Annotated in this window: 201 protein-coding genes, 4 pseudogenes and 1 riboswitch (2 of these 206 cut by a window edge); of the genes and pseudogenes, 87 read left to right on the forward strand and 118 right to left on the reverse strand. The window is 71.4% G+C overall.

Annotation, left to right across the window (positions count from 1 at the left end):
• The 5 genes in view from amaP to J8M51_RS14475 are tightly spaced (at most 41 nt apart) and all read right to left on the reverse strand, a layout consistent with a single transcriptional unit that may run on beyond the window.
• Positions 1-234, reverse strand: partial view of an alkaline shock response membrane anchor protein AmaP gene (amaP, locus tag J8M51_RS14455; RefSeq protein WP_086755269.1) — the start only. The gene continues 345 nt to the left of window position 1, outside the view; the window shows 234 of its 579 coding nt (coding positions 1-234); the start codon lies at positions 232-234; its stop codon lies beyond the left edge, outside the window.
• A gap of 6 nt (positions 235-240) precedes the next feature.
• On the reverse strand, positions 241-1,014 hold the full coding sequence (locus J8M51_RS14460) for a DUF6286 domain-containing protein (RefSeq protein ID WP_086755270.1): 774 nt from the start codon (positions 1,012-1,014) through the stop codon (positions 241-243).
• Positions 1,011-1,385, reverse strand: coding sequence for an Asp23/Gls24 family envelope stress response protein (locus J8M51_RS14465; RefSeq protein ID WP_086755271.1), 375 nt, complete (start codon positions 1,383-1,385; stop codon positions 1,011-1,013). Before J8M51_RS14465 ends, J8M51_RS14460 begins: the two co-directional genes overlap by 4 nt.
• Entirely contained in the window at positions 1,382-1,567 is a 186-nt protein-coding gene (locus J8M51_RS14470; RefSeq protein ID WP_086755272.1) for a hypothetical protein, read from the reverse strand. The genes J8M51_RS14465 and J8M51_RS14470 overlap by 4 nt, the downstream gene beginning before the upstream one ends.
• 41 nt (positions 1,568-1,608) lie before the next feature.
• A complete protein-coding gene (locus J8M51_RS14475) occupies positions 1,609-2,094 on the reverse strand; it encodes an Asp23/Gls24 family envelope stress response protein (RefSeq protein WP_086755273.1) in 486 nt (161 codons plus the stop codon).
• A 99-nt stretch (positions 2,095-2,193) separates the two neighbouring features.
• Between J8M51_RS14475 and J8M51_RS14480 the strand changes: the two genes are divergently transcribed.
• A complete protein-coding gene (locus J8M51_RS14480) occupies positions 2,194-2,973 on the forward strand; it encodes a nucleopolyhedrovirus P10 family protein (protein WP_267299203.1) in 780 nt (259 codons plus the stop codon).
• Positions 2,974-3,013: 40 nt separating this feature from the next.
• Here J8M51_RS14480 and J8M51_RS14485 read toward each other — a convergent pair whose 3' ends face one another.
• The 3 genes from J8M51_RS14485 to J8M51_RS14495 form a co-directional block, all read right to left on the reverse strand.
• A complete protein-coding gene (locus J8M51_RS14485) occupies positions 3,014-3,805 on the reverse strand; it encodes an enoyl-CoA hydratase/isomerase family protein (protein WP_086760107.1) in 792 nt (263 codons plus the stop codon).
• A 124-nt stretch (positions 3,806-3,929) separates the two neighbouring features.
• Complete coding sequence (locus J8M51_RS14490) at positions 3,930-4,151, reverse strand: helix-turn-helix domain-containing protein (protein ID WP_006123601.1); 222 nt, start codon at positions 4,149-4,151, stop codon at positions 3,930-3,932.
• Between the two features lie 363 nt (positions 4,152-4,514).
• A complete protein-coding gene (locus J8M51_RS14495) occupies positions 4,515-6,113 on the reverse strand; it encodes an ABC-F family ATP-binding cassette domain-containing protein (RefSeq protein WP_086760109.1) in 1,599 nt (532 codons plus the stop codon).
• A 273-nt stretch (positions 6,114-6,386) separates the two neighbouring features.
• Here J8M51_RS14495 and J8M51_RS14500 point away from each other — a divergent pair, with 273 nt between their 5' ends.
• The gene (locus J8M51_RS14500; RefSeq protein ID WP_086760111.1) at positions 6,387-6,809 is read left to right on the forward strand and encodes a VOC family protein; all 423 of its coding nucleotides are present in this window, start codon (positions 6,387-6,389) and stop codon (positions 6,807-6,809) included.
• Between the two features lie 18 nt (positions 6,810-6,827).
• On the opposite strand, the gene J8M51_RS14505 is transcribed toward J8M51_RS14500, so the two are convergent.
• The 3 genes from J8M51_RS14505 to J8M51_RS14515 all read right to left on the reverse strand — a co-directional run bounded on the left by J8M51_RS14505 (position 6,828) and on the right by J8M51_RS14515 (position 10,411).
• Positions 6,828-8,222 (reverse strand): hypothetical protein, encoded by a 1,395-nt coding sequence (locus tag J8M51_RS14505; RefSeq protein WP_179203312.1) that lies wholly within the window; start codon positions 8,220-8,222, stop codon positions 6,828-6,830.
• Positions 8,223-8,392: 170 nt separating this feature from the next.
• Positions 8,393-9,511 (reverse strand): alpha/beta hydrolase family protein, encoded by a 1,119-nt coding sequence (locus J8M51_RS14510; protein ID WP_216590335.1) that lies wholly within the window; start codon positions 9,509-9,511, stop codon positions 8,393-8,395.
• Positions 9,512-9,679: 168 nt separating this feature from the next.
• Positions 9,680-10,411 carry a class II aldolase/adducin family protein gene (locus J8M51_RS14515; RefSeq protein WP_216590334.1) on the reverse strand — a complete coding sequence of 244 codons (732 nt, stop codon included), beginning with the start codon at positions 10,409-10,411 and terminating at the stop codon, positions 9,680-9,682.
• A gap of 197 nt (positions 10,412-10,608) precedes the next feature.
• Here J8M51_RS14515 and J8M51_RS14520 point away from each other — a divergent pair, with 197 nt between their 5' ends.
• The 5 genes from J8M51_RS14520 (at position 10,609) to J8M51_RS14540 (ending at position 14,691) form a co-directional block, all read left to right on the forward strand.
• On the forward strand, positions 10,609-11,358 hold the full coding sequence (locus J8M51_RS14520) for a lysozyme (protein WP_086759394.1): 750 nt from the start codon (positions 10,609-10,611) through the stop codon (positions 11,356-11,358).
• Between the two features lie 166 nt (positions 11,359-11,524).
• Positions 11,525-12,787, forward strand: a complete 1,263-nt coding sequence (locus J8M51_RS14525) for an inorganic phosphate transporter (RefSeq protein WP_086759393.1) — start codon at positions 11,525-11,527, stop codon at positions 12,785-12,787.
• A gap of 31 nt (positions 12,788-12,818) precedes the next feature.
• Positions 12,819-13,040 (forward strand): hypothetical protein, encoded by a 222-nt coding sequence (locus J8M51_RS14530; RefSeq protein WP_086759391.1) that lies wholly within the window; start codon positions 12,819-12,821, stop codon positions 13,038-13,040.
• A gap of 245 nt (positions 13,041-13,285) precedes the next feature.
• Positions 13,286-14,143, forward strand: coding sequence for a helix-turn-helix domain-containing protein (locus tag J8M51_RS14535; RefSeq protein WP_086759389.1), 858 nt, complete (start codon positions 13,286-13,288; stop codon positions 14,141-14,143).
• 41 nt (positions 14,144-14,184) lie between these two features.
• Complete coding sequence (locus J8M51_RS14540) at positions 14,185-14,691, forward strand: hypothetical protein (RefSeq protein ID WP_086759388.1); 507 nt, start codon at positions 14,185-14,187, stop codon at positions 14,689-14,691.
• Here the strand turns inward: J8M51_RS14540 and J8M51_RS14545 are convergent.
• Positions 14,621-14,932, reverse strand: a complete 312-nt coding sequence (locus tag J8M51_RS14545; protein ID WP_236067847.1) for a hypothetical protein — start codon at positions 14,930-14,932, stop codon at positions 14,621-14,623. The genes J8M51_RS14540 and J8M51_RS14545 overlap by 71 nt on opposite strands.
• Before the next feature lie 30 nt (positions 14,933-14,962).
• A complete protein-coding gene (locus J8M51_RS14550) occupies positions 14,963-15,169 on the reverse strand; it encodes a DUF397 domain-containing protein (protein ID WP_086759386.1) in 207 nt (68 codons plus the stop codon).
• 234 nt (positions 15,170-15,403) lie between these two features.
• Positions 15,404-15,556, forward strand: a riboswitch (cobalamin riboswitch).
• A 107-nt stretch (positions 15,557-15,663) separates the two neighbouring features.
• Here J8M51_RS14550 and J8M51_RS14555 point away from each other — a divergent pair.
• From J8M51_RS14555 to J8M51_RS14575, 5 genes are all read left to right on the forward strand, one after another.
• Positions 15,664-16,605, forward strand: a complete 942-nt coding sequence (locus tag J8M51_RS14555) for a cobalamin biosynthesis protein (protein WP_216590332.1) — start codon at positions 15,664-15,666, stop codon at positions 16,603-16,605.
• Positions 16,602-18,143, forward strand: coding sequence for a cobyric acid synthase (locus J8M51_RS14560; protein WP_086764011.1), 1,542 nt, complete (start codon positions 16,602-16,604; stop codon positions 18,141-18,143). The genes J8M51_RS14555 and J8M51_RS14560 overlap by 4 nt, the downstream gene beginning before the upstream one ends.
• Positions 18,144-18,219: 76 nt before the next feature.
• Positions 18,220-20,283: a putative cobaltochelatase gene (locus tag J8M51_RS14565; RefSeq protein ID WP_267299204.1), complete on the forward strand. Its 2,064-nt coding sequence runs from the start codon at positions 18,220-18,222 to the stop codon at positions 20,281-20,283.
• Positions 20,284-20,892 (forward strand): cob(I)yrinic acid a,c-diamide adenosyltransferase, encoded by a 609-nt coding sequence (gene cobO, locus J8M51_RS14570; protein WP_086764888.1) that lies wholly within the window; start codon positions 20,284-20,286, stop codon positions 20,890-20,892.
• A gap of 19 nt (positions 20,893-20,911) precedes the next feature.
• Positions 20,912-22,282 carry a cobyrinate a,c-diamide synthase gene (locus tag J8M51_RS14575; RefSeq protein ID WP_086764885.1) on the forward strand — a complete coding sequence of 457 codons (1,371 nt, stop codon included), beginning with the start codon at positions 20,912-20,914 and terminating at the stop codon, positions 22,280-22,282.
• A gap of 68 nt (positions 22,283-22,350) precedes the next feature.
• On the opposite strand, the gene J8M51_RS14580 is transcribed toward J8M51_RS14575, so the two are convergent.
• Positions 22,351-23,079, reverse strand: coding sequence for a ZIP family metal transporter (locus J8M51_RS14580; protein WP_086764883.1), 729 nt, complete (start codon positions 23,077-23,079; stop codon positions 22,351-22,353).
• Positions 23,080-23,238: 159 nt separating this feature from the next.
• On the opposite strand from J8M51_RS14580, the pseudogene J8M51_RS14585 reads away from it, so the two are divergent.
• From J8M51_RS14585 to cobC, 3 genes and pseudogenes are all read left to right on the forward strand, one after another.
• Positions 23,239-23,619: pseudogene (locus tag J8M51_RS14585) on the forward strand (cobalamin biosynthesis protein); the annotation flags it as partial.
• A gap of 103 nt (positions 23,620-23,722) precedes the next feature.
• Complete coding sequence (locus J8M51_RS14590) at positions 23,723-24,616, forward strand: sirohydrochlorin chelatase (protein WP_086761207.1); 894 nt, start codon at positions 23,723-23,725, stop codon at positions 24,614-24,616.
• The gene (cobC, locus tag J8M51_RS14595) at positions 24,606-25,712 is read left to right on the forward strand and encodes an Rv2231c family pyridoxal phosphate-dependent protein CobC (RefSeq protein WP_086761206.1); all 1,107 of its coding nucleotides are present in this window, start codon (positions 24,606-24,608) and stop codon (positions 25,710-25,712) included. Before J8M51_RS14590 ends, cobC begins: the two co-directional genes overlap by 11 nt.
• Here cobC and J8M51_RS14600 read toward each other — a convergent pair.
• The 5 genes from J8M51_RS14600 to J8M51_RS14620 form a co-directional block, all read right to left on the reverse strand.
• Positions 25,660-27,630, reverse strand: a complete 1,971-nt coding sequence (locus J8M51_RS14600) for a DUF2264 domain-containing protein (RefSeq protein ID WP_267299205.1) — start codon at positions 27,628-27,630, stop codon at positions 25,660-25,662. The two genes, cobC and J8M51_RS14600, sit on opposite strands and share 53 nt — an antisense overlap.
• A 124-nt stretch (positions 27,631-27,754) precedes the next feature.
• Positions 27,755-28,831, reverse strand: coding sequence for a LacI family DNA-binding transcriptional regulator (locus J8M51_RS14605; protein WP_086751380.1), 1,077 nt, complete (start codon positions 28,829-28,831; stop codon positions 27,755-27,757).
• 36 nt (positions 28,832-28,867) lie between these two features.
• On the reverse strand, positions 28,868-30,517 hold the full coding sequence (locus tag J8M51_RS14610) for a type 2 periplasmic-binding domain-containing protein (protein ID WP_086751382.1): 1,650 nt from the start codon (positions 30,515-30,517) through the stop codon (positions 28,868-28,870).
• Between the two features lie 39 nt (positions 30,518-30,556).
• Positions 30,557-31,444: a carbohydrate ABC transporter permease gene (locus tag J8M51_RS14615; protein ID WP_086751384.1), complete on the reverse strand. Its 888-nt coding sequence runs from the start codon at positions 31,442-31,444 to the stop codon at positions 30,557-30,559.
• On the reverse strand, positions 31,441-32,295 hold the full coding sequence (locus J8M51_RS14620; protein ID WP_086751386.1) for an ABC transporter permease: 855 nt from the start codon (positions 32,293-32,295) through the stop codon (positions 31,441-31,443). Before J8M51_RS14620 ends, J8M51_RS14615 begins: the two co-directional genes overlap by 4 nt.
• 433 nt (positions 32,296-32,728) lie before the next feature.
• On the opposite strand from J8M51_RS14620, the gene J8M51_RS14625 reads away from it, so the two are divergent.
• Both J8M51_RS14625 and J8M51_RS14630 read left to right on the forward strand, forming a co-directional pair.
• Positions 32,729-39,703 carry a golvesin C-terminal-like domain-containing protein gene (locus tag J8M51_RS14625; protein WP_267299206.1) on the forward strand — a complete coding sequence of 2,325 codons (6,975 nt, stop codon included), beginning with the start codon at positions 32,729-32,731 and terminating at the stop codon, positions 39,701-39,703.
• Positions 39,704-39,786: 83 nt separating this feature from the next.
• Entirely contained in the window at positions 39,787-40,269 is a 483-nt protein-coding gene (locus J8M51_RS14630) for an SUKH-4 family immunity protein (RefSeq protein WP_179203340.1), read from the forward strand.
• A gap of 10 nt (positions 40,270-40,279) precedes the next feature.
• On the opposite strand, the gene J8M51_RS14635 is transcribed toward J8M51_RS14630, so the two are convergent.
• From J8M51_RS14635 to J8M51_RS14650, 4 genes are all read right to left on the reverse strand, one after another.
• Positions 40,280-41,368: an amidohydrolase family protein gene (locus J8M51_RS14635; protein ID WP_086760626.1), complete on the reverse strand. Its 1,089-nt coding sequence runs from the start codon at positions 41,366-41,368 to the stop codon at positions 40,280-40,282.
• A gap of 84 nt (positions 41,369-41,452) precedes the next feature.
• On the reverse strand, positions 41,453-42,235 hold the full coding sequence (locus J8M51_RS14640) for an amino acid ABC transporter ATP-binding protein (RefSeq protein ID WP_086760628.1): 783 nt from the start codon (positions 42,233-42,235) through the stop codon (positions 41,453-41,455).
• Positions 42,232-43,071 (reverse strand): amino acid ABC transporter permease, encoded by an 840-nt coding sequence (locus tag J8M51_RS14645; protein ID WP_179203341.1) that lies wholly within the window; start codon positions 43,069-43,071, stop codon positions 42,232-42,234. The genes J8M51_RS14640 and J8M51_RS14645 overlap by 4 nt, the downstream gene beginning before the upstream one ends.
• Positions 43,068-43,919 carry an ABC transporter substrate-binding protein gene (locus tag J8M51_RS14650; protein ID WP_086760630.1) on the reverse strand — a complete coding sequence of 284 codons (852 nt, stop codon included), beginning with the start codon at positions 43,917-43,919 and terminating at the stop codon, positions 43,068-43,070. Before J8M51_RS14650 ends, J8M51_RS14645 begins: the two co-directional genes overlap by 4 nt.
• Before the next feature lie 175 nt (positions 43,920-44,094).
• On the opposite strand from J8M51_RS14650, the gene J8M51_RS14655 reads away from it, so the two are divergent.
• The 5 genes from J8M51_RS14655 to thpD all read left to right on the forward strand — a co-directional run bounded on the left by J8M51_RS14655 (position 44,095) and on the right by thpD (position 48,780).
• The gene (locus J8M51_RS14655; RefSeq protein ID WP_086760632.1) at positions 44,095-45,195 is read left to right on the forward strand and encodes a pyridoxal-phosphate-dependent aminotransferase family protein; all 1,101 of its coding nucleotides are present in this window, start codon (positions 44,095-44,097) and stop codon (positions 45,193-45,195) included.
• Positions 45,196-45,582: 387 nt separating this feature from the next.
• The gene (ectA, locus tag J8M51_RS14660; RefSeq protein ID WP_179203590.1) at positions 45,583-46,113 is read left to right on the forward strand and encodes a diaminobutyrate acetyltransferase; all 531 of its coding nucleotides are present in this window, start codon (positions 45,583-45,585) and stop codon (positions 46,111-46,113) included.
• A 74-nt stretch (positions 46,114-46,187) separates the two neighbouring features.
• Positions 46,188-47,459 carry a diaminobutyrate--2-oxoglutarate transaminase gene (gene ectB / locus J8M51_RS14665; RefSeq protein WP_216588895.1) on the forward strand — a complete coding sequence of 424 codons (1,272 nt, stop codon included), beginning with the start codon at positions 46,188-46,190 and terminating at the stop codon, positions 47,457-47,459.
• A gap of 29 nt (positions 47,460-47,488) precedes the next feature.
• Positions 47,489-47,887: an ectoine synthase gene (locus tag J8M51_RS14670; protein ID WP_086751920.1), complete on the forward strand. Its 399-nt coding sequence runs from the start codon at positions 47,489-47,491 to the stop codon at positions 47,885-47,887.
• A 5-nt stretch (positions 47,888-47,892) separates the two neighbouring features.
• Positions 47,893-48,780, forward strand: coding sequence for an ectoine hydroxylase (gene thpD / locus J8M51_RS14675; protein ID WP_086751922.1), 888 nt, complete (start codon positions 47,893-47,895; stop codon positions 48,778-48,780).
• Between the two features lie 57 nt (positions 48,781-48,837).
• On the opposite strand, the gene J8M51_RS14680 is transcribed toward thpD, so the two are convergent.
• From J8M51_RS14680 to J8M51_RS14705, 6 genes are all read right to left on the reverse strand, one after another.
• Positions 48,838-49,875: a maleylpyruvate isomerase family mycothiol-dependent enzyme gene (locus tag J8M51_RS14680; protein ID WP_086751925.1), complete on the reverse strand. Its 1,038-nt coding sequence runs from the start codon at positions 49,873-49,875 to the stop codon at positions 48,838-48,840.
• A 76-nt stretch (positions 49,876-49,951) separates the two neighbouring features.
• Complete coding sequence (locus J8M51_RS14685) at positions 49,952-50,560, reverse strand: RNA polymerase sigma factor (RefSeq protein ID WP_086751927.1); 609 nt, start codon at positions 50,558-50,560, stop codon at positions 49,952-49,954.
• Between the two features lie 54 nt (positions 50,561-50,614).
• A complete protein-coding gene (locus J8M51_RS14690) occupies positions 50,615-51,664 on the reverse strand; it encodes an aminotransferase class V-fold PLP-dependent enzyme (RefSeq protein WP_086751928.1) in 1,050 nt (349 codons plus the stop codon).
• A 123-nt stretch (positions 51,665-51,787) separates the two neighbouring features.
• Positions 51,788-52,504 (reverse strand): DsbA family oxidoreductase, encoded by a 717-nt coding sequence (locus J8M51_RS14695; RefSeq protein ID WP_086751931.1) that lies wholly within the window; start codon positions 52,502-52,504, stop codon positions 51,788-51,790.
• Between the two features lie 115 nt (positions 52,505-52,619).
• Positions 52,620-53,228, reverse strand: a complete 609-nt coding sequence (locus J8M51_RS14700; RefSeq protein WP_086751934.1) for a DUF1349 domain-containing protein — start codon at positions 53,226-53,228, stop codon at positions 52,620-52,622.
• Positions 53,229-53,347: 119 nt separating this feature from the next.
• The gene (locus J8M51_RS14705) at positions 53,348-54,877 is read right to left on the reverse strand and encodes an aldehyde dehydrogenase (NADP(+)) (RefSeq protein ID WP_086751937.1); all 1,530 of its coding nucleotides are present in this window, start codon (positions 54,875-54,877) and stop codon (positions 53,348-53,350) included.
• A 155-nt stretch (positions 54,878-55,032) separates the two neighbouring features.
• Between J8M51_RS14705 and J8M51_RS14710 the strand changes: the two genes are divergently transcribed.
• Positions 55,033-55,806 (forward strand): IclR family transcriptional regulator, encoded by a 774-nt coding sequence (locus J8M51_RS14710; RefSeq protein WP_005477746.1) that lies wholly within the window; start codon positions 55,033-55,035, stop codon positions 55,804-55,806.
• A gap of 114 nt (positions 55,807-55,920) precedes the next feature.
• A complete protein-coding gene (locus J8M51_RS14715) occupies positions 55,921-57,372 on the forward strand; it encodes a penicillin-binding transpeptidase domain-containing protein (protein ID WP_086751940.1) in 1,452 nt (483 codons plus the stop codon).
• Positions 57,373-57,465: 93 nt separating this feature from the next.
• On the opposite strand, the gene J8M51_RS14720 is transcribed toward J8M51_RS14715, so the two are convergent.
• Entirely contained in the window at positions 57,466-58,917 is a 1,452-nt protein-coding gene (locus J8M51_RS14720; protein WP_086751943.1) for an NCS2 family permease, read from the reverse strand.
• 279 nt (positions 58,918-59,196) lie between these two features.
• On the opposite strand from J8M51_RS14720, the gene J8M51_RS14725 reads away from it, so the two are divergent.
• Together J8M51_RS14725 and J8M51_RS14730 are read left to right on the forward strand one after the other, a co-directional pair.
• Positions 59,197-59,799: a SigE family RNA polymerase sigma factor gene (locus tag J8M51_RS14725; RefSeq protein ID WP_086751945.1), complete on the forward strand. Its 603-nt coding sequence runs from the start codon at positions 59,197-59,199 to the stop codon at positions 59,797-59,799.
• Positions 59,796-60,671, forward strand: a complete 876-nt coding sequence (locus J8M51_RS14730; RefSeq protein WP_086751948.1) for a hypothetical protein — start codon at positions 59,796-59,798, stop codon at positions 60,669-60,671. The genes J8M51_RS14725 and J8M51_RS14730 overlap by 4 nt, the downstream gene beginning before the upstream one ends.
• A gap of 300 nt (positions 60,672-60,971) precedes the next feature.
• Here the strand turns inward: J8M51_RS14730 and J8M51_RS14735 are convergent, their stop codons facing one another.
• Positions 60,972-62,129, reverse strand: coding sequence for a right-handed parallel beta-helix repeat-containing protein (locus tag J8M51_RS14735; RefSeq protein WP_086751950.1), 1,158 nt, complete (start codon positions 62,127-62,129; stop codon positions 60,972-60,974).
• Positions 62,130-62,383: 254 nt separating this feature from the next.
• Here J8M51_RS14735 and J8M51_RS14740 point away from each other — a divergent pair.
• A pseudogene (locus J8M51_RS14740) lies at positions 62,384-63,442 on the forward strand (glycoside hydrolase family 43 protein); the annotation flags it as partial.
• An 11-nt stretch (positions 63,443-63,453) separates the two neighbouring features.
• Here the strand turns inward: J8M51_RS14740 and J8M51_RS14745 are convergent.
• The 19 genes from J8M51_RS14745 to J8M51_RS14835 all read right to left on the reverse strand — a co-directional run bounded on the left by J8M51_RS14745 (position 63,454) and on the right by J8M51_RS14835 (position 85,820).
• Complete coding sequence (locus J8M51_RS14745; RefSeq protein ID WP_086751952.1) at positions 63,454-64,575, reverse strand: right-handed parallel beta-helix repeat-containing protein; 1,122 nt, start codon at positions 64,573-64,575, stop codon at positions 63,454-63,456.
• Between the two features lie 37 nt (positions 64,576-64,612).
• Positions 64,613-65,803, reverse strand: coding sequence for a dienelactone hydrolase family protein (locus tag J8M51_RS14750; RefSeq protein WP_086751954.1), 1,191 nt, complete (start codon positions 65,801-65,803; stop codon positions 64,613-64,615).
• Positions 65,790-66,821, reverse strand: coding sequence for a pectinesterase family protein (locus tag J8M51_RS14755; protein ID WP_086751956.1), 1,032 nt, complete (start codon positions 66,819-66,821; stop codon positions 65,790-65,792). Before J8M51_RS14755 ends, J8M51_RS14750 begins: the two co-directional genes overlap by 14 nt.
• A 1-nt stretch (position 66,822) precedes the next feature.
• Positions 66,823-67,980 (reverse strand): pectinesterase family protein, encoded by a 1,158-nt coding sequence (locus tag J8M51_RS14760; RefSeq protein ID WP_086751958.1) that lies wholly within the window; start codon positions 67,978-67,980, stop codon positions 66,823-66,825.
• The gene (locus J8M51_RS14765) at positions 67,980-69,287 is read right to left on the reverse strand and encodes a pectate lyase family protein (protein ID WP_086751960.1); all 1,308 of its coding nucleotides are present in this window, start codon (positions 69,285-69,287) and stop codon (positions 67,980-67,982) included. The genes J8M51_RS14760 and J8M51_RS14765 overlap by 1 nt, the downstream gene beginning before the upstream one ends.
• A 140-nt stretch (positions 69,288-69,427) precedes the next feature.
• The gene (locus tag J8M51_RS14770; protein WP_086751962.1) at positions 69,428-70,222 is read right to left on the reverse strand and encodes a rhamnogalacturonan acetylesterase; all 795 of its coding nucleotides are present in this window, start codon (positions 70,220-70,222) and stop codon (positions 69,428-69,430) included.
• Between the two features lie 135 nt (positions 70,223-70,357).
• Positions 70,358-71,704 (reverse strand): ABC transporter substrate-binding protein, encoded by a 1,347-nt coding sequence (locus J8M51_RS14775; RefSeq protein WP_086751964.1) that lies wholly within the window; start codon positions 71,702-71,704, stop codon positions 70,358-70,360.
• A 72-nt stretch (positions 71,705-71,776) separates the two neighbouring features.
• Positions 71,777-73,801 (reverse strand): pectinesterase family protein, encoded by a 2,025-nt coding sequence (locus tag J8M51_RS14780; RefSeq protein WP_086751966.1) that lies wholly within the window; start codon positions 73,799-73,801, stop codon positions 71,777-71,779.
• Positions 73,802-73,833: 32 nt separating this feature from the next.
• Positions 73,834-75,396 (reverse strand): glycoside hydrolase family 43 protein, encoded by a 1,563-nt coding sequence (locus tag J8M51_RS14785; RefSeq protein ID WP_256964019.1) that lies wholly within the window; start codon positions 75,394-75,396, stop codon positions 73,834-73,836.
• A complete protein-coding gene (locus J8M51_RS14790) occupies positions 75,393-76,241 on the reverse strand; it encodes a DUF6807 domain-containing protein (RefSeq protein WP_086751968.1) in 849 nt (282 codons plus the stop codon). The genes J8M51_RS14785 and J8M51_RS14790 overlap by 4 nt, the downstream gene beginning before the upstream one ends.
• On the reverse strand, positions 76,238-77,413 hold the full coding sequence (locus tag J8M51_RS14795) for a Gfo/Idh/MocA family protein (protein WP_086751969.1): 1,176 nt from the start codon (positions 77,411-77,413) through the stop codon (positions 76,238-76,240). Before J8M51_RS14795 ends, J8M51_RS14790 begins: the two co-directional genes overlap by 4 nt.
• Positions 77,410-78,687, reverse strand: coding sequence for a pectate lyase family protein (locus J8M51_RS14800; RefSeq protein ID WP_179202865.1), 1,278 nt, complete (start codon positions 78,685-78,687; stop codon positions 77,410-77,412). Before J8M51_RS14800 ends, J8M51_RS14795 begins: the two co-directional genes overlap by 4 nt.
• Before the next feature lie 53 nt (positions 78,688-78,740).
• A complete protein-coding gene (locus J8M51_RS14805; protein ID WP_107473659.1) occupies positions 78,741-79,643 on the reverse strand; it encodes a carbohydrate ABC transporter permease in 903 nt (300 codons plus the stop codon).
• Complete coding sequence (locus J8M51_RS14810) at positions 79,640-80,596, reverse strand: carbohydrate ABC transporter permease (RefSeq protein ID WP_086751972.1); 957 nt, start codon at positions 80,594-80,596, stop codon at positions 79,640-79,642. Before J8M51_RS14810 ends, J8M51_RS14805 begins: the two co-directional genes overlap by 4 nt.
• A gap of 219 nt (positions 80,597-80,815) precedes the next feature.
• Positions 80,816-82,558 (reverse strand): L-arabinonate dehydratase, encoded by a 1,743-nt coding sequence (gene araD / locus J8M51_RS14815; RefSeq protein WP_086751994.1) that lies wholly within the window; start codon positions 82,556-82,558, stop codon positions 80,816-80,818.
• A complete protein-coding gene (locus tag J8M51_RS14820; RefSeq protein ID WP_086751974.1) occupies positions 82,555-83,466 on the reverse strand; it encodes a dihydrodipicolinate synthase family protein in 912 nt (303 codons plus the stop codon). The genes araD and J8M51_RS14820 overlap by 4 nt, the downstream gene beginning before the upstream one ends.
• A gap of 96 nt (positions 83,467-83,562) precedes the next feature.
• Positions 83,563-84,228, reverse strand: a complete 666-nt coding sequence (locus J8M51_RS14825; protein ID WP_086751976.1) for a GntR family transcriptional regulator — start codon at positions 84,226-84,228, stop codon at positions 83,563-83,565.
• 148 nt (positions 84,229-84,376) lie between these two features.
• Positions 84,377-85,126 (reverse strand): MBL fold metallo-hydrolase, encoded by a 750-nt coding sequence (locus J8M51_RS14830; RefSeq protein WP_086751978.1) that lies wholly within the window; start codon positions 85,124-85,126, stop codon positions 84,377-84,379.
• A gap of 79 nt (positions 85,127-85,205) precedes the next feature.
• Positions 85,206-85,820, reverse strand: coding sequence for a TIGR03086 family metal-binding protein (locus tag J8M51_RS14835; protein ID WP_086751980.1), 615 nt, complete (start codon positions 85,818-85,820; stop codon positions 85,206-85,208).
• A 171-nt stretch (positions 85,821-85,991) separates the two neighbouring features.
• On the opposite strand from J8M51_RS14835, the gene J8M51_RS14840 reads away from it, so the two are divergent.
• Complete coding sequence (locus J8M51_RS14840) at positions 85,992-86,600, forward strand: dihydrofolate reductase family protein (protein WP_086751982.1); 609 nt, start codon at positions 85,992-85,994, stop codon at positions 86,598-86,600.
• Between the two features lie 26 nt (positions 86,601-86,626).
• Here the strand turns inward: J8M51_RS14840 and J8M51_RS14845 are convergent, their stop codons facing one another.
• Positions 86,627-87,793, reverse strand: coding sequence for a hypothetical protein (locus tag J8M51_RS14845; RefSeq protein ID WP_086751984.1), 1,167 nt, complete (start codon positions 87,791-87,793; stop codon positions 86,627-86,629).
• Positions 87,790-88,740 (reverse strand): 5-dehydro-4-deoxyglucarate dehydratase, encoded by a 951-nt coding sequence (locus J8M51_RS14850; protein WP_086751986.1) that lies wholly within the window; start codon positions 88,738-88,740, stop codon positions 87,790-87,792. Before J8M51_RS14850 ends, J8M51_RS14845 begins: the two co-directional genes overlap by 4 nt.
• A 239-nt stretch (positions 88,741-88,979) precedes the next feature.
• Between J8M51_RS14850 and J8M51_RS14855 the strand changes: the two genes are divergently transcribed.
• The 9 genes from J8M51_RS14855 to J8M51_RS14895 all read left to right on the forward strand — a co-directional run bounded on the left by J8M51_RS14855 (position 88,980) and on the right by J8M51_RS14895 (position 97,540).
• Positions 88,980-89,789 carry an NAD-dependent epimerase/dehydratase family protein gene (locus J8M51_RS14855; RefSeq protein ID WP_086751988.1) on the forward strand — a complete coding sequence of 270 codons (810 nt, stop codon included), beginning with the start codon at positions 88,980-88,982 and terminating at the stop codon, positions 89,787-89,789.
• 308 nt (positions 89,790-90,097) lie between these two features.
• Complete coding sequence (locus J8M51_RS14860; RefSeq protein WP_267299207.1) at positions 90,098-90,859, forward strand: DeoR/GlpR family DNA-binding transcription regulator; 762 nt, start codon at positions 90,098-90,100, stop codon at positions 90,857-90,859.
• A 97-nt stretch (positions 90,860-90,956) separates the two neighbouring features.
• The gene (locus J8M51_RS14865) at positions 90,957-92,324 is read left to right on the forward strand and encodes an ABC transporter substrate-binding protein (RefSeq protein WP_086764798.1); all 1,368 of its coding nucleotides are present in this window, start codon (positions 90,957-90,959) and stop codon (positions 92,322-92,324) included.
• Complete coding sequence (locus tag J8M51_RS14870; RefSeq protein ID WP_216588872.1) at positions 92,321-93,259, forward strand: carbohydrate ABC transporter permease; 939 nt, start codon at positions 92,321-92,323, stop codon at positions 93,257-93,259. Before J8M51_RS14865 ends, J8M51_RS14870 begins: the two co-directional genes overlap by 4 nt.
• Positions 93,256-94,092 carry a carbohydrate ABC transporter permease gene (locus tag J8M51_RS14875; protein WP_086755559.1) on the forward strand — a complete coding sequence of 279 codons (837 nt, stop codon included), beginning with the start codon at positions 93,256-93,258 and terminating at the stop codon, positions 94,090-94,092. Before J8M51_RS14870 ends, J8M51_RS14875 begins: the two co-directional genes overlap by 4 nt.
• Positions 94,089-95,078, forward strand: a complete 990-nt coding sequence (locus J8M51_RS14880) for a zinc-dependent alcohol dehydrogenase family protein (protein ID WP_086755558.1) — start codon at positions 94,089-94,091, stop codon at positions 95,076-95,078. The genes J8M51_RS14875 and J8M51_RS14880 overlap by 4 nt, the downstream gene beginning before the upstream one ends.
• An 88-nt stretch (positions 95,079-95,166) precedes the next feature.
• Complete coding sequence (locus tag J8M51_RS14885; RefSeq protein WP_086755557.1) at positions 95,167-95,955, forward strand: bestrophin-like domain; 789 nt, start codon at positions 95,167-95,169, stop codon at positions 95,953-95,955.
• Positions 95,956-96,044: 89 nt separating this feature from the next.
• Positions 96,045-96,266 (forward strand): hypothetical protein, encoded by a 222-nt coding sequence (locus tag J8M51_RS14890; RefSeq protein ID WP_086755556.1) that lies wholly within the window; start codon positions 96,045-96,047, stop codon positions 96,264-96,266.
• A 74-nt stretch (positions 96,267-96,340) separates the two neighbouring features.
• Positions 96,341-97,540, forward strand: a complete 1,200-nt coding sequence (locus tag J8M51_RS14895; RefSeq protein ID WP_267299299.1) for a TerD family protein — start codon at positions 96,341-96,343, stop codon at positions 97,538-97,540.
• 78 nt (positions 97,541-97,618) lie between these two features.
• On the opposite strand, the gene J8M51_RS14900 is transcribed toward J8M51_RS14895, so the two are convergent.
• The 5 genes and pseudogenes from J8M51_RS14900 to J8M51_RS14920 all read right to left on the reverse strand — a co-directional run bounded on the left by J8M51_RS14900 (position 97,619) and on the right by J8M51_RS14920 (position 105,021).
• On the reverse strand, positions 97,619-98,638 hold the full coding sequence (locus J8M51_RS14900; RefSeq protein WP_086763071.1) for a 1-aminocyclopropane-1-carboxylate deaminase: 1,020 nt from the start codon (positions 98,636-98,638) through the stop codon (positions 97,619-97,621).
• A gap of 272 nt (positions 98,639-98,910) precedes the next feature.
• Positions 98,911-99,549 (reverse strand): annotated as a pseudogene (locus tag J8M51_RS14905) (GntR family transcriptional regulator); the annotation flags it as partial.
• Between the two features lie 115 nt (positions 99,550-99,664).
• Positions 99,665-101,257 (reverse strand): TROVE domain-containing protein, encoded by a 1,593-nt coding sequence (locus tag J8M51_RS14910; protein ID WP_086761290.1) that lies wholly within the window; start codon positions 101,255-101,257, stop codon positions 99,665-99,667.
• Positions 101,258-101,707: 450 nt separating this feature from the next.
• Entirely contained in the window at positions 101,708-103,189 is a 1,482-nt protein-coding gene (locus J8M51_RS14915; protein WP_086761292.1) for an alkaline phosphatase PhoX, read from the reverse strand.
• A gap of 344 nt (positions 103,190-103,533) precedes the next feature.
• The gene (locus tag J8M51_RS14920; RefSeq protein ID WP_267299209.1) at positions 103,534-105,021 is read right to left on the reverse strand and encodes a hypothetical protein; all 1,488 of its coding nucleotides are present in this window, start codon (positions 105,019-105,021) and stop codon (positions 103,534-103,536) included.
• 376 nt (positions 105,022-105,397) lie between these two features.
• Between J8M51_RS14920 and J8M51_RS14925 the strand changes: the two genes are divergently transcribed.
• Positions 105,398-107,221: an endonuclease/exonuclease/phosphatase family protein gene (locus tag J8M51_RS14925; protein WP_086760700.1), complete on the forward strand. Its 1,824-nt coding sequence runs from the start codon at positions 105,398-105,400 to the stop codon at positions 107,219-107,221.
• Between the two features lie 55 nt (positions 107,222-107,276).
• Here J8M51_RS14925 and J8M51_RS14930 read toward each other — a convergent pair whose 3' ends face one another.
• From J8M51_RS14930 to J8M51_RS14940, 3 genes are all read right to left on the reverse strand, one after another.
• Complete coding sequence (locus J8M51_RS14930) at positions 107,277-108,020, reverse strand: SRPBCC family protein (protein WP_086760698.1); 744 nt, start codon at positions 108,018-108,020, stop codon at positions 107,277-107,279.
• Between the two features lie 20 nt (positions 108,021-108,040).
• On the reverse strand, positions 108,041-108,685 hold the full coding sequence (locus J8M51_RS14935; protein WP_086760696.1) for an ArsR/SmtB family transcription factor: 645 nt from the start codon (positions 108,683-108,685) through the stop codon (positions 108,041-108,043).
• Positions 108,686-108,815: 130 nt separating this feature from the next.
• Positions 108,816-109,526 (reverse strand): antibiotic biosynthesis monooxygenase, encoded by a 711-nt coding sequence (locus tag J8M51_RS14940; RefSeq protein ID WP_086760694.1) that lies wholly within the window; start codon positions 109,524-109,526, stop codon positions 108,816-108,818.
• Positions 109,527-109,673: 147 nt separating this feature from the next.
• On the opposite strand from J8M51_RS14940, the gene J8M51_RS14945 reads away from it, so the two are divergent.
• Positions 109,674-110,747, forward strand: a complete 1,074-nt coding sequence (locus tag J8M51_RS14945) for a YihY/virulence factor BrkB family protein (protein WP_086760692.1) — start codon at positions 109,674-109,676, stop codon at positions 110,745-110,747.
• Positions 110,748-110,940: 193 nt separating this feature from the next.
• Here J8M51_RS14945 and J8M51_RS46275 read toward each other — a convergent pair.
• Positions 110,941-111,090, reverse strand: a pseudogene (locus J8M51_RS46275) (DUF3618 domain-containing protein); the annotation flags it as partial.
• Positions 111,087-111,569: a phage holin family protein gene (locus J8M51_RS14955; protein ID WP_086760688.1), complete on the reverse strand. Its 483-nt coding sequence runs from the start codon at positions 111,567-111,569 to the stop codon at positions 111,087-111,089. The gene J8M51_RS14955 and the pseudogene J8M51_RS46275, both read right to left, overlap by 4 nt.
• Positions 111,570-111,708: 139 nt before the next feature.
• Here J8M51_RS14955 and dapA point away from each other — a divergent pair, with 139 nt between their 5' ends.
• Positions 111,709-112,644, forward strand: a complete 936-nt coding sequence (gene dapA / locus J8M51_RS14960) for a 4-hydroxy-tetrahydrodipicolinate synthase (RefSeq protein WP_179203344.1) — start codon at positions 111,709-111,711, stop codon at positions 112,642-112,644.
• On the opposite strand, the gene J8M51_RS14965 is transcribed toward dapA, so the two are convergent.
• The 6 genes from J8M51_RS14965 to J8M51_RS14990 all read right to left on the reverse strand — a co-directional run bounded on the left by J8M51_RS14965 (position 112,625) and on the right by J8M51_RS14990 (position 117,059).
• Complete coding sequence (locus tag J8M51_RS14965) at positions 112,625-113,851, reverse strand: hypothetical protein (RefSeq protein ID WP_086760684.1); 1,227 nt, start codon at positions 113,849-113,851, stop codon at positions 112,625-112,627. The genes dapA and J8M51_RS14965 overlap by 20 nt on opposite strands.
• On the reverse strand, positions 113,848-114,405 hold the full coding sequence (locus J8M51_RS14970) for a SigE family RNA polymerase sigma factor (RefSeq protein WP_086760682.1): 558 nt from the start codon (positions 114,403-114,405) through the stop codon (positions 113,848-113,850). The genes J8M51_RS14965 and J8M51_RS14970 overlap by 4 nt, the downstream gene beginning before the upstream one ends.
• Before the next feature lie 163 nt (positions 114,406-114,568).
• On the reverse strand, positions 114,569-114,793 hold the full coding sequence (locus J8M51_RS14975) for a hypothetical protein (protein ID WP_086760680.1): 225 nt from the start codon (positions 114,791-114,793) through the stop codon (positions 114,569-114,571).
• Between the two features lie 115 nt (positions 114,794-114,908).
• Positions 114,909-115,898, reverse strand: coding sequence for a 2,3,4,5-tetrahydropyridine-2,6-dicarboxylate N-succinyltransferase (dapD, locus tag J8M51_RS14980; RefSeq protein ID WP_086760678.1), 990 nt, complete (start codon positions 115,896-115,898; stop codon positions 114,909-114,911).
• 304 nt (positions 115,899-116,202) lie between these two features.
• A complete protein-coding gene (locus J8M51_RS14985) occupies positions 116,203-116,739 on the reverse strand; it encodes a TetR/AcrR family transcriptional regulator (RefSeq protein ID WP_086760676.1) in 537 nt (178 codons plus the stop codon).
• On the reverse strand, positions 116,739-117,059 hold the full coding sequence (locus J8M51_RS14990) for a DMT family transporter (RefSeq protein WP_086760674.1): 321 nt from the start codon (positions 117,057-117,059) through the stop codon (positions 116,739-116,741). The genes J8M51_RS14985 and J8M51_RS14990 overlap by 1 nt, the downstream gene beginning before the upstream one ends.
• Positions 117,060-117,381: 322 nt before the next feature.
• On the opposite strand from J8M51_RS14990, the gene J8M51_RS14995 reads away from it, so the two are divergent.
• On the forward strand, positions 117,382-118,308 hold the full coding sequence (locus J8M51_RS14995) for an AbfB domain-containing protein (RefSeq protein WP_267299210.1): 927 nt from the start codon (positions 117,382-117,384) through the stop codon (positions 118,306-118,308).
• A 73-nt stretch (positions 118,309-118,381) separates the two neighbouring features.
• Here the strand turns inward: J8M51_RS14995 and J8M51_RS15000 are convergent, their stop codons facing one another.
• The 8 genes from J8M51_RS15000 to J8M51_RS15035 are packed head-to-tail and all read right to left on the reverse strand — an operon-like array spanning position 118,382 to position 125,002.
• Positions 118,382-118,714: a metal-sulfur cluster assembly factor gene (locus J8M51_RS15000; protein ID WP_005477879.1), complete on the reverse strand. Its 333-nt coding sequence runs from the start codon at positions 118,712-118,714 to the stop codon at positions 118,382-118,384.
• The gene (gene sufU / locus J8M51_RS15005) at positions 118,711-119,181 is read right to left on the reverse strand and encodes a Fe-S cluster assembly sulfur transfer protein SufU (protein ID WP_086761595.1); all 471 of its coding nucleotides are present in this window, start codon (positions 119,179-119,181) and stop codon (positions 118,711-118,713) included. Before sufU ends, J8M51_RS15000 begins: the two co-directional genes overlap by 4 nt.
• An 18-nt stretch (positions 119,182-119,199) precedes the next feature.
• Complete coding sequence (locus J8M51_RS15010) at positions 119,200-120,456, reverse strand: cysteine desulfurase (RefSeq protein ID WP_086761593.1); 1,257 nt, start codon at positions 120,454-120,456, stop codon at positions 119,200-119,202.
• Complete coding sequence (sufC, locus tag J8M51_RS15015; protein WP_086761591.1) at positions 120,453-121,217, reverse strand: Fe-S cluster assembly ATPase SufC; 765 nt, start codon at positions 121,215-121,217, stop codon at positions 120,453-120,455. The genes J8M51_RS15010 and sufC overlap by 4 nt, the downstream gene beginning before the upstream one ends.
• A gap of 7 nt (positions 121,218-121,224) precedes the next feature.
• Entirely contained in the window at positions 121,225-121,560 is a 336-nt protein-coding gene (locus J8M51_RS15020) for a non-heme iron oxygenase ferredoxin subunit (protein ID WP_086761589.1), read from the reverse strand.
• A complete protein-coding gene (gene sufD / locus J8M51_RS15025; RefSeq protein ID WP_216587096.1) occupies positions 121,557-122,786 on the reverse strand; it encodes a Fe-S cluster assembly protein SufD in 1,230 nt (409 codons plus the stop codon). The genes J8M51_RS15020 and sufD overlap by 4 nt, the downstream gene beginning before the upstream one ends.
• A 54-nt stretch (positions 122,787-122,840) precedes the next feature.
• A complete protein-coding gene (sufB, locus tag J8M51_RS15030; protein ID WP_086758927.1) occupies positions 122,841-124,265 on the reverse strand; it encodes a Fe-S cluster assembly protein SufB in 1,425 nt (474 codons plus the stop codon).
• The gene (locus J8M51_RS15035; protein WP_086758925.1) at positions 124,262-125,002 is read right to left on the reverse strand and encodes a helix-turn-helix transcriptional regulator; all 741 of its coding nucleotides are present in this window, start codon (positions 125,000-125,002) and stop codon (positions 124,262-124,264) included. Before J8M51_RS15035 ends, sufB begins: the two co-directional genes overlap by 4 nt.
• Positions 125,003-125,312: 310 nt before the next feature.
• On the opposite strand from J8M51_RS15035, the gene J8M51_RS15040 reads away from it, so the two are divergent.
• The 3 genes from J8M51_RS15040 (at position 125,313) to J8M51_RS15050 (ending at position 128,117) form a co-directional block, all read left to right on the forward strand.
• Positions 125,313-126,236: an ABC transporter ATP-binding protein gene (locus J8M51_RS15040; RefSeq protein WP_086758923.1), complete on the forward strand. Its 924-nt coding sequence runs from the start codon at positions 125,313-125,315 to the stop codon at positions 126,234-126,236.
• Positions 126,233-127,036, forward strand: a complete 804-nt coding sequence (locus tag J8M51_RS15045) for an ABC transporter permease (protein WP_086758921.1) — start codon at positions 126,233-126,235, stop codon at positions 127,034-127,036. Before J8M51_RS15040 ends, J8M51_RS15045 begins: the two co-directional genes overlap by 4 nt.
• A 70-nt stretch (positions 127,037-127,106) precedes the next feature.
• Positions 127,107-128,117 carry a COX15/CtaA family protein gene (locus J8M51_RS15050; protein WP_086758919.1) on the forward strand — a complete coding sequence of 337 codons (1,011 nt, stop codon included), beginning with the start codon at positions 127,107-127,109 and terminating at the stop codon, positions 128,115-128,117.
• A 1-nt stretch (position 128,118) separates the two neighbouring features.
• On the opposite strand, the gene J8M51_RS15055 is transcribed toward J8M51_RS15050, so the two are convergent.
• The 4 genes from J8M51_RS15055 to J8M51_RS15070 form a co-directional block, all read right to left on the reverse strand.
• Positions 128,119-128,886, reverse strand: coding sequence for a nucleotidyltransferase domain-containing protein (locus tag J8M51_RS15055; RefSeq protein ID WP_086758917.1), 768 nt, complete (start codon positions 128,884-128,886; stop codon positions 128,119-128,121).
• An 18-nt stretch (positions 128,887-128,904) separates the two neighbouring features.
• A complete protein-coding gene (locus J8M51_RS15060) occupies positions 128,905-130,011 on the reverse strand; it encodes an amidohydrolase family protein (protein WP_086758915.1) in 1,107 nt (368 codons plus the stop codon).
• A gap of 57 nt (positions 130,012-130,068) precedes the next feature.
• A complete protein-coding gene (locus J8M51_RS15065) occupies positions 130,069-130,431 on the reverse strand; it encodes a hypothetical protein (protein WP_086758913.1) in 363 nt (120 codons plus the stop codon).
• A gap of 151 nt (positions 130,432-130,582) precedes the next feature.
• Positions 130,583-131,539: a heme o synthase gene (locus J8M51_RS15070; RefSeq protein WP_086758929.1), complete on the reverse strand. Its 957-nt coding sequence runs from the start codon at positions 131,537-131,539 to the stop codon at positions 130,583-130,585.
• 374 nt (positions 131,540-131,913) lie between these two features.
• Here J8M51_RS15070 and tkt point away from each other — a divergent pair, with 374 nt between their 5' ends.
• The 5 genes from tkt to pgl are packed head-to-tail and all read left to right on the forward strand — an operon-like array spanning position 131,914 to position 138,749.
• Positions 131,914-134,001: a transketolase gene (tkt, locus tag J8M51_RS15075; RefSeq protein ID WP_086758912.1), complete on the forward strand. Its 2,088-nt coding sequence runs from the start codon at positions 131,914-131,916 to the stop codon at positions 133,999-134,001.
• 41 nt (positions 134,002-134,042) lie between these two features.
• The gene (gene tal, locus J8M51_RS15080; protein WP_086758910.1) at positions 134,043-135,161 is read left to right on the forward strand and encodes a transaldolase; all 1,119 of its coding nucleotides are present in this window, start codon (positions 134,043-134,045) and stop codon (positions 135,159-135,161) included.
• On the forward strand, positions 135,158-136,690 hold the full coding sequence (gene zwf, locus J8M51_RS15085) for a glucose-6-phosphate dehydrogenase (RefSeq protein WP_398856328.1): 1,533 nt from the start codon (positions 135,158-135,160) through the stop codon (positions 136,688-136,690). The genes tal and zwf overlap by 4 nt, the downstream gene beginning before the upstream one ends.
• Complete coding sequence (gene opcA, locus J8M51_RS15090) at positions 136,687-137,970, forward strand: glucose-6-phosphate dehydrogenase assembly protein OpcA (protein ID WP_086758907.1); 1,284 nt, start codon at positions 136,687-136,689, stop codon at positions 137,968-137,970. The genes zwf and opcA overlap by 4 nt, the downstream gene beginning before the upstream one ends.
• Positions 137,967-138,749: a 6-phosphogluconolactonase gene (pgl, locus tag J8M51_RS15095; protein ID WP_086758906.1), complete on the forward strand. Its 783-nt coding sequence runs from the start codon at positions 137,967-137,969 to the stop codon at positions 138,747-138,749. Before opcA ends, pgl begins: the two co-directional genes overlap by 4 nt.
• Before the next feature lie 138 nt (positions 138,750-138,887).
• Here the strand turns inward: pgl and J8M51_RS15100 are convergent, their stop codons facing one another.
• The gene (locus J8M51_RS15100; protein ID WP_086758904.1) at positions 138,888-140,276 is read right to left on the reverse strand and encodes an MFS transporter; all 1,389 of its coding nucleotides are present in this window, start codon (positions 140,274-140,276) and stop codon (positions 138,888-138,890) included.
• Between the two features lie 476 nt (positions 140,277-140,752).
• Here J8M51_RS15100 and J8M51_RS15105 point away from each other — a divergent pair, with 476 nt between their 5' ends.
• The 14 genes from J8M51_RS15105 to fabG all read left to right on the forward strand — a co-directional run bounded on the left by J8M51_RS15105 (position 140,753) and on the right by fabG (position 156,189).
• Positions 140,753-141,607: a class I fructose-bisphosphate aldolase family protein gene (locus J8M51_RS15105; protein WP_267299211.1), complete on the forward strand. Its 855-nt coding sequence runs from the start codon at positions 140,753-140,755 to the stop codon at positions 141,605-141,607.
• Positions 141,604-142,815 carry a 3-dehydroquinate synthase II family protein gene (locus tag J8M51_RS15110; RefSeq protein ID WP_086761225.1) on the forward strand — a complete coding sequence of 404 codons (1,212 nt, stop codon included), beginning with the start codon at positions 141,604-141,606 and terminating at the stop codon, positions 142,813-142,815. Before J8M51_RS15105 ends, J8M51_RS15110 begins: the two co-directional genes overlap by 4 nt.
• Positions 142,816-142,821: 6 nt before the next feature.
• Entirely contained in the window at positions 142,822-144,234 is a 1,413-nt protein-coding gene (locus J8M51_RS15115; protein WP_086761223.1) for a class I adenylate-forming enzyme family protein, read from the forward strand.
• Between the two features lie 74 nt (positions 144,235-144,308).
• The gene (locus tag J8M51_RS15120; RefSeq protein WP_086761221.1) at positions 144,309-144,584 is read left to right on the forward strand and encodes an acyl carrier protein; all 276 of its coding nucleotides are present in this window, start codon (positions 144,309-144,311) and stop codon (positions 144,582-144,584) included.
• Positions 144,581-144,874, forward strand: coding sequence for a hypothetical protein (locus J8M51_RS15125; RefSeq protein ID WP_086761219.1), 294 nt, complete (start codon positions 144,581-144,583; stop codon positions 144,872-144,874). The genes J8M51_RS15120 and J8M51_RS15125 overlap by 4 nt, the downstream gene beginning before the upstream one ends.
• Positions 144,864-146,078, forward strand: coding sequence for a beta-ketoacyl-[acyl-carrier-protein] synthase family protein (locus J8M51_RS15130; protein ID WP_086761227.1), 1,215 nt, complete (start codon positions 144,864-144,866; stop codon positions 146,076-146,078). The genes J8M51_RS15125 and J8M51_RS15130 overlap by 11 nt, the downstream gene beginning before the upstream one ends.
• Entirely contained in the window at positions 146,075-147,046 is a 972-nt protein-coding gene (locus J8M51_RS15135) for a hypothetical protein (RefSeq protein WP_267299212.1), read from the forward strand. Before J8M51_RS15130 ends, J8M51_RS15135 begins: the two co-directional genes overlap by 4 nt.
• The gene (locus J8M51_RS15140; protein ID WP_267299213.1) at positions 147,033-148,709 is read left to right on the forward strand and encodes a class I adenylate-forming enzyme family protein; all 1,677 of its coding nucleotides are present in this window, start codon (positions 147,033-147,035) and stop codon (positions 148,707-148,709) included. Before J8M51_RS15135 ends, J8M51_RS15140 begins: the two co-directional genes overlap by 14 nt.
• Entirely contained in the window at positions 148,706-149,254 is a 549-nt protein-coding gene (locus J8M51_RS15145) for a GAT domain-containing protein (RefSeq protein ID WP_086753860.1), read from the forward strand. Before J8M51_RS15140 ends, J8M51_RS15145 begins: the two co-directional genes overlap by 4 nt.
• Before the next feature lie 3 nt (positions 149,255-149,257).
• Positions 149,258-150,178, forward strand: a complete 921-nt coding sequence (locus J8M51_RS15150; protein ID WP_086753858.1) for an NAD-dependent epimerase/dehydratase family protein — start codon at positions 149,258-149,260, stop codon at positions 150,176-150,178.
• A complete protein-coding gene (locus J8M51_RS15155; protein WP_086753856.1) occupies positions 150,175-152,160 on the forward strand; it encodes an FAD/NAD(P)-binding protein in 1,986 nt (661 codons plus the stop codon). The genes J8M51_RS15150 and J8M51_RS15155 overlap by 4 nt, the downstream gene beginning before the upstream one ends.
• Positions 152,161-152,165: 5 nt before the next feature.
• Complete coding sequence (locus J8M51_RS15160; protein ID WP_086753864.1) at positions 152,166-153,608, forward strand: class-II fumarase/aspartase family protein; 1,443 nt, start codon at positions 152,166-152,168, stop codon at positions 153,606-153,608.
• Positions 153,605-155,170, forward strand: a complete 1,566-nt coding sequence (locus tag J8M51_RS15165; protein ID WP_086753854.1) for an MFS transporter — start codon at positions 153,605-153,607, stop codon at positions 155,168-155,170. Before J8M51_RS15160 ends, J8M51_RS15165 begins: the two co-directional genes overlap by 4 nt.
• A gap of 302 nt (positions 155,171-155,472) precedes the next feature.
• Positions 155,473-156,189: a 3-oxoacyl-ACP reductase FabG gene (fabG, locus tag J8M51_RS15170; RefSeq protein WP_086753852.1), complete on the forward strand. Its 717-nt coding sequence runs from the start codon at positions 155,473-155,475 to the stop codon at positions 156,187-156,189.
• 104 nt (positions 156,190-156,293) lie between these two features.
• Here fabG and pgi read toward each other — a convergent pair whose 3' ends face one another.
• The 16 genes from pgi to J8M51_RS15250 form a co-directional block, all read right to left on the reverse strand.
• The gene (gene pgi / locus J8M51_RS15175) at positions 156,294-157,946 is read right to left on the reverse strand and encodes a glucose-6-phosphate isomerase (RefSeq protein WP_086753850.1); all 1,653 of its coding nucleotides are present in this window, start codon (positions 157,944-157,946) and stop codon (positions 156,294-156,296) included.
• A 73-nt stretch (positions 157,947-158,019) separates the two neighbouring features.
• On the reverse strand, positions 158,020-159,282 hold the full coding sequence (locus tag J8M51_RS15180) for an MFS transporter (RefSeq protein WP_267299214.1): 1,263 nt from the start codon (positions 159,280-159,282) through the stop codon (positions 158,020-158,022).
• Between the two features lie 181 nt (positions 159,283-159,463).
• Entirely contained in the window at positions 159,464-159,799 is a 336-nt protein-coding gene (locus J8M51_RS15185; protein WP_010352468.1) for an RNA polymerase-binding protein RbpA, read from the reverse strand.
• A 229-nt stretch (positions 159,800-160,028) separates the two neighbouring features.
• Complete coding sequence (gene secG / locus J8M51_RS15190; RefSeq protein WP_086757824.1) at positions 160,029-160,259, reverse strand: preprotein translocase subunit SecG; 231 nt, start codon at positions 160,257-160,259, stop codon at positions 160,029-160,031.
• Between the two features lie 113 nt (positions 160,260-160,372).
• Positions 160,373-161,149 (reverse strand): triose-phosphate isomerase, encoded by a 777-nt coding sequence (tpiA, locus tag J8M51_RS15195; protein ID WP_086757825.1) that lies wholly within the window; start codon positions 161,147-161,149, stop codon positions 160,373-160,375.
• A 6-nt stretch (positions 161,150-161,155) separates the two neighbouring features.
• Positions 161,156-162,367: a phosphoglycerate kinase gene (locus J8M51_RS15200; RefSeq protein WP_086757827.1), complete on the reverse strand. Its 1,212-nt coding sequence runs from the start codon at positions 162,365-162,367 to the stop codon at positions 161,156-161,158.
• 135 nt (positions 162,368-162,502) lie between these two features.
• Positions 162,503-163,513 carry a type I glyceraldehyde-3-phosphate dehydrogenase gene (gene gap / locus J8M51_RS15205; RefSeq protein WP_086757829.1) on the reverse strand — a complete coding sequence of 337 codons (1,011 nt, stop codon included), beginning with the start codon at positions 163,511-163,513 and terminating at the stop codon, positions 162,503-162,505.
• 269 nt (positions 163,514-163,782) lie between these two features.
• The gene (locus J8M51_RS15210; RefSeq protein ID WP_086757831.1) at positions 163,783-166,737 is read right to left on the reverse strand and encodes a M14 family metallopeptidase; all 2,955 of its coding nucleotides are present in this window, start codon (positions 166,735-166,737) and stop codon (positions 163,783-163,785) included.
• Between the two features lie 180 nt (positions 166,738-166,917).
• Positions 166,918-167,907 carry a DNA-binding protein WhiA gene (whiA, locus tag J8M51_RS15215; protein ID WP_086757832.1) on the reverse strand — a complete coding sequence of 330 codons (990 nt, stop codon included), beginning with the start codon at positions 167,905-167,907 and terminating at the stop codon, positions 166,918-166,920.
• Positions 167,898-168,977 carry a gluconeogenesis factor YvcK family protein gene (locus tag J8M51_RS15220; protein ID WP_179203200.1) on the reverse strand — a complete coding sequence of 360 codons (1,080 nt, stop codon included), beginning with the start codon at positions 168,975-168,977 and terminating at the stop codon, positions 167,898-167,900. Before J8M51_RS15220 ends, whiA begins: the two co-directional genes overlap by 10 nt.
• Positions 168,974-170,044 (reverse strand): RNase adapter RapZ, encoded by a 1,071-nt coding sequence (rapZ, locus tag J8M51_RS15225; RefSeq protein ID WP_086757834.1) that lies wholly within the window; start codon positions 170,042-170,044, stop codon positions 168,974-168,976. The genes J8M51_RS15220 and rapZ overlap by 4 nt, the downstream gene beginning before the upstream one ends.
• Positions 170,041-172,140, reverse strand: coding sequence for an excinuclease ABC subunit UvrC (uvrC, locus tag J8M51_RS15230; RefSeq protein WP_086757835.1), 2,100 nt, complete (start codon positions 172,138-172,140; stop codon positions 170,041-170,043). Before uvrC ends, rapZ begins: the two co-directional genes overlap by 4 nt.
• Positions 172,141-172,207: 67 nt before the next feature.
• Positions 172,208-172,879, reverse strand: coding sequence for a response regulator transcription factor (locus J8M51_RS15235; RefSeq protein WP_086757837.1), 672 nt, complete (start codon positions 172,877-172,879; stop codon positions 172,208-172,210).
• 309 nt (positions 172,880-173,188) lie between these two features.
• A complete protein-coding gene (locus J8M51_RS15240; RefSeq protein ID WP_086757847.1) occupies positions 173,189-175,879 on the reverse strand; it encodes a PAS domain S-box protein in 2,691 nt (896 codons plus the stop codon).
• A gap of 147 nt (positions 175,880-176,026) precedes the next feature.
• Complete coding sequence (locus tag J8M51_RS15245; RefSeq protein ID WP_216868773.1) at positions 176,027-177,328, reverse strand: ABC transporter substrate-binding protein; 1,302 nt, start codon at positions 177,326-177,328, stop codon at positions 176,027-176,029.
• A gap of 98 nt (positions 177,329-177,426) precedes the next feature.
• Positions 177,427-178,761, reverse strand: coding sequence for an ABC transporter substrate-binding protein (locus J8M51_RS15250; protein WP_398856112.1), 1,335 nt, complete (start codon positions 178,759-178,761; stop codon positions 177,427-177,429).
• Positions 178,762-179,026: 265 nt separating this feature from the next.
• On the opposite strand from J8M51_RS15250, the gene J8M51_RS15255 reads away from it, so the two are divergent.
• The 3 genes from J8M51_RS15255 (at position 179,027) to J8M51_RS15265 (ending at position 181,640) form a co-directional block, all read left to right on the forward strand.
• Positions 179,027-179,401 (forward strand): response regulator, encoded by a 375-nt coding sequence (locus J8M51_RS15255; RefSeq protein ID WP_086757849.1) that lies wholly within the window; start codon positions 179,027-179,029, stop codon positions 179,399-179,401.
• 238 nt (positions 179,402-179,639) lie between these two features.
• The gene (locus J8M51_RS15260) at positions 179,640-180,605 is read left to right on the forward strand and encodes a hypothetical protein (RefSeq protein ID WP_086757841.1); all 966 of its coding nucleotides are present in this window, start codon (positions 179,640-179,642) and stop codon (positions 180,603-180,605) included.
• Between the two features lie 123 nt (positions 180,606-180,728).
• Entirely contained in the window at positions 180,729-181,640 is a 912-nt protein-coding gene (locus J8M51_RS15265; RefSeq protein WP_086757843.1) for a carbohydrate kinase family protein, read from the forward strand.
• A gap of 101 nt (positions 181,641-181,741) precedes the next feature.
• Here the strand turns inward: J8M51_RS15265 and J8M51_RS15270 are convergent, their stop codons facing one another.
• Entirely contained in the window at positions 181,742-182,593 is an 852-nt protein-coding gene (locus J8M51_RS15270) for a helix-turn-helix domain-containing protein (RefSeq protein ID WP_086757844.1), read from the reverse strand.
• 100 nt (positions 182,594-182,693) lie between these two features.
• On the opposite strand from J8M51_RS15270, the gene J8M51_RS15275 reads away from it, so the two are divergent.
• Positions 182,694-183,266, forward strand: a complete 573-nt coding sequence (locus J8M51_RS15275) for a YceI family protein (protein WP_086758102.1) — start codon at positions 182,694-182,696, stop codon at positions 183,264-183,266.
• A 110-nt stretch (positions 183,267-183,376) separates the two neighbouring features.
• On the opposite strand, the gene uvrA is transcribed toward J8M51_RS15275, so the two are convergent.
• Positions 183,377-186,409, reverse strand: a complete 3,033-nt coding sequence (gene uvrA, locus J8M51_RS15280; RefSeq protein ID WP_086758100.1) for an excinuclease ABC subunit UvrA — start codon at positions 186,407-186,409, stop codon at positions 183,377-183,379.
• Between the two features lie 224 nt (positions 186,410-186,633).
• Between uvrA and J8M51_RS15285 the strand changes: the two genes are divergently transcribed.
• The 5 genes from J8M51_RS15285 to J8M51_RS15305 all read left to right on the forward strand — a co-directional run bounded on the left by J8M51_RS15285 (position 186,634) and on the right by J8M51_RS15305 (position 190,968).
• Positions 186,634-187,362, forward strand: a complete 729-nt coding sequence (locus tag J8M51_RS15285) for a maleylpyruvate isomerase family mycothiol-dependent enzyme (protein ID WP_086758098.1) — start codon at positions 186,634-186,636, stop codon at positions 187,360-187,362.
• A 9-nt stretch (positions 187,363-187,371) separates the two neighbouring features.
• Positions 187,372-188,028 (forward strand): MBL fold metallo-hydrolase, encoded by a 657-nt coding sequence (locus tag J8M51_RS15290; protein ID WP_086758096.1) that lies wholly within the window; start codon positions 187,372-187,374, stop codon positions 188,026-188,028.
• Positions 188,029-188,366: 338 nt separating this feature from the next.
• Positions 188,367-189,266 (forward strand): ABC transporter substrate-binding protein, encoded by a 900-nt coding sequence (locus J8M51_RS15295; RefSeq protein WP_086758094.1) that lies wholly within the window; start codon positions 188,367-188,369, stop codon positions 189,264-189,266.
• Entirely contained in the window at positions 189,263-190,180 is a 918-nt protein-coding gene (locus J8M51_RS15300) for an amino acid ABC transporter permease (protein WP_086758092.1), read from the forward strand. The genes J8M51_RS15295 and J8M51_RS15300 overlap by 4 nt, the downstream gene beginning before the upstream one ends.
• Complete coding sequence (locus tag J8M51_RS15305) at positions 190,177-190,968, forward strand: amino acid ABC transporter ATP-binding protein (protein ID WP_179203214.1); 792 nt, start codon at positions 190,177-190,179, stop codon at positions 190,966-190,968. The genes J8M51_RS15300 and J8M51_RS15305 overlap by 4 nt, the downstream gene beginning before the upstream one ends.
• Positions 190,969-190,993: 25 nt before the next feature.
• Here J8M51_RS15305 and aroQ read toward each other — a convergent pair whose 3' ends face one another.
• Entirely contained in the window at positions 190,994-191,467 is a 474-nt protein-coding gene (gene aroQ, locus J8M51_RS15310; protein ID WP_086758090.1) for a type II 3-dehydroquinate dehydratase, read from the reverse strand.
• Positions 191,468-191,568: 101 nt separating this feature from the next.
• Between aroQ and J8M51_RS15315 the strand changes: the two genes are divergently transcribed.
• Positions 191,569-192,615 (forward strand): S66 family peptidase, encoded by a 1,047-nt coding sequence (locus J8M51_RS15315; protein ID WP_086758088.1) that lies wholly within the window; start codon positions 191,569-191,571, stop codon positions 192,613-192,615.
• A gap of 124 nt (positions 192,616-192,739) precedes the next feature.
• Entirely contained in the window at positions 192,740-194,020 is a 1,281-nt protein-coding gene (locus J8M51_RS15320; protein WP_086758086.1) for an MFS transporter, read from the forward strand.
• Between the two features lie 43 nt (positions 194,021-194,063).
• Here the strand turns inward: J8M51_RS15320 and J8M51_RS15325 are convergent, their stop codons facing one another.
• The 6 genes from J8M51_RS15325 to J8M51_RS15350 all read right to left on the reverse strand — a co-directional run bounded on the left by J8M51_RS15325 (position 194,064) and on the right by J8M51_RS15350 (position 202,457).
• Positions 194,064-195,164 carry a calcium:proton antiporter gene (locus J8M51_RS15325; protein ID WP_086758084.1) on the reverse strand — a complete coding sequence of 367 codons (1,101 nt, stop codon included), beginning with the start codon at positions 195,162-195,164 and terminating at the stop codon, positions 194,064-194,066.
• A 110-nt stretch (positions 195,165-195,274) separates the two neighbouring features.
• On the reverse strand, positions 195,275-196,276 hold the full coding sequence (locus tag J8M51_RS15330) for a TerC family protein (protein ID WP_086758082.1): 1,002 nt from the start codon (positions 196,274-196,276) through the stop codon (positions 195,275-195,277).
• A 289-nt stretch (positions 196,277-196,565) separates the two neighbouring features.
• Complete coding sequence (locus tag J8M51_RS15335) at positions 196,566-198,632, reverse strand: TerD family protein (RefSeq protein WP_267299215.1); 2,067 nt, start codon at positions 198,630-198,632, stop codon at positions 196,566-196,568.
• 41 nt (positions 198,633-198,673) lie between these two features.
• Complete coding sequence (locus J8M51_RS15340) at positions 198,674-199,252, reverse strand: TerD family protein (protein WP_086762378.1); 579 nt, start codon at positions 199,250-199,252, stop codon at positions 198,674-198,676.
• 171 nt (positions 199,253-199,423) lie between these two features.
• Positions 199,424-201,550, reverse strand: a complete 2,127-nt coding sequence (gene uvrB / locus J8M51_RS15345; RefSeq protein WP_086762380.1) for an excinuclease ABC subunit UvrB — start codon at positions 201,548-201,550, stop codon at positions 199,424-199,426.
• A 40-nt stretch (positions 201,551-201,590) separates the two neighbouring features.
• Positions 201,591-202,457, reverse strand: a complete 867-nt coding sequence (locus J8M51_RS15350) for an MHYT domain-containing protein (protein WP_086762382.1) — start codon at positions 202,455-202,457, stop codon at positions 201,591-201,593.
• 280 nt (positions 202,458-202,737) lie between these two features.
• Here J8M51_RS15350 and J8M51_RS15355 point away from each other — a divergent pair, with 280 nt between their 5' ends.
• A complete protein-coding gene (locus J8M51_RS15355; protein ID WP_086762384.1) occupies positions 202,738-203,607 on the forward strand; it encodes a glycerophosphodiester phosphodiesterase in 870 nt (289 codons plus the stop codon).
• A gap of 82 nt (positions 203,608-203,689) precedes the next feature.
• A complete protein-coding gene (locus J8M51_RS15360) occupies positions 203,690-204,244 on the forward strand; it encodes a methylated-DNA--[protein]-cysteine S-methyltransferase (protein ID WP_086762386.1) in 555 nt (184 codons plus the stop codon).
• 166 nt (positions 204,245-204,410) lie between these two features.
• On the opposite strand, the gene J8M51_RS15365 is transcribed toward J8M51_RS15360, so the two are convergent.
• Positions 204,411-204,839, reverse strand: a complete 429-nt coding sequence (locus J8M51_RS15365; protein WP_179203431.1) for a VOC family protein — start codon at positions 204,837-204,839, stop codon at positions 204,411-204,413.
• A gap of 93 nt (positions 204,840-204,932) precedes the next feature.
• Between J8M51_RS15365 and J8M51_RS15370 the strand changes: the two genes are divergently transcribed.
• Together J8M51_RS15370 and J8M51_RS15375 are read left to right on the forward strand one after the other, a co-directional pair.
• Complete coding sequence (locus tag J8M51_RS15370) at positions 204,933-205,844, forward strand: pseudouridine-5'-phosphate glycosidase (RefSeq protein ID WP_267299216.1); 912 nt, start codon at positions 204,933-204,935, stop codon at positions 205,842-205,844.
• Between the two features lie 16 nt (positions 205,845-205,860).
• Entirely contained in the window at positions 205,861-206,784 is a 924-nt protein-coding gene (locus tag J8M51_RS15375; protein WP_267299217.1) for a carbohydrate kinase family protein, read from the forward strand.
• 143 nt (positions 206,785-206,927) lie between these two features.
• On the opposite strand, the gene J8M51_RS15380 is transcribed toward J8M51_RS15375, so the two are convergent.
• Positions 206,928-207,725 carry a methyltransferase domain-containing protein gene (locus tag J8M51_RS15380; protein ID WP_267299218.1) on the reverse strand — a complete coding sequence of 266 codons (798 nt, stop codon included), beginning with the start codon at positions 207,723-207,725 and terminating at the stop codon, positions 206,928-206,930.
• 290 nt (positions 207,726-208,015) lie between these two features.
• Between J8M51_RS15380 and J8M51_RS15385 the strand changes: the two genes are divergently transcribed.
• A complete protein-coding gene (locus tag J8M51_RS15385) occupies positions 208,016-209,143 on the forward strand; it encodes a magnesium and cobalt transport protein CorA (RefSeq protein WP_086753004.1) in 1,128 nt (375 codons plus the stop codon).
• Between the two features lie 19 nt (positions 209,144-209,162).
• Here J8M51_RS15385 and J8M51_RS15390 read toward each other — a convergent pair whose 3' ends face one another.
• Together J8M51_RS15390 and J8M51_RS15395 are read right to left on the reverse strand one after the other, a co-directional pair.
• Positions 209,163-209,591, reverse strand: a complete 429-nt coding sequence (locus J8M51_RS15390; RefSeq protein ID WP_086753002.1) for a CBS domain-containing protein — start codon at positions 209,589-209,591, stop codon at positions 209,163-209,165.
• Positions 209,592-209,711: 120 nt separating this feature from the next.
• The gene (locus J8M51_RS15395; RefSeq protein WP_086753008.1) at positions 209,712-210,353 is read right to left on the reverse strand and encodes a nucleoside/nucleotide kinase family protein; all 642 of its coding nucleotides are present in this window, start codon (positions 210,351-210,353) and stop codon (positions 209,712-209,714) included.
• Between the two features lie 92 nt (positions 210,354-210,445).
• Here J8M51_RS15395 and J8M51_RS15400 point away from each other — a divergent pair, with 92 nt between their 5' ends.
• From J8M51_RS15400 to J8M51_RS15410, 3 genes are all read left to right on the forward strand, one after another.
• Positions 210,446-211,129, forward strand: coding sequence for a DUF2293 domain-containing protein (locus J8M51_RS15400; protein ID WP_267299219.1), 684 nt, complete (start codon positions 210,446-210,448; stop codon positions 211,127-211,129).
• Between the two features lie 215 nt (positions 211,130-211,344).
• A complete protein-coding gene (locus J8M51_RS15405; RefSeq protein ID WP_216591621.1) occupies positions 211,345-211,824 on the forward strand; it encodes an anthrone oxygenase family protein in 480 nt (159 codons plus the stop codon).
• A gap of 117 nt (positions 211,825-211,941) precedes the next feature.
• Positions 211,942-213,429, forward strand: coding sequence for a glutamate synthase subunit beta (locus tag J8M51_RS15410; protein ID WP_086755280.1), 1,488 nt, complete (start codon positions 211,942-211,944; stop codon positions 213,427-213,429).
• Positions 213,430-213,695: 266 nt separating this feature from the next.
• Here the strand turns inward: J8M51_RS15410 and J8M51_RS15415 are convergent, their stop codons facing one another.
• The 3 genes from J8M51_RS15415 to J8M51_RS15425 form a co-directional block, all read right to left on the reverse strand.
• A complete protein-coding gene (locus J8M51_RS15415) occupies positions 213,696-214,511 on the reverse strand; it encodes an SAM-dependent methyltransferase (RefSeq protein WP_086760360.1) in 816 nt (271 codons plus the stop codon).
• Between the two features lie 106 nt (positions 214,512-214,617).
• Entirely contained in the window at positions 214,618-214,908 is a 291-nt protein-coding gene (locus tag J8M51_RS15420) for a DUF397 domain-containing protein (RefSeq protein ID WP_086760358.1), read from the reverse strand.
• A gap of 9 nt (positions 214,909-214,917) precedes the next feature.
• Positions 214,918-215,778, reverse strand: a complete 861-nt coding sequence (locus J8M51_RS15425) for a helix-turn-helix domain-containing protein (RefSeq protein ID WP_086760356.1) — start codon at positions 215,776-215,778, stop codon at positions 214,918-214,920.
• 446 nt (positions 215,779-216,224) lie between these two features.
• Here J8M51_RS15425 and J8M51_RS15430 point away from each other — a divergent pair, with 446 nt between their 5' ends.
• The 3 genes from J8M51_RS15430 (at position 216,225) to J8M51_RS15440 (ending at position 219,723) form a co-directional block, all read left to right on the forward strand.
• A complete protein-coding gene (locus J8M51_RS15430; RefSeq protein WP_256965855.1) occupies positions 216,225-216,980 on the forward strand; it encodes an ATP-binding protein in 756 nt (251 codons plus the stop codon).
• Positions 216,971-217,438 carry a hypothetical protein gene (locus tag J8M51_RS15435; RefSeq protein ID WP_179203318.1) on the forward strand — a complete coding sequence of 156 codons (468 nt, stop codon included), beginning with the start codon at positions 216,971-216,973 and terminating at the stop codon, positions 217,436-217,438. The genes J8M51_RS15430 and J8M51_RS15435 overlap by 10 nt, the downstream gene beginning before the upstream one ends.
• Positions 217,439-217,815: 377 nt before the next feature.
• The gene (locus J8M51_RS15440) at positions 217,816-219,723 is read left to right on the forward strand and encodes an ABC transporter ATP-binding protein (protein WP_267299300.1); all 1,908 of its coding nucleotides are present in this window, start codon (positions 217,816-217,818) and stop codon (positions 219,721-219,723) included.
• Between the two features lie 2 nt (positions 219,724-219,725).
• Here the strand turns inward: J8M51_RS15440 and J8M51_RS15445 are convergent, their stop codons facing one another.
• The 5 genes from J8M51_RS15445 to J8M51_RS15465 all read right to left on the reverse strand — a co-directional run bounded on the left by J8M51_RS15445 (position 219,726) and on the right by J8M51_RS15465 (position 225,652).
• Positions 219,726-219,911, reverse strand: a complete 186-nt coding sequence (locus J8M51_RS15445) for a hypothetical protein (RefSeq protein WP_086762146.1) — start codon at positions 219,909-219,911, stop codon at positions 219,726-219,728.
• A 204-nt stretch (positions 219,912-220,115) separates the two neighbouring features.
• Complete coding sequence (locus J8M51_RS15450) at positions 220,116-220,739, reverse strand: DUF899 domain-containing protein (RefSeq protein ID WP_086762148.1); 624 nt, start codon at positions 220,737-220,739, stop codon at positions 220,116-220,118.
• 150 nt (positions 220,740-220,889) lie between these two features.
• Entirely contained in the window at positions 220,890-222,308 is a 1,419-nt protein-coding gene (locus tag J8M51_RS15455) for an amidohydrolase (protein WP_086762149.1), read from the reverse strand.
• A gap of 30 nt (positions 222,309-222,338) precedes the next feature.
• Entirely contained in the window at positions 222,339-224,336 is a 1,998-nt protein-coding gene (locus J8M51_RS15460; RefSeq protein ID WP_086762151.1) for an FUSC family protein, read from the reverse strand.
• Between the two features lie 584 nt (positions 224,337-224,920).
• Positions 224,921-225,652, reverse strand: a complete 732-nt coding sequence (locus J8M51_RS15465) for a DUF7873 family protein (RefSeq protein WP_086762152.1) — start codon at positions 225,650-225,652, stop codon at positions 224,921-224,923.
• A gap of 182 nt (positions 225,653-225,834) precedes the next feature.
• Here J8M51_RS15465 and J8M51_RS15470 point away from each other — a divergent pair, with 182 nt between their 5' ends.
• Complete coding sequence (locus tag J8M51_RS15470) at positions 225,835-226,584, forward strand: glucose 1-dehydrogenase (protein WP_086762154.1); 750 nt, start codon at positions 225,835-225,837, stop codon at positions 226,582-226,584.
• 156 nt (positions 226,585-226,740) lie between these two features.
• Positions 226,741-226,940 carry the 5' portion of a hypothetical protein gene (locus tag J8M51_RS15475; RefSeq protein ID WP_086762156.1) on the forward strand. The gene runs 469 nt beyond the window's last position, so 200 of the gene's 669 nt are visible here — the first part of the coding sequence; it begins with the start codon at positions 226,741-226,743; the stop codon falls past the right edge of the window.

The raw sequence follows: 226,940 nt of genomic DNA on the forward strand, positions 1-226,940 counted from the left end.
CCACAGCGCGAGCAGGACGAGGACGGCGAGCACGGCGATGACCGTGGGCCACCACCAGCCGGAGTCCCGCCAGCGCGTCCGGTCGGCGTCGCTCAGCAGCACGTCGTGCCGGCCGTCGTACGGCCACCAGGAAGGCGGGTCGACACCGAGCCCCACGGTCAGGACGGCCCCGCCGAGCACGACCAGGACGAGTCCGACGACTCCGAGCAGCACCCGGTTGACGATCCTCAGCATCGCCGCTCACCCCTTCCGGCCGGGCCGGCGGACGTGCACCGACAGCGCGGGCGGCCGGGACAGACCGAGGCCCCGGATGCCGTCGGCGAGCGTGTCGTCCAGGTCGGCCCGTACCTCGTCGAGCTCCCGGAAGTGGGACATCGCGCGGACGTCGACCCGTTTGCGCCCCGCCCGGACCCGTACGGACCGCACACCGGACACCTCCATGGCCCGGTCGCGCAGGGCCAGCGCGGCGGCGCCCCGGTGCAGTCCGGCGCGTACCTGGGGGTGGACGCGCCGCATCGGCAGGACGTCCCGCAGCCCCGGGGTGGCGGCGAGCACCAGCAGCCAGACGCCGAGGACGACGGCGACCGAGGCACCGACGAGCACCCAGATGTCGTCGAGGGGGCGCTCGGCCAGTTCCCGGGCCAGCGAACGGCGCCACGCCATGGCGGGCCGGTCGGCACGGACGGCGACGACGTCGTACAGGAGGAGGCCCGCACCGCCGAGGAGCAGGACCGCGAGGATGCCTGCGGGGACTCTGCGCGCGGACCAGAAGCGCTTCTCCCCGCCGTTCTCGCCGTCGGCGACGGGCGGCGGGTCGTAGTCGGCGGCGGAAGCGGACTGATCGGGGTCGCGGTCGGCGGCCTTGCCACCGGTCGTGCCACCGGCCGTGTGGCCGGCCGTGTCGTCCGTCCTGTCGTCGGTCTTGTCGTCGGTCTTGTCGTCGGACTTGTCGTCGGACTTGTCGATGACGGGCAGTCGTCGTGTGGTGCCTTCGGAGCGCTGGGGTTCGCTCATCGCGTCCTCCCCTGAGCCACGTCGTGTGCGTGCGTCAGGTGCAGCCGCTCCACCTGGACGGCCACCTCCGATACGTGCATTCCCGCCAACGTCCCTACCCGCTCGGTGACATGACGACGCACCGCAGCGCATTGGCCACCGATGTCCGAGGGGTACGGGAGCCCGATCGTGACGCGGATGTGCGCGGTCTCGTGGTGGACGGCGACGGTGGCGTTGGGGGGCGCGGAGTCCGGCGGCGGTGTCACCAGTGCCTCGCGCGCCGCCTGCGCGGCGATCTTCGCGACCACCCGGTCGGCGATCCGCGTCGCCCCACGCCCACCGGCCGGAACGGCCTTCGTCTCCGTGGGACGGCCACTGTCCACCGGGGTCACCGGCGTCGGTCGTCACGTGGGCGGAAGAAGTCGCCCAGCTCCAGGTCCCCCTCCAGGAACCGGCCGACGACGAAGCCGACGGCGCCCAGCGCGGCCACCAGCAGAAAGGCCCCGAACCCGCCGAAGTAGCCGGCGAAGCCCAGCGCCATCCCGGCGATCATCCCGATCATGGCCAAGCTCATCCTGCGCTCCTAGGCACTGGGAGATTGCGGATATCCATGGCTCACTGCAGCCGGGAGTCCGGTTCCTCGTCCTCCTCGTCGGGCAGCTTCACATCGCTGACCGCGATGTTGACCTCGACGACCTCCAGGCCGGTCATCCGCTCGACGGCCGCGACGACGTTCTCGCGCACATCACGGGCCACATCGATGATGGACACCCCGTAGTCGACGACGATCTCCAGGTCCAGCGCGGTCTGCACCTCGCCGACCTCGACCTTCACACCCCGGGTCACGGACTTGGCTCCGCCGGGCACCCGGTCCCGCACGGCCCCGAAGGTCCGTGACAGTCCGCTGCCCATGGCGTGGACGCCGACCACCTCCCGTGCGGCGAGCCCGGCGATCTTCTCCACGACGCCGTCGGCGATGGTCGTCCGCCCCCGGCCCGCCGGATCACCGCCGCCGCGCCGGGTGGTCTTCCGCCCGACCTGCGTCGGCTCCCTGGTGGTGTCGGGCTTGTCCGTCCGGTTCCGCTCCGTCATGTCAGTCATGCCGTACGTCCCTTCCGGTCGTCCCCTCCCGTCGTCCCCCTCAGCCCACAGTAAGCGCGGTTGCGGCACCGCGCGCCGGGGATGCGGCACGCTGGAGCAATGACGGCGGACGGTTGGACGAAGGCGGTACGCCAGCAGCTCGGGCTCGGCCGGGTTCTTCCCCTGGGCGGCCCGCACGACGGCGCGTGGATCACCGAGGCCGCGGCCGAGGCGGTGCTGCGCCGGGGTGCGACCTCGTTGCGCGGGGTCTCCCTGGGCGTCCTCCGCATCGCGCCGGCCGACCCGGACGACTTCCCCGCCTCTCCCGTCTCCCCCGCTTCCCCCGAAACCGCCGTGCCCGCTCCCCCGAGCGCCCTTCCGCCCGGCCCGCTCCGGATCACCGCCGATTTCGCCGCCGCCGCGGGCCCGACCGCCGAGCCCTTCCCGGCGCTGGCGGCCCGCCTGCGGAGCGTCCTGTCCGCCACCGCCCGGGAACGCCTCGGCCTGCGGGTGACCGAGGTGGATCTGCGGGTGACGCACCTGCTGGCGGACGACGAGGAGGAGGAGACGGCGACCCGACCGTTCCCCGGGCCGGCGCCGGCCGCCCCGGCACCGCCGCCCACCGGTGACGACGAGAACTCCCGCACCGCCGCCGCGGCCCTCGCGGTCCCCGGTGTCACCCGTCTCACCACCGCCCTCGGCGGCCTCGTCACGACAGGGCCCGCGACAGGGCCCGCCCTCCCCCGTCGCCATGTCCGCGTGGAACTGGCGGTGTCGCAGGAGAGACGGGCCCTGGACGTGGCACGCGAGGTACGCGCCGCGGTGAGCGAGGTCCTGCCGGACCGCCCGTCGGTGGCGGTGCTCGTCACGGCCGTCGGCGGACAGCAGACAGGTCGGTAGCAGATAGACCAGCCGGTGGGTGGGTGGGCAGGCGGGTCGGCTACTCCCCGATGCCCGCGAGGTCCCGCAGGCGTCGCGCCTGCGCGGCCCGCTCCGCCGCCCGCTGCTCGTCGTACGAGCGGCCCGCCACGCCCCGCAGCAGTGCCTTGGTCTCGATCACGGCGTCCCTCGGGGCGGTCACCAGCGCGGCGGCGAGGTCCCGTACGGCGTCGTCGAGCTGGTCGACGGGCACGGCGAGGTTGGCGAGGCCGATCCGCTGGGCCTCGTCCGCCTGGACGAAGCGTCCGGTGAGGCAGATCTCCAGCGCGCGGGCGTACCCGACCAGGCCCACCAGCGGATGTGTGCCGGTGAGGTCGGGCACGAGTCCGAGGCTGGTTTCGAGCATGGCGAACTGCACGTCGTCGGCGACGACGCGCAGATCACAGGCGAGGGCAAGCTGGAAGCCCGCACCGACGGCGTGTCCCTGCACGGCGGCGATGGACACGATGTCGCTGCGCCGCCACCAGGTGAACGCCTCCTGGAACTCGGCGATGGTCGCGTCGAGCCCGGCGTCGTCACGGCGCGCGAGATCGATGAACGACGGCTCCCCCTCGATGCCTTCGGGCGTGAACATCTGCCGGTTGAGCCCGGCGGAGAACGATTTGCCCTCGGCACGCAGCACGACCACACGGACGGAGCCCGGCACCGACCGTCCGGCCTCTTCGAGCGCCCGCCACAGAGCGGGGCTCTGCGCGTTGCGCTTGGCCGGATTGGTCAGCGTCACCGTGGCGATCGCGTCGTCGACGGTGAGCCGTACGCCATCCTGGTCGAGCAGCGGTTCGAGCGAAGCCATGGGGCGCCTCCGATGAGTGCGGTCAGCAGAGCGATGGAGCGATGCTAAGTGACTGCACAGTAACCACCCGGTCGATCAGCCGATCGACCGGGTGGCCACCATCGAAGGCGATGGCCGCCCGGCGTCAGGCCGAGGCGGCTTTCTTGCCCCGCGTCGCGCCGCCACGCCCTCGGAGCGTGACGCCCGACTCGCTGAGCATCCGGTGTACGAAGCCATACGAGCGGCCGGTTTCCTCGGCCAGTGCCCGAATGCTCGCACCGGAGTCGTACTTCTTCTTCAGGTCTGCCGCGAGCTTGTCGCGCGCGGCGCCGGTAACCCGGCTGCCCTTCTTCAGAGTCTCGGCCACCCGGTCCTCCTCATGGGAAGTGCGCTCTGGTCTCCTCATGATCACCCCTCCGGGGCGGGTTGGCCACCCATTCGGCAAGGTCCGTGCGACAAGGTTGTGACGACAGGAGCGCGTCCCCACGAGCGGAACCTGTGATTCCACCCAGGCCTGTCCGTACACCCGAACGGGTTGTTTTCATGAAGTGCCAGGTCAGAGACGCACGACGGCCGAGCCCTGTGCACAGCAGGGCTCGGCCGTGAAATCGATGTAGGACACACCTCGGTACGAGGAGATCTCACACAGATGATGGATCACCGATGGGCCGAATGATCCATAGGCAGTGGATCAACCCATTCGATCAAGCTGTCGGTCGCGTCGGGCGGCTCAGGCGAGCGCGACGAGATCCGCGTAGTCGGCGCCCCACAGGTCCTCGACGCCGTCGGGCAGCAGGATGATCCGCTCCGGCTGGAGCGCCTCGACCGCGCCCTCGTCGTGGGTGACGAGGACGACCGCGCCCTTGTAGGTGCGCAGCGCGCCGAGGATCTCCTCGCGGCTGGCGGGGTCGAGGTTGTTGGTCGGCTCGTCGAGGAGGAGGACGTTCGCGGACGAGACCACCAGGGTCGCGAGCGCGAGACGGGTCTTCTCGCCGCCGGAGAGGACCCCGGCGGGCTTGTCGACGTCGTCGCCGGAGAACAGGAACGAGCCGAGCGTCTTGCGGATCTCGACCAGGTCCAGGTCGGGCGAGGCGGAGCGCATGTTCTCCAGGACCGTGCGCTCGGGGTCGAGGGTCTCGTGCTCCTGGGCGTAGTACCCGAGCTTGAGGCCGTGGCCCTCGATCACCTCGCCGGTGTCGGGCTTCTCGACGCCGCCGAGGAGGCGCAGCAGGGTGGTCTTGCCGGCGCCGTTGAGGCCGAGGATGACGACGCGGGAGCCCTTGTCGATGGCCAGGTCGACATCGGTGAAGATCTCCAGCGAGCCGTACGACTTCGACAGGCCCTCCGCGGTCAGCGGGGTCTTGCCGCAGGGCGCGGGCTCGGGGAAGCGCAGCTTGGCGACCTTGTCGGAGACCCGGACCGCGTCGAGGCCGGCGAGCAGCCGGTCGGCGCGCTTGGCCATGTTCTGGGCGGCGACGGTCTTGGTGGCCTTGGCGCGCATCTTGTCGGCCTGCGAGTGCAGCGCGGCGGCCTTCTTCTCGGCGTTCTGCCGCTCGCGCTTGCGGCGCTTCTCGTCGGCCTCGCGCTGCTGCTGGTAGAGCTTCCAGCCCATGTTGTAGACGTCGATCTCGGCGCGGTTGGCGTCCAGGTAGAACACCTTGTTGACAACCGTCTCGACCAGGTCGACGTCGTGGGAGATCACGATGAAGCCGCCGCGGTAGGTCTTGAGATAGTCCCGCAGCCACACGATGGAGTCGGCGTCGAGGTGGTTGGTCGGCTCGTCGAGGAGGAGGGTGTCCGCGTCGGAGAACAGGATGCGGGCCAGCTCGATACGGCGGCGCTGACCGCCGGAGAGGGTGTGCAGCGGCTGGCCGAGCACCCGGTCGGGCAGGTTGAGCGCGGCGGCGATGGTGGCCGCCTCCGCCTCGGCGGAGTACCCGCCCTTGGTGAGGAACTCCGTCTCCTGACGCTCGTACTGCTTGAGCGCCTTCTCGCGGGTGCCGCCCTGGCCGTTGGCGATCCGCTGCTCGTTCTCGCGCATCTTGCGGATCAGTACGTCGAGGCCGCGCGCGGAGAGGATGCGGTCGCGGGCGAGGACGTCGAGGTCGCCGGTGCGGGGGTCCTGCGGGAGATAGCCGACCTCGCCGGAGCGGGTGATGGTGCCGCCGGCCGGGAGGCCCTCACCGGCCAGGCACTTGGTGAGGGTGGTCTTGCCCGCGCCGTTGCGGCCGACCAGACCGATGCGGTCGCCCTTGGCGATACGGAAGGTGGCGGACTCGATGAGGACGCGGGCGCCGGCGCGCAACTCGACGGCGGAGGCGGAGATCACGGACAGACTCCAGGGCGGATCGGGGAGGCGGGTGGGCGGCTGAGGACGTTCCCGCCGTCTAATGCGCGAGGAGAATGGCCATGGGCCGATTCTAACCGGGGCCGGCAAGCGGTTTTCCGCCCGTATGACAAGGGATCACGTGGTCTCGGTCACCGGCTCGGCGGGGCGTTGTCGGCGGCCGGTGCAAAACTGGGCAGGGGCCGTGTTCCGGACGACGGGCCGTGTGACGGACCGGACGGCGGACCGGACGGCGGACCGGACGACAGAGAGGTCGTGATCGGTATGGCAGGCAGGAGCGACGGACGTCCGAGCGTCTATCCGACGCTGCTGTACGCGGACGCCAGGGCCGCCGTCCGGCAGCTCACGGAGGCGCTGGGCTTCACCGAGCTGTCGGTGTACGAGGGCGAGGACGGCATCGTGCAGCACGCCGAGCTGACACAGGGCAACGGCGCGGTGATGATCGGTTCCAAGGGCAGCGGCAGCGTCTTCGACGGCGCGATGAAGGGCGCGGGACCCGCCGGCGTGTACATCGTCGTGGACGACGTGGACGCGCACCACCGGCGGGCCGTGGAGCACGGCGTGGAGATCCTGACGCCCCCGACGGACCAGGACTACGGCTCACGGGACTACATGGCCCGGGACGCCGAGGGCAATGTGTGGAGCTTCGGCACGTACGCCCCCGAGATCGGCGGCTGACGCCCTCCCGCTCCGGGGTCAGCTGCCCCCGGTGTGCACCTGGAAGGCGGCGCGGCGGACGGCCTTGGCGAGCGCCGGGTCGGGGTGCGCGGCGGCGAGCGCGACCAGCACCTGCACGGTGCGCGGGTGGCCGACCGCGCGGACCTCGGCGAGCAGCGCGGGGACCGTGGGCTGCACCGCGGACTCCAGATGCCGTACGAGGAGCGGGGCCTCGCCGTGGTCGGCGACGGCGGCGGCGGTGTCCACCCAGAGCCAGGTGGACTCCTCCCGGGTGAGGACCTCGTGGGCGTCCTCGGGGTCGGCGCCGTCGTGCTCGGCGAGCCAGAGCAGGGCGTAGGGGCGCAGCGGGGTCTCGTCGGCGACCGTGCGGACGTCGGGCTCGGCGGGGGCGCCGACGACGCGCAGGGCCTCGAAGGCGAGGCCGCGGATGAGGGCGTCCTCGCCGCGCGCGGCGGCGATCAGCTCGGTGACGGCGCCGCCGACGGGGCGGGCGGCGAGCCAGGCGCGGTACTCGGCGCGGGCCGCGTTGGGGCGGAGCTGGGCGCAGCCTCTGAGCATGTCCTCGGCGGAGACCTCGATGTTCCCGGCGGGGCTCTGCGCGGCGACGCAGATCTGCTCCAGCTTGACCCAGACCGCCCAGCTGCCGAGCGGGGTGAGGGTGGCCTGGGCGTCGCCGTAGGTGAGGGCGCCGACGGAGGCGAGGGCGCGCAGGGACCAGTCGAGCAGGGGCGCGAGGGGGGTGTCCTCGGCGGGCTCGGGTGCCGGCTCGGGCTGCGGGCCGTAGGGGACCTCGCAGCGTTCGGTGCGCAGTTCGGTGACCCGCTGCTCCAGGAGGTCGAGGAGCTGCTCCACGGGGACGGGCCCGGCGGAGAGCTGCAGGAAGGAGAGCACCTGGGGCATGGCCGAGACGACCTCGGCGACGGCCGCGGGCTCACGGTCCTCGGGCTCGGGGTGGGCGATGGACCAGGCGTCGAAGAACGCGACCCAGCCGCGCAGTACGGCGCTGTCGTCGCGGTGCCAGGCGCGCAGGCGCCAGCCGGGGCGCGCGCTGTCGCCGTGCACCTCGATCAGGCCGGCCAGTCGCGCCGTGTCCCAGTCGTGGCGGACCTGATCCGGGGTCAGCCCCAGGTCGTCGGCGGCCTGTTCGGCGGTCGCGGCGGAGAGTGTGCCCTTGCCGTCGGGGCTCGCGCCCTCGCGGCCGGGGCGCAGGGCGGCATCGGCCCAGTGGGCGACGCGGGCCGCGTCGGCCAGGACGGCGCGGGCCATGCGGGCGAGTTCCACGGGCGGCGGTGTGCCCTCCGGGGGCCGGGGAGCCGGTCGGCGGCGCTGGGTCACCGCTGCTCGGGGAGCGGCGGCCAGGGTGCGCGGGCCGACGAGGCGGAGCCTGGAGTCGCGCGGGTTACGGGACGTCACGGGGGCAGTCTTCCGGTTGACGGTCGGAAAACCCAAACGGAATGTCACAGCGGGCGACAGGGGTGGCCAACGCACGGGTCCCTCCGGGGGGACATCGGCGGGGATCGTCTTGGTTCAGCGCTAAACGGAATGGCTCGTACCTGTACGGGGACGGGCCCGGCCCGACGCGCCTACATCAGCGGTGTCAGGAAGCGGCGCAGGGTCTCCTCGTAGCCCTCGGGGTCCGCGTTCCACATGGCGGCGTGCGGGGCGTGGTGGACCGTGCGGAGGGTGACCCGGTCGGGGCGGCGGGCGGCGAGCCGGCGGGAGGGGCCCCAGGGGGCGACGGTGTCGTCGGGGCCGTGCAGGAGCAGGGTCGGTGTCCTGAGCCCCGGCGGGTCGGTGTCCTGGCCGGCGCGCAGTCCCGTACGGCCCTGGGCGGCGCGGACGGCGAGCGGCAGCAGGGCGCCGGGGGTGCGGCGGGCGGCGGCGAGGGCGCGCAGGGTGGCCTGCCAGTCGAGGACCGGGGAGTCCAGGACGAGTCCGGCGACGCGGTCGCGCAGCGCGGAGTGCGTGGCGGCGCGCAGGGCCATGGTGGCGCCGGTGGACCAGCCGAGCAGGACGATCCGCTCGGCGCCGGACCGCACGGCGTACCTGAGGGCGGCGTCGAGGTCGCGCCACTCGGTCTCGCCGAGGTGGTTCAGGCCGTCCGGGGAGCGGGGCGCGCCGAGGTCGCCGCGGTAGGCGGGGGCGAGCACCGGGAAGCGGTGGTGGTGCAGGAACTCCATGACGTTCATGGCGTGGGCGCGGGTGGTGCCGAGGCCGTGCACGGCGATCACCCAGGTGTCCCGGGCGGCGGGCACGAACCAGGCGGGCAGGGTGCCGAGTTCGCCGGGGATCCCGACGTCCTCGTGGTCGAGGCCGAGCGCGGTGCGCGGGTCGCCGAGGTGGAGCGCCGGGGTGAGCCACACCTTGTCGCCGGGCTCCAGGGTGCCGTGGGTGACGCGTTCCAGACGGCGGACGACGGCGTCGGGGGCGGGCGCGGCGCCGTCGAGGACGGCGCCGACGACGGCGTGGGAGCCGTTGCCGGTGAGGCCGTAGGTGCCGGGGCGCCGGGAGGCGAAGGCGCGGGTCAGGGCGATGCGGCCGGCGGCGGTGGAGTGCACGGTCAGCCGGGGTTCGGTGGGCAGGGGTTCGCCCGGCGGCGCCTTCAGCGCGGCGTCGCTCGCCAGGCGGCCCGCGGCGACACTCGCCGCCCCGGCCGCGAACGCGACCCCGACGGCCGCCACCGCTGCTCCGACTGCACCCACGCGTCCAGTGTCCTGGCGGACCCGGCCGGGGGCCAGTGGGCGGGGGCCCACGGGTGACCGCGGAGGGGTGAGCGGCGTGACCCGGCGCACACAGGGGCGTGTACGGCACCGCGGTCGCCCCTCGGGCCCGGAAGGGGGTCGAGAGGGGGCCGGACCGGGGCTAGAGCCCTAGCTCGGTTGGCCGTACCCCTTCAGCCGCTCCCCCGCCTCCGCGACCTGGCCGGGGGTGAGCAGGTGGGGGGTGAGGCCGGGGGCGGAGGACGCCGTCAGCCAGACTCTGGACATCCATTCGAGCTGGGCCGTGCGGTCGTAGGCCTCGGAGAGGGTGGCTCCGTAAGTGATCGTGCCGTGGTTCTGGAGGAGACAACCGGTGCGGTCTGTCAAAGCGCGGAGCATGTTCTCGGCCAACTCGGCCGTGCCGTAGGTCGCGTAGGGGGCGACCCGGACGGGTCCGCCGAGGGCCGCGGACATGTAGTGGATCAGCGGCAGCTCGCTCACGAGGGTGGAGACGGCCGTCGCGTGGACCGCGTGGGTGTGGACGACGGCCCGGGCGTCGGTGGTCCCGTAGACCGCCAGGTGCATGGGGAGTTCGCTCGTCGGCCGGAGCGTGCCGAGGACCTGCCGGCCGGAGAGGTCGACGCCCGTCACGTCCTCAGGGGTCAGCCGGTCGTACGGCACGCCCGTCGGTGTGACCAGGACCGTCTCCGCGACGCGTACGGACACGTTGCCGGAGGTGCCGACGACCAGACCCTCGGCCACCGTCCGGCGGGCCGTCGCCACCAGGTCGTCCCACGCCCGCGCCAGCTCGTCCGGCACGTCCCGCCGCCGTACGTCCCGCGCATCCCGCGAACTCCCACCCGCGTCCCGTTCGTCCCGGACGCCGCGCCGCTGCTCAGCCATGCGGTGATCCTGCCAGGCCGAGGGCGCCGCCGGGTGCCGGGCGTGGGCACTCTAGGGGTGGACGCGAACCTTCGGCAGAGCCCATATGCGCACAGATCACCCGGAGTCGGCGATTGGCCGGTGATCGACCGTGATGCGGTGATCTTCCACTAGCCTCCGGGTGTTTTGTCGCACAAGTCGCCATTCCGGGGGGAACCATGGATCGCGCCCGCAAGCCGTTCCACCGTCGCAACCGCGCAGTCGCCGCCTCCGTCGCGGCGCTCGCCCTCGGCGGGACCGCTCTCGTCGAGCTCCCCGTCTCCGCCGCCGCCAGGCCCAGGGGGCACGACGTCTCCTCGCACCAGAAGACGGTGGACTGGCCGCGCGCGAAGGCGAAGGGCGCCAGGTTCGTCTACGTCAAGGCGACCGAGTCCACGACCTACCGCAACCCGTACTTCACCCAGCAGTACAACGGCTCCGGGGACGCGGGCCTGATCCGCGGCGCGTACCACTTCGCGGTGCCGAGCGCGTCGTCCGGCAGGGCCCAGGCCCGCCACTTCGTGGACAACGGCGGCGGCTGGCTCGCGGACGGCCGGACGCTGCCGCCGGCGCTCGACATCGAATACAACCCGTACGACAGGAAGAAGAAGTGCTACGGCCTGAGCGCGAGCCGGATGGTCCGCTGGATCAGGTCGTTCAGCGACGAGGCCGAGCGCCTGACGGGCCGCCGCCCGGTGATCTACACCACCACCCACTGGTGGAAGACCTGCACCGGCAACAGCGGGGCCTTCGGCGCGAACCACGCGCTGTGGCTGGCCCGGTACGACCCCTCGGGGGCGGGAGAGCTTCCGGCGGGCTGGAAGAGCTGGACGATCTGGCAGTACGACAACGGCAGCGGCAAACTGCCCGGTGACCAGAATCTCTTCAACGGGTCGATGAGCCGGCTGAAGGAGTTCGCCGAGGGGTAGCGCCCCTGCGGCAGAGCCCGGACAGGGCCCGGACACACGAGCGGACACACAAGCGGAATGACAGCCCCTCATTCACTACACCCTCACGCCCGCCCCAGTTCATCTTCCGTTCATCCAGGTTGCCTACGGTCCTCGTGCCAATGACGTCCGAAAGAAGCCTGGGTAAATGGAAAACTTCTCGCTGATCCTCGCGATCGTGGTCATCACCGCGCTTGCGTTCGATTTTACGAACGGTTTCCACGACACCGCCAACGCGATGGCCACGACCATCTCGACCGGCGCGATGAAGCCCAAGGTCGCGGTGGCCATGTCCGCCGTGCTCAACCTTGTCGGCGCGTTCCTGTCCATAGAGGTCGCCAACACCATCTCCAAAGGGCTCGTCGACGAGTCCGGCATACAGCCAGAGGTCATCTTCGCGGCGCTCGTCGGCGCCATCCTCTGGAACCTGTTGACCTGGCTGGTCGGGCTCCCCTCCAGCTCCTCGCACGCCCTGATGGGCGGCCTCATCGGTGCCACGATCGCCTCGGTGGGCGTGGGCGCCGTGCACGGCGACGTGCTCGTGACCAAGGTGCTGATCCCCGCCGTGGCGGCCCCGCTGGTGGCCGGCATCGCGGCGATGCTCGCCACCCGGCTGACGTACAGGCTCGGGCGGCACACCAGTGACAAGGCCGCCGGCAAGGGCTACCGCGCGGGGCAGATCGCCTCCGCCGGTCTCGTCTCGCTGGCCCACGGCACCAACGACGCCCAGAAGACGATGGGCATCATCACCCTCGCCCTGGTGGCGGGCGGCGCCCTCGCACCCGACTCCGACCCGCCGGTGTGGGTCATCGTCTCCGCCGGTCTGGCCATCGCGCTCGGCACCTACCTGGGCGGCTGGCGCATCATCCGCACGATGGGCAAGGGCCTGACCGACCTCCAGCCGCAGCAGGGCTTCGCGGCCCAGACCAGCGCGGCGACGGTGATCCTGGCCTCCTCGCACCTCGGTTTCTCGCTCTCCACCACGCACTCGGTCTCCGGTGCCGTGATGGGCGCGGGACTCGGCCGCAAGGGCGGGGTGGTCCGCTGGTCCACCGCGACCCGGATGTTCGTCGCGTGGGGGCTGACCCTGCCGGCCGCCGCGCTGGTCGCGGCGCTCGCCGAGTGGGTGACCTCGTTCGGCACCTGGGGCACGGCCGTCGTCGCGGTCTTCCTCATCGCCTCCAGTGCCGCGATCTGGATGGTCTCGCGCCGCGAGGTCATCGACCACACCAATGTGAACGACCACGCCGAGGAACCCCCGGGTGTGGTGACCACGGCCATGGCCGCGGTGACCCCGCCGGCGGCCGGCACCGTGGGCGAGGACCTCACGGCGACCATCGCGGCCCCCGCGACGCCCGCCGCCGAGAGCACGGCCCCGGCCGCCTCGTCCGCGCCGACTCCCGCCGTCTGAGCCCCGCGACCCCCTGAGGAAGATCATCACCATGCACATCGACTGGGCAGCCCTCGGCTCCGTCTTCGGAGTCAGCCTCGTGGTCACCGTGGCCCTCGTCGGCCTCTTCACCCTGGGCATCGTCGGCCTCTCCAAGCGGGAGCAGGCGTCAACCCGGGGCGACTCGGTGGCGCTCGCGACCACTGGGGCGTACGCGTGCTTCGCGCTGTGCGCGGCGGCAGTGGCGTACGGAATTTCACTGATCATGACCTGAGACCGGAAATCCCACGGTCCTCTCGGGCCGACACCGGCAACTCCGGTTTCAACCCCCGTAGGCGTCTTGTGACGCTTACGGGGGTTTTCTTCGCATTCGGAGTAGCTCGGCGACCTCCGCGAAACGACACATGTCATACTGACCAGGGCTAGCCGCCGGTCGCCAACTCACCTACTCTAATGGAGAGTTGGTACAGCGAAGGTGGCGGCCCGACAAGTCTGGGACGACATGTGGCAGGGAGCACCATGGCCAGGGACATCGATCCGAGCCTGAATCGACGCAGGCTGCGAATCGAGCTGCGCAAAGCGCGCGAGAGCGCGGGGCAGACCCAGCGGGACGCCGCGCAGGGCCTGGAGTGGTCCCTGTCCAAGGTGATCAGGATCGAGGCGGGGACGGTCAGCCTCGGTGTGACGGACCTGCGGGCGATGCTCCAGCAGTACGGGGTCACGGACGCCGTCCTGGTGGCGGAGCTGGAGGAGGCGGCCCGGGGCTCCAAGGGCCAGTCCTGGTGGGCGCAGTACAGCGACCTCGTCTCCCCCCAGTTCGCCCAGTACCTGGGGTACGAGGGCGCCGCCGCCACGATCCGCATGTACAACCCCATCGTCCTTCCCGGGCTGCTGCACACCGAGGACTACGCGACCGCGCTGCTCTCGGCCAGGACCGCCGAGGCGCGGGTGCGGCGGCAGGTGGAGCTGCGCGTCACCCGGCAGGAGCGGCTGCTCGACGGCGACAGCGGCCCCGAGGCCGACATCGTCCTGGACGAGGCGTCCGTACGGCGCGCGGTCGGTGGCCCCGCCGTCATGCGGCGACAGCTCGACCACATCAAGACGGTGGCCGCGCATCCCCGGGTGAGTCTGCGGCTGCTGCCCTTCTCGGCGGGCGCGCACTACGGCACCACCACGCCGTTCATCCTGCTCGGCTTCAAGGACGACGACGATCTGCTCTACATCGAGGGCCCCACGGGGGGCCTGACGAACCGTGACGACCTGGGCCTCACAGCGCGTTATCAGGAGTGCTTCGAGGACATCGGCTCCATCGCGTACGACGGCGACCGGATGATCGAGGCGCTCGACGCGATCAGGGAGAGTCTGGACGACAACTGACCCGGGACGGGACACCCGGGCGACGAACGGGGGGAGGCCTCATGGCGGTCTTCGGAGTACGAGCGTGGTGGCGGGAATTGCGTACGTCCTCCACCGCCCCTGCGGACGACGCGTCGAGAGTCCCGCCCGAGCGGGCCGACCGGGACGAGCCGGCCGAGGTGAGCGACAGCGCCCTCAAGGCGTACGCCATGCAGAACCCCGAGTGGGCCGAGGCACTGATCCAGGTCGAGAGCGCGCGGGTGGCGGGAGCCGTCCGGCTGCTGTCCGTGCGGCTGTTGCTCGGCACGGCGTGCGGCAGCGTCCTGCTGTTCAGCGTCTCGGTCGCCACCCGGTTCGGTCCCGGCCTTCCGCTCGGCAGGATGTCGCCGCTCGGCTCGGCGGTGGTCGGCGCGGTGGGCGCGGCCCTCGTCACCGCGCTCGGCGCGTGGCTGGGCAGGATCCTGCGCGACCGCTCGGCCGACTCCCGGAACAGCCCCGTCAGCGGTGGTGCGGCCGCCGGGGCCGAGCCTCCCCCAGCGCCCGGTTCAGGACCCGGAGCCGTTCCGTGACCGGGGTCAGTCCCCACCACAGGCCGGCCCCGGCCGCGCCGAGCACGGTCACCACCAGCCAGACCAGGGCACGCACCTCACCGCCGGGCACCAGCAGCGCCGCCAGGGCACCCACTCCGACGGACAGCACGCCCATCACGGAGCAGAAGAGCGCCAGTGGGGCCGCCGCCGTCACCCGTTCCCGCCAGACGCCCGGCTTCCGCAGGCGCGCCGAGGCGGTCTCCCTCGCTCGGTCTCCCATGTGTGCACCTCCCGTCCCCCGAGCGGATCTTCACGATCCGCCCGCTCCCGGGTCCACAAGTCCCGCCAGAAAACCACACCACGCCGCGTGGCGAAAGACGAGCAGCGCGTCACGATCGAAGTTCGAGTCACGGACCATGACGCGCCGCCGTCCGGCGGCCACTTCCACGCAGTCGCCCCCGTTGTCGGAGTAGCTGCTCCTGACCCACACCCGTGCCGACGACTCCCTGTCGATCACACCGACCTCCTCCGAGCCCAAGAGTCAGCGCACCGACATGGCGTCCACCGCGACGACCGAGTGTCGTGTCCCGCCTCCGCGTGGGTGCGGTGCTTCGTACTGCCGTTCCCTCAAGTGTTCCCCGCCCGGGCACCGGGGAAGAGCACGGAAAGAGCCGATTCGGGCGTCTGACGGGATTTCAGCGGTGTGGGGCTCGGCACACCGCTGCATCGCAGGTCAACAGCAAGTTGACGGGTCTTCCAGGGGCGTGGTGGACTGCCGGGGCCATGTACGACGGCAGGAGAGGAAGCCGGTGCGAGTCCGGCGCGGTCCCGCCACTGTCACCGGGGAAGCATCTCGACGCGTCTCCCGGGAGCCAGGAACTCTCGCCGTCGGTCTCGTCGAACCAGGGCGTGGACACCCTGAGTGAGGACACATCGCCATGTGCGCCATGCGCGGCTGCCCGCCGGGGCTCAGTGCCCGGTCCCTGCCCGACCCCGTGAACGGCTGAACCGGTGCGTGCCGGTCGCGTCTTCGCGTACGGCGCCGCCGCCGGACTCCTCGGTGACCTGCTGCTCGGCGACCCGCGCCGGGGGCATCCCGTCGCCGCGTTCGGGCGGGCCGCCGGTGCCGTGGAGCGGGTGCTGTGGCGGGACCACCGCGGGTGGGGCGCGCTGCACACCGCGGTGTGCGCGGGCGGCGCCGTGGCGCTGGGTGCCGTCGCCGCCGCTGCCGTACGGCCGTCGCGTGCCGCCTCCGTCGGACTGACCGCCGCCGCCACCTGGGCCGTCGTCGGGGGGACCTCGCTCGGGCGGGAGGCCGGGGCGATCGGGCGGTCGCTCGAAGCGGGCGATGTCGAGGGCGCGCGGGCGCGGTTGCCCCATCTGTGCGGGCGGGATCCCCAGGCACTGGACGCGGACGGCATCGCGCGGGCCGTCGTGGAGTCCGTCGCCGAGAACACCTCCGACGCGGTGGTGGGGGCGCTCGTGTGGGGGGCCGTGGCGGGTGTGCCCGGACTGCTCGGGTTCCGCGCCGTCAACACCCTGGACGCCATGGTCGGTCATCGCTCGGAGCGCTACCGGCGCTACGGATGGGCCTCGGCGCGGCTGGACGATGTCATGGGGTGGCCGGGTGCCCGGCTGACGGCCGTGTTGGCGGCGGCCTCCGGTGAGGACGCCCGGGGGGCGGTCCGGGCCTGGCGGGCCGATGCGGGGAAGCATCCGAGTCCCAACGCGGGGCCTGTGGAGGCGTCGTTCGCGGGGGCGCTCGGAGTGCGATTGGGGGGCACGTTGTCGTACGGGGGGCGGGTCGAGCATCGGCCGGTGCTGAATGGAGAGGGGCGCGCCGTCGTCGTGGGGGACATCGAACGGGCCGTCCGGCTGTCCCGGCGGGTCGGGTGGCTGGCGTTGGGGGTGGGTGCGGCTGTGTCGCTGCTGCGGTCGAGGAGTCGGGGATGAGCGGTGGGCTGCTGGTCGCCGGGACCACCTCCGACGCCGGGAAGAGCGTGATCACCGCCGGGATCTGCCGGTGGCTGGTGCGGCAGGGGGTGAAGGTCGCGCCGTTCAAGGCGCAGAACATGTCGCTCAACTCCTTCGTGACGAAGGAGGGCGCCGAGATCGGGCGGGCCCAGGCCATGCAGGCGCAGGCCTGTCGGGTGGAGCCCAGCGCGCTGATGAACCCGGTGCTGCTGAAGCCCGGGGGCGAGCGGAGCAGTCAGGTCGTGCTGCTGGGCAAGCCCGTGGGCGAGATGAGCGCGCGCGGCTATCACGGGGGGCGGCAACAGCGGCTGCTCGGGACCGTGTTGGAGTGTCTGGCCGAGTTGCGGGGCACGTATGACTCGGTGATCTGCGAGGGGGCCGGTTCGCCCGCCGAGATCAATCTCCGGCGCACCGACATCGTCAACATGGGGATCGCCCGGAACGCCGGGCTGCCCGTGCTGGTCGTCGGCGACATCGACCGCGGCGGGGTCTTCGCGTCCTTCTTCGGCACGGTGGCCCTGTTGTCCCCCGAGGACCAGGCGCTCGTCGCCGGGTTCCTCGTCAACAAGTTCCGCGGGGACGTCACCCTGCTGGAGCCGGGGCTCGACATGCTGCGCGGGCTGACCGGGCGGCGGACGTACGGGGTGCTGCCGTTCCGGCACGGGCTCGGCATCGACGAGGAGGACGGGCTGCGGGTCTCGCTGCGCGGGACCGTCCGGGAGTCGAACGTCGCCCCGCCCGTCGGGGAGGACGTGCTGCGGGTCGCCGTGTGCGCGGTGCCGCTGATGTCCAACTTCACCGATGTGGACGCGCTCGCCGCCGAACCCGGCGTCGTGGTGCGGTTCGTGGACCGGGCCGAGGAGCTGGCCGACGCCGATCTCGTCGTCGTGCCCGGCACCCGGGGCACCGTCCGGGCGCTGGAGTGGCTGCGGGAGCGGGGGCTCGCCGACGCGCTCGTGCGCAGAGCGGCGGAAGGGCGCCCGGTGCTCGGGATCTGTGGCGGGTTCCAGGTGCTCGGGGAGCACATCGAGGACGAGGTCGAGAGCCGGCTGGGGCGGGTGACGGGGCTCGGAGTCCTTCCCGTCCGGGTGCGGTTCGCCGAGGAGAAGACGCTCACCCGGCCCGCGGGCGAGGCCCTCGGGGAGCGCGTCGAGGGGTACGAGATCCATCACGGGGTCGCCGAGGTGCTGGGCGGGGAAGGGTTCATCTCCGATGACCACGGAAACAGCCTGGACGGGTGCCGGGTGGGGCAGACCTGGGGCACGCACTGGCACGGGTCGCTGGAGTCGGACGGGTTCCGGCGGGCCTTCCTGCGCGAGGTGGCCGCCGCGTCGGGGCGCCGGTTCGTACCGGCCCCGGAGACGTCGTTCGCCGCGCTGCGCGAGGAGCAGCTGGACCGGCTCGGCGATCTGATCGAGGAGCACGCGGACACGGACGCGCTGTGGCGGCTCATCGAGTCGGGAGCGCCGGCGGGGCTGCCGTTCGTGCCGCCGGGGGCGCCGGGGGTGCCCGGATGAGCGCGGGATCGCTGTGGAACGAACGGCTGCCGGGCACCTGCCCGTGGCCGGAGGGTGACTTGGAGGGCGACCAGAAGTGAGTGTTCCGTTTCCGTTCACGGCCGTCGTCGGCCAGGACGATCTGCGGCTGGCGCTGCTGCTGAACGCCGTGTCGCCGGCGGTCGGCGGTGTGCTCGTGCGCGGCGAGAAGGGCACCGCCAAGAGCACCGCCGTGCGGGCGCTCGCGGCGCTGTTGCCCGAGGTGGAGGTCGTCGTCGGGTGCCGGTTCTCGTGTGATCCCCTGAAGCCGGACCCCGCGTGCCCGGACGGGCCGCACGAGCCGGCGTTCGAGACCCGGCCCGCCCGCATGGTCGAGCTGCCGGTCGGCGCCTCCGAGGACCGGCTGGTCGGCGCCCTCGACATCGAACGGGCGCTCTCCGAGGGCGTGAAGGCCTTCGAGCCCGGCCTGCTCGCGGACGCGCACCGGGGCATCCTCTACGTCGACGAGGTCAACCTCCTCCACGACCATCTCGTCGACCTGCTGCTGGACGCGGCAGCGATGGGCGCCTCGTACGTCGAGCGCGAGGGCGTCTCCGTACGGCATGCCGCGCGGTTCCTGCTCGTCGGGACGATGAACCCCGAGGAGGGCGAGCTGCGGCCGCAGTTGCTCGACCGGTTCGGGCTGACCGTGGAGGTCGCGGCCTCGCGGGAGCCGGAGCAGCGGGTGGAGGTCGTCCGGCGGCGGCTCGCCCACGACGACGATCCGGCCGGTTTCGCGGCCCGTTGGGCGGACGAGGAGGCCGGCGTACGGCAACGGATCGTCGCGGCACGGGAGTTGCTGCCGTCGGTGGTGCTGGGCGACGGGGCGCTGCTGCAGATCGCGGCGACCTGCGCGGCGTTCGAGGTGGACGGGATGCGGGCCGACATCGTGATGGCCCGGACGGCGACCGCGCTCGCCGCGTGGGCCGGGCGGACCGAGGTGCTCGCGGAGGACGTGCGGCAGGCGGCACTGCTCGCGCTGCCCCACCGCAGGCGGCGGAACCCCTTCGACGCGCCCGGCCTCGACGAGGACAGGCTCGACGAGACGCTGGAGGAGTTCGCGGAGCCGCCGCAGGACCCTCAGGACCCTCAGGACCCTCAGGACGACGATCCTGATCCTGATCCCGGTCCCGACGGGCCCGGTGGTGGCGGTGGGCAGCCGCCCGCTCCGGAGCCCGAGGCGCCGCAGGGCGGTGACAGCGGCGCCCGGCCCGAGTCCGGCGAGGGTGTGCCGGCGCAGGCTCCGGCCGCCGGGGAGCAGTCCGCCGTACGGGCCGCCGAGCCGTTCCGTACGAAGGTGCTCAGTGTGCCGGGGCTCGGGGAGGGTGCCGCCGGGCGGCGCTCGCGGGCACGGACCGAGCACGGGCGCACGACCGGGGCGCGCAGGCCGCGTGGCACGCTGACCAAGCTGCATCTGGCGGCGACGGTGCAGGCCGCCGCGCCGCATCAGCGGACGCGCGGGCGGTCCGGGCCGGGTCTGGTGGTCCGGCGTGACGATCTGCGGCAGGCCGCCCGGGAGGGGCGCGAGGGCAACCTCGTGCTGTTCGTGGTCGACGCCTCGGGGTCGATGGCGGCACGGCAGCGGATGAGCGCGGTGAAGGGCGCGGTGCTGTCGCTGCTGCTCGACGCCTATCAGCGGCGGGACAAGGTGGGGCTGGTGACCTTCCGGGGATCGGCCGCCGAGGTGGCGCTGCCGCCGACCTCGTCGGTGGACGCGGCGGCGGCCCGGCTGGAGTCGCTGCCGACGGGCGGGCGGACCCCGCTCGCGGCCGGGCTGCTCAAGGCGCACGACGTCCTGCGGCTGGAGCGGCTTCGGGACCCCGCGCGCCGGCCGCTGGTCGTGGTGGTGACCGACGGCCGGGCGACCGGCGGGCCGGAGCCGGTCGCGCTCGCCGGGCGGGCGGCACGGCTGTTCGCGGCCGAGGGCCACGCGTCCGTGGTCGTCGACTGCGAGTCGGGCCATGTCCGGCTGGGGCTCGCGGGGCAGCTGGCGGGTGAACTGGGCGGTACAGCGGTGACCTTGGACGAGCTGCGGGCGGACTCCATCGCCGGGCTGGTCCGGGACGTGCAGGGCTCGCAGGGCGCACCGGGCGCACAGAATTCTTCGAGGAGGGCCGCTTAGATGCCGCAGGGACAGCCGAGTGTCGTGCCGGAGGACGGGCTGACGACCCGTCAGCGCCGCAACCGTCCGCTGGTGTTCGTGCACACGGGCATCGGCAAGGGCAAGTCGACCGCCGCGTTCGGGCTCGCGCTGCGGGCCTGGAACCAGGGGTGGCCGATCGGGGTGTTCCAGTTCGTCAAGTCGGCGAAGTGGAAGGTCGGCGAGGAGAACGCGCTGCGGGTGCTCGGGGCGTCCGGTGAGGGCGGCTCCGTCGACTGGCACAAGATGGGCGAGGGCTGGTCGTGGGTGCAGCGCGGCATTCAGGGTGACAACACGGCCAACGAGGACAAGGCCCGCGAGGGCTGGGAGCAGGTCAAGCGGGACCTGGCGGCCGAGACGTACAAGCTGTATGTGCTGGACGAGTTCGCGTACCCGCTGCACTGGGGGTGGATCGACACCGACGAGGTGATCGAGGTGCTGCGGAACCGGCCGGGGACCCAGCATGTGGTGATCACCGGACGGAACGCGCCGGAGAAGCTCGTGGACTTCGCGGACCTGGTGACGGACATGTCGAAGGTCAAGCACCCCATGGACGCGGGCCAGAAGGGCCAGCGGGGCATCGAGTGGTGACGTCGTGACCTCGGCTGCCATGGCCTCCTCCGCCGCTCCCCTGCCCTCCGTCCCCCGGCTGGTGATCGCCGCGCCCTCGTCGCGCAGCGGCAAGACCACCGTGGCGACGGGGCTGATGGCCGCGCTCTCCGAGCGGGGGTTCGCCGTGTCCCCGCACAAGGTGGGGCCGGACTACATCGACCCCGGCTATCACGCGCTCGCCAGCGGGCGGGTGGGGCGAAACCTCGACGCGTACCTGTGCGGGCCGGAGCTGGTCGCGCCGCTCTTCGCGCACGGGTCACGCGGGTGCGACATCGCCGTCGTCGAGGGTGTGATGGGGATGTTCGACGGGGCCTCGGGGCAGGGGGAGCTGGCCTCGACCGCGCATGTGGCGAAGCTGCTGCGGGCGCCGGTGGTGCTGGTCGTGGACGCGTCGTCGCAGTCGCGGTCGGTGGCGGCGCTGGTGCACGGGTTCGCCTCCTGGGACACCGAGGTGCGGATCGGGGGCGTGATCCTCAACAAGGTCGCCTCGGACCGGCACGAGGAACTGCTCCGGGACGCCCTGGAGTCGACCGGGGTGCCCGTGCTGGGGGTGCTGCGGCGGGCGCCGCAGGTGGACACCCCGTCCCGGCATCTGGGACTCGTTCCGGTCGCCGAGCGGCAGGCCGCCGCGCTGGAGGCCGTGGCGGCGATGGCCGCGCAGGTGCGGGCCGGATGCGATCTGGAGGCGCTGGTCGCGCTCGCCCGGACCGCCGGGTCACTGTCGGGCACGGCGTGGGAGCCGCCCGTCACGGCCGCGGGGAAGCGCGAGGTGGTGGCCGTGGCCGGTGGGCCCGCGTTCACCTTCTCCTATGCCGAGCACGCCGAGCTGCTGACGGCCGCCGGCGCCGAGGTGGTCGTCTTCGATCCGCTGCGGGACGAGCAACTGCCCGACGGGACACGCGGGTTGGTGATCGGCGGCGGGTTCCCCGAGATGTACGCCGCCGAGCTGTCCGCCAACGAGCCGCTGCGCAAGGCGGTCGCCGAGCTGGCGTTCGGCGGGGCTCCGGTGGCGGCGGAGTGCGCGGGGCTGCTGTATCTGTGCCGGGAGCTGGACGGGCGGCCCATGTGCGCGGTGCTCGACGCGACGGCCCGGATGGACGAGCGGCTGACCCTCGGCTACCGGGACGCCGTGGCCGTCACCGACAGTGTGCTCGCGCCGGCCGGGACCCGGATGCGGGCCCACGAATTCCATCGGACGGTCGTCGAGCCCGGGGCCGGGGCCACTCCCGCCTGGGGGATACGGACCCCTCCCCCGCGCGTCGAGGGCTTTGTGCGGGGCGGGGTGCACGCGAGTTATCTGCATACGCACTGGGCGGCGGAGCCGGGGGTCGCGCGGCGGTTCGTGGAGAGATGCCGGACGGTTTCGTGAGCGGCCCGCCGGGCGGCCCGTCGGACGGTCTCCTGAGCGGCGTCCCGGGCGGTGGGCCGCCGTCCCGTTCACTCCGCCACCCCCACCACCAGCCAGATGAAGGCCGCCCCGGCGATCGTGCACAGCAGGGTGGAGCGGGCCGGGTGTTCGTGGTGGGCCTCGGGGAGGATCTCGGCGGCGGCGAGGTAGAGCAGCGCGCCGCCGAAGAAGCCGAGATAGCAGCCGAGGGGGCCCTCCGGGATCGTGAACAGCAGTGTGGACGCGGCTCCCACCACCGGGGCCGCCGCGTCCGCGAACAGCATCGCGAGCGCGCGGCGGCGCGCGTTGCCGTAGACGCTCGTGAGCGTGTACGTGTTGAAGCCGTCCGCGAAGTCGTGGGCGATCACCGCGAGCGCGACCGCGATGCCCATGCCCTCGCCGATCTGGAAGGCCGCGCCGATGGCGACGCCGTCCATGGCGCTGTGTCCGACCATCGCGGCGGCGGCGGTCAGACCCACCTGGGGCGTACGGCCGTTGTGCTCCTCCGCGCCGTGTGCCGCCTGGCGGGCGGCCAGCAGGCGTTCCACGAGGTGGGCCAGGAGGAATCCGGCGACGAACAGCAGCAGCGCGGCGGGGACACCGAAGACCTCGTCGTCCGCGGCCTCCAGTGCCTCGGGGAGCAGGTCGAGGCCGACCACGCCCAGCATCAGGCCGCCGGCCAGGCCCAGGACGAGGTGGCGGCGGTCGGTGACGCGTTGTGCCGTCCAGCCGCCGAGGAGCGTCATCAGGAAAGCGCCGAGTGCCACGAGGACAGCCATGCGTCTTTGGTACCGGATGAGGTGGGCGTTGTGGCTGCGGCGCCCCGGGGTGGTGTGGAGCGGGCGGGTCGTGTTTCGGGTGCGGGTGAGTGGGGCTTGTCGCGCAGTTCCCCGCGCCCCCGAGACAGGGGCGAGGCTGTGGCTGACCGTGGTTCCGACGTGCTCGTCGTCGGTGTGGGCGCCTCCGTGGGGGTGTCGGTGGGGGAGGTTCTCGGGCTGGTGGAGCGGGTGCTGCGGGATGCTGGGCTGTCGGTCGAGGCCGTCGTCGCGCTGGCCACCGTCGATGCCAAGGCCGGTGAACCCGGTCTCGTCCGCGCCGCCGAGCGGCTCGGGGTCCCTCTGGTGTCCTACCCCGCCGAGGAGTTGGCGGCCGTGGCCGTGCCGAACCCCTCCGGCGCGGCGCTGGCCGCCGCCGGTACCCCCTCCGTCGCGGAGGCCGCCGCGCTCGTGGGCGGGGGTGAACTGCTCGTCCCGAAGCGGAAGTCGGGGCCGGTGGACGGGCGGGCGGGGAGGGCGACGTGTGCCGTCGCGCGGCGACCGGCATGATGATCGTCAAGACACAGCAGCCCCAGCCCCAGCCAGCCCCACCCGCAGCCGCAGCCGCAGCCGCAGCCGCAGCAACCTTCGCCTTCGAGGAGACACCGTGACCACCCCGCCGCCCGCCCTGCTCATCGCCGGTCATGACACCCGGGACGATGCCGGGGCCGAGGCGTTCCGTGACTTACTGCGTGAGCTGGGGCTCCGTCACCCCGGGCTGCCCGTCGGGGGCGGCTTCGCCGAGCCGTCCCGGCCGGGGCTGGGCGAGGCCGTGGCCGAGCTGGTGGAGCGGGGGGTGCGGCGGTTCGTCGTGGTCCCGCTGGCGTGGGAGCCCGCCGCCGGGCGCGCGGAGGCGGAGGTCGCGGAGGCGGTGGCCCGGGTGCGGGAGGGACATCCGGAGGTGTCGTACACCCGCGGTCGTGCGCCGGGGCCGCGCCCCGCGCTGCTGGACCTGCTGGAGCGGCGGGTCGAGGAGGCGCTGGGGTCGAAGGCGCCGCGTATGCCCGGTGACCGGGCCGATGTGTCCGTGCTGCTCGTCGGGCACGGGTCCCTCGACCCCGAGGCCAACGCCGAGGTGCACCGCGCGGCCCGGCTGCTGTGGGAGGGGCGCGGGTACGGGGGTGTGGAGACGGCGTTCGTGTCGCTGGCGGCGCCGGATGTGCCCAGCGGGCTCGACCGGTGTGTGCGGCTGGGCGCGCGGCGGATCGTCGTGCTGCCGTACTTCCCGCTCGGCGGCGTACCGGCGGAGCGGGTGCGGCAGCAGACCGAGGGCTGGTCTGCCGCTCGCCCGGAGATCGGGGTACGGTCGGCCGATGTCATCGGACCGGAGCCGGAGCTGCTCGATCTGATCGTGGAGCGGTACCGGGAGGCGCTGGAGGACGACCCGCACATGAACCGTGTCGCAGGGCTGCCTCGGCAGCCGCACGGCCGTCCGGACGACGACGGGCAGCACAGTCACGATCATCACCATTGGGGACACAAGCACTCCCATGCACACTGAATCCGGCTCCGGGAGCGAGTACGGCCTGCGGCAGCACGCCGGTACGGGTCATGACCTGCGGCATCACGGTGACGCCGAGGTGCGGGACGACGGGGCGGGCCTCATCGACCTCGCCGTGAACGTGCGCACGGGCACACCGCCCGGCTGGCTGCGGGAGCGGATAGCCGGGTCGCTGACCGGGCTGGCCGCCTACCCCGACGGGCGTTCCGCGCGGGCGGCGGTGGCGGCCCGGCACGGGCTGCCGGTGGACCGGGTGCTGCTGACGGCGGGCGCCGCCGAGGCCTTCGTGCTGCTCGCGCGGGCCCTGAAGGTCCGTCGGCCGGTGGTCGTGCACCCGCAGTTCACGGAGCCGGAGGCCGCGCTGCGGGACGCCGGGCACTCCGTGGACCGGGTGCTGCTGCGGGAGGCGGACGACTTCCGGCTGGACCCGGCGGCCGTGCCGGAGGACGCCGATCTCGTCGTCGTCGGCAACCCGACCAACCCGACGTCGGTGCTGCATCCGGCCGGGGCCCTCGCCCGGCTGGCCCGGCCGGGGCGGACACTGGTGGTCGACGAGGCGTTCATGGACGCGGTGCCGGGTGAGCGCGAGGCGCTGGCCGGACGGACGGACCTGCCCGGTCTCGTGGTGCTGCGCAGCCTCACCAAGACCTGGGGGCTGGCCGGGCTGCGGATCGGCTATGTCCTCGCCGCGCCCGGGACGATCGCCGAGCTGGAGCGCGCCCAGCCCCTGTGGCCGGTGTCGACGCCCGCGCTCGCGGCGGCCGAGGCGTGCATGTCGGACCGGGCGCTGGCGGAGGCCGCCGACGCGGCCGTCCGGATCGCCGCCGACCGGGCCCATCTGGTCGCCGGGCTCCGGGAGTTCGGGCCCGACGGGCTCTTCGTGACGGAGCCCGCCGAGGGCCCGTTCGTGCTGATGCGGCTGCCCCGCGCGACGGCCGTACGACGGCATCTGCGCAGCCTCGGCTTCGCCGTCCGCCGCGGTGACACCTTCCCGGGGCTGGACGAGGAATGGCTGCGCCTGGCGGTGCGTGACCGGACCACGGTCAACGGGTTCCTTCAGGCACTGGACCGGGCGATGACGCTGGCGGACCGCTGAGCGCCGGGGCCGCGGTGCCGTAGGGCGGTTCGTCCCGGCGGACCCGTTCGCGGGTGCCGTCCGGGAAGCGGAGGTCCACGTTCCCGGCGGTGTCGACCCTCGCGCTCGCCCCGGTGTGCGGGATGCGCGGGTCGCCGCTGAGCACGACGAGGGTGACCAGGACGGGCCCGCTCCCGCGCACGCCCTCCAGCACGGGTGTCGCCGAGTGGTGCCCGTAGGCGTTCGCGCCGACCGCCCGCAGCACGGCGCCCGGCGCGTCGCCCCAGCCGTGCAGGCCCACGACGACGCTGGTCAGTCCGTCCGCGCGCCGGGCCAGCGCCCGGCCGGGCCCCGACTCCCCCGTGGGCGGCCCGGCGTCGTCGGCCACGGCCCAGCCCCCTTCCCGTAGGGGTGTGCCGGGCGGGGCGTCGACACGGTGGACCCGCATCTCCCAGGGGCCGTGCACCACGCTGACCGTCTCGATACGGCCCGCGTCGCCGCCGTACCGGGACGCGGCGCGGCGGCCCTCGGCGCCCAGGGGGTGGATACGGCCGCGTGGGGAGGGGGTGCCGTCGGGGGCGAGCAGGGCGAGGTGGTTGTCGGGGCCCGGCTCCGGGGCCGGCGGGGTCTGCGGGGCGGTGGCGCTGGAGTAGGCGAGCCGGGCGTAGTGCGGGCTGTCGTCGGCGGGGGCGGGCGGGGGCGGCAACCGGTCGCTGCCGTGGTTGACGAGCCGTACGAGTCCGTCGGCGGTGGTGGAGTGGAGCAGCCAGCCGGGGCCGGGCAGGGCGAGCGCGGTGTCGGCGGTGTCGATGGGCGCGGCCTCCTCGGGCGCGGTCCACACAGGATGGGCCGCGGGGAGGAGCAGGCCGAGGAAGGCCTTGCTCGCCCAGTACGGGGAGGCGGGGCCCGAGTAGCGCTGGGTGACGGGGAGGAAGGGCCGGTACCAGCCGAGGGTGAGGAGGCCGTGTTCGTCGGGGGCGCCGCGCTCCGCGAAGTGCCTCAGGGTGCCGGAGGCGAGGCGGCGGGTGCGGCCGGGCGGCAGGGGTGTGGCGTCGGCGAGGGCGCCGGCCCACAGCGGGGCGGCGGTCGCGAAGCGGTAGGTGAGGGAGCGGCCCTGGTGGACCGGGGCCCCGTCGGCGCCGAAGAAGTGCTGGTGGACGCCGAGGAATTCACGCAGCCGGGCCCGGTGCCCGGCCACCCGCGCCGCGTCCGCGCGGGGGCCCGCGATCCGCGCCCACAGGACCGGGTACAGGTGCAGCGCCCAGCCGTTGTAGTAGTCGAACTTCCGTCCGTCGCCGTCCGTGTACCAGCCGCCGCCCCGGTACCAGTCGTCCAGCCGGTCGAGCCCGGCGTCGATCTCGGCGCGGCTGTGCGGGGCGCCGACCGAGGCGAGGAACTCCTCGGTGATCACCTGGAAGAGCCGCCAGTTGGAGTCGTTGACGTCCGCCCCGACGAATCCGCCCAGCCAGTCGGCGACCCGCCCGCGCACCGCGTCGTCCAGCCGGTCCCACAGCCACGGCCGGGTCTCGTGCAGCGCGATCGCGATCGACGCGGCCTCCACCATGGGCTGCGCCCGGTCGGTGATCGCCGGCCATCGCTCGTCGCCGCCGCCCCGGCCGGTCCCGGCGGCGAGCCCGGCCGCGTACCGCTCGATCAGCGCGGGTCCGACCCGCCCTCCCGAGCCCGCGATACGGAAGGCGGCGAGGAGGAAGGACCGCGCGAACCCTTCGAGCCCGTCGGACAGGGGACCGGAGTGGCCGGCCCGCCCCGGCAGCCGGTACTGCGCCAGCCCCGGCGAGGCGTACGGCTCGATCCCGTCGAGCAGCCGGTCGGCCATGGCTTCCCAGTGGGTTCGGGTCCAGCCGGTGAAGGGGGAGAGGAGGTGGTCGGCGGGCGGGAGCGTCGTGTTGCCGGCGGGGGACATGTGCGGCGCGGTCATAGGGTGTCGCGACCTCCGGTCGGCTGTGGACAGAGAGCAGGACAGCGCGCCCCCGAAGGGGCGCGGGGCTGTGACATATGCGGCTCCGCCGCGTGGGCGCGACCAGCCACGACGGTCCGCACTGTCACGACGGCCCTCTCGGCGGAGCCACACTCCGCCGCACGACGATGTGCGTGCCCAGCAGATAGCGCCCTCCCACCCCCCGCTCCGGATCCCGCAGAGCGATCCGCACAGCCGCCCGCCCCAGCTCCTCCGCGGGCGTCCGCACGGTCGTGAGCGGCGGGTCGAAGTCCTCGGCCAGCGGTATGTCGTTGTACCCGACCACCGAGATGTCGTCGGGCACGCTCAGCCCGGCCTCGGCGATCGCGCGGAGCGCTCCCGCCGCGACCATGTCGTCCCCCGCGAACACGGCCGTGAACTCCCGTGTCTCCTTGAGCAGTTCGGTCATGGCCCGCAGCCCGGCGGGGCGTCCGAGGCCGCAGTCCACGACCTGAGCGGCCTCCGGCGGGAGCCCGTGTTCCGCGAGCGCGGCCCGGTATCCCGCCACCCGGGCGTCGAGCGCGGTGTTGCCGGGGAGCCCGCCGAGGAAGACGATCCGGCGGTGCCCGGCGGACAGCAGATGCCCGGTGATCGCCCGGGCCCCGGCCTCGTTGTCGAACTCGACGACCAGCGCGGGGATCTCCGGACCGGGGGCCGGGCGCCCGCACAGCACCAGCCGGGCCCCGGACGCGTCCAGGGCCTCGGCGTACTGGGTCACGCGCGAGCGGTACGCGTCGTCCTCGACAACCCCGCCGACCAGGATCACCAGCCGGGCGCCCTCCTCCCGCATCAGCCGTACGAACTCCATCTCCCGCTGCGGGTCTCCCCCGGTGGCGCCGACCACGCACAGCCAGCCCCGGTCGGCGGCCTCCGCCTCGACGCCCTCGGCGACCTGGGCGTAGAAGGGGCTGGTGACCTGGCGGACGACGACGGCGGCCATCTTGCGGCCGCCGCCGACCAGGGCGCGGGCATGCGCGTTGGCGACGTAGTCCAGTTCGCGGGCGGCGCGCAGGACGCGGGCCCGGGTGGCGGCGGGCACCGGGTGGTTGCCGCTGAGCGCGCGGGAGGCGGTGGCCGTGGACACCCCGGCCCGGACGGCGACCTCACGGATCGTGACCCGTTCCCTCGGCCTGGACTCTCTGGGCGCCATGTCGTTCCCCATCCCCCGCGTCTCCTCTTCGCTTCCGTCGGCCACCGCTCAGGTGTTGGCCGCGTGGTCCTTCGCGAGCTCCTCGGCCATTCTGTCGCCGCCGCGCTGCCGCCACCGCTTCACGGTGGCGTCCCATTCCGAGAGCTTCAGGCGTCCGGCGACGATGCCGGTGACCGTGTCCTCGACGAGGGCCTTGAGCGTGGCGCCCTGGGAGTTCTTCGTGGCGGACTGCAGTCCGAAGGAGGCGTTGCGGATGGCGTGCGGCACGACCTTCGTCTGCCAGGCGTGCAGGGCCCGTACGGCGTCCGGCATGCCGGGGACGAACAGCACCTGGGGGCCTTCGGCGAGGTACTTCAGCGGCAGGTTGGTGTTGTTCTCGACCTCGCCGAGCTTCGTGACCTGCGGGGAGCCGTCGGCGGCGCGGGTGAAGTGGGTGCCCTCGACGCCGTAGTGGACGAGTTCCCACTCCGCGCTGCCGAAGGGGGCGGCGAGATAGTCGAGGACGCGCAGCAGCAGTTCGATCCGTTCCTTCTTCGCCTTCTTCAGCACGGTGTAGCCGAAGGAGCGGCGGGCGGCGACGATCCCGCCGGGCTCCCCGCCGACGCTGTACGGGAGAGCCGCGGCCGGGGTCAGCTTGCCCTTGCTCTCCCGGTACTTGGGGAGGTAGGCGCCGAAGCCGTCCTGCATGGAGCCGACCGTGCCGTTGTAGTAGAGCGTGGTCAGGTCGATCTGGGAGATCGAGGTGGCGTCGGGGTGGTAGGAGCCGTCCTGGCGCAGCCGGGCCTGGAAGGCGACGGCCGCCTTCAGGCGTTCGTCGGCCCACGCGGACTCGAAGGTGCCGTCCTTGGTGACGGACCACTCCATCGGCGCGTTGTGGGCGGCGGCGTGCACGGCGTTGCCGAAGAGGGAGCCGGTGGCGGCGCCGAGGGCGTAGGTACGGCCGGCGGTGGCCCGCTTGGCGACGGCGGCGAAGTCGTCGGCGGTCCAGCCCTCCTTCATGCCGGCGTCGGTGAACATGCCCTGGTTGAGCCAGAGCGTGGAGCCGGGCAGCGGGCGCTCCAGCGGGATGCCGTAGAGGAGGCCGCCGATGCGGCCCATGTCCTGCCAGGCGTGGGTGGGGATGCCCGCGAGGTTCGGGTAGTCGGCGATCGCGTCGCCGGAGAGGTAGGGGGTGAGGTCCTCGGCGCGGCGGCGGACGAACTCGGCCTCGCGGGGCAGGACGAAGCCGGAGAAGACGTTGATGATGTCGGGGAGGGTGTCGGCGTCGCCGGCCATCACCGTCGCCATCTTCTTCTGGTAGTCGGCCTGGGGGACGATCGTGTACTCGATCTTCACCCCGAGGGCCTTCTCGACCGCCGCCCAGAACCGGTTGGCGGAGGCGGGCTTCGGCGGGGTGCCGAACGACACGGACATGACCTTGACCGTGGAGCCGTCGCCCGGGGTGCGGGAGACGGACCTGGCGAGGTCGGCGGGGTAGGCGGTGTAGCCGGCCTGGACGCCGGCCGCGGTGGGCGCGAGGTCCGGCTTCGGACCCGTCGCGGGGGTGTGGGCGGGCCAGGGCGCGAGCTTCTTGCCCGCGTTGGAGACGTCGCTGTCGCCGGAGTTGGTAGAGCAGGCGGTCAGCAGGGCCGGGGCGGCGGCTGCGGCGCCCCCGACGGCCACGGAGCGGAGCAACGTACGGCGGGACATGCGGGGCATGGGCGGACGACCTTTCCGTGCACGGCTCTTGATGGAGGGTCAGCTCTTGACGGCGCCGGTGAGCACGCCCTTGGTGAAGTACTTCTGCAGGAAGGGGTAGACGAGCAGGATCGGGACGGTGGCGATCACGAGCACCGCCATCTGCACGGTCTGCGGCGCGGTGACCGTGCCCTCGCCGGTGGTCGCGTCGGTGAGGCCGGAGCCGGCCACCACATAGGTGCGCAGGACCTGCTGGAGGGGCCAGTGGTCGCTCTCCAGATACAGCGAGGCGTAGAACCAGGAGTTCCAGTACGCCACCGCGTAGAACAGTCCGACGACGGCGAGCGCCGCCTTGGACAGCGGCAGGACGACGGAGAACAGCACCCGCCAGTCCCCCGCCCCGTCGAGCCGGGCGGCCTCGTACAGCTCCTCGGGGATGCCCTGGAAGAAGCCGCGCAGGACGACGAGGTTGAAGACGTTGACGAGGACGGGCAGCACCAGGGAGGCGTAACTGTCCAGCAGGCCCAGCTCCTTGACCAGCAGGAAGCTCGGGATCATGCCGGGCGGGAAGAGGAAGGTGAACAGGATCAGCAGCAGGACGGGACGGCCGCCGAGGACGCCGGGGCGGGAGAGCGCGTAGGCGAGGGTGACCGTGCAGGCGAGGCTGAGGAGGGTGCCGACGAGAGTGATGCCGGCGCTGACGGCGAGGGCGTGGGTGACGATGCCGCCGTCGAGGATGTCGCGGTAGGCGTCGAGGCGGGGTTCGGTCGGCCAGAGCACCCAGCCGCCGTTCGCGACGACCTCGTCCGTCGAGGCCAGCGATGTGGACACGATCACCAGGAACGGGACGCAGACCAGGAGGACCACGGCGACGAGGGCGACGGCCTTGGCGGCCTGGGTGACGGGCTTCGGCTTCTCCAGCCAGCCCGGTCGAGTGTGGGCGCTCACTTGTAGACCCCCTGTTCGCCGAGGCGGTGGGCGACCTTGTTGGCGGCGTACACGAGGAGCGCGCCGATGACGCCCTTGAACAGGCCCGCGGCGGCGGCGAATCCGTAGTCGCCGCCGACGATGCCCTGGTAGTAGACGAAGGTGTCGATGATCTCGGCGGCCTCCGGGCCGACCGCGTCGCGCTGGAGCAGCATCTGTTCGAAACCGACGGAGAGGATGTCGCCCAGCCGCATGATGAGCAGCAGCACGATCACCGGCCGGACGGCGGGCAGGGTGACGTGCCAGAAGCGCCGCCAGGGCCCGGCCCCGTCGATGGCGGCGGCCTCGTACTGCTGCTCGTCGACCTGGGCGAGGGCGGCGAGAAAGATGATCGTGCCCCAGCCGGCGTCCTTCCAGATGACCTGGGCGACGGTGAGCGGCCGGAAGGCGTCCGGGTTGCCGATGATGTCGACGGTGCTCAACCCCATGCCGTCGAGGGAGGAGTTGAGCAGTCCGGTGTCGCCGAGCACCTGCTGGAACAGGGCGACGACGATCACCCAGGAGATGAAGTGCGGCAGATACGCCACCGACTGCACGAAGCGGCGGACGCTGTCCCGCGTGAGGCTGTGCAGCAGCAGGGCCAGGGCGAGCGGCACCGGGAAGTAGAAGACCAGCTGGAGGACGGCGATCCAGAGGGTGTTGAGGACGGCCGCCCAGAACGCCCCGTCCTCGAACATGCGCTGGAAGTTGCCGAGGCCGGTCCAGGGGCTGGCCCAGACGCCGTCGAAGGGCACGTACTCCTTGAACGCGATGAGGTTGCCGGCCAGGGCGCCGTAGTGGAACAGCAGAAAGTAGCCGAGACCGGGGAGCATGAGCAGGACGAGGGTGCGGGAGCCCCGGATCCGGCCCTGCCTCTGTAAACCTTTTCGTCGTGGTGGCCCGCCGCCCGCCCGACGGTGCGCCGACCCGACCTCCTCTGTACCTGTGCGTTCCCGTAGTACAGCGGCCACGGGTCCCCCTCACGTCTCGAAGTCGGAGTGAGGGGAAGTTAAAACGTTTTCAGTGCTCGGTCAACAGTTCTGACACACAAGGGGAGTTGGCCCGGCGACCGGACCCGGCCGTCCCGCTCCTGCGGCTTCACCGCGTCCCACGTATCCGTACAGGACTTCTCCGCATCGTTCGCAGTCCGAAACACGACCCCTCCTTTTGGCATGTCATTGACACGTCTTTGGGGGGCCTTGGTACATAGATGAGCCCGGCGATTCCTGTGCTATCCCTGTGCCCACGGGGAACAAGGAGCCCTTCATGGCAGCCTCAGGCCAGACCCGCGTCCCACACCGACTCACCCCGTTACGCCGCCTTGGCCGTCCACGTCTGCGGGCCGCCCTGGTCGGTGCCGTGGCGACGGCGCTGATCATGAGCACCGCGCCCGCGGCCCCCGCCCGAACCGGCGAGGCGAGACCCGCGACCGCGGTCGAACCCGACACCGGTGACCCCCGCGAGGGCTGGAGACCCGCGAGCGAGGACCCGGAGGCGGCCGGCCCGCGCGACGCGGACGAGCCGCCCCGCATCCGGCTCGACCGGTCCCGGGGTTCCGCCTCCCTCACCCACCGGGGCGTCTCGGGCGAGGCCGACGGTGTCCGGATCGCCGCCCCCCGCGCCGCGCACGCCACCGGCGCCGACCTGGCCTGGAGCGCCTTCCGGGGCAAGGGGCTGCGGGAGTACGAGGTCCACCGCTCCACAGAGAAGGACTTCACCCCGACCGACGAGACCCTGGTCGCGCCCGTCGACCGGGACACCCGCGCCTTCGCGGACCGCACGGCGCCCCCGGCGCTCGACGGCAGGGACAGGAGCGAGAGCACGGGCACGGGGACGTACCACTACCGGATCGTCGTCCGCACCCGGCAGGACAGGCTGCTGGCGAGTCCGGTCCGCACGGTCGAACTGCCCGCCGTCGGCGAGGTGGCCAAGGGCGCGAAGCTGCTCGCCGCCCCCGAGGGCGAGACCTACCTCCTGCCGTACACGCCTGCGCGGATGATCCCCGGCGAGAAGGCCACCGTCGAGGCGACGCTCACCAACACCACCGCCACCGGGTGGAAGAAGGGCGAGCGCGTCCTGTCGTACCGGTGGACGCTGGACGGCAAGGACGTCACCAACCTCCTCAACAAGGACGCCACCCCGCTGCCGAAGGACGTCGCGCCCGGCGAGACGGTCACCTTCGAGGCGGAGTTGAAGGCCCCGGTCCTGGTCGACCCGCTGGACAAGCGGCTGACCTTCGGTCTGGAGTGGGACCTGCGGGAGAAGGCCACCGGCGACTGGCTGTCCGAGACGGACGGGGTGCCGCCGTCGAAGCACCAGGTGACCGCCGAGTACCCGACCTCCGACCAACTCGGTCTGGAGGACTTCCACTCGTACGCCGGGAAGAACACCGGCGCGAGTTCGGCGCTGATGAGCAATCTTCACGCGGGCAACGCGGTGTGGTCGTACAACGCCTTCTCCAACCCGTCGCTCGGTTTCTCGACGTTCCTGCGACTGGCCTACAACTCGCAGGACGCGTCCGCCGGTCCGGCCGGATACGGCTGGTCGGTGCAGGCGTCCTCGCCGGTGCGGCTCGGCACTCCGCTGGACTTCCATCCGTCGGCGCTGCTGCCGAAGCAGATCACGCTGACCGACGGCGACGGCACCGGCCATGTGTTCCGCAAGAACAAGAAGGGCGAGTGGGACTCCCCCGCCGGGGTCCACTTCCGGGTCAGGCAGCTGGAGAAGGACTGTCTGCTGAAACCGCACCAGCGGGAGGCGTGGGAATTCCTGCGGCCGGACCGCAGCCGGTTCCTCTTCGACTGCCAGGGCTATCCGAGCGCCCAGGTGGACAGGAACGGCAACCGGATGGAGTTCACCTACGAGGAGCGGCTGCTGGGGCATCCGTCGAAGCTGCTGAAGTACGTGACCGACGCCGAGGGCCGGCGCACGCTCACCGTCGACCACTGGGAGAAGGGCGAGGCGTACACCTACGTCGACAAGGACGGCGAGGTCCGGGAGGGCAAGCACCTGATCAACCCGTTCATCGTCGACAAGGTCCGCTCGGTCACCGACGTCTCGGGGCGGCGGATCGATCTCACCTTCACCGAGAAGGGGTTCCTGGCCCGGCTGACGGACGGGGCGAACGCCGCCGAGGGGCTGCGGAAGGTCTTCCGGTTCGACTACGGCAAGGAGTTCGACCACCCCGGTCTGAAGCTGGTGAAGGTCACCGACCCGCGCGGCAACGCCACGAAGGTGGACTACGTCGGACCGCACGACGACAAGGACCAGCTGCACTTCCTGGGGTACACCAGGGCGGTCACGGACCGGCTCGGCGGGCGGACCGCGTTTCGTTACGCGGACCCCGACGGCCATGACGGCAAGGGCACCCGGACCGTCGTCACCGACGCCGAGGGCAACCCGGCCACCCAGCTGATGGACGGCTACGGCCGCCCGGTGAGGCTCACCGACGCCAAGAACCGCACCACGAGGCTCGGTTGGGACGCCGACAACAACGTCACCCGCCTGGAGCAGCACAACGGCGCCGTCCGCACCTGGAAGTACGACGCGAAGACCGGCTACCCGCTGGAGAGCCGCGACGCGGAGTCCGTGAAGAACGACCGGCCCGCCGCCACCCTCGCCTACGCGACCGGCGAGAACGGCCACATCGCCGACCTGGTCCGCCGGGTCTCCCCGGAGGGCCGCGCCTGGCGGTTCGGCTACGACGGCCGCGGCAACATGACCTCGGTCACCGACCCGAAGGGCGTCCAGAGCGAGCCGGAAAGCGACTACACCTCCACCAGCGCCTATGACGCGCGGGGCCGGCTCACCTCCGCCACCGACGCGAACGAGCACACCACCAGGTTCGAGGACTACGATCCGTCCGGCTATCCCCGGGTGATCGAGGACGCCCTCGGCAACCGCACGGTGACCACCTACGACGTGCGCGGCAACGTCACCGAGGTCCAGGAGGCCGACGGGGCGACGACGACGCAGACGTACGACGTGTTCGCGCGTCCGCTGGAGAACCGCCGCCCGAAGGACCAGCAGGCCGGCGAGTTCATCGTCACGCCCGCGCCGGAGTACGACCGCAATGACAACACGCTCGTGTTCACCGCCCCCAACGGGGTGGCGGGCCGCAGCGAGTTCGACGCGGCGGACCAGTTGCTGAAGTCCGTCCAGCCCGGCGACGAGGAGGGCGCGCCCGAACGGGTGTCGACCTTCACCTACGACAAGGTCGGCAACCAGCTCACCTCGACCGAGCCGAAGGGCAGTCTGACCGAGGAGCCCGGCGACTTCACCTCGACGACGCGGTACGACGAGGTGTACCAGCCCATCGAGGCGGTCAACGCGGCGGGCAAGCGGGTCTCGGCCGTCTACGACGACGTCGGTGACCTGGTGAAGGTCGTCGACGCCCGCAAGAACGACACCGAGGACCCCGACGACTTCACCAGCCGGTTCCGCTACGACCTCGACCACCGGCTGCTGGAGACCACCGACGCGGCCGGGAGGTCGACGACCAGCACCTACGACTGGGACGGGCTGACGGTCGCCACCACCGACGCCGCCGGCAACCGCACCGACCTGGTCCTGGACGCCCGCGCCGCGCTGGTCGAGGCGCGCGTCCCGCACGACGGGACCGGCGACGACCTGGTGGTCCGCACCACCCGCTTCGAGTACGACGAGGTCGGCAACCAGACCCGGGTGATCACCCCGCGCGGTGTCGAGACCGGCGACGACACCCGGGACTTCGCCTCCGAGACCGTCTACGACGAGCTGAACCGCGTCAAGGAGACCCTGAGCCCCTTCGACCCGGACGACCCCCGCTACGACACACCGGACCGGACGACGTACGAGTACGACGCGCTCAGCCGGGTGAAGAAGGTCAGCGCCCCGCCGTCCGAGGGGCAGGACGTCCGCAACGAGACCGAGTACACCTACTTCGACACCGGCTGGATCAAGAAGTCCACCGACGCCTTCGACATCGAGAACACCTACCGCTACAACGATCTCGGCCAGCAGATCCAGAACACCCTGTCCAGCGCGGGCGGTTCGGTCACCCGGACGCTGGACTCCTCCTTCTATCCGAGCGGCGCCCTCAAGTCCCGCTCGGACGACGGCGTTCCGGTCGGGCTCCAGGTCGCGCTGGTCGACAACTCCGACGTCAACAACACGGCGACGCAGGGCACCTGGACGGAGACCGCGGCGGAGGGCGCGTACGGCTACAACGCGCAGACGCACCCGGCCGGTTCGGGTGAGGACCGCTTCGTCTGGCAGCTGACGATCCCCCAGTCCGGCGACTACACGGTCTACGTCCGCTACCCGAAGGTCGAGGAGGCGGCGAAGGACGCCACCTACGAGATCAAGCACAAGGACGGCACGGCGACCCGGAACCTCGACCAGAGCGAACTGCCGGGCGAGTGGCGGTCGCTCGGCAAGTACGCCTTCGGTGAGGACACCGGTCAGGCCGTCACCCTCACCGACAGGGCCACGTCGGGCACGGTGGTCGCGGACGCGGTGCGGCTGGTCCGCGACTACGAGGGCGACACCGACAACGAGAAGAAGGACTTCTCCTACCGCTACGACGCCAACGGCAACCAGACCGAGATCACGGACAGCAGCCCCGGCGTCGACACCGACCGCTACACCCTCGCCTATGACGAGCTGAACCAGCTCACCGAGGTCGTCGAGCACGACGGCGACACCGTCCGCGACACGACCGCGCTCACCTACGACGCCAACGGCAACACGCTCAGCACCACCCACGACCTGACCTGGAGCAGACTGGAGTACGACGCCCTCGACCGGGTCGAACGCATCACCAACGCGGACTCGCCGACGGCGGGCGACCGCCAGGTCACCTCGGTGGAGTACACGGCCCGGGGCGAACTGGCGAAGCAGACCAGGCCGAACGGCAACGTCCTCACCGTCGACTACTACCTCGACGGCGCGACGCGGAAGACCACGGAGAAGCAGTCCGACGGCACCCTGGTCGCCGAACACGCCCTGAAGTACGGCGCCAACGGTCACCGGGCCGAGGACGTCCTGAAGCTGATGGACGCCGACGACCACGGCGAGACCATCGACAACACGTACGCGTACACCTACGACCCGCAGGACCGGATCGCCGAGGTGGAGAAGTCCGGCGACGACGAGACGACGGAGGAGTACCGGCACGACGCGGCCGGCAACGTGGTCCACCAGAGGGTCGACGGCACGACCACCACGCACCGCTACGACCGCAACCGCCTCCTCACCTCCACCGCGGACGGCGCCTCGTCCACGTACAACTACGACCCGCTCGGCCGTCTCGACACGGTCTCCTTCGGCGGCGAGACGATCCAGAAGTACCGCTACGACGGCTTCGACCGCCCGGAGTCGATCCGGTCCGGCACGGGGGAGGCGGCGCGGACGACCCGGATGACGTACGACGCGTTCGACCGCACGGTGAAGGAGTCGGTCGACGGGGACGACGCGCGGACGACGCTCTTCACCTACCTCGGCATCACCTCGAACTCCCTCCGTGAGGAGGTGACGGACGAGGGTGTCACCTCCTTCCAGTACGCCTCCTGGGGCCAGAAGCTCACCCAGATCAAGGACGAGGAGGACGCCGCCCCGGAGACCACGCAGTACCTCTACCACCCGCACGGCGACGTGGAGGCGCTGACGGACTCCGACGGCGACACGAAGACGACGTACGGCTACACCGCGTACGGCAAGAACGACCCCGCGCAGTTCACGGGCGCCGACAAGCCGGGGGCCGGCGGCGAGGAGCCCTCGGAGGCGTACAACTCGTACCGCTTCAACTCCAAGCGCTACGACAGCGCGTCCGGCACGTACGACATGGGGTTCCGGACGTACGACCCGGGGCTGAACCGGTTCCTGACCCGGGACATGTACGGCGGTGCCCTCGCCGACATGGGTCTGTCCACCGACCCGTTCACCGGCAACCGCTACGCCTTCGCGGGCGGCAACCCGATCTCCTTCATCGAGATCGACGGCCACCTGTTCGGCCTGTCGTGGTCGGACATCGGGCACGCGGCGCTGGACGTGGTCGGCCTGATCCCGGTCGTCGGCGAGGCCGCCGACCTCGCCAACTGCGGCTGGTACGCGGCCGAGGGCGAGTACGTGGACGCGGCCCTGTCCTGTGCCTCCGCGATCCCGTTCGCGGGGTACGGGGCGACGGCGGCGAAGGCGGCGCGGTACGGCGACAAGGCGCTGGACGCCATCGACACGGCGGGCGACACGGTCCGCGCGGCGGACAACGTCGCGGACGCGGGCCGCGCGGCGGACACCCCGCCGACGGGCTCCACCCCGGACGCCCCCACCACCCCGAAGGACCCGGCCCCCGCCGACGCCGCCCCGACACCCGCCCCGGCCCCGGCCCCGCCGAAGGTCCCGGACACACCGCCGGCCAGCGGCGCGGCGTGCAAGCTGGACAACAGCTTCGTGCCGGGCACGCAGGTGCTGATGGCCGACGGCTCGACCAGGGCGATCGAGGACATCGAGGCCGGCGACAAGGTCACCGCGTCCGACGTGGAGACGGACGACTCCCGGCCTCGCACCGTCACCGGAACCGTCAAGGGCGAGGGCACCAAGCATCTCGTCACCGTCACCGTGGACACCGACGCCGGAAAGGGAACCGGCACCTCCACCGTGACGGCGACCGAGGGCCACCCGTTCTGGGTGCCGGACCTGGGCCACTGGGTGAAGGCGGGCGACCTGGAACCGGGCCAGTGGCTCAGTACGGGCAGCGGCAGCTGGATCCGTGTCACGGCGGTCGCGCACCGAACGGCCGAAGCGGTCGTCCACAACCTCTCGGTCTCCGGTGTCCACACCTACGAGGTCCTGGCGGGGACGACACCGGTCCTCGTACACAACTGCCAGGTCGGTTACGGCAGTACCGACCTCAGCCAGGCGGTGATGCAGGAACGACTGCGGCTGGGCAAGACCGGCAACAACTTCGCCGCGGCACGGTACACGGACGCCGCCGGTGTGGAGCAGATCGCGGTCGCCTTCTCCTCCAAGGGACGGGGCAACCACGCCGAGTCGAAGCTGCTGCGGCAGCTGGGCAAGGGAAACATCACCGAGATCTACTCGGAACTCCAGCCCTGCCGGAATTCCTGCGCCCCTGCATTGCAGGGGGTTCCGACCTCATGGTCCTGGAACTGGACGACCTCCGCTCAGGGAGCCCAATCCAGAAAGGACCAATTGGCCGCGGTACGTGGATTGTTCTCCAGTGCCATGAAGGGAATCTGGTAGCCTCGGTCCGAGAGGCTGGCCGATACTCATCGGTCGGCCTCTCCTCCGTTGCATCGGTCCGACGTCGAGAAAGAGATTTCGCCATGTCGCCGCATCACAGCTATGCGCCGGAAGCCGTCTCGCCGGTGCGCGACGCGACCGCGCGCCGCTTCCTCACCGAAGTCGGCCTGCCCGAGGAGCACTTGCTCTTCGCGGCGACGGACCCGGCCGTCCGGTCCGTGCCGGCCGGCGGATCCGAGCGGAAGCTTCTCAAGATCGGACAAGGCGGCGATCACGACGAGTTCTGCATCGACATCGAATCCGGAGAAATCGTCTCGCTCAGCACGGAGGACGCGAGCATCTGGCATGTCAATGAATCCGTGACCGCGTTCCACGAATGTCTGGAGGAATTCTCCTCCCGCTTTCCGGCCGGCGACGAGGACACCGAACCAGAAGAATGGGAGGAGCTGTCGAGCCGGTTCGAGCAGGCACTCCTGCATATCGACGGGACGGCACTGCGCGAGGATCCGGGATTCTGGTACTCGCTCCTGCACGACGTGGCGATCGGAGACTACGCGGCGGACTGACGGACGCGGCTCACCCCACGACCCGCCCGTTCAGCACCACCCGCGACGGGGCCCCCAGCACACGTACGTCGGTGCGGGGGTCCTCGGCGTAGACGACCAGGTCGGCGGGGGCGCCCTCGGTGAGGCCGGGGCGGCCCAGCCAGTCGCGGGCGGACCAGGTCGTCGCCGCCAGGGCGTCCAGCGGTGGGATTCCGGCGGTGACCAGTTCCGCGACCTCGGCGGCGACCAGGCCGTGGGCGAGGGAGCCGCCGGCGTCGGTGCCGACGTAGACGGGGATGCCGGCGTCGTGGGCGTTGCGGACGGTGTCGTAGCGGCGTTCGTGGAGGCGGCGCATATGGGCGGCCCAGTGGGGGAACTTGGCCTCGCCGCCGTCCGCCATGGACGGGAAGGTGGCGATGTTGACGAGGGTGGGGACGATGGCGACGCCCCGCGCGGCGAAGAGCGGGATCAGATCGTCCGTGAGGCCCGTCGCGTGCTCGACACAGTCGATGCCCGCCTCGACGAGGTCCCGCAGGGAGTCCTCCGCGAAGCAGTGCGCGGTGACCCGGGCGCCCAGCAGATGTGCCTCCGCGATGGCCGCCTCCACGGCCTCCCGGGGCCAGCAGGCGGTGAGGTCGCCGACGCCCCGGTCGATCCAGTCGCCCACCAGCTTCACCCAGCCGTCACCGCGCCGGGCCTCCTGGGCGACGTACGCGACGAGTTCGTCCGGCTCGATCTCGTGGGCGAAGTTCCGGATGTAGCGGCGGGTACGGGCGATGTGGCGGCCCGCGCGGATGATGTCCGGGAGGTCGTCGCGGTCGTCGATCCAGCGGGTGTCGGAGGGGGAGCCCGCGTCCCGGATCAGCAGCGTGCCCGCCTCGCGGTCGGTCAGCGCCTGCTTCTCCGCGACGTCCTGCGGGACCGGGCCCTCGGGTCCGAGGCCGACGTGACAGTGCGCGTCGACCAGGCCGGGGAGGGCCCAGCCCTCGACGGTACGAATGTCGCCGGCGGCGGGACGGTCGTAGGTGATCCGGCCACCCACGACCCAGAGGTCGTCGCGGACGTCCTCCGGGCCGATGAGGATGCGTCCCCTTACATGCAGCACCGCGTCGTCGCTCATGTACCGCACGATATGCGCTTCGCGCGCCTGGTCGTTCTTCGGCCTCGGGCCGGTGGGGGCCGGTCGCGCAGTTCCCCGCGCCCCTTACGGGGCGCTGTCGTGGTCCTCCTCCACGTTCGCCATCGCCGGGTCCAGCAGGCGGGAGAGGAAGTGGCGGGTGCGCTCGTGCTGCGGATTTCCGATGACCTGGGCCGGGGTGCCGTCCTCGACGATCACGCCGTCGTCCATGAAGACGACGCGGTCGGCGACCTCCTTCGCGAACGTCATCTCGTGGGTCACCACCATCATCGTCATGCCGTCCTGGGCGAGCATCCGCATGACCGCCAGGACGTCCCCCACCAGCTCCGGGTCGAGCGCCGAGGTCGGCTCGTCGAAGAGCATCACCTCGGGGCCCATGGACAGCGCGCGGGCGATGGCCACGCGCTGCTGCTGGCCGCCGGAGAGGGAGGCAGGGTAGGCGGTCGCCTTCTCGGAGAGGCCCACGCGCTCCAGGTTCTCGGCGGCCACCTTCGCCGCCTTCGCCTTGTCCCGCCTGAGGACCCGGCGCTGGGGCAGCGTGAGGTTCTCGGTCACCGTGAGGTGCGGGAAGAGGTTGAACTGCTGGAAGACCATGCCGATACGGCGGCGTACGGCGTCGATGTCGACGTCGGGGTCGGTGAGTTCGGTGCCGCCGACGAAGACCTGGCCCTTCGTCGGCTCCTCCAGGAGGTTCACACAGCGCAGCAGCGTCGACTTGCCGGAGCCCGACGGGCCGATGACGCACACCACCTCGCCCCGCCCGATCTCCAGATCGATGCCCTTCAGCACCTCGTTGGCGCCGAAGGACTTGTGCAGGCCTCGGACCTCGATCTCCGCCCTGGTACTCATTTCACGGCCTCCTGGGCCTTCGACTCCATCCGGCGTACGACGAAGCCGAGCGGGATGGTCACCAGCAGGTAGCAGAGGCCGGCGACCAGGATCGGGGTGGAGTTGGCGGTGGTGCTGGCCAGGTCGCGGCCGTACTTGGACAGTTCGCGCTCCTCCAGCGTGACGCCGAGGAAGAGGACGAGCGAGGAGTCCTTGAAGAGCAGGACCAGTTCGTTGGTGAGCGGCGGCAGGATGATCCGGAACGCCTGCGGGATGATGATCGAGACCATCGCGCGGGCGGGCGAGAAGCCCAGCGAACGGGCCGCTTCCAGCTGGCCCTTGGGGACCGCCTGGATGCCGGCGCGGATCGTCTCCGCCATGTACGCGGCGGCCACCAGGCCCAGCGCGAGCGCCACCTTGCCGTAGGTGCCGCCGGGGATCTCCGTGCCGGGGAAGGCCAGCGGCACGGCGACGCCGATGAAGATGAAGATCAGCAGGGCGGGCAGGCCCCGGAAGATCTCGATGTACACCCCGGCGAACCAGCGGTAGGGACCCACCGACGACAGCCGCATCAGCGCGATGACCATGCCGAGGACGAGTCCGAAGACGAAGCCGGAGAGCGTGTAGAGGACGGTGTTCTTCAGCGCCAGCGTGATGACGTCGGGGAACATCTGCTCGGCGATGTCCCACTGGGCGAACTGGTTCTTCAGCCGCGCCCAGTCGGCGGACGCCGCGAAGGCGACGACCGCCGCGACGAAGACGACGTACTGCGCGCCCCGGGACAGGGCGCGCTTCCGGCTCCGGCTGAGGCCCTTGCGCTTCGGCTGGAGCGGTGTGTCGGAGTCGGTCACGCTCATGAGGCGGACGGGGTGGCGGAGGCGGCGCTCTCGTCGTACGGGCCGATCCACTGCTCGTACAGCTTCTTGTACGTGCCGTCGGACTTGGCCTCCGACAGCGCCTTGTCGATGGCGGCGACGAGCTTGGTGTTGCCCTTCTTGACCGTGAAGCCGTACTGCTCACCGGTGTTGATCTGCTCGGCGACCTCGAAGGCGGCGGCGTTGGCCTTGTCCTTCAGCCAGCCCTGGACGACCGGGTAGTCGATGATCACGGCGTCGACCTGCTTGGTGCGCAGACCGTTGAGGACGGCGTCGGAGGACTCGAAGGAGACAGGGTCGATGCCCTTGCTCTTGGCGTAGTCCTCGCCGGTGGTCTGCGCCTGGGTGCCGACCTTCTTGCCCTTGAGGTCCGCGAAGGAGGCGATGCCGGCGCTCTTGTCGGCGAGGACGGCCTGCGTCGCCTCGAAGTACGGGTCGGAGAAGTCGACGTTCTTCTTGCGCTCGTCGGTGATGGTCATACCGGCGGCGGCGAGGTCGCACTCGCCGGAGTTCAGGAAGGCGCCCGTCTTGAAGTTCTCGAAGGGGGTGTCGAGGATCTGCTGCTTCACGCCCAGGTCCTCGGCGACCAGGTCGATCAGCGCCACGTCGAAGCCCTGCACCTTGCCGTCGATCTCCGACTGGAAGGGCGGGTACGGGAGGTGGGTGCAGGTCGTGAGCTGACCGGCCTTCACCAGCTCCACCCCGCCGGCCGCGGTCTTGGTGCCGCCCCCGCCTTCGCCGTCCGAGGAACAGCCGGCCACGAGCAGCAGACCGGCCGCGGCGGTGGTGGCGGCCAGGATGCGGGTCCGGCGTCCGGGGACCGAGTTCACGGGGAGACCTCCTGTGAGGGAACTGAGAGACGATCGATTATAAGGAAATGTTTGACTTGCTCAAATCATTCCCATGGCCGCCGAGCCGTTCGACCTCGGAAGTCATCGGTGAGGGGTGCGGGGGTGCCGTCGGTACCCTCGACACCATCTACCCCGTCAGTGAAGAGAGCACCCCGTGACACACCCGTTTCTGGATCTGGCCCCGCTGAGCGCGGCGCACTTCGCGTCGATCGAGGACCGGGTGGGGCGGCTGCTCTCCACCACGCAGGACGTCGTGATCACCCAGGGCGAGGCGCTGCTGCCGCTGGAGGGCGCGATCCGCGGGGCCGCCGGGCCCGGCACGACCGCGCTGAACGTGATCACCGGGCCGTACGGGCAGACCTTCGGGGACTGGCTGCGGGACTGCGGGGCGACGGTCGTCGACCTGGCGGTGCCCTTCCACACGGCGGTGACGGCCGCGCAGATCCGCGACGCGTTCGCCGCGCACCCGGCGATCGACTTCGTGTCGCTGGTCCACGCGGAGGCGGCGACCGGCAACACCAACCCCGTGGCGGAGATCGGCGAGGTCGTGCGCGAACACGGCGCGCTCTTCTATCTGGACGCGGTCGCCTCCGTCGGCGCCGAGCCGGTGCTGCCCGACGCGTGGGGTGTCGACCTGTGCGTGATCGGGGCGCAGAAGGCGATGGGCGGACCGGCCGGGGTGTCGGCGATCTCGGTGAGCGAGCGGGCCTGGGCGCGGATGGCGGCCAACCCGCGGGCCCCGCGCCGCTCGTACCTCTCCCTGCTGGACTGGAAGGAGCGCTGGATCGACGGCGGCCGGCGCGCGCTCCTGCACGCGCCCGCCCAGCTGGAGATGCTCGCCCTGGAGGCCTGTCTGGAGCGCGTCGAGGCGGAGGGCCTGGACACGGTGATGTCCCGGCACGCGTCCGCCGCCGCGGCGACCCGGGCGGGGACGCTCGCCCTGGGCGGCGGTCTGGAGCCTTACGTCCACGAGGCGGCCGACGCCGCGCCGGTGGCCACGACGCTCCGGGCGCCGGCCGGGGTCGACGCCTCGGAGCTGGTCGCCAAGGCGCTCGCCGCGGACCCGGCCCTGCCGCTGGCGGCGGGCGGCGGCGCCCTCGCCACGGAGATGGTCCGGGTGAACCACTACGGGCCCGACGCGACCCCGGGCGTCGTGCACGCCGCCCTCGCGGGGCTGGGCGCGGCCCTGGCGGAGTTCGGCGCGACGGTCGACCTGGAGGGGGCCCGCCGGGCGGCGGCGGAGGCCTGGGCGTAGCCGGCCTCCCGAGGAATCCCGGGGCACCCGGGGGAATCCGAGGGAATCCGGGGGAATTGCGGGCCGGTTTTCCGCCGGCGATCTCCCGGCGGAAATACTGCGGAATTAACAGAACAGAATCCCGTATTCTTCTGCCCGCTCTCCCCTCCCCTAAACGCAAAGATTTCGCGAACACTCACGGGGCCGATTCGAGCAGATCCCGTGAGGGTTGCACACATGTGACCGACTCCACAACGCGTCCCTTTTGTGCGGTAATTACCGGGCAAAACTCACCATATCTCCCTCCCCTTCCTGGGTCACTCACGCCCGCGTGATAACACGCGGGCGGCCCATACGTAACCCCGGCGGGCGATGCAATTCGAAATTCCCGTGGGTAAATTCAAGCCCATGACTGCCGCACAAGCAGAACCACTGACGGAAATCGTGGAAGGGATTCGGATCGACCGCCCGGACGTGGCGGACGGCGCCGCGCTGTGGCGTATCGCCGGAGACTCCGGGGCCCTGGACCTGAACTCCTCGTACAGCTATCTGCTGTGGTGCCGGGACTTCGCGGACACCTCGGCGGTGGCGCGGGACGAGTCCGGGGAACCGGTCGGGTTCGTGACCGGGTATGTGCGGCCCGAGCGTCCGGACACCCTGCTCGTGTGGCAGGTGGCCGTCGACGAGGCGCACCGGGGGCTCGGCCTGGCCGGCGCGCTGCTGGACGGGCTCACCGCGCGGGTCGCGCGACAGCACGCCCTGACCACCGTCGAGACGACCATCTCGCCGGACAACACCGCCTCCGAGCGGCTCTTCGCCTCGTACGCCGAACGCCACGGCGCGCGTGTCGAGCGCAAGGTCCTGTTCGAGGCGGCCGACTTCCCGGACGGCCCGCACCAGCCCGAGGTGCTGCACCGCATCGGACCGCTCTCCCCCTGAGCCCCGCCTTCACCCCCCTCCCCCGCACACCCCTCCCCTCCCGCACTCCCCCACGCACCGAGGAGCGATTCGACGTGACCATCACCCAGCCCGACCTGAGCGTCTTCGAGACCCTGGAGTCCGAGGTGCGCAGCTACTGCCGCGGCTGGCCCACCGTCTTCGACCGCGCGCAGGGCAGCCGGATGTTCGACGAGGACGGCCACACGTATCTGGACTTCTTCGCCGGTGCCGGGTCACTCAACTACGGCCACAACAACCCCGTACTCAAACGCGCCCTGATCGACTATCTGGAGCGGGACGGCGTCACCCACGGGCTCGACATGTCGACGACGGCCAAGCGGGCGTTCCTGGAGTCCTTCCAGAACCTGGTGCTGCGGCCGCGCGACCTGCCGTACAAGGTGATGTTCCCGGGGCCGACCGGCACCAACGCGGTGGAGTCGGCGCTGAAGCTGGCCCGGAAGGTGAAGGGGCGCGAGGCCATCGTGTCGTTCACCAACGCCTTCCACGGCATGTCGCTCGGGTCGCTCGCCGTCACCGGCAACGCCTTCAAGCGGGCCGGGGCGGGCGTCCCGCTCGTCCACGGCACGCCGATGCCGTTCGACAACTACTTCGACGGGCAGGTCCCGGACTTCCTGTGGTTCGAGCGGCTGCTGGAGGACCAGGGGTCCGGGCTGAACAAGCCCGCCGCCGTGATCGTCGAGAGTGTGCAGGGCGAGGGCGGCATCAACGTCGCCCGTCCGGAGTGGCTGCGCGCGCTCGCCGGGCTGTGCGAGCGGCAGGACATGCTGCTGATCGTCGACGACATCCAGATGGGCTGCGGTCGCACCGGTGCCTTCTTCTCGTTCGAGGAGTCGGGCATCACCCCCGACATCGTGACCGTCTCCAAGTCCATCAGCGGCTACGGGCTGCCGATGTCGCTGTGCCTGTTCAAGCCGGAGCTGGACATCTGGGAGCCGGGCGAGCACAACGGCACGTTCCGCGGCAACAACCCCGCGTTCGTGACGGCGACGGCCGCGCTGGAGACGTACTGGTCGGACGGCTCCGCCATGGAGAAGCAGACCCGCGAGCGCGGTGAGCAGGTCGAGGAGGCGTTCATCTCCATCACGGAGGAGAACCTCGCCGATGTGAAGGAGTACCGGGGCCGCGGCCTGGTGTGGGGCCTGGAGTTCCACGAGAAGGCGCGCGCGGGGCGGGTCGCCAAGCGGGCCTTCGAACTCGGGCTGCTGATCGAGACGTCCGGCCCGGAGAGCGAGGTCGTCAAGCTGCTGCCCGCGCTCACCATCACGCCCGAGGAGCTGGACGAGGGCCTGCGCGTCCTCGCCCGCGCCGTACGGGAAACCATCTGAGAAGTCTGAGAAGGAGGCCTGGAAACACCGTGATCGTCCGTTCTTTCAAGGACCTGGAAGGCACCGACCGGCACGTCAAAGCCGCGTCCGGAACGTGGGAGAGCAAGCGCATCGTCCTCGCCAAGGAGAGGGTCGGCTTCTCGCTGCACGAGACGGTCCTCTACGCGGGCACGGAGACGTCGATGTGGTACGCGAACCACGTCGAGGCCGTGGTCTGTGTCGAGGGCGAGGCCGAGCTGACCGACAACGAGACCGGGCGGACGTACACGATCACGCCCGGGACCATGTACCTCCTCGACGGGCACGAGCGGCACACCCTGCGGATCAAGGAGGACTTCCGCTGCGTCTGTGTGTTCAACCCGCCCGTGACCGGACGGGAGGACCACGACGAGAACGGCGTCTATCCCCTGCTGACGGAGGAGGGCTGACCACCATGACCACGCTCACCGATCTCTACCCAAGCCGCGGCGCCACCGAGGTGGCCGTCCCCCGGCAGGACCCGGTCGTCTGGGGCTCCCCCGGCACTCCCGGCCCGGTCTCCCTCGCCGAACTCCAGGCGTACGAGCGCGACGGCTTCCTCCCCGTCGAGCAGCTGATCGCGCCGGACGAGGTCGCCGTCTACCACCGGGAGCTGGAGCGGCTCGTGGCCGATCCGGCGATCCGCGCGGACGAGCGCTCGATCGTCGAGCCGCAGTCGCAGGAGATCCGGTCGGTCTTCGAGGTGCACCGGATCAGCGAGGTGTTCGCGCGGCTCGTGCGGGACGAGCGGGTCGTCGGGCGGGCCCGGCAGATCCTCGGCTCGGACGTCTACGTCCACCAGTCGCGGATCAACGTCAAGCCGGGGTTCGGCGCGTCCGGGTTCTACTGGCACTCCGACTTCGAGACCTGGCACGCGGAGGACGGGCTGCCGAACATGCGGACGGTGTCCGTCTCGATCGCGCTGACCGAGAACCATGACACCAACGGCGGTCTGATGATCATGCCGGGGTCGCATCGGACGTTCCTGGGCTGCGCCGGGGCCACCCCGAAGGACAACTACAAGCAGTCGCTGCAGATGCAGGACGCCGGCACGCCGTCCGACGAGGCGCTGACGGCCATGGCCTCCGAGTACGGCATCAAGCTGTTCACGGGCAGGGCCGGTTCGGCGACCTGGTTCGACTGCAACTGCATGCACGGCTCCGGCGACAACATCACGCCGTTCCCGCGCAGCAATGTCTTCATCGTCTTCAACAGCGTGGAGAACACGGCCGTGGAGCCCTTCGCGGCGCCGATCCGGCGGCCGGAGTTCATCGGCGCGCGGGACTTCACCCCGGTGAGGTGACCGCGCGGTCCCCCTGAGCCGGCCCGGCCCTCGTTCGTCGAGGGCCGGGCCGGTTCGTCACAGCCAGGCCAGTGACGCCGCCCTGCGCAGTACGGTCCTCGCCGCGTCCGCGTCGCCCGTGATCCTCTTCGGGACCTCGTCCGGGGAGTGGCGGCCACCGACCAGGAGGCAGAAGTCGACCGGGTCGAGGGTGAGTTCGGCGTGGACGGGGCCGGTGTCGGAACCGAGGATCCAGCCGGTGCCGGTGGGACCGGTGACCTCGAAGCGGACGGGCGGCGCGTCGTGGAGGGCCAGGCCGAGGATGCGGACGGCCAGGCGGACCAGCGACCAGAGGTGTTCGTCGGGCGGCGGGGGGACGGCGAGGCCGAGCGCGCGGCCGATGTCGTCCGTGTGGATCCACGCCTCGAAGGCCCGCACCACGAAGTGGTCGGCGACCGGCAGCCGCAGGCCCATCACCGTGACGGCGCGGGCGGCGAGTTCGGGGTCGGCGGCCTCGGCGGTGGCCAGCAGTGCGGCGGCCTGCGCGGCCCAGGTGGCGAGCGTCTCGCCGGGGGTGCGCCCGTGCTCATGGGCGATGACGTCGGCGGTGCGTCTGGCCCAGGCGTCCTCGGCGGGCGTCCCCTCCGGGATGTGCGAGGCCGGCAGGCGGGCGTCGACACCGAGGCGTACGGCGAGGTGTTCGTCGGCGGCGACGAGATGCGCGAGGGTGGCGTGCGCGTCCCAGTCGTGCACCACCGGGGTGCCCCAGCGGCCCTCCAACTCCGGTACCAGCGCCTGGAGTCCGGCCACGGCGGCGGCGTACGGGGCGGCGTGGTGGGCGATCTCGGCGGCGCGCGGGCGGCGGGAGCGCAGGGCGAGCGCGAGGACGCCGTCGGCGCCGCCGCGCGCCGAACCGTTCGGTGCGGCACCCGGTGCGGCACCCGGTCCCCGCTCGCCGTCGAGCAGCCGTACCGTGTCGCGGAGCCGTTCGGCCTCCGCGGCACACGACTCGCAGGCGGCCAGGTGCGCGGGGACCGTCCGCTGGTCGGCGGCCGGGAGCGCGCCGACGGCCCAGGCGGCCAGCAGCTCCCGTACGCCGTCGTGGTCGTTGGTCATCGCGCGCCGCCCTTTCGCCCTGCCCCGTCCACGATACGCAGGCGCCGCGCGGTCCGGACGGCCCGGTGCGCCCCCATCACACGCCCCTCACGGCTGCCGGGTCGGTCGGGTCCGCGAGGGACTCCGCCAGTTTGCGCAGGGCCGACCGCAGGCGGGTCTTCGCGGTGCCCTCGGGTATGCCCAGTTCGACGGCGGCCTGGCGGTAGGTGCGGCCCGCGAAGTAGGCGAGGTGGACCACCTCCCGCTGGGGGCGCGGGAGTTCGGCGAGGGCGGTGTGCAGCTTCAGGGAGCGCTCGCGGTCGACGACCTCCTCGGCCGGGCCGGGACCCGCGTCCGGGATGGCGTGCAGCGCCGAGTCGTCGGCGCGGGCGTCCTTGCGGTGCCGGGCCTCGCTGCGCACCCAGTCCACGGCCCTCCGGTGGGCGACCATGGACAGCCAGGTGCGCAGCGAGCCCCGGCCCGCGTCGAAGCCGTACGGTCTGCTCCACAGCTGGGCGAAGACCTCCTGCGCCACGTCCTCGGCCGCCGCCGGGCTGCGGGTGACCCGGACGGCCACCCGCCGGACGAGTCCCCCGTACGCCGCGTACAGCTCACGCAGCGCGGACTCGTCCCCGTACACCAGCCGCCGATGCAACTCCACATCGATGGACGGCTGTTCGAGCGTCGGCTCCACCGGCACCACCACCTCGTGATGCCTTCCTAGCGTCCTGGCGCGGTCCGCGCCAGTGGGTCTCGGAAGTCAGCCGGAGAGGACGTCGAGGAGCCGGTCGACATCGGCCCGCGTGTTGTACAGGTGGAAGGCGGCCCGCAGATGGCCCGCGCGAGCGGAGACCTCGATGCCCGCCCGGCTCGATTCCGGCTGCCGGTGGCCGAGTCCGGGCACCGACACGATCGCCGATCCGGGCGCCGGAACCGGCTCGTGGCCGAGTCCGGCGAGCCCGGCGCGGAACCGGTCGGCCAGCGCCAGGTCGTAGTCCCGTACACGCGCCACGCCCAGTTCCTCGACCAGGGCCAGGGAGTGACGGGCGCCGGCGTAGGAGAACAGGCTGGGGCTCTCGTCGAACCGGCGGGCGGTGCGGGCGAGTTCCTCGACGGGGCCGTAGCAGCTGTCCCACGGCTCCTCCCCCGCGACCCAGCCGGCGAAGACGGGGGTGAGACCGCCGAGGTCCTCCGGGACGACCAGGAAGGCCACTCCGCGGGGGCAGAGCAGCCACTTGAAGCCGACGGAGACGACGTAGTCGTGGGCGTCCGCCCCGATCGGCAGCCAGCCGGCGGACTGCGAGGCGTCGACGTAGGTCCGCGCCCCGTGCGTCCGCGCCGCCGCCCGGATCGCGGCCAGGTCGGCCATCCGGCCGTCGGCGGACTGCACGGCGCTGACCGCGACGAGCGCCGTGCCGGGGCGCACCGACTCGGCGAGGCGCTCCAGCGGCATCTGGCGCACCTTGAGGTCGCCGCGTACGTGGAAGGGGTTCACGAGGGAGGCGAAGTCGCCCTCGGCGGTCAGCACCTCGGCGCCCTCGGGGAGCGCGGCGGCGATCAGGCCGCTGTAGACGGCGACCGAGGCGCCGGCCGCCACCCGGTGGTCCGGCACCCCGACGATCCGCCCGAACGCCGCCCGCGCGGCCTCCACATCGGCGAACATGTCCTGCGGCCGGCCGTCCGCGACGGACTCCACGCCCGCCTTCATCGCGGCGACCGCGCGGGCGGGCAGCAGCCCGGTACTGGCGGTGTTGAGGTAGGTGTTCTTCGGAACGAACTCGGCACGGACGAGGCTCTCGAAGGTCTCCATGGGTCCACTGTGTCAGCACAGGCCGGCCACGGCGCCCCTGAAGGGGCGCGGGGAACTGCGCGAGCAACCACGACGCACGCGCGGCCGAAACCGAACGGAACCCCTACGGCGCCCCCCGGTCCTCTACTGGGGCACGGCGCATCCGTCCGGCCCGCACGCCTCCGCGCCCTCGGCCGCCACGACCTTCAACGGCGCGGGCCGCTCCCCCCACGCCTGGGCCAGCGCCTTCTCGAAGACCTCCGCGGGCTGCGCCCCGGACACCCCGTACTTCCGGTCCAGCACGAAGAACGGCACGCCGTTCGCGCCCAGCTCGGCCGCCTCCTTCTCGTCCGCGCGGACGGCGTCGGCGTACGCGTCCCGGTCGGCCAGGACCGTGCGCGCGGCCTCCCCGTCGAGCCCCGCCTCGACGGCCAGCTCGATCAGATACGTGTCCGCGTCGGCGTAGACGGACCGCTCCTCGGCGAAGTTCGCCCGGTAGAAGGCCTGCAGCAGCTCGCTCTGCCGGCCCTGCTCCTTGGCGAAGTGGATCAGGCGGTGCATGTCGAAGGTGCTGCCGTGGTCACGGCCCTCGGCCCGGTAGGGCAGCCCCTCGGCCGCGGCCTGCTCCCGGAGGTTGTGCTCGCCGGCCTGGGCCTGCGCCTCGCTCATCCCGTACTTCTTGGTCAGCATGGTGAGAACCGGCTGGATGTCGCCCTTGGCGCGCCCCGGGTCGAGCTCGAAGGAACGGTGCACCACCTCGACGCCGTCACGGTGCGGGAAGGCCGCGAGCGCCTTCTCGAAGCGGGCCTTGCCCACGTAGCACCAGGGGCAGGCGATGTCGCTCCAGATCTCGACGCGCATGGTGTCAGCTCTCTCCAGGTCGTACGGGTACGGAGACGGCCTCCGCTTTCTCTGGTTGATGAACGTTCAAGCAGCGCGGCCCATTCCCGGCCGGGAAGAACTTTCCGGCACGGCCTCAGCTGCCGTTTCTCAGGTCCTCGGGCCAGTGCGGGCGGAATTCGATCTCGTCGTAGGTGACCACGCAGCCCTCGCCCATCGGCGACTGGGTCATGAAGCCGACCAGGGCGGCGCCGCTCTCGTACTCGTCGGCGAGGGTGAAGAGGCGGACGAAGGTCCACCGCTTGCCGTCGCGGGAGGCGTGGAAGGCGAAGGCGCGGCCGGTGCGGCTGATCCGCAGCCACACCGAACTGCCCTCGACGGTGAAGGAGTTGGCGTCGTCCGAGTGGCCCCGGGTGACCACCGTGCACACGGTGGGGACGTCCGGGGAGTTCTCCAGGCAGAGCTTCGCCCAGGCCCGCGGCCCCACGTGCGCGTACAGCACGCCCGCGTCGAACCCGGCGGCGAAGCCGACGGTGACGCGGGCGATCAGCTGGAAGTCCCCCTCGGGCGCCCCCAGCAGCCGGGGCGCGTCCGAGGCGGGGTCCAGTCCGTCACCGGTGGGCGGCACGAACCGGTCCTGCCGCGCACCGGCCCACCCGGTGAGCACCCCGTCCTCGTAGGACCAGTGCCCGTCGGGCCCGTATGTGCGGAGGGGGAAGGGGAGTTCGGGGATTTCGACGTCCATGGGGGGATTCTTACAGCTCCGGGCCCACTGCCGCGCCCCTGAAGGGGCGCGGGGAACTGCGCGAGCAACCACGACGCACGCGCAGCCCGGAACGAACCGGATCCCCTACGGCGCTACCGCTATCGCTCGAGAACGCCGTTGAACCGCCGGGGCAGCCCCAGCGGGTTCTCGTCCCGCAGCTCCTGCGGAAGCAGCGCCGAGGGCGCCCCCTGGTACGCCACCGGCCGCAGCCACCGCTCGATCGCGGTCCCGCCCACCGACGTGGACGTGGAGGTGGTCGCCGGGTAGGGCCCACCGTGGTGCTGGGCCGCGGCCACGGCCACACCGGTCGGCCAGCCGTTGACGAGCACACGCCCGGCCAGCGGCGTCAGCTCGGCCAGCAGCTCCGGTCCGCGCCCGCCACCGGCCGCCTCCTCGCCCGAGACGTGCACCGTCGCGGTGAGGTTGCCCGGCAGCCGGGACAGGACCGACTTGGCCTCGGCCTCGTCCGCGTAGCGCGCCACGACCGTGAGCGGCCCGAAGCACTCCTCCAGGAGCAGGTCGTGCGCGCCCTCGGCGGCCAGCTTCTCCGCGGGGACGGTCAGGAACCCGGGGCTGACGGTGTGCTCGCCGCCCGCGCCCGCGGTCACCGGCGACTCGACGTCCGGCAGCTCCGCGCGCTCGGCGACACCGGCAAGGAAGTTGTCGCGCATCCGGTGGTCCAGCAGGACACCGGCGTCGACGTCGCTGACGGCGTCGGTGAGCGACTTGAGCAGACGGTCACCGGCGTCACCGGCGGGCGCCAGCACCAGGCCCGGCTTCACACAGAACTGGCCGACACCGAGGGTCATCGACCCGGCGAGGCCGGTGCCGATGGCCTCCGCGCGCTCGGCGGCGGCGGCCTCGGTGATCAGGACGGGGTTCAGGGAGCCCAGCTCGCCGTGGAACGGGATCGGCACGGGCCGCGCCGCCGCCGCGTCGAAGAGGGCACGGCCGCCGCGTACCGAGCCGGTGAAGCCGGCGGCGGTGACGAGGGGGTGCTTGACCAGTTCGACGCCCGCCTCGAAGCCGTGGACGAGGCCGAGGACGCCCTCGGGGATGCCGTGCTCGGCGGCGGCCCGGCGCAGCACGATCGCGACGAGCTCGGACAGCGCCGGGTGGTCGGGGTGGGCCTTGACGACGACCGGGCAGCCGGCGGCCAGCGCGCTCGCCGTGTCGCCGCCGGGGACGGAGAAGGCGAAGGGGAAGTTGGAGGCCGAGTAGACGGCGACGACGCCCAGCGGCACCTTGTAGCGGCGCAGGTCCGGGATCGGCGGGGTGGCGGTGTCGTCGGGGTGGTTGATCACCACGTCGAGGAACGCGCCCTCGTCCACGATGTCGGCGAAGGCCCGCAGCTGGAAGCAGGTGCGGGCGAGCTCGCCGGTGAGCCGGACCGGGCCGAGCGCGGTCTCGGCGTCGGCGACCTCGACGAGCTGGTCCTTGGCCGCCTGGAGCTGGTCGGCTGCCGTGCGCAGGAAGGCCGCGCGGACCGTGCGGTCGGCCAGCGAGCCGCGGGCGGCGTGCGCCGCGCGGACGGCGGCGTCCACCTCCTGCGCTGTGGCCTCCACCGCAACCTGCTCGCGCTGCTTCCCGGTACGGGGGTCGACACTCCAGACTGGTGCTGCTGCCACCGCAGGTCCCTCCACATTTTCCTGGTGCCGTTCACCAGGGTATTTCTGGGTTGTTCATGGTCATTCACCGAGGTCGTTCGATATGCTGAACGCTGTCTCCGATGATGAATATGCTGTCGGAGACTATTTCCCGTCGAACGAAGGGGTCAAGGGCGATGTCGGCAGTCGAGACGGGCGGCGGAGCACAGGTCAAGTCGGCGGTGAGGACCGTCGAGCTGCTCGAATACTTCGCCGGACGCCCCGGTATGCACTCCCTGGCGGCCGTGCAGGAAGCCGTCGGTTACCCCAAGTCCAGCCTGTACATGTTGCTCCGCACGCTCGTGGAGCTGGGCTGGGTGGAGACGGACGCGACGGGCACGCGGTACGGCATCGGCGTCCGGGCCCTGCTCGTGGGCACCTCGTACATCGACGGTGACGAGGTGGTGGCGCTGGCCCGGCCGACGCTGGACCGGCTGTCGGACGACACCACGGAGACGATCCACCTGGCCCGCCTCGACGGCACGAACGTCGTCTATCTGGCCACCCGGCAGTCGCAGCACTATCTGCGTCCCTTCACCCGGGTCGGCCGCCGGCTGCCCGCGCACTCCACCTCACTGGGCAAGGCGCTGCTGGCCACCCACACCGACGAGCAGGTCCGCAAGATGCTCCCGGAGACCCTGCCGGCGCTGACCGAGCACACGATCACGGACCGGGAGCGGCTGATCGAGGAGCTGCGGCAGATCCGCGATCAGGGGTTCTCCGTGGACCGCGAGGAGAACACCCTCGGGCTGCGCTGCTTCGGGGTGGCGATCCCGTACCGCACCCCGGCGCGCGACGCGATCAGCTGCTCGGTCCCGGTGGCCCGGCTGACCCCGGCGCACGAACAGCTGGTCAAGGACGCCCTCTTCGACGCACGCGACCGGCTGACGCTGGCGACACGGCGGCTCTGAGCCGCCGCTCGCCCCCCGAAGGGGCCCGATGGCAACCCCCGCTTCATGAAGACCCCATGAGAAAGCCGGACGAAGGGAACGGTTGATCGCGTCCCGCTCGTCTTTCCGGGTGCGATGAACAAGACGATCAGGCGCTCCGCCGTCTTCTCCCTGCTGCTCGTGCTCGCCCTGCTGGTCAGGGCGACCTGGGTGCAGTTCTACGAGGGCACGGCGCTCGCGGACGACCAGGACAACCGGCGCAACGCGATCAAGACGTACGCGGACCCGCTGGGGAACATCGTCGTGGCCGGCGAGTCGATCACCGGCTCGGCCCGGACCAAGGGCGGCGACCTCGCGTACAAGCGCACCTACAAGGACGGCGAGCTGTACGCGGCGGTCACCGGCTACGCCTCGCAGGCGTACGCGCCGACGCAGTTGGAGGGCATCTACCAGAGTCTGCTGGACGGCACCGACCTGCGGCTGAGGACCGTGATGGACACGGTCACCGGGCAGCGGGCCGACCCGGGCAATGTGCTCACCACGATCGATCCGGCCGTGCAGAAGGCGGCGTACGACGCGCTCGGCGACAACAAGGGCGCGGCCGTCGCGATCGACCCGGCGACCGGGAGGATCCTCGCGGTGGTGTCGACCCCGTCGTACGACCCGTCCTCGCTGACCGACGCCAACACCGCGGGTGCGGCGTGGAAGAGGCTCAACGCGGACGAGGACAAGCCGCTGACCAACCGGGCGCTGCGCCAGCCGCTGCCGCCGGGGTCGACGTTCAAGCTGGTGGTGGCCGCCGCCGCGCTGGAGGACGGGCTGTACGAGTCGGTGGACGACAGGACGGTCAGCCCGGACCCGTACACGCTGCCGGGGACCGAGACGGAGCTGTCCAACGAGAACCCGAGCGCGCCCTGCGAGAACGCCACGATCCGTACGGCGCTGCAGTACTCGTGCAACAACGTGTTCGCGAAGATGGCCTTCGACCTCGGGCAGGACAAGGTGCGGGCCATGGCGGAGAAGTTCGGGTTCAACGACAAGGCGCAGGACGTGCCGGTGCGGGCGTACGAGAGCGTCTACCCCTCGGACATGGACGAGTCCTCCACGGCCCTGACGGGTATCGGCCAGTACGACGTCACCGCGACGCCGCTGCAGATGGCGATGGTGTCGGCGGCGATCGCGGGCGGCGGCAAGCTGGTCTCGCCGCACATGGTGGCGCAGGTCACCAACGGCGGTGGTGACGTCCTGGAGGACTACGACTCCGAGGCGGACACGACGGAGATCATGAGTTCCGGCACCGCCGAGCAGTTGCAGTCGGCGATGCGGACGGTCGTCGAGGACGGCACGGGCACCAACGCGCGGATCAGCGGGGCGATCGTGGGCGGCAAGACCGGTACGGCCCAGCACGGCGAGAACAACAGCAAGACGCCGTACGCCTGGTTCACGTCGTACGGGAAGGCCGACGGCAAGGAGGTCGCCGTGGCGGTCGTCGTGGAGCAGTCGAACGCGGCGCGCTCGGAGGTCAGCGGCAACGGTCTGGCCGCGCCGGTCGCGAAGGCTGTGATGGAGGCGGCGTTGAAGGGGTGACCCCAAGCCGCACAGAAGCCATCTGAAGCGAGGGGCCGCCCCACTCCCCCCGGGGGCGGCCCCTCATATCTCTGCTGCTGTCGCCTACTTCGCCTACTTCACCCCGAACAGCTGCTGGACCGGGTTGATCGCGAAGTAGACCAGGAACAGCGCCGAGGTGCCCCACAGCAGCCAGTGGATCTCCTTGGCCTTGCCGAGGACCGTCTTGATGAGGACGAAGGCGAGGAAGCCGGCGCCGATGCCGTTGGTGATGGAGTAGGTGAACGGCATGACGGCGATGGTGAGGAACGCCGGGATGGCGATGTCGTACCGGTCCCAGTCGATGTTCTTGACCTGGGTCATCATCAGGAAGCCGACGGCGACGAGCGCGGGCGCGGCGGCCTGCATGGGGACGATGGTCAGCAGCGGCGTGAGGAAGAGGGCGATCGCGAAGAGGCCGCCGGTGACCAGGTTGGAGAAGCCGGTGCGGGCGCCCTCGCCGACACCGGCCGCGGACTCGATGTAGGAGGTCGCGGAGGACGAGGAGGCCGCGCCGCCCGCGACGGCCGCGGCGCCGTCGATGAGCAGGACCCGGCCGAGGTTCGGGACCTTGCCCTCCTCGTCGAGCAGACCCGCCTCGGCGGTGATGCCGACGACCGTGCCCATGGTGTCGAAGAAGTCCGACAGCAGCAGCGTGAAGATCAGCAGGACGACCGTGATGACGGTGGTCTCGCCGAACGAGCCGAACAGGCTGAAGTCGCCGATGAGTCCGAACTCGGGGGCGGCCACGATGTCGTCGGGGACCTTCGGGGTGGTCAGGCCCCAGCTCTTGATGTCGGCCACCGAGTTGATCACGATCGCGACGACCGTCATCGTCAGGATGCTGATGAGGATCGCGCCCTTCACCTTGCGGGCGAGCAGACCGATGGTCAGCAGGACACCGAGGCAGAAGACCAGGATCGGCCAGCCGGACAGCGAACCGGTCGCGCCGAGCTGCACCGGGACCGTGGTGTTCGCGATGTCCGGTATACGGCTGACGAACCCGGCGTCGACGAAGCCGATGAAGGCGATGAACAGGCCGATGCCGACACTGATCGCCTGCTTCAGCGGCTGCGGGATGGCGTGCATGACGGCCTCGCGCAGACCGGTGACGACCAGGACGCAGATCAGCAGGCCTTCGAGGACGACGAGGCCCATCGCGTCGGCCCAGCTCATCAGCGGGGCTATCTGGAAGGCGACGACCGCGTTGAGGCCGAGACCGGCGGCCAGCGCGAGAGGAAGGTTTCCTCCGACGCCCATGATGAGCGTCATCACCGCGGCCACCAGGGCGGTGGCGGTGACGAGTTCGGCGCCGTCGAGGGTGTGACCGTACTTGTCCTTGGCGCTGCCCAGGATGATGGGATTCAGGACAAGGATGTACGCCATCGTGAAGAACGTGGCGAAGCCGCCGCGGATCTCACGGGCGAAGGTGGACCCCCGGGCGCTGATCTTGAAGAAGCGATCGACGCTGTTCGCCCCGGGTGGTTCGGCCTCGGACCGGTCGGCCACCTTCTGTGCCTCGGACATGAACGGTGCTCCTAGTGACATGCGTGGACTACGCGCGGATGCTTGCGGATGCTGGCTGGATTGTTCCCCCGTTGAACCTGATTCAGGTTTTCCCCGTGTTACGGAATCGGAATTCTCCCTGCAAGACGGCGTTCGAAGCCGCGTACGAACGCCTTTCACGATCACTGCTACTCTTCCGGATCTCGTCGGGGGTCGACCCCGGACGATCACCTGTCATCCACATGACACGCACAGGCGGCCGGCTCGGCCGCCGCGGCCGCAGCGAGAAGAGAGGTCCCCGTGGGCACTGTCGTCGACGACGCAGCCTCCGTGGAGTTCCACGCCTTCTTCGAACGGCACTATGCCGAACTGTCGCGTCTGGCGCACCTGTTGACGGGCGAGGCGGACGCCGCCGACGACCTGGCCGCGGACGCGCTGCTCGCGCTGTGGCACCGCTGGGACCGGGTGCGCGCGGCGGACCACCCGGTGGCGTACGCCCGGGGCGTCGTCGCCAATCTGGCCCGTACCCGGATACGCAGCGCGGTCCGGGAGCGCCGCCGGATCACACTGTTCTGGTCGCAGCGCGAGGAGAAGACCGAGAATCCCGATGTGCCCGGTGTGGTCGACGTCCAGTCGGCGCTGCGCAGACTGCCGTTCCGCAAGCGGGCCTGTGTGGTGCTGCGGCACGCCTTCGACCTCTCGGAGAAGGACACGGCCCTCGCCCTCGGGGTCTCGGTCGGTACGGTGAAGAGCCAGACGTCCAAGGGCATGGCCGAGTTGCAGAAGCTGCTCGGCACCGAGGACGCGCCACGGCGTATGCACGCCGGCATCACGAGCGGGGGCGTGAGGGGCGCGAGTGTGACCGGTGTGGGTGCGCCGGGCAGTGGAGGAAGGGACCGATGAGGGACGTGCACGAGGAGCTGCGCGCCCGGCTGCGCGAGTCCGCCGAGGCCCACGAGCCCGATCGCGCCCGCATCCTGGCCCGGATCGAGCGGGGCATGGCCGCCCCCGAGGAGCGCCGGAGCCGTAAGGCGACCCGGCCGCCGCTGTGGGGCTGGGTGCGGGTGGTCACCGCCACCGCCGGGGTCGCGGGGGTGCTCGCGGTCGGCGGGTACGCCGTCGCGTCCGCGGTGAAGGGCGAGGAGACGGCGCCCGCCGACCGCGGGACGGTCGCGGTCTCCCCGACACCGGTCGAGTCCCCGGCCGCGACGAGCCGGGCACCGGTCCACCCCGACCATCCGAGTCCGAGCACCGGCGCGAAGCAGGAGAAGAAGAAGCCCGGTTCGACGCCGTCGCCGACTCCGTCCGCCAAGGGCACGAAGGCGCCCGAGCCGCCCGCGTCGGGGAACGAGGAGGACGGCCCGCTCTGGTCGGACGGCTCGGTCGACCCGCACAGCAACGACTTCTGGGCGCAGAGCAATCTCACCCTCCGGGCGGACGAGCAACTCACCGAGCTGACCGTGCGGTTGAGGATCGCGCAGACCGGTGGGGTCACCTCGGCCGGTGCCTGGCGGTCGCTGCCGGAGCAGGACTTCGACCTCACCGTCGAGGCGAAGGACGGCTTCCTGGTCTACACCTGGGTGCTCAAGGACGGACGGACCGTCCCGGAGGGCGAGTTCGTGTTCGCCGGGCAGTACGCCCATGAGCGCGGCGGCAGGGACGCGGGCGACGACCGCTATGCGATGACCGCGCGGGCGGGCGGCGAGAGTCTCTCGGTGGCGGGCGACTTCGAGGGCCAGGACGACGACGGCTCCTCGGACAAGGGCGATTCGTAGAGAAATCCCGCGAGGGCGGCAACCCTTTCCCCGCCGGTGGCGACCAAGGGGCACGGGAGTCACCACCAGCGAGGAATCGGGGACATGACCGCACCCGCGGAACGTTCGCGGGCGGGCGTCCCCGGGTATCCATCAATGACCGGGTCTCGCCGGTCCCCGCGGCCCCGGGCATGGACCTGCTGGCCCGAGCCCCCCTCGGCCGGCAGCAGGTGCCGACCAGAGCCCCCCTCGGGGTCGGCACGAACAACGCCCCCCGCCGGTGACGACCGGCGGGGGGCGCCTTCTCGCCCTGCCCGTGGGTCAGTTCATGGTCGCGCCGACGGCCGCGGAGCCCGTCGTCAGGAACGTGGTGACCGGCAGCGAGCCGTTCGACCGGCGGGCGCCGTACGCCGTGGCCGCGTCCGTGGACCTGAAGGCCGGCGAAGTCACCCCGGCGTCCCAGTTGTTGGCGGCGGAGACGGTGGCGGAGCCCAGCTCGGCTTTTCCGGTCCCGTTGCCCACCGCCAGGTTCCGGGCCAGGCGGGCCCTGCCGGTGGCGAAGGAGAAGCCGTTCTCCCTGTTGGCGTACGCGGTGTTGCGGTTCAGCAGGATCGCGCCGGTGTTGGAGTTCTCGGTGAACCCGTGGAGCGTGTTGTCCCAGGCCGCGTTGTCGTGGACCCAGTGCGCGACCGAGGCGCCGCCCCCGCCCAGCTCGAAGCCGTTGCCGTCGCCCTCGAAGGCGGTGTCGTTCCAGCGGTTCCTGCCGTTGCCGAAGGCCCAGGAGTGGTCGACGGTGACCGGAGAGGAGAACTGCCAGAGGTCGAGCCCGTCGTCCGCGTTGTCGAACAGACGCGCGCCGGTGATCCTGTTGCCGCTGCCGGAGCCGAACTTCACGGCGATGCCGTCGGCGTTCTGACCGTGGTCCGCGGCGTCGTAGTTGCCGTGGCTGTCCAGGTTCCGCACCAGGTTGTCCGTCGTGCCGTCGCCGCGCAGGGTGAACCCGGAGTCGCCGTTGTCCCGGGTGACCAGGTTCTCGAAGACACCGCCGACCGAGGACGTGGCGACGAAGCCCTGGGCCGGGGAGTTCTGGAAGGTGAGGCCGGAGACGGTCCAGTGGTCGCCGTGGATCCCGGCGAGCCAGGACCCGGCGGGCAGCGCCGACCCGTCGATCCGCACCCTCTCCCCGGCGTACGCGGTGAGCGTGATCCGGGCCGAGGCGGTGCCGTCGGCCGTGGACCTCAGGGTCTTCGTCGGCCGGTAGGTGCCGCCACGCACCTGGACGGTCGTACCGGCGACGGCGTGCGCGACGGCCGACTCCAGCGCGGCGGTGGTGGAGACGGTGACCGTGGTGCCGGCGGCCCGGGCCCCGTCGTGCGCGAGGCCGAGACACACGCCGCCCGCTCCCGCGGCGAGCGACACGGCGGCGGCGATCGACAGGGTGCGGGTTCTTCGGTGGCGCCCGCTGCTGCTCTGACGCACAGGGGTTCCTTTCTCGGGGGCGGGTCTCACGGGAGACGAGAGCGAAGCCGGCCGGAGGGGCCGCCCCGGCCCGCTTCTGATCACTGGTCGCCACCCACCGGGAAAGGGTTGCCGCGTCCCAGGCCCTGGCGAAAACGCCCGAAAGTTTCGCTCGGAGTCTTCACACGCACACCGATTGACGCTCCGAACCCCACTGATGAGACTCCGAGAGCGACTTGACGAACAGAATCCATCAGACCCCCACAGGATGTGTCATGAGCCGTACCGCCCGCTCGATCCTGCTCCCCCTCCTGGCGCTCCTCCTCGGCCTGCTCGCCGCCCCACCGACCCCGGCGCAGACCGCTCAGTCCGCCCATCAGCCCAAGCCGAAGTACGCGGGTTATCTCTTCGCCTACTTCACCGGTGAGGGCACCGCCGACGGCGAGCAGATCCGCTACGCGCTCAGCGAGGGCAACGACGCGCTGCGCTGGCGTGAGCTGAACGCGGGCAAGCCGGTGCTCACCTCCACCATCGGCGAGAAGGGCCTGCGCGACCCGTTCGTGATCCGCTCCCCCAAGGGCGACCGGTTCTACATGATCGCGACGGATCTGCGTATGTACCAAAGCAGCAGCGGCAGTTGGGACCAGGTCCAGCGCCACGGCAGCAAGTCGATCATGGTCTGGGAGTCCAGGGACCTGGTCCACTGGACCGACCAGCGGCTGGTGAAGGTGTCCCCGGACAACGCGGGCAACACCTGGGCGCCCGAGGCCTACTGGGACAGCCGGCTCGGCAGGTTCGTCGTCTTCTGGGCGTCGAAGCTCTACGCCGACGACGACCCGGAGCACACCGGCTCGACGTACAACAAGATGATGTACGCGACGACCAAGGACTTCCGCACGTTCAGCGCGCCGAAGGTGTGGAACGACCCCGGCTACTCGGTCATCGACTCGACCGTCGTCGAGCACCGGGGCACGTACTACCGCTACACCAAGGACGAACGCGACCCGAACTCCTCCAGCCCGTGCGCGAAGTTCATCACCGGTGAGCGGTCGCGCACGCTCACGGACACCTCGTACGACTTCGTGTCGGACTGCATCGGCAGCGGGGCGATGAGCCGGGGCGAGGGCCCGACCGTGTTCAAGTCGAACACCGAGGAGAAGTGGTACCTCTTCATCGACGAGTACGGCGGCCGGGGCTACATCCCGTTCGAGACGACCGACCTCGCCTCGGGCCGGTGGACACCGTCCGAGGGCTACGCGCTGCCCACCAGCCCGAGGCACGGCACGGTCATGCCGGTGACGAAGAAGGAGTACGGCCGCCTGCTGGCCGCGTTCTCCTAGTCCGCTCAGTCCATCGTCGCGCCGATCGTCGTGCTGCCCGTGGTCAGGAAGGTGGTCGCGGGCAGTGTGCCGCTCGACGAACGGGCGTTGAACGTCGTCGAGGCGTTGGTGGAGCGGAAGGCCGGCGTCGCGACGCCGGAGTCCCAGTTGTTGCCGGAGGAGACGACCGACGAGCCCTTGTTGACCGCGCCGCCGCCGTTGCTCACCGCCAGGTTCCTGCCGAGGCGGGCCGCGCCGGTGGCGAAGTAGTAGCCCCACTTGGCGTTGGCGTAGGCGGTGGTGCGGTTGAGGACGATGGCGCCCTTGTTGCTGTTCTCGGTGAAGCCGTTGCCCGCGTTGTCCCAGGCGGCGGAGTTGTTGATGACATGGGCGACGGTCTCGCCGTCGCCGCCCAGCTTGTAGCCGTTGCCGTCGCCCGCGAACGCGGAGTCCGACCAGCGGTTCCTTCCGTTGCCCATCGCCCAGGTGTGCTCGACGGTGACGGGCGAGGAGAAGGACCAGAAGTCCAGACCGTCGTCCGAGTTGTTGTACAGGCGGGCCCCAGTGATGAGGTTGCCGCTGCCCGAGCCGAACTTCACGGCGATGCCGTCGGCGTTCTCGCCGTGGTTGGCCCGGTCGTAGTGGCCGTAGGAGTCGATGTTGCGGACCAGGTTGTTGGTGGTGCTGTCGCCGGTGAGCGTGAAACCGGAGTCGCCGCCGTTGATGGTCCTGATGTTGTCCCAGACCGTGGAGGCGCAGGACTGGCAGACGACCGCGCTGTCCGGGGAGTTCTGGAAGGTGATCCCGGAGACGGTCCAGTAGTCGGCGGTCAGCTTGAAGATCCAGTCGCCGTCGGGGAGGTTCGAGCCGTCGATCTTCACGGTCTCCGAGCCGTACGGCTGGAGGTGTATCCGGCTGGAGGAGCTGCCGTTGGCCGTCGACTGGAGGGTCGCCGTCGGGTAGTAGGTGCCGCCGCGCACCTGGATGGTCGTACCGGCGGTGGCGTTCTTGATGGCGTTGGACAGGTCCGTGGAGTTGCTGACCACCACGGTGGCCGCGTGTGCCTGGGTGGGGAGGACGGCCAGACCGGTGCCGAACGCCAGGGCCGTGCTCAGGAGAAGGGCGGTGCGACGAGACGGAAGAGACATGGGGAGCGGTTCCTTTCCCGTGCGGGTGGGAGTCGGTTCACAGGACCGTGGCGAGCCAGTCGGCGGCCTCGTCCTGCATCGGCGCGGTGAACACATGGCCCAGCTCGGGCCAGGTCCTCAGCCGCAGCCGCTCCTCGGCGTGACGCGAACGCCAGACGGCGCGCAGCTTGTCGTGGGCCACGCGGACGCCGTCGGCGGGGAACAGCGGATCGAGTCCGCCGTTCTGGAACAGCATCGGCTTGGGGGCGCCGATGCTCGCCACGTCGGGGAAGTCCAGGTACCGGGCGAGCCCGGGGTGGAGCATGTAGTAGGCGGACTGGCCGCGCAGGATGTTGTTGCCGGGGACCAGGACCTCCTTGAGTCCGGTCATCCAGCAGGCGCTGACCGCGGCGGCGATGTCGTCGCTGAGCGCGGCCGTCTGCCAGGCCCGGAACGCGCCCATCGAGAATCCGAGGGCCGCGACCCGGCGGCGGTCCACCCGGTCGAGCCCGGCCAGGAAGCCCACCGCTCGCACGTCCTCCCTGGCCATGAGCCCGGCGAGCGAGGAGCCCAGGTGGTAGAGGTTGCTCGCGAGGGCCTGCTGGTCCTCGTACGTCACCGGGCCCCGGTCGCCCCAGCCGAGCGCGTCCACGGCGAGGACGACATGGCCGCGCCGGGCCAGTTCGTCACCGACGAACCGCCCGCTGAAGTACCGGTCCGCCCAGGCCTGCGCGGAGGGCAGCCGGCTCTCGTCGAACCAGGGCCTGACCAGCTTCTCCTTCCCGATGTCGAACCTGGCGCCGTGGTCGTGCAGCAGGAGCACGGCCGGGAACGGTCCGTCGCCGTGCGGGGTGAGCAGGGCGGCCCTCACCCGGCCGTACCGGGTGAGGGAGAAGGTGACCAACTCGCGGGTGCAGCCCTCGCCTTCGGCGCGCGCACCACCGAACTCGGGGTCGTACGGGGTGTCGTCCCGGCCGGCGATCAGATGCTCCTCGACCTTCGCCCTCGCCGCCCGCCGCCAGGCGCGGAAGTCCCGGACGGGCGAGGTGCCCCAGGCGAGCGGGAAGCGCAGCTCGTCCTTGAGGAGGGGGTGGAAGTCGGGGAGGGCGGCGGTCGGGGTCAGGGGTGCCGCCCCGGCCCCGGCTCCCGGGGGTGCCGCCCCGGCGGCGGAGCCGGGGGCGGCGGCGAAGAGGGCCGCCCCTGCTCCCGCCACGAAGGCCCGCCGCCCCACCGGATCACCGGCGGTCATAGGGCCTCCAGTCCCCGAGGTACGTCCGCCGCGTGTGCTCCCGCGCTTCGGCGGAGGTCAGCCGGGGCCGGTTCTCGGGCACCGGGACCACCGCGCCAGGACCGGAGTTGGCGTACTCGCGGAAGCGCATGGTCTGCCACGGGTAGGCCTCGCGCATGTTGGTGTAGGGCGCGACCGCGTCGATCCCGGGCCCGATCCAGGTGTCCCGCACGACCAGCGCGGGCCAGGCGGTCGTCTCGTACGACGGCACCCAGGGCCGGGCGAGCTTGTACGCGGCGTCCTCGGCGCCGGAGGTGATCCGGCCGCGCAGGGCGAGGAAGCCGTAGGGGTTGGCGCGGGCGGTGGCGGGGGCGAAGACCATGCCCTTGGGGGTGAAGGACACGTCCCGCTGGAGGGTGCGGAAGTGGCACGTGTCGAAGACGGCCCGGGCCCGCCCGAACACGAAGTCCACGTCGCCCTCGATGTGGCAGTGCCGGTAGTACTGCCGGTCGAAGGCGTCGAGCGCGGTGGTGTCCGCGAACAGGGTGTCCTGGTGGGCGAGGAACCGGACGTTCTCGAAGTGCGACCGGTCCCCCGTGACGTACGCGGCGACCGCCTGCGTCCCCGTCCAGTCCGGGTGGTCCGCGCGCAGCCAGTCGTTGGCGAGGGTCAGATCGCGTACGGTCAGGCCGGGCGCCGCCGAGGTGAAGGTGGCGGAGCCCGCGGTGCCGTAGGTGCCGCCCTCGGGCCGCGGGGTGCCGTTGGCCCGGTCGAAGACGAGGACGGCGGCACGGGGGTCGCGGGAGGCTCCGCGCAGCGTCAACTCCCCTTTCCCCGCAGGGATGTTGACGACTTCCCGGTACGTCCCCGGATGGACGACGATCGTCCACCCGGGGCCGGTGACGGCGTCCACGGCGGCCTGGACCGATCCCCCGGGGCGGACGTGCAGGACCCGGCGCCCACCGTGGGCGAGGGCGGGGGCCGCGCCGACGGCCACCAGGCCGCCGGCGATCGAGCCGAGCAGGGTGCGCCGCCTCATCTCAGCACCTCTCCCACGGGGCCCAGTCACCGAGGTACGCCTCGCGGGTGGCCGACGCGGCCTCGGCGGCGGTGAGTTGGGGCCGGTTCTCGGGGACGGAGACCACGGCACCGGGCCCGGTGTTCCGGTACTCGGCGAACCGCTGGTCCTGCCAGGGGAAGCCCGCCGACATGTTGGCGTACGGCGCCACCGCGTCGATCCCGGCACCGAGGCGGGTCTCGCGCACGGTGAGCATGGGCCGGGCGGTGGTGTCGGAGCTGGGCACCCAGGGGCGGGCCAGCTTGTAGTAGGCGTCCGGTGCCTCGCTGGTGACGTGGCTCCGGGTCACCAGGTAGCCGCGCGGGTTGGCGCCGGCCGTGGAGGGCGCGAACACGAACCCGTAGGGGGCGGAGGAGAGATCGGTCCTGGTGAGGGTGTGGAAGCGGCAGCGCTCGAACACGGCCGTGGCCCGTCCGAAGACGAAGTCCACGTCCCCCTCGGCGTAGCAGTCGCGGAAGTACTGCCGGGCGAAGGCGCCGAGCGCCGTCGAGTCGGCGTACAGCGTGTCCTGGTGGCCGAGGAACCGGCACCGCAGGAACGCCGACCGGTCGCCCTGCACCTTGATCGCGACCGCCTGGGTGCCGCTGATGCCGGGGTGGTCGGCGCGCAGCCAGTCGTTGGCGAAGGTGAGGTCCCGCGCGGTGAACCCGGCGCCCTGCACCAGGGTCGTGGCGGACCCGGTGGTGCCGTAGGTGCCGCCGCCGGGCTTCGGGGTGCCGGCCGCGTTGTCGTACACGACCACCACGTCCCGGGCGTCGCCGGACGCCCCGATCCAGGTCATCTCCGTACGGGCGGCCGTGACGGCGACCGTCTCCCGGTACACGCCCGGCGCGAGGACCAGGGTGTACCCGCTGCCTCCCCCAGTGCTAAACGCCTGGGAGGTACCCCCAGCGGCGGTGACGGCGGCCTGGACGGTGGTGAAGTCACCGGCGCCGCCGGCGTCCACGTACAGGGTCAGGTCGTCGAGGCGGGCGGCCGGCGACCCGTACCGGCCGAAGACCCGGCGGCCACGGGAGGCGCCGGCCGCTCGGGCCGTGGGCGCGGCGCCGAGCATGAGCGCGGCCCCGACGCCGGCGACGACGAACGACCGTCTGCTCGCCCCTGTTCGACGGTCCGTCATCAGCAGACCTTTCCGGCGCCCGCGCCGCGCGCGACCACACCCGGCACCGCGCGCGGCGAATCGACCTCGGTCCGCAGGGTGGGGGTCCAGCCGGCGCCGGACCGCAGGAACTCCGAGGGGATCTCGGCGTTGTGGACGGCGATGAGGTCCGTCAGCCTGCCGTTGACGTAGTTGTTCTCGGCGGTGAGCGGGGAGTCGTTCCACCTCTTCAGGGCCTTGCCGACGCTCGCGCCCGCGGGCAGCGTGATCGCGTTGTCGCTGGCGTGGAGCTGGGAGGACAGGCCGACGCCGAAGATGTAGTAGTCGTCCTTCTGGTCCTCGGTGACGACGTAGTGGTTGTTGTAGACGTCGACCTGGCCGAACCGCACGCGCGGGGAGCGCTGGAGGATCCCGTCGAAGCGGTTGTGGTGCATCGTGACCTTGAGCTTGCCGGAGTCGGTGGTGGCGGTGCTGTCGCTGTTGCCGATCAGCATGTTCTTGTCGTGGTCCTGGAAGCGGTTCCAGGAGACGGTCACGTAGTTGGCGCCGCGCACGATGTCGGTCAGGCCGTCGTGCTGCTGGAAGACCTTGCCGAAGTAGACCGGCCGCTCGCTGTCCGGGTAGCGCCCGTCGGTGAACGTGTTGTGGTCGAGCCAGACGTGGTCGGTGCCGTAGACGACCACGGCGTCGTACTCGGAGTTCCAGTTGCCGGTGTTGTTGTCGTCCGTCGGGTCCCACTTGGGGAAGCAGTCGAGCGGGGCCTCGATGGTGAGGTTGCGCATGATGACGTTCGAGACGCCCTTGATCTGGAGGCTGCCGCCGAGGATGCCGGAGTTCTTGCCGACGCCGACGATGGTGGTGTTGCTGGGGATGTTGGCCTTGATCGCCGAGTCCTGGTTGGCCATGGACGCGACCCGCGCGTCCTCCTGCGGGCCCTTGGCGACCTCGTCGTTGCCGTAGACGGCCGGGTCGTAGTCCTTGAGGTACTGCTGGAGGTCGTAGCCGCCCGTGACGAAGGCCTCGCAGCCCTCGGAGACGGCGTCGATCATCCCCTTGACCTTGATGATCTTCGGCGCGTTCCCACCCGCCGCCAGCGCGGCCTTGAACTCGGCCCAGGTGGTGACCGTGTAGACATGTTCGGCGTCGGCCGCCGACCCACCGGTGGTGCCGCCGTCCGCCGAGCCCCACCCGTCCCCGGCGCCGAGCACCTGCCGGCCGAGATCACGGCCCTGAGCCTGGGCGACACCGGTGCCGGCGACCCCGAGCACGAGCGCGGTACAGCCGACGACGGATGTCATGACATGGGCATGCCAGATACGAGGACGCATGTGTGCGGTTCCTTTCGAAGCAAAGGGGGGATGTCGAGCCCCTGCAAGGGGCGCGGGGCTGTGTTCATGTGCGGCTCCGCCGCGTGGGCGCGACCAGCCACAACGGACCCGCAGCCGAAAACCGACCTACGAGCGGAGCACTACGCCACGGGCCACGTGATCCAGGAGTCGGGCACCTCTTCGTCGAGACGGCGCACGTCACGACGTGCGAGCACCCGGCGCCGCAGCAACTCACCCGCGACCAGCCGGGCCACCGCGATCGCCCCCGGCGGGTTGAAGTGCGTGTTGTCCTGCTCGGTCCCGGTCCAGTTGAAGTACTTCTTGGTCTCCTCGACCCCGAGCCGCTGCCACAACGCGATCGACAGCGCCTGGATGTCGAGGAGGGCGACCCCCTCCTCCGCGGCGAGAGCGATCGCCGCTGCCGGATAGTCGCCGTGGGTCGCCACGGCGTTGCCGCTCGCGTCGAACTTTCTGCGCTCGACGGAGGTGGCGAGCACCGGCCGGGCGCCGCGCGCCCGCGCGCCGTCGATGTACTGGCGCAGATGGTCCTGGTACGTCGTCCACGGCTCGGTGTACCGCGTGGGATCGGCGATCTTGGAGTCGTTGTGTCCGAACTGGACGACGAGGAAGTCCCCGGGCCGGATCGCCCCGAGGACGACGTCGAGCCGCCCCTCGTCGATGAAGCTCTTCGAACTACGGCCGTTCACGGCGTGGTTGGAGACGGACAGCCCCTTCCCGAGAAAGAAGGGAAGCGCCATGCCCCACCCCGTCTCGGGCGCGGCGTCGGCGTACTTCTGCGCGGCGGTGGAGTCACCGGCGATGTAGAGGGTGCGCCGACGCCGCGCCGACGCGGCGGAGGCGGTCCCGGTGGCGGCGGCACCGAGCGGAACAGCGGCGAGAGCCGCACCGGCGACTTGTCTACGAGTGAGCGACACGTGCGGGTGCCTTTCCAGGAGGCCCCGCGCCCCGTCTTCCAGGGGCGCGGGGCGGTGACATGTGCGGCTCCGCCGCGTGGGCGCGACCGGCCGCACCGAATCCGCAGCCGGCCACGAACGAACCGGACCGAGCTGTTAGCCCTTCTTCTGCTCACTCCACTCCGCCTGCGCCGTGTTCAGCTGCTCGGCAAGCGCGTCCAGGAATTCCTTCGCACTGCTCTGCCCGTCCATCACCTTCTGGAAGGCCGGCTCGTTGTCGGCCTTCGAGATCGTGTTCCAGTCCGGCAGGTAGTACGGCAGCTGCACGATCGTCGTCGACCCGTCACCGAGCGCGGCGGCGGCCAGCTTCGTCGGCTCGGCCTCGGAGATCCACGCGTCCTTGGCCGCGTCGTTGTTCGACGGCACCTGCCCGGCGGACTTGTTGAACTTGGAGTTCTCCTCGTGCGAGGTCGCGAACTCGATGAACTTCCAGGCGGCTTCCTTGTTCTTCGAGCTCTTGAACATGCCGAGCCCGTCGACCGGGTTGGACACCTGCACCCGCTTGCCGCCGGGCCCGGTCGGCTGCGGGATGCCCCGGAACTTGTCGCCGAACGCCTTCACATGGTCCTGGTACGACCCCAGGTTGTGGTTGAGCATCCCGATCGTGCCGGAGTCGAACTGCGCGACCATCTTGGTGAAGTCGTTGTTGAGGTCGGCCGCGGGCGTGACCTTCTTGTACAGGCCGACGTACTTCTCCAGGGCAGCGATGTTCTTCGGGTCGTTGACGGTGGCCTTCTCCCCGCTCGCGTCCCAGAACGAGGTGATCCCGGACTGCCCGTACATCGCGTCCAGCGCCTGCGCGATGGACCCGGCGCCACCGCGGATGGTGTAGCCGAACTCGTTCTTGTCCTTGTCGGTGAGCTTCTCGGCCGCCGCGTAGAACTTGTCCCAGTCGGTCGGGTCGGCGAGGCCCGCCGCCTTGAACAGGTCGGTGCGGTAGTAGAGGACACCGTTGTTGGCGGAGGTGGGGATCGAGTACAGGGCGTCGCCGCCGCCGGCGGACTTCAGCGACTCGACCATCGCCTCGTTGAGCTTGCCGTTCAGGGAGGACTTGGCGAGCCGGCCGTCCAGCGGCTCCAGCGCGCCCTGCGCGGCGAACCCGGCGGCCATGGCCGCGCCGACACCGCCGACGTCCGGGAGACCGCCGCCCTGGATGGAGGTGTCGACCTTGGACTGGTACTCGGTGGCGGCGATCCCGACGTACTCGACCTTGATGTCCGGGTTGGCCTTCTCGAAGTCGGCGATGATCTCCTTCCAGATGTCGGTGCGGACACCGCCGTTGTTGTCCCAGAAGAGAACCTTGCCCTTGCCGCTCCCCTCGGAGCCCTTGTCCCCGCCCGTGCCGCTGCCGTCGTCACCGCAGGCGGTGGCGGTCAGCGCGAGGACGGAACCCAGGGCGACGGCCGCGGCGGCACGCCTGCTTCTGCGATTGCTGATCTTCATTGAACGGCTCTCTCTTCTGGATACGAGGGTTATGAAGTTGTGGGGGGTCTGTGCTGTCTCCGGGTACGGAACTCAGCGGCCGGCGCCCGCGCCGACGCGCGTGCGATGCGGTGCCCAGCCGTCCGTCCCCGCGAGGTACTTGGTGACCGTGTACGTGCCGGCCTCGGCCGCCGGCAGCTGCGGCCGGTCGGCGGTGACCCCGGCTCCCGGCCCGTACGTCCGGTGCTCGGTGAACCGGGCGTCCTTCCACGAGAACCCGCTCATGTCCGTCCACGGCGAGGACTTGATCGCGGCGGGCAGCTCGGTGTCCCGGAAGAGCACCTGGGCGATCGCGTCCGGCTCGCCTCCCGGGTGCCAGGGCCGGCCGAGGTGGTACGTCCCGGCGGGCGCGTCGCTGACGACCTTCGACCGGGTGATCAGGAACCCGTAGGGGTTCTCCTTCCAGGTCGAGGCGGCCGTGATGTAGCCGTTGTTGCTGTCCGAGCCCCGGCTGAGCGCCTTGATCAGGGAGCGCTCGATCACCGTCGTGGCACGGCCGTAGATGAAGTCGACATCGCCCTCGATGTACGAGTCGCGGATGTAGACCCGGCTGATGACGTCGAGCCTCGGGCTGTCGGTCATCAGGGTGTCCTGGTTGCCCAGGAAGGCCGTGTCCTCGAAGACGATCCGGTCGCCGGTGGTCTTCACCGCCAGCGCCTGTTCGCCGTTGACCTCGTGCGCGGCCTCGTCGAAGTCGTTGCTGAAGGTGAGGTTGCGGGCGGTCACGTCACTGGCGAGGATCCGCACGGTGGCGCTGCCGTTGGAACCGCCGTTCGCGGCGGGCGTGTCGAAGACGAGGACGGTGTCCGAGCGGTCCCGTCCGGTGCCCTGGAGCAGCAGGTTCGGCTTGTTCGCGGGGATCAGGACCTTCGCGCGGTAGGTGCCGGGGGCGATGCGGATCGTGACCGTGCCGTCGTTGCCGGCGGGTACGGCGTCCACCGCGGCCTGCACGGTCGGGTGATCACCGGGGACGTTCAGCACGGTGTTCGTGCCGATGTCCTTCTGCGGGCCGGAGAACCGGGTGACCAGCGCGGGGACGGCGGCGGCCGGGTCGAGGCGGTAGCGGTAGAAGTCCCTCGGGTCGAAGGCCTCGCCCCAGCTCTCCCGTCGCCCGGTGACGTTCTTCAGGATCGACCCGCGCTGCACCAGCTCGGCGGTGGCGTCGGCCTGGTAGGGGTGCTGGACCCCGTCGTAGTAGCTGTTCTCGATGACCATCCTGGTCCGGCCGCGCGCCCAGTTCCCGTACGTCCACACGGGGTCGCCGTCGGCCACCTGCGCCGAGAGGTAGTTGTTGTAGAGGTGGGCGTAGGCGCAGTTGTCGGCGGAGGGGTTGCGCTGTTTGGTGCCGGTGAACCAGTTGTGGTCGATGGTGATCTCGGTCTGGAGATTCGTCGTCCAGCCGATACCGAGGGCCTTGTTGTGGTTCCTGAACTGGTTGTGGGAGACGGTGATGTACCGGCTGTCCTTGCGGATGTCGAGGAGTCCGTCGCCCATGTGCTCGAAGCGGTTGTGGTCGATCCAGACGTGGTCGACGGTGTCCATCTGGATGGCGTCGAAGTCGGTGGTCTTGCCGTCCCAGTCGCCCTCGACGTAGGAGTCCCGGATCGTCAGATTGCGGATGACGACGTTGCTGGTACCGGGGTTGAGATGCAGCTCGCCGTGGCCGATCTCGCCGGTGTCGCCGACGCCGACGATCGTCTTGTCCGAGGTCACGACGATGTCCGAGCCGAAGGGCTCGACGTCGATCGCCCCGGCCACCCGGATGACGTAGGGCTCCTCGGCGGACGCGTACCGCGCCAGCGAGGCCTGGTCGGTGACGGTCACCACCTTGCCGCCCGCGCCCCCGGTGGTGCCGCCGTCGAGGGAGGCGAAGCCGTGGGGGCGGTCGGTCCAGCGGGGTGCCGCGCCGTACCCGGCGGCGACGGCGTCGGCGGCCGGGGCGGGCTGCGCGGCCTCCGCCGGGGTGAACGCGCCGACGACGAACGAGGCGATCAGGGCGGTGACGGCGGCGGCCGTTCTCCCTCGGTGCGGCAAGCGCTTGCTACGGAGGTGCGTCATTGCGGCTCCCAACAGGCGTACGAAGACAGGGGTCAGGCGGTGGTGGCCCGCGCGGTGGTGATCCGGAACTCCCTGAACGTGGCCGCCCCGGCGTGTCCCCCGCCGGTGGGCGCGACCGCGAAGAGGCCGAGCAGGGCGCCGACCCAGCGCCAGGGGGTGGCGGCGAAGACCTGTCCCGAGGGCTCCCACCCCTCCCCCACGTCGTAGGAGAAGCGGCAGCGCGCCCCGGCCGAGGTCTCGATCCGCAGCCGGGCCCGCCCGCCGGGCGCCGGGCGCGGACGGTCGGCGTCCCGCTCGCGGTCGGCGACGGTCTCGGCGAACCGGTGGACCAGGTGCACGGTCCCGTCGGCACCCCGCTGGAGCCCGATCCAGCGGAACGCGTCCCCGAGCACCGCGAGCCCGGCCCGCGCCCCCGGCTCCTCACTGCCGAGGCTCAGCTCCACCTCGGTCACGGCCGGGATCCCCGGCAGCCGCTGTGTGAGCACATTCGCCAGTTTCCGCAGGTCGTGCGTGTGCACGGAGCGCACGCACGTGAGCCGCAGCCCGTCCCCGGAGTGCTGGGTGGCCCAGCCGTCCTGGGGGTTCGCGGTCCACTGCCACTGGCGTCCGAAGCGGCCGCCGGGGAAGTCGTCGTCGGTGGCGGGCGCGGCCGGCGGCTGCGGCGGCAGCTCCGGCTTGCGGTGCACGGCGACGGGGGCGCCCTCGTCCCCGAGCACCGGCCAGCCGTCGTCCGCCCAGCGCATCGGCTGGAGGTGGACGACCCTGCCGTACGCGCCGCGCTGCTGGAAGTGCAGGAACCAGTCCTCGCCGGCCGCCGTGCGCACCCAGCCGCCCTGGTGCGGCCCGTTGACGTCGGTGTCCCGCTGCTCCAGGACGATCCGCTCCTCGTACGGGCCGAAGAAGTCGCGGGAGCGCAGGGCTCCCTGCCAGCCGGTCTCCACGCCACCGGCGGGGGCGAAGATCCAGTACCAGCCGTCGTGGCGGTAGAGCTTGGGGCCCTCCAGGGTGAACCAGCCGGGGAGCCGGTCCGCGTCGACGATCACCTTGCCCTCGTCGAGCAGGCCCGTCCCGTCGGGTCGCATCCGGTGGCCGGTGAGCCGGTTCTTGACGCCGGAGCGGGACTTGGCCCAGGCGTGCACGAGGTACGCCTCGCCGGTCTCCTCGTCCCACAGCGGACAGGGGTCGATGAGTCCCTTGCCCTCCTTGACCAGGTGCGGGCGGGTCCAAGGGCCCCTGATCCCGGGGGCGTTGACCTGGAAGATGCCCTGGTCGGGGTCGCCCCAGAAGATCCAGAACCGGTCGTCGAAGTGCCGCAGCGAGGGCGCCCACACCCCGCAGTCGTGGCGCGGCGCCCTGAACTCGGCGGCAGGTTCGAGGAGTTGCAGCGCGTGGCCGACGAGCGTCCAGTTGACCAGGTCCCGGGAGTGCAGCAGGGGAAGGCCCGGGACCCGGCCGAAGCTGGAGGCGGTCATGTAGAAGTCGTCGGCCACGCGCAGGACATCGGGGTCGGACCAGTCGGCGTCGAGGACCGGGTTGCGGTAGGTGCCGTCGCCCCGGTCGGCGGAGAAGGCGGGTGCGCTCACCGAGGTGGTCACAGGCTCACCGCCTTGCGGACCAGGGCCGCCGCCTCGTCCCGGCCGAGGGTGCCGTCGGCGACGACGGTGACGATCCGGCGTACGGCCGTCTCCCCCGGCTCGATCGGGAGGCGCTCGGTGGCGGCGAGGGAGGAGCCGACGCCCGGGTACTCGTCGGCGCGGACGAACCACGGGTCGCGGCGGGTGGTCTCGGTGGCCCCGGCGAAGACGAGCGTCCAGGTGCCGCCGACGAGGGCGACCCAGTCGGCGCGGCCTCCGTGCACCTCGGCCTCACCCTCCGCCTCGGCGGTGAGGACCCGGGGTGCGGTGGCCTCCTTGCGGGCCCGCCAGAAGAAGCCGCCGTACGCGGCGCCGGGGCGGCCGTTGGTGGCGGGGCTGCCGATGGACACCGGGGCGCCGGTGATGTTGGTGAGCGAGAAGGTGAAGTCCAGCGCCCAGGCGGAGTCGGTGAGTTCGGTGGTCGCGACCGTACGGCGCTCCCGCAGTAACTCGGTGCCGGAGGCCACCCAGCGCAGTTCCTCGACGAAGCCGTCGGGGTCGCGCAGCTGGAAGGCGGTGTGGCGCTGGGAGCCGTGGTTGTCCAGCTCGGTCGGACCCCGGTCGCGGACGTAGGTGCGTCCGCCCCAGAAGTTGTGCCCCTCGACGTCGGGAACGGCGACACCGACGCCGAGGTGGTGGAGGTGGTCGGCGGGACTCAGTTCGGTGACCGCCGTACCGGACAGGGTGGTGACGGGATGCAGATAGGGGCGTGGGGAGAGCCGTTCGGGAAGTTCGGGCCGGGTGAGATAGCGGCCCACCGGACGGCCCGCCACCCGCAGGACGAGGGACGCGTCGGTCATCGTCATGTGCTCACCTCTTTCGCCGGTGGATCGGGGAGCGCCCAGGGGGCGCCGAGTTCGGAGTAGAGGGCGAGGTCGTCGGCGGCGGCCGTGACCAGGGCGTCGATGCCGTCGACGACCCGGCGGTCCTCGTCGGGCAGCAGGTGCCAGGCGTCCGCCGGGAGCGCGGCCGGGTCGGGGGCGGTGCGGATCGCCTCGACGACCTTCATGAACGCGCCGGTCACCTCCGGCGGGACCAGCAGCCCGGTGCCGTCGACGAGGTGGTCGACGAGGTTCTCCAGCAGGTCCGTGCGGCCGTACTCGATCTCCTCCGGGCCGTGTCCGGCCCGCTGGACGAGCACCCGGTCCTGCTTGTACCAGAAGGTGATCCGGCCGCTGGTGCCGTGCACGACGTTGTACGGCTCGCCCGGGTCCTCGGCGCAGAGGGTCGCGGCGACGGTGATCCGGCCGCCGTCGGCGGTGGTGATCCGGACACAGGAGGTGTCGTCGGACTCGATGTCGTTGGCGCGCAGCAGTTCGGTCTCGATGCCGGTGACGGCCTCGGCGCGGCCCGCGCCGGCGAGCGCGAGCCCGGTGGCGACGGCGTGCGCGAGGGGGTTGGTGAGCGCCCCGTCGATGACGTCCACGCCGTTCAGTCGCCGCTTGCCCGCCCAGGGCGCGCGCCGGTAGTACGCCTCGGCGCGGGCCCAGGCGCCCGCGCCGCCGATGCCGGTGACCTCGCCGATCAGGCCGTCGTCGACCATGGTCCGGATCGCGGGCAGCGCGTGCGAGCCCAGCGACTGGAAGCCGATCTGGCAGACCGTCCCGGCCGCCGCGACCCCGTCGGCCATCCGGCGGAACTCGGCGTACGACGGGGCCGGCGGCTTCTCCAGCAGGACGTGCACGCCCCGCCGGGCCGCCGTCAGGGCGAGGTCGGTGTGGGTGGGGATGGGCGTGCAGATCACGGCGATCGCGGCACCGGTCGAGTCGAGGAGCGCCCCGAAGTCGGCGGACTGCTCGGGTGTGCCGAGGCCGTCCGGGATCTCGTCCGCTCCCAGCGGCGTCAGTTCGCAGATCCCGGCGAGCCGGACGATCCCCTTGTCCGCCAGCCGCCGGATGTTCTCCAGGTGCCAGCGGCCGTGGCCCCGGGCCCCCGCGAGGACGAGCGGTAGCGGGTTCTCGTACGTCCTGGTGGTCATCGGATCCTCCCTGCGCCCGCGCCGCGGGCCACCTCTCGGTCGGCCCTCCCGGCGCTGTCGATCTTTTGGTGCAGGGTAGGCGCCCAGCCGACGTCCGCCGTCAGATCACGCTCGCTGCCGGAGTTGTAGGCGTTGTGGATGGCCAGGAGATCCACCGGATAGCCGTTGAAGAGGGTGCCCGTCTGGTGCAGGGCGGTGCCGTTCCAGCTCTTCACCAGATCGGCGACCTCGATGTGGCCGGGTGTGGTGAACGCGTTGTTCTCCGCGTACACGGCCGACTCGGTGGAGACGCCCAGGGAGTACCGGTGGTCGTGGGCGTCGGCCGGGACTGACATCACGTATCGGTTGTTGTAGAGGTGCACCTGTCCGAAGCGGACGCGCGGCGCGCGCTGGACGACGTTCTCGAACTGGTTGTGGTGCAGCGTCACCCGCAGCTTGCCCCGGTCGCCGGTGGCGGTGTCCCCGTTGCCGATGAGGATGCCCTTGTCGTGGTCCTGGAAGCGGCTCCAGGAGACGGTGACCAGGTCGGCGGCGTTGGTGATGTCGAGCAGACCGTCGTGCCGCAGGTAGTTGCGGCCGAAGTGGGTCGGCTCGTCCTCGTCGGGGTGCCCCTTGTCGGAGACCGTGACGTGGTCGATCCAGACATGGCTCGCCCCGCGCACCCAGATGTTGTCGTACGCCGTCTTCCAGTCGCCGAGGCCGCCGGTGTTGGGCTGCCAGACCGGGAAGCAGTCGTAGGCGTCGCGGAGTTCGAGGTTGCGGACGATCACGTTGTCCACGCCCTTGAGCTGGAGGCTCGCGCCCTTCAGCACGGCGCCTTGGAGGCCGACGATCGTGGTGTTGGAGCCGACGGCCAGCTCGATCCGCCCGGCCTGCTTCGCCGCCGACGCCTGGCGGGCCTCCTCCTGGGGGCCGCTCGGTTTGGCGGAGCCCCAGGTCCGCGGGTCGTACGCGGCCAGATACGCCTTCAGGTCGTAGCCGTCGGTGGCGTAGTCCGCGCAGTCGAGCTTCTCGCCGTCGTCGGAGGTGTTGGCGTCGACGGTCCCCGCGATCCGGATGATCTTCGGGGTGGCGCTGCCGCCGTCGAGCGCGCGGACCAGCTCGCTCCGGGTGCGTACGGTGAAGACATGGGCGTCGTCTGCGGTGGAACCCCCCGTGGTACCACCGTCGGCGGCCGCCCAGCCGTCGTCCGCCGCGAGCGTGTCCCGGCCGATGTCCCGGCCGATGTCCCGGCCGGTGTTCCGGGGCTCGGCCCCGGCCGGGGTCGTGAGCATGGCGCCCAACACCCCGGCGAGGGCGATGAGTTGCAGCGGTCTCCGTCGTGGGTTCACCCCTTCACCGCCCCCGCGCTGAAGCCCGTGATCAGCCACTTCTGGATGAAGGCGAAGACGATGACCACCGGGACGGCGGCGATGATGCCGCCGGCCGCCAGCGCGCCCAGGTCGACGCTGTCCGCGCTGAGCAGGGTGTTGAGGCCGACCGGGATGGTCTGCTTCTCCTGGTTGCTCAGGAACATCAGGGCGAACAGGAAGTGGTTCCAGGAGTGCACGAAGGCGAAGGAGCCGACGGCGATCAGACCGGGCCGCAGCAGCGGCAGCACGACGACCCGGAACGCGGTGAAACGGTTGCAGCCGTCGACCCAGGCGGCCTCCTCCAGGGAGTACGGCACGTTCTTGATGAAGTTGCTGATCAGGATGATCGACAGCGGCAGCTGGAAGACCGTCTCGGCGAGGATGACGCTGCCGAGCGAGTTGATCATCCGCAGCTCGGCGAAGATCTGGAACAGCGGGACCAGCAGCAGCGCGCCCGGTACGAACTGGGAGCACAGCAGCGCCAGCATGAACCCCTTTTTGATCTTGAAGTCGAAGCGGGCGAGGGCGTAGCCACCGGCCAGGGCGACGAGCGTGGTCATCAGCAGGGTGACGACACCGACGAGCACGCTGTTCTGGAAGTAGAGCCCGAAGCTGCGCTCGTTCCACACCTTCTCGAAGTGCTCGAAGGTCATGGGCCAGGGCACGAGCGAGGTCGAGCCGGGCTTGCGGAGGGCGAAGAGCAGGATCCAGTAGAAGGGGACGAGGGTGAAGACCAGATAGACCGACAGCGGAAGGTAGATCTGCCAGCGCGGTACCTCGTCCCAGGCGCGGTGGACCTTGCCCGGTCGCCGCGGAGGCTCCTCGGCCACGGGCGCGAGCCGCACGGGGGCGACCTTCTCGGCGTCCTGGGTGATCACTTGGACTCGCCTCCGAACTTGCTCAGCCGCAGATAGACCATCGAGCAGAAGAGCAGGATCACGAACGCGACCGTGGTCAGGGCGGACGCGTAGCCGAAGTTGTGGGCGTCGACGGAGGTGTTGGCGATGTAGAGCGGGAGAGTGGTCGTCTCACCCGCGGGTCCGCCGCCGGTCAGGGTGTAGAGGAGGTCGACGTTGTTGAACTCCCACACCGCGCGCAGCAGCGTGGAGAGGATGATCGCGTCCTTGAGGTGCGGCAGCGTGATGTGCAGGAACTGCCGGACGCGGCTGGCGCCGTCGACCTCGGCGGCCTCGTACAGGTCCTTCGAGATGGACTGGAGGTCGGCGAGGATGAGGATCGCGAAGAAGGGGACACCGCGCCACAGGTCGGCGACGATCGCCGCCGAGAAGACGGTGGAGGTGTCGGAGAGCCAGCTGGTGCCGTACTCGCCGATGCCCATGTCCGCGAGGTACCGGGTGATGCCGGTCTGGGAGTTGTAGAGGAGCACCCAGATCGCGGAGGTCAGTACGCCGGAGACGGCCCAGGGGGAGAAGACCAGGGCGCGGCCGAGGGAGCGCCCGACGAACGTCTGGTTGACGATCAGCGCGAGCGCCAGGCCGAACAGCAGCTGCAGCGAGACCTCGACGACCACCCACTTGGCACTGAAGACGAGGGTGTCCCAGAAGATGGGGTCCTCGGTGAAGGCGTGCACGAAGTTGTCGAAGCCGGCGAAGCCGTTCCGCCAGGGTTTCGTGGGGTTGTAGTGCTGCAGGCTGTAGTAGAAGACGCTGATGACCGGGTAGGCGATGAAGCCCAGCATGAGCAGGGCGGCCGGGGCGATCAGCAGGTACGGCAGCCTGCGCGGGGTCGCGGAGGCACGGCGCGTACGGCTCCGCGCACGGCTCCGCCGGGGCGGCGCGGGCGGCTTCGCCACGGCTGCGGCTTGGGCCATGACTGGGGCTCCGTTTCTGGGTACGTCGTGGTGCGTCGTGGTGCGTCGTGGTGCGTCGTGGTGCAGGAAGCGCTTTCTCGATGGGCGTGGTGGGGTGGTTCGCGGTGCGCGGTTCGGGGTACGGCTTGCTGTGCGTCGGCGGGTGCGGGTGCGTTGTGGCTGGTCGCGCAGTTCCCCGCGCCCCTGAAAAACCCCGGGGCCCGGGTGGGTCGAGAGCCGTTACCCCGCGTACGGGTCCGGGACCTTGCCCGGTCGGGCCAGGAACTCGAAGTCGCAGCCGGTGTCGGCCTGGGTGATCTGGTCGTTGTAGAGGGCGCCGTAGCCGCGTTCGTAGCGGGTGGGCGGTGGGGTCCAGTCGGCCCGGCGGCGCTCCAACTCCTCGTCGTCCACGTTGAGTTGAAGTGTGCGGGCCTCGACGTCGAGGGTGATCGTGTCGCCGGTGCGGACAAGGGCGAGGGGTCCGCCGACGTACGACTCCGGGGCCACGTGCAGCGCGCAGGCGCCGTAACTCGTGCCGCTCATCCGGGCGTCGGAGATCCGCACCATGTCCCGGACGCCCTGCTTCAGCAGATGGTCGGGGATGGGCAGCATCCCGTACTCGGGCATGCCCGGCCCGCCCTTGGGCCCGGAGTTGCGCAGCACCAGGACGGTGTCGGCGGTGATCCCGAGGGACGGGTCGTTGATGGTCCGCTGCATCGTCCGGTAGTCGTCGAAGACGACCGCCGGGCCGGTGTGCTTGAGCAGGTGCGGCTCGGCGGAGATGTGCTTGATGACCGCGCCGTCCGGGCAGAGGTTGCCGCGCAGGACGGCGACCCCGCCCTCGGTGACGACCGGGTTCTCACGGGTCCGGATCACGTCGTCGTCGTGCACGAGCGCCCCGTCGAGCTGCTCGCGCATCGTGTCGTACGAGACGGTCGGCCGGTCCAGGTGGAGCAGGTCGGTGATCCGGGAGAGGAAGCCCGGCAGGCCGCCCGCGAAGTGGAAGTCCTCCATCAGGTACCGCTGGCCGCCGGGCCGGACGTTGGCCAGCACCGGGACCGTACGGGCGACGCGGTCGAAGTCGTCGAGGGTGAGCGTGACACCCGCGCGGCCGGCCATGGCGATGAGGTGGATGACCGCGTTGGTGGAGCCGCCGAGCCCGAGGACGGTGGTGACGGCGTCCGCGAAGGCGTCGGCGGTGAGGATGTCGCTCAGCTTCCGGTCCCGGTGGACCAGTTCGACGATGCGCAGGCCCGCGGCGGCGGCCATGCGGTCATGGCCGGAGTCGACGGCCGGGATGCTGGACGCGCCCGGGACCGTGACGCCGAGCGCCTCGGCGGCGGCGGTGAGCGTGGAGGCCGTCCCCATGGTCATGCAGTGGCCCGGCGAGCGGGCCAGACCGGACTCCAGTTCGGTCATCTCGCAGTCGCCGATGAGCCCGGCGCGCTTGTCGTCCCAGTACTTCCACATGTCGGTGCCGGAGCCGAGGACCTCGTTGCGCCAGTGGCCCGGCAGCATCGGCCCGGCGGGCACGAAGACGGCCGGGAGGTCGACGGAGGCCGCGCCCATGAGCAGCGCGGGCGTCGACTTGTCGCAGCCGCCCATCAGGACGGCCCCGTCGACCGGGTAGGAGCGCAGCAGCTCCTCGGTCTCCATGGCGAGCATGTTGCGGTAGAGCATCGGGGTCGGCTTCTGGAAGGTCTCGGAGAGGGTCGAGACCGGGAACTCCAGCGGGAAACCGCCGGCCTGCCACACACCCCGCTTGACCGCCTGCGCACGATCCCGGAGGTGCACATGACAGGGATTGATGTCCGACCAGGTGTTGAGGATCGCGATGACCGGCTTCCCGAGGTGCTCCTCGGGAAGGTAGCCGAGCTGGCGGGTGCGGGCCCGGTGGCTGAAGGAGCGCAGACCGTCCGTGCCGTACCACTGGTGGCTGCGGAGGTCCTCGGGACGCTTCGTCCGCCGCTGTGTCTGCTTCACATCGACCACCCGGCGGCTATCGCGGCGACCTCGGCGCGTTCGGTCTCGGGCAGTTCCCTGCTGGGGGCCCGGACGTCGCGGCGGCACAGGCCGAGGGCGGCGAGGGCCTCCTTGACGACGGTCACGTTGTTGGCGGAGCCGTTGGCGGCGCGCAGCTCCTCGAAGCGGCGGATCTGCTCCCAGACCTTCATGGCGGCCGGGAAGTCGCCCGACCGAAGCGCTTCGATCATGTTCAGCGAGACGGCCGGGGCGACGTTCACCAGCCCCGAGGTGAAGCCGGTGGCACCGGCCGAGAAGTAGGAGGGCGCGTACGGCTCGGCGAGCCCCGCGACCCAGACGAAGCGCTCCAGGCCGGCGTCGCGGGCGAAGGCGGCGAAGCGGGCGGCGTCCGGGACGGCGTACTTGACCCCGATGACGTTCGGGCAGGTGTCGGCGAGTTCGGCGAGCCGTTCACCGGTGAGCTGGGCGTTGCGGATGTAGGGCACGACGCCCAGCTCGGGCACGGCCTGCGCGATCGCCCGGTGGTAGTCGACCCAGCCGCTCTGCGAGACATAGGGGTGGACCGGCTGATGGACCATCACCATCTGCGCCCCGAGCGCGCGGGCGTGCTCGGCGGAGGCGATCGCGGTCGGGACGTCGTGGCCGACGCCGACCAGGATCACCGCGCGGTCGCCGACCTCGTCCATGGTCAGCTCGGTGACGAGGCGGCGCTCCTCGGGGGTGAGGGCGTAGAACTCGCCGGTGTTGCCGTTGGGGGTGAGGGTGGTGATGCCGCCGTCCAGCAGCCGACGCAGCAGGGCCCGGTGGGCGACCTGGTCGACGGTGCCGTCCTCGGCGAACGGAGTCACCGGGATGGCCACCACGTCGGCCAGAGCCGTCCGTTGGGTCTCGAACGTCACGCTGCTCATGGATGACCTTCCTCTGCAAGGAGTTCTTGGAGGACTGCGGAGGGCGGGCGGGGCCGCCGCGTCGGCGGCTCCACCGTGCCTCGTGGACTCGGGGGCTTACCGGGCCGGCGGGCCCTGCGCTTCGACTCGGGCCTCCGGGAAGGCCCGTTCGACGAACGAGGCGATGTGCGCGTACAGGGCGGCCGCCGCGCCGTCCGCGTCGCCGTCGAGGGCGAGCCGCAGGATCTCCCGGTGCTCGGCGGCCTCCCGTTCCCAGGAGGGGTCGGCGGCCCAGGCGACGGCCGAGACCAGCGCGGCCTGGTCGCGCACCTCGTCGAGCATCCGGCCGAGCAGCGGGTTGCCGCACGGCACGTACAGCGCGCGGTGGAACTCCCGGTTGGCCAGCGACCGTTCGGCGGTGTCCGAGGCCTCGTCGGCCCTGGTCAGCGCGGCGCTCGCCGCGTCCCACGGGACGTCGCGCCGCACCGAGCGGCGCAGCGCCTCCGGCTCCAGGAGCAGCCGTACGTCGTAGACCTCGCGCGCCATGTCCGCGTCCACCATGCGCACCGTGACGCCCTTGTACTGGTTCATCACGACGAGCCCGGTCCCGGCCAGCGTCTTCAGCGCCTCGCGCACGGGCGTCTTGGACACGCCGAACTGCGCGGCCAGTTCGGTCTCGACCAGGGCCTGACCGGGCGTCAGCTGTCCGGTGAGGATGCGGTGCTTGATCCCCTCCAGCACGAACTGCGTGCGGGACGGGATCGGCGTGGGCACAGAGGTCATGCGCGCCTCTCGGATCTTCCGTGCGGGATCTCACGTATGGGATCTCACGTATCGCGTCTCATATATGACGTACGAAGTACGACGCGTTGAAGGTAGGAGGGGGCCCGGGTTTCGTCAACGGTTCGGACAGAAAAAGATGTGCCCGCTGTCACACGATCTTGGTGTCGCCCTCACGCGCGCTCTCGGTCGGGCCGCCGAAGACGACGGCCGCCCGGCCGGTCGCTCCCTCGGGGGTGAGCGTGGGCCCCACATGGGTGATCAGCAGCCGGCTCGCGCCCTTGGCGTACGTCCCGGCCTCCTCCGGCGTGAGATGCACCCGGGGTTCGCCTTCGCGATGGGTGTCGGTGTCCGCCTCGCACAGGAACAGGTCGGCGCTGCCCGCCAGCCGGCCCAGCGCGTCGCACGGGCCGCTGTCCCCGGAGTACGCGAAGACCCGGCCCTGGCACTCGGCGCGCAGCCCGTACGCCTCCACGTCGTGGACGACGGCGTGGGCGGTGAGGGTGAGGTTCCAGTGCCGGACGCTGTGCCCGTCGTACAGGGGGCGGAAGTCGAACACCCCGCTCAGGAAGGAGGGGTCCGACTGCCCGAAGAACCCCGCGAGCCGCGCGGCGCAGTCGCCGGGCGCGTAGACCGGCAGCGGCGCGGGCAGGGTGAGGCCGCCGTACGCGTACCCGTAGGTCGCGGCCACCAGATCCGCGCTGTGGTCCGCGTGCAGATGGGAGATCCAGATCGCCGTGAGCCGGGTGGGATCCGTGTGCCGCTGCAACTCGGCGAACGTACCGAACCCCGCGTCCACCCATATCTCGGCGCCCCCGCCGCGCAGCAGATACCCGGACGCGGGGCGGCCCGGGCGGGGGTGAGGTGAGGCGGTGCCGAGGACGGTGAGGCTCAGGGGCATGTTCGGGAGCGTACGGAGGCGGACGGGGGCGCGCGCCGGGTTTGTGCGTTCTTTCGTCGGGTTGCCCGGCGGACTGGCCTTATGGCTTCCACATCGGATCACGTCCGCTCAAGCCGATCACACGGTCGAGCAGCGGCGCGTCGTCCGGGACGGGCACCACGGGGCCGAAGATCTCGCCGCGCGACGGGTCGTCGGCGGAGGCGGCGAGGAAGGAGTGGGCGGCGGCGAGGGCCGCGGGGTCGGGTTCGTACGTCTGGCCGGTGGCCCGGGCGAGGTCCCAGCCGTGCACGACCAGCTCGTCCGCCGCGACGGCCGCGGCGATCGCGCCCGGCAGCGGCACCCCGCCCGCGCGGGTCTCCCCCGCCCAGGCGGCCGGGTCGCGCCAGGCTTCCGCCAGCTCGTCGAGCACCTGAGGGAACGCCTCGCGCCAGCCCGGCCCGAGGTCGGGCAGCGCGGACTGCGGGCCGGTGTCGGTCGTGGGCCCGAGGTCCTTCCGCCCCGCGTCCCGGAAGGCACCGGCGAGGTGGAACAGATGCCCGAGGAGGTGGTGCACGGCGTACTCCGGACAGGGCGTGGGACCGGAGAGCCGGTCGTCACCGACCGCCGCGACGAGCCGGGCGACGATCCGGGTCTGGGGGCCGAGGTCGAGGGGGACGGGGGCGTGGTCGGTCGTGGTGGAACCGTGGTCGGTCATCGGTGCTGCTCCTTGGTGGCGTTCCGGCGGGCGATGAGATCTTTCCCGGTAACGAGTCATGCCTCGTGCCGAGGTCTTCCTCTGTTCGGTAGACCCCCGACGCCGCGAGAACTCATCGCACACCCCGCGCGCACCCGGCGCCGCCGCCGACGAATAGGAGACCCTCTCCCCATGGGCAAAGTGATCTGCGACATCACCGTGTCGGTCGACGGGTACTCGGCCGGGCACCACCAGACGGAGGAACGCCCGTTCGGTGACGACGGCGGCGACGGTTCGGGCGGCGGGCTGCACGCCTGGATGTTCGACACCCCGGAGGAGAACCGGGCCGAGATCGACCGGCTGAACACCGCCGGGGCCTTCGTCATGGGGCGCAATATGTTCGGCCCGGTGCGCGGCCCGTGGGACCGGCGGTGGAACGGCTGGTGGGGCGACGATCCGCCGTTCCACGCCCCGGTGTTCGTGCTCACGCATCACGCGCGCGATCCCCAGCCGATGGACGGCGGCACGACCTACCGCTTCGTCACGGACGGGATCGCCGCCGCGCTGGAGCGGGCCCGCGCGGCGGCCGGTGACGGCGATGTCACGGTCCTCGGCGGCGCGACCACCGTCAACCAGTACCTCACCGCCGGTCTGATCGACGAACTGCGCCTGCACATCGCCCCGTTCACCCTCGGCGCGGGCACCCGTCTCTTCGAGGGCGTCCCACCGCTGCGGCTGGAGCAACTGACCTCGCGTGCCGCGAGCCGGGTGACGCACGTGACGTACCGCGTGCTGTCCTGAGCCGCGGGGCGGTCGTCGCCCCGGGGTCACCGCACCGCCGTCAGCGCCTCCCGTACCGCCGTCAGATCCTGGTCCGAGGCCAACCCCGCGTGGTACAGCCGGAGTTCCGTCGCTCCCAGCTCCGCCGCGCGGGCCGCGTCCTCGGCCAGGGTGACCGGGCTGCCGCCCATGCCGGAGACGATGCCGAAGTTGGCGGCCAGGACGGCGCCCTCGGTGCCGGTCTCCGCGAAGGCGGGCAGCAGACCGGGGCCGCCCGCGCAGGGGACGACGACGCCGTCGGCCACACCCAGGATGTGCGCGGGGTCGACGCCGGGGTTGGCTCCGCAGTGGTAGGTCACCGGGTCCGCGTGCAGCAGGATCTGGAAGCCCGCGGGCGCGGCGGAGCGCACGGCCGTGACGGCCGTCTCCTGGAGGGAGCGCGCGATCGCGTCGCGCCACGCCCGGGTGGCCGCCGCCGGCTCCGCGCCGAGGAGTTTCTCGACGGCCGGCCAGCCCTCGTCGACGGCCTCACCGCGCCACAGCGGCTCCAGTCCGTCGCGGACGGCCGCCGCCAGGTCGTCGGGGTCCTGGCCCGCTCCCGCGTAGCCGTCGCGGCAGGTCGGGCAGAAGCAGAGGGACATCAGATACTGCCCGGCGTCCCCGAGGCCCACCCCGGCCGTCTTGTCGTGGGCGTGCAGATGGGAGATGCCGTACCAGCCGAGCGACTCCAGCTCCGTGCCGCGCGCGCCCGGGCGGACCGCCGCCTCCACGGCCAGGTCGACGAGGTACTCGCGGACCGCCTCCTGTGCGACGCACGGCGCCCACGGATAGCGGTCGCCGTACGCGTTGACCACGGAGGTCGAGGGGTGCTCGGCGCCCAGGCGGGAGTTGTGCGCGAGCACGACCCAGGTGTGCACCTCCAGACCGGCGTGCGCCAGCGCGGTCGCCGCCTCGCCGAACGCGTCGCCGGGCGCCCACTGCCCCGCCGCGTACGGCCGCAGCGTACGGCCCTCCCAGCGCACGCCCGGCGGATACAGCACGGCCGCATGCTCGGCGGTGACGATGCGCTGCCGGGGGTGGCGGGGGGTGAGCGCGCGAGTGGAGTGGTACGCGGAGGCGAGCGTCACCTGCCCCACGCCCAGCCCCGCGACGCGCTCCGCGGCGGCGGGGTCCCCGTTGACGTCCCACGGGTAGACGAACGTCGACGCCTTCACTTGTCCTCCTGGCACTCTTCCAGCAGCGCGTACCCGCGCTCGATCAACTGACCCAGCTGCTTGACGTGTTCCTCGGCCGGCGCGTGCAGCGGCGGCCGTACCTCTCCCACGTCCAGCCCCCGTAGCCGTACCCCAGCCTTGACCAGTGACACGGCATAGCCGCGGCCGAGGGCGCGGAGTTCGACGAAGGGGCGGTAGAACCCGTCGAGCAGCCGCTCCACCGTCGTACGGTCACCGGCTTCGAGCGCCCGGTGGAAGGCGAGGGCGATCTCCGGGACGAAACAGAAGACGGCCGAGGAGTACAGGGGGACGCCGACGGCCCGGTAGGCGGGCTGGGTCAGCTCGGCGGTCGGCAGTCCGTTGAAGTACAGGAAGTCACGCGGTGCCCCGTCGCGGACCGCGCTGACGATCCGGGTCATCAGGTCGAGGTCGCCGACGCCGTCCTTCAGGCCGACGATCCCTTCGGTGCGGGCCAGTTCGACGACGGTCCCGGGGGTGAAGACCGCGTTGTCGCGCTGGTAGACGACGACCGGGAGGGAGGTCGCCGCGGCCAGTTCCCGGTAGTGGCGCAGCAGCCCTTCCTGGGCCGCGACCACGAGGTAGGGCGGCAGGGCGAGCAGACCGTCGGCGCCGGCCTCCTCGGCGAGGCGCGCGTAGCGCACGGCGAGGGCGGTGCCGTAGCCCGCGCCGGCCACCACCGGCACCCGGCCGGCCGTCTCCTCGACGGCCGCGCGCACGCACTCCTGGAACTCCTCGGGGGTGAGCGCGTGGAACTCACCGGTGCCGCAGCAGACGAAGACCGCGGCGGCCCCGGCCTCCACGCCCCGGCGGACATGCGCGCGACAGACGTCGAGGTCGACCGCGCCGTCCGGTCCGTACGCCGTCACGGGGAAGAACAGCGGCCCGCTGGGGATCCGGAGCCGGGCGGCGAGAGGGGCTGACGTCACGGGCGCTCCCAGTCCATGTCACTGATCGATGTTTACATTTCTGAACAGAAGCACGCTAAGGCGCCCCCGCGGGGCCGGTCAAGGCGCGCAACCCGCACCGCACCAGCGATTTCCCGCCTCCGCCCCGCACCTCGCGGCACACTTGACGCACACGGACCGCACTCCTTAGCGTGTCCATGAATGTGAATGTCGGACGCCCATGTGCACAGCTGGCGATGGCGATGCAAGGAGATCCACGGATGCCCGCTCCCCGCACCGTTCTGCTCACCGGCGCCGCCGGTGGCCTCGGCACCCTGATGCGGGAGCTGCTCCCGGCACACGGCTACGAGCTGCGCCTGCTGGACCTGCTCCCCGTCGAGGGCGCCCCGGACGCGATCACGGCCGACCTCGCCGACCGGGAGGCCCTGCGCGAGGCCGTACGGGGCGTCGACGCGATCATCCACCTCGCGGGCATCTCCCTGGAAGCCTCCTTCGAGAAGATCCTCCGGGCGAACATCGAGGGGACGTACAACCTGTACGAGGCGGCCCGCGCGGAGGGCGTCCCCCGGATCGTCTTCGCCTCCTCCAACCACGCGGTGGGCTTCACCCCCCGCCCCCGGGCCGGGGACCCGCTGATCCCGATCGGGGCCCCGCACCGCCCCGACACCTTCTACGGCCTGTCCAAGTCCTTCGGCGAGGACCTGGCCCAGCTCTACTGGGACAAGCACGGCCTGGAGACGGTCTCCGTACGCATCGGCTCCTGTTTCCCCGAGCCCACCAGCGTCCGCATGCTCTCCCTCTGGATGAGCCCGGCCGACGGCGCCCGCCTCTTCCACGCGGCCCTGACCGCCGAGGACGTCGGCCACACCATCGTCTACGGCTCCTCCGCCAACACCCGGCTGTGGTGGGACCTCTCCACCGCCCGCGCCCTCGGCTACGCACCGCGGGACGACTCCGAGCCGTACGCCGAGAAGCTGATCGCCGAGCACGGCGAACTGGACCCGGACGACGTGGCCCACGCCCACCTGGGCGGCCACTTCGTGAGCGACCCGCCGATCTGGCCGTACTGACACCCGGGCCCGGGCGGGCACCACGGATCCGTACGCCGTGCGGGAAACGAGGGCCGGACGGCGTACGAGCGGGAGCGGGCGGGCAGCGAACGGGCCCGCCCGCTCCCGTGTTCGGGCACGCCCGCTGCCCGATCCCCCGTCCGCCGCAGGTCCGCGACGGGCCCCGGCGCGGTGAAACGGTCAGGGACGGGCATCATCGGTCGCGCAACAGGCCTGGTCGGCGCCGCGCACCGGCTGTAGAACTTCCCCCAAGGCCCGCACCGGGCCCGAACGGGCAGTGCCACGGTGAGGGAGAGCGGGTGTCGGCCATGAACGCGGAGGAAAGGCAACGCGAGATCGTCCGGGCCGCCCGCCGCACGGGCGCGGTCGACGTCGCCGAACTCGCCGGCGTGCTGGGCGTCGCCAAGGAGACCGTACGGCGTGATCTGCGCGCCCTGGAGGACCACGGACTGGTCCGCAGGACGCACGGCGGGGCGTATCCCGTGGAGAGCGCCGGGTTCGAGACGACGCTCGCCTTCCGCGCCACCAGCCAGGTGCCCGAGAAGCGCCGGATCGCCGCCGCGGCGGCCGAACTGCTCGGCGACGCGGAGACGGTCTTCGTCGACGAGGGCTTCACCCCGCAGCTCATCGCCGAGGCACTGCCCCGGGACCGGCCGCTGACCGTGGTCACCGCCTCGCTCGCCACCGCGGGCGCCCTCGCCGAGGCAGGCAACACCACCGTGCTGCTGCTCGGCGGCCGGGTGCGCCCCGGCACCCTCGCGACCGTGGACCACTGGACGACGAGGATGCTGGCCGGTTTCGTCATCGACCTGGCGTACATCGGCGCCAACGGCATCACCCGCGAGCACGGCCTCACCACCCCCGACCCGGCCGTCAGCGAGGTCAAGGCCCAGGCGATCCGCGCCTCCCGGCGCACGGTCTTCGCGGGCGTCCACACCAAGTTCGGCGCGGTCAGCTTCTGCCGGTTCGCCGAGGTCGGCGACCTGGACGCGATCGTCACCAGCACCCTGCTCCCGGCCTCGGAGGCCCACCGCTACTCGATGCAGGGCCCCCAGGTCACCCGAGTCTGACCACCCCACCGACCGACTCCACGCGCCTTCCGAGCCCTCCCCCACCCCCACACACCTCAGAGCATCCCTTATCTCCCCATACGTCCAGGAGCGATCCATGCGAATCCCGAGCCGACGGAGGCCGCGCGCACTCGCCGCGGCCGCCGCAGGGACGCTGCTCGCCCCGCTTCTCTCCGGCTGCTGGACCGGAGCGGGCGGGGCGGGATCCGGCGGCGACGCCATCAACGTACTGATGGTCAACAACCCCCAGATGCAGGAGCTGCAGAAGCTCACGGCCGCGCACTTCACCAAGGAGACCGGCATCAGGGTGAACTTCACCGTGCTGCCGGAGAACGACGTCCGCGACAAGATCAGCCAGGACTTCGCCAACCAGGCCGGCCAGTACGACGTGGCGACACTGAGCAACTACGAGATACCGATCTACGCCCGCAACGGCTGGCTGGAGGAGCTGGACGGGTATGTCGCGAAGGACCCGGCCTTCGACCAGCAGGACATCCTGAAGCCGATGCGCCAGTCCCTCACCGGCGACGACGGCAAGCTCTACGGGGAGCCGTTCTACGGCGAGTCGTCCTTCCTGATGTACCGCAAGGACGTCTTCGCCGAGCGGGGCCTCACCATGCCCGAACACCCCACCTGGCGGCAGGTCGCCGACCTCGCCGCGAAGGCGGACGGCGCCGAGGACGGCATGAAGGGCATCTGTCTGCGCGGACTGCCCGGCTGGGGCGAGGTCATGGCCCCCCTCACCACCGTCGTGAACACCTTCGGCGGCACCTGGTTCGACAAGGACTGGAAGGCCCGGCTCGACTCCCCCGAGTTCGAGAAGGCGACCAGGTTCTACGTCGACCTCGTCCGCGAGCACGGTGAATCCGGCGCCGCCCAGGCCGGCTTCGCCGAATGCCTCAACAACATGACCCAGGGCAAGACCGCCATGTGGTACGACGCCACCTCCGCCGCCGGCTCACTGGAGGCGGCCGACTCCCCCGTGAAGGGGAAGATCGGCTACGCACCCGCGCCGGTCGAGCGGACCGAGTCGTCCGGCTGGCTCTACACCTGGGCCTGGGGCATCCAGCAGGCCTCCCGCAACCCCGACAAGGCCTGGAAGTTCGTCTCCTGGGCCTCGGGCAAGGAGTACGAGGAACTGGTCGGCGAACAGATCGGCTGGTCCAACGTGCCCGCGGGCAAACGGGAGTCGACGTACGCCAACCCCGACTACCGCGAGGAGGCAGCCGCCTTCCAGGAGATGACCCGCGAGGCCATCGAGGGCGCCCGGCCCACCGACCCCGGGGTGCAGCCGCGACCCGCGCCCGGCATCCAGTTCGTCGGCATCCCCGAGTTCACCGACCTCGGCACCAAGGTCTCCCTGGAGATCAGCGCGGCCATCGCCGGACGCCAGTCCGTCGCCTCGGCCCTGAGGAAGTCGCAGGAACTCGCCGAGCAGATCTCCGAGGAGTACGAGGGACGATGACCGCGACCACGACAGCGCCGAGGGCGGCGACCCCCGTACGCGTCCAGGGCCCACCGAACGCCCGGCTGCGCGCCTGGGCGACCCGTGCCCCGCTCCTGCCCGCCCTGATCTTCATGATCGCCGTGACCCAACTGCCCTTCGTGGCCACGCTGGTGATCTCCTTCTTCGACTGGAACTCCCTCTACCCCGACGCCCGCGCCTTCGCCGGGTTCGCCAACTACGGCGAGGTCCTCACCGACCCCGACCTGCGCCGCTCGGTGTGGACGACGATCCTGCTGACGGTCGCCGTGGTGTTGGCCAGCCTGGTCCTCGGCCTGGTGCTGGCCCTGCTCCTCGACCGGAGGTTCCGGGGCCGGGGCGTCGTCCGCACCCTGCTCATCGCCCCCTTCCTGGTGGTCCCGGTGGCGGCGGCCCTCCTCTGGAAGCATGTGCTCTACAACCCCGAATACGGCCTGTTCAACGGCCTGTTGCACTACGTGGGCGGCCCCCAGCCCGACTGGATCTCCGAGACCCCGCTGCTCGCGGTCGAGGCCTCCCTGGTCTGGCAGTGGACGCCGTTCATGATGCTGATCCTGCTCGCCGGACTGCAGTCCCGGGACCACCAGCAGATCGAGGCGGCCCGCGTCGACGGCGCGAGCGACTGGCAGATCTTCCGCCATCTGACGCTGCCGCATCTGCGCCGCTACCTCGAACTGGGCGCGCTGCTGGGCTCGATCTACATCGTCCAGAACTTCGACGCGGTCTTCACGATCACCTCCGGCGGCCTCGGCACCGCGAACCTGCCGTACACCGTCTACCAGACCTTCTACCAGGCCCACGAGAACGGTCTCGCCTCGGCCGCCGGTGTCCTGGTCGTCATCGGTTCGATCATCATCGCGACGTTCGCCCTGCGCGTGGTCTCGTCGCTGTTCCGTGAGGAGGCGGGCCGGTCATGAGGCCGACTGCCGTGCGTCGCAAGGGACTCGGCCTGGGCCTGGTGGCCTGGCTGCTGGGGATCCTGTTCTTCCTGCCCATCGCCTGGATGGCCCTGACCTCACTGCACTCCGAACCGGACGCGGCGACCAACCCCCCGTCCTGGGCGGCGTCCCTCACCCTCGACGGCTACCGCGAGTTCTTCGGCGTCGACGGCGGGGCCAGCCCCTGGCCGGCCCTGGTCAACTCGACGGTGGCGTCCCTGGCCTCGACCCTGCTCGTCCTGCTCCTCGCCTTCCCGGCGGCGTACGCGCTGTCGATCAGGCCGGTGAAGAAGTGGACGGACGTCCTGTTCTTCTTCCTCTCCACCAAGATGCTGCCGGTGGTGGCGGGCCTGCTCCCCCTCTACCTCTTCGCGAAGAACACGGGCCTGCTGGACAACATCTGGCTCCTCGTCCTCCTCTACACCTCCATGAACCTGCCGATCGCCGTCTGGATGATGCAGTCCTTCCTCGCGGAGGTCCCGGTGGCGGTGATCGAGGCCGCGCACCTGGACGGCGCCCGGCTGCCGACCGTGCTGACGCGTGTGGTGGCCCCGATAGCCCTGCCCGGTATCGCCGCCACCGCCCTGATCTGCTTCATCTTCAGCTGGAACGAACTGCTGTTCGCGAGGGTGCTGACGGGTGTGGTCGCCGAGACGGCCCCCGTCTTCCTGACCGGCTTCATCACCAGCCAGGGCCTGTTCCTGGCCAAGGTGTGCGCCGCGTCGCTCGTGATCTCCCTGCCGGTGCTCGCCGCGGGGTTCGCCGCCCAGGACAAACTGGTCCAGGGCCTCTCCCTGGGAGCCGTCAAATGAAGGCCGCCGTCATCGAGTCCGTGGGCAAGGCCGTCGTCACCGAGGTCCCGGACCCGACGCCGGGTCCCCGGGACGTCGTCGTCGAGGTCGCCGCGTGCGGACTGTGCGGGACCGATCTGCACATCCTCCAGGGCGAGTTCGCCCCGAGCCTGCCGATCGTGCCGGGGCACGAGTTCGCGGGCGAGGTGGTGGGCGTCGGCGGCCGGGTCACCGAACTGTCCGTCGGCGACCGGGTGGCCGTCGACCCCTCCCTGTACTGCCACGAGTGCCGCTACTGCCGGACCGGCCACAACAACCTCTGCGAACGCTGGGCCGCGATCGGCGTCACCACGGCCGGCGGCGCCGCCCAGTACGCGGTGGCGCCGGTCGCCAACTGCGTACGGCTGCCGGACCACGTCCGCACCCAGGACGCGGCGCTCGTGGAACCGCTGTCCTGCGCGATACGGGGCTACGACGTCCTCCGCACCCGCCTCGGCGCCCATGTCCTGATCTACGGCTCGGGGACGATGGGCCTGATGATGCTGGAGCTGGCGAAACGCACCGGCGCGGCCGGCGTCGACATCGTCGATGTGAACCCCGCCCGGCTGGAGACGGCACGGCGGCTCGGCGTCACGGGGTCCGCCGCCAACGCCGACGAGCTGGAACGGCCCCAGGGCTGGGACCTGGTGATCGACGCCACCGGCAACGCGGCGGCCATCCAGGACGGGCTGGACCGGGTGGCCAAGGCCGGCACGTTCCTCCAGTTCGGGGTGGCCGACTACGCGACCCGGGTCACCATCGACCCGTACCGCGTCTACAACCAGGAGATCACCATCACCGGCTCCATGGCCGTCCTCCACAGCTTCGAACGCGCGGCGGAGCTCTTCGCAGGCGGCGTCCTCGACCCCGACGTCTTCATCAGCGACCGTCTGCCGCTGGAGCGGTACCCACAGGCACTGGAGCAGTTCGCGTCAGGGGTGGGGAGGAAGATCGTCGTGGTGCCGTGACACCGGCCGAACAGGGTGTCTCACCCGTTCGGCTGATCGACAAGCCGATGCCCCACCTGCTCCCGGCCACCGGCCAAGACTGACGGCCATGGAACTCTGGCTGCTCAACAGCTTCGGCCCGCTCACCCTGACCGTGCTCATGGCCGGGAGCGTCATCGTCTTCGCGGCCCTGGGCAGCCTGGTGGTCCGCCGCAGGCTCCCCCAGCTCCTGAACGGCGCGCAGAACGACATGGTCGGCGTCCTGCTCGGGATGTACGGCGCCATCTACGGCATCTTCCTGGCCTTCGTGGTGGTCGCCGAGTGGGAGGGCATCGGGGTCGCGGAGACCGTCGTCGCCTCCGAGGCCACCCACTGCGCCGAGATCGTGCGCGACGCCGACGCGTTCCCGGAGCCGGTCCGGCGGGAGGTGTCCGAGGCCGTCGGCACATATGTCCAGGCGGTGGTGAACGACCAGTGGCCCCGGATGCGCGCCGGCCGGCCCTCCTCCGAGTCCACCGAGCCGGCCATCCGCGCCGTGTACCGGGCGCTCCAGTCCTACGAGCCGACCACCGAGTCCCAGAAGACGTACTACGCCCAGGCCGTGGCCCACCTCGACGGGGTGGTCGCGGAACGCCGCGCGCGGCTGACCCTGGCCCAGTCGTCCCTCCCGACCCTGCTGAAGCTGCTGGTCTACGGGGGCGCGCTGGTGATGATCCCGATGTCCCTCCTCTACGGCATCAGGAGCTTCAAGGCCCACCTGACGTTCGTCACCCTCATCGCCCTGCTCATCGGGCTGAGCCTGCTGCTCACCATGAGCCTGGACCGCCCCTTCTCCGGCGAACTGAGCGTGTCGCCCGCCCCGTACAAGGAAGGGGCTCTGGCGCGCTTCTGGGAGTGAGGTGCCGGGGGGGCGGGCCCTTGTACGGCCGGGCCGGGCGGCCGATATTCGGTGGGCCGCCCGCCCACCGCGCGCCTACGATCCGGGGCATGCCACGTCCCCATGGATTCGCCTTCACCGAGCACGCCGACGGCACGGTGACGATCGACCACCACGGCCGTGCGGCCACGACGCTGCGCGGGCCGCGGGCCGCCCGGTTCCTCGCCGAGGCGGCGGCGGGCGACCCGCAGCTGGTGATGGCCCGCTGGACCGGGAACTACCGGCGGGGCAACGAGCGCACGGCCCGGGAGCACCCCCGCAACCGCCGCTGACCCGAACGGCCGCCGGACGCGCGCGGGTAAGGGAACGGTAAAGCGGCCCGGATCGTTCACCCGGCATGACCGCTATGACCCCCGGCTCGAACATCCCGCTGCCCGTCACCCACGTCGCGGTGGACGTCGCCGCACCCGTGCGGCTCGACGTATCGGGCCTGCTGCTCACCGCCGACGGCAAGGTGCGCTCGGACGACGACTTCATCTTCTACAACCAGCCGACCGGCCCGGGAGTGACGTACCGCTCCGGCGGCGGCGCGGCCCCCGACTCGATCACGGTGGACACCACGGCCGTCCCGCCGGACATCGAGAAGATCGTCGTCACGGCCAGCCCGGACGCGGCGGGCCAGTCGTTCCAGGGCATCGAGCCGACGGCGACGATCCGCAACGCGGCGGACGGCTCGGTGATCTCCACGTTCACCCCGCCGCGCCTCGGCCCCGAGACGGCCCTGGTGATCGTGGAGATTTATCTGCGCAACGGCGCGTGGAAGGCCCGCGCGGTGGGCCAGGGCTACGCGAACGGCCTCGCGGGCATCGCCACGGACTACGGCGTCACGGTGGAGGACCCCGCCCCGACCCCCGCCCCGACCCCGACTCCGGCCCCCGCCCAGGTACGGCCCGTCACCCCGCCCCCGGCCCCGCAGGTCACCCCACCCCCGGTCCCCGCGACCCCTCCCGCCCCCGCCCCCGGCGCCGGCAAGATCAACCTGGACAAGGGCCGCGTCAGCCTCCAGAAGAACCAGACGGTCTCCCTGGTCAAGGGCGGCCGCCCACTTCTCTCCCAGGTCAAGATGGGCCTCGGCTGGGAGCCCGCGTACCGGGGCAAGGACATCGACCTGGACGCGTCGGTCATCGCGTACGGCCCGCAGCGCAACCACATCGACAGCTGCTACTTCGGCAAGCTCTCGATCGTCAACGGCGCGATCAAGCACTCCGGTGACAACCTCACGGGCGAGGGCGGAGGCGACGACGAGGTGATCGTGGTCGACCTCGGACGGCTCCCCCAGGAGGTCACCGGCCTGGTCTTCACCGTCAACTCCTTCTCCGGCCAGAAGTTCACCGAGGTCGCCAAGGCCTACTGCCGCCTCCTGGACGCCGCCTCCGGCGAGGAACTGGTCCGCTTCGACCTCACCAACGCCGAGGCCCAGACCGGCGTGATGATGGCCAAGCTGATCAAGCAGTTCACCGGTGAGTGGGAGATGACCGCGATGGGCGACTTCGTGAAGTCCCGCACGGTCAGGGGGATGGTGAAGCCGGCGGCCCAGGCACTCTGACCGCACGGGCACGGGCGGGTGCGGACGGCCGCACCCGCCCGGCCCCGGTCGATCAGCCCCGGAGGGCCGCGCCCGGAGTCACTGGATGACGCCGCTGTACGCGTTCAGCGCGGGCTGCCCGCCGAGGTGGGCGTACAGGACCGTGGAGTCCGGACCGATCTCGCCGCGCTCGATCAGATCGACCATCCCGGCCATGGACTTGCCCTCGTAGACAGGGTCGGTGATCATGCCCTCGGTGCGGGCGGCCAGCTGCATGGCGACGAGGGTGGCGTCGTCCGGGACACCGTAGATCCCGCCGTGGTACCGCTCGTCCAGCTCCACATCGGCGACGGTCAACTCCCGCTTGAGGCCGATGAGCCGCCCGGTGTTGTGGGCGATGCGGGCGACCTGCTCACGGGTGGAGTCCGGCTTGGCCGAGGCGTCGATGCCGATCACCCGGCGCGGCCGTCCACCCGCCTCCTCCAGCGCGGCGAACCCCGCGACCATGCCGGCCTGGGTGGAGCCGGTCACCGAGCACACGATCACCGTGTCGAAGAAGACGTCCAGCTCCCGCTCCTGCTCGGCGACCTCGTACGCCCAGCCGGCAAAGCCCAGACCGCCGAGGGGGTGGTCGGAGGCACCGGCCGGGATGGCGTACGGCTTGCCGCCGCCCTCCTCGACCTCCCTGAGCGCCAGCTCCCAGCTCTCCTTGAAGCCGATGCCGAATCCGGCCCGGACGAGCCGTACGTCGGCTCCGGCCAACCGGCTGATCAGGATGTTGCCGACCTTGTCGTACACGGCGTCCGGCCAGTCGACCCAACTCTCCTGCACGAGCACGCACTTGAGCCCGGCGCGGGCGGCGACGGCGGCGACCTGACGGGTGTGGTTGGACTGCACACCGCCGATGGAGACAAGGGTGTCGCAGCCTTGGGCGAGCGCGTCGGCGACCAGGTACTCCAGCTTGCGGGTCTTGTTGCCGCCGTACGCGATACCGGAGTTGCAGTCCTCGCGCTTGGCCCAGACGGAGGCGCCGCCGAGGTGGGCGGTCAGCCGCTCCAGCCGGTGGACCGGCGAGGGCCCGAAGAGGAGCGGGTAGCGCTCGAAGGAAGAAAGGGACACGGGTCCTCCCGGGTGCGGTGGGGCGGGGATGCGCTGGGGTGGAGTGGGGTGGGGCGAGACGGACGGGTGGAGCCGGGTCAGTGGTTCGCTTCGGGGGCAGGGGCCGGGGCCGGGACATCGACGGAGTGGGGGTCGTCGACGGGGAGGGGGTCGTCCACGGGGTGCGGGGCGGGCCGGTCGTGGGCCGCCCCCGCGGATTCCCCGGGCGACGTATGGGACGCCCCGTCGCCCGGCTCATGCGCGGGCCCACCGCTCGGCTCCCCGTCCGGCTCGTCGGCGAGCGCGGCCAGGCCGTGCCAGATCTCCGCCGTGACGCGGACCGCCTCGTCCGTGTCGCCGACCGCGCAGGCCGCGATCAACTGCTCGTGCAGTCCGGCCGAACGGCAGTTGCCGCCCTCGCCGAAACGCCGGCGCTCCAGACGCCGGATGAGCGGGGTGTAGCGGGCGATCGTGGCGGCGGCGGCGCGGTTGCCGCTCACCCGGACGAGGACGTCGTGGAGTTCGTCGTCGGCGACCAGGGCGGCGTCGACGTCGCCCGAGCCGACGGCCGCGGCGAACCGCTCGTTGGCCGAGCGCATCGTCTCCACGTCCGCCGCGAACAGCCGGGGCACGGCGGTGCGGGTGGCCAGCTCGTGCATCGCGCCGACCACGGCGGCGGCGTCCCGCACATCGGCGGCCACGACGGGCGTGACCCGGGTGTAGCTCTGCGGCTTGCTCTCCAGCAGCCCCTCGTCCACCAGCCGCGAGAACGCCTCCCGCACCGGTGCCCGCGACAGCCCCAGCAGTTCGGCGAACTCGGCGTCGCGCACCACCGCGCCGGGCTCGATCTCCCCGGCCACGATGGCGTCCCGGATGGCTTGGTAGGCACGGTCCCTGAGCAGGGTGCGGCCGACCGGTCGTATGGCCTCCATGGACTGAAATGTTAGATGTCAGTGCGTGGGCCGAACAAGGGTGTGGCCCGTACCCCCACTGGGATACGGGCCACACTCACCCCCGTCGTTCACCGCCGACCGCCAGCCCCGTCCGTCAGCCCCGTCCGTGGGCCCACGGCCAGTCGGCGTCCCGGGCCGCCTCCAGCAGCGGCACCGTCCGGAAGGCCGCGTCCGAGAGGCCGCCGAAGGTGTGGCGGTTCCGGCTGCCGGAGTGGCCGTGACCCGCCCGGTAGCCGGCCAGGTTCCAGGTGTAGACGGGTACACCGGCCGGGATCTGCGCGGTCGGGTCGCCGTAGTGGCTGTAGGTGGCCTGCTCGTCGGTGACGATCAGCACCCGGTCGTGCTTGCGGTAGTGGCGGCGGACGGCCTCGGTGGTGTCGGTGCCGCCCAGGTCGCCGAACCGCTGGATGATCTTCAGCACGGACTCGCCCGTGCCGTACTTCACCGCCCGGCTCGTGCTCCCGAACTCGACGAGGTCCGCGTCCGCCGCCCGCAGCGCGAGCGCCGTGCCGAAGATCGCCGCCGCGTCCGCGTAGGTGAGCGAGGAGCGGTCGGTCAGCCGGGAGTGGAACATCGAGCCCGAGCGGTCGACCAGGACCAGGGTCCGGCCGGGCAGCGCGGGCACGTTGGCCAGCGAGTGACCGAGCGCCTGCTCCAGCGGGTACGCCCAGCGCAGCGAGGGCGCGTGGCGGTAGGCCGAGAGGTAGCGGAACGGGAACTGCCGCGACCGCGCGACCTCCGCCGGGTCACTGATCCGCGCCGCCACCCGGGCCGCGACCTCGTCGGAGACACCCGCCTCGTCGAAGTTGCGCAGGTTGCGGACGAGGGCCATGGCACCCATGGACGGAATGACCGCCTCCCACGCCGCCTGGTCCATCGGCCCCTGCAGCCAGCCCGCCAGCGCCTCCCAGGTGATCCCCGCGTCCGCGAGGCGCCGGGAGCCGCCCGCACCGGTCACGACCTTGCGCCGCTTGGCGGGCCGCAGCTCCATCAGGTCGCGGTGGGCCGCGAGCATGGGCAGCGACCTGGGCACGACGGCCGTGTCCGGGTTGTGGCGCCGGTCGAGGGCGTACTGGAACAGGTCCCCCTGCCACGGCTTGTCCGGGTCCGGCGCGGCGTGCACCAGGTTCAGGATGTCGCCGAAGCGGTAGCCCTTGGACGCGGTGTCGTACTTCAGCAGCGACCTGGGGCTGTAGAGGCGTCGTACGGCGTCGGCGACACCGCGCTTCACCGGCTTGGGGAGGTTGCGCCCGTACCGCGAGGTCCAGTAGGCCAGCAGCTCACCGGGCTCGTCCGGGCGCCGCAGCACCGAGTCGACGACCTGACGGTTGGTGGGCCCGTCGGTGACGCCCGCGTCGAGACGCGCCTTCACGTACTCGGCGGCGCCCACGATGGAGGCCGTACGGAGGTTGCCCTCGCCGCGCAGCCAGCCGAGCAGGCCGGCCGTCCACTCCGGGTCGGTGACGGCGAGCCGGCGCACGAGCGCGACGAACCGGTCGTCGCGGTCCTCGCCGCTCTCGTAGAAGGTCTTCTGCGCGACGAAGTTGGCGATCGACAGCAGGAACAGCTCAGAGCGCTCGTCCCGCTCACGGCCCCGGCCGCCCTCGTACGTACGAAGCACCTGCCCTGTCGAGGTGACCCGCGAGGTGGGCCGCGCCTTTCCTGCCTTCGTGTTGAATCGCGCCATGATGAATTCCCCCGAATACATGGGTATTTCGGAGGGAGGCACGGCAGCTGGAGGGTGACCGAGGTCGAATTCGGCGGCGGTGCTATGACTGGCGCGTCTTCCGTTCCGCCACACCGACCCTGAGTCGATCACGGGATTCGAACCCGCACGGGGTTTTCTCCCCACCAGTTCCCGAAGTATCCGCTGCCTGCGCACCGGGCACCCACCATCTGCCGCGCCTCCCGAGATAGACGAGCGCACCGGGAGGTGCGTAAAGCCTTGGGTGTCCAGAGATCGAATTCGGCGGAACCGACGTAGGTGCTCTAACCAACTGAGCTACACCGGCGTGTTGGTACCGGTGGCGGGACTCGAACCCGCGGCCTCCCCATTATAAGTGGAAGTAGGTCCTGCCTTCGCACCTGGACAGGCATCACTCTAGGAGGCGTGCCACGGGACGGGCGAGCGAATTAACTACCGCTTCTGCCGCTTCCACGGCCCCGTGATGGCGAGCAGGATTCCCGGGGTCTGGATATTGGCGTACAGGGTCCTGCCGTCGGGCGAGAAGGTGACGCCGGCGAACTCGCTGTATTCCGGCTCGTCGTCGGTGCCGATGTTGAGGTCGTTGCGGGCGATCGGGTACGTGCGACCGCTGTCGGTGGCGCCGAAGAGGTGCGAGACGCCCTCGCCGTCCTCGGCGAGGACGATGCCGCCGTACGGGGAGACCGTGATGTTGTCGGGGCCGTCGAGGGCGCCGTCGGCGGACGGGTCCGGGTTGACGCCGAGCAGGACCTTCAGGGTGAGGGTGCGGCGCTTGGGGTCGTAGAACCAGACCTGGCCGTCGTGCTGTTCGGGGCTCTCGTCACGGGCGTAGGAGGAGACGATGTACGCGCCGCCGTCGCCCCACCACATGCCCTCCAGTTTGCGGGCGCGGGTGATCTCGGTGTCGGTGAACTGCTTGCGCACGGCGACGGTCCTCGCGTCGCGGTCGGGGACGTCGAGCCAGTCGACCCCGTACACCGTGCCGATCCTCGTGGCGCGGGAGAGGTCGTCGACGAACCGGCCGCCGGAGTCGTAGCAGCGGGGCGCCTGCAGGACGCCCGCGTCGTCGGCGAGGGTACGGAACCTCCCGGGGCCGTGGGCGAATCCCTTGGGCGGGGTCCAGCGGAAGAAGAGGCCGTTGGGGGCCGCCGCGTCCTCGGTGAGGTAGGCGTGGCCGCGCCTGGGGTCGATGACGACGGCCTCGTGGTCGTAGCGGCCGAAGAACTTCAGCGGCTTCGGGGCGCGGTTGGCGCGGCGGTCGCAGGGGTCGACCTCGAAGACGTAGCCATGGTCCTTGGTCATGCCGTTGACGCCGGCCCGGTCGGAGTTCTCCTCGCAGGTGAGCCAGGTGTTCCAGGGGGTGCTGCCGCCCGCGCAGTTGGTGGAGGTGCCCGCGATGCCGACCCACTCGGCGACGCGTCCGTCCGGCCGGACCTCGACGACGGTGCAGCCGCCGGCCGCGGCGGGGTCGTAGACGAGCCCCTCGGTGAGCGGCACCGGGAACTCCCAGTTGGCCCGGGGGCCCTTCAGTTCGTGGTTGTTGACGAGGAGGGTGGTGCCGCGGGGGCCGGGGAAGGCGGCGGTGCCGTCGTGCTTGCCGGGGGTGAACTCGCCCGACTCCAGCTTGGTCCTCCCGCTGTGCGCGATGATCCGGTACGTGAAGCCGGCGGGCAGCGCCAGGATGCCCCGGGGGTCGGGGACGAGCGGGCCGTAGCCGACGCCGGCGCGACGGTCCGCCCCGCGCGCGCTGCCGTCGCCGTCGTGGGCCGCGTCGTCACCGGCCGAGTCGGTGTCCGTGTCCGTCGACGCGAGGGCGTTCGGTGCGGTGGCGAGTGCGCCCACGCTGCCGGCCAGCGCGACACCGGCTCCGGTGACCGCGGATCGTCTGGCGAAGTCCCTGCGGGTGAGCGGCATGCTGTCTCCTGCGTGGCGGGGGCTGACCGTGGGGGCGGACCCTGAGTTGTTCGCGCCATACGGTCGCGCTCCCGCCTGAACACCGCTTGAACACGCGGTGGCTCGGGGGTGCCTTGGCGTGGGCGGGTGGGGTGCGTTGCCGGGTGCGGGTCCGGTGGGGGCTGGTCGCGCAGTTCCCCGCGCCCCCGAAAGCCCAGGGCGCCGCCGACCGGCGGCGGGGCTGAAAAGCACGGGGCGCAGCCCCTGCTTTTCAGGGGCGCGGGGAACTGCGCGAGAAGCCCCACCGGAGCCGCACCCGCCAACGAACCCGCGCCCCCACCCCAATAGGCGCCCCCCTCAACCCACTACGCCCCCGGCCCCTTCTGCGACCGCGCCTTGAACGCCGCCTTACGGGCCTCCTTCGCCACCCTCTTGTCGGGGTGGATCCTCCCCATCGCCTCCAGCACATCCGGCGTGGCAGGGTGATCCACCCGCCACGCCGCCGCGAAGAACGACCCGTGCTGCGCCGCGAGCCCCTCCACCAGCGCCCGCAGCTCCGCGGAGTTCCCCTCGGCCGCCAGCTGCGCGGCCACCGTGTCGATGGTCAGCCAGAAGACCATCGCCTCGGACGGCGCGGGCACATCGGCGGCACCCCGCTCAGTGAGCCACACCCGGGCGAGCCCGCCCAGTTCGGGATCGTCGAGCACCTCGCGGAGCGCCGGCTCGGCCACCGCGCCCACCAGCGACAGCGCCTGCTGGCAGCGGAGCCGCCGCAGCGGGGCGCCCGCGTCGGAGCCGCGCGCCGCCGCGAGCAGCTCGCGCGCCGCGTCCAGCGACTCCCGGCGCGCGAGCCACTGCTCGGTCTCCGCCTGCGCCGCCGCCGGCGGGAACCCGGCGGTGCCGTCCAGCAGCGCGTCCGCGCCCTTGTCGACGAGGTCCCCGACCGCCGGCGCGGGCACGCCCGCCTCCTGGAGCCGGGCCCGCATGCCGTACAGCCCGAGCGGGGTGAGCCGGACCATGCCGTACCGGGTGACATCGGTGTCGTCGACCACCGGAGCGCCCGGCGCGCCCGGAGCCTCGGCGGCGGCCACCGCCTCCTCCGCGTCCGTCATCAGGGCCTCGTCCACGGGCTGGTACTCCACCAGCCCGACCGGCTCCAGCACGCGGAACTGGTCGTCGAGCCGCATCATCGCGTCCGAGACCTGTTCCAGGACGTCGTTGGTGGGCTCCCCCATGTCGTCCGGGACGATCATCGACGCGGCCAGCGCGGGCAGCGGCACCGGCCCGTCGGGGCCTTCCTCGCTGACGGTGAGGAGGTAGAGGTTGCCGAGGACGCCGTCGAGGAAGTCCGCCTCGGCGTCGGGGTCCCAGTCCAGCTGGGAGAAGTCGATCTCGCCGCCGGAGTCCATGGCGTCGACCAGACCGTCGAGGTCGGGCACGCTGGCGTCGGCGAGCGCGGTCTCCAGGGCGGTGAGCCAGATGCCGAGCACGTCCTGCGGGCCACCGGAGGTGAGGAGCGCGAGTTCCTCGCCCGTGGCGACCGTCCCCGCCTCCTCGTCCACGATCTCGACGAGCCCCGTGTCCATGGCCACCCGCCACGCCTCACTGGCCAGGGCCGCCGCGTCGTCACCGGCGCCGTCCGCGTCCGCGTCCGCGCCCACGAGCCCGAGCGCCTCTGCGGCGGCGGACAGTTGCTCGTCGGCGAGTTCACCCCCGGCGCCCACCCGTGTGTCCGGCCCGGCCCAGCGGGCGAGCCGCGCGGCGCGCGAGAGCAGCGGTGTGGCGAGCGCCTCCCGCGCCAGCTCGGCTTCGGGGAGGAGCCGCACCGGCGGCAGTGGCGAGCTGTCTGACATCGGCGGGGATCTCCTCGGAGCGAGCGGTGACGAGCGACGCGGGCGGTCCCTGGCCGGGGCGCCCGTGAGCGATACGCGTACGAGTACGCAGCCGCTCAGCCTAGACGGATTTGGACCCATGCCGCCCGGTTCATGTACCTGCCAGGAGTCGGGTGTGGCTGAAACCTTGACAACTGGCCTGAGCAGGCAGGAGATTGACGCGCGTAGAAACTCGCGGGTAGCCCTGGGGTGATTCCGGGGCCGTCCACCGCCACGACCATCGGCGCCCATCCGGGTTCTACGCGCGTCGCACCGCCCCACCGGTCGCAGGCCACCCACGTTCCGCCCCTCGTCCGCTCTCGTCCCGGCGCCCACGTACGCCCCCGGAGGGATCCCCTTGCCGAGCAAGAGAACCGCGCGCATCGGCGCGCTGACCGTCGCCACCATCTGCTCCACCGTGTCCGCCGTGGTCCTGACCTCGCCCGCAGAGGCGGACTCCATCCGCATCCACGACATCCAGGGCACCACCCGGACGTCCCCGCTCGTCGGCCAGCAGGTCGCCGGGGTGCAGGGCATCGTCACCGGCGTGCGCACCTACGGTTCGCGCGGCTTCTGGATCCAGGACCCCCAGGCGGACACCAACCCCGCCACGAGCGAGGGTGTCTTCGTCTTCACCAGCTCCCGGCCGACGGTCTCGGTGGGCGACGCGGTGACGGTCGCGGGCACGGTCGGCGAGTTCATACCGGGCGGCACTTCGTCCGGAAACCAGTCTGTGACGCAGATCTCCCGCCCGACGATCACGGTCGTCTCCACGGGCAACGCCGTCCCGGCCGCGACCGTCATCGACCACAAGTCCGTGCCGAAGAAGTACGCCCCGGTCGGTGACCCGGCCGCCGCCGGCTCGGTCAACGGCCTCACGCTCGCCCCGGACACGTACGCCCTGGACTACTACGAGTCCCTGGAGGGCATGAACGTCCAGGTCGCCGACACCCGCGTGGTCGGCGCCACCGACCCGTTCACCGAGCTGTGGGTCACGGTGAAGCCCCGGGAGAACGACAGCCGCCGCGGCGGCACGGTCTACGACTCCTACACCTCGCAGAACACCGGCCGGATCCAGATCCAGTCCCTCGGCGCGGTCGCCGACTTCCCGAAGGCGAACGTCGGCGACACCCTGGAGGGCACCACGGCCGGTCCGCTGGACTACAACCAGTTCGGCGGCTACACCCTCGTCGCCAACCAGCTCGGCACCCTGAAGCAGGGCGGTCTGGAGCGCGAGACGACCCAGAAGCAGGAGCGCGGCGAGCTGGCCGTGGCGACCTACAACGTCGAGAACCTGGACCCCTCGGACGCCTCCTTCGCGGACCACGCGGCGGCGATCGTGCACAACCTGCAGTCGCCCGACATCGTGGCCCTGGAGGAGATCCAGGACAACAACGGCGCCACCAACGACGGTACGGTCGCCGCCGACCGGACGGTGAAGAAGCTGATCGACGCGATCACGGCGGCGGGCGGCCCGGCGTACGACTGGCGCTCCATCGACCCGGTGAACCTCGCGGACGGCGGTGAGCCCGGCGGCAACATCCGCCAGGTCTTCCTGTTCAACCCCGAGCGGGTCTCCTTCACCGACCGTGCGGGCGGCGACGCCACGACGGCCGTCGGCGTGACGCAGGAGGACGGCGAGGCCCGGCTGACGGTCTCCCCCGGCCGTGTCGACCCGGCGAACGCCGCCTGGACGAACAGCCGCAAGCCGCTGGTCGGCGAATTCTCCTTCCGCGGCAAGTCCGTCTTCGTGATCGCGAACCACTTCGCGTCCAAGGGCGGCGACCAGGCGCTGCACTCGGAGTTCCAGCCGCCGAAGCGCTCCTCGGAGACCCAGCGCCACCTCCAGGCGACCGCCGTGAACGGCTTCGTGAAGCAGATCCTCGCGAAGGACAAGAAGGCGGCCGTCATCGCCCTCGGCGACATCAACGACTTCGAGTTCTCCGACACCACGGAGCTGCTGGAGGACGGCGGCGCCCTGTGGTCGGCGGTCAAGTCGCTGCCGAAGTACGAGCGCTACTCGTACGTCTTCCAGGGCAACACCCAGGTCCTCGACCAGATCCTGGTCAGCCGGTCGATCCGGCGCGCCGACGGATTCGCGTACGACAGTGTGCACACGAACGCGGAGTTCAACGACCAGATCAGCGACCACGACCCGCAGGTGCTGCGCTTCGAGCCGTAGCCGAAGCCGAAGCCGAAGCCGCTGCCCCTGCCGTCAGCGGCGACGACGGTCGTTCTCAGGGCTGGCTGAACACCCCGTTCAGCCAGCCCTGCCACGCGTTCTCGTCGGCCTTCGCGTCGGCGCCCGGCGCGAAGTCGTGGACGCTCATGCCGACGCGGTGGCCCCAGTGGTTGCGGCCGAAGAAGCGGAGGAGGGCGTCGTCGGTGCGCAGACCGATGAAGTACGGGTTCCGGTAGTCGACGACGGCGTCGAGGAGCCGCCCGTCGGGGCCCTCGGCCTGGACGCGGGCCCCGGCGGCGGTGTCGTCCGCGAGGCCGAGCGCCCGCCCGACGACGGTGAGCGCGTCGGCGCCGCCGGCCGTCTCGGGCCCGTCGAAGGTGGCGAACGCGGTGACCGTACGGCCCGCGAAGCGCGTCAGATACTGGCGCAGGGTGTGCAGATAGAACTCGGTGTGCTTGGCGGCGCCGTCGTACTGGTTGTCCCAGTCGTCGACGAAGACACCACTGTGCACGTACCGCACCCAGGCCCGTCGGCCGTCGTCGCGCGGCTCGATCGTGTAGTCGAGCTGGTTGGCGGTCTGCTCGGAGATCCCCTCGACGTCCTCGACGCGGTTGCTGTACCGGTGGGGCGGCTCCCAGGCGATGACCTCGGAGCCGAACGGCCCTCTGCCGCCGATCCTCGGCTCGGGCGTCTCCATCGGCCACAGCCACCCACCGGTCCCGGCGGTGACCGCCTCCCACACCTCCTCGGGCGTGGCATCGACCTCGAACTCCCGGGCGATCTCGAATTCCTTGGGCATGACGTTCTCCTCAACGGGTCTTACTGAGCGGGTGGTTCCGGCTGCACCGGGAGGGCGGACGGGTCGGGCTCGTCGGCGGGCCGCGGCTTGAGTGTCGGGTGGACGGCCACGACGATCCGGTGACCCCGGCCGCCCTGGGTGTCGGGGGCGTCGTACTTGCGGACGAGCGCGCTCACCCCGGCCGTCAGCTCCTGGACGAACGCGGCCCGGTCGGCGGCCGAGGCGAAGGTGACCTCGCCGTCGAGCGCGTAGGTCGCGAGGCGCTTGCGGGCCTTGGCCGCGCCGGTGATCAGCGATCCGACGTCCCGGACCAGCCGGGCCCCGAGCGCCAGCAGCCACCGCGCGGAGAGCTGGTCACGGAAACGGTCCGGATCCGGCTGCACGGCGGCGAGCGCGAGCGGTGAGATCACATACGACGCGGCGGTGGCGCGCATCAGCCGCTCGGTGACATTGCCCTTGCGGCGCTCCCCCGCCAGCTCGACCAGGCCGTGCTTCTCCAGCGCCTTCAGGTGGTAGTTCACCTTCTGCCTCGGCAGCCCGACCTTCCCGGCCAGCATGGCCGCGGACGCGGGCCCGGCCGCCAGCTCGGCGAGCAGCCGGGCGCGTATGGGGTCCAGCGAGACCGCCGCTGCCTCGGGGTCCTCGATCACGGTGACGTCCAACATGACTCCACCGTCTCACCGAAAACTTTTTTTGTCCAGACGGTTCTAGTTTTCGGTGGTGGCCGGCACCGGCACCAGAACGGCACCGACACCGACACCGGGAGTCGACCGGTGAACGGGACAGCCGCCGACCTCAGCCGGGGACCAGGCCGAGGGCGTACTCGTACCGCTTGACCGAGCCGGTCTTCAGCAGGCCGGGCCAGGTCTGTACGCGCTCCCAGAGCGGCGAGGGCGAGCCGATGCCGGCACCGGGTGCGGCCAGGGCGTCGATGTGATGGCGGGCGGTCTCCCACTCGGCGTAGTTGAGGACGCGGGTGCCGTCGGTGCTGAGGTGGAAGTGGGCGGAGATGCCGCCGGCGCGCGCGTCCGGCTCGGCGGCGAGCGCCTCCTCCACGGCATCCACCCAGGCCCGCTGCCGCGCCGGGTCCGGCCCGTCGAACTCGACATCGACGATCACCACACACCCCGGCACGCGCACGGCCCGTCCCTCGCCGCCCGTGATGCCGCGGTACCACCGATACCGTTCGAGCCCCACCCGCTCGATCCCGGGGACGGCGGTGTCGACGGCGTCGTTGCGCTCCTGCCGATGCGTCTTGACGAAGGCCTCGTACGCCTGTTCGTCGGCCCACTGCGAATGGTGCAGCAGACCGGAGCCGTCCTCGGCGGTGTAGACGAAGTACCCCGACAGCCCCGCCGTCGGCCACGGCCGCCGCTCCCAGGTGTCGGCGATGGCCTCGACGGTCCGGCGTTGCCGCTCGGGGGTGCCCACCTCCCAGGTGCTGAAGAAGGACGCCCCGACATCGGGGCGGTCGAGGACGGGGTGGAGGTCCGTACGACGGGTCATGCCGCTCTCCCATGATCGGTAGTCGGTAGCCGGCAGTCGGTAGCCGGCAGTCGGTGATCGGTGCCGACACCGACCACCCTCCAACCTCAACCAAGATTCAGGTCAAGTGGGCGGTTCACGGGCCGAATCGGGGAGACCCGCCCGGTCATGGACGAGAAGCGGCCGGAGGCCGGACGGGTGGGCGGGGAACCGGAGACCGAGCGGGCGCCTGGCGCGGACAGCCCCGCCGGACTGCCGAGGCGTTCGTGGTGGGCGGTGGTGCGGCGCACGGCCAAGGAGTTCCAGGACGACGAACTCGCCGACCGGGCGGCCGCGTTGACGTACTACGGCGTCCTGTCGATGTTCCCCGCGCTGCTGGTGCTGGTGTCGACGCTCGGCGTCGTGGGACAGCGCGCGACCGACAGGATCCTGGACAACATCGGCGACCTGGCCCCGGGCCCCGCGCGGGACATCCTGCGGGACGCGGTCGTCCAGCTGGGCCAGAGCGGCGGGACGGGCGGGGTGCTGGCGATCGCCGGCCTGCTGGCGGCGGTGTGGTCGGCCTCGGGATATGTGGCCGCGTTCATCCGTACGTCCAACGCGGTGTACGACCTGCCGGAGGGCCGCCCGGTGTGGAAGCTGACGCCGCTGCGGATCGCCCTGACCCTGGTGCTGATGGTGATGCTGGCGGTGAGCGCGCTGATCGTCGTCTTCACGGGCCCGCTGGCCGAGCGCGCGGGCACCACGATCGGGCTCGGCGACGCGGCGATCGCGGTGTGGGACATCGTCAAGTGGCCCGTGCTGCTGGTGCTGGTGACGCTGATGATCGCGCTGCTGTACTGGGCCGCGCCCAACGTCCGCGGCCGGGGCTTCCGCCGGGTCAGCCCCGGCGGGGTCCTCGCCACCCTCGTCTGGCTGGCCGCGTCCGCCGGTTTCGCCGTCTACGCGGCCAACTTCGGCTCCTACAACAAGACCTACGGCACCCTCGCCGGAGCCGTCGTCTTCCTCGTCTGGCTCTGGCTCACCAACCTGGCCATCCTCCTGGGCCTCGAATTCGACGCGGAACTCTCCCGGGAACGCGCCATCACCGAGGGCCACGCCCCCACGGACGAGCCCTACGCCGAACCCCGGGACACCCGCACCTGGCCACCTCACCTGCAGGCCCTCCACGAGGCCCACGCGCGCACCACGAACACCCGCACCACCACGAACGGCGACTCGGGCTCGGCGGACAAGGACTGAGACCCGGCTGCGCCCCGGCGAACGCCTCGCGTCCGTGGCCGTCTCGCGTCCGTGGCCGTCTCGCGTCCGTGGTGGTCCGAGGCCGTCAGTGGTAGTGGCGCCAGAGGAGCACCCCGGCCGTGGCCGCCACGGCGACACCCGCGCCGCCGACGACGACCGCCTCCCGGGGCACGCGTTCCCACGCCGAGTGCATCCTCGCCTTCACATCGGCCTTGGCGGCCAGTTCCTCGACCGTGTCGCCGAGCTGGGCCCGGGTCGCCTCGATCTGCCGACGGAGTTCGTCGGGGCCCTTGGCGCCCACGCCACCGTTCGATCGGCTCGTCCTGCCGGATGCGTGCGTCATCGCCCGGCCCTCCCCTTGATCTCGTCCATGTCCGCCTTGACGCTGTCGAGCGCCAGCTCCGGCCTGGGCGGGGTCGCCCTCCGCAGCTGCCCGCGTCCCACCATCGCCAGCACCGCCGCGATCACGAACAGCACGGCCATCACGACGAGGGCTGCCGCCCACACGTCCAGCACCAGGGAGAGCGCCGCGGCCCCGGCCCCGGCCAGCGTCATGAACCCCACGTACGCGACCGCGCCGGCCGCGCCCAGGAGCCCTCCGCCGCGCCCCGCGCGCCGCCCCTTCTCGGCCAGCTCCTGCTTCGCGAGCGCGACCTCCTGTCGTACGAGCAGGGAGAGCTGTTCGGTGGCCTGCCCGACCAGCTCGCCCACGGAGTGGTGGTCGTGTTCGCCCGGCCCCGGACGCGCGGTTTGCGCGGAGCGCGCGGACCGCAGGGAGCGCGCGATCCGCTGGGGCCTGGTCTCGGTCGTACTGGTCGCCATGTCCCGCCTCCTCCACCTGTAGGAAGGCCCGAGTACCCGGCCCGGCTCCCGCTACCCCCACATCATCGTAGAAACGCTTCCCTATATCCCGTAGCAGAATTAAGTGGAGCTTCACAGTGGCCGCCCCGAGACTACCCCCATGACCACCACTCACCACGCCCACCGCACGCACCGCACCCACCGCCCCACTCCCTTCGGCCGTGCCCTCTGCGCGATGGTCACGCCCTTCACCGCGTCCGGGGCGCTCGACCTCGACGGGGCCCAGCGGCTGGCCGACCGGCTGGTGACGGAGGGGTGCGACGGTCTTGTGCTCTCCGGTACGACGGGCGAGTCACCGACGACGACGGACACGGAGAAGGCGGAGCTGATCCGCGCGGTGCGCGCGGCGGTCGGCGACCGGGCGGTGATCGTGGCCGGGGTGGGCACCGCCGACACCCGGCACACCGTGGAACTGGCGCTGGCCGCCGAGAAGGCGGGCGCGGACGGCCTCCTGGCGGTCACGCCGTACTACAGCAGGCCCCCGCAGGACGCGGTCGAGGCGCACTTCCGCGACCTCGCCGACGCCTCGGGGCTGCCGCTCGCCCTGTACGACATCCCCGGCCGCACCGGCACCCGCATCGAACCCGAGACGATGATCCGGCTGGCGGCCCACCCCCGGATCGTGGCGGTGAAGGACTGCGCGTACGACCTCCTCGGCACCCAGCGGGTGCTGGCCGAGACGGAGCTGGCGTACTACACGGGCTGCGACGAGTACGCCCTCGCGCTGTACGCGCTCGGCGGGTCCGGCTTCATCGGCACGGTCGCGAACGCGGCGCCGGGCCCCTTCCGGGCGGTCCTCGACGCCTTCGACGCGGGGGACACCGCCGGGGCGGCCCGCCTCCAGCGCCGGACGATCCCGCTCACCGGGCTGATGATGTCCTCGGGTCTGCCCGGCACCGTCACGGCGAAGGCGCTCCTGAACCGCCTCGGCCTCCCCGCCGGCCCGGTCCGCGCACCGCTGCGGCCCGCCGGTCAGGAGGTGACCGACGGGCTGCTGGCTGCGTACGAGGAACTGGTCAGCTCCAGCGTTCGGTGAACACCGGGATCCAGCGGCCGGGGTAGTCGGCGGACGCCTTGCGGAAGCCGCTGAGCTGGACGACCTTGTCGCTGCCGACGGTGAGAAGGATGAGCTGGTTGCGGAACTCGCCCTTGCCGCTGCACCTCTTGGGGTCGCAGCCCCAGGCGATGACCCGCTCGTCGTCCGCCCAGGCCAGGAGTTGCTGACCCGGTACCGTCGTGACCCTCTTACCGGTGCCCGCGTCGACGATCTCGGAGGAGATCTCTTCCCCGTCCCCGGCGAACTCGCCCCCGATCAGCTTCCCGTCGGGCGACAGACCGGCCTCCGCGTAGCTCACGTACTTCTCGGACGCGGGTACGCCGATCTTGTCGCCGTTCAGGTCGTAGTACTGCCGGTACGGCTTCTCCCCGGTGCGCGAGAAGACGGACCGGCCGTCGTGGCTCCATTCCACGTCGTCCCGGCTGTTGTAGACGTAGCCCCACTCGTCCTTCCACTGCGGTGCCTTGTGCCAGGTCGCCTCACCCGAGTCCACGTCCACGACGGAGAACCCCGTACGGCTGGGCACGGGGCCCGGTACCTCCTTGCCGTTGACGTTCTGCGGATGGTCGGCGAAGTCGCGATCGGGGTTCTTGGAGTAGGTGGTCGCGACCAGCTTGGTGCCGTCCGGGGAGAATTCGACCGACGCGACGCCGTGGTCCACGGGGATCCAGCGGTCCACCTTGCCTGTGATCATGTCGAGCAGCCCGATCCGCCTGGCGGGCAGTTCACCCTCCAGCACGGCGGCGGTGCGCATACCGGGTGCGACGTCCAGGAACGCCCACCTGGTCTTGCGGTATTCGGCCGTCTTCTGGTCGAGAAGGCCGTACACGCGGGTGTTGACGATGTCGCCGCCCGGCTGCTTGACCGCCTTGCGCACATAGAACGCGGAGAGCGCGGTGTCCCCCGCCGCGATCATGTTCCTCGGCGGCGACTGGTCGGGGTGACCGATGATGTCGCTCCTGTTCATCTCGCTGGCGGGACGCACCTCGTCCCCGCCACCGGTCAGCAGGGGCACACCCACCGCGACGGCCACGACCGCGGCCGTGGCGGCGGCGGTGCCCGCGAGCGTACGGCTGCGGCGCCGACGCCGTACGGTCAGCACCCGGTCGGCGAAATCCCGGGCCAGGGGCGGCTGTTCGGCGGCCTGCTCCCGCAGGGAGGCACGCACCAGTTCATCGACGTTCACGGACGCACCTCCACGGGCGACAAGTCACGGGACGGCTCCTGCTCGGCCGCCGCGGGCCCGAGCGCGGCCAGTTCGGGCGCGAGTTCGCGCAGCCGGGCGAGCGAGCGGTGGGTGGTGGACCGGACGGTCCCGACGGAGCACCCGAGGATCCGGGCCACCTCGCCCTCGGGCAGGTCCTCGAAGTACCGCAGCACCAGCACGGTCCGCTGCCGGTCGGTGAGCCGGGCCAGCGCCCCGCGCATCACGAGCCGCAGCTCGACCCCCGCGGCACCGTCCGCGGCACCGGCGCTCTCGGGCGGCTCGGCGACGGTCAGCTCGCGGCGCCGCCACTTCAGCCGCCACCGGCTGACCTGCTGCCGGTAGAGGATCCGCCGTACGTACGCCTCGGGCTCGTCGATCCGCTGCCAGCGCCCGGCGGCCTTGATCAGCGCGTTCTGCAGCAGGTCCTCGGCGGCGTGCCGGTCGCCGCCGCTCAGCAGCACGGCCGTCCTCAGCAGGGCCGACGACCGCCCGGCCACGAATTCCCGGAAACTCTCCTGCCCCGCGGCATCCATCGTCACCTTCTCTTCTCCGGCGGACTCCGTGTCCCGCCCCTGTGTTCCCTGTGACGCGCGGACCGGCCCGCGGCTATGCCGTCCCGCCGATAACGGTCCGGAAAACGGTCGGGGCCCGCACGCGCGTGCAGCGCGTGCGGGCCCCGTTCGGCGGACCCGGAGGTCAGCCCCAGCGGTACCCGTCACCGAACAGCAGGGTGTGCTCCAGCACGTCCTCCATCGGGTCGTCGACCTGACCGACGTTGACGAGCCCGATCCGGGGACCGTTGTGCGAGGCCCTGTTGGTCTCGTCGGCGTGCGCGGCTCCCGCCGCCACCCCGCACAGCAGCACCGTGGCCAGCCCTGCCACGGCCGCTCGCGCCACGGTCCTCGCCCGGTCGTTCCTCATGCCTCGGTCCCTCATCTCATCGGTTCGGCCACTGATAGGACACTGCGTCCGACAGTTCATCTGCCTGCACCACGAGGAGGTCACGCCGAGCAACCCTTATGGGGTGTGCCGGTGGTCAGTTGTGGCTGTGCAGGATCTCGTTGAGGCCGCCCCAGACCGCGTTGTTCGGGCGGGCCTCGACCGTGCCGGTGACCGAGTTGCGGCGGAAGAGGATGTTCGAGGCGCCGGAGAGGTCGCGGGCCTTGACGACCTGGCCGTCGGGCATGGTGACACGGGTGCCGGCGGTGACGTAGAGGCCGGCCTCGACGACGCACTCGTCGCCCAGCGCGATGCCGACGCCCGCCTCGGCGCCGATCAGGCAGCGCTCGCCGATGGAGATGATGACGTTGCCGCCGCCGGAGAGCGTGCCCATGGTGGAGGCGCCGCCGCCGATGTCCGAGCCGTCGCCGACGACGACACCGGCGGAGATCCGGCCCTCGACCATCGACGTGCCGAGAGTGCCCGCGTTGAAGTTGACGAAGCCCTCGTGCATGACCGTGGTGCCCTCGGCGAGGTGCGCGCCGAGGCGGACCCGGTCGGCGTCGGCGATCCGGACGCCCTTGGGGGCCACGTAGTCCGTCATGCGCGGGAACTTGTCGATCGAGGTGACCTGGAGGTGCAGGCCCTCGGCGCGGGCGTTGAGGCGGACCTTCTCGATGTCGTCGACGGCGACCGGGCCGAGCGAGGTCCAGGCGACGTTGGCGAGGAGGCCGAAGACGCCGTCCAGGCTCTGGCCGTGCGGCTTCACCAGACGGTGGGAGAGCAGGTGCAGGCGCAGGTAGGCGTCGTGCGTGTCGATCGGCTTCTCGTCGAGCGAGGAGATGACCGTGCGGACCGCGACGACCTCGACGCCCCGGCGCGCGTCCTGACCGATCGCGGCGGTCGCGCCACCGCCCAGCAGCTCCGCGGCGCGCCCGGCGGTCAGCCGCTCGGTGCCGGAGGGGCCCGGCTCGGACTTGAGTTCGGGCGCGGGGAACCAGGTGTCGAGGACGGTGCCGTCGGCGGCGATCGTGGCGAGGCCGGCGGCCACGGCGCCGGTGGTACGAGGAGCAGTCGTATCGGTCATGAGGGCAACCTAACCGCCCGAAGCCGGTACGGGCCAACCCGCGCTGCGGGCGTCTCAGGTGCCGGGCACGATACGGACATACTGGGCCGGAGGACCCGCGCGGCGTCGCACACGCCGTCGTCATCTCCATCGCCGTCGTCATCGCCGCCGTGACGGACGACGACGGCCCGGTACCCGGCGGCGGCCTCGACCAGATGATCGACCGGCGTGAGACCGGCGTGAGACCGGACAGCGCGCCGGGCGCGCGAAGAACCCGCGGCGCTCCCGCCCGCCACCACCGCTCCCCTCCCCGGAGCGAGCCCCCTCACGGGATCACCCGGGCCAGCACCTCCCGTGTGTACTCCTCGTCGTACGGCGCCCCGGTGAGCAGGACCTGGAGGAAGATCCCGTCGAGCAGCGCGACGAGGGCGCGCGCGGTCACCGGGTCGGTGCGGCCGGCGAGGCAGTCGGCGAAGCCCCGGCCCCACTCGTCGGCGACGGGCCGCAGGGCGGGCCTGCGCAGCGCGGCGAGGTACAGCTCGTACTCGACCTCCAGGCCCGTACGGTCGCCGGCGAGCCAGTCGCCGCCGAGTGCGGCCAGTTCGGTGGCGAGGTCGGTGCCGGGGTCGCGCAGCGCCTCGCGCGCGGCGACGGTCCTCGCGAAGCCGTCGTTGGCCTGCCGCAGCGCGGCCACCATCAGATCGTCGAGGGTCTTGAAGTGGTACGTCGTCGAGCCGAGCGGTACGTCCGCCTCGGCGGCCACGCTCCGGTGGCTCAGCCCGGCGATGCCCTTGTCCCCCACGACCCGGATCGCGGCGTCGATGATCCGCTGCCGTCGCTCGGGGTCATAGCGCCGGGCCATCAGTGGGCGCCTCCCAGGTTCAGCACCACGACTCCCGCGATGATCAGCGCGATTCCGGCGACCTTGGAGACGCTCAGGCCCTCCCCGAAGAGCACCAGCCCGAGCGCGGCGACGGTCGCGGTGCCGACGCCGGCCCAGATCGCGTACGCCGTGCCGATCGACATCGTCTTGAGCGCCTGGGCGAGCAGGACGAAGGAGACGACGTACCCCACACCGGTGACCAGTGACGGCCACAGCCTGCTGAAGCCCTCGCTGTACTTCATGGCGGTGGTGGCGGCCACCTCGGCGGCTATGGCGCCGGCGAGCAACAGATATCCCATGTGTACGAGCGTACACATGATGCGTACGGCTGTACACATCACACGTGTGAGCACACATCGCGCGCACATCGTGCGGACAGGCCTGCTTATGGGCCGAATTGAGCCACACCGACCCTCAAGAGGCCCCCCTTTCGGGGCCGTTCCGTTATGGAAGCGCTCACTGAAAGGGGTCCCCGGGCGTCACTCGGTCCACTAATGTTTCAACGGTCAAGCTCCCGAATGTGATGATCTTGAAAATCTCGCATACCGGGTCGCGTCTGGCTCCTCCCTGTCAACCCATGACGATTCGCGTCCGCACCTGGCGACGCTGAAGGAACCGCGCATGCCGCCACAGAAGCCCGGACCTGATCCGGACCAGAACACGCCCCACCTTCCGGTGCTCAGATCCGCGAAGGTGTGGGAGACGGGTGTCGCCCCGAACGACACCCGAATACCCGGCACCCGCCGCCTCTGGCTGGCCGGTGCCCTCGCCCTGGCCGTGGTCTCCTCCTGCGTGACCGCGATCACCTTGCAGGGCTCGGGACCTGACGACTCGTCGGAGCGCAACGGCACCACCACCGCCGCCGACGACCGGATCCTCCCCTCCCTCTCCCTCCCGCCCACCTCGCCCCCGGCGACCTCGGCGCCGGACGGCAAGAGCGGGCTGTCGGAGCCCCAGGGCTCCGAGGGCGACGCGACGGGCGACGGGGGCAAGGACGAGGGCAAGGGCTCCGCCGGCTCCAAGGACTCCGACTCGTCCGACGACAAGCAGCAGGGCGGCTCCAAGCCGACCGCCAAGCCGTCGAAGACGACGTCGCCTCCGAAGAAGCCGCCGTCCACCTCGACCACGCGCAAGTCCGTCCGGTCCGCCAACTACCCGGACCGCTACTGGCACTTGCGCAACGGCGTGATCCAGCTGGACCAGGTCAGCTCCCGCAGCGGCAGCGAGACCAAGGACGACTCCTCCTTCAAGGTGGTCTCCGGCCTCGCCAACTCCTCCTGCTACTCGTTCCGTATGGCGGACGGCCGCTACGTGCGCCACCAGAACTTCGTGCTCCGCGCGTCCGGCAACGACGGCTCACAGCTGTTCAAGCAGGACGCCACCTTCTGCCCCCGTTCCGGCTACTCGGGCTCGGTCATGCTGGAGTCGGTGAACTACCGCGGCTACTACGTCCGCCACCGCAACTTCCAGCTCCGCCTGGAGCGCGCGGAATACGGCGGCCAGTTCTACGCGGACGCGACGTTCAACCTGGTGAAGGGCTTCTCCTGAGCGGAGCCACCACCGCGCGTATGAGTGTGGCCCCCGGCGATGCGCCGGGGGCCACACTCATACGCGTCGTCGCTCAGACGTTGAACCCGAGCGCCCTGAGCTGCTCGCGACCGTCGTCGGTGATCTTGTCGGGGCCCCACGGGGGCATCCAGACCCAGTTGATACGGAGTTCGTTGACGATGCCGTCCGTGGCGGACTTCGCCTGGTCCTCGATGACATCCGTCAGCGGGCAGGCCGCGGAGGTCAGGGTCATGTCGATCGTCGCGATGTTCGCGTCGTCGATGTGGATGCCGTAGATCAGGCCGAGGTTGACGACATCGATGCCCAGCTCGGGGTCGACGACGTCGTACAGGGCCTCGCGGACCTCCTCCTCGGAGGCCGGCTTCATCTCCAGGGTCTCGCTCATGCCGTCTTCCTTTCGGCGTCGGCGTCGGCGCCCAGCGCCTGGGCCGTCGCGTCCTTCCACGCCATCCAGCTGAGGAGGGCGCACTTGACCCGTGCCGGGTACTTGGAGACACCGGCGAACGCGACCGCGTCCTCCAGCACCTCCTCCATCGCGTCGTCGGGCTCGATCTTCCCCTTGGACTGCATCAGCTCCAGGAAGGTCTCCTGGATCTTCCGCGCGTCGGCGAGGTCCTTGCCGACGAGGAGGTCGTTCAGCACGGAGGCCGACGCCTGGCTGATCGAGCAGCCCTGGCCCTCGTACGACACGTCCTCGACGGTCGTGCCGTCGTACTTCACTCGCAGGGTGATCTCGTCGCCGCACGTCGGGTTCACGTGGTGCACCTCGGCGTCGCCATCCCGCAAGCCCCGCCCGTGCGGGTGCTTGTAGTGGTCCAGGATGACTTCCTGGTACATCGAGTCCAGCTTCACGGTCTCAGCTCACGCCCTTCAGCCGAAGAAGTTCCGTACGTGCTCCAGGCCGTCGACCAGTGCGTCGATCTCGGCCGGCGTGGAGTACAGATAGAACGACGCCCTGGTGGTCGCGGGAATTCCGTACCGCAGGCAGACGGGGCGGGCGCAGTGGTGGCCGACCCGGACCGCGATGCCCTGCTCGTCGAGGACCTGGCCCACGTCGTGCGGGTGGATGTCACCGAGCGTGAAGGAGATCGCCGCGCCCCGGTCCTCGGCCGTGGCGGGGCCGATGATCCTGAGGTCCGGGACCTCCGTCAGCCGCTTCACCGCGTACTCGGTGATCGCGTGCTCATGGGCGAGGACCTTGTCCATGCCGATGGAGTTCAGATAGTCGATCGCCGCGCCCAGACCGACCGCCTGCGCGATCGGCGGGGTGCCCGCCTCGAACTTGTGCGGGGCGGGAGCGTACGTCGACGAGTGCATCGACACCGTCTCGATCATCTCGCCGCCGCCGAGGAACGGAGGCAGGTCCTCCAGCAGCTCCTGGCGGCCCCAGAGCACACCGATGCCGGTCGGACCGCACATCTTGTGGCCGGTGAAGGCCACGAAGTCGGCCTGGAGGGCCTGGACGTCCAGCGGCATGTGCGGCGCGGCCTGCGAGGCGTCGATGCAGACCAGGGCGCCGACCTCCTGCGCCCGGCGCACTATCGCCTCGACGGGGTTGACCGTGCCGAGGATGTTGGAGACCAGCACGAAGGAGACGATCTTCGTCTTCTCCGTGATGATCTCGTCGATGTTGGAGAGGTCGAGGCGGCCGTCGTCGGTCAGCCCGAACCACTTCAGCTTCGCGCCCGTGCGCTGCGAGAGCAGCTGCCACGGCACGATGTTGGAGTGGTGCTCCATCTCCGTGATGACGATCTCGGTCTCGGAGTCCACCCGGTAGGGCTCGTCGGCCCAGCCGAGCATGTTCGCCACGAGGTTCAGCGACTCGGAGGCGTTCTTGGTGAAGATCACCTCGTCGCGGCTGGGCGCGTTGACGAAGGCGGCGACCTTGTCACGCGCGCCTTCGTACAGTGCCGTGGCCTCCTCGGCGAGCACATGCACACCGCGGTGGACGTTGGCGTTGTAGCGCTCGTAGTACTCGCTCAGGGCGTCCAGCACCTGGCGCGGCTTCTGCGAGGTCGCCGCGTTGTCCAGGTACACGAGCTTCCGGCCGTCGTGGACCTGGCGGTCCAGGATGGGGAAGTCCTTGCGGATCGCCTCGGTGTCGAGGAGGCCCGGCAGCTGTGTCACGCGGATGCGCCACCCTTCACGTACTTGTCGTAGCCCTCGGCCTCGAGCTGGTCGGCGAGCTCCGGGCCGCCCGACTCGGCGATCCGGCCGTTCGCGAACACATGCACGTGGTCGGGCTTGATGTAGCGCAGGATGCGCGTGTAGTGGGTGATCAGCAGGGTGCCGACCTCGCCGGTCTCGCGGACGCGGTTGACGCCCTCGGAGACGATACGAAGGGCGTCGACGTCCAGACCGGAGTCCGTCTCGTCGAGGATCGCGACCTTCGGCTTGAGCAGCTCCAGCTGAAGGATCTCGTGGCGCTTCTTCTCACCGCCGGAGAAGCCCTCGTTGACGTTGCGCTCGGCGAAGGAGGGGTCCATGTTGAGGCGCGTCATGGCCTCCTTGACCTCCTTGACCCAGGTGCGCAGCTTGGGGGCCTCGCCGCGGATGGCGGTGGCGGAGGTGCGCAGGAAGTTGGAGACCGAGACGCCGGGGACCTCGACCGGGTACTGCATCGCCAGGAACAGGCCCGCGCGGGCGCGCTCGTCGACGGACATCTCCAGGACGTCCTCGCCGTCGAGCAGCACGGTGCCGCCGGTGATCGTGTACTTCGGGTGACCCGCGAGGGAGTAGGCGAGGGTCGACTTGCCGGAGCCGTTGGGGCCCATGATGGCGTGCGTCTCGCCCTGCTTCACGGTGAGGTCGACGCCCTTGAGGATCTCCTTCGTGGCGTTGTCGGCCTCGACGGTGACGTGCAGGTCTCGGATTTCAAGCGTTGCCATGGGTGCCTCAGGACTCCTGGGTGAGGGAGACGAGCACGTCGTCCCCTTCGATCTTTACGGGGTATACGGGGACGGGGCGCGTCGCGGGAAGGCCGGACGGCTTGCCGGTTCTGAGGTCGAACGCGGAGCCGTGCAGCCAGCACTCGATCTGGCAGTCCTCCACCTCGCCCTCGGAGAGCGAGACGTTCGCGTGCGAGCAGATGTCGTGGATGGCGAACACCTCGCCCTCGGTCTGTACGACCGAGACCGGCGTGCCGTCGAGTTCCACCCGCTTGGGGGTGTCCTCCTCCAGCTCGCTCAGTCCACAGGCCCGTACGAAACGGGCATGGTCGACGGTGGTCATCGGCCCGATCCAGACACGGTCTCCAGCTCCTCGTCGATCTTCGCGAGGAGGCGGTCCTGGATGTCGTCCACACCGATCTGCTGGACCAGTTCGGCGAAGAAGCCGCGGACGACCAGCCGGCGGGCCTCGTCGGCCGGGATGCCGCGGGCCATCAGGTAGAAGAGCTGCTCGTCGTCGAAGCGGCCGGTCGCGGAGGCGTGTCCGGCGCCGACGATCTCGCCGGTCTCGATCTCCAGGTTCGGCACCGAGTCGACCCGGGCGCCGTCCGTGAGGACGAGGTTCCGGTTCATCTCGTAGGTGTCGGTGCCCTCGGCCTTGGCCTCGATCAGCACGTCGCCGATCCACACGGCGTGGGCGCCCTCGCCCTGGAGCGCGCCCTTGTAGACGACGTTGGACTTGCAGTGCGGGACGTTGTGGTCGACCAGGAGGCGGTGCTCCTGGTGCTGGCCGGCGTCCGTGAAGTACAGCCCGAACAGCTCGGCCTCGCCGCCGGTGCCGGCGTAGGAGACGCGCGGGTGGAGGCGTACGACGTCGCCGCCGAAGGTGACCACGACGGACTTGAAGCTCGCGTCCCGGCCGATGAGGGCGTTGTGCTGGGCCACGTGCACGGCCGTGTCGTCCCAGTCCTGGACGGAGACGACGGTCAGCTTGGCGCCGTCGCCGAGGACAAAGTCGACGTTGGCGGCGACGACCGCGTCACCGGTGTGGTCCATGACCACGACGGCCTCGGCGAAGTCGCCCAGCTCGATCAGCTGGTGCCCGTAGGCAACGCCGCCCTCGCCGTGCACGGCGATCCGGATCGGCTCGGTGAGGACCGTCTCCTTGGGGACGGAGACGACACCGGCCCGCTCGAAGGCCGAGTACGCCTGGGCGGCGACGCGGTCCACGGGGGTGCCGGCCCGGCCGAGGCGCGGGTCGTCCCGGCCGACGAGTTCCTCGGTGACGCCTTCGGGCACCTGGATGTCGACCTTCAGGCCGGGGCCGTCGGCGACGGCGGTGCCGTCGTGCAGCCCGCGCAGCCGCGCCAGCGGGGTGAACCGCCACTCCTCCTCACGGCCGTGCGGGACCGGGAAGTCCGCCACGTCGAAGGACGGGGGCGCGCTCATGCGCGTGGCGACGGTCGACTCGGCGGCAACGGCCACCGCGCCGGCGGTGGTGGACCCCATCGGTGGGGGTCCCCCCGCCCGAGTGGATTCGAGGGTGGGGGCGTTCTGAGCCTCAGCCATGGCTGTCGGTCTGCTCTCTTCCTACGTAAGTGACTTGACGGAGACGGCGGTCGCTTAGCCGACCGCGCCTTCCATCTGCAGCTCGATCAGGCGGTTGAGCTCCAGCGCGTACTCCATGGGCAGCTCCTTCGCGATCGGCTCGACGAAGCCGCGCACGATCATCGCCATCGCCTCGAACTCGCTGAGGCCGCGGCTCATCAGGTAGAAGAGCTGGTCCTCGGAGACCTTGGAGACGGTCGCCTCGTGGCCCATGGACACGTCGTCCTCACGGACGTCGACGTACGGGTAGGTGTCCGAGCGGGAGATGGTGTCGACGAGCAGAGCGTCGCACAGCACGTTCGACTTGGAGCCGGGCGCGCCCTCGCCGATCTCGACCAGACCGCGGTAGGACGTACGGCCGCCACCCCGGGCCACGGACTTCGACACGATGTTCGAGGAGGTGTTCGGCGCCATGTGGACCATCTTGGAGCCGGCGTCCTGGTGCTGCCCCTCGCCCGCGAAGGCGATGGAGAGGGTCTCGCCCTTGGCGTGCTCGCCCATCAGGTAGACGGCCGGGTACTTCATGGTGACCTTGGAGCCGATGTTGCCGTCGATCCACTCCATGGTCGCGCCCTCGTACGCCACGGCGCGCTTGGTGACCAGGTTGTAGACGTTGTTCGACCAGTTCTGGATGGTCGTGTAGCGGCAGCGGGCGCCCTTCTTGACGATGATCTCGACGACCGCGGAGTGCAGCGAGTCCGACTTGTAGATCGGGGCGGTGCAGCCCTCGACGTAGTGGACGTAGGCGTCCTCGTCGACGATGATCAGCGTCCGCTCGAACTGGCCCATGTTCTCCGTGTTGATACGGAAGTAGGCCTGGAGCGGGATCTCGACGTGCACGCCCTTCGGCACGTAGATGAAGGAGCCGCCGGACCACACCGCGGTGTTCAGTGACGCGAACTTGTTGTCGCCGACGGGGATGACGGTGCCGAAGTACTCCTTGAAGAGCTCCGGGTGCTCCTTGAGGGCGGTGTCGGTGTCGAGGAAGATGACGCCCTGCTCCTCCAGGTCCTCACGGATCTGGTGGTAGACGACCTCGGACTCGTACTGGGCCGCGACGCCCGCGACGAGGCGCTGCTTCTCCGCCTCGGGGATGCCGAGCTTGTCGTACGTGTTCTTGATGTCCTCGGGCAGGTCCTCCCAGGACTCCGCCTGCTTCTCCGTGGAGCGCACGAAGTACTTGATGTTGTCGAAGTCGATGCCCGACAGGTCCGAGCCCCAGTTCGGCATGGGCTTCTTCTCGAACAGGCGCAGGCCCTTGAGGCGGAGCTTGGTCATCCACTCCGGCTCGTTCTTCTTGGCGGAGATGTCCCGGACGACGTCCTCGTTGATGCCACGCTTGGCAGAGGCGCCGGCCTCGTCGGAGTCCGCCCAGCCGTATTCGTAATTACCCAGGCCCTCGAGCTCGGGGTGGGCTGTCTCCTCGATGGGGAGAGTCATGCGGGGTTCCTCCCGGCCGTGCTTGCGGATGCGTTGGTGGCTGACTTGGAAACTCTGGGGATGAACGTCGTGCAGACGCCGTCGCCGTGGGCGATGGTGGCCAGCCGCTGGACGTGCGTACCGAGCAGTTCGGCGAAGAGCTCGGTCTCGGCCTCGCAGAGCTGCGGGAACTGCTCGGCCACATGGGCCACCGGGCAGTGGTGCTGGCAGAGCTGCTCACCCTGGTGGGGGTGGGGGGCACTGCGTGCCGTAGCAGCGTACCCGTCGGCGCTCAGGGCCTTGGCCAGGGCTTCGGTCTTCTGTTCGGGGTCGGCGGCCTCGACGGCCGCGCGGTAGGCGCCGGACTCGGCGGCGACCCGGGCGCGGGCGAAGGCGGCGACCGCCTGCTCCCCGCCCTCCCGGTCCGCGATCCAGCGGAGCGCGTCCACGGCCAGCTTGTCGTACGACTGGTCGAAGGCGTCCCGTCCGCAGTCCGTCAGGGCGAACACCTTGGCGGGTCGCCCGCGCGTACGCGCGCCGTAGACGCGCTGCTCACGGGGCTGTACGACGTCGTCGCCGACGAGCGAGTCGAGATGCCGGCGGACGGCCGCCTGGGTGAGCCCGAGACGCCCGGCGAGGTCGGCCACGGTCGAGGGACCGTGGGACAGGATGGAGCGCGCGACCCGGTTGCGTGTGGACCGGTCCGACCGCAACCCTGCCGCGAGTTCCTCCTGCGGAGCCTCGCCAACGTTTTTCACAACGCCATTGTTGCGTAATTCCTCAGACAGGGGCAAGCCGCGTCCGGCCGGGCGGGCGGTGCCGTACATCACTTAGGTAAACCTAAGCTGACCTGCGGAAACGATCACTGATCGATCAAACCGGCGGTGCCCCGAGGGCCGCCCCGGAACACTGCCACACCCGGCCGGCACCCCCTCCCACCGGCACTGACAGGGGCGCGCCCCGCGGTCCCGCACGCCGAGCGCCCGCTTCCGTCACGCCGTCCCCGTGCGGAGGAGATCTCCGGACCCGCCCGACTCGGCACCCGGCCGCGTACCTAGACTCGGGCGCATGCGAAGTGACCCCGTGGTCCAGGTCCGGTCCCTGGTGAAACGCTACGGCGACAAGAGCGCGGTGGACGGACTCGACCTCACGGCGGGAGCGGGCGTCACCGCCGTGCTCGGCCCCAACGGGGCGGGCAAGACCACCACGATCGAGACCTGCGAGGGCTACCGCCGACCGGACTCCGGCTCGGTGTCCGTGCTCGGCCTCGACCCGGTCCGCGAGAGCGCCGCGCTGCGCCCCCGGATAGGTGTGATGCTCCAGTCCGGCGGCGTCTACTCCGGCGCCCGCGCCGACGAGATGCTCCGCCATGTGGCCAGGCTGCACGCCCACCCGCTCGACGTGGACGCCCTGATCGAGCGCCTGGGTCTCGGCGGCTGCGGCCGTACGACGTACCGGCGGCTCTCCGGCGGCCAGCAGCAGCGGCTCGCCCTGGCGATGGCCGTGGTCGGCCGCCCCGAGCTGGTCTTCCTCGACGAGCCGACCGCCGGCCTCGACCCGCAGGCCCGCCGGGCCACCTGGGAACTGGTGCGCGACCTGCGCTCGGACGGTGTCTCGGTCATCCTCACCACGCACTACATGGACGAGGCCGAACAGCTCGCGGACGATGTCGCGATCATCGACGCGGGCCGGGTCGTCGCCCAGGGCACGCCCGAGGACCTGTGCCGCGGCGGCGCCGAGAACACCCTGCGCTTCACCGGCCGCCCGGCCCTCGACGTCAGCTCCCTGCTGAAGGCCCTCCCGGCGGACTCCACCGCCGCCGAGCTGACGCCGGGTGTGTACCGGGTGACCGGCAAGATCGACCCGCAGCTCCTCGCGACCGTCACCTCCTGGTGCGCCCAGCACGGGGTGATGCCGGACCGGATCTCGGTGGAACGGCACACTCTCGAAGACGTGTTCCTCGAACTGACGGGCAAGGAGCTGCGTTCATGAGCGCGAGCACGAGTACGGGCACCGGCACGGACACGAGCACGGGGGCGTACGCGCCGAGGCCCGGGGCCGCACCCCTGTCCCGCATGATCGGGGCGCAGACGGCCCTGGAGACCAGGATGCTGCTGCGCAACGGCGAGCAGCTGCTGCTGACGGTCGTCATCCCGACGCTGCTGCTGGTGCTGTTCGGCTCGGTCGACATCGTCGACACGGGCGAGGGGAAGGCGGTCGACTTCCTGGCCCCCGGCATCCTCGCGCTGGCCGTGATGTCGACGGCGTTCACCGGCCAGGCGATCGCCACCGGCTTCGAGCGCCGCTACGGCGTGCTCAAGCGGCTCGCGGTCTCGCCGCTCCCCCGCTGGGGCCTGATGACCGCGAAGACGCTGTCCGTGCTGGTCACGGAGATCCTCCAGGTCGTCCTGGTCACGGTGATCGCCTTCGCGATGGGCTGGAACCCGCACGGCAACCCCTTCGCCGTGCTGCTCCTGCTGATCGCCGGAACAGCGGCCTTCTCGGGTCTCGGACTGCTGATGGCGGGCACGCTGAAGGCGGAGGCCACGCTCGCGGCGGCCAATCTGGTCTTCCTGCTGCTGCTCGTCGGCGGTGGGGTCGTCGTCCCGCTGGACAAGTTCCCCGACGCGGCGCAGAGCGTGCTCGGACTGCTGCCGATCTCGGCGCTGTCGGACGGGCTGCGGGACGTCCTCCAGCACGGCGCGGGCATGCCGTGGGGCGACCTCGGCGTTCTCGCCGGGTGGGCGGTCCTCGGGCTGGGCGCGGCGGCCCGCTTCTTCCGCTGGGAATAACCGCAGGTCGCGGGCGGGACGGCCGGAATCGTCCCCCCTCGTGAATACGTGCACAAGCGGCGGGCCTACGATGGTGCGCGTGCCGAAACCGACCCGTGACGACCTCGTCTCCGCCGCGCGCAACCCGCTCGCCTTCATCGCCGAACGCTGGACCCCGGACCCCCGGACGGTCCGGCGGGCGGCCCTCGCCGCCCTTGTCATGGCGGTGGTCATCGTGGTGACCGGCGGTGCCGTACGGCTCACCGGGTCGGGCCTCGGCTGCCCGACCTGGCCCAAGTGCACCGACGACTCGCTCACCGCGACCCGTGCGATGGGTGTGCACGGCGCCATCGAGTTCGGCAACCGCATGCTGACGTACGTGCTGTGCGCGGCGGTCGGCTGGGCCATCGTCGCCGCACGCTCCCAGAAGCCGTACCGGCGCAGCCTCACCCGGCTGGGCTGGACGCAGTTCTGGGTGGTCATGAGCAACGCGGTGCTCGGCGGCATCGTCGTCCTGGTGGGCCTCAACCCGTACACGGTGGCCGCCCACTTCATGCTCTCCACCGCGCTGATCGCGGTCGCCGCCGTGATGTGGCACCGCACCGGCGAGGGCGACACTTCGCCGCGTCCGCTGGTCGGCAAGGCCGTCCGGCAGCTGGTGTGGGTGCTGGTGGGCGTCACCCTGCTGCTGATCGCCGTGGGCACGGTCGTCACCGGCGCCGGTCCGCACGCCGGTGACTCCAGCGAGGTCGAGCGCATCCCGTTGAACTGGGAGAACGTCACCAAGCTGCACGCCGTCCTGGCCTGGATCGTGGTGACGCTGACCTTCGCCCTGTGGTTCGTCCTGAAGGCGGTCGACGCCCCGCGCGACCCGCTGAACCGCACCCGCGATCTGTTCCTGGTGCTGCTGGCCCAGGGTGCGATCGGGTACGTGCAGTACTTCACCGACCTCCCCGAGATCCTGGTCGGCGCCCATATGTTCGGCTCGTGCCTGGTGTGGATCGCCACCCTCCGGGTGCTGCTGGCGCTGCGCGAACGACCGGCCGACGAGGTCGATCCGCCCGCTCCGGCGGCGCAGACCCCGGTCGCCGCGCGCGGCTGAGTCAGCCGTAGGCCGCCACGAGGCCGTCGATCGCGGGGCCCAGGAACAGCCGGGTCAGCTCACCCCGGTACGGCACCGCCTCGGCCCGTTCGCCGTACCGGCGCCGCCGGACGTCCTCGACGACCTCGGCCGGGGCGCCCAGTGTGGGCAACAGGTCCAGGGCCTCGCGCTTGGTGATCAGCCGGCCGTCGCGCAGGGTGGCGGTGGCGCGGGCGAAGGTGAGCAGACCGAGGTCGACCCAGACGTCCCGCTCCCACAGGTGGGCCCGGTCGACCACCGGGCGCCAGAACTCCTTCTGGTCGCGGACCACGAAGGCGTCCAGCTCGATGTCGGAGACCGGCGGCAGCAGCGCCTTGGGCGGCTCGCCGTGCAGGACGAGACCGAAGGTGTGCAGTTCGCGCCGGGTGACCGGGGTGACCGTCCGGCGGAAGAGCTGCCCGTGCGCCCAGGTCAGGTGTCTGCGCTCGGCGCCGGCCGTGGTCCCGGCCGTGAGATAGGTGCAGTGCAGGAGGGGCGCGAGCGGTTCGTGGCGCAGCCGGGCGTGCAGCCGGCCCGCCCGCCAGACCGTGCGGGTGGTGACCGGACCGTCCAGCACGGCGATCAGGTCCAGGTCGCTGCGGCCCTCCTGGTAGTCGCCGCCGCCCAGGGAACCGTGGGCCCAGACGGCGAGCGGGGCGGGTTCCCCCAGTTCGTCGAGGAAGCGTTCGAGCAGGGCCGCGGTGGCGGCGGCCTCGCCGGGTAAGAGGGCGGTCGCGTCGCTGCGTGTCATGCGGTCAGTCTCTCCGGCTCACTCCAGCCCGTACACCCGCCGGGCGTTCCCCGCCGCGATCAGCCCCGCCACGCGCTGGGCGTCCGTCAGGGACCAGGCGCCCTCGGCCACCCAGGTGCCCAGCACCCGGGCCAGCGCCTCGCGGAACAGCCGGGCGCCGACCACGTGCAGCTCGGGCAGGCCGTGGCCGCCGCTGGAGAAGAGGAGCTTGCCGAAGGGGGCGAGTTCGAGGACCTCGGCGAGTACGGCGGTGGCGCGGGCGCCGGTGCGGACCAGTTCGGCGCCCAGGTCGGCGTAGACGTGCGGGAAGACACCGGCGAGGTGGGCGGCGTGGCGGTGGTAGGGGTAGCCGTGGAGCAGGATCAGGTCGGTGCCGAGCCCGGCCGTGGCGCGGGCGAAGTCGGTGAGCAGGACGGGGTCGGTGGCGTCGATGCGCAGGCCCGGTTCGCCGAGACCGGCGTGGAGTTGGAGGGGGCGGCCGGAGGCGACGGCGATCCACAGCAGATGGCGCAGCAGGACCGGGTCGGTGAGCGCGCCGCCGACCGGCCGGTGTGCGAGCCAGCGGCCCACCGCGCCCCGCACCTCCCCGGGTCCGGGCGGCTCCGGCGCGAACGCCAGGCCGTGCCGTACGCCGGCGACCGAGGCGAAGGCGACGGCGTTCTCGGCGGCCGCGTGCATCGACTCGGCGAGATTGGCCAGGAACGACTCGACGGTGCCGGAGGTGTCGGCGACCTGTTCCGCGAGGAGTTCGAGGCGGACGATCTCATGGGTGGCCGCGCCCGAGGCGGCGGCCATCTCACCGGGCCCGGTGAGGTCGCCCGGCAGGCCGGTGTCCACGAGGTAGGTGGTGATGCCGCTGCCGCGCAGGAGTCTGCGGCCCGCCTCCAGTACGCCCAGTTCGCGGCGCCGGGCCAGATAGCGGGCCGGCGGGCAGTGCGGTTCCAGGCCCAGCAGGGGCGGGCACCAGCGGCGTACGGCGAAGCCCGTCTGGGTGTCGAAGAAGGTGGTGCCGGGCGCGGGCGGGCCCTCGCTGCGGGCGAGGTGGGCCTCGAAGGTACCGAGGCCCAGCTCCGTGCGCAGTACGCCGTGGCAGTACTGGTCCACGAGGGACGGCGTCTCGATCATCGGGCTCCCCGGGGCTGGACCTGTGAACTCCCACAGGTCCTAACGGGTGAGCCGGGCTCAGGTGTTGCTGTTGCTCGGGCCGCCGACCTGGATTCCCGCCATCCGTGTCCACTCGTACGGGCCGGTGGTGACCTTGGCGGCGAACTCGCCGTCGAAGTCCTCGTGGACGGTGACGCCGGCCTTGGCGACGGCCGCCTCGGCGATCGCGTACGAGGGTGCCACCAGGTCGCCCCAGCCGCCGTCCTCACCGACGAGGACGATGCGGGCGCCCTGCTCGCCGATGTAGGCGACCTGGGCCTCGGCGCCGCCGTGGGCCTTGGCGAAGGCGCCGATCTGCTTCGCCAGCCTGGCCGCCCTGCGGTCGGCCTTCGCGGCGGCCTTGGCTTCCTTGGCCTCGTCTGCCTGCTTGGTGTCTGCCATGGTCAGGATGCTACCGATGGGTAGGGCGGGCGGCGACGGTGGCCCGAGTGGGCTTCACCACTCGCCGTTGTGCGTCGCGGGCGAGTGGGTGCGTGCACGTGCGTCGTGGTTGCTCGCGCAGTTCCCCGCGCCCCTTTCGGGGCACGGGCCCTCAGCGCAGGAAGGGGTCCACCGCCACCGCCACGAAGAGCAGGGAGACGTAGGTGATCGACCAGTGGAACAGGCGCATTTCCTTGAGCTTGCCGCCGGTCGCGCCGTTCTTCGCGCGGTTCTGGAGGGCGTGGGCCTCCCAGAGCCACCAGCCGCCGGTCACCAGGGCGACCGAGGTGTAGAACCAGCCGGTGTAGCCGAGCGGGGTCAGCATCAGGGAGACGGCGACCATGACCCAGCTGTAGAGGACGATCTGCCGGGCGACCACCTTGTTGGAGGCGACCACCGGGAGCATCGGGACGCCGACGCGGGCGTAGTCGTCCTTCACCTTCATGGACAGGGGCCAGTAGTGCGGCGGGGTCCAGAAGAAGATGACGAGGAAGAGGATGACCGCGGCCCACGACATCGAGTTCGTCACCGCGGACCAGCCGATGAGGACCGGCATACAGCCGGCGATCCCGCCCCAGACGATGTTCTGGGACGTACGCCGTTTGAGGATCATCGTGTAGACGACGACGTAGAAGAGGAGCGCCCCGAGCGACAGCCAGGCGGACAGCCAGTTGACCAGGAGACCGAACCAGGCGGTGGAGACGGCGGCGAGGGCGAGGCCGAAGACGAGGCCCTCACGCGGGGTGACCATGCCGGTGACCAGCGGACGCTGCGAGGTGCGCTCCATGAGCGCGTCGATGTCGCGGTCGATGTACATGTTGAGCGCGTTGGCGCCGCCCGCCGAGAGGTAGCCGCCGATACAGGTGGCGAGGACCAGCCAGAGGTCCGGGACACCCTGCTCGGCCAGGAACATCACCGGAACGGTGGTGATCAGCAGCAGTTCGATGATCCGAGGCTTCGTGAGCGCCACGAACGCCTTGACTCGGGCCCCGATCGGCCGCTGACCCCGGCTGCTGCTCGTGCTGCTCGCGCCAAGCACTCCCGGTGGACGGGATTCGACGGCCGTCACGCACACCCCTGACAGAGACTCCTCAGCAAGCCTCCGGTTGTGAACTCCCCGTAACGGCTCGCGCGTACCACGCCACTGTAGACGTTGCCCAGAGCCAGCCTTTCAAGGGGGTGGGGTCGTGTTGGCGGGCACCTCCCGGCGAGCCGGACACACTTCCGTTGAGCAGTCGGATGAGCGGCTCCGTATTCAGATGTCGAACAGCGGAACCCCCAGGTCTCAGCATGCGGAACACCGGTCGGGAGGCGGACCGGACCCTGTCCCGGCAGTCTGGAATGACTCGAAAAAACGCGCGTTCCTACGGGGGTAGGCTCGACAACGGCCGGTGCCGTGAAGAACACCGGCACGAGACATGTGGAGAGGAGCCCTGACCCAGGGTGAGCACCAAGCCGACCACTACAGACCTCGCGTGGACCGAATCGGACCAGCGCGCCGTCGACACCGCCCGAGTCCTGGCAGCCGACGCCGTACAGAAGGTCGGCAACGGCCATCCGGGTACGGCGATGAGCCTCGCGCCCGCCGCGTACACCCTCTTCCAGAAGGTGATGCGCCACGACCCCGCCGACCCCGACTGGGTGGGCCGTGACAGGTTCGTCCTGTCCGCCGGCCACTCCTCCTTGACCCTCTACATCCAGCTGTACCTGGGTGGTTTCGGCCTGGAGCTGGCGGACCTGGAGTCCTTCCGCACCTGGGGTTCGAAGACCCCGGGCCACCCCGAGTACGGGCACACCAAGGGCGTCGAGACGACGACCGGGCCGCTCGGCCAGGGTGTCGCCAACGCCGTGGGCATGGCGATGGCCGCGCGCTACGAGCGCGGTCTGTTCGACCCGCAGACCGCTGTCGGCGAGTCCCCGTTCGACCACCACATCTTCGTGATCGCCGGTGACGGCTGCCTCCAGGAGGGCATCTCCGCCGAGGCGTCCTCGCTCGCCGGTCACCAGAAGCTCGGCAACCTCGTGCTGCTGTGGGACGACAACCACATCTCCATCGAGGGCGACACCGAGACGGCCGTCTCCGAGGACACCGCGAAGCGGTACGAGGCGTACGGCTGGCATGTGCAGCGGGTGGAGCCGAAGGAGAACGGCGACCTCGACCCGGCCGCGCTGTACGCGGCGATCGAGGCGGCGAAGGCGGTCACCGACCGGCCGTCGTTCATCGCGATGCGTTCGATCATCGCCTGGCCCGCCCCGAACGCGCAGAACACCGAGGCCGCGCACGGCTCGGCGCTCGGCGCGGACGAGGTCGCCGCCACCAAGCGCGTCCTCGGCTTCGACCCGGAGAAGGACTTCGAGGTCTCCGACGAGGTCATCGCGCACACCCGTGCCCTCGGCGAGCGCGGCCGTGAGGCCCGTGCCGTCTGGGAGAAGCAGTTCCAGGAGTGGCGCGACGGCAACGCCGAGCGGGCCGCCGAGTTCGACCGGATCAGCGCGGGCGAGCTGCCCGAGGGCTGGGAGTCGCACCTGCCGGAGTTCGAGACGGGCAAGGGTGTCGCGACGCGTGCCGCGTCCGGCAAGGTGCTCCAGGCGCTCGGCGCGGTGCTCCCCGAGCTGTGGGGCGGCTCCGCCGACCTCGCCGGTTCGAACAACACGACGATCGACAAGACGTCGTCCTTCCTCCCGGCGGACAACCCGCTGCCGGAGGCGAACCCCTACGGCCGCACGATCCACTTCGGTATCCGCGAGCACGCCATGGCCGCGGAGATGAACGGCATCGCGCTGCACGGCAACACCCGTATCTTCGGCGGCACGTTCCTCGTGTTCTCCGACTACATGCGCAACGCCGTGCGCCTGTCCGCGCTGATGCACCTGCCGGTGACATACGTGTGGACGCACGACTCCATCGGTCTCGGCGAGGACGGCCCGACGCACCAGCCGGTCGAGCACCTGGCCGCGCTGCGGGCGATCCCGGGTCTGAACGTGGTCCGCCCGGCCGACGCCAACGAGACGGCGATCGCCTGGCGCGAGATCCTCAAGCGCTACACCAAGGAGTTCGGCAAGGGCGCCCCGCACGGCCTCGCGCTGACCCGCCAGGGTGTGCCGACGTACGAGGCCAACGAGGGTGCCGCCAAGGGTGGTTACGTGCTCTTCGAGGCGTCGGGCGGTACGCCGGAGGTCGTGCTCATCGCCACCGGTTCCGAGGTGCATGTCGCCGTCGAGGCCCGGGAGCGGCTGGAGGCCGACGGGGTGCCCACCCGCGTCGTGTCCATGCCGTCCGTGGAGTGGTTCGAGGAGCAGGACCAGGGGTACCGGGACAGCGTTCTGCCGCCGTCCGTCAAGGCGCGTGTCGCGGTCGAGGCCGGGATCGGGCTCACCTGGCACAAGTACGTCGGGGACGCCGGCCGCATCGTCTCGCTGGAGCACTTCGGCGCTTCGGCCGACGGCAAGGTCCTCTTCCGCGAGTTCGGCTTCACCGCCGAGAACGTGGCCGCGACGGCGCAGGAATCCCTGGCCGCCGCTCGGCGCTGACGCTCACAGACGCTTACATACACACGTAGGAGATGTAATCCATGACAGACGCACTCAAGCGCCTCTCCGAGGAGGGCGTCGCGATCTGGCTGGACGACCTGTCGCGCAAGCGCATCACGTCCGGCAACCTCGCCGAGCTCCTCGACCAGCAGCACGTCGTGGGCGTCACCACCAACCCGTCGATCTTCCAGAAGGCGATCAGCAGCGGTGACGGCTACGAGCAGCAGGTCTCCGACCTCGCCGCCCGCAAGGTCACCGTCGAAGAGGCCATCCGCATGATCACGACGGCGGACGTGCGTGACGCCGCCGACATCCTGCGCCCGGTCTTCGACGCGACGGGCGGCCAGGACGGCCGGGTCTCCATCGAGGTCGACCCGCGTCTGGCGCACAACACCAAGGCCACGGTCGCCGAGGCCAAGCAGCTGGCGTGGCTGGTGGACCGTCCGAACACCCTGATCAAGATCCCGGCGACGCGAGCGGGCCTGCCCGCGATCACCGAGACCATCGGTCTCGGCATCAGCGTCAACGTCACGCTGATCTTCTCCCTGGAGCGCTACCGCGCGGTCATGGACGCCTACCTGGCCGGTCTGGAGAAGGCCAAGGAGCGCGGCCTGGACCTCTCGAAGATCCACTCGGTGGCGTCCTTCTTCGTGTCCCGCGTGGACACCGAGATCGACAAGCGCATCGACGCCCTCGGCACCGACGAGGCCAAGGCCGCCCGCGGCAAGGCCGGTGTCGCCAACGCGCGCCTCGCGTACCAGGCGTACGAGGAGGTCTTCTCCGACGGCCGCTGGGCCGCCCTGGAGAGCGCGGGCGCCAACAAGCAGCGTCCGCTGTGGGCCTCGACCGGCGTCAAGGACCCGGCGTACAAGAGCACGCTGTACGTCGACGAGCTGGTCGCGCCCAACACGGTGAACACCATGCCGGAGGCCACGCTGGAGGCCACCGCGGCGAGCGGTGAGATCCGGGGCAACGCGATCGCGGGCACGTACGAGCAGTCGCGTGCCGAGCTGGACGCGGTGGAGAAGCTCGGCATCTCGTACGACGAGGTCGTACAGCTGCTGGAGGACGAGGGCGTCGAGAAGTTCGAGGCGTCCTGGAACGACCTGCTCAAGTCGACCGAGGCGGAGCTTCGGCGCCTCGCACCCTCGGAGGGCTGAACACCTTGTCGAGCAGCAATCCGCTGCGTGACGCCGCGGACCGACGGCTCCCGCGTATCGCGGGGCCGTCGGGCCTGGTCATCTTCGGCGTCACAGGCGATTTGTCACGTAAAAAGCTGATGCCTGCCGTGTACGACCTCGCCAACCGCGGACTGCTGCCGCCGGGCTTCTCGCTCGTCGGCTTCGCACGCCGGGAGTGGGCGAACGAGGACTTCGCGCAGGAGGTGCACGACGCGGTCAAGGAGCACGCGCGCACGCCCTTCCGCGAGGAGGTCTGGCAGCAGCTCATCCAGGGCATGCGGTTCGTCCAGGGCACCTTCGACGACGACGAGTCCTTCGAGCGGCTGCGCGACACGATCGAGGAGCTGGACAAGGCGCAGGGCACGGGCGGCAACTTCGCCTTCTATCTGTCGGTGCCGCCGTCGGCCTTCCCGGTGGTCATCCAGCAGCTGAAGAAGCACGGGCTCGCGGACCAGAGCGGTGGCTCCTGGCGGCGCGCGGTCATCGAGAAGCCGTTCGGCCACGACCTGGCGTCGGCCGAGGACCTCAACACGACCGTGGAAGAGGTCTTCGCCCCGGACCAGGTCTTCCGGATCGACCACTACCTCGGCAAGGAGACCGTCCAGAACATCCTGGCGCTCCGCTTCGCCAACACGATGTTCGAGCCGATCTGGAACCGGTCCTTCGTCGACCACGTCCAGATCACGATGGCCGAGGACATCGGCATCGGCGGCCGGGCCGGCTACTACGACGGCATCGGCGCGGCCCGTGACGTCATCCAGAACCACCTGCTCCAGCTGATGGCGCTGACGGCCATGGAGGAGCCCGCCTCCTTCGACGCGGACGCCCTCGCGGCCGAGAAGACCAAGGTGCTCGGCGCGGTGAAGCTGCCGAAGGACCTGGGCCGGGACACCGTGTTCGCGCAGTACGCGGCCGGCTGGCAGGGCGGCGAGAAGGTCATCGGCTACCTCGAAGAGGACGGTATCGACCGCAGGTCGAAGACCGACACCTACGCGGCGATCAAGGTCGAGGTCGACAACCGCCGCTGGGCGGGCGTCCCCTTCTATCTGCGGACGGGCAAGCGCCTGGGCCGCCGGGTCACCGAGATCGCGGTCGTCTTCCAGCGTGCCCCGCACTCCCCCTTCGACTCCACCGCCACCGAGGAACTGGGCCAGAACGCGATCGTCATCCGCGTCCAGCCGGACGAGGGTGTCACGGTCCGCTTCGGTTCGAAGGTCCCCGGCACCTCGATGGAGATCCGGGACGTGTCCATGGACTTCGCCTACGGCGAGTCCTTCACCGAGTCGTCCCCCGAGGCGTACGAACGCCTCATCCTCGACGTCCTGCTCGGCGACTCCAACCTCTTCCCGCGCACCGAGGAGGTCGAGCTGTCCTGGAAGATCCTCGACCCGATCGAGGAGTACTGGGACAAGAGCGGCAGGCCCGCGCAGTACCAGGCGGGCACGTGGGGTCCCGTCGAGGCGGACGAGATGCTCGAACGAGACGGACGGAGCTGGCGCCGGCCATGAAGACAGACCTCACGGACACCACGGCCAGCAAGATCAACAAGGCGCTGGTGAAGGCCCGCCGGGAGATAGGCACCCCGGCGGTCGGCATGGTGCTCACGCTGGTCATCGTCACGGACGAGGAGAACGCGTACGACGCGCTCAAGTCCGCCAACGACGCCTCCCGCGAGCACCCCTCGCGCACGATCGTGGTCATCAAGCGGGTCTCCCGCTCCCCCCGCGACCGTACGAAGTCCCGCCTCGACGCCGAGGTACGGGTGGGCGCGGACGCGGGCACCGGTGACACGGTCGTGCTGCGGCTGTACGGCGAGGTCGCGGACCACGCCCAGTCGGTGGTGCTGCCGCTGCTGCTCCCCGACGCGCCGGTCGTGGTGTGGTGGCCGGTGAACGCGCCGCTCGACCCGGCCCGCGACCCGCTGGGCGCGCTCGGGCAGCGCCGGGTCACCGACAGCTACGCCGCCGAGAAGCCCATCGACGAGCTGCGCACCCGCGCCGACAACTACGAGCCCGGCGACACGGACCTGGCCTGGACCCGGATCACCCCGTGGCGTTCGATGCTGGCCGCCGCGCTCGACCAGGTCGACTGCGAGGTCATCTCCGCGGAGGTGCAGGGCGAGCAGTACAACCCGAGCGTGGAACTGCTGGCGATGTGGCTGGCGGACCGGCTCCACGTCCATGTACGGCGTGGGGTGTCGGCCGGGCCCGGCCTCAACGAGGTGCGGATGCTGACCAGCACGGGTCCCATCCGGCTGTACCGGCCCAACGGCGGCCTCGCCCTGCTCACGCTGGAGGACCAGCCGGACCGCGCGGTCGCGCTGAAGCGCCGCGAGACGTCCGAGCTGCTGGCGGAGGAGCTGCGTCGGCTCGACCCGGACGACACGTACGCCTCGGCGCTGCGGTTCGGGGTGGATCGGCTGGGCGGTTCGGCGGGGAGCGCGCTGTCGGCGGCGACTTCGGCTGCGGCCGGGGCTTCGGCGGCTTCCGGGTCCGGCTCCGTCACCGGGTCCGCTTCCGTTCCTGGCTCCGCTTCCGTTCCTGGTTCCACTTCCGGTTCCGGTTCCGTTCCTGGTTCCGGTGGCGGGCTGAGGGAGGCCGTCTCGTCGGCCGTTTCCGCGGCGCGGGCCGCTGCCGCTCCGGCCCTGCCGCCGGCCGTTCCGTCGGGCTCGACGGGGTCGGTCGGTTCCTCTGGGTCGGTCGGTTCCTCGGGACCGGCCGGTGACGACGACTCCGAGCGGCCGACTCCGGCGCAGATGCCGCCCGTGAAGAAGGCGACGGCTCCATGAGCACTCCGCAGCTGGTCGTGCACCGCGACAAGGAGCTGATGGCGCAGGCCGCGGCTGCCCGGCTGATCACCAAGGTGGTGGACGCGCAGGCCTCGCGCGGCTACGCCTCGGTGGTCCTCACCGGTGGCCGCAACGGCAACGGGCTGCTCGCCGCGCTGGCGGCGGCGCCCGCCCGGGACGCCGTCGACTGGGCCCGGCTCGACCTGTGGTGGGGTGACGAGCGGTTCCTGCCCGAGGGCGATCCGGAGCGCAATGTCACCCAGGCCCGCGAGGCGCTGCTCGACTCGGTGCCGGTGGATCCGAAGCGGGTGCACGCCATGCCGGCGTCGGACGGGCCGTGGGGTACCGATGTGGACGCGGCGGCCACGGCCTACGCGGAGGAGCTGGCGCGGGCGGCGGGGCCGGAGAACCACGGTTCGGTCCCGACGTTCGACGTGCTGATGCTGGGGGTCGGGCCGGACACCCATGTGGCGTCGCTGTTCCCCGAGTTGCCGGCCGTCCGGGAGACCGAGCGGACGGTCGTGGGGGTGCGCGGGGCGCCGAAGCCGCCGCCGACCCGCGTCACGCTGACGCTGCCGGCGATCCGTGCGGCGCGTGAGGTGTGGCTGCTGGCTGCCGGGGAGGACAAGGCGGGGGCCGCTGCCATCGCGTTGTCCGGTGCGGGTGAGATCCAGGCACCCGCGGCCGGGGCGCGTGGGCGGGCCCGTACGTTGTGGCTGCTGGACGCGGCGGCGGCCTCGCGGCTGCCGCGCTCGCTGTATCCGCCGGCTTCGCCCTGACGGGGTTGTCGGTCAGGTGCGGGTCCGGTAGGGACTTCTCGCGCAGTTCCCCGCGCCCCTGAAAAGCAGGGGCTGTGCCCCGTGCCGCGGGGAACTGCGCGACCAGCCCCCACCGGACCCGCGCTGTGAAGCCCTGCCTCACACCGCGAAGTCGTCCTCACGGGTCTCCGGCAGCGCCAGCAGACACACCAGGCTCACCAGACACAACCCACCCGTGTAGAACCCGAGCACCAGCGGCGACGACCACTGGCTGTGCAGCCACGTCGCGACGAGCGGGGCGAACCCGCCCCCCAAGGTGTTGGCCAGAATGAACGCCGCCGAGGCCCCGGTGTAGCGCAGTCTCGCCGGGAACAGCTCCGCCAGGAACGCGGCCACCGGCGAGAACATCAGCGCCAGCAGCATGAGCCCCACCGTGTACGCACCGGTGATGACGAACCCGTTGCCCGTGCTCAGCGACCCGTACATGGGAACGGCCCACACGACACACCCGGACGCTCCCGCCAGCATCAGCGGACGCCGCCCGACCCGATCGGCCAGCCGCGCCACGGGCAGGGTGATCGCGATCCCGGCCGCCGCCCCGACACTCGCCGCCGTGAGCATCGTGTTCTGCGGGATGCCGAGCGACTTCGGCCCGTAGGACAGGCTGTAGACGATCGTCAGGTAGTAGACCGCCGAGCCACCGATCGCCGCCCCGGTACCGAGCAGCAGCCGCCCGGGGTACCGCGCGAGAAGCGTTCCGAGCGGAAAGCGCGACACCGGCGACGAGGACGGGGAGACGGACGGAGAGGCGGAGGGTGCGGAGGGCGCCGGGGATGCGCCCTTGAACAGCGGTGACTCCGACACCGTCGCCCGCACCCACAGCCCGATCACCACGAGCACCGCGCTGAGCAGGAACGGCACCCGCCAGGCCCACTCGGTGAACCCGTCGCGGCCGACGATGTGGAGCGTGGGGAGGATGACCGCGGTGGAGAGCAGGAAGCCGAGCGAGGGACCGACGTTCGGGACGGCGGCGTACAGCGCGCGGCGGCCGGGCGGGGCGTGCTCGGCGGCCAGCAGGACCGCGCCGCCCCACTCGCCGCCCATGCTGACACCCTGCAGCAGACGGAGGGTCACCAGCAGGACGGGGGCGAGGAGTCCGGCGGTCTCGTAGGTCGGGAGCAGCCCGACGCCGACCGTCGCGAGGCCCATGAGCAGCAGGGACGCGACCAGGGCGTGCCGGCGGCCCAGCCGGTCGCCGATCGTGCCGAAGAGCACGACGCCGAGGGGACGGGAGAGGAAGGCCGCGGCGAAGGTGAGGAACGCGGCGAGCGAGGAGACAGTCGCGTTGCCCGAGGGGAAGAACGCGGGTCCGAGCACGAGTGCGGAGGCCGTGCCGTAGACGGCGAAGTCGTAGTACTCGATGGTCGTGCCGACGAGGCTCGCGACGGCGACCCTGGGCGCGCTCGGCCCGGCCGGCGACGTGGACGATAACGGGGTCGGTCCTGGGTCCACGGCCTCGGCGACGGTCGGGGAAGGGGATTCGGGCATGAGGGGGGCTCACTTCCGGTACGCCCGGCCACGAATGGTCCGGGCCCAGATGGGGGACGGCCACGCATGAAACACGAACCGGAGTGCGGCTGTCACCCTAGGCCGGGAAATTCGACTCCCACAAGGAAGCCTCGGAAAAAGACCGCCGGAAAACGTCGTCGAATTTTTTCGACGGAAGAGCGGGCGCCGATTACACGCGACAGCGACATTTAAAGCATGTGATCCCAGGTGATCCCATGTGATCCCGCTATGCGTGCGGACAGGTCGGTCGAATATGCACGAACACCACTCACAGCCACAGTCAACCCAGGGAATCCTGTCAAGTCACTGTCAATATTCATGTGGAACGCCGCATAAAAATTTGCCGCCAGTCACGCCTTGCCAACTCACGATCACGCACGGAATGCTGACGTCCGGGCCGAACTTGAAAGTTCTACGACCATCGTTTTTCGGACATGGAGCGGAAGGCTTTTCCCATGCTGAAAACTGGCAAGCCATTACGTTGGAGAAGACTTTCTCCGGCCGGCGACGACCGGCATTTGCTCATACCGCTCGACCACAGCGTTTCGGACGGTCCGGTCGCCCCTCCGGGCCAGTGGGACGACTTGTTGAGAGAACTGGTGGCCGGCGGCGCCGACGGAATCATCGTCCACAAAGGGCGCGCCCGCACCCTCGCCCCGGACATCCTCGGGAACTGCGCGCTGGTGGTGCACCTGAGCGCCAGCACGGCCTGTTCCGCCGATGTCGACGCCAAGGTACTGGTCGGTGATGTCGAGGAGGCGGTGGCACTCGGCGCGGACGCGGTCAGCGTCCATGTGAACATCGGCTCGGACACCGAGGGGCGGCAGCTCGCCGACCTGGGCGCGGTGGCCCGCTCCTGTGACACCTGGGGCATGCCGCTGATCGCGATGGTCTATCCGCGCGGCCCCCGCATCGACAACCCGCACGACCCCGCCCTGCTGGCGCACATCGTGAACGTCGCCGCCGATCTGGGCGCCGACATGGTGAAGACGACCGTGGCCCTGCCGCTCGACCGGATGGCCGAGGTGGTGGCCCACAGCCCCATCCCCGTCCTCGCGGCCGGCGGGCCCCCGGACGGCTCCGACCTGATCGAGTACGGCACCGCGGTGATGGCCGCCGGCTGCCGGGGGCTCGCCGTCGGCCGCCGGGTCTTCTCCTCGCCCTCCCCCGCCGCCCTGGTGTCCCGGCTCGCCGCGGTGGTGCACGGGCACGGCGACGGCGGCCACACCAATGACATGGGCATGACTGAAGAGTCGGCCCTCCTCCCTTCCCACCCCCATTACTCGACGATCGTGGCAGGTGTCGCATGAGATTCGCGTGGATCGACCTCCGTGAAGTCCCCCGTCCGCAGCTCCAGGCGGTGGTGGACGCGGCCGTCCACGCCCGGATGGCCGGGGTGGTCTCCGCCGACGCCGAACTGCTGGCGACGCTGCCGCCGACGGTGACCCGGGTGCTGGCCGGCGGAGCCCCGGCCGACGCTCCCCCGAAGAAGTCCGCCGAGAAGGCCGACAAGGGTGACAAGGAGGCCAGAGCCGCCGACGCCAAGCCCGAGGGCAGGACCCCGGCCGGCACCGGATTCGACCTCCTGCTGCGCAGGTTCACCACCCAGGACGAGCTGGACGCCCTCGCCGCCGCGAACCGGGTCACCACCGGCGCACCCGCGCCCCGTACACCCGTCGCCGGCTTCGTCGACGTACGGGACGACCGCACCCTCCAGCTGTCCTGCGTGGGCGCGATGGCGCTGCCGTACACGGTGATCCACTTCGCCGATCCGACGAAGATCCCGCTGGAGATCGTGCTCGCGGCGGCCGAGTCGGCGGAGGGGAAGCTGGTGACGGTGGTCGGGGACCTGGAGGAGGCGGCCATCGTCTTCGACGTCCTCGAACGCGGTTCGGACGGCATCCTGTTCACGCCCCGGAGCGCGGACGACGTGTTCGCGCTGGCCCGGCTGCTGGAGGCGACCACCCCGCAGCTGGAGCTGTCCACGCTGACCGTGGAGAGCATCCGGCACGTCGGGCTCGGCGACCGGGTCTGCGTGGACACCTGTTCGCACTTCGAGGAGGACGAGGGCATCCTCGTCGGCTCGTACTCCTCCGGTTTCGTGCTCTGCTGCAGCGAGACGCACCCGCTGCCGTACATGCCGACCCGGCCGTTCCGGGTCAACGCCGGTGCCCTGCACTCGTACACGCTGGGCCCCGACAACCGCACCAACTACCTCAGCGAGGTCGGCTCCGGCAGTGCCCTGCTGGCGGTCGGCGCGGACGGCCGTACCCGGCGGGTGGTGGTCGGGCGGGCCAAGCTGGAGTCCCGGCCGCTGCTGGAGATCCGCACCCACGCGGAGGACGGGCGGCTGGTCAGCCTGACCGTGCAGGACGACTGGCATGTGCGCGTCCTCGGACCGGGCGGGAAGGTCCTCAACGTCACCGAGCTGCGGACCGGGGACGAGCTGCTCGGCTATCTGGCGCAGGACAAGCGCCATGTGGGCCTGCCCATCGGCGAGTTCTGCAAGGAGGTCTGAGACCTCATGGGCGCACTCGTGGCGGCCGCGGCGGGCGAGGACGGGATGCGCGCCCTGGTCCAGCGGCTGTTCGACGCACGGGACGACGGCCTGCCGTATCTGACGCATCGGCAGGAGACCGTCACCCGCGGGGAGTTACGGGAGCGGGTGGCGAAGCAGGCCGCCGTGTTCGCCGGGTACGCCATCGGGCCCGGCAGCACGGTCGGGCTCCAGACGCCGCCCAGTTTCACCCAGGTCGAGGTGCTGCTCGCGCTGTGGCGGCTGGGCGCGCAGGTGATGCTGTTCGACTTCCGGCTGAAGCCCGCCGAGGTGGACACGCTCTGCGCCGGCTGCCGGCCGCAGTTCATGGTCCGGGCCGGGTCCAACGTCCGGGCGGCGTTCGGTTTCCGGCCCGAGTACGAGGTCGCCACCGAGTGCCGCAGGGCCGGGCGGCCGGCCGCCGGCGGGCATCGGCTGGTCCAGTTCAGCTCGGGGTCCACCGGGCGGCCGAAGGTGATCGGCAGGACCCCGGAGTCGATCGCCGCCGAGGTCGAGTCGTTCGCGGCCGTGCCCGGGATGCCCGCCGAGGGCGACCGGCTGCTGCTGCTCAGCTCCACCGCGCACAGCTTCGGGCTGCTCGGCGGCCTGCTGCACGCGCTGGCCGCCGGGGTGTCCGTCGTCTTCGCGCCCCGCGTTTCCGCCCGCGACATCCTGCGGACCTCCGTCGACCACCGGATCACGCATCTGTTCGGGGTGCCGATGCACTTCGAGCTGCTCGGCGCCGCCCTCGACCCGCCCGGGCTGCCCGAGCTGCGGACCGCCGTGTCCGGCGGCGAGCTGATGCCGCCCGAGGTCGCCGCGCGGTTCGCCGAGCGGTACGGCGTGCCGGTCGGCGAGGCCTACGGCACCACCGAGACCGGCATCGTCGCCATCGACGCCGGCGGCACGCTCCGGCCCTCGGTCGGGCGGCCCGCGCCGGGGGTGCTGGTCCGGGAGCACAAGGGCGAACTGGACGTCGCGCTCGCCGAGTCGCCGTATCTCTTCGACTCCGGCGGCACCCAGTACGAGGACGGCTGGCTGCGTACCCGCGACCGGGCCGTGATCGGCGCGGACGGCGCGGTCACCGTGGGCGGCCGTGCCGACTCCCTCGTCGTCATCGGCGGCCTCAAGGTCGACCTCACCGAGGTCGAGCGGGTCCTGCGCGCGCACCCGGCCGTCGAACAGGCGGTCCTGGTCCACGAGGACGTCACCGAGGCCTACGTGGCGGTCGCCGCCGGGGCCGCGAGCCCGTCGCCGGAGGAGCTGCTGCGCTGGTGCCGGGAGCGGCTGGCCGACTACAAGCTGCCGCGCGTGATCCGGCTGCTGGAGGCCCTGCCCCGCACGTCCAACGGAAAGCTGGTCCGCCAGGCGGCGACGCTGCGCGAACGCTGCGCCGGGTGAGCGCCCGCGCGGTTCCGACGCGTCCCCGGAGGGACGCGGACATTCGCACCGGAATCTTCACTGGAGTCTGAATCATGAGCACGTCACTGCTGGAAGACGAGATCCGTGAGTTCGTCCTGACCACGGTCATCGACGAGATGAACATCCTGCTGAGCCGCGACGGCATCACGGACGGGAGTCCGGTGACCGTCGGCGGGCTGGAGCTGGACTCGCTGAGCCTGATCGAGCTGACGCTGCGGCTGGAGTCGCGGTTCGGCGTGGAGATCCCGGACACCGACATCGAGCCGCTGGCCTCGCTGACCCTCGGCGGGCTCGTCGCCGAGGTCGTCGGGCGCGGGGCGAAGGCATGAGCGCGGAGACCTCCGCTCCGGCCGTCATCACGACCGATCTCGTCCGGGAGCTGCTGGCCGACCGCAAGATCTTCCCCGGTGTGCCGGACGACCTCGCCGAGGACGCCGAGCTGGTACTGGACTCCCTGGGGCTGGTGTGGCTGCTGCATGTGGTGGAGGAGCGCTACGGGCTGGTGGTGGAGCCCGGCGACGAGGACATCGCGGGCCTGACCTCGCTGCGGCGGCTGACCGCGTTCCTGGGCGCGGCCGGGACGGACGCGGTGGACGGGGGTGACCGGGGTGACCGGTGAGGTGACGGTGACCGGGTTCGGGGTCCGCACCGCCTTCGGCACGGGCGCGGACGCCCTGCGGCGCGGGGTGTTCGCGGGCGTCCCCTCCTTCGCCCCCACCACCCGCTTCGACACCGGCCCGTACCGCACCCCGATGGCGGGCGCGGCCCCCGACGGCCCGGACGCGGTCGCGCACTGGGCCCTGCGCCCCGCCCTCGCGCGCTGCGGCGCGGAGGCCCTCGACATGGCGGGCCTGCCCCGGGGCGCCGAGGCGGCGGTCCTGCTGGGCATCGCGGGCGACTGCACGAGCATCACGCGGTACTGGCGGGAGGCGGCGGAGACGGGGACGGCGGCGGGGAGCCACGAGGACGGCGGCACCGCCCCGGGCGAAGACGCGCCCCGGCTCGCCGACGCCGTCCCCGCGTATCTCGCCGAGGCGCTCGCCGGGAGCCTCGGGCTGACCGGGCCCCGGCTCACGTTCACCAACGCCTGTGTGGCGTCCGCCGCCGCGATCATCCACGCCTGCCGGCTGATCTCGTCCGGACGGATCGACGTGGCGGTGTGTGCCGGCGGCTATCTCGTGGAGGAGGAGACGTTCGGGAAGTTCGACTCGGGGCGGGCGCTGTCGCGGGACGGCACGGTGCGGCCGTTCAGCGCCGACCGCACCGGGCTGCTGCTCGGTGACGGGGTCGCGGCGGTCGTGCTGGAGTCCGCCGAGCACGCGCGCCGGCGCGGGGCCCGGCCGCTGGCGGGCGTGACCGGCTGGGGCGCGGCGACGGACGCCCACCACATCGCCCAGCCCCACCCGGAGGGCGTCGGCCTGGCCCGCGCGGCCCGGCAGGCGCTCCGGCTGGCCGGGGACCCGGACGGCGCGGACCTCGGCTATGTCAACGCCCACGGGACCGGCACCAAGTACAACGACGGCGCCGAGACCCGGGGCCTGCGCGCGGCGCTCGCCGGGCGGGCGGAGTCGGTGCCGGTCAGCTCCACCAAGAGCACCACCGGCCATCTCCTGGAGGCGGCCGGTGTCGTGGAGTTCGTGATCACCGTGCTGGCCCTGATGGACGGCGTACTGCCGCCGACCGCCAACTTCACCCGGGCCGACCCGGAGTGCGATCTCGACTACGTGCCGAACCGGGCCCGGCAGGCCGACCTCCGCCGGGCCCTCACCATCAACGCCGCCTTCGGCGGTGCCAACACCGCACTCGTCCTGGAGCGGCCGTGACGACGACGAACGAAGGAGGCGGAACGGCCGCCGCCGTGAGCGGGCCGGCCGAGAAGGCACCCCTCCGCGCGCCCCTCGGCGTCCTCACCACCGCCACCGCCACCCACGGCACCGGGCGGGACGGCGACATCCCGCTGCCGCGGCTGCCCGGGTTCGTGGAGTCGGCGTTCAGTCCCCTGGTGTACGAGGTGGCCGCGCGGTGTCTGACCGAGCGGCCCGATGGGGGCACCTCCCGCTCGAGCGAAGCCGAGAGTGGGGGAGGGGACCGGACGGCCGTCGCGCTGGCGAGTCTGACGGGCGACACCACCACGGCCGATCTGGCGAGCCGCCGGGTGGTGGCGGGCCGGGTCCACAACCCGCTGCTGTTCATGCAGGCCACCGCCAACTCCGTGCTGGGGCACATCAGCCGGGAGTTCGGGATCACCGGTCAGATGTTCAGCCTTTCCACCCTGGACGACCCGGTGACCGAACTCCTGGCCATGGCCGGCCTCCTCCTGGAGGACCCGGAGCTGGACCAGGTCCTGGTGCTGGGCGTGGAACTGGGCGGCGGCGAGCGTGTGGCCGCCGTGCACCGGGAACTGGCCGCCGCGCGGCGGGACCCCGCCCCCGTACGCCCGGCCCCGGACCTCCCCGAGTCCGCCGCCCTCCCCGGGTCCGCCGCACTGGCGGCGGCCGTGCTGCTCGGCCGGCCGGGCCCCGGCGTACCCGTGACGATCGGCTCGACGGAGACGTACGACGGCGGCCGACCCGCGGCCTGCCCGCGCCCCGGCAGCGTCCAGGGCCTGTTCGACCTGGCCGCCGCCCATCGGCGGCTGCTGCGGGACGGCGGCACCCATGTCCTGGTCACCGACCCCCGGGCGCCCGCGTTCCGCCTCGACGCCGGGCGGCGCCCGGACGGACCCGAGGGGAACGGGCCCGCGGAAGACGAGCCCCAAGGAAGCGAGACGGAGACCCATGCTCATCAGTAGGCAGGAGCGGGCGCGGATCTGCTCCGACACCGAACTCGGCGCCGGCAACGTCCTGCACCGGCTGCGCGCGTACGAACGTCCGCTCGACGAAACGGTGCTGCGGACCGACGGCACCTGGCGCGCGCCGGACGGCAGCCGTCCCGAGGTACTGACACTCGGGCAGCTGTGCGAGATCGTCGAGACGTACGCGGGCTGGTACGCGGCCCACGGAGTGCGCCCCCGCGACCCGGTGGCCATCCACTCCTTCTCGGCCGCCGAGTTCGCGGTGAACTTCCTGGCGCTGACCTCGCTCGGCGCGATCCCGTCGTTCGTCAACGGCCATCTGTCCCCGGAGATCGCCCGGGAGTACGTGCGCCGCCAGGGCGCGGTGGGCGCGTTCACCGACGAGGCGCACCGCGAGGTGCTGGCGGGCGACGAGCTGGACCTCGGCTTCCGTACGACCGCCGACGCGATCCGTCCGGAGCACCGCGCCTCGCTCCCCGCGTCGTACCCGTACCGGCACGACCCGACCGACCCGGTGCTGATCTCCCACTCCTCCGGTACGACCGGTCTGCCCAAGGGGGTGCCGCACACCCACCGGACGCTGATGTACGCCCAGGTGCACCGGCTTCGGTTCTCCACCGGGGCCGACATGGAGCGCACGCTGGTGGGGCTGCCGGGCGCGCACAACGCGATGGTGGCGACGCTGCTGTACTGCCTGCTGCTGCGCACGGACATCATGCTGCTCTCCGGCCGGCGCGGCACGGACGTGCTGGACGCGATCGAGGAGTTCCGGCCGACGACCGTACTGGCGTTCGCCGGGACCTTCGGCGAGATGGCCGCGGCGGATCTGACGGCACGGGATCTCTCCAGCGTGCAGGTGTGGTTCAACACCGGGGACGCGGCGCACGAGGCGCACATCCGGGCGCTCGTGGAGCACGGGAGCCGGATCGAGATCCGCCGGGATCTGAGCCGGGTCCGCGTCGAGGGCTCGGTCTTCGTGGACGGGCTGGGCTCCTCGGAGGCGGGCTACTCGGTCTTCCACAACCGGCACACCAAGGACACCTCGGCCTACTCCCGCCGGGTCGGCAGACCGATCAGCTTCGCCGAGGCCGCGGTGCTGGCCGAGGACGGCACCCCGCTGCCGCCCGGGCGGATCGGCCGGCTGGGCCTCAAGTCGCCCACGCTCACGCCCGGTTACTGGAACGACTCGCTCACCTGGAACCGGATGCGGCTCGGCGGCTACTGGCTCACCGGCGACCTCGCCCACCAGGACGAGGAGGGCAACTTCTACCACCTGGACCGGGTCCCGGACGCCGTCCGCACCCGCGCGGGGATCGTCTTCAGCACCCGCACCGAGGAACTCCTGCTGGCCGCGCTGCCGGACCTCGCCGACTGCACGGTGGTCGGGGTCGCCCCCGACGGCGTCCGCGCGGACTGGGACGGCGACGGCGAGGCGGAGGCGTACGCGCTGCTCCAGCCGGTCGAGGAGGACGACGGCACCGGAGACACCGGCGACGACGTGTGGACCGCCCGCGTCAACTCCGTGCTGACGGAGGCCGGTTTCCCGCCCGTGTCCCGGGCCCTGCGGATGAAGCCCGACGACGTGGCCAAGGGGGCCACCGGCAAGGTTCTCAAACGAGTGATGCGCGACCGGTTCGCCGCCAAGGAGCGACAGGGATGACCACGAGCACCGACGGCGTCAACCACCGCGCCCGCGCGAGTGAGGCGTACCGGCTGTGGTGGCAGCACGATGCCAACTGGTACCAGGGCGTCGCCGCCCGGTTCGGGCAGGAGGCCGCGAACGAGATCAACGCGGAGGCGATGGGGAAGGTCGCCCGGCACGTCGGGCAGCGCGTCGCCCGGCTGTACGGGCCGCTCCCGGAGACCGGCGATCTCCGCAAGGACCTGGAGGAGCTGCGCCGCCGCTACGACGACTGCGGCGACCGGATGTTCCCGCCGGAGCTGCGCAACGCCTCCACCGAGGTCGAGGACGACGACGCGATCGTGCTGACGCTGAAACGGAACTTCGCGATCACCATGGTCCGGATGGCCGGTTCGCTGGAGGGCTACCGCTGCCCGTGCACCGCCGTCCACGCCGGCTGGTCGGAGGGTCTCGGGGTGACCCTCACGGAGAACCGCGCCGAGAGCTGTCTGCGGGACGGCGACCCGGCGTGCCGCCTGGTCATGCGGGTCGACCGGCCCACCGCCGACGGTTCGGAGGGCTGAGGCGTGCGGGTACTCGTCGCCGGGGCCACCGGAGTGGTCGGACATCCGCTGGTGGGCGCGCTGCGGGCGCGGGGCCACCGGGTGAGCGTGCTGGTACGGCCGGGCTCGCGGGCCCGCGCCCCCGAGGCGGACGAGGTGGTGGTCGCCGACGCCCTCGACCGTGACGCCGTGTCGGCGGCGGTGTCGGCCGCCCGGCCCGAGGTGGTCGTCCACCAGATGTCGGCGCTGCGACTGCTGCGGGACGACCCGCCGGCGGCCTTCGCCCTCACCACCCGGCTGCGCACCGAGGGCACCGCCCATCTGGTCGAGGCGGCACGAGCGGCCGGCGCACGCCGGCTGGTCGCCCAGTCCATCGCCTTCGCCGCGGCCCCGGCCGGGGAACCGGTCCTCGACGAGGACGCGCCCCTGTACACGGACGCCCCCGACCCCGGCTGGGCCTCGACCGTACGGGCCGTCGCCGAGCTGGAGCGGCAGGTCACCGGGAGCGGCCTGGAGGGCGTGGTGCTGCGCTACGGCACGCTCTACGGCCCCCGCACCGCGTACGCCCGGACCGGCGCCACCGCGCAGGCCGTGCTCGCCGGACGGCTGCCGCTGCCCGGCGGCGGGGCCGGGATCATGTCGTTCCTGCACATCGAGGACGCCGTGGGGGCGGCGGTGGCGGGCGTCGAGTCCGAGACCGCCGGGGTGTTCCACGCGACGGACGACGATCCGGCCCCGGCCGCGCAGTGGCTGCCGCACCTCGCCCGGACGCTCGCCGCGCCCTCCCCGCGCACGGTCCCCGCGGCCCTCGCGCCCCGTCTCCTCGGCTGGTTCATGGCCCACCAGCTCACCTCCGCGCACGGCGCCGCCAACCACCGGGCCCGCACGGCACTCGGCTGGAAGCCGGCCAGACCGAGCTGGCGCGACGGACTGGGCCAGGAATGACCGACGCCGACGACACCTCCGGGCCCGGGAGCACGACTCCGCCCGCCGGCGCCCTCACCGTCTGTGTGGTCGGTGCCGGTCCCCGGGGGCTCTCCGTGCTGGAGCGGATCAGTGCCAACGCCGGGGGGACCGTGCGGCCCGTCGAGGTGCACCTCGTGGACCCGTACCCGCCGGGCGCGGGCGCGGTCTGGCGGACGGACCAGCCGGGCGAACTGCTGATGAACACGGTCGCCTCCCAGGTGACCCTGTTCACCGACGCGAGCGTGGACTGCGCGGGGCCGACGGTGCCGGGCCCCAGCCTGTACGAGTGGGCGTGCGCGGTCCGTGACGGAGCCTTCGACCAGGACCTCCCGCCCCGGACCCTGGACGAGGCGCGACGGCTCGGCCCCGACACCTATCCGACCCGCGCGTTCCACGGCCACTACCTGGAGTGGGTCTTCCGCCACCTGTTACGTACGGCCCCCGCCCATGTCACCGTCCACACGCACCCGACCACCGCGGTCGCCCTCGGCGAGGAGACTCCGGACGGACCGCAGACGGTGACCCTGGCGGACGGCGAACGGCTGACCGGCGTGGACGTCGTGGTGCTGGCCCTCGGCCACGGCACCCTGACCCCGTCGCCGGAGGAACGCGCGCTGCGCTCCTTCGCCGACCGCCACGGCCTCACCTATGTGGCCCCCGCCAACCCGGCCGACACCGACCTGAGCGGCATCACCCCGGGCACCCCGGTCGCCCTGCGCGGCCTGGGCCTGAACTTCTTCGACTGCGTGGCCCTGCTCACCGAGGGCCGCGGCGGCACGTTCAAGGAGGGCCAGTCCGGTCTCGTCTATCTGCCGAGCGGCAACGAGCCCGTCCTGTACGCCGGTTCGCGGCGCGGCGTCCCGTACCACGCCCGGGGCGAGAACGAGAAGGGCGCCCTCGGCCGCCACGAGCCGCGCTTCCTCACCCCGGACGTCATCGCGGAGCTGCGGCGCCGGGTGGCCGACGGGCACCCCCTCGGGTTCCGCGACGCCCTGTGGCCCCTCGTCGACCGCGAGGTACGGACCGTCCACCACGAGGCCTGGATCCGAGCCGCCCGAGGACCGGAGGCGGCCGGGGAGTTCGTACGGTCGTGTCTCGCGGCCCCGGTGGACGAGGACGCGGAGGCGGCCCTGCTCGACCGGCACGGTGTCCCGGCGGACGAGCGATGGAACTGGGCGTGGATCGAACGCCCCTACGGCGAGCGGGTGTTCACCGGCCGTGCCGACTTCCGCCACTGGCTGCTGGACCATCTGCGCCGGGATGTCGCCGAGGCCCGCCTCGGCAATGTGAACGGCCCGCTGAAGGCCGCGCTGGACGCCCTGCGGGACCTCCGCAACGAGATCCGGCTCGTCGTCGACCACGGCGGGGTCTCCGGCGACTCGTACCGCGCCGAACTCGACGACTGGTACACCCCGTTGAACGCCTTCACCTCGATCGGCCCGCCCGCCTTCCGGATCGAGCAGCTGATCGCTCTGATCGAGGCGGACGTCCTGCATGTGCTGGGCCCGGGGATGCGGGTCCGCGCCTGGGCGCGGGGCGGTTCGGGCGGCTTTCTCGTGGATGCCGAACCGGTGGGCGAACCCCCGGTCCGGGTCGACGCTCTGATCGAGGCGCGGCTGCCCGCCGTCGCCCTGCGGCGCAGCGCCGACCCCCTGCTGCGGTCGCTGTTCCGGTCCGGCGCGTGCGCGCCGTACCGGCTCGGCGGCGACACGGGGTACGAGCCCGGCGGGCTGGCGGTGACCGGCGGCCCGCCCCGGCTGGTGGACGCCACGGGCCGGCCGCATCCGCGCCGGTACGCCTTCGGGGTGCCGGTGGAGGGGGTGCGCTGGGTGACGGCGGTCGGCATCAGGCCCGGCGTGGGCTCGGTGACGCTGGAGGACTCGGACGCGATCGCACGGGCGGCGCTGGGGCTCGCCCCGGTACCGGGCCGGACGGCAGACGGAGGGAGTGACGGAACGTGAACGCGATGTCCGTGGGCACCGACGCGGGCCTGCTCGCCCCCACCTGGGCCGGTACGCCCGTCGCGGCGGAGGTGACCGACGAGGCGTGGCTGCAGGCCATGCTGGACGCCGAGGTGGCGCTGGCCCGGGCCCAGCACGCGGTCGGCCTGGCACCGGCCGCCGCCGTGGAGACGATCGCCTCGGCGGCCCGGGTGGAACGGCTCGACCTGCCCGCCCTGGCCCGCGCCGCCCGGGCCGCCGCCAATCCGGTGGTCGCGCTGGTGACCGCCTTCACCGAGGTCGTCGCGGCGGAGGATCCGGCCGCCGCGGAGTATGTGCACCGGGGGTCCACGAGTCAGGACATCCTGGACTCGGCGGCGATGCTGATCGGCCGCCGGGTCCTCGGTCTGATCGAGGGGGACCTGTCACGGGTCGCCGCGGCCTTCGCCGCCCTGGCCGGCACCCATCGGCACACCGTCCTCGCCGGACGCACCCTGGCCCAGCACGCCGTGCCGACGACCTTCGGGCTGAAGGCGGCGGGCTGGCTGGAGCTGGCCGTCGACGCGACGGTGCGGGTACGGGCGGTGGCGTCCGGGCTTCCGGCGCAACTGGGCGGAGCGGGCGGGACGTTGGCCGCGTACCGGGAGTACGCGGTGGTGGATCGTGCGGGCCGCCCGGAGGCGGACGTCCACGGGGAGGGCGGTCTGGAACTCCTCGGCCCCTTCTCCGCCGCCCTCGGTCTCGCCGAGCCCACCCTCCCCTGGCACACCGTCCGTACACCCGTCGCCGAACTCGGGGCCGTGCTCCAGCTCGTCACCGGGGCGCTCGGGAAGTTCGCGCTGGATGTGGGGACGCTGTCCCGTACCGAGATCGGTGAGCTGTCCGAGCCGGCGGGGGCCGGGCGCGGTGCCTCCTCGGCCATGCCGCAGAAGGTGAACCCCGCGCTGGCCACGCTGATCGTGTCGGCCGCCCGGCAGGTCCCCGCGCACGCACTGGTCCTCGCGCAGTGTCTGCTCGCCGAGGACGAACGGCCCGCCGGGGCGTGGCACGCCGAGTGGCAGCCGCTGCGGGAGGCGTTGCGGCTGGCGGGCGGGGCCGCGCACACCGCCGTCGAGCTGGCGGAGGGCCTGGTCGTCCATCCGGGGCGTATGCGGGCCAATCTCGATCTGACCGGGGGTGCCATCGTCGCCGAACGGCTGGCCGTGGTCCTGGCCCCGGTGCTCGGCAAGGCCCGCGCGAAGAAGGTGCTGACCGCGGCGTCGGCCGCGGCGTCCGGCACCGGCCGGCCCCTGCGCGAGGTGCTGCTCGCCGACCCCGAGCTGTCCGCCCGGTTCACCTCCGACCGGCTGGCGGAACTGCTCGACCCGGTCCGCTACACGGGCGCGGCCGACGCCCTGATCGACCGCGCCCTGCACCGGTACGCGGACGTGCGCGACCACCACGAGACGACCGGCGGAGGAACCCTGTGAGCACCGTGAGCCGGACGACCGGGACCCCGGAGGTCGCTCCACCCACCCGCTCCTGGCCGGTCCTGCTGATCGTGGTCTGCGCGCAGATGCTGATCTGGCTGGACACCTCGATCCTCAATGTCGCCGTCACCACCCTCGCCGACCCGGTGGACGGCCTCGGCGCGACCCCCGGCGAACTGGAGTGGGTGGCGAGCGCCTACACCCTGGTCGTCGCCTGCACCCTCTTCGCGGGCGGCGCGCTCGCCGACCGGTTCGGCCCCCGGAAGACCCTGCTCGCCGGGCTCGCGCTGATCGGCGTGGCCTCCGGCGCGGGCGCCTTCGTGGACAGCCCGGCCTGGCTGATCGTGGCGCGGGCCTTCATGGGCGCGGGCAGCGGCCTGCTGATGCCGGCGACGCTGACGGTGATCGTGCAGAGCACCCCGGAGGAGAAACGCACCCGGGCGATCGCCGTCTGGAGCTCGTCGAGCGGTCTCGGCGTGGCCGTCGGCCCCGTCGCGGGCGGCGCGCTGCTCAGCCACTTCTGGTGGGGTTCGGTGTTCCTCGTCAACGTGCCCATCGTCGCCCTGTGTCTGCTGGCGGTCCTGGTGGTCGTGCCCGACCTGGGCGGTTCCCACCGCCGGGTGCTCGACCTGCCGGGCCTCGCCCTGTCGGTGATCGGCCTGGGCGGCGTGGTCTACGGCATCATCGAACTCGGCGGCGGCAGCGCCTGGTACGGCCCGCGTGTGCTCCTGCCCCTGGTCCTGGGCTGTGTCGTCCTGGCGGTCTTCGTCGCCGGTCAGCGCCGGTCGGCGACGCCCAGCCTGGATCTGCGGCTCTTCCGGCAGCCCGGTTTCACGGCGGGCAGCGTGGTCCTGCTGATCGCCTTCATGGCGCTGGCCGGTCACCTGTTCTACGCGGCCTTCTATCTCCAGGGTCCTCGCGGTCTCTCTCCCGCCGATGCCGGCACCGTGATGATCGCCGCCGCCGTCGGCATCGTCCTGGGCAGCCAGGCCTCCCCGGCGCTGAGCCGTCGGCTGTCGGCCCGCTGGACGGTCGCGTCCGGCGTCCTTGCCACCGCCGTCACCTACGTCGCCTACGCCTGGCTCGACGGGCACACCCCGCTGTGGATCGTGGCCGTACTGCTGTGGGTCCAGGGCTTCGGCATGGGCCTGGTCGGCACCCCGGTCACCGCCGTGATGATGCGCGGGGTGCCGCCGCAGCTCGCGGGCGCCGGGTCGGCCGTCAACAGTGTCACCCGGCAGGTCGGCGGCACCCTCGGCGTGGCGATGGCCGGCTCGGTCCTCTCCGCCGTCTACCGGGACCGGATGGCCGACGCCGAACTCCCCTCCCCCGCCCAGGGGTTGTCCCCGGCCGCCGAGGAGGAGGCCCGTACCTCCGCCGAGGCCGCCCGTTCCCTGGCCGACTCCCTGAACCTGCCCGAACTGACGACCGCGGCCGACCACGCCTTCCTCGACGCCATGCACACCGCCACACTCTCCGTCGCCGCCCTCGCCCTCATCGGCTCCGCCGTGGCCCTCCTGGGCCTGCGCACCCGTACCGCGTCCGAACACGGAAGCCCCTGACAACAGGAATCAGGACCTGGGCCTTTCAGGGGCACGGGACCTGGCCCTTTGAGGGACGCACTCCCGGGTCCTTCGGGCCGACAGGACCCGGCCTTTCGGAGGCGCAGTCCCCGGTCCTTCAGGCCGACAGGACCCGGCCTTTCGGAGGCGCGGGGCCTGGCCTGTCAGGCCCGCAGAACCTGGCCTGTCAGGCCCGCAGGGCCTGATCTTTCAGGGGCGCGGGGAACTGCGCGAGAAGCCCCACCGGGCCGCACCCGACAACGCACCTCACTCCCCTCCCCCCACGCCCATAGAGAGATCCCATGACACGACCCACCCCCCGCTCGGTCCTGATCACCGGCGGCAACAGAGGCCTAGGACTCGCCATGGCCCACCATTTCGCCGCCGCCGGAGACAGAGTCACCGTCACCTACCGCGGCACCGAACCCCCCACCACCGACCGCTTCCTCGCCGTACGGTGCGACGTGACCGACACCGACCAGGTCGACCAGGCCTTCAAGGAGGCCGAGACGGCCCACGGCCCGGTCACCGTCCTGGTCGCCAACGCGGGCGCCACACAGGACCGGCTGCTGGTGCGGATGACGGAGGAGGACTTCGCCTCGATCGTCGACACCAACCTCACCGGCGCCTTCCGGGTGGCCCGGCGCGCGGTGCGGGGCATGCTCCGCACGGGCCACGGCCGTATCGTCCTGGTCTCCTCCACGGCCGCCCTGCGCGGCGCCCCCGGCCAGACCAACTACGCGGCGGCCAAGGCCGGCCTCATCGGCTTCGCCCGCGCCCTCACCCAGGAACTCGGCCCCCGCGACATCACCTGCAACGTCGTCGCCCCCGGCCTCACCGAGACCGACATGAGCCGCGCCCTCACCCCGGAACAGCGCCGTGATCTGCTGCGCACCACCCCCGCCGGGCGCACGGGCACCCCCGAGGAGGTCGCCGACGCGGTGGCCTTCCTGGCCGGCGCCGGTTATGTGCGCGGCGCCGTGATCCCGGTCGACGGGGGCGCCGGGCTGGGCCACTGAGCCCGCACGAGGCCCGGGCCCGCCGGACCGCCCGGACCGGTGGGGAAGTGGACGTCGCGCGGCCGCCCGCTTCCCCACCCCTGCTCGCTCCCCCCTCGCGACCGCTACCGCCCGCGCAGCGTCCGGTACTTGGCGACCAGTGCCCTCGTGGACGCGTCGAGGCCCGCCACCTCGGCTCCCTCGGTCAGCGCGGGCTCGACACGCTTGGCGAGGACCTTGCCCAGTTCGACGCCCCACTGGTCGAAGGAGTCGATGTTCCAGACGGCGCCCTGGACGAACACCTTGTGCTCGTACAGCGCGATCAGCTGGCCGAGGACCGAGGGGGTCAGCTCCTTCGCCAGGATCGTGGTCGTCGGGTGGTTCCCCTGGAACGTCTTGTGCGGCACCAGCTCCTCCGCGACGCCCTCGGCCCGTACCTCGTCGGGCGTCTTGCCGAAGGCCAGCGCCTGGGTCTGGGCGAAGAAGTTGGCCATCAGCAGGTCGTGCTGGGCCTTCAGCGTGTCGCTCAGCTCGGCGACCGGCTCGGCGAAGCCGATGAAGTCCGCCGGGATCAGCTTGGTGCCCTGGTGGATCAACTGGTAGTACGCGTGCTGGCCGTTCGTCCCCGGCGTGCCCCACACCACCGGCCCGGTCTGCCACTCCACCGGCACCCCGTCCCGGCCCACGTACTTGCCGTTGGACTCCATGTCCAACTGCTGCAGGTAGGCCGTGAACTTGGACAGGTAGTGGCTGTACGGCAGCACCGCGTGGGACTGCGCGTCGTGGAAGTTGCCGTACCAGATGCCCAACAGGCCGAGTAGCAGCGGCACGTTGGACTCGGCGGGCGCGGTGCGGAAGTGCTCGTCGACCAGGTGGAACCCGTCGAGCATCTCCCGGAAGCGGTCCGGCCCGATCGCGATCATCAGGGACAGACCGATCGCCGAGTCGTAGGAGTACCGTCCGCCGACCCAGTCCCAGAACTCGAACATGTTGGCCGTGTCGATGCCGAAGTCCGACACCTTCTGGGCGTTCGTCGACAGCGCCACGAAGTGCTTGGCGACGGCCTCGGGGCCGGCCTTCAGTTCGGTGAGCAGCCAGTCGCGCGCGGAGGTCGCGTTGGTGATCGTCTCGATCGTGGTGAACGTCTTGGAGGCGATGATGAAGAGCGTCTCCGCCGCGTCCAGGTCACGGACCGCCTCGTGCAGGTCGGCCCCGTCCACGTTGGACACGAAACGGACCGTCAGATCGCGGTCGGTGAAGGAGCGCAGTACCTCGTAGGCCATCGCCGGGCCCAGGTCGGAGCCACCGATACCGATGTTGACGACGTTCTTGATGCGGCGGCCGGTGTGCCCGGTCCACTCTCCGGAGCGGATGCGCTCGGCGAAGGCGGCCATCTTGTCGAGGACGGCGTGCACCGCCGGCACCACGTTCTCGCCGTCGACCTCGATCACCGCGCCGCGCGGGGCGCGCAGCGCGGTGTGCAGGACGGCGCGGTCCTCGGTGGTGTTGATCTTCTCACCGCGGAACATGGCGTCCCGCAGCCCGAACACGTCGGTGGCGGCGGCCAGCTCGCGCAGCAGCCGCAGCGTCTCGTCGGTGACCAGATGCTTGGAGTAGTCGACGTGCAGATCGCCGACCTCCAGTGTGTAGCCGGCGCCGCGCTCCGGGTCGGCCGCGAACAGCTCGCGCAGCTGTACCTCGCCCTGCTCCTCCCGGTGCTCGGCCAGCGCGGTCCACTCGGGCGTCTGGTTGAGCCGGGTACGGCTTTCTGCGTTCATCTCGGACTTCAGCCTTCTTTCCTACCTGGTCCTGCGTGCGTACCTTGCCCCGCTGCCGTTCCAACCTAATTGATCACGACGGAACACGAGCTGTCGTCCCCTGGTCGTCCGGCTCAACAACACATACGTCCGATGTGAGCCCGGGTATCAGCGCGGCGACGGACAGGACGAAGAAGGCGGCGGCGAGCAGTGCGGGTGTGTTCAGTCCCCAGGTCGTGGCGGCGGCCCCGCCGAGCAGCGCGCCCAGCGGCGCCCCGGCCACCCCGAGGGTCCGGAAGGCGGCGGAGACCCTGCCGAGCAGGTCGGCGGGGGTGCGCTGCTGCATCAGGGTCGTGGTGTTGACGTTCCACACCATGCCCATGGCCCCGAACACGGCGAGGCTCACCATGAGGACCGCCAGACTGCGGACCGAGCCCATCGCGACCAGCGCCCCGGTCTGCACCCCGCCCGCCAGCAGCACGGCCCGCACCCGCCCGACGCGGGCCACCAGCCGTCCGTTCGCCGCTCCCCCGGCGAGGCCGCCCACCGTGTAGGCGATCGTCGCCGCCGCGAATCCGGCGCTGCCCGCGTCCAGCCAGTCGGTGACCAGCAGCACCAGGGTGGCGATGAGGGCGCCCATGCCGATGTTGCAGAGCGTGGTGGCGGCGCACAGTCCGCGCAGGGCTCTGTCCCGCCACAGGGTCCGCAGTCCGGCGGCGATCTCGGTGCGCAGTGCGCCGCTTTCTGGCCGTGGCGCCCCCTCGGGCGGGGCGGTGCGCAGTGAGGCGACGAGGGCTGCGGCGACCAGGTAGGTCAGTGCGTCGGCGGCGAAGGGGACGGCCGCTCCGGCGGCCAGCAGCAACGGCACGAGCGGCGCGGCCACCAGCCCGCCCGCGATCCGTTGCCCGGTCATCAGCCGGGTGTTGGCGCTGCCGAGTGCCTCCCGGCCCACCACCGCCGGCAGCAGCGCCGTGGCCGCGTTGTCGAACAGGGTCTGGAGGGTGGTGAGGGCGAAGGCCAGGGCGATCAGCAGGGCGATCGAGGCCCGGTCGAGGCTCACGGCCACCGCGAAGCCCGCCACCAGGCCGCCCCGTACCACGTCCACGATCCACATGGCCCGCCGTCGGTCCACCCGGTCGGCGACGGCCCCGCCGAGCAGTCCGAACACGAGCCAGGGCAGATAGCCGCAGGCCGCGACGGAGGCGACGAGCAGCGGTTCGTCGGTCAGGGTCACCGCGAGCAGGGGCAGCGCGGCCGTACGCAGCGCGTCGCCGAAACTGGAGAGCACAGCCGCGCTCCACAGCCGTAGGAAGGCGCCGCGGTACGCGGCCGTGGCCTCCTGAACCACCCCCGTCACGTGTCCCCCTCACGCTCACGATCCGTCGACCCGTCGACACACGAGTCGATGCGCAAACCGTAGAGGGCACCACTGACAATGGGCCTGACCAGGGAGAACACGGGCAGCACGCGCCGGACGGCGAGCGAGGCGCCCAGACACCTCCGGCCGGGCACCCTCGGTGCCCGGCCGGTGTCGACTTCTAGATCTCGCCCCGGAGTTTGGCGAGCGCCTCGGCGAGGATCGCCTCACCGTCCGCGTCGCTGCGTCGCTCCCGCACATAGGCGAGGTGCGTCTTGTAGGGCTCGGTGCGGGGTGGGGCCGGGGGGTTGTCCCGGTCCTGTCCGGCCGGGAAGCCGCAACGCGGGCAGTCCCAGGTGTCGGGGACCTGTGCGTCGCTGGCGAAGCTCGGCTGGGTCTCGTGTCCGTTGGAGCACCAGAAGGAGATGCGCAGCCGGGGTGCGGACTCGCCGCGCTCGGCTTCGCCCATCGGCCCCGCCCCGACCCGGCTTCCTCGGATCGCGTTGCCACTTGCCACGGTCGTAACTCCCTGCGTGATGGTGCGGCGAAGCGAGTCGGCGTTTCGCTTCGCTGCGAGCGCCTCAGTCTACGTAAGGCCCAACGCGCGTCCAGTGATTGGAGTTACATCCCGCCCACAGACGCAAGCCCCATGATAGGCCGCGTTCGAAGTCGCGTACCCAGCATGGGGCTTTACGTGCGGATTGGTGCGTCCGTGACGCGTTGTCCCACCGGTGTCGGTCCGAGGGTCAGTTGTTGACCTTCATCAGGATGCCGAGGACGACAATGCACGCGAACCACATCAGACCGACCACCACGGTGATCCGGTCGAGGTTGCGCTCGGCGACCGAGGAGCCGCCGACGGAGGACTGCATACCACCACCGAACATGTCGGAGAGGCCGCCGCCCTTGCCCTTGTGCATCAGCACCAGCAGCATCATCAGCAGGCTGAAGACGATCAGGGCGATCGAGAACCCCATAACCACGGCTGGACCAACTTCCTCGGATTCTGATGGACTGCGGGGACCGGCCGCGTGGCCGGTCCCCGCAAGAGTACGACGTTACGCCGCTAGGGCCTACTCACCGGTGCCACTCACTGATCGCGGAAGCGCACGATCTTGACGAACTCGTCGGCGTCCAGCGAGGCTCCGCCGACGAGGGCGCCGTCGATGTCGGCCTGCGCCATGATCTCGGCGACGTTGCCGGCCTTGACGGAGCCGCCGTACTGGATGCGGACCTTGTCGGCCAGTTCCTCGCCGTACAGCTCGGTGAGCTTGCCGCGGATGGCCGCGCACACCTCCTGGGCGTCCTCGGCGCCGCAGACCTTGCCGGTGCCGATGGCCCAGACGGGCTCGTAGGCGACGACGACGGTCTCGGCGTGCTCGGCGGGGACGTCCTTGAGGCCGCCCTCGACCTGGGCGAGCGTGTGGGAGACGTGGTTGCCCGCCTCGCGGACCTCCAGCTCCTCGCCGACGCACAGGATGGGGGTGAGGCCGTGCTTGTAGGCGGCCTTGACCTTGGCGTTGACGATCTCGTCGGTCTCGTCGTGGTACTGGCGGCGCTCGGAGTGGCCGATCGCCACGAACGTGCACTTGAGCTTGGCCAGCATCGGGCCGGAGATCTCGCCGGTGTAGGCGCCCGAGTCGTGGGCCGAGAGGTCCTGGGCGCCGTACTTGATCTTGAGCTTGTCGCCGTCGACCAGGGTCTGGACCGAGCGCAGGTCGGTGAAGGGCGGCAGGACCGCGACCTCACAGGCCTCGTAGTCCTTGTCGGCGAGGGCGAAGGCGAGCTTCTGGACGTGCGCGATGGCCTCGAGGTGGTTGAGGTTCATCTTCCAGTTGCCCGCCATCAGGGGCGTACGCGTGCTCATTGAGGGTCAGTCCTCCAGTGCGGCGAGGCCGGGGAGCGTCTTGCCCTCGAGGTATTCGAGGGAGGCGCCGCCACCGGTCGAGATGTGGCCGAATGCGTTCTCGTCGAAGCCCAGGATCCGCACGGCCGCGGCGGAGTCGCCGCCGCCGACGACCGTGAAGGCCTTGGAGTCGAGGAGGGCCTGGGCGACCGCCTTGGTGCCCTCGGCGAAATCGGGGTGTTCGAAGACGCCCATGGGGCCGTTCCAGAAGACGGTGGCGGCGTCGGCGATCTTCGAGGCGTACAGCGTGGCGGACTCCGGGCCGATGTCCAGGCCCATCTGTCCGGCCGGCATGGCGTCCGCGGCGACCGCGGTGGCGCCGGCCGGAGCCTTGGTCTTCAGGTCGGGGAAGGCGGGCGCGACGACGGCGTCCACGGGCAGGACGATCTCGACGCCGGTCCGCTCCGCGCGCTCCAGGTACTCGGTGACCGCGCCGAACTGGTCCTCCTGGAGGAGGGAGCCACCGACCTCGTACCCCTTGGCCTTGAGGAAGGTGTACGCCATGCCGCCGCCGATGAGGATGCGGTCGGCCTTGCCGAGCAGCTGGTCGATGACGGCGAGCTTGTCGGAGACCTTGGCGCCGCCGAGCGCGACCACGTAGGGGCGCTGGACGTCGTCGGTGAGCCGCTTCAGGACGCCGACCTCGGTGGCGATGAGGTGTCCGGCGTAGTGCGGCAGCCGGGCCGGGAGGTCGAGGACCGAGGCGTGCCCCCGGTGCACGGCGCCGAAGCCGTCGCCGACGTAGACGTCGGCGAGGGCGGCCAGTTGATCGGCGAAGGCGCCGCGCTCGGCGTCGTCCTTGCTGGTCTCACCGGCGTTGAAGCGCAGGTTCTCCACGACGGCGACCTGCCCGTCGGACAGGCCCGCGACCGTGGCGGTGGCGGACTCGCCGACGGTGTCCGTCGCGAACGCCACGTCGGCGCCGAGGAGTTCACCGAGGCGCGCGGCTGCCGGGGCGAGGGAGAAGGCCGGGTCCGGGGCGCCCTTGGGGCGGCCCAGGTGGGAGGCGACGACGACGCGCGCGCCCGCCTCCGCCAGCGCCCTGACGGTGGGCAGCACGGCGCGGATGCGGCCGTCGTCGGTGATGGTGGTGCCGTCCAGCGGCACATTGAGGTCGGCGCGGACGAAGACCCGCTTGCCGGTGACGGGCTCGGCGAGGAGTTCGTCGATCGTCTTCATGAAGGAGGGCTCCCGAGGAGGACTTGTGGTGCTCGTGATCGTAGGAGGGCCTTTTCTCACGTGCGTCAGGGCCCGGGCGGCGCGTCCCTGCGCCGCCCGGGCCCTGACGTCACATCAAACTGCCTGCTCTGTCGGTCAGAGCTGCTCGCCGACGAAGACCGTGAGGTCGACGAGGCGGTTGGAGTAGCCCCACTCGTTGTCGTACCAGCCGAGGATCTTCACCGTGTTGCCCTCCTGGACCATGGTCAGGGAGGAGTCGAAGGTGCAGGAGGCCGGGTCGCTGACGATGTCCGAGGAGACGATCTCGTCCTCGGTGTAGGCCAGGTAGCCCTTGAGGGCGCCGTCCTCGGAGGCCTTCTTGAACGCGGCGTTGACCTCGTCCTTGGTGACCTCGCGCTGCAGCGTCACGACCAGGTCGGTGGCCGAACCGGTCGGGACCGGGACGCGCATCGCGATGCCGTCGAGCTTGCCCTTGAGCTGCGGGAGGACCAGCGCGGTGGCCTTCGCGGCACCGGTGGTGGTCGGGATGATGTTCTCGGCGGCGGCGCGGGCGCGACGCAGGTCCGAGTGCGGGAAGTCCAGGATGCGCTGGTCGTTGGTGTACGCGTGGACCGTCGTCATCAGACCCTTGACGATGCCGAAGTTCTCGTCGAGGACCTTGGCCATCGGCGCCACACAGTTGGTGGTGCAGGAGGCGTTGGAGATGACGTGGTGGTTGGCCGCGTCGTACTTGTCCTGGTTGACGCCCATCACGATGGTGATGTCCTCGTCCTTGGCCGGAGCCGAGATGAGGACCTTCTTGGCGCCGCCGGCGAGGTGCTTCGCGGCGTCGGCCTTCTTCGTGAAGATGCCGGTGGACTCGATGACGATGTCGACGCCCAGCTCGCCCCACGGGATGTCGGCGGGGTTGCGCTCGGAGAGGACCTTGATGGTGTGGCCGTCCACGGTGATCGTGTCGGCGGTGTTCGACACCTCGGCCTTGAGACGGCCCAGGATGGTGTCGTACTTCAGCAGGTGAGCGGTGGTCGCGGTGTCACCCAGGTCGTTGACAGCCACGATCTCGATGTCCGCACCCTGCTCCAGCAGCGCGCGGAAGTAGTTACGACCGATGCGGCCAAAGCCGTTGATGCCTACGCGGATCGTCACGAACCGATCTCCTCGTTGGTACGCCGGCTCAGCGCCGGCGAGCTGTATGGGATGTCCCCGACCGCCTACGACCCTACCTCCCCGGGCCCCGGCGAGTGGCATCGAGATGCCCTATACATGCCGGTGCGGTCCGTACTCACCGGTAGGGGTACGGACCGCCCTGGTTTTACAAGGTGATTACCTTTTGAGCGGCCCCCCGATCATCTGATTCCAGACGTCCGGAGGGCCGTTGACGAGGGCGTTCGCCACCCGTCCGGCGCAGTCGGCGCTCAGTTCCTCAGCGCCGCCAGTGCCTTGCCGAGCAGCGCCTTGCGGTCGGCCGCCGCGGGGACCTGCTCCAGACCGAAGCCCAGCAGCACGGTGTCCTCCGTGGTGACGGCGCCGAAGGTCTTGAACAGTTCACCCGACAGACCCCAGTCCTTCACGACGGCCGGGCTGCCGGCGGGCGGGCCGGGGGTGCTCCACGGACCGAGCGAGGTCTCGAAGCCCTCCACCGCGCCGGGCGTGCCGCCGATGACGACGGCGGCGTTGTCGGCGAGGAGACCGCGACCGCCGCTGCCGGGGTCGGTGACATAGCTCAGCGAGACCTCGACGGTCTTCCCGGCGTAGGCGGACAGGTCGAACTCGACCTGCTGCCAGCCGTCCGAGGCCCCGGTGAAGCTGTTCCAGGCCCCGCTGGTGCCACTGGGGGTGCAGCCACCGGCGCCCAGGGTCAGGTACCGCTTCAGCGCCGGGTGGCCCTGGATGAAGAACCCGGCCTCGCACTCGGTGGGCACCGTGGTGGAGGTGGCCCCGCCGAGGTCCGGCAGAGTCGTCCAGTCGTCCGCGCCCGCCGTGTGCGCCTCCAGCAGGGCGTGGTCGTAGCCCTCCTCGGTGCTCCACAGCAGCTGGGTGCGCAGGGTCGGCCGGTCCGCCGCGGTGACCGAGGTGAGGTCGATGGTGCGGGTGAGGCGGTTCCACGCGTAGTCGGTGTGCGTGGCGGCCGCCATCGACGCGCCCTCGTACGGGCCGTACGGGTTGACGGTCCCGGGGTACTGTCCCGCGCCGGCGCTCTTGAACTGCGGGAACGTCTCCACGGGCAGCGCGTCCGAGGTGAGCCCGAAGGAACCGGCGGTGTTCAGCGGGTTCCCGGGCGCGTCGCCGAGGGTGCCCGAGAAGCCGTCGAGCTTGCCGAGGCCCGCGAAGGCGGTGGCGTTCGGCAGGGAGGTGCGGCTGTAGGCGCCCAGGTAGTACTGGCTGAAGTCGTTCGTCAGGGTGCCGTCGCCGAGGTCGACGGAGCCGCCGGCGCTCTCGCCCGCCTCGATCAGCTTGCCGCCCTCGTTGAGGTAGGCGCGCAGTTCGAGCTGGGTGGTGACGCCGGGCCGGACGGCGCCCGTGTAGTGCACGACCTGCTTGAAGTGCTCCAGTACGCCGAGCGCGTCGGGCGCGCCCTGGGTCGCGACGTCCCAGACGAGCGCCTTCTTGCCGTTGGCCTTCAGCGCGTCGACGTAGGCCTGGGTCTGGGTCGCCGTCGCGCCCTCCTCGGCGAGGACGAGCGTGTCGGCCTTGGGGCGTTCGGCGATCGTGTACGTGAAGCGCTCGCTCTTGGTGGGCTTGCCCTTCTTCGTCTCGCCGGTGAACCAGATCTCGACCTTGTCGCCCGGCTCGCCGTCCTGCACCTTGGCGCGGTACTCGTCGAAGTACAGGTTGTCGTCACCGCCGAACGTCTCACCGCCCTTCCAGGCCTTGAGCTTCTGGTCGTAGGTACGGCCGCGGCCGTTGATCCGGTAGTTCAGCTCCTTGTCGCGCACCGACTTGCGGGCGACGACGGAGATCTCCTGGTCGGCGCCCCGCGAGTACGAGGTGGTGAACTCGGCCGGGGTGAAGTCGGGGGCGTCGACGCCGACGGAGGACTTCGGCTGGTCGGGCGTGGCCGCGGACTCGGCGAGGGAGAGCGCGAACGGGATGTTCTTCTCGAACTCCTGCTGGATCAGCTTCTCGTCGTCCGGGAACGTGAAGACCGAGGCGCAGTCCTCGGGCCGCCAGGCGTCGTTCGGGTCGATGTTCGAGGCGGTCTGGCAGGTCGACATCTCGGGGGTGTAGAACGCCGCGCCGTTGATGTTGGACGCGTGGCCGTTCGCCTCACCGTTGGTGGTGTACAGCTCCGAGGAGAGCTGGGGGCGGTAGCCGGGGATCGCGGAGTTCTCGGGGGTACCGGCGAGGGACTTGTAGAGCACGTCGTCCGGCGTCGGGCTCGCCACCTGCCAGCCGACCCCGTAGAGGAGGAGTTCGGCGGCGGAGTGGTAGTTGATGCCGTACTCGAAGCCGATGCGCTTCTCGAAGGCGTCCAGGACCTTGGTCTCGGGCTCCGAGGCGGGACCGGCGCCGCGGTAGGTCTCGCTGGTGGGGGCCGGGGACGAACCCTCGTTGTCGTAGCCCCACTTGTAGGCGAAGTTGCGGTTGAGGTCGACGCCGTCGCCGACGGTGATGGCGCCGTCGGCGTTGACGTCCCGCAGGTTCTTGCGCCACTGCCGGTTGTCGGGGTTCTGGTGGGTGAAGTCGTAGCCGTCGGGGTTGGCGGAGAGCACGAACCACAGCTCGGTGGTGTCGACGATCTTCTTGATCCGCTTGTCCGACTTGTAGTTGTCCAGGTAGTGGTGGAGCAGCCGCCGGGTCATCTCCGGTGTGATCCACTCACGCGCGTGCTGGTTGGACATGTACAGCACGGACGGTTTGACGCCGTCCTTGGTCTTCTTCGCGTCCTTGCTCAGCTTGACCGCGAGGATGTCCTGGCCCCGCAGGGTCTTGCCGAGGGAGACCACCTTGGTCAGGGAAGGGTTCTCCTGGCCCGTGCGGAGGATCTCCTCCTTGAGGTTGCCCGCGCCGCTGTAGGGGCGGTAGACCCCGTCGCCTGCCGCGGTGACGCGCGCCTCGGCCTTGCTGGTGAGCCGGTGTTCCTTCAGTTCGACGCCCTGTTCCTCCAGGGCGTCCGCCTGCTTGTCGGTGAGGTAGACCTCGACGGAGGCCGTGCCCTTCTCCGGCGCCTGCTCGCTGAGTTCGTGGCCGTCCTGTCCGGCGGCGAGCAGCAGCGGTATCTGCTTCTTCGTCACCTCGGCACGGAAGACCTTGACTTCGTCGGTGTCGGAGCCGTCGTTCTCGGCCGCCTGGGCCAGGGGTGCGAGTCCCGCACCACCGCCCAGCAGGAGCGCGCCGGCGGCGAGGATCGATCTCGCTCTTCGTCTCATGAGCCCCCCTTGCAGTGGTTCGCCACAGCGACGAACAGACGCCAGGCTCATGTCAGACATGAGCCACGTCAAGGGTGCCTCACAGGCCATACACGGAATTCACGCAGAAAGCCGAAGGCCGGTGCCGACAGCACCCAAATGGGCGTCGGCACCGGCGAGTTGAGCCGTCCGGGTGGTCGGTCACCCCACGAGATTCTCGGCCATCTCCTCGGTGAGGCTGGACTCGGTGCCCGGGATGCCGAGGTCGGAGGCGCGCTTGTCGGCCATGGCCAGCAGCCGCCTGATCCGGCCCGCGACGGCGTCCTTGGTGAGCGGCGGGTCGGCGAGCGCGCCCAGCTCCTCCAGGGAGGCCTGCTTGTGCTCCATGCGCAGCCGCCCGGCGGCCGCGAGGTGCTCGGGGACGTCGTCGGCGAGGATCTCCAGGGCGCGGCCCACCCGGGCGCCCGCGGCGACGGCCGCGCGGGCCGAGCGGCGCAGGTTGGCGTCGTCGAAGTTGGCGAGCCGGTTGGCCGTGGCCCGGACCTCGCGGCGCATCCGCCGCTCCTCCCAGGCGAGCACGGACTCATGGGCGCCGAGCCGGGTCAGCAGCGCGCCGATCGCGTCCCCGTCGCGGACGACGACCCGGTCCACGCCCCGGACCTCGCGGGCCTTCGCCGCGATCGACAGCCGACGGGCGGCGCCGACCAGCGCGAGCGCGGCCTCCGGACCCGGGCAGGTCACCTCCAGGGAGGACGAGCGGCCGGGTTCGGTGAGCGAGCCATGGGCGAGGAAGGCCCCGCGCCAGGCCGCCTCGGCGTCACAGGTGGCCCCCGAGACCACCTGCGGCGGCAGCCCCCGGATCGGGCGGCCCCGGCCGTCCACCAGACCGGTCTGCCGGGCCAGCTGGTCACCGCCGGCGACCACCCGGACGACGTAACGCGAACCGCGGCGCAGTCCGCCGGGCGCCATCACGATCAGTTCGGAGCTGTGGCCGAAGATCTCCAGGATGTCCCGCTTGAGTCTGCGGGCCGCCATCGCGGTGTCCAGCTCCGCCTCGATCACGATGCGTCCGCTCACCAGGTGCAGGCCGCCCGCGAACCGCAGGATCGCCGAGACCTCCGCCTTTCTGCAGCAGGTCCGGGTGACGGGTAGCCGGGAGATCTCGTCCTTCACCGCTGCCGTCATCGCCATGGGCCGATCCTTCCATGCATCCGAAAAATACGGTCGTACGCGGCGGCCAACAGCTCCGGGTCGTGCCGCGGAGATCCATCGGTCCGGGCCACCGGCGCCAGCTCGACCGCGGCACCGAACCGTTTGGCGGCGTCGGTCAGGGAATCGCGGTCGGGCACGGCGGCCACGTCGGCCAGCACCACGTCCAGGGCGAGTTTAGGGGCGTGTCGTGCCAAAACCTCCAAATGACGCTGCGGGGAGAAGCCATCGGTTTCTCCCGGCTGCGGGGCGAGGTTCAACGACAGCACGAGCCTGGCCTTGGTCTCGGTGAGGGCGTCCAGCAGCTCGGGCACGAGCAGATGCGGGATCACCGAGGAGAACCAGGAGCCCGGCCCGAGGACCACCCAGTCGGCGTCGAGGACCGCCGCCACGGCCTCGGGCACGGCGGGCGGGTCGTGCGGCACGACGTGCACGGACTGCACCTCGCCGGGGGTGAGCGCGACCGTCGCCTGCCCCCGTACGGTGTCCACGTCCTCCGGGCGCGCCGGGTCGTGGCCCTTGACCAGGGCCTGCAGCTCCAGCGGTACGGCCGACATGGGCAGCACCCGGCCCTGGGCGCCGAGCAGCCTGCCGACCAGGTCGAGGGCCTGGACATGGTCCCCGAGCTGCTCCCACAGGGCGACGATCAGCAGATTGCCGACCGCGTGTTCGTGCAGGTCGCCCTGGGACTGGAAACGGTGCTGGATGACGCGGGCCCAGGTCTGGCCCCAGTCGTCGTCGCCGCAGAGCGCGGCCAGCGCCTTGCGCAGGTCGCCGGGCGGCAGCACACCCAGCTCGTCGCGGAGACGTCCGCTGGAGCCGCCGTCGTCGGCCACGGTGACGACGGCGGTGAGGTCACCGGTGATCCGGCGCAGCGCGGCGAGCGAGGCGGACAGGCCCATGCCGCCGCCGAGGGCGACGACCTTGGGCTGGGCGCCCCGGCGGCGCGGGCGGGCGCCGCGGGCCTCGACGGGCCTGCTCTCGCGGCCCTCGGGGACGACCCGGCGCAGCCGGCTCAGTCTGCTCGGCCGCGGCACGGTGGGTCCGGTCACTCGCGCCCCATGTCCCGGTGCACGACCACGGTCTCGACGCCCTGGGAGGCGAGGCGGGCGGCGAGCTTCTCGGAGGTGGCGACCGAGCGGTGCTTGCCGCCGGTGCAGCCGACCGCGATGGTCACGTACCGCTTGCCCTCACGGCGGTAACCGGCGGCGATCATCTGCAGCAGCTCGGTGTAGCGGTCGAGGAACTCCTTGGCGCCGGGCTGGTTGAAGACGTACGCGGAGACCTCCTCGTTGAGGCCGGTGAAGGGGCGCAGCTCCGGGACCCAGTGCGGGTTGGGCAGGAAGCGCATGTCCACGACCAGGTCGGCGTCGACCGGGAGGCCGTACTTGAAGCCGAAGGACATGACGGTGGCCCGCAGCTCGGGCTCCTCGTCGCCGGCGAACTGGGCGTCCATCTTGGCGCGCAGCTCGTGCACATTGAGGCTGGAGGTGTCGATGACCAGGTCGGCGTCGCCGCGCAGCTCGCGCAGCAGCTCCCGCTCGGCGGCGATGCCGTCGGTGATGCGGCCGTCGCCCTGGAGGGGGTGCGGGCGGCGGACCGACTCGAAGCGGCGCACCAGGGCGTCGTCGGAGGACTCCAGGAAGACGATCCGCCGGGTGACGTGCTTGGTCTCCAGATCGGCGAGGGAGTCCCGCAGATTGTCGAAGAAGCGGCGGCCGCGGACGTCCACGACGACCGCGATCCGGGCCACGTTCCCCTGGGAGCGGGCGCCCAGCTCCACCATGGTGGGGATCAGGGCGGGCGGCAGGTTGTCGACGACGAACCAGCCGAGGTCCTCCAGACACTTGGCGGCCGTGGACCGTCCGGCGCCGGACATGCCGGAGATGATGACCAGCTCGGGGATGGCCGCCTCGGGGACCCCGGCTGTTTCGATGCCCGTACTCACGTGTGCTCCGTCTTCCTGTGGCGCTGGGTGCTGCGGGGTATCGTCGCCCGCCGCGCTGTGGGCTTCCCCGCGCTCCGCTGTGTGCTCGTGGTGCTGTTCTTCAGGACGCGCCGTGCGCTCCGGGAGTTCTGCGGGCTCCGGGAGTCCTGGGCGCTCGTCGTGCTCGTTCATGTCTCCTGCCCTCGCCGCCGGTCCGGGGAGCCCGCGGCCACGGGCTCCCCAGAGGGGTCCGCCGTCGTACCGGGCTCCTCTTCCTCCATGATCTCTCCGGTCGCCGTGTTCACGGCGGGGGCGGCCGGAGCCGCCCGGGCGAGGGCCGCGGCGATCGTCTCGGCCGTCTTGCGGCCTATGCCGGGAACCTCGCAGATCTGGTCGATCGTCGCGGAACGCAGCTTCTTCAGCGAACCGAAGTGCTTCAGCAGGGCCTGCTTGCGAGCCTCCCCGAGGCCGGGCACGTCGTCCAAGGGGCTCGCCCGGAAGCGCTTGGCGCGTTTGGCTCGCTGGTAGGTGATGGCGAAGCGGTGGGCCTCGTCGCGGACGCGCTGGAGGAGGTAGAGGCCCTCGCTGGTGCGGGGCAGGACCACCGGGTCGTCCTCGCCCGGCACCCAGACCTCCTCCAGACGCTTGGCGAGGCCGCACACGGCGATGTCGTCGATGCCCAGCTCGTCGAGGGCCCGCCGCGCGGCGGCCACTTGCGGCTGTCCGCCGTCCACGACGACGAGCTGCGGCGGGTAGGCGAACCGCTTGGGGCGGCCGTCGTCGTCCTTGAGTCCGCCCGCCGGGCCGTCGGCCCCGTCCCCGGAATCGGCGGTGTCCTCCTCCACCCACTCGCCGGTCTTCTCCTTCTCGGCGAGGTACCGCTTGAAGCGGCGGGCGATGACCTCGTGCATGGAGCGGACGTCGTCCTGGCCCTCGCCGTGCCAGACCTGGGTGTCTCCGACACGGCCCTTGATCTGGAAGCGGCGGTACTCGCTCTTGCGGGCCAGGCCGTCCTCGAAGACGACCATGGAGGCCACCACGTCGTCGCCCTGGAGGTGGGAGATGTCGTAGCACTCGATCCTGAGCGGGGCGCTGTCCAGGTCGAGGGCCTCCGCGATCTCCTCCAGCGCGCGGGAGCGGGTGGTGAGGTCGGAGGCGCGCTTGGTCTTGTGCAGGACGAGCGACTGCTGGGCGTTGCGCGCGACGGTCTCCATGAGCGCCTTCTTGTCGCCGCGCTGCGGGACGCGCAGGGAGACGTGGGAGCCGCGGCGCCCGGTGAGCCACTCCTGCACCGGTCCCACGGGGTCGGGCAGCGCCGGGACGAGGACCTCCTTGGGCACGGAGTCGCCGGTCTCCTCGCCGTACAGCTGCTGGAGCGCGTGCTCCACGAGGTCACCGGTGGTGACGGCCTCGACCTTGTCGGTGACCCAGCCGCGCTGGCCGCGCACGCGTCCACCGCGGACGTGGAAGATCTGGACGGCCGCCTCCAGCTCGTCCTCGGCGAGGGCGATCAGGTCGGCGTCGGTCGCGTCGGCGAGCACGACCGCGCTCTTCTCCATGGCCTTCTTCAGGGCCTCGATGTCGTCGCGCAGCCGGGCGGCCCGCTCGTACTCCATCTCCTCGGCCGCGTCCGTCATCCGCTTCTCCAGACGGCGGATGTACGTGCCCGTGCGGCCGGCCATGAAGTCGCTGAACTCCTCGGCCAGTTCGCGGTGGTCCTCGGCGGAGATCCGCTCCACGCAGGGGGCCGAGCACTTGCCGATGTAGCCGAGCAGACAGGGGCGGCCGGTGCGGGCCGCGTTCTTGAACACCCCGGCCGAGCAGGTGCGGACGGGGAAGACGCGCAGCAGCAGGTCGACGGTGTCCCGGATCGCCCACGCGTGCCCGTACGGCCCGAAGTACCGCACGCCCTTCTTCTTGTGACCGCGCATCACCTGCACGCGGGGGTACTGCTCGTTCATCGTGACCGCGAGGTACGGGTAGCTCTTGTCGTCGCGGTACTTGACGTTGAACCGGGGGTCGAACTCCTTGATCCAGGAGTACTCCAGCTGCAGCGCCTCGACCTCCGTGGACACCACGGTCCACTCCACGGAGGCGGCCGTGGTGACCATCGTGCGGGTGCGCGGGTGGAGGCCGGTCAGGTCCTGGAAGTAGCTGGCCAGGCGCTGACGCAGGCTCTTCGCCTTCCCGACGTAGATCACCCGGCGGTGCTCGTCACGGAACTTGTACACCCCGGGAGAGTCCGGGATCTGTCCCGGACTGGGGCGGTAGCTGGAGGGATCGGCCATGCTCCACACCCTACTGGCGGGGAGTGACAGCGCGGGGGGCCTGTGGACAAGGGCCGGGTCCCGGGTCCTAGCGGGTCTCCAGGAACGTCAGCACGGCCAGGACCCGTCGGTGGTCGTCGGGCTCCTCGGGCAGCCGCAGCTTGCCCAGAATGCTCCGCACATGCTTCTCGACGGTCCCCTCGGTCACCCACAGCCGCCGCCCGATGCCCGAATTGGACCGCCCCTCGGCCATGAGGCCGAGCACTTCCCGCTCCCGGTTGCTGAGCATCGACAGCGGATCGTCGCGTCGCTGCGCCGCGACCAGTTCCTGCACCAGCGACGGATCCACCACCGACCCGCCGCGCCGGATGCGGTCCAGCGTCTCCAGGAACTCGTCGACCACCGTGATCCGGCTCTTGAGCAGATAGCCGATGCTCCGCCCGCCGGCCAGCAGCTCCAGCGCGTCCTCGACCTCGACGAACGCCGACAGCACGAGGATCCCGACGGACGGATACCGCTCCCGGATCGCGCTGGCGGCCTTCAGACCCTCCGTGGACTGCGTCGGCGGCATCCTGATGTCGACGATGGCGATGTCCGGAAGCCGGGTCTCCACCAGCTCCATGAGCCCGCCGGCGTCACCGGCCTGCCCCACCACCTCGTAGCCGACGCGCTCGCACAGGCTCGCCAGACCCTCCCTCAGGAGCACGTCGTCGTCCGCGAGCACCACCCGCCCGCGCACCGGACGCTGATCGGCCTCCATGGTCTCGGTCTCCCCCTTGCCCGACCTGTCCCGTTCGTCCCAACAGCCTGCCTGAACATGGGTCTTACGGCTAGCCGGAAGCCTAGTTGGGGGCGGGCCGTGAAGACACCTGAACGTTTGCCCGCAATGCTCGTAGAAGTGCGGCCGACGACGGCACCGCCGGCTCTGACGGGAGACGGCGAGAGGTCCGGCTGCCCGAGAGCCGGACGGCCGTCTCCGCCGTCCGATTCGACCGCCCGGAACGTGCGCCCCGTACCGAGACCCGGACTCCCCCCTTTGAACGGGTCTCACCGCGTACGCTTCGGGCGGTCACGCACGTGGCGGGAAGACCGCCGTCGCGACCTCCTCGGGCGGGGTCAGCGGCAGCCGCACCCGCAGGGTCGTACCGCTCCCGGGCGGGCTGGTGATCGTCAACCTGCCGCCGATCGCTTCCACCCGGTCGATGAGCCCGATGAGCCCCGATCCCCGCTCGGGTTCCGCTCCCCCGACGCCGTCGTCCCGGATGACCAGTTCCAGCGCGCCCGCGCGTTCCTCCGCCGCCACGGTCACCACGCTCGCGCGCGCGTGCTTGACGGCGTTGGTGAGGCTCTCGGAGGTGACGTAGTACGCGGCCACCTCCACCTGGTCCGGGAAGCGGGCGCCCGCGAGGTCGAGGTCGAGTTCCAGGGGGATGGCGGAGCGGCGGGCGAGGGCGCGCAGGGCGGGGCCCAGACCGCCCCGGGAGAGGACGGACGGGTGGATGCCCCGGGCCACCTGGAGCAGGTCCTGGAAGGTGTCGTCGAGGCCCTTGGCCAGCTGGTCCAGCTGCTGCGCGAGCTCCGAGGACCGGTCCTCCACCAGGGTCTCCGCCATCCGCAGCTCCAGCTGGAGGGAGACCAGGCGCTGCTGGACGCCGTCGTGCAGATCGCGTTCGATGCGCCGCCGGGAGGCGTCCCCGGCGGCGACCACGCGCGCGCGGGAGGCGGTCAGCTGGGCGCGGCTGTCGGCGTTGGCGATGGCGGTGGCGATCAGTTCGGTGAAGTTGGCGAGCCGGGACTCGGTGCCCTCGGGCAGCGGATCGAGCAGCGAGGCCGCGACGACGACCCCCCAGAGCCGTCCGTCGACGACGATGGGAGCGCCCACGGAGGTGTCCGACCGGGTGGCGCACCGGGTGCGGGCGACCTCCTCTATGGTGCTTCTGGCCGCCTCCCGGCGGGTCGTGCGGGCGGACTCGGCGCTCGCGTCCACGCGCGCGTGCGCGATGCCGAGGACCGTGACGCTGCCGTCGGCCTCGTACCGCATGACCGCGGAGGCCGTGCCCAGCAGCGAGGCGACCTCCTCCGCCACCGTCGCGAACACGTCGGCCGGCGGCACTCCGCGGGCGACTGCGGTGGCGACGCGGCGCAGCGCGGTCTGTTCGCGCGCGGCCCGGCGGCTCTCGGTGACATCGCGGGCGGCGGCGTAGATGAGGCCCTCCTCGGGCACCGACCGGGCGCTCCACTGCAGCCAGCACTCGGTGCCGTCGGCGCGGACGTACCGGTTCTCGAACTCGGCCACCTCGGCGCCGCCCGCCAGCCGTGCCACGGCGTCGCGGGTTCTGTCCCGGTCCTCCTCGTGGACGAAGTCGAGGAGCGGCCGGGAGGTCAGGGTCTCGATCGGATAGCCCAGGGTGCGTTCGAAGGCCGGGTTGACGCGTTTGAAGAAGCCGTCGACGCCGCTGATGCAGAGCAGGTCGAGGGAGAGGTTGAAGATGCCCTCCAGTTCCTCCTCGGCCCGTCTGCGCCGGCCGTGGGCCGCGGCGAAGGACGCCATGGTGCCGTTCATGCCGCCCAGCAGCTGGGCCCAGGTGCCGGCGAAGGAGTCGACGTCGGCCCGGTGTCCGAGCCGGCCCGCGTCGATCGCCGTGTTCATCTCCCGGATCTCCCCGGCCAGCCGCTCGCTGGTCACCCGCAGCTCGCGGAAGGTGTCGGCGACACCGCCGAGTTCGTCGCGTCCCGCGTAGCGGATGTCGTAGGAGAGGTCGCCGTCCGACAGGGCGCGGGCGCCCTCGGAGACCTGTCCGAGGGGGCGGGTGATCGAGCGGCGCAGGGCCAGCGCGAGGACGGTGACGAGGGCCAGGACGCCGAGGGAGACGGCCAGTTCGGTGAAGGCCCGGGCACGGATGGCGCGCAGGTCGCGGTGGGCGATGGCGTCGAGTTCCCGGGCGGCCCGGTCCTGGATGCCCCGCAGGGTGTCGACATGGCGCTCGGAGACGGACAGCCAGTTGTCGTACGTGGGCCAGTCGGCGGGCCGGGAGTCGGGGTCGGCGAGCAGGTCGCGGGCCTTGCGGACCTCGCGCCCGGGAGCCTGGAAGAGCGCGGCGTGCAGTTCGGCGTTCAGTGCGTCGGAGGCGGTCAGCCGGAATCTTCTGAGCTGCGACTTCTCCAGTTCGGTCCAGCGGCCCGCGGTGGCGGTGGGGTGCCCCTCGCCGGATGTGTGGAAGAGGATCGCGAGTTCCGCCCGTTCGCTCTCGGTCGCGGCGACGGCCCGCAGCATCGCCATATGGGCGTCGGCGGCGCGGCCCGAGCCCCGGGTGGGGCGTCCGGATTCGAGGGCGGCGACCGTGTCGATCACCTTGTTCTGGATGACCTCGTACCGCTGGGTCACGGTCTGCGCGTCCAGCGAGCCGGTGCCCGTCTGGACCCGCAGCGCGTGCAGTTGACGGCGTACGGCGTCGAGTTCCCCGGCGACGTCGGACCCCTGCTGCCGGTCGACCGCCTCCCCGAAGGCCCGCCGCAGCGCGCGGTCGGTGGTCCGCTGGGCCTCCGCCCGGCCGCGCAGGGTGTCCGGCCGGGCGCTCAGCCGGGCCTCGACGGCGGCGATCCGCTCACGGGCGACGGCGCCGGAGACCTCGCTCGCCGAGAACGACACCTCGATCGCGGTGTCGAAGTCGCGCAGGGTCCGCGCCTCCTGCCACTGGGTCGCGGCGGCGAACGCGGTGAAGGCCAGCAGGACGGTGACCGGCAGCAGGACGAGCAGCATCAGCTTGGGGCCGACGCGCAGCCGGGCCAGGAACGGCACGGTGCCGGCGGTCGTGCCCGCGGTCGTGGCCCGGCGGCGGAATCGCGCCGTACGGGGGCGCCGGGCGGGGGCTCGTCCTCGGGACGTCGGGCGGAGCACGGCCGGCCCTCACGGTCCGGTCGGGGGGTAGTGGCCGTGGTCCGCCAGGTCCTTGTCGACCGCGCGTACCGCCTCGTCCAGGGCGGGCTTCACGGCCTCTCCCCGCATGATCTTCGCGAACGCCTCGGCGAAGGCCTCGGTGATCGCCGGGTAGGCGGGGGTCTGCGGCCGGGGGCGGGCGGTTCCGTTGCGGAGCTGGTCTATGTACAGGCGTCCGGGGCCGCCGAGGGCGAACGCGTCGGTCCGTTCGATCGCGGTGCCGGTGGCGGGTATCCCGCTGTTGACGTCGGTCATGCGCAGGATCTCGTCGGGGCGCAGCAGGAAGGCCAGGAAGCGCCATACGGCGTCGCCGTCGGCCCGGCCCGCGGGCATGCCCCACTGCCAGGAACCCATTCCGGTGGCGCTGCCCGTGCCGAAGTCGGGCAGGGGCACGACGGCCACGTCGCCGGGGTGGGCCTCCGTGTAGCGGTGGTACCACCAGTGGCCGGTCCAGGACACGGGACTACGGCCCTTCTGGAACGCCCCGGAGTCCTTGTTCGCGTCCACGTAACCCGCCTTCGCCCAGCTCTGGAGCGTCGTCAGCGCCTCGACCGACTGCGGTCCGTTGAGCACTCCGTCGGCCGTGCGATAGGTGGAGCGTTCGATCAGGTCGCCGCCCGCCGACCAGACGGCCGGCGCGAACCCGTACGTTCCCCATTCGGTGTCGGCCCACGGCAACTGGAGGTCCAGCGGCGTCTCGTAGCCCAGAGTGCGCAGTTTCTTCAGGATGCCGGTGAATTCATCGGCGGTCCAGGCGTCGCCGATGCCCCGGGGAATGCGTACGCCCGCCTTCTTCAGCACCGACGGCCGGATGTACAGGCCGAGTCCGGAGTCGAACGTACCGAGGCCCCAGAGCCTGCCCCGGTAGGTGCCCTGTTCGAGGACGGAGGGGAGCAGGTCCTCGCGCAGGGACTCGGGGACGCAGGAGTCGATCGGCCGGAGCTCGCCGGACCAGGCGTGGCTGAACAGTTTCGGCGCGTCGAAGTCGAGCAGATCGGGAAGTTCGCCGTCGGCGGCCGCCGCGCGGACCAGGTCGTCGTACTCGCCCTCCGGGAGGCTGACGAGTCGGACGGTCACCTCGTCCTGGGAGGTGTTGAACGCCTGGACCTGGGCGCGCACGGCCTCCGTCTCGCCGCGTGCCGCCGGCTCGTGGAACCACATGGTGATCTGGGCCGGGGCGTCGATCCGGCCGTCGCAGGTCGCGTCGGCGTCCCGCCGGGTGCGCTCCCCGTCGTCGCCGTCCGTGTCGCAGCCGGTGAGCAGCAGGGTCATGCAGAGCAGGAGCGTCGGCAGGGCACGGCGGGGTGTCCTCGAAGCGGCGGGCCGACCGGACACCCGGGACGTGCTTCGCCGGGGTCCGGCGGCGCGGGTCACGGTCCGCTCTTCGGGTAACCGTCGTGGGCGGCGAGATCCTGGTCGATCTCCTTCACCGCCTCGTCCAGCGTCCTGCGAACGGGCTCCCCGGAGAAGACGATGTCGGCGACCGCGTGCGAGAAGGCGACGGTGACCGCCGGATATGCCGGGGTCTGCGGCCGGGGCCGGGCGGCTCCGCTGCGCAGCTGCTCGATGAACAACCGCTCCGCGCCGTCCTCGTCGTACAGCGGGGACAGTCTCACGGCCCCCTCCGTCGCCGGGATCGCGCCGTTGGCCTCGCTCATCCTGGCCACCTGCTCCGGCTGGAGCAGATACTCCAGGAAACGCCACACCGCGTCGCCGTCCGCGCCCCCGGAGGGGATGCCCCACTGCCAGGAGCCCATGCCGGTGACGGTGCCCGTGCCGAAGTCGGGCAGGGGGACGATCGCCACGTCACCGGGGTACGCCTCGCTGAACTCCCCGTACTTCCAGTGCCCCATCCAGGAGATGGGTGTGCGGCCCTTCACGAAGGCGCTCTTGTCCTTCTTCGGGTCCCGGTCGACGTATCCCTCGTCCACCCAGCGCCGCATGGTGGTGAGCGCCTCCACGGACGCCGGGCTGTTGAGGTACCCGTCGGCCGTGCGGAACTCCTCGGGGTCGATGAGGTCGCCGCCCGCCGACCACACGGCCGGCGCGAAGGCGTAGGTGTTCCACTCGTCGGCGAGCTTCGAGTCGGTGAAGTTCAGGTCGAGCGGGGTCTCGTAGCCCTGCGCGCGCAGCTTGCGCAGGATCCCCGTCAGCTCGTCGGCGGTCCAGGCGTCGTCGACGCCCTTCGGGATGCGTACGCCCGCCCTCTTCAGCACCGACGGCCGGACGTACAGGCCGAGCCCCGAGTCGAACGTGCCGACGCCCCACAACCGGCCGTCGTACGTGCCCTGTTCCCGGACGGAGGGCAGCAGGTCCTCGCGGATCTTCGCGGGCACACAGGAGTCGATCGGCTTGAGCGTGCCGGACCAGGCGTAGCTGTAGAGGTTCGGGCCGTCGAAGTCGAGCAGGTCGGGCAGGTCGCCGCTGGCCGCGGCGGAGAGCACGAGTTCGGTGTACGGGCGCTGTTCGGGGAGGGTGACCAGTTCGACCCGTACCTGTTTCTGGGAGCTGTTGAACTCCCTGACCTGGCTCTTCAACGTGGTCTGCTCACCGCTCTGGCCCGCGTGGAACCACATCGTGATGTGCGCGGTGCCGTCGATCCTGCCGTCGCAGGTCGTGTCCCCCGCCGCCTTGTCCCCCTCGTCGGTCCGGCCGTCACCGTCTCCGCCGCCGCATCCGGCCAGCAACAGCACGGCAGCCGCCACGCCCGAGAAAAGGGCGCGGCGAACTGGATGTCTTCCCAGGTCCCGGCGCTGCGTATTCATCGCACACCCCCACTCACCGGACGACTCGGCCCCCAGGGCAGCGACATGCTACTCCTCGTGTCGTGTCCGATTCCCTCGGTGAGAGTGAACACCGTCGATCCGGCACAGGACTTCGGCACATTCCGGCTGGCGGGAATCCGTATGCGGCGACACTTTACGGCTAGCCGGAATGTAGGCCCATCGACCACCTTGGGAGGCTGTGACCATGTCCATGCGCTGTCTCATCGTCGATGACAGTGCCCGGTTCCTGGAGGCGGCCCGTACGTTGCTGGAGCGTGACGGGATCGATGTCGTCGCCGTGGCGTCCACGGGCGCCCAGGCGCTGGCACGGGCCGCGGAACTGGCCCCGGATCTCGTTCTTCTGGACATCGACCTCGACGGCGAGAGCGGGTTGGAGCTCGCGCCGAGGCTCGCCCGCACCGCGGCGTCCGTCATCATCCTCACCTCCACGCATCCGCTGGACGACATCCAGGAACTCGTCGCCGCCACTCCGGCCCGGGGTTTTCTGCACAAGTCGAAGCTCTCGGGGCAGGCGCTGCGGGAGCTTCTGGGGCCTGATCACGGGTGCCCGGCGTGTTGAGGATCGTGCCGGTGGAGTCCGGTCATGTCCGGCCATATCACGCGGCAGGTGTTGTCGGGGCTTGGTCAACACGCTTCAATGCGGGGGAACTCGGGGCATGGAACGCCGTCGTACGGATGTGAAGACGGACGGGCGTCCAGGGTCCGGGAGCCCCTGGCGCCCCGAGCGCACCGGGCACCCCGACAGGCCCGCGCGGTCCGGCCATCCGTCGCGTTCTCCTCTACAGAAAGGCCCCTGCATGCGGCACGCCACAGAGCACGCGGACGTCGCGACGGTCACGGACGACGCCACGGCGGAGCTGGAGTCGGTCCTGCGGGGCGGCCCCTTCCATGTCGCGCTGCGCGCCGCGATCGCCGCCCGCGGACTGCCGCTGCAGCGTGTGCAGCACCATCTGTCGCGCTACGGGGTCAAGGTCGGTGTCACCAGTCTCAGTTACTGGCAGCAGGGCGCCCGGCGTCCACAGCGTCCCGAGTCGCTGCGGGCCGTGCGGGCCCTGGAGGAGATACTCCAGCTCCCGGACGAGTCGCTGATCCGGCTGCTCGTCCGCACCGACGAGGCCCCCGGTCAGGAACGCCCCGCCGGCCGCTCCTACCGCTCCGTCGTGGAGGCCTCCGGCGTCCTGGAACGGCTTCTGGGCGAACTGGGGGTGCCGCTGGACGGTGGTGTGCACACCGTCGGCCACCACGAGCGGGTCCGGGTCGGCGCGCGCCGGGAGTTGCTGGGCCGGGAGTCGCAGCACATCGTGCGCGCCCACAAGGACGGTGTGGACCGCTATGTGGCCGTCCACCACGGCGACCCGGGCTGCGCGCCGGAGCGGACGGCCGTCCGTGCCCTGGAGAACTGCCGCGGCGGCCGGGTGCGCTGGGACCGGGACACCGGGATCCTCGTCGCCGAACTCCTCTTCGACACCCGGCTGCGCAGCGGCGACACCTTCCTCTTCCGCTACGGCTTCGAGGACGGCACGGCCGGTGTCTGCACCGAGTACGTCCGCGGCTTCCGTGCCACGGGCGGCCAGTACGCCCTCCAGGTCCGCTTCGACGAACGGGCCCTGCCCGTGCGCTGCCACCGCTTCAGCCAGCACTCCGCCGCGGCCCCCCGTGACGGTCGGCAGCCCCTCCCGCTGAGCGGCCTCCACCGCTCGGTCCACCTCGTGGAACCCCGTGTCCGGACGGGAATCGTGGGCATCGGCTGGGACTGGGAGTGAGACCCGGAGGAGGAGAAGTACGGTCCTGAGGCGGGTGGGGCCGGCGCCAAGGTGGCCGACTGTCGCGGTCCGCACGCCTTTGCGATACTTTCCGGCCCAGAGCCCCGAGAGAGGACCCGCTTCGTGATCGTCGTCGCCGGTGAAGCCCTGATCGACCTGGTCCCGCAAGGCGCGGGCCCGCTCGTGGATCTGCGGCCCGCTCGTGGCGGCGGCCCCTACAACACGGCCGTGGCGCTCGGCCGTCTCGGCTCCCCCACCGCCTTCTGCTCCCGGGTGTCGTACGACGCCTACGGCGAGGCCCTGTTGGGCGGCCTGCGCGACGCGGGGGTGGACGTGGGGCCGGTGCGACGCGGCCCCGAGCCGACGACCCTCGCCCTGGCCTCCGTCGACGAGGGCGGCTCCGCCCGGTACTCCTTCTATGTCGAGGGCAGCGCCGACCGGCTGTTCGAGACTCCCGAACGGCTCCCCGCCGGTACCCGGGCCGTCTCCTTCGGCACCTGCTCACTCGTCCTGGAGCCCGGCGCGAGCGCGTACGAGAAGCTGATGCACACCTGCGCCGCCCAGGGGGTGTTCACCGCGCTCGACCCCAACATCCGGCCGGGGCTGATCCCGGACGCGGACGCCTACCGGACCCGCTTCAAGAGCTGGCTGCCCTCGGTGTCGCTGCTCAAGCTCTCCGAGGAGGACGCGGAGTGGCTGGGCGGCACCCCGCGTCTGTGGCTGGACGCCGGCCCCTCGGCGGTCGTGATCACCCACGGCGGCGACGGCCTGACCGTCCACACCCGGGCCGGCGCGGAGTACTCCGTACCGGGCGAGAAGGTGGACGTCGTCGACACCATCGGCGCAGGGGACACCGTCAACGCGGCCCTCCTGCACGGCCTGGCGGCCCGGGACGCCCTCTCCGACCCGGCTCTCACGGCCCTGGGCGCCGACGCCTGGACCCGTCTGCTGCGCTTCGCCGCCCGCGCGGCGGCGATCACCTGCTCCCGAGCGGGTGCGGAACCGCCGTACGCGGCGGAGGTGGGCGAGGTCTAGGGCCCGCTGCGACGGTGACACCCGCCGCGCGACGCCCGGCTCCCGCCCCGCGCGGGCCGTCCTCGCGCGGTTCCGGGCCGACCGTCCGCCCTCGTGCAGGGTCAGCCGCCGACCGCTCGCAGGGCGCCCGGTTTGCGGCCGTTGAGGTGGTCGAGGGCGGTGGCCGTGGCCTCGTCGGCCGGGAGGTGGACCATGAGGCGCTGCCCGTCGTCCGGCAGGGCGAGCGTCTCGTACGACAGCCGCAGCCGTCCCGCCTCCGGGTGCTCGACGAGATCGGTGCCGTTGCGCAGCGGCATGGCCGGTACGCCCTTGAGCCGCAGCGTGAACCGGGCTCCCGCGGTCACCGTCAACTCGTCGGCCAGGGCGGCGACATGGGGGTCGTGCAGCGGGGCCTCGTGGCGCAGGTGGGCGACCTGCTCGTCTGCGAGCCTTTCCCAGCCCGGGTACACCGTGCGGGCCCGCTCGTCGGTGAACAGGTACCGCAGGACGTTGGGCGGGGTGCCGTCGAGCAGTCCGAGGGGGCGGGCGTACCGCTCGTAGCCGGTGGTGTGGGCCACGATGTCGCCGAGCCAGTTGAGCAGCACGGCCGGGCTGGGCTCCAGCCGGTCCAGGAGGGCCCGCACGGTGGGCCGTACGGTGCGGGCCGGCGGGACGGGCGCCGAGCAGAGCAGGCCGTCGCCGCTCTCCTTGGAGAGTCGGCGCAGCAGGACGCGGTCGGGTACGCGCAGGCGCAGTGCGTCCGCGAGGGCGCCGAGCACCTGGGACGAGGGATTGCGGTCGCGGCCCTGTTCCAGCCGGGTGAGGTACTCGACGCTGATCCCGGCGAGGGTGGCCAGTTCGGCGCGGCGCAGGCCGGGTGCGCGGCGGCGGGGGCCGGTGGGCAGCCCCACGTCGGCCGGGGTGATGGCTTCGCGGCGGCTGCGCAGGAAGGCGGCCAACTCGTTGTCGCTCACCCGTCGAACGTACAGGGTGCGGTGCCGCCGAGGGTGGCCCTCGTGCTACTACTCTCGGCCCGGCCTCCCTCCGGGGCGCGGGAGGCCGGAGGGTGGGGGCATGACTGAGGACGACGCGCGGCACACGCCGACCACCACCCTTCTTCCCCTGTCCCCCGGCGACTGGGAACTCGACCCGCTGCACTCGGCCGTCAACTTCACGATCCGGCACCTCGGGATCGCCAAGGTACGGGGCCGGTTCGAGCGGTTCACGGCCGAACTGCACACCGGCGGGACGGTCGACGACGTGCGGGTGGGCGCGGAGATCGCCCTCGCCTCCCTCGACACCGGGAACCCCGACCGTGACGCGCACACACGCTCGGCGGATCTGCTCGACGTCGAGAAGCGTCCGACGATGATTTTCCGCTCGACGCGGGTGCGCGGGGCGGGTGAGGAGTGGTCACTGGAAGGGGACTTGACCATAGGGGACGTGACCCGCCCGGTGACTCTCGCCGTGGAGTTCGGCGGGATCGTGGACTCCCCGGGGGACGGTCGCAGGCATGCCGGTTTCGAGGCGACGGGGGAGATCCGGCGCAGCGACTACGGCCTGGACTTCGGAGCCGGTCTTCTCGGTGATGTTGTCAAGGTGCAACTGGACATGCAGTTCGTCGAACCCGGTAGCCAGGAGGGTTGATCACTGCAGGGCCAGGGCGGCTGACGGATGAACGAACGGTGGCCCGCGGGGAGTTCCCGCAGGCCACCGCTTTTTTCTGGATGTGTCAGGATCTGCCCGCTCGGGGCGTCTCAGGCCTTGCGTGCCCGTGTGGTCTTCTTCGCGGGCACGGTCTTCTCCGCAGGAGCCGCCTTCTTCGCGGGCGCCGCCTTCTTGGCGGTCGCTCTGGCGGCGACCGTCTTCTTCGCCGTCGTACCGGCGGCGACCGTCTTCTTCGCGGCGGCCTTGCGCGGGGCCTTCACCGAGGCCGCGTCGCTGATCCGGTCGGCGCCGAGGATCTCCCGCAGGAACTTGCCGGTGTGGCTGGCCGGCACCCCGGCGACCTCCTCGGGCGTGCCCTCGGCGATGACGAGACCACCGCCGGCGCCGCCCTCCGGCCCCATGTCGACGACCCAGTCGGCGGTCTTGATGACATCGAGGTTGTGCTCGATGACGATGACCGTGTTGCCCTTGTCGACCAGGCCGGACAGCACCGTGAGGAGCTTGCTGATGTCCTCGAAGTGCAGACCGGTGGTCGGCTCGTCCAGGACGTACACCGTGCGTCCGGTGGAGCGGCGCTGCAGCTCGCTGGCGAGCTTGACGCGCTGCGCCTCACCGCCGGACAGGGTGGTCGCGGACTGGCCGAGCCGGACGTAGCCGAGGCCGACGTCCTTCAGGGTCCTGAGGTGGCGGGCGATCGAGGGGACGGCCTCGAAGAAGTCCGTGGCCTCCTCGATCGGCATGTTCAGTACGTCGGCGATGGACTTGCCCTTGTAGTGGACCTCCAGGGTCTCCCGGTTGTACCGGGCGCCGTGGCAGACCTCGCACGGGACGTAGACGTCCGGGAGGAAGTTCATCTCGATCTTGATGGTGCCGTCGCCCGCGCAGTTCTCGCAGCGGCCGCCCTTGACGTTGAAGGAGAAGCGGCCCGGCAGATAGCCGCGCACCTTCGCCTCGGTCGTCTCGGCGAACAGCTTGCGGACGTGGTCGAAGACCCCGGTGTACGTCGCCGGGTTGGACCGGGGGGTGCGGCCGATCGGCGACTGGTCGACGTGCACGACCTTGTCGACGAGGTCGTCGCCGTCCACGCGCGTGTGCCGACCGGGGACGCTGCGGGCGCCGTTCAGCTCACGGGCCAGGTGGGTGTACAGGATGTCGTTGACCAGCGTGGACTTGCCGGAGCCGGACACACCGGTGACGGCGGTGAAGACGCCCAGCGGGAAGGACACGTCGATGTCCTGGAGGTTGTTCTCCCGGGCGCCGTGCACCGTGAGCTGCCGGGTGGGGTCGAGCGGGCGGCGGATGTCGGGCAGCGGGATGGCCTTGCGGCCCGAGAGGTACTGCCCGGTCTGCGACTCGGTGTTGTCGAGCAGCTCCTTCAGGGAGCCGCTGTGCACGACCTTGCCGCCGTGCTCGCCCGCGCCGGGGCCGATGTCGACGATCCAGTCGGCCATCTTGATGGTGTCCTCGTCGTGCTCGACGACGATGAGCGTGTTGCCCATGTCGCGCAGCCGGACCAGGGTCTCGATGAGCCGGTGGTTGTCGCGCTGGTGCAGACCGATGGACGGCTCGTCGAGGACGTAGAGCACGCCGACGAGGCCGGAGCCGATCTGGGTGGCGAGCCGGATGCGCTGGGCCTCGCCGCCGGAGAGCGTGCCCGCCGCGCGGTTCAGCGAGAGGTAGTCGAGGCCGACGTCGACCAGGAACCGCAGCCGTTCGTTGACCTCCTTCAGCACCCGCTCGGCGATCTTCTTGTCGCGGGCGTTCAGCTTCAGCTCGCCCAGGAAGTCCGCGCAGTCGCTGATCGACATGGCGGAGACCTCGGCGATCGACTTCTCCATGACGGTGACCGCGAGGACGATCGGCTTCAGGCGCGTGCCCTCACAGGTGGGGCAGGGCACCTCGCGCATATAGCCCTCGAAGCGCTCCCGGCTGGCGTCGCTCTCGGCCTCGCCGTGCCGCCGCTTCACGAAGGGGACGGCACCCTCGAAGGCCGTGGTGTACACCCGCTCGCGGCCGTACCGGTTGCGGTAGCGCACCTCGATCTGTGTCTTGTGGCCGTACAGCAGGGCCTTCCTCGCGCGCTGCGGGAGTCCGGCGAAGGGGATGTCGGTCCGGAATCCCAGCGCGTCCGCGAGGGCGCCGATGAGACGGCCGAAGTAGTCCTTGGTGTGGCCGTGCGACCAGGGGTGGATGGCGCCCTCGTCGAGCGACTTGTCCTCGTCCGGGACGATCAGCTCGGGGTCGACCTCCATGCGCGTGCCGATGCCGGAGCAGTCGGGGCAGGCGCCGAAGGGCGAGTTGAAGGAGAAGGAGCGGGGCTCCAGCTCCTCGAAGGACAGGTCGTCGTACGTGCAGTAGAGGTGCTCCGAGAACATGCGCTCGCGCTCGGGGTCGTCCTCGGGGAGGTCGACGAAGTCGAGCACGACCATGCCGCCGGAGAGGCCGAGGGCGGTCTCCACCGAGTCGGTGAGGCGGCGCTTGGCGGACTCCTTCACCGTGAGACGGTCGACGACCACCTCGATGGTGTGCTTCTCCTGCTTCTTCAGGGTGGGCGGGCTGGAGAGCTGGACGGTCTCGCCGTCCACCCGCGCGCGGCTGTATCCCTTGGTCTGGAGGTCCGCGAAGAGGTCCACGAACTCGCCCTTGCGCTCGCGCACGAGCGGCGACAGGACCTGGAAGCGGCTCCCCTCCGGCAGCTCCAGCACCCGGTCGACGATGGCCTGCGGCGACTGGCGCGAGATCGGCCGGCCGCACTCCGGGCAGTGCGGCTTGCCGATGCGCGCGAAGAGCAGCCGCAGATAGTCGTAGACCTCGGTGATCGTGCCGACCGTCGAGCGCGGGTTGCGCGAGGTCGACTTCTGGTCGATGGAGACCGCCGGGGACAGACCCTCGATGAAGTCGACGTCCGGCTTGTCCATCTGCCCGAGGAACTGCCGGGCGTAGGAGGAGAGCGACTCGACGTACCGCCGCTGGCCCTCGGCGAAGATGGTGTCGAAGGCCAGCGAGGACTTGCCCGACCCCGACAGGCCCGTGAAGACGATGAGCGAGTCGCGTGGCAGGTCGAGCGAGACGTTCTTCAGGTTGTGCTCGCGCGCGCCACGGACGATGAGACGGTCGGCCACGCCGGTCCGCACCTTTCTTGAGTGAAGTGACAGGGGCCGGAGCCCCCGTCTTCCACAGACTAGGGGGAGCCACTGACAGCGCCGGTCCTGTTTCCCCGTTCCACAACAATCCCGGGCCTTCCAGCATGCCCGACGCCACGACCGACCATATAGCACGTGCATTCGATTTACGGCGATGGTCGGCCACCTTCACCCGAAGGTGTGGCGGGGCTAGGGTCGGCGGCATGATGGATCACGCGCGTGACCTGGCATCTGTGTGCGAAGCGACGGACCGGCTACTCACCGCAGCCGCCGCACTGGACAACGCCGGTGTGACCGAGCCGTCACGGCTGCCCGGCTGGACCCGCGGTCATGTCCTCGCCCACCTCGCCCGCAACGCGGACGCCCTCGTGAACGTTTTCGCAGGCCGCCCCATGTACGCCTCCGCCGAGGCCCGGGACTCCGACATCGAGCGGGACGCGCCGCGCCCCCTGAAGACCCAGCTCGCCGACGTGCGCGACAGCGCGCACCGCTTCCAGGACGCGGCCTCGCTCTCCCAGGACTGGTCCCGGACGGTGGAGCTGCGCAACGGGGTCCTCGACACCGCCGCCTGGCTGCCCTTCCGGCGGTGGATCGAGGTGGAGCTGCATCACGTCGATCTGGGGATCGGGTACGAGCTGGAGGATCTGCCGGAGGAGTTCACCCAGCGCGAGATCAACTTCCTCGCCCACCGGTTCTCCAAGCACCCCGACGTCCCCGCTCTGACGATCGAGCAGGACGACGGGCGTCTGCTCCCCACCGGCGCCGTCGAGGGCGTCACGGCCGAACAGCTCGACAGCGGCTACCGGCCGCCGCTGCCCGGCCTCACGGTCAGCGGCCGTCAGGCCGACCTCCTCGGCTGGCTCGCCGGCCGTCGCGACGGCTCCGCGCTGCACGTGGAAGGAGGGGCCCTCCCCTCGCTGCCCCCGCTATAGGCTGCCCCCATGACGTACAGCGGAGCGGTGAAGGTCGGCGGTCCTGCGGATGTGCACGAGCTGCGGGACCTGATGATCTCCAAGGTCGCGGTGGGCCCGATGGACAACAACGCGTATCTGCTGCGCTGCCGGGCCACCGACGAGCAACTGCTGATCGACGCCGCGAACGACGCCGGCACACTGCTCACGCTGATCGGTGACGACGGGATCGCGTCCGTCGTCACCACACATCAGCACGGCGACCACTGGCAGGCGCTCACCGAGGTCGTGGCGGCCACCGGCGCCCGTACGTACGCGGGCCGGGACGACGCCGAGGGCATCCCCGTGGCGACCGACGTCCCCGTGGGCGACGGGGACACGATCCGGGTGGGGCGCGTGGAGCTGACCGCGCGCCACCTGGTGGGCCACACACCGGGTTCGATCGCCCTGGTCTACGACGACCCGCACGGACATCCGCATGTGTTCACCGGGGACTGCCTCTTCCCTGGCGGGGTGGGCAACACCCGCAAGGACCCCGAGGCGTTCGCGAGTCTGATCCACGACGTGGAGACGAAGATCTTCGACGCCCTGCCCGACGAGACCTGGGTCTACCCGGGCCACGGCAACGACACCACGCTCGGCGCGGAGCGCCCGCACCTGCCGGAGTGGCGCGCACGGGGCTGGTGAACTCCCCCGTGCCGTACGGCAGTTGGTGAGACACCCGACTGGGGGCGCGAACGCTCCCTCACGCGCCCCGTGTGAATCGAACGCACGCGCCGGTGTCTCGCGCGCGCTCCCCGCGCACGCCGTGGCGTAGTCCACTGGAAGCAGGTCCGCACGGGATGACGGCTCCCGCGCGGATGGGCCGCCGGCCTGTCAATCCCCGCCCTCGGCCGGCGGCCCCGCCCAAGCCTTCCCAGGCCTCGGTCACGCGCGTTCACAGGACCGCAACACGTGTTCCCAGAATGCGGACAATCACCCATGTGACCTCGACAAACAAGACGTCGCGCTGTCAATCTCACGCCATGCGTCCTGTCCTGCGAGTCCCGCGCTCCCCGCGCCGTGCCGCCTCCGCCGCCATAGCCGCCCTGCTCGCCGCCGCCGCGGTGGGCTGCGCCCCTCAGCCGGAGGAGGACGCCTCCGGCTCGGCCTCCGCCTCGGCGTCCGGAGCGTCCTGCGCCAAGGGCGAGTTGGGGACGAAGACCTCCGGCAAGCTGACGATCGCCACCGACCAGCCCGCCTACGAGCCCTGGTTCAAGGACGACGACCCGAAGAACGGCGAGGGCTTCGAGTCGGCCGTCGCGTACGCCGTGGCGAAGCGGCTCGGCTACGACAAGGGGGACGTCGTCTGGCAGAGCGTGCCCTTCAACAAGGCGTTCGCGCCCGGGGCGAAGACCTTCGACTTCGACGTCAACCAGGTGTCGATCAGCGACGAGCGCAAGAAGGCCGTGGACTTCTCCTCGGGCTACTACGACGTGCGCCAGGCCGTCGTCGCGCTGAAGGACTCCCCGGCCGCGAAGGCCACGAGCGTCGCCGATCTGAAGAAGCTGCATCTGGGCGCCCAGGTCGGCACCACCAGCCTGGACTACATCGACGACGTGGTGAAGCCGAGCCAGGACGCCGCCGCGTACGCGAAGAACGACCAGGCCAAGTCCGCGCTGAAGAACGGCCAGATCGACGCGATCGTGGTCGACCTGCCGACCGCGTTCTACATCACGGGGGCCGAGGTGACGGACGCGAAGATCGTCGGCCAGTTCGAGAACCAGGGCGGCACACCCGAGCAGTTCGGGCTCGTCCTCGACAAGGGCAGCGCCCTCACGTCCTGTGTGACGAGCGCCGTGGACGCCCTGCGCGAGGACGGCACCCTGGCGAGGATCGAGCAGGAGTGGCTCTCCGACGCCGTCGACGCGCCGGTGCTCAAGTGACGGTCGTGAAGGACGAGCCCGGCCGGGAGGACGCGGACGGCGACGGCGCCCCACCCGCCGGGGACGACGACTACGTCCCCTCGCGACGACGGCTCGACCGGGAGCGCTACAAGCGCGACCGGGCCCGTCGCGCCACCGCCGTCGCCGCCCTGTCGACCCTGGTCACGGCCGTCGTCCTCTATCTGGTCGTCGTCAACGCGCCCGGCTGGCCGCGCACCAGGGAGACGTTCTTCAGCGCGGAGTACGCGCGCGAGGCGCTCCCCAAGGTCCTCGAAGGACTGTGGCTCAACGTACGGCTGCTGCTGGTCTGCGGTGTCGCCGTGCTCGCCCTCGGCATGCTCATCGCGATCGCGCGCACCCTGCGCGGCCCGGTGTTCTTCCCGCTGCGGGCACTGGCCGCCGCGTACACCGACTTCTTCCGGGGGCTGCCGCTGATCATCAATCTGATGATCGTGGTGCTGGGGGTCCCCGCGCTCCGGCTCCAGGGCGTGACCGTCGACCCGGTACTGCTCGGCGGCACCGCGCTGACCCTCACCTACTCGGCGTACGTCGCCGAGGTGTTCCGGGCCGGCATCGAGTCCGTGCACCCCTCGCAGCGCGCGGCGGCCCGCTCGCTGGGCCTCACCAACCGGCAGGCGCTGCGGCACGTCGTGCTCCCCCAGGCGGTACGCCGTCAGGTGCCGCCGCTCCTCAACGACCTGGTGTCGCTGCAGAAGGACACCGGTCTGGTCTCGATCGGCGGTGCGATCGACGCCGTACGCGCCGCCGACATCATCGTGGGCCGCAGCCTCAACTACACGCCGTACATCGTCGCGGGACTGGTCTTCGTCGCCCTGACCATCCCGATGACCCGCTTCACCGACTGGATCACGGCCCGGATGGACCGGCAGCGGGCGCAGGGAGGGACGACATGAGCGACACCCGGGAGAGCGCGGGGCCGGTGGACGCCGCGGAGGACGCCCCCGTGCTGCGGATGGAGTCCGTCCGCAAGACCTTCGGCGGCTCGGTCGTGCTGCGGGACGTCGATCTGGAGGTGGCCCCGCACACCGTGACCGCGCTGATCGGCGCCTCCGGGTCCGGCAAGTCGACGCTGCTGCGCTGCGCCAATCTGCTGGAGGACATCGACGACGGGGCGATCTGGCTGGACGGCGAGGAGATCACCGATCCCCGTGCGGACCAGGACGCGGTACGGCGCCGGATCGGCGTGGTCTTCCAGTCGTACAACCTGTTCCCGCACATGACGGTGCTGGACAACATCACCCTGGCGCCGCGCCGGGTGCACGGCGTCCCCCGCGCGGAGGCCGAGGGACGGGCCCGTGAACTCCTGGAGCGGCTCGGGCTGGGCGGGAAGGCCGGCGCCTACCCCGACCGGCTCAGCGGCGGCCAGCAGCAGCGTGTGGCGATCGTGCGCGCCCTGGCCGTACGCCCCCGGCTGCTGCTCCTCGACGAGATCACCGCGGCCCTCGATCCGGAGCTGGTCGGCGAGGTCCTGAACGTCGTCCGCGATCTGAAGGCCGACGGCATGACGATGGTGCTGGCCACCCACGAGATGGGCTTCGCCCGTGACGTCGCCGACCAGGTGTGTTTCCTGGACGGGGGCGTGGTGCTGGAACGCGGTACGGCGGAGCAGTTGTTCGGCGACCCGCGGCAGGAACGCACCCGGCGGTTCCTGCGACGGATCGTGGAGGCGGGCCGCCTGTAAGGGGCGTGCTCCTGGAGGCCGGGGCTTACGCCTCGGCCTTCCCCGCCCCCGCCAGCGCGGCCACCCGCTCCACGCCGAACACATAGCCCTGCACCCCGCACCCGGCGACGACCCCGTCGGCGCGCAGCGAGACGTACGAGTGGTGCCGGAACGTCTCCCGCTTGTGGATGTTGGAGATGTGCACCTCCAGCACCGGCAGCCCGTCGCAGGTGTTGAGGGCGTCGAGGATCGCCACGGAGGTGTGCGAGTAGGCGCCGGGGTTGATGACGATGCCGCTGTGGTTCAGCCGTGCCTCGTGGATCCAGTCGACCAGTTCGCCCTCGTGGTTGGACTGCCGGAAGTCCACCGTGCCCCCGTGCGCGGCCGCCGCCTTCGCGCACATCGCCTCGACGTCGGCGAGCGTGTCGGAACCGTAGATCTCGGGCTGCCGCTGCCCCAGGAGGTTCAGGTTGGGGCCGTTGAGAATCATGATCGGGGCTTGGGCCAGGCTGCGGGGCACGGTTCCTCCGGTCCGTTCGGGGTGGGCGGTCCGTGGGGACCACCGCTCGACCCCGGTTTATCACGGTGAAACCGCCGGGCAGGAGGCCGTACCCTCCCCGCATGACCTCGCCCTCGTACCCTCCCAAGCCCTCCCCCGGCGACCGCGTGGCCGTCGTCTCGCCCGGCGCAGGTCTGCCCGAGCTGTTCCCCCGCCCGTTCGAACTGGGCCTGGAGCGGCTGCGCGAGGAGTACGGCCTCGTACCGGTCGAGTATCCGACGACGCGGAAGATGGGCACGACGGCATGGGAGAGGGCCGACGACCTGCACGCGGCCTTCGCAGACCCGGACATCAAGGCGGTGTTCACCTCGATCGGCGGCGACGACCAGATCACCGTCCTGCCGTATCTGGACCGGGAGTTGCTGCGGGCCCACCCCAAGCCGTTCTTCGGCATGAGCGACAACACCAACCTGCTGGCGTACCTGTACAGCACCGGGATCGTCGGCTATCACGGCGGGACCGTGATGACCTCGCTGGGCAGATCCGTCGCCATGGACCCGCTGACCGCCGACTCCCTGCGCGCCGCCCTGTTCACCTCGGGGCCGTACGAACTGCGGCCCGCCGAACGCTTCAACGACGTCAACCGCGACTGGGCCGACCCGGCGACCTTCGACGCGGAGCCGGAGACCGTCCCCGGCGCCGGATGGACCTGGGTGAACGCCGACCGCGTGGTGGAGGGCCGGAGTTGGGGCGGGTGCCTGGAGATCCTCGGCTGGCTGCTGATGGCCGACCGCGAGGTGCCGCGCGACCCTTCCGTGTTCGACGGCGGTGTGCTCTTCCTGGAGACCTCGGAGGAACTGCCGAGCGGCGAGGAGGTCTTCCGCACCCTGCGCAACATGGGCGAGCGCGGTCTGCTCCGGCGCTTCTCCGCGCTTCTGATGGGGCGCCCCAAGGCCTGGTCCTTCGAGCAGCCCAACACCCCGGAGGAAGCGGCCCGTTACACGGCCGGACAGCGGGAGGCCGTCCTGCGCGCGATGCGGACGTACGCCCCCGACACCACGATCGTCTTCGACGTGGACCTTGGGCACACCGATCCCCAGCTCGTCATCCCCTACGGGGGCGCGATCCGGGTGGACGGGCCCGCCCGGCGCATCTCGGTGACCTACTGAGGCCTGTTGACGCCTCCCGGAACACTCTGGCCTCGGACGAGCCCCCGCACGCCCCCCGTAACCGCCCGTCACCGTGGGTAGTTGACGCGGCATGCAACCTGCACGCACCGTGAAACCGCCCTCCATGCTGCGCCTCGCGTCCGCCTCGCTCGCCGGGACGGCCATCGAGTTCTACGACTTCTTCGTCTACGGGACGGCGGCGGCCCTCGTCCTGGGGCCGCTGTTCTTCCCGACGTTCTCGCCGCTGGCCGGAACCCTCGCGGCCTTCGCGACCTTCGGGGTCGGCTTCGTGGCGCGACCGCTCGGTTCGGTGCTGTTCGGGCACATCGGGGACCGGCACGGGCGGCGGCCGGTGCTCGTCGCCTCGCTGCTGCTGACCGGCGGCGCGACCGTCGCCGTCGGCTGCGTCCCCACGTTCGACTCGATCGGTGTGGCCGCCCCCTTCCTCCTTCTCGTCCTGCGCTTCCTGCAGGGGCTCGGGCTGGGCGGGGAGTGGGGCGGCGCGGTGCTGCTGACGGCGGAGCACGCGCCGGCCGATCGGCGCGGACTGTGGTCGAGCTTCCCCCAGGTCGGGCCGGCGGTGGGGTTCCTGCTGGCCAACGGGGTGATGCTGGCGCTGTCGGCGAGCCTGACGGAGGCGCAGTTCGCCGCCTGGGGGTGGCGGGTGCCGTTCTGGGCGGCGGGCGTCCTGGCCGTCGCGGGGCTGTGGCTGCGCTCGTCGCTCACCGAGAGCCCGCAGTTCCTGCGGATCGACGAGCCCGCGCGCGTGCCGCTCGCCGAGGTGGCGCGCGACCACTGGCGGCTCGTCCTGCTGACGGCCGGCGCGCTCGCGATCGGGTACGCGGTGTTCTACGCGGTGACGACCTGGTCCCTCGCGTACGGCACCGAGCGGCTCGGCGTCAGCCGCACCGTCATGCTGACCTGCATCATGGGCGCCGTGGTGGTGAAGGGCGCCCTGACACCGGTGGCCGCGGTGCTCGGCGACCGGTACGGGCGGCGCCCGCTGTGCCTGATCGGCTGCACCGTCACCGTGCTGTGGATGTTTCCGATGGTCGCGCTGCTGGCGACCGGTGAACCCCTGCTGATCTTCTTCGGTTTCCTGGTGGCGATGCTGGCGTTCGTCACGATGTTCGCCGTCATCGCCGCGTACCTGCCGGAGCTGTACGAACCCCGGGTGCGCTGCACGGGCGCCGCGGTCGGCTACAACCTCGGCGGGGTGCTCGGCGGGGCGCTGACCCCGATCGTGGCCACCGCCGTGGCCCAGGGCGGTCGGGTGCCCTGGGGTGTCGGCGCGTATCTCACCGGGATCGCCCTGCTGAGTCTGGGCTGCTTCGCCCTGCTGCCGGAGACCCGCCCGGTCCCTCTCGCGACGACGGCGGCGGAGGCGGAGGCCGCCGCGGGGTGAGCGCCGGTCTCCCGTGCCCACGACCCGCGCGACGGCGACCGTGCTACGGATTCACCGCCAGCTCCAGATACGCCGCGAACAGCACCAGATGGACCCCGCCCTGCAGAGGCGTCGCGCGTCCCGGGACCACGGTCAGCGAGGCCACCACGACGGTCAGGGCCAGCAGCACCATATGGGTGGCGCCGAGGCCGAGGACGAGCGGTCCGGAGAGCCAGACGGAGGCCAGGGCGACGGCCGGGATGGTCAGACCGATGCTGGCCATGGCGGAGCCGAGGGCCAGGTTGAGGCTGGTCTGGACCCGGTCGCGGCGGGCCGCGCGCAGGGCGGCGATGGTCTCGGGCAGCAGGACGAGCAGGGCGATGACCACACCGACGACGGCGTGCGGCAGTCCGGCCGCGTCGACGCCGGACTCGATGGTGGGTGAGACGCCCTTGGCGAGGCCGACGACACCGACGAGCGCCAGGCCGAGCAGTCCGAGGCTGATCCGGGCCGTACGGGCCGACGGGGCCTCCGCGTGGTCGTCCTCGGCGATCACCTCGCCCAGTCGGGTGATCGGCAGGAAGTAGTCCCGGTGGCGCACGGTCTGGGTCGCCACGAACAGGCCGTACAGGGCCAGTGAGGACAGTGCCGCGAAGGTGAGCTGGGCCGTGGAGAACTCGGGGCCCGGCTTGCTGGTGGTGAAGGTGGGGAGCACCAGGCTGAGCGTGGCCAGTGTCGCGACCGTGGCGAGGGCGGCGCCGGTGCCTTCGGGGTTGAACACCGCGAGTCCGTGGCGCAGCGAGGCGACGAGCAGACAGATGCCGACGATGCCGTTACAGGTGATCATCACGGCGGCGAAGACGGTGTCACGGGCGAGGGTGGCGCTCTTGTCACCGCCGTCGAGCATCAGGGTGACGATCAGCGCGACCTCGATGATCGTGACGGCGACGGCGAGGACGAGGGAGCCGAACGGCTCGCCGACACGGTGGGCGACGACCTCGGCGTGGTGGACGGCGGCGAGTACGGCTCCCGCGAGCACCAGCGTCACCAGGGCGACGCCCGCGGGGGGCAGATCACGTCCCCAGGTGAGAGCGAGCAGGACGACCGCGGCCACCGGGACGGCATCAGTCCATCGCGTCGTGAGCGACCGGAGCCGAGCGAGCATGCGGTGATCCTTTCAGACGTGAAAGGGCCCCGCACTCCGGTGGACGCCGTGGATCTGCGTCTCCGTGGTGCGGGGCCCCATCCGTGATTGTCGTGCGGTGTCGGCCCTCGTCAGGCCTCGACGCTGTCCTTCTCCGCGCCGTCGGCCTTCTGCTGCTCGGCCTCGGCCCGCGCCTGCTTCCTGGTGGCGAGCAGGCTGGTGATCGTGGTGATGACCAGGACCGCGCAGATCACTCCGAGGGACACCGGGATGGAGATCTCGGGAACGTGTACCCCGGACTCGTGCAATGCGTGCAGCACGAGCTTCACTCCGATGAAGCCGAGGATGACCGACAGGCCGTAGGACAGGTGGACCAGCTTCTTCAGCAGACCGCCGATGAGGAAGTACAGCTGTCGCAGACCCATCAGCGCGAACGCGTTGGCCGTGAACACGATGTACGGGTCCTGGGTCAGACCGAAGATCGCGGGGATGGAGTCCAGCGCGAAGAGGACGTCGGTGGTGCCGATGGCGAGCATCACGACCAGCATCGGCGTCATGACGCGCTTGCCGTTCTGCTCGATCCACAGCTTGGTGCCGTGGTAGCGGTCGGCGACGCCGAAGCGCTTCTCGGCGGCCTTGAGGAGCTTGTTCTCCTCCCACTCCTCGTCCGACTCCTCGGCCCTGGCCTCCTGGATCAGCTTCCAGGCGGTGTAGATCAGGAACGCGCCGAAGATGTAGAAGACCCAGGCGAAGCTGGCGAGGATCGCCGCGCCCGCGGCGATGAATATCGCGCGGAGCACCAGGGCGATCAGTACACCGACCAGCAGCACCCGCTGCTGGTACTGCGTGGGCACCGAGAACTTCGCCATGATCAGGACGAACACGAAGAGGTTGTCGACGCTCAGCGACTTCTCGGTGATGAAGCCCGCGAAGAACTCTCCGGCCGGCTGGCCACCGGCGAAGACGAGCAGCCCGAGTCCGAAGAGGGCGGCCAGGACGATCCAGACGACCGTCCAGATTCCGGCTTCCTTGATGGACACGTCATGGGGTTTGCGGCCGATGAAGAAGTCGACCGCGATGAGGGCGGCAAGGCCCAGAACAGTCGTGACCCACAGGGTCGTGGAAACATCCACTGCGCCTCCGGCAGTACGTAACGGCAAATAGCAGCGTCGTCGCTACCGGAGGTCTCTTCCACCCGGTCCTCCAGCGCGTTCCACAACGCCTGGTGTTGCCGGGCCGACGCCCCGGGATCAGGATTGATCCGTATTGACGGGTACGCCGCAGCAAGTAGGGAGTACTCCCCTCCGCACGAAAAGAGTACCCAATCACCAAGAATAGGTAAAGGCAGAGGCAAAGAAAGTATCAAAACTGCTGGTCAGAGCAGTTTACGAGGGCTTGGTACAAGGAGGGGACCGGTGGTCCTCACCGGTTCCAGGAGCGGCGGGCCTCCGCGACCCGGGCGAGCACCTCGTGCAGGACGGCGCTGCCGGGCGGAATGCTCGACGGCTCGTACGTCCACGCGTGTCCGACCCAGGGGTCGGCGAGATGGTCGTCGGGGGTGGGGGTCAGTCGCATCAGCGAACGCCACAGCGGGTCGAGCAACGGCCCGTAGGCGGCGGCCTCCTGCCGGTCGGCGACCATCATCAGATGGACGCCGACGGCCGGGCCCTCGTCCGCGAGGTAGCGGAGCTGGGTGACGGCCCGGTCGTCGAAGCCGTGCGGGAAGTCGTTGACGATCAGCAGTTGCTCGGCCGCGTCGAAGCCGGGCGGCAGGGCGTCCGCCGCGCCACCGCGCACCGCCATCTGCACCAGGTCGACACGCTGGGTGAGCCGTCCCAGCACCTCCGAGACGCCCGCCGCTCCGGCGGAGGGCGGTCCGGCGAGCACACCTGCTCCCGTCAGAGGTGCCAGCGCGGACGCACCGGCCCCGGCGGCGTCGATGACATGCACCGTGAACTCGCCGGGCGGGTAGACCGCGAGCAGACGGGCGGCGAGAGCCACGGCCGTGTCCAGGGCCAGGCTCCGCAGTTCGTCCGCGTCGACGAGCGCGTCGCTGGAGCCGGAGCGGCCGCTGTCGATCCACAGTCCGCGCTCCAGCGGCAGCCGGACCAGCATCGGAATGCGCACGCCTTCGCTCTCCGGCAGATGGAGGTCGCCCAGGCGCAGGGCCATCGGGATCTCCATCGGCACCCGGTAGCCGTGCCAGACCGGGTTGTCCCAGCCCGCGTACGCCGGGGGCAGGGCGGGCTCGACGACTTCGGCCTCCGCCCGCAGCTGGACGAGGTCGCGGTCGAGGGCGTCCCTGGCCTGGTCGACGAGCTGGGCGTGCCGGGCTCGGGCGGCCTCGCGAGCTGCGTCGCCCTGGCCGCCGATACGGCTGCGCGGGTCGGACAGGACCTTGTCCAGCTCCTGTTCCATGCGCGACTCGGCGAAGTCGACGGCGCTGCGGTACGCGGCGGTGGTGCGGGCGAGGTCCTCGAACATCCCCCACACCTGGTTGTAGAGCCGCTCCTCCATGGACCAGCCGGTCGCGTCCCCGGCGACGGGGCGCGCGGGCTGCCCCGGCTGGGCCGGGGGCGCGGTCGGCGGGGGCGGTGGCGGCGCGGTGGTCTGCCTGCGGGGGTGGTTGTAGTCGACGGGGCCGCCCGCGGTGGGCGCCGCGGGCTGGGTGGCTGCGGACGGGTCGGCCGGGGCGGTCCCGCCCCCGTGCTGCGCCGACGCGTGGTCGGGCCGGGTGGCGTCGTGCATGGAGCCGTACGGGGGTGTCGCGCCGTACGGGGAGGTGGGCTGGTGTCCCTGCTGAGGTGTCGCGCTCCCGGACAGTCCCTGCGGTGTCGTACCGCCGTGTGTCTGGTCGGGGCCCTGCGCGGCCGCGGCCGTCCGGCGGGGGCGGTCCGCGTCCGGCAGCCGGGGCGGAGGCGCGGCCACGGAGCGGGCGAGGCCCTGGGTGACGGCCTCCTGGATGGTGCCGGCCAGCTGCGGGGCCCCCGGCAGGCCCTGGTCGGCGAGCAGCTCGGCGAGGCCTCCCGCGTACCCCTGGCCGACCGCGCGGACCTTCCAGACGCCCTGCCTGCGGTACAGCTCCAGGGCGACGACGGCCGACTCCGGTTCGAGGTCGGTGAGGGTGTAGCTGGCGACCTCGGTGCCGTCGAGGCCGGTGATCGCGACGAAGGGGGCGGCGACGGCGCCGAACCGTGCCGGGCCCCCGCCGCCGGACGGCAGGGCGAGCAGTACGGTCACCCGGTGCACGGACGGCGTCAGGGCGTCGAGGTCCACGGCGAGGCGGTGGTCGGCCGCCGCCTGTCGGGGAACCTCGATGCCCGGCAGGGTGGGCGCGCCCGGGTGGGCGACCCACTCCACGCCGTGCACCCGGCCGTGCTCGTCGCCGAGCGTGGCGCCGGCCACGATCGGCGTGCCGGCCGAGACGCGGATCTCCAGTCGGACCTCGGGCAGCGGATGGTTCTGCCCCCGGACCAGCTCGGCCGTCATCGACTTCGTCCCCCTGTGTCGCTCGGTGCTGTGGTGCTTGCCTACAGGACCGGCAGGATCGCCGGCATGAGGTCCTGGAAGGTACGGCCGTTGGCGGGCGTACCGATGGCGGTCATCTGCCAGCCCGAGCCTGCGCGGTGCACCTTGGCCATGATCTGGGCCGTGTACTGGCCGCCGCCCGCGAGGGTGTAGCGCGCCAGCTCCTGGCCGTTGGTCTCGTCGACCAGACGGCAGAACGCGTTCTGCACCTCCTGGAAGGTCTGGCCCGTGAAGGAGTTCACGGTGAAGACGATCTGGTCGATGTGGACCGGCACCCGGGCCAGGTCGACCAGGATCGCCTCGTCGTCGCCGCCCTGTCCCACACCGCCGACCAGGTTGTCGCCGGTGTGACGGACGGAGCCGTCGTCGCTCACCAGGTGGCGGAAGAAGACGACGTCGACGGGCTGCTTGTCCGCGAACAGCACGGCGGAGGCGTCGAGGTCGATCTCACGGGTGCGGGATCCGAACAGGCCGCGCCTGGGGGCAGCCTGCCAGCCGAGACCCATGCGTACCGCGGTCAGGCTGCCTCCGTCGTTCTTCTGCAGACTGATGGCCTGACCCTTGGTCATGTTGACGGTCACGCGCTGATTCCCCTCTCGAACTGTCCCCTGTTTCCGCGGAGTCCACGGATGTGCAGCACCTTACGCAGCGGCACTGACATTGCCGCAGCCTGTGTCGCACTTTGTGTCGGTCTTGCAACACAGCGCGCCCGCTGCCGGGGCGCGCCCCTCCCCCGTCGCCCGGCGGGGGCGTCAGGCGAGGCCGGCCTCCTTCATCTGCCGCAGTTCCTTCTTCATCTCGGAGACCTCGTCGCGCAACCGGGCGGCGATCTCGAACTGCAGATCGGCGGCGGCGGCGCGCATGCGCTCCGTCATGTCCTCGATCTGCTGGGTCAGATCGGCCGCGGGACGGTCGGTCGGGGTCGCCCGGGTCCCACCCTTGGCCGCCTTGGCCGTCCTGCCCGCGAGGGAGGGGACGGGGGCCTTGGCTCCCTTGCCGTCCTTCCCCTTGCGGTAACCCGAGCCGAGCAGCTGCTCGGTGTCGACGTCCTCGCGGGCGATCTGCGCGACGATGTCGTTGATCTTCTTGCGGAGCGGCTGGGGGTCGATGCCGTGCGCCTTGTTGTACGCGACCTGCTTCTCCCGGCGCCGGTTGGTCTCGTCGATGGCCTTCTCCATCGCCGGGGTGATCTTGTCGGCGTACATGTGGACCTGGCCCGACACATTGCGCGCCGCGCGGCCGATGGTCTGGATCAGCGAGGTCCCGGAGCGCAGGAAGCCCTCCTTGTCGGCGTCGAGGATCGCCACCAGGGAGACCTCGGGGAGGTCGAGGCCCTCGCGCAGGAGGTTGATGCCCACGAGGACGTCGTACTCACCGGCGCGCAGCTCACGCAGCAGTTCGACGCGGCGCAGGGTGTCGACGTCGCTGTGGAGGTAGCGGACCTGGATGCCCAGCTCCAGGAAGTAGTCGGTGAGATCCTCGGCCATCTTCTTGGTGAGGGTGGTGACGAGGACCCGTTCGTCCTTCTCGGTGCGCCCCCGGATCTCGTGCACCAGGTCGTCGATCTGGCCCTCGGTGGGCTTGACGACGACCTCGGGGTCGATCAGGCCGGTGGGGCGGATGATCTGCTCGACATGGCCGTCGGAGCGGGACAGCTCGTACTGGCCGGGCGTCGCCGAGAGATAGACCGTCTGGCCGACGCGCTCCTGGAACTCCTCCCACTTCAGCGGCCGGTTGTCCAGGGCGGAGGGCAGCCGGAAGCCGTGGTCGACGAGGGTGCGCTTGCGGGAGGCGTCACCCTCGTACATCGCGCCGATCTGGGGCACGGTCACATGGGACTCGTCGATGACGAGGAGGAAGTCGTCGGGGAAGTAGTCCAGCAGGGTGTTCGGCGGGGAGCCGGGCTCGCGGCCGTCGAAGTGCATCGAGTAGTTCTCCACGCCCGAGCAGGAGCCGATCTGGCGGAGCATCTCCAGGTCGTACGTCGTGCGCATGCGCAGCCGCTGGGCCTCCAGGAGCCTGCCCTGCTTCTCCAGCTCCGACAGGCGCTCCCCCAGCTCCTTCTCGATGTCGTTGGCGGCGCGCTCCAGCCGCTCGGGGCCGGCGACGTAGTGGGTGGCCGGGAAGACGTACAGCTGTTCGTCGTCGCTGATGATCTCGCCGGTGAGGGGGTGGAGGGTGGAGAGGGCCTCGATCTCGTCGCCGAACATCTCGATGCGGACGGCCAGCTCCTCGTAGACCGGGAAGATCTCGATGGTGTCGCCGCGCACCCGGAAGGTGCCGCGGGTGAACGCCAGGTCGTTGCGCGTGTACTGGATGTCCACGAAGCGGCGCAGCAGCTCGTCCCGGTCGAACTCCTCGCCGACCTTGAGCGGGACCATGCGGTCCACGTACTCCTGGGGCGTGCCGAGGCCGTAGATGCAGGAGACCGAGGCGACCACGACGACATCGCGGCGGGTCAGCAGCGAGTTGGTCGCGGAGTGGCGCAGGCGCTCCACCTCCTCGTTGATCGAGGAGTCCTTCTCGATGTAGGTGTCCGACTGCGGGACGTACGCCTCCGGCTGGTAGTAGTCGTAGTACGAGACGAAGTACTCGACCGCGTTGTTCGGCAGCAGTTCGCGGAACTCATTGGCCAGCTGGGCGGCCAGCGTCTTGTTCGGCGCCATCACGAGGGTGGGGCGCTGGAGCTTCTCGATCATCCACGCGGTGGTGGCGGACTTGCCGGTGCCGGTCGCGCCGAGCAGGACGACGTCCTTCTCACCTGCTCCGATGCGCTGGGCGAGCTCGGCGATGGCCGTCGGCTGGTCGCCGCTCGGCTGGTAGGGACTGACGACCTCGAGGGGCGCCACCGTGCGTTCGATCTTGGAAACGGGCCGCATGGGTTCCACCGTACGACCCCGCACTGACAACGGGCTCCGATCAGCGGTTCTGCGGGGTGCGGGAGCTGCGCTCGTAGTGCTCCCGGCGGGTGCGGGACTCCGGGTGCCGGCAGGTGTGCGCGGTGGGCTGGGCGGGGATGCCGGGCCGCCGCTCGTCCGGGTTCCCGTGGAACCTGCCCATGATCATGAACGGGTCGAACATGACGACGACGCCCGCGAGAAGCAGGAAGACCAGCGGGCCGATCATCAGCGGGGCGAGCAGGGCCGCGGAGGAGGAGCCGTCGACCGGAGCGGCGGAGGCGCTGTGCAGATGGACGTCGAGGGCGGCCATGCCGGTGTAGTGCATGCCGCTGACGGCGATCCCCATGACGAGACTGGCGCCCACGCTCCACAGGAAGCCGCGGACCTGTCCGGCGGCCCACAGGGCGGCGATCGCGGCCACGACGGCGATGGCGACCGAGGCGGCGACGGTGAGGGTGTTGTACTGGAGCGTGCCGTTGAGGCGCATCCCGGCCATGCCCAGGTAGTGCATGGAGGCGATGCCCAGTCCGGTGATGGTGCCGCCGGTGAAGAGCGCGGCGCCGGTCGCCCCTTTGGAGGCGACCATGAAGATCCCGATGCCGACCATGACGATCGCGACGGCGAGGCTCGCGAAGGTGGTCAGCGCGTCGTAGTGGACCGGGGTCTGCCGGACCTTGAAGCCCATCATCGCGACGAAGTGCATGGTCCAGATTCCGGAGCCGATGGCCGCCGAGCCGAGCGCCAGCCAGCCGATCCGCCAGCGGCCGTCGACCAGCATCGCTCTCGTGGTGCAGCGCAGGCCGAGCGCTCCACCGAGGCAGGCCATGAGATAGGCCACCACCGGTGTGACGAGTCCGTAGCTGAAGCCGTCGACCGTGCCCTGCATTCGCGGCTGCCTTTCCCGCCCTGTCGCGTCCCTGGATTTCCTGCGATGCCCCCAGCCCCGGGACCGCCACAACGGTCAGGGTTGTCGCAGAGAGTATGACCCCCACCGGAATGGTCGAACGATTTTCCGGCAAAGAAACACGCCCTTGCCCCACTTGTGCGGTGCCGGTGAGCGGACTTGGGCAACTCCATTCAATTCGTGGTCATCCTGCACCCTCCTGCCGTTGACCCTCTGCTGTCACTCTTGAGCTGACCGTGATCGATCGACGCGAGGAGTACGCATGCACGTGCGCGCAGTTGCCGCCGCGACCACAGCGTTCCTGGGGGCCACCGTCCTCCTGCTCCCCACTTCCGCCGCCCATGCGGCCGCTGACGCCGACAATCCGCTGGTCGTCGCGCACCGCGGAGCTTCCGCCTACGCGCCCGAGAACACCCTGGCCGCCGTCGACAAGGCCGACGAGATGGGCTTCGAATGGGTCGAGAACGACGTCCAGCGCACCAGCGACGGCCGGCTCGTCGTGCTGCACGACGCGACGCTGACCCGGACGACCAACGTCGAGGAGCTCTATCCGGAGCGCGCCCCCTGGAACGTGGCGGACTTCACCGCCGCGGAGATCGCGCGCCTGGACGCGGGCAGCTGGTTCGACGGCGACTACGCGGGCGCGCGCGTGCCGACGTTGGAGCAGTACATGAGGCGGGTGTCGCGCAACCACCAGAAGCTCGTCCTGGAGATCAAGAACCCGCAGCTCTACCCGGGCATCGAACAGCAGACCCTGAAGGTGCTCGGCAACGAGGGCTGGCTCGCCCCGGCGCAGCTGGAGCGGCTGGTGATCCAGAGCTTCAGCGCCGACACCGTACGCCGGGTCCACGAACTGAGCCCTGCGGTGAAGACCGCTCTGCTCGGCACCCCGGACATCGCCGACCTGCCCGAGTACGCGACGTTCAGCGACCAGATCAACTCCTCGTACACGACGATCTCCGGCTCGTACGTCGCCACGATCCACGCGCTGGAGGGTCCGCACGGGAAGCCCTTGGAGATCCTGACCTGGACCGTGAACGACGCGGTGAACGCCCGCCGGGTGGCGGGCTACGGGGTGAACGGCATCATCACCAACAAGCCGGACGTGGTGAGAGAGGCCACGCAGAGCTGACGACGGTTCCGGGCGGCGGCGTGCGTTCCGGGAAGGGACGCACGCCGCACTCGTTGTCGGTGGCCGCCCGTACGGTGGTCCCATGAACAGCCATGCGCAGGACAAGCCGCGCGTCGTGTGGGCCGTCGTCGGCACGGACATCGGTCCGCTGCTGCTGGCCGCGACGGACGACGGCCTGGTCAACGTCGTGTTCCACGCCACGGACGCGGTGCGCGACCGGAGCCTCGACCGGCTCGCCTCCCGTCTCGGCACCACCCCGGTGGAGGCCCCCGGCGCGCCCCGGCTGGCCGAGGCGATACATCAGGTCGAGGCGTACTTCGCGGGCGAGCGGCACGACTTCGAGCTGCCGCTGGACTGGTCGCTGATCTCCGGGTTCAACCGCCAGGTGCTGCGCGAGCTGGCGTCCGGCGTTCCCTACGGCTCGGTCGTCGGCTACGGCGATCTCGCGCGGCGCGTGGGGCAGCCGGGCGCGGCCCAGGCGGTCGGTGTCGCGATGGGGTCGAATCCGCTGCCCGTGGTGGTGCCGTGCCACCGGGTCGTCGAGAGCGACGGCGGCATCGGGGGGTTCGGCGGCGGGCTGGAGACCAAGCGGAAGCTGCTGGCCCTGGAAGGGGTGCTCCCGGAGCCGTTGTTCTGAGAAGTGCTTCCGGAGCCCTTGTTCTGAGGCAGCCATGGGTGGACTTTGCCCACCCGTGCGTGACCTTTGCCTGTGAGGTGACCGACGCGCGCGCGGTGGCGCGAATCGGTCATCGGTCGTCGTTTCGGCAGCCAGAGGCTGGCCGAAAACCGACGTCGGCGCTCGGTTATGCGTAGTGCCGCGCCTCGAACACATTGCCGTCCGGGTCCCGGAAGTAGAAGCTGCGCCGGGCCGCGCCACGCGCGCCGAACGAGTCGTACGAGAAGTCCGAGACGGGGACCGCCCGTTCCTCCAGCCGGGTCCGCAGCTCGTCGAAGGCCTCGCCGGGCATGGCGAGACAGACGTGGTTGACGGGGTGGCCCGCACTGTCGGCGGCGCCGGGCACCATGGTCAGGGTCTCGGCCATGGCGAGCGGCATCAGGTCGAGGATGGTCTCGTCGTTGAGGCGCACGGACGGGAAGGGGGCTCGTCCCGCCGCGTACTCGGCGACCCGTACGGGCTCCAGGCCGACGGCCTTCTCGTAGAAGTCGGCCGCGGCGAGCGGCTCCCGCACCCAGAGAACGACATGGTCGAGTCGAGTCGTGTTGTCCGTCATGCGCCCCAGGCTGGTGTCCCGCACCACAGGGCGCAAGGGTTTGGCCGGGCGCGCCGTCCGCCAGGGATGAGGGAGGAACGACAGACAGGAGGCATGCGCGTGCTGGTGGTGTCGGAAGAGGTGCGGGAAGCGGTCGACGCGCGTCGACCCGTGGTGGCGCTGGAGTCCACGATCATCGCGCACGGGCTCCCCCGCCCGCGCAATCTGCGGGTGGCGCTGGAGCTGGAGGAGGTCGTACGACAAGAGGGCGCCGTGCCCGCGACGATCGCCGTGCTGGACGGGCGGCCCCATGTCGGGCTCGACAAGGACCAGTTGGAGCGGGTCGCGAACGAGGACGGCATCCGCAAGCTGGGTCACCGGGACCTGCCCCTCGCGGTGGCCTCGGGAGCGAGCGGCGCGACCACCGTGTCGGCGACCGCCCAACTGGCGGCCCTGGCAGGCGTACGGGTGTTCGCGACGGGTGGGCTCGGGGGCGTGCATCGGGAGTGGACGGTGTCCCAGGACGAATCCGCCGACCTGGGGCTGCTGGCGCGGACCCGGATCACGGTGGTGTGCGCGGGCGTGAAGTCGATCCTGGACGTCCCGGCCACGCTGCAGCGCCTGGAGACGCTGGGTGTGGCGGTCGCCGGGTACGGCACGGACCGCTTCCCGGGCTTCTATCTGTCCGACTCGGGTCATCCGGTGGAGTGGACGCTGGGGTCGCCCGGCGAGGTCGCGGACGTCATGCGGGCGCAGGACGCGCTCGACGGCCCGGAGGCGACGTTGATCGTCGCCAACCCCGTCCCCGAGGACGAGCAGCTCGATCCCGAGTTGCACGCGCGTGTGCTGGCCGACGCGCTGCGGGCCTGCGCGGCGGAGGGTGTGACGGGGCAGGCGGTCACCCCCTTCCTGCTGAGCTACCTGGTACGGCACACCGACGGCGCCTCCCTGACCGCCAACCTGGCGGCGGTACGCGGCAACGTACGGCTCGCGGCACGGATCGCGGCGGCCTGGGCCGGGGCGTGAGGTGGCGCGGCACGGTGTGACCGGGCCCGCCGGCGCGAAGGGCGGAGCGCTGCTGGTGGTGGGTGACGTCGTCACGGATGTCGTCGCCCGGCATCGCGGGCCCCTCGCGGCGGGCACCGACACGGCCTCCGCGATCCGGACGCTGCCGGGCGGGGCGGGTGCCAATGTGGCCTGCTGGGCGGCTCACCGGGGCTGCGCCGACGTGCGGCTGCTCGGGTGCGTGGGCACGGACGGGGCCGAGTGGCACGAGCGGGAGCTGCGGGCCTCGGGCGTACGGCCGCAGCTGGTCGTCGACCCGGACGCGGCCACGGGGACGGTGATCTGCCTGGTGGACACCGGCGACGCGGCCGAACGCACGTTCCTGACCGACAGCGGCGCCGCGTTGCGGCTGGACCCTGGCCACTGGTCGCCGTCCCTGCTCGACGGGGTCGCTCGGCTGCATCTGTCGGGCTATCTGTTCTTCGCGGAACCGAGCCGCGCGCTGGCTTCCGTGGCCCTGGAGTCGGCACGCGCGCGTGGGGTGCCGGTGAGCGTCGATCCCGCGTCGGCGGGGTTCCTCGCGCGGCTGGGCGTGGACCGTTTCCTCGCGCTCGTCGAGGGCGTCGATGTGCTGCTGCCCAGCCGCGACGAGGCATGTCTGCTGACCGGACTGCCCGATCCGGCCGACGCGGCGGCCAAGCTGAGTCGCCTCTTCCCTCTCGTCGTGGCCAAACAGGGCGCCGACGGTGCGCTGATCGCCCGCGGGGGCGGCATCGAGTCACGGATCCCGGCGGCCCCCGCCGTGCCCCGCGACACCACCGGCGCGGGCGACGCCTTCACCGGCGCCTTCCTGGCCGCGCTGCTCGCGGGCGCGGAGGTCGAGAAGGCGGCGGCCGAGGGGTGCGCGGCGGGAGCGCGGGCGGTGGGGGAGGTGGGTGGAAGGCCGCCGAGGGGCGGCTGAGGGCCATGGCCGGTGCGCGGCGCCCGGGGGGCTCCGGCCGGGGCACGGTGAGGGCGTCGACGGCCCGGGCCGTCGCCCGGGTGACACCGTGGTGCCGGTCGGCCCGCCGGGAGCCTGTGCTCCGCGGCGGGCCTGACCTGCCTCTACGCCTTGCGGCCCCACGCCGAGATCAGTGGCGGGGCCGCGATGTCCAGCGCTCCGGAGGCCACATGGGCGAGGTGCCGGTCGATCTCGTCGTCCGTGGCGAGGTCGGCGGTGACGAGGTCCTCACGGAGCCGGTCTACGGTCATCGACTCCAGGGCGGAGCAGGCGGGTGACACGACAGGGAAGTACGCGTCGGCCTCCACGCCGCGCAGTCCCGCCGCGCGCAGCAGGCGCGGGAGTCGGCGGCCGTGCGCGGGGTCGATCCCCCGTTCGGTGAGCAACGCGGCGACGGCCTGGCGAAGCCGGTTGGCCAGTTGGTGTTCGGGCCCGGACTCCTCGAGGCAGGCCAGGGGTTGGAGGGCGGGGTCGGCATCCTCGATCAGGAGGCGTCCGCCGGGACGCAGGGCCTTGATCATCGATGACAACGCCCGGTCGCGGTCGGGCGCGTGGGCCAGGGAGAGCCGCGCGTGGACGAGGTCGAAGCCGTCCCCCGGCGGCTCGTCGACGCCCACCCGGTGGAGGAGGGCCTCCACCGGAGGGCGGGTGACCGAGGGGACGGCCCAGGAGAGGTCGGTGTCGGTCGCGATGACCTTGCCGGTCGGTCCGACCTTCTTGGCCAGCCAGGAGACGACGGAGGTGCCGCCCGCGCCGACCTCCCAGCAGCGCCAGCCCGAGCCCAGGCCGAAGGCCTCCATGTGCCGGAACGTCGTGGGGTCGAAGAGCGTGGCGAAGGCGTCGGGGCCCTGCCCCGTCTCGGCCTGCCGGTGGTCGAGGAGATACCCGTCGGTTCGCATCATGCCGCGATCATCCCATTTGAGCGTCTTATCACTAATAGCGACGCTCCCGCAGTCCGTGAGGTCGCCCGGCCGTGACCGGTCCGTCCGCCCCCGTCGCACCGATCGGAACGGAACGCCAGGACCGGCACGCCCGAACCGGCGGGGACGGAACGGCGGGGCCGACCGGGACGTCTACAAGTGAAGCGGAATGTTCCGTTCCCACAGCCTTACCCGGCACTCGTTCGGCCCTGGCAAACTGACGCGACAGGCACGAAGTGCGGTGCGAGGAGATCCACGCAAGGAGAAGCCAGATGTCCATGGCAGGGAATCTGCGGAAGGTCGCCGGTCTCGACAAGGTCGGCGGCCTGCGCAGGATGGCGAGGCTGGCCCGACGACGCCCCCGCGTCGACCTCAGCCATCCGGCCCGCTCCCCGCTCGGCACCTCGGTGGTCAACTGCGTCACCTACCACAAGGGCGTCCGCTCCCCCGCCGTCCGCGATGTCGTCGAGGCCGTCAGGCAGGTCCGCAGGCACGACCACGGCTTCGTCTGGCTGGGGCTGCACGAGCCGACGCAGCGGGAGTTCGCCGGCATCGCCGAACTCTTCGACCTGCACCCGCTGGCCGTGGAGGACGCGATCGAGGCCCACCAGCGCCCCAAGCTGGAGCGCTACGACGACACCCTGTTCGCGGTGTTCAAGACGGTCTGCTACGTCGAGCACACCGAACTGACCGCGACCAGCGAGGTGGTGCACACCGGCGAGATCATGGTCTTCGTCGGCCCCGACTTCGTGATCACGGTCCGGCACGGGCGGCACGGCTCACTCGGCCCGCTGCGCGAGGAACTGGAGGCGAACCCCGACCAGTTGGCCAAGGGTCCGGCCGCGGTGCTGCACGCGATCGCGGACCACGTGGTGGACGACTACCTGAACGTCACGGACTCCGTCCAGACGGACATCGACCAGGTCGAGACCGACGTCTTCGCCGCGAACGGCGCGCGCGTCGACCCGGGACGCATCTACCAGCTCAAGCGCGAACTGCTCGAACTGAAGCGGGCGGTGGCCCCGCTCGCCCGCCCGCTCCTGGAGCTGACCTCACGACCGATCCGGGTCATCGACCCGGAGATACAGGCCTACTTCCGGGACGTCTCGGACCACCTGCTCCGCGCCACCGAGCAGATCGCCGCGTTCGACGAACTGCTCAACTCGATCCTGCAGGCCCATCTCGCGCAGGTCAGCGTCGCGCAGAACGAGGACATGCGCAGGATCACGGCATGGGCGGCGCTCATCGCCGTACCGACCATGGTGTGCGGGGTGTACGGCATGAACTTCGAGCACATGCCCGAGTTGCACTGGAGGTTCGGCTACCCGCTGGTGCTGGCCGTCATAGCCGTCGCCTGCGTCGCCCTGTTCCGGGGCTTCAAGCGCAACGGGTGGCTGTGACGGCGCGGCTTGGGACGGGTCAGCGTGTCGCGCTCCTCGCGTAGACGCTCTCGGCCCAGGAGGCGATCTGGTCGTCCGACAGATGGTGGGCCAGGTCGGCTTCGCTGATCATGCCGACGAGCCGCTTGTTCTCGATCACCGGGAGCCGACGGATCTGATGCCCCTTCATCTCCTGGAGCACCTCGCTGACGTCTGCGTTCGCGTCGATCCAGCGCGGTGTGCCCTTGGCCAGTTCGCCGGCCGTGATCGTCGACGGGTCGTGGCCCAGGGCGACGCAGCCGACGACGATGTCGCGGTCGGTGAGGATGCCGCAGAGCCGTTCGTTCTGGTCGCTGATGGGGAGGGCTCCGACGTTCAGCTGGCGCATCAGCTGCGCGGCGCGGTCCAGGGTCTCGTGGGCGGGGATCCACTGGGCTCCGCGGTGCATGATGTCTCCGGCGGTGGTCATGTAGTACCTCCCGGTGCCGGACGGCCGGCGCGGCGCAGGACACACCGCTAGTCCCGGCGCCCTACATTCTTGCCGCGACCGGAGTGAAGCGCACTCGGAAGCCCCCGCCCCGCCCGCTCGTCAGCCGTTCCAGGCAGGGTGCCGTGGGTCGTCGGCGCGTACCAGGACGTCCGCTGCGGTGGCCGGGTCGGTCTCGGTCCCGTAGCGCTCGAAGGCGGGAAGGGTCCAGTGCTCGGCCTCGGGGGTGCGGCGGCGCAGGGCGCCCGGGGAGAGAAGGACGTGCACGGTCAGATCGAAGGGGAACCAGTTCTTGAGAAGGAGGGGGCCGTGCGCCAGCAGGAGTGCGCCGGGCGGGAGTTGGACGTAGGAGCTGCGGGTCGCGCGGTCGGTCGCGGGGTCCCAGAGGTCGGGCAGGACCCGGCCCGTGCCACCGGGGTCGAGCGGGCCGAAGACCTCCCGCCACAGGGCGGCGGAGTCGAACCAGCCGTCGTAGTACGCCTCCACGTCCTCGTGGCCGTACTCGAAGCGCAGCGAAGCCGGCCGCAGAAAGCCCTCGGTGCCCACGACGAGCGAGGACCGGCCGCGTACGCGCAGCGCCTCCGACACCCGTGCGGCGAGGTCCCCGGGGCGCGCGGCCGGGGCGCCGTCGAAGGCGACGCGCGGCCAGGGCGAACCGTCGTCCGGCTTCAGGTCGATGAGGCGGTCGGCGAGGAGGTCGCCGAGCCGTTCCCAGGTGATCGCTTCGAATCGCACACGGCCCATGATGCCGCGCGCGGCGGGCCCCGCCCCCGCCGGACCGGAGATCGGCCCGACAACCACGTGCCCCTGGGGCCACCAGGGGGAATGAACCGCGTATGGCCGCACTCGCCACTCCCCCGCCCCGTACCGGACTTGTCGTCGTGCAGGCACTCAGGAAGAAGCACTGCGCCGAGTGCCGGAGCGGGCCGGTGGCGATGCTGGTGCTGGAGGAGGGGGCGCCGCGCTGCCTCGACTGCGCGGATCTCGGGCACCTCGTGTTCCTGCCCCGGGGCGACACCGCGCTCACCCGGCGGGCCCGGGAGGAGAGTGCGCTGTCGGCGGTGGTCGTGCGGTTCAACCGGCGCCGGAGCCGGTACGAGCGGCAGGGCGTCCTGGTCGAGGAGGCGGCGCTCGCCCGTGCCGAGGAACGGTGCCTGGCGGACGCGGAGGCACGACGCCGACGCCGGGTGCGGGACGCGCGGCGGCGCGCCGCGGAGGACGTGTGCTTCACGGACGCGTTCGCCACGGAGATCCGGCGGCTGTTCCCCGCGTGCCCGGCGGAGCGGGCCCGGGAGATCGCCGCCCACGCCTCCCTGCGGGGCAGCGGCCGCGTCGGCCGCAGCGCCGCGGGGCGCGCCCTGACGGAGATCGCGGTGACCTCGGCCGTCATCGCCTCCGTCCGGCACGTGGACACGCCGTACGACCACCTCCTGATGACCGGCGTACCCCGTCATGAGGCGCGCCGACGGATCGCGGGGGTGGTGGAGACGACGCTGCGGGGGTGGCGGGGAGGGGCGTGAAGGGGCGGGGGGGGTGGGGTGGGGGGCTGGGGGGGGAGGGAGGGCCCCCCACCCCGATGGGAAAGCGAAGGCGGCGACGGTCCGGCGGAAGTGGACGTTCGCGTATGGGCGTGGGCGGCTCGGGCATGGTGACTGTGGCCGTGTGGATGTTCACTTGAGGTGACGGCAGGTGGGGCAGGGATGGTCGGAGTCGGGGGATCGAGGTGGGAGCGGACATGATCGACGGGCCGTACTTCGTGCTGACGGTGCTGGGGCTGCTCGGGACCGGGATCGTGGCGGGGGTGTTCTGCGGGTTCTCGACGTTCGTGATGAAGGGGCTGGCGTCGTTGCCGCCGGCGCAGGGCGTGGCGGCGATGCAGGCGATCAATGTGAGCGCGCTGACGCCGGCGTTCATGCTGGTGTTCGCGGGTACGGCGGTGCTGTGTGCCGTGCTGGCCGTCGTGACGTTCGTGCTGTGGCCGGACGAGGGCAGAGTGGAGCTGCTGCTGGGCAGCGCGCTGTATCTGTTCGGCTGCTTCGGGGTCACGATGGTGGCGAACGTGCCGCGCAACGAGACACTCGCCAAGCTGGACCCCGGCACGGCGGAGGCGGCGACGTACTGGCGCGACTACGTGAGCCGGTGGACGACGTGGAACCACGTCCGGGCGGTCGCCTCGGCCGCCGCGGCGCTGTCGTATCTGCTGGCGCTCGCCTGAGGCGGGGTCGCCGGGCGCGTCGTATCGTGGCGGGAAGAGAGTGCCGCCCGAAGGCGTACAGCCGTGCGCCGCGCGCCCTGGGGCGTATGTCCCCACGCCCACACGAGGGAGACGGCCATGGCCGATCCCAAGGGTTTTCTGACCGTCCCGCGCGAGGAGTGGCCCCGTCGGCCCGTGGAGGAGCGGGTGCGGGACTGGGACGAGGTGTATGTCCCCGGGGCGCTTCTGCCGATCGTCAGCAGGCAGGCGGACCGCTGTATGGACTGCGGGATCCCGTTCTGTCACGACGCCTGTCCGCTGGGGAATCTGATCCCCGAGTGGAACGACCTGGTGTCGCGGGAGGACTGGCGGGCGGCGAGCGACCGGCTGCACGCGACGAACAACTTCCCGGAGTTCACCGGGCGGCTGTGTCCCGCTCCGTGCGAGGCGGGGTGTGTGCTGGCGATCAATCAGCCTGCGGTGACCATCAAGAACGTGGAGGTGGCCATCGCGGACCGGGCCTGGGAAGACGGTTTCACGCCGCCTCGTCCGCCCGACCGGCTGTCGGGGAGGACGGTCGCCGTCATCGGTTCCGGGCCCGCCGGGCTTGCGGCGGCCCAGCAGCTGACGCGGGCCGGGCACACGGTCGCCGTGTACGAACGGGCGGACCGGATCGGGGGGTTGCTGCGGTACGGGATCCCGGCGTTCAAGATGGAGCGGCGGCAGCTGGACCGGCGGTTGGAGCAGATGCGGGCGGAGGGCACCAGGTTCCGTACGTCGACCGCAGTGGGGCGGGACGTCGGGGCGGCCGAGCTGCGGGCCCGGTACGACGCGGTGGTGATCGCCACGGGGGCCACGGCCTGGCGGGAACTGGAGGTGCCCGGGCGGGAGTTGGCCGGGATACATCAGGCGATGGAGTATCTGCCGCTGGCCGACCGGGTGTGCGAGGGGGATCTGGCGGTGTCGCCGTTGTCGGCGGCCGGGAAGCATGTGGTGATCGTCGGGGGTGGTGACACGGGGGCGGACTGTCTGGGGACGGCGGTGCGGGAAGGGGCCGCGTCCGTGACGCAGTTGGACATCTATCCGCTGCCGGAGGCGGAGCGCGACGAGGATGTCGATCCGTGGCCGACGTATCCGAAGGTGTACCGGCTCTCGGCCGCGCACGAGGAGGCGCGTGACCTGCGGTCCGCGCCGGCGGCCGACGCGGACGCACGGCTCTTCGCGGCGTCCACGCTCCGGTTCACCGGGGACGAGGAGGGGCATGTGCGGACGTTGCACCTGGTGGAGGTGGACGAGCGGCGGCGGGCCCGGTCCGGGACCGGGCGGACGCTGCCCGTCGATCTCGTCCTGCTGGCGCTCGGGTTCTCGGGGCCGGACCGCCACGACGGGCTCGTCGACCAGCTCGGGCTGGCCCTCGATCCACGCGGGACGATCACACGGGGCCCGGACTTCGCGACCGCCGTGCCCGGCGTGTACGCCGCCGGGGACGCCGCGCGAGGACAGTCCCTCGTCGTCTGGGCGATCGCCGAGGGGCGGGCGGTGGCCGCGGCCGTCGACCGCAGGTTGACGGGGGTGGACCGGCTGCCGGCGCCGATCGGGCCGTACGACCGGCCCATGACGGCGTAGCCGCAGGCCACGGGCCATGACGGCGGAGCCGCAGGCCACGGGAGGGACGGTCGTCGTATCGGCATGGGAGGCCCAGTCGCCCGCCCGGGCAGAGCTGCCTCCGGGCGTCCGCCCCGCCGTACGCGGCGCGCACGGCGCTCGGCACGCCCGCACGGCGCCCGGCGCCCGGCGCATCCACGCACAGCGCTCGAACACACGCGTGCGCGGCGCGGGCCGCAAAGCCCGCGCCGCGCACGCGTGTGTTCGACCGCCCGTCCGGCGGAGCCCTACGGCTTGCGCGCCACCGCCCCGTACCCCGGGATGACCCCGTCGTCCTGGCCGGGTATCGGCTCGCCGAGTTCGGGGTGCCAGTGGTGGGGTACCTCGATGCCGGGGTCGACCAGTTCGAGGCCGTCGAAGAAGCGGGTGAACTCCTCGCGGGAGCGCAGGGCCAGGGTGACGCCCGCGGCCTTGAGCTTCTCCGTCGCCGCCTTCGACTCCTCCGGGGTGAAGTCGGCGGTCGCGTGGGTGACGACCAGGTAGCTGCCGGAGGGCAGTTCGGCCATCAGGCGCTGGACGAGGGCGTGCGCGCCGTCCTCGTCGGAGACGAAGTGCAGCAGCGCGATCAGCGAGAGCGCCACCGGCCTGCTGAAGTCCAGGACCTTTTTGGCGCCCTCGACGACGGCGTGCGGGTCGCGCACGTCGGCCTGCAGATACTCCGTGCGCCCCTCGGGCGTACCGCGCAGCAGGGCCGCCGCGTGGGCCAGCACGATGGGGTCGTTGTCGCAGTAGACGACGCTCGTCCCGGGGGCGACGCGCTGGGCGATCTGGTGCAGGTTCGGCTCGGTCGGGATACCGGTGCCGATGTCAAGGAACTGACGCACCCCGTGCTCCGCCAGCCAGCGGGTGGAGCGGTGCATGAAGGCACGGTTGACCTGGGCCATCACCGGTACCCGGGGGTCGAGGGCCAGCATCTGCCTGCCCATCGCCTCGTCGACGGGGTAGTTGTCCTTGCCGCCGAGGTACCAGTCGTACATCCGCGCGGGATGGGGTCTGCTCGTGTCGATCTCGACAGGGGGACGCCCGTTCATGACGAACTCCATAAGAATCTTGGAAACATTGCGAACCTCGAGGATCCGCGGCAGTGGGTGATCAACTCAGGGCCAACATAGGGGGATCGGCTGAACAACAGGGAGTGCGCAACAGGCCTCAGGAGAGCAGGAAGTCGGCCACCCCCGCCTTGGCGCCCTCGATGAAGGCGTTCATCTCGTCGGGGGTGTAGATCAGCGCCGGTCCGTCGGGGTCGGTGGACTGCCGTACGGCGATCCGGCCGTCGGCGAGCTTCATGGCCTCCAGGCAGTTGCCGCCGTTGCCGCCGCTCCAGGGCTTGTGCCAGCCCTCGCTGCCGAGTTCCCGGGCGGGCATGCCGTTGTAGACACGTGTACGGGACTGGGTACGCGTGCGCGACGGCGGCTGCGACTGCGGCTTGATGAATTCCATTCGGTGTCTTCAGAGCTCCTTGCGGAGATCCCGGAGGATCTCCTTCGTGCGTTGTGCCGTGGCGGCCTGCGCCGCCATGCGGTCCATGACCTCGAGGTGGGTCGCCACCTCGGAGCGGTCGTCCAGGTAGACGGCGCCGGTCAGGTACTCGCTGTAGACCATGTCCGGAAGTTCGGCCATGGCGAATCGGAACAGGACGAACGGCCCGTAGGTGCCCGGGTGCGGTCCTGTGTCGAACGTGGCGACCTGGAGCGTCACATGCGTCAGCTCCATGGTGTCGAGCAGTCGGTCGAGCTGGGCGCGCATGACCGCCGGTCCGCCGACGGGGCGGCGCAGGGCGGTCTCGTCCATCACGAACCACAGCCGGGGCGCACCCTCACGGGTGAGCAGTTCCTGTCGTTGCATGCGCAGGGCGACATGGCGCTCGATGTCCTCGGGCTTGGTCTGGCCGATGGCACCCGAGGTCATGACGGCGCGCGCGTAGTCCTCGGTCTGCAGCAGTCCGGGGACGAAATGGGGGTCGTAGCCGCGGATCAGGCCGGCCGCGCCCTCCAGGCTGACGTACATGGAGAACCAGCCCGGCAGGATGTCGTGGTACCGCTGCCACCAGCCCGGCTTGTTGGCGTCCTCGGCGAGCCGGACGAAGGTCTCGGCCTCCTCGTCGCCGACCCCGTACGCCTTCAGCAACAGCTGGAGATAGGGAATCTTGAGGGCGACCTCGGCGGTCTCCATCCGGCGGACCGTGGCGGCGGTGACGTGCAGGATGCGCCCGGCCTCCTCGCGCCGGATGCCCGCGCGCTCGCGCAGGTCCAGCAGACGCCGGCCGAGCACGACCTGGCCGACCGTCGGCGCGGACCGCGGCTCACTCATCTCGCCCCTCTCCTTCGATCTCCTCTGGCCCTGCGCTGACCTGCGTCGATTCCCGGAGCGCCCGGTCCCGACAGCCCGGCGGCGCCGTTCGGAGACCTCGCTCGCCGCACAGGTCCGGGTACACAAACGAACACTGTGCGTACATACGGACGTTGTGCGAGGGATTTCCAACTGGCGCCGCTACACGTGCTGTTGCGTGCAGTGTGCCATGACCGTTCAGAGAGTCATACGGCACTCTGCAATTTTCAGAGTGACACTTGCCAAGTGTTCATGGCGGGGCGATAGTGGCAAGCGTGATTCCGCCCCCTGCGCCGTTAGGAACAGACGCCGCCGGAGACCGTGTCGGTCCCGGTCCGGCCTCCGGGGCGCGCCCCGAGACAATCGCCGAGCGCCGGTTTCGATTCGAGCTGGCCGCGCACCCGGGTGCCGTGGCCCAGGCCCGGCGTGTGACCCGTGACCAGCTCACCGGCTGGTCCCTCTGCGAGGACGCCTGCGACACGGCCGCCTTGGTCGTGTCCGAGCTGGTGACCAACGCGATCGTGCACACCGCGAGCACCCAGATCGTCTGCGAGCTGCACGACGGCGACGAGATGGTGCGGATAGCGGTACGGGACGAGGGCTGCGCTCCGGGTGAGCCGCACCCCTCGCCGCAGCGGCCCGAGGAGGAACACGGCCGGGGGCTGCTCCTCATAGAGTCCCTCTGCCGCTCCTGGGGCGCGCAGCCGGTCGGCCTCGGGCTTCTGGTGTGGGCGGACGTGTCGCGCGGGCTGCCCGCCGCGGCGGTCCCGGCCGACGCGGGCTCGGGCCTGGCCACGGACCGCCCCACCGGCGTCACCATGAACATGCCGACCGACATCCCGGCGAACGTCAAGGCGGACGTCCCAGCGGACGTCCCGACCGACGTCCCGGCAAACATCCCGCTGGGCGGCGGCAACGACGCGCGCACCGCGGTGCGACCCGCTCCCGGGGTCCGGCCCGATCTGGCGATCCGGCCCGATCTCGGAGCGCGGTCCGATCTGGGCTGGGGCGCGAAGAAGCCGCCTGCGGAGGGCCGGGAGGGTGAGGCGGAGGCGTTCCGTCTCATGGGTGCCGAGGGCCACCGCAAGGGTGCCGAGACCGGGCACCTCACGGGTTTCGAATGTCGTACGGAAGCCGGAGTCCGGCCGAAAGTCGGACGGCGGACGGGGGCCGAATGGGTGTGAGCGCGTCGATCGGTCCCGCCGGACCCCCCGGCGGGGGCAGAGTGGCTCGCGTGGTGAGCCTTGACACCCTGACCCGACTGCGCCGCGCCCAGCGTCCCGCTGCGACGCCCCGCCCCCTTCCCCTGCCCGAGGGCATGACCGCGCCCATGGGATGCGACGCGGTGACCGTCCCGGCCCGCCTCGGGCCGATGGTGCTGCCCCGTCTGCCCCGTGTGGGCTGCGTCTACGCCGACCGGGCGCAGTGGTGGTGGATCGTGCCGGCCGACTCCGACTACGCGCTGGAGTGGCCCGCGCCGGTGCGCTACACCACCGGAGCGCTGGTCTCCGACGGCGCGGCCGTTCCCGGCCTGATCCTGCGGCCGGAGGGGGCCATTCCCTATACGCCGCCGATACCCCTGTATCTGGCGTTGTGCCGGGTCACGGGGACCACGCCGACCTGGTCCCGGCTGACGGCGTAGGACTACGCCGCGCTCCGCCCGGCGCACGCCTCGCCGCCGCGCTCCCTCCCCGGCCCTTCCCCCTCCCCGCCCCGGTCCCCTTCAGGCCCGCGCCTCCCCGCGTCCCGGCCCGACCCGACAGCACCCGGCCCGACCCGCTCCGTGCCGGTGCACTTCACTCTGCCTCCTCGCGCCCCGCGTGCTCCGGGCGGGTGGTCGTGGCGGTGTCGTGCGCCCTGGCCGGGGGTGGGGGGTGCCGGGATAGTGGCGTGTCGGTGACGAGGCGGGGGAGGCCGTGGGTGGGGAAGGCGCGGGACGAGGAGAAGACGCGGGACGGGGAGAGGCCGGAGACGTCGGAGTCGGAGCTGCTGCTGTTCGGGGGGCCGCTGCGGTACGACATGGGCTGGTCGCAGCACGCCGACGCGTTCCTGGAGCTGAACTTCCGCGCGATGGTGCGGCGCCTGCCGTCCCTGCTCGCGTCGAGCTTCCGGCTGGCCTGGCAGGCGGACCGGCGGGCGGCCCGGACCGTGCTGGCGGCCGAGACGGGCCGCGGCCTCGCCCAGGCGGTGAGCCTGCTCGCGGTGAACGCGATCCTGGGCCGGCTGATGACGGACGGCACGGTCGAGGAGCGGCTGCGCGGCGCCGTGCCCGCGCTCGTCACCATCGCCGCCGTGATGCTGGTGTCCACCCTGCTGCGGGCGGCCTCGACATACGCGACGGGCCGGCTGGAGCCGAAGGTGGAACGCGTCGCGACCGAGCTGTATCTGGAGCGGGCGGCGGGTGTGGAGCTGTCCGCGATCGAGGACGACGGTTTCCACAAACTGCTGGACACCGCGAAGTACGGCGCCCAGTCCGCCCGTCGGATGATCAGCTATTCGGCGCGGGTGGTGAACGCGCTGATCTCGCTGGTCGCGGCGGCCGGTGTGCTGACCGTGCTGCACCCGGCCCTGCTGCCGCTCCTGGTCACGATGACGCTGCCGAGTGCCTGGAGTTCCCTGACCATCGCCCGCCGCCGCTACACGTCCTTCCATGCCTGGGTGCAGCACGCGCGCGCGGGCTATCTGATCGGCTCCCTGCTGATCGAGCCGGAGGCGGCCCCGGAGATCCGGGTGCACGGGGTCGGTCCGTTCCTGCTGCGCCACTTCCGCTCCATGTCGGAGACGGCGGAGGCCGAGCAGGCGCGCCTGGCCCGGCTGGCGGCCCGTACGGGCCTGTACGCGGCCCTGTGGACCGGACTGGCCACCGTGGCGACGTACGCGACGCTGGGCGGTCTGCTGCTCGGCGGCGCCATGGCGCTGTCCGTGGCGGGTACGGCGGTCATCGCGATCCGTACCGGGTCCGCGAGCCTCGACACGCTGGTCCTGGAGGTGAACTCCCTGCACGAGGAGGCCCTCTTCGTGGGTGACATGCAGCGGCTGTACGTGGAGGCGGCCAAGCGCGCGATCCCTCAGGGCGGTACTCCGCTGCCCGAGGACCCCCGGGAGATCCGGGTGGAGAACGTGACCTTCGCCTATCCGGGCAAGGCCGGCCGGCCCGCGCTCAGCGACGTCACCCTGACCGTGCCGCTGGGCAAGATCGTGGCGCTCGTCGGCGAGAACGGCTCGGGCAAGACGACCCTGGTCAAGCTGCTCGCCGGGCTGTACGCGCCCGACCGGGGCAGGATCATGTGGGACGGCGTGGACGCGGCGGGCGCCGACCGGCGGCAGCTCGCCGAGCGCATCGCGATGGTCGCGCAGGACTTCAAGCGGTGGCCCTTCACGGCCCGCGTCAACATGGCGATCGGCCGCCCCGCCGCGCCGCTGACCGAGGAGCGGCTCGCGGCGTCCGTCGCGGAGGCCGGGGCGCAGGACGTGCTGGACGATCTGCCGCGCGGCCTCGACACGCTGCTGGGCAAGGGGTTCAGCGGCGGGCACGAACTGTCGGGCGGGCAGTGGCAGCGCCTGGGGATCGCGCGGGCCGCGTACCGGCGCGGGCGCATCCTGATCGTGGACGAGCCGACCGCCGCCCTGGACGCCCGCGCGGAGCTGGAGGTCTTCGAGAAGATCCGCGCCCTGGCGGGCACCGGTCAGACGGTCGTACTGATCACCCACCGGCTGGCGTCGGTCCGCCACGCCGACCTGGTGCACGTCCTCGACCAGGGCCGCCTGGTGGAGTCCGGCACCCCGGACGAACTGCTGGCCACGGGCGGGGTGTACGCGGAGCTGTACTCGCTCCAGGCCGAGCAGTTCGCGGCGAAGCCGGCCGGGGCGAAGGTGCCGACCGGTCCGGCCGCGGCGGCGAAGGTGCCCGCGCCGAAGGCGGGGTGAGGTCAGGCCGAGGCGGTCGCGGCGGTCTCGGCGCCGCGCACGATGACCAGGAACATGTCCGTCGCGATGTCCATCACGACCTCGGCCTGCTGCCCCTCCATACGGGCCGCGTGGGCCAGCTCCTCGGCCGGCCACGAGCCGCGCGGCCCACCGGCGGGAAAGCGTCCCAGCACCGTTCGACCGTTCACCCTGCACCTCCATGTCGCGCTGTACCCGTGGCCCGTGAACCCGCGGCTGGGCAGCTTGTAGATTTAAACGCCAACCACGGGGTGAACGGCTCGCGAAGTGACGGTACTGAGACGTAGTTGACACGAGGTCAACCACGGATCGTGAGGTACCTCTCAGAAACCACACATTCCGGTGACGCTACGTGCCAACGCTTGCACTATTTGTCACTCCCCGTACTCGCCGTACTCGTCGTGGTACCGGATCCGCTCGTCGCCGACCGCTCCCAGCGCCGTCAGGGCCAGCAGCCCGGCCGTGGGACCGAGCCCCTCCAGGCCCCGCCCGTACGCCGAGTACGTGAGGAAGACCCGCTCGCGCTCCCGCAGGAAGCAGCTCACGCCCGGCCGTTCGTCGGCACCGTGGTCATGGTCGAACGTGTTGCCGTACGACGAGTACCAGGGCACCGTCCATCCCATGCGCGCCTTGAAGGGGAGGATCCGTGTGTAGGGCGCCCGCGAGACGACCGCGAACTCGGTGCCCCGCGCGCGCAGATGTGCCAGATGCCCGACCTGGTCCAGAAAGGCCGAGCAGTCGCGGGAGCCCGCCTGCCACTCCGGGGCGAACGCGAAGTGGTACACGATCAGTTGGTGACGCTCCCGGAACAGGTCGAGCAGTGTCGCCTTGCCGTCACCGCCCTCGAAGACGTACTCCTCGTCGACCTCGACCATCGGCAGGCGCCGCCGCTCGGCGTCCAGCGCGTCCCGCGCGCGGGTGAGGGCCTTCTCCTTGAGCAGCAGTTCCTCCCGCGCGGCGCGCCATTCCTCGCGCGGGACGATCCGCGGAAGCGACATGTGTTCCTCCTCCGGTGACGATGCCTTCCACCGGGGTGGACCGGAGCCGGACACGGAACTCATCGGTGCGGCGCGACTTTTCCGAGCGCCGCCGTGACGGTGCCGTCCACCGGCGGCCCGGGCGGCTGATCGGGTGGCTGCTCGGGCGGGCTACTCGGGCGGCTTGTCGTAGTCCTGGATGCGGCCGCCGTGGCTGCGGTCGGTCAGCGCGGCCAGGCGGCCCGTCATCTCCGCCACCGTCGCCGGCACGTCGACGGTGAGGAGTTCGCGGTCGCGCATCAGAACGCGGCCGTCGACGATCGTGGTGGTGACGTCGGCGGAGCGGGCGCTGTGCACGAGGGTGGCGGCGAGGTCGTGCACCGGCTGGGTGTGCGGGCCGGTGAGGTCGACGAGGACGATGTCGGCGCGCCGTCCGGGGGCGAGGCCGCCGATCCGCTCCCCCAGCCCGACGGCCCGTGCGCTCTGCAGGGTGGCGTGGTGCAGGGCCTGACGGGAGGTCAGCCAGCGCGGGTCGCCCTCGGTGGACTTCTGTACGAGCGCGGTGAGGGCCATGGACTCCCACACGTCGAGCGAGTTGTTGGAGGCGGCCCCGTCCGTGGCGAGCCCGACGGGGATCCCGATGCGGCGCAGGGCGCGCACCGGGGTCGTGGGCCAGGCGAACTTGAGGTAGCCGCGGGGCGCGGTGGCGACGGCCACCGGCCCGGTCGCCCGTTCCAGGACGGGCAGGTCGCGCTCGACGATCCCGGTGCCGTGCGCGACGAGCACGCCCGCGTCGAGACCGAGGAGCCCGGTGCGCTCCAGGACCTCGATGGGGGTGACGCCGTGCCGGGCGAGGCTGTTGTCGGTCTGGTCACGGCTCTCCGAGGCGTGCAGATGCACAGGGAGGCCGTGTTCCCGGGCCAGTTCGGCGGTGGCGGCCAGGTCGGCGTCGTCGACGGTGTAGGGGGCGTGCGGGGCGAGCGCGGTGGTGATACGACCGCCGGCCGCGCCCCGGTGCCGCAGCGCGAACTCCAGGGACCTCTCCCTGCCTTCGGGTCCCTGTGAGGAGAAGAACGCCTCGCCGAGATGTGCGCGCAGCCCGGTCTCCCCGACGACGGCGGCGACCGTGTCCATCGAGAAGTAGTGGTCGGCGAAGCAGGTCACCCCGCCCCTGATCATCTCCGCGCAGGCCAGCCGGGCCCCCAGTTCCACGTCCTTCGCCGTCAGATTGGACTCGACGGGCCAGATGACGTCGTTGAACCACTGCTCCGCCGGCAGGTCCTCCGCGATGCCGCGCAGCGCCACCATGGGGGCGTGCGTATGGCAGTTGATCAGCCCCGGCATCGCGACCCGGCCGCGCGCGTCGATGCGTTCCGCCGTGGCGACGGGGGCCGTCTCCTCCGCCGGCCCGATGCTCACGATCACCCCCTCCCGTACGACGATCGCGGCGTCCTCGACGAAGTCGATCCCCTCGTGCTCGTCGTGGACGAGGGCGGTGCAGCCGGTGATGACGAGATCGGCGGGAGCCTGCGCGGCGGAAGCGGCGGAAGCGGCGGATTCGGAAGGGGGCGGGGGTGGGGGCGGCGTCATGCTGTCACCGTACGACCGGCACCCGTCCCCTCAGGCGCTCATGCCCTGCCTCGGCAGGACGTCGGTGATGTCCGGGGCGTCGGGGAGGCTGATGCGCGCGTGCCCGCGGTGGCGGGCGAGGTCGTCGAGGAGGGCGGTGATCCGCTCGGTGTGGTGGCGGCCGAGCCGTCCGGTGTCGTCGAGGTGCACGGCGCAGGCGGTGGTGGTGTCGACCAGCCGTTCGAGGATCGCGGCGATCTCGTCGGTGCCCTCGGTGTGCCGGGCCAAGGCGGGCAGTTCGGCTCCGGAGAGGGCGATCGCGGCGCGGGCCCGGGCCAGTGCGCGGTAGGCCTCGCGGCGCAGGGTCCAGCGGGCGGCCCGTTCGTCGGTCTCGCCGGGCAGGGCGGCCCCGACGGAGACGGTGACCCCGTTGGGTGTGGACGCGCGGCCCGATGATGCAGAACCGTTCCCTCCGGTGCGGGCGCCCGGCGTGCGCGACTCGTCCAGGACGTGCGCGAGGTAGGCGTGCGCGGCCGTCCCCGCTTCGGTGAGCCGGGCGCGCACGCCCCCTCCGCGCTGTCCCTCCGGGATCGGCAGATGACCGACGATCAGGACGATGGCGCAGGCCAGGAGCGTTTCGGCGATGCGGCTCCAGGAGGCCTGGGGGTCGCCGCCGACCATGACGAGGGCGAGGACGAGGACGGTGACGACGGCGGTCTGGGCGGCGAAGTGCCGGGTGGCGACGGGTATCAGCGCCCCGCTGACCGCGACCAGCGCGACGAGCCCTTCGGGCCGGGGCAGCACGGCGGCGAACCCGGCGAAGAGCACGGCACCGAGAACCGTCCCGGCGGCCCGGCACAGCACCCGGGAGACGAGCGGCCCCAGGTCGGGCTTGACCAGGAAGACGGCGGTCGCGGGCAGCCAGTACCAGTGCTCGTGGTGCAGCGCCTGGGCCACGGCCGCGGCGGCCCCGAAGGACAGGGCGACCCGCAGTCCGTACTCGCGTCCGCCGGACCCGAGGCCGAGCCGTGCGAGCGAGCCGAGGGTGCGGCGGCGGGTGTGCAGGTCGCGTGCGTCGCCGCCGCGGTCGAAGGTCTCGGCGGCGCGCAGGAGCGCGTCGTCGAGGGCGCGCAGCGCGGGCGCGGACCGGGAGGGCGCGGGCAGCGGGCCGGTGGCGGTGTTGCCGCGCACGGCCGCCGCCAGCCGCCGGGGTCCTTCGGAGGCCCGGCCGACGACGGCGTCCCCGGCCCAGGCCAGCGCGGTGGCCGCCTCGGCGAGGGGCAGCGCGGCGGCGTACTGGGCGTGCAGCCGCCGCTCGGACGACGAACTGGCGTAGCGCCGCAGCCGGGGCCCGGCGAGCGCGTCCTGGGCGTGGTCGAGGGCGGCGGTCAGCGCGGCCCGCCGGGCGAGCGCGTCCGGGGTGCCGACGGCGTCCAGCAGCCCGGCGATGGCGTCGTAGACGGCGGCGACGGCGTCCCGTTCCCCGTCGAACCGGTAGTCGCCCGCGGTGAGGACCGCCGGTGTGGGCAGCGCGAGGCGCAGCGCGAGCAGCCAGCCCGCGCCGGCGAGATAGGCGAGCGCGCGCTGCCATCCGGGTTCCGGCAGCGGCATCCCGGCTCCGATGGCGGCCGCGACCAGCAGTTGGGTGCCCGCGCCGGACGACACGGGCCCGATCGCGCTCATCCCGCCGGCGATCAGTCCGAGCCCGGTGAGCAGCAGGGTGAGGACGACGGCACCGGCGTACGTACCACCGGTGTACTGCCCGGCGTACGTGCCGACGAGGAGGCCCACGGCGCCGGCGAGCGCGGGCGCCCCGAGCCGCTGGACGGCCGTGCGCCGGCTTCCGGGGCGGTCGTTGATCCCGGCGAGCATGGCGCCGAGCGCGGCGACCACCCCGACGGAGGGCCGCCCCAGCAGAACGGCCACCAGCAGCAGCGGCCCACCGGCCAACGCCCCTCGCACCACCGCGTTCCAGGGCACCGGCCCCCTCTGCGCGCGCAGGGCGTGGGCGAGCCATGGCGGAAGGGCGAGGGTGGCGCGGCGGGTCACGGGGCTCCTGTCGTCGGGTGAGGGCGGGGGTGTGCCTTCGGGCGACGGCGGCCGGGGCGTTGACGGTGTGCGTGCGTGTGCACTCCACGGTAGGTCCCGGACCTGGAGGATATGGAACGCTCGTATTACCGCGATGTGACGATCCCTGCAGGGGCCATGTTCTTTATGAACGCAATCAACGCGTCGGCGCGGCAAAGAAGGTGGACCCGGGGGCGTAGCCGGCCCCCGGGCCCTGATATGCCGCCCCATGGGCACGCCGCCACGGTTGAGAACCCAGGTCAGTCATGATGTCGCCGCGTCCTGCCTTTGGACCACCACGCATCGAGCTGCGCGGGCTGGACTTGAACCAGCATTTCGACGTCCGGGGCCTGAGTCCGGTCGTTGCGGCGATCGGCGGCGAATACTGAGTCTGGAGCAATAGTCTGAGATTGATCACGGCCCGTCCCTGAATTACTCGGCGGGTACGGTCCGCTCTTTCACGACAAGCCTCAGCTTCAGCTTTGCGCTCCTCGCGCACCCCGACCGGCGTCAAGGCCGGCCGGGGAGTCTGTGTGAGGCCACCCGGGCAGTCCGGAGAATCCGAACTAGCCGAACAGGTAGCCGAAAACGGCGTCACCGACGCGCTGGTCGACGACCTCCACCCCGTTCGCTTCCTCCCGCGCGAACTTCACGGCCTGCTGCAACTTCTCGACGCGGTCGAGGATTTCGTTGACGCGCCGGGCGGGCAGGGCTCCGGAGAACTTCACGGTGGTCCAGTAACCGACCGGGATGTCCTCGTAGTACACCTCCACCTGGGCGGGGTGCTTGTCGGTCGCCTCGGCCTTCACATGGTTGCGCGGCACCTTCTTCGTCCGTACCGTCCGCACGGCCTCGGTCTTCCAGGCGTCGGTGGACGGGTCCTGCGCCCACGCCTCGGAGGCGTCGAGCACCGGCAGCCTGCGCACCAGCGCGTTGATCTCGCCGAGCTGCTTCTCCAGGAAGAGCAGACAGGCCACGGGGACATCGGCGACGAGCACCCGTCCCTCGACCGACACATCCGCCCGTGCCGTGCAGTTGGCCCAGTCCTTGGTGGCGGTCACATCGAACAGCCGCGTGAGAACCCCGGCCGTCTCCCTCAGCACGTCCTCCGCCCGCACCTGTACCCGGGTCGACTCGGGCGGCAATTGCTCGCCCTCCTCGTCCTTCGGCTGATAGGTACGCGCGATACCGGCCAGCAGAGCCGGTTTCTGCAGCCCGTGATGAGCGGCCGTCAGGTCCTGATGGGTCTTGGCCTTGACGCCCTTCTCCACTGCGATGATCTGATTGAGTTTCGCCACGTGGGAGACCGTAACAGCGGGACGGCATTCTCTTCGAAGGATTATTCGGATCCAAGAACTGTTCGGAGGAGTAAAGGCCCTTGGATTCCCCGAGGAGTCGCTCTCGTCCTGCGGGCGGCCCGGTCGCGGCCGATGCTGGTGAGGGGTGCCGATGACGCCGTGTCCAGAAACAGGAGGTCGTGATGGGACGTCTGAGCGAGCGGGTGGCGATCGTCACCGGTGGGGTCGGAGGGATCGGCGCCGCGGTGGCACGGGCCCTAGCGGCCGAGGGGGCCGACGTGGTGGTCGCCGACATCCGCGACGCCGAGGGGGCGAAGCTGGCGGCGGAACTCGGCGGCCGGGCGCGCTATGTGAACCTGGACGTCAGCGGCGAGGAGGCCTGGCAGCGGGCGGTGGCCGAGGTGGAGGCGGCTCTGGGTCCGGTCTCGGTGCTGGTGAACAACGCGGGGGTCGCCGACTGGGGCTCCATGGAGGAGCAGTCCCTCGCCTCGTTCCGCCGGGTCCTCGACGTCAACCTCCAGGGCCCGTGGCTGGGCATGCGCGCGGTGGCGCCCTCGCTGCGCCGGGCCGGCGGCGGGGTGATCGTGAACATCTCCTCCCTCGCCGGGCTGACCTCCTACGCCGGGATCGGCTCGTACGCGGCGAGCAAGTGGGGGCTGCGCGGTCTGACGAAGACGGCGGCGCTGGAACTGGCCCCCGACGGCGTCCGCGTCTGCTCCGTCCATCCCGGCGCCATCCGCACCCCGATGACAGCCGGCTTCGGTGACGCCCACACCTCGGGGCAGCCCATTCCGCGCTTCGGCGAGCCCGAGGAGGTCGCCCGCATGGTGCTCTTCATCGTTGCCGACGCCACGTTTTCCACAGGCTCCGAATTCGTCCTGGACGGAGGCATTCTCGCAGGTCAGCCGAGTGTTGTGGTCTCGGACGACTGACCCGGAGGCCGCGTTCCGCGCCCGCCGCCCGGCCGATTGTCGGTGGCATGCGCTTCAATGGCATCGTCGTCACAGAGAGTGACGATCCGGATGCCTTCCGGGTGTGCCGCGGCGCGCCCGGGTCCAGGGCGCCGGGGCTTCGGGGGAGGTCGTGCGATGAGTGGCCACGAGGAGAACGGGCAGCGGTTCGTGTCACTGGCCGGGCTGCGGATCCGCGGATGGACGGGCGGCATGGTGGACCGGCTGCTCGGGGCGGCGGACCGGCTCGGCACGAACGCGCGCTTCGGGGATGCGCCGAGGGTCCGGCTGTACCGGCTGGAGCGGGTCGAGGAAGCCGAGCGCGGCGAGGCGTTCCG

The organism is Streptomyces griseiscabiei (assembly GCF_020010925.1).
GTDB lineage: Bacteria > Actinomycetota > Actinomycetes > Streptomycetales > Streptomycetaceae > Streptomyces > Streptomyces griseiscabiei.

Bases quoted from the DNA above. Each gene is read 5' to 3' on its own strand.
- J8M51_RS14460 (WP_086755270.1), bottom strand. From the start codon at position 1,014: ATGAGCGAACCCCAGCGCTCCGAAGGCACCACACGACGACTGCCCGTC.
- J8M51_RS14470 (WP_086755272.1), bottom strand. From the start codon at position 1,567: ATGAGCTTGGCCATGATCGGGATGATCGCCGGGATGGCGCTGGGCTTC.
- J8M51_RS14475 (WP_086755273.1), bottom strand. From the start codon at position 2,094: ATGACTGACATGACGGAGCGGAACCGGACGGACAAGCCCGACACCACC.
- J8M51_RS14480 (WP_267299203.1), top strand. From the start codon at position 2,194: ATGACGGCGGACGGTTGGACGAAGGCGGTACGCCAGCAGCTCGGGCTC.
- J8M51_RS14485 (WP_086760107.1), bottom strand. From the start codon at position 3,805: ATGGCTTCGCTCGAACCGCTGCTCGACCAGGATGGCGTACGGCTCACC.
- J8M51_RS14515 (WP_216590334.1), bottom strand. From the start codon at position 10,411: ATGGCTGAGCAGCGGCGCGGCGTCCGGGACGAACGGGACGCGGGTGGG.
- J8M51_RS14520 (WP_086759394.1), top strand. From the start codon at position 10,609: ATGGATCGCGCCCGCAAGCCGTTCCACCGTCGCAACCGCGCAGTCGCC.
- J8M51_RS14525 (WP_086759393.1), top strand. From the start codon at position 11,525: ATGGAAAACTTCTCGCTGATCCTCGCGATCGTGGTCATCACCGCGCTT.
- J8M51_RS14530 (WP_086759391.1), top strand. From the start codon at position 12,819: ATGCACATCGACTGGGCAGCCCTCGGCTCCGTCTTCGGAGTCAGCCTC.
- J8M51_RS14535 (WP_086759389.1), top strand. From the start codon at position 13,286: ATGGCCAGGGACATCGATCCGAGCCTGAATCGACGCAGGCTGCGAATC.
- J8M51_RS14540 (WP_086759388.1), top strand. From the start codon at position 14,185: ATGGCGGTCTTCGGAGTACGAGCGTGGTGGCGGGAATTGCGTACGTCC.
- J8M51_RS14545 (WP_236067847.1), bottom strand. From the start codon at position 14,932: ATGGGAGACCGAGCGAGGGAGACCGCCTCGGCGCGCCTGCGGAAGCCG.
- J8M51_RS14560 (WP_086764011.1), top strand. From the start codon at position 16,602: ATGAGCGGTGGGCTGCTGGTCGCCGGGACCACCTCCGACGCCGGGAAG.
- cobO (WP_086764888.1), top strand. From the start codon at position 20,284: ATGCCGCAGGGACAGCCGAGTGTCGTGCCGGAGGACGGGCTGACGACC.
- J8M51_RS14575 (WP_086764885.1), top strand. From the start codon at position 20,912: ATGGCCTCCTCCGCCGCTCCCCTGCCCTCCGTCCCCCGGCTGGTGATC.
- J8M51_RS14580 (WP_086764883.1), bottom strand. From the start codon at position 23,079: ATGGCTGTCCTCGTGGCACTCGGCGCTTTCCTGATGACGCTCCTCGGC.
- cobC (WP_086761206.1), top strand. From the start codon at position 24,606: ATGCACACTGAATCCGGCTCCGGGAGCGAGTACGGCCTGCGGCAGCAC.
- J8M51_RS14600 (WP_267299205.1), bottom strand. From the start codon at position 27,630: ATGACCGCGCCGCACATGTCCCCCGCCGGCAACACGACGCTCCCGCCC.
- J8M51_RS14605 (WP_086751380.1), bottom strand. From the start codon at position 28,831: ATGGGGAACGACATGGCGCCCAGAGAGTCCAGGCCGAGGGAACGGGTC.
- J8M51_RS14610 (WP_086751382.1), bottom strand. From the start codon at position 30,517: ATGCCCCGCATGTCCCGCCGTACGTTGCTCCGCTCCGTGGCCGTCGGG.
- J8M51_RS14620 (WP_086751386.1), bottom strand. From the start codon at position 32,295: ATGCTCCCCGGTCTCGGCTACTTTCTGCTGTTCCACTACGGCGCCCTG.
- J8M51_RS14625 (WP_267299206.1), top strand. From the start codon at position 32,729: ATGGCAGCCTCAGGCCAGACCCGCGTCCCACACCGACTCACCCCGTTA.
- J8M51_RS14630 (WP_179203340.1), top strand. From the start codon at position 39,787: ATGTCGCCGCATCACAGCTATGCGCCGGAAGCCGTCTCGCCGGTGCGC.
- J8M51_RS14635 (WP_086760626.1), bottom strand. From the start codon at position 41,368: ATGAGCGACGACGCGGTGCTGCATGTAAGGGGACGCATCCTCATCGGC.
- J8M51_RS14640 (WP_086760628.1), bottom strand. From the start codon at position 42,235: ATGAGTACCAGGGCGGAGATCGAGGTCCGAGGCCTGCACAAGTCCTTC.
- J8M51_RS14645 (WP_179203341.1), bottom strand. From the start codon at position 43,071: ATGAGCGTGACCGACTCCGACACACCGCTCCAGCCGAAGCGCAAGGGC.
- ectA (WP_179203590.1), top strand. From the start codon at position 45,583: ATGACTGCCGCACAAGCAGAACCACTGACGGAAATCGTGGAAGGGATT.
- thpD (WP_086751922.1), top strand. From the start codon at position 47,893: ATGACCACGCTCACCGATCTCTACCCAAGCCGCGGCGCCACCGAGGTG.
- J8M51_RS14680 (WP_086751925.1), bottom strand. From the start codon at position 49,875: ATGACCAACGACCACGACGGCGTACGGGAGCTGCTGGCCGCCTGGGCC.
- J8M51_RS14690 (WP_086751928.1), bottom strand. From the start codon at position 51,664: ATGGAGACCTTCGAGAGCCTCGTCCGTGCCGAGTTCGTTCCGAAGAAC.
- J8M51_RS14695 (WP_086751931.1), bottom strand. From the start codon at position 52,504: ATGCGCGTCGAGATCTGGAGCGACATCGCCTGCCCCTGGTGCTACGTG.
- J8M51_RS14700 (WP_086751934.1), bottom strand. From the start codon at position 53,228: ATGGACGTCGAAATCCCCGAACTCCCCTTCCCCCTCCGCACATACGGG.
- J8M51_RS14710 (WP_005477746.1), top strand. From the start codon at position 55,033: ATGTCGGCAGTCGAGACGGGCGGCGGAGCACAGGTCAAGTCGGCGGTG.
- J8M51_RS14715 (WP_086751940.1), top strand. From the start codon at position 55,921: ATGAACAAGACGATCAGGCGCTCCGCCGTCTTCTCCCTGCTGCTCGTG.
- J8M51_RS14720 (WP_086751943.1), bottom strand. From the start codon at position 58,917: ATGTCCGAGGCACAGAAGGTGGCCGACCGGTCCGAGGCCGAACCACCC.
- J8M51_RS14730 (WP_086751948.1), top strand. From the start codon at position 59,796: ATGAGGGACGTGCACGAGGAGCTGCGCGCCCGGCTGCGCGAGTCCGCC.
- J8M51_RS14745 (WP_086751952.1), bottom strand. From the start codon at position 64,575: ATGTCTCTTCCGTCTCGTCGCACCGCCCTTCTCCTGAGCACGGCCCTG.
- J8M51_RS14750 (WP_086751954.1), bottom strand. From the start codon at position 65,803: ATGACCGCCGGTGATCCGGTGGGGCGGCGGGCCTTCGTGGCGGGAGCA.
- J8M51_RS14755 (WP_086751956.1), bottom strand. From the start codon at position 66,821: ATGAGGCGGCGCACCCTGCTCGGCTCGATCGCCGGCGGCCTGGTGGCC.
- J8M51_RS14760 (WP_086751958.1), bottom strand. From the start codon at position 67,980: ATGACGGACCGTCGAACAGGGGCGAGCAGACGGTCGTTCGTCGTCGCC.
- J8M51_RS14765 (WP_086751960.1), bottom strand. From the start codon at position 69,287: ATGCGTCCTCGTATCTGGCATGCCCATGTCATGACATCCGTCGTCGGC.
- J8M51_RS14775 (WP_086751964.1), bottom strand. From the start codon at position 71,704: ATGAAGATCAGCAATCGCAGAAGCAGGCGTGCCGCCGCGGCCGTCGCC.
- J8M51_RS14780 (WP_086751966.1), bottom strand. From the start codon at position 73,801: ATGACGCACCTCCGTAGCAAGCGCTTGCCGCACCGAGGGAGAACGGCC.
- J8M51_RS14790 (WP_086751968.1), bottom strand. From the start codon at position 76,241: ATGACGATGACCGACGCGTCCCTCGTCCTGCGGGTGGCGGGCCGTCCG.
- J8M51_RS14795 (WP_086751969.1), bottom strand. From the start codon at position 77,413: ATGACCACCAGGACGTACGAGAACCCGCTACCGCTCGTCCTCGCGGGG.
- J8M51_RS14800 (WP_179202865.1), bottom strand. From the start codon at position 78,687: ATGCTCACGACCCCGGCCGGGGCCGAGCCCCGGAACACCGGCCGGGAC.
- J8M51_RS14810 (WP_086751972.1), bottom strand. From the start codon at position 80,596: ATGGCCCAAGCCGCAGCCGTGGCGAAGCCGCCCGCGCCGCCCCGGCGG.
- J8M51_RS14820 (WP_086751974.1), bottom strand. From the start codon at position 83,466: ATGAGCAGCGTGACGTTCGAGACCCAACGGACGGCTCTGGCCGACGTG.
- J8M51_RS14825 (WP_086751976.1), bottom strand. From the start codon at position 84,228: ATGACCTCTGTGCCCACGCCGATCCCGTCCCGCACGCAGTTCGTGCTG.
- J8M51_RS14830 (WP_086751978.1), bottom strand. From the start codon at position 85,126: ATGCCCCTGAGCCTCACCGTCCTCGGCACCGCCTCACCTCACCCCCGC.
- J8M51_RS14835 (WP_086751980.1), bottom strand. From the start codon at position 85,820: ATGACCGACCACGGTTCCACCACGACCGACCACGCCCCCGTCCCCCTC.
- J8M51_RS14840 (WP_086751982.1), top strand. From the start codon at position 85,992: ATGGGCAAAGTGATCTGCGACATCACCGTGTCGGTCGACGGGTACTCG.
- J8M51_RS14855 (WP_086751988.1), top strand. From the start codon at position 88,980: ATGCCCGCTCCCCGCACCGTTCTGCTCACCGGCGCCGCCGGTGGCCTC.
- J8M51_RS14860 (WP_267299207.1), top strand. From the start codon at position 90,098: ATGAACGCGGAGGAAAGGCAACGCGAGATCGTCCGGGCCGCCCGCCGC.
- J8M51_RS14865 (WP_086764798.1), top strand. From the start codon at position 90,957: ATGCGAATCCCGAGCCGACGGAGGCCGCGCGCACTCGCCGCGGCCGCC.
- J8M51_RS14870 (WP_216588872.1), top strand. From the start codon at position 92,321: ATGACCGCGACCACGACAGCGCCGAGGGCGGCGACCCCCGTACGCGTC.
- J8M51_RS14875 (WP_086755559.1), top strand. From the start codon at position 93,256: ATGAGGCCGACTGCCGTGCGTCGCAAGGGACTCGGCCTGGGCCTGGTG.
- J8M51_RS14880 (WP_086755558.1), top strand. From the start codon at position 94,089: ATGAAGGCCGCCGTCATCGAGTCCGTGGGCAAGGCCGTCGTCACCGAG.
- J8M51_RS14885 (WP_086755557.1), top strand. From the start codon at position 95,167: ATGGAACTCTGGCTGCTCAACAGCTTCGGCCCGCTCACCCTGACCGTG.
- J8M51_RS14890 (WP_086755556.1), top strand. From the start codon at position 96,045: ATGCCACGTCCCCATGGATTCGCCTTCACCGAGCACGCCGACGGCACG.
- J8M51_RS14895 (WP_267299299.1), top strand. From the start codon at position 96,341: ATGACCCCCGGCTCGAACATCCCGCTGCCCGTCACCCACGTCGCGGTG.
- J8M51_RS14910 (WP_086761290.1), bottom strand. From the start codon at position 101,257: ATGGCGCGATTCAACACGAAGGCAGGAAAGGCGCGGCCCACCTCGCGG.
- J8M51_RS14915 (WP_086761292.1), bottom strand. From the start codon at position 103,189: ATGCCGCTCACCCGCAGGGACTTCGCCAGACGATCCGCGGTCACCGGA.
- J8M51_RS14920 (WP_267299209.1), bottom strand. From the start codon at position 105,021: ATGTCAGACAGCTCGCCACTGCCGCCGGTGCGGCTCCTCCCCGAAGCC.
- J8M51_RS14930 (WP_086760698.1), bottom strand. From the start codon at position 108,020: ATGCCCAAGGAATTCGAGATCGCCCGGGAGTTCGAGGTCGATGCCACG.
- J8M51_RS14935 (WP_086760696.1), bottom strand. From the start codon at position 108,685: ATGTTGGACGTCACCGTGATCGAGGACCCCGAGGCAGCGGCGGTCTCG.
- J8M51_RS14940 (WP_086760694.1), bottom strand. From the start codon at position 109,526: ATGACCCGTCGTACGGACCTCCACCCCGTCCTCGACCGCCCCGATGTC.
- J8M51_RS14945 (WP_086760692.1), top strand. From the start codon at position 109,674: ATGGACGAGAAGCGGCCGGAGGCCGGACGGGTGGGCGGGGAACCGGAG.
- J8M51_RS14955 (WP_086760688.1), bottom strand. From the start codon at position 111,569: ATGGCGACCAGTACGACCGAGACCAGGCCCCAGCGGATCGCGCGCTCC.
- dapA (WP_179203344.1), top strand. From the start codon at position 111,709: ATGACCACCACTCACCACGCCCACCGCACGCACCGCACCCACCGCCCC.
- J8M51_RS14970 (WP_086760682.1), bottom strand. From the start codon at position 114,405: ATGGATGCCGCGGGGCAGGAGAGTTTCCGGGAATTCGTGGCCGGGCGG.
- J8M51_RS14975 (WP_086760680.1), bottom strand. From the start codon at position 114,793: ATGAGGAACGACCGGGCGAGGACCGTGGCGCGAGCGGCCGTGGCAGGG.
- dapD (WP_086760678.1), bottom strand. From the start codon at position 115,898: ATGACCGATACGACTGCTCCTCGTACCACCGGCGCCGTGGCCGCCGGC.
- J8M51_RS14985 (WP_086760676.1), bottom strand. From the start codon at position 116,739: ATGGCCCGGCGCTATGACCCCGAGCGACGGCAGCGGATCATCGACGCC.
- J8M51_RS14990 (WP_086760674.1), bottom strand. From the start codon at position 117,059: ATGGGATATCTGTTGCTCGCCGGCGCCATAGCCGCCGAGGTGGCCGCC.
- J8M51_RS14995 (WP_267299210.1), top strand. From the start codon at position 117,382: ATGCCGCCACAGAAGCCCGGACCTGATCCGGACCAGAACACGCCCCAC.
- J8M51_RS15000 (WP_005477879.1), bottom strand. From the start codon at position 118,714: ATGAGCGAGACCCTGGAGATGAAGCCGGCCTCCGAGGAGGAGGTCCGC.
- sufC (WP_086761591.1), bottom strand. From the start codon at position 121,217: ATGGCAACGCTTGAAATCCGAGACCTGCACGTCACCGTCGAGGCCGAC.
- J8M51_RS15020 (WP_086761589.1), bottom strand. From the start codon at position 121,560: ATGACCACCGTCGACCATGCCCGTTTCGTACGGGCCTGTGGACTGAGC.
- sufD (WP_216587096.1), bottom strand. From the start codon at position 122,786: ATGGCTGAGGCTCAGAACGCCCCCACCCTCGAATCCACTCGGGCGGGG.
- sufB (WP_086758927.1), bottom strand. From the start codon at position 124,265: ATGACTCTCCCCATCGAGGAGACAGCCCACCCCGAGCTCGAGGGCCTG.
- J8M51_RS15040 (WP_086758923.1), top strand. From the start codon at position 125,313: ATGCGAAGTGACCCCGTGGTCCAGGTCCGGTCCCTGGTGAAACGCTAC.
- J8M51_RS15045 (WP_086758921.1), top strand. From the start codon at position 126,233: ATGAGCGCGAGCACGAGTACGGGCACCGGCACGGACACGAGCACGGGG.
- J8M51_RS15050 (WP_086758919.1), top strand. From the start codon at position 127,107: ATGGTGCGCGTGCCGAAACCGACCCGTGACGACCTCGTCTCCGCCGCG.
- J8M51_RS15055 (WP_086758917.1), bottom strand. From the start codon at position 128,886: ATGACACGCAGCGACGCGACCGCCCTCTTACCCGGCGAGGCCGCCGCC.
- J8M51_RS15060 (WP_086758915.1), bottom strand. From the start codon at position 130,011: ATGATCGAGACGCCGTCCCTCGTGGACCAGTACTGCCACGGCGTACTG.
- J8M51_RS15065 (WP_086758913.1), bottom strand. From the start codon at position 130,431: ATGGCAGACACCAAGCAGGCAGACGAGGCCAAGGAAGCCAAGGCCGCC.
- tal (WP_086758910.1), top strand. From the start codon at position 134,043: ATGACAGACGCACTCAAGCGCCTCTCCGAGGAGGGCGTCGCGATCTGG.
- opcA (WP_086758907.1), top strand. From the start codon at position 136,687: ATGAAGACAGACCTCACGGACACCACGGCCAGCAAGATCAACAAGGCG.
- pgl (WP_086758906.1), top strand. From the start codon at position 137,967: ATGAGCACTCCGCAGCTGGTCGTGCACCGCGACAAGGAGCTGATGGCG.
- J8M51_RS15100 (WP_086758904.1), bottom strand. From the start codon at position 140,276: ATGCCCGAATCCCCTTCCCCGACCGTCGCCGAGGCCGTGGACCCAGGA.
- J8M51_RS15105 (WP_267299211.1), top strand. From the start codon at position 140,753: ATGCTGAAAACTGGCAAGCCATTACGTTGGAGAAGACTTTCTCCGGCC.
- J8M51_RS15110 (WP_086761225.1), top strand. From the start codon at position 141,604: ATGAGATTCGCGTGGATCGACCTCCGTGAAGTCCCCCGTCCGCAGCTC.
- J8M51_RS15115 (WP_086761223.1), top strand. From the start codon at position 142,822: ATGGGCGCACTCGTGGCGGCCGCGGCGGGCGAGGACGGGATGCGCGCC.
- J8M51_RS15120 (WP_086761221.1), top strand. From the start codon at position 144,309: ATGAGCACGTCACTGCTGGAAGACGAGATCCGTGAGTTCGTCCTGACC.
- J8M51_RS15125 (WP_086761219.1), top strand. From the start codon at position 144,581: ATGAGCGCGGAGACCTCCGCTCCGGCCGTCATCACGACCGATCTCGTC.
- J8M51_RS15140 (WP_267299213.1), top strand. From the start codon at position 147,033: ATGCTCATCAGTAGGCAGGAGCGGGCGCGGATCTGCTCCGACACCGAA.
- J8M51_RS15145 (WP_086753860.1), top strand. From the start codon at position 148,706: ATGACCACGAGCACCGACGGCGTCAACCACCGCGCCCGCGCGAGTGAG.
- J8M51_RS15155 (WP_086753856.1), top strand. From the start codon at position 150,175: ATGACCGACGCCGACGACACCTCCGGGCCCGGGAGCACGACTCCGCCC.
- J8M51_RS15160 (WP_086753864.1), top strand. From the start codon at position 152,166: ATGTCCGTGGGCACCGACGCGGGCCTGCTCGCCCCCACCTGGGCCGGT.
- fabG (WP_086753852.1), top strand. From the start codon at position 155,473: ATGACACGACCCACCCCCCGCTCGGTCCTGATCACCGGCGGCAACAGA.
- pgi (WP_086753850.1), bottom strand. From the start codon at position 157,946: ATGAACGCAGAAAGCCGTACCCGGCTCAACCAGACGCCCGAGTGGACC.
- secG (WP_086757824.1), bottom strand. From the start codon at position 160,259: ATGGGGTTCTCGATCGCCCTGATCGTCTTCAGCCTGCTGATGATGCTG.
- tpiA (WP_086757825.1), bottom strand. From the start codon at position 161,149: ATGAGCACGCGTACGCCCCTGATGGCGGGCAACTGGAAGATGAACCTC.
- J8M51_RS15200 (WP_086757827.1), bottom strand. From the start codon at position 162,367: ATGAAGACGATCGACGAACTCCTCGCCGAGCCCGTCACCGGCAAGCGG.
- J8M51_RS15210 (WP_086757831.1), bottom strand. From the start codon at position 166,737: ATGAGACGAAGAGCGAGATCGATCCTCGCCGCCGGCGCGCTCCTGCTG.
- whiA (WP_086757832.1), bottom strand. From the start codon at position 167,907: ATGGCGATGACGGCAGCGGTGAAGGACGAGATCTCCCGGCTACCCGTC.
- rapZ (WP_086757834.1), bottom strand. From the start codon at position 170,044: ATGAACGAGCACGACGAGCGCCCAGGACTCCCGGAGCCCGCAGAACTC.
- uvrC (WP_086757835.1), bottom strand. From the start codon at position 172,140: ATGGCCGATCCCTCCAGCTACCGCCCCAGTCCGGGACAGATCCCGGAC.
- J8M51_RS15235 (WP_086757837.1), bottom strand. From the start codon at position 172,879: ATGGAGGCCGATCAGCGTCCGGTGCGCGGGCGGGTGGTGCTCGCGGAC.
- J8M51_RS15240 (WP_086757847.1), bottom strand. From the start codon at position 175,879: ATGCTGCTCGTCCTGCTGCCGGTCACCGTCCTGCTGGCCTTCACCGCG.
- J8M51_RS15245 (WP_216868773.1), bottom strand. From the start codon at position 177,328: ATGACCCTGCTGCTCACCGGCTGCGACACGGACGGCGACGACGGGGAG.
- J8M51_RS15255 (WP_086757849.1), top strand. From the start codon at position 179,027: ATGTCCATGCGCTGTCTCATCGTCGATGACAGTGCCCGGTTCCTGGAG.
- J8M51_RS15260 (WP_086757841.1), top strand. From the start codon at position 179,640: ATGCGGCACGCCACAGAGCACGCGGACGTCGCGACGGTCACGGACGAC.
- J8M51_RS15275 (WP_086758102.1), top strand. From the start codon at position 182,694: ATGACTGAGGACGACGCGCGGCACACGCCGACCACCACCCTTCTTCCC.
- J8M51_RS15285 (WP_086758098.1), top strand. From the start codon at position 186,634: ATGATGGATCACGCGCGTGACCTGGCATCTGTGTGCGAAGCGACGGAC.
- J8M51_RS15290 (WP_086758096.1), top strand. From the start codon at position 187,372: ATGACGTACAGCGGAGCGGTGAAGGTCGGCGGTCCTGCGGATGTGCAC.
- J8M51_RS15295 (WP_086758094.1), top strand. From the start codon at position 188,367: ATGCGTCCTGTCCTGCGAGTCCCGCGCTCCCCGCGCCGTGCCGCCTCC.
- J8M51_RS15305 (WP_179203214.1), top strand. From the start codon at position 190,177: ATGAGCGACACCCGGGAGAGCGCGGGGCCGGTGGACGCCGCGGAGGAC.
- J8M51_RS15315 (WP_086758088.1), top strand. From the start codon at position 191,569: ATGACCTCGCCCTCGTACCCTCCCAAGCCCTCCCCCGGCGACCGCGTG.
- J8M51_RS15320 (WP_086758086.1), top strand. From the start codon at position 192,740: ATGCTGCGCCTCGCGTCCGCCTCGCTCGCCGGGACGGCCATCGAGTTC.
- J8M51_RS15325 (WP_086758084.1), bottom strand. From the start codon at position 195,164: ATGCTCGCTCGGCTCCGGTCGCTCACGACGCGATGGACTGATGCCGTC.
- J8M51_RS15335 (WP_267299215.1), bottom strand. From the start codon at position 198,632: ATGACGGCCGAGCTGGTCCGGGGGCAGAACCATCCGCTGCCCGAGGTC.
- uvrB (WP_086762380.1), bottom strand. From the start codon at position 201,550: ATGCGGCCCGTTTCCAAGATCGAACGCACGGTGGCGCCCCTCGAGGTC.
- J8M51_RS15350 (WP_086762382.1), bottom strand. From the start codon at position 202,457: ATGCAGGGCACGGTCGACGGCTTCAGCTACGGACTCGTCACACCGGTG.
- J8M51_RS15355 (WP_086762384.1), top strand. From the start codon at position 202,738: ATGCACGTGCGCGCAGTTGCCGCCGCGACCACAGCGTTCCTGGGGGCC.
- J8M51_RS15360 (WP_086762386.1), top strand. From the start codon at position 203,690: ATGAACAGCCATGCGCAGGACAAGCCGCGCGTCGTGTGGGCCGTCGTC.
- J8M51_RS15365 (WP_179203431.1), bottom strand. From the start codon at position 204,839: ATGACGGACAACACGACTCGACTCGACCATGTCGTTCTCTGGGTGCGG.
- J8M51_RS15370 (WP_267299216.1), top strand. From the start codon at position 204,933: ATGCGCGTGCTGGTGGTGTCGGAAGAGGTGCGGGAAGCGGTCGACGCG.
- J8M51_RS15380 (WP_267299218.1), bottom strand. From the start codon at position 207,725: ATGATGCGAACCGACGGGTATCTCCTCGACCACCGGCAGGCCGAGACG.
- J8M51_RS15385 (WP_086753004.1), top strand. From the start codon at position 208,016: ATGTCCATGGCAGGGAATCTGCGGAAGGTCGCCGGTCTCGACAAGGTC.
- J8M51_RS15390 (WP_086753002.1), bottom strand. From the start codon at position 209,591: ATGACCACCGCCGGAGACATCATGCACCGCGGAGCCCAGTGGATCCCC.
- J8M51_RS15395 (WP_086753008.1), bottom strand. From the start codon at position 210,353: ATGGGCCGTGTGCGATTCGAAGCGATCACCTGGGAACGGCTCGGCGAC.
- J8M51_RS15400 (WP_267299219.1), top strand. From the start codon at position 210,446: ATGGCCGCACTCGCCACTCCCCCGCCCCGTACCGGACTTGTCGTCGTG.
- J8M51_RS15405 (WP_216591621.1), top strand. From the start codon at position 211,345: ATGATCGACGGGCCGTACTTCGTGCTGACGGTGCTGGGGCTGCTCGGG.
- J8M51_RS15410 (WP_086755280.1), top strand. From the start codon at position 211,942: ATGGCCGATCCCAAGGGTTTTCTGACCGTCCCGCGCGAGGAGTGGCCC.
- J8M51_RS15415 (WP_086760360.1), bottom strand. From the start codon at position 214,511: ATGGAGTTCGTCATGAACGGGCGTCCCCCTGTCGAGATCGACACGAGC.
- J8M51_RS15420 (WP_086760358.1), bottom strand. From the start codon at position 214,908: ATGGAATTCATCAAGCCGCAGTCGCAGCCGCCGTCGCGCACGCGTACC.
- J8M51_RS15425 (WP_086760356.1), bottom strand. From the start codon at position 215,778: ATGAGTGAGCCGCGGTCCGCGCCGACGGTCGGCCAGGTCGTGCTCGGC.
- J8M51_RS15435 (WP_179203318.1), top strand. From the start codon at position 216,971: ATGGGTGTGAGCGCGTCGATCGGTCCCGCCGGACCCCCCGGCGGGGGC.
- J8M51_RS15440 (WP_267299300.1), top strand. From the start codon at position 217,816: ATGGGCTGGTCGCAGCACGCCGACGCGTTCCTGGAGCTGAACTTCCGC.
- J8M51_RS15450 (WP_086762148.1), bottom strand. From the start codon at position 220,739: ATGTCGCTTCCGCGGATCGTCCCGCGCGAGGAATGGCGCGCCGCGCGG.
- J8M51_RS15455 (WP_086762149.1), bottom strand. From the start codon at position 222,308: ATGACGCCGCCCCCACCCCCGCCCCCTTCCGAATCCGCCGCTTCCGCC.
- J8M51_RS15470 (WP_086762154.1), top strand. From the start codon at position 225,835: ATGGGACGTCTGAGCGAGCGGGTGGCGATCGTCACCGGTGGGGTCGGA.